The organism is Burkholderia ubonensis (assembly GCF_902833085.1).
GTDB lineage: Bacteria > Pseudomonadota > Gammaproteobacteria > Burkholderiales > Burkholderiaceae > Burkholderia > Burkholderia ubonensis.
Window position 1 is genome coordinate 289,413 of sequence record NZ_CADFEB010000001.1, and the last position, 230,686, is coordinate 520,098.

General features: G+C 67.5%; 179 protein-coding genes, 1 tRNA gene and 3 pseudogenes (1 of these 183 running past the window's edge). 73 read left to right on the top strand and 110 right to left on the bottom strand.

The genetic code is table 11. The features are described 5' to 3' along the window. Positions 1–47: 47 nt before the first annotated feature. From benA to HWX31_RS01315, 4 genes are read left to right on the top strand one after another with little or no spacing between them, the layout of a single operon-like run. Positions 48–1,415, top strand: a complete 1,368-nt coding sequence (gene benA / locus HWX31_RS01300; protein ID WP_174961234.1) for a benzoate 1,2-dioxygenase large subunit — start codon at positions 48–50, stop codon at positions 1,413–1,415. After that, positions 1,412–1,903 (top strand): benzoate 1,2-dioxygenase small subunit, encoded by a 492-nt coding sequence (gene benB, locus HWX31_RS01305; protein WP_076479742.1) that lies wholly within the window; start codon positions 1,412–1,414, stop codon positions 1,901–1,903. Before benA ends, benB begins: the two co-directional genes overlap by 4 nt. Positions 1,904–1,930: 27 nt before the next feature. Then, positions 1,931–2,950, top strand: coding sequence for a benzoate 1,2-dioxygenase electron transfer component BenC (gene benC / locus HWX31_RS01310; RefSeq protein ID WP_059618463.1), 1,020 nt, complete (start codon positions 1,931–1,933; stop codon positions 2,948–2,950). Further along, complete coding sequence (locus HWX31_RS01315; protein ID WP_174961236.1) at positions 2,947–3,738, top strand: 1,6-dihydroxycyclohexa-2,4-diene-1-carboxylate dehydrogenase; 792 nt, start codon at positions 2,947–2,949, stop codon at positions 3,736–3,738. Before benC ends, HWX31_RS01315 begins: the two co-directional genes overlap by 4 nt. Positions 3,739–3,780: 42 nt before the next feature. On the opposite strand, the gene HWX31_RS01320 is transcribed toward HWX31_RS01315, so the two are convergent. Next, a complete protein-coding gene (locus HWX31_RS01320) occupies positions 3,781–4,026 on the bottom strand; it encodes a DUF3717 domain-containing protein (RefSeq protein WP_059617934.1) in 246 nt (81 codons plus the stop codon). Positions 4,027–4,206: 180 nt separating this feature from the next. Continuing rightward, positions 4,207–5,748 (bottom strand): amino acid permease, encoded by a 1,542-nt coding sequence (locus HWX31_RS01325; RefSeq protein ID WP_059726280.1) that lies wholly within the window; start codon positions 5,746–5,748, stop codon positions 4,207–4,209. Positions 5,749–6,263: 515 nt separating this feature from the next. On the opposite strand from HWX31_RS01325, the gene HWX31_RS01330 reads away from it, so the two are divergent. After that, on the top strand, positions 6,264–7,799 hold the full coding sequence (locus HWX31_RS01330; protein WP_174961238.1) for a sensor domain-containing diguanylate cyclase: 1,536 nt from the start codon (positions 6,264–6,266) through the stop codon (positions 7,797–7,799). 428 nt (positions 7,800–8,227) lie between these two features. Continuing rightward, complete coding sequence (locus tag HWX31_RS01335; RefSeq protein ID WP_174961240.1) at positions 8,228–9,298, top strand: FUSC family protein; 1,071 nt, start codon at positions 8,228–8,230, stop codon at positions 9,296–9,298. A 43-nt stretch (positions 9,299–9,341) separates the two neighbouring features. Here HWX31_RS01335 and HWX31_RS01340 read toward each other — a convergent pair whose 3' ends face one another. Then, a complete protein-coding gene (locus HWX31_RS01340; protein WP_174961242.1) occupies positions 9,342–10,301 on the bottom strand; it encodes an alpha/beta hydrolase family protein in 960 nt (319 codons plus the stop codon). 298 nt (positions 10,302–10,599) lie between these two features. Between HWX31_RS01340 and argG the strand changes: the two genes are divergently transcribed. Then, a complete protein-coding gene (gene argG / locus HWX31_RS01345) occupies positions 10,600–11,934 on the top strand; it encodes an argininosuccinate synthase (RefSeq protein WP_059634104.1) in 1,335 nt (444 codons plus the stop codon). Positions 11,935–12,000: 66 nt separating this feature from the next. Here argG and HWX31_RS01350 read toward each other — a convergent pair whose 3' ends face one another. Further along, a complete protein-coding gene (locus tag HWX31_RS01350) occupies positions 12,001–12,678 on the bottom strand; it encodes an MOSC domain-containing protein (RefSeq protein ID WP_174961244.1) in 678 nt (225 codons plus the stop codon). 101 nt (positions 12,679–12,779) lie between these two features. On the opposite strand from HWX31_RS01350, the gene HWX31_RS01355 reads away from it, so the two are divergent. Continuing rightward, the gene (locus HWX31_RS01355; protein WP_174961246.1) at positions 12,780–13,166 is read left to right on the top strand and encodes an SH3 domain-containing protein; all 387 of its coding nucleotides are present in this window, start codon (positions 12,780–12,782) and stop codon (positions 13,164–13,166) included. Between the two features lie 1,071 nt (positions 13,167–14,237). Here HWX31_RS01355 and HWX31_RS01360 read toward each other — a convergent pair. The 5 genes from HWX31_RS01360 to HWX31_RS01380 form a co-directional block, all read right to left on the bottom strand. Then, entirely contained in the window at positions 14,238–14,546 is a 309-nt protein-coding gene (locus tag HWX31_RS01360) for a hypothetical protein (RefSeq protein ID WP_175933859.1), read from the bottom strand. A gap of 16 nt (positions 14,547–14,562) precedes the next feature. Continuing rightward, positions 14,563–26,616 carry a two-partner secretion domain-containing protein gene (locus HWX31_RS01365; protein ID WP_244143610.1) on the bottom strand — a complete coding sequence of 4,018 codons (12,054 nt, stop codon included), beginning with the start codon at positions 26,614–26,616 and terminating at the stop codon, positions 14,563–14,565. A gap of 137 nt (positions 26,617–26,753) precedes the next feature. Next, on the bottom strand, positions 26,754–27,686 hold the full coding sequence (locus HWX31_RS01370) for a peptidylprolyl isomerase (RefSeq protein WP_174961248.1): 933 nt from the start codon (positions 27,684–27,686) through the stop codon (positions 26,754–26,756). 10 nt (positions 27,687–27,696) lie between these two features. After that, positions 27,697–29,487 carry a ShlB/FhaC/HecB family hemolysin secretion/activation protein gene (locus HWX31_RS01375; protein WP_174961331.1) on the bottom strand — a complete coding sequence of 597 codons (1,791 nt, stop codon included), beginning with the start codon at positions 29,485–29,487 and terminating at the stop codon, positions 27,697–27,699. Positions 29,488–29,522: 35 nt separating this feature from the next. After that, on the bottom strand, positions 29,523–31,679 hold the full coding sequence (locus tag HWX31_RS01380) for a filamentous hemagglutinin N-terminal domain-containing protein (RefSeq protein ID WP_174961251.1): 2,157 nt from the start codon (positions 31,677–31,679) through the stop codon (positions 29,523–29,525). Positions 31,680–31,877: 198 nt separating this feature from the next. On the opposite strand from HWX31_RS01380, the gene HWX31_RS01385 reads away from it, so the two are divergent. The 5 genes from HWX31_RS01385 to rpsU all read left to right on the top strand — a co-directional run bounded on the left by HWX31_RS01385 (position 31,878) and on the right by rpsU (position 35,331). After that, complete coding sequence (locus HWX31_RS01385) at positions 31,878–32,411, top strand: shikimate kinase (protein WP_174961253.1); 534 nt, start codon at positions 31,878–31,880, stop codon at positions 32,409–32,411. Positions 32,412–32,479: 68 nt separating this feature from the next. Further along, a complete protein-coding gene (locus tag HWX31_RS01390; RefSeq protein WP_174961255.1) occupies positions 32,480–34,306 on the top strand; it encodes an alkaline phosphatase D family protein in 1,827 nt (608 codons plus the stop codon). Positions 34,307–34,560: 254 nt separating this feature from the next. Continuing rightward, entirely contained in the window at positions 34,561–34,836 is a 276-nt protein-coding gene (locus HWX31_RS01395) for a hypothetical protein (protein ID WP_174961256.1), read from the top strand. Positions 34,837–34,885: 49 nt separating this feature from the next. Further along, positions 34,886–35,122, top strand: coding sequence for a hypothetical protein (locus HWX31_RS01400; RefSeq protein WP_071751555.1), 237 nt, complete (start codon positions 34,886–34,888; stop codon positions 35,120–35,122). After that, complete coding sequence (gene rpsU, locus HWX31_RS01405) at positions 35,119–35,331, top strand: 30S ribosomal protein S21 (RefSeq protein WP_060068020.1); 213 nt, start codon at positions 35,119–35,121, stop codon at positions 35,329–35,331. Before HWX31_RS01400 ends, rpsU begins: the two co-directional genes overlap by 4 nt. 133 nt (positions 35,332–35,464) lie before the next feature. Here rpsU and HWX31_RS01410 read toward each other — a convergent pair whose 3' ends face one another. Both HWX31_RS01410 and HWX31_RS01415 read right to left on the bottom strand, forming a co-directional pair. Further along, positions 35,465–36,775, bottom strand: coding sequence for an MFS transporter (locus HWX31_RS01410; RefSeq protein ID WP_174961257.1), 1,311 nt, complete (start codon positions 36,773–36,775; stop codon positions 35,465–35,467). Positions 36,776–36,923: 148 nt separating this feature from the next. After that, the gene (locus HWX31_RS01415; RefSeq protein WP_059620125.1) at positions 36,924–38,006 is read right to left on the bottom strand and encodes a tartrate dehydrogenase; all 1,083 of its coding nucleotides are present in this window, start codon (positions 38,004–38,006) and stop codon (positions 36,924–36,926) included. Between the two features lie 108 nt (positions 38,007–38,114). Between HWX31_RS01415 and HWX31_RS01420 the strand changes: the two genes are divergently transcribed. Further along, the gene (locus tag HWX31_RS01420; RefSeq protein ID WP_059634091.1) at positions 38,115–39,035 is read left to right on the top strand and encodes a LysR substrate-binding domain-containing protein; all 921 of its coding nucleotides are present in this window, start codon (positions 38,115–38,117) and stop codon (positions 39,033–39,035) included. A gap of 119 nt (positions 39,036–39,154) precedes the next feature. Here HWX31_RS01420 and HWX31_RS01425 read toward each other — a convergent pair whose 3' ends face one another. The 3 genes from HWX31_RS01425 to HWX31_RS01435 all read right to left on the bottom strand — a co-directional run bounded on the left by HWX31_RS01425 (position 39,155) and on the right by HWX31_RS01435 (position 41,595). Further along, positions 39,155–40,156 (bottom strand): LysR family transcriptional regulator, encoded by a 1,002-nt coding sequence (locus HWX31_RS01425; protein ID WP_174961258.1) that lies wholly within the window; start codon positions 40,154–40,156, stop codon positions 39,155–39,157. Positions 40,157–40,251: 95 nt separating this feature from the next. Beyond that, a complete protein-coding gene (locus tag HWX31_RS01430) occupies positions 40,252–40,671 on the bottom strand; it encodes an ATP--cob(I)alamin adenosyltransferase (protein WP_174961259.1) in 420 nt (139 codons plus the stop codon). Between the two features lie 123 nt (positions 40,672–40,794). After that, on the bottom strand, positions 40,795–41,595 hold the full coding sequence (locus HWX31_RS01435) for an AraC family transcriptional regulator (RefSeq protein WP_174961260.1): 801 nt from the start codon (positions 41,593–41,595) through the stop codon (positions 40,795–40,797). A gap of 171 nt (positions 41,596–41,766) precedes the next feature. Here HWX31_RS01435 and HWX31_RS01440 point away from each other — a divergent pair, with 171 nt between their 5' ends. Then, a complete protein-coding gene (locus tag HWX31_RS01440) occupies positions 41,767–42,393 on the top strand; it encodes a LysE family translocator (RefSeq protein WP_174961261.1) in 627 nt (208 codons plus the stop codon). An 87-nt stretch (positions 42,394–42,480) separates the two neighbouring features. Next, positions 42,481–43,881 carry a hypothetical protein gene (locus HWX31_RS01445; protein WP_174961262.1) on the top strand — a complete coding sequence of 467 codons (1,401 nt, stop codon included), beginning with the start codon at positions 42,481–42,483 and terminating at the stop codon, positions 43,879–43,881. Here the strand turns inward: HWX31_RS01445 and HWX31_RS01450 are convergent. Further along, positions 43,842–44,501, bottom strand: coding sequence for a DJ-1/PfpI family protein (locus HWX31_RS01450; RefSeq protein WP_174961263.1), 660 nt, complete (start codon positions 44,499–44,501; stop codon positions 43,842–43,844). The two genes, HWX31_RS01445 and HWX31_RS01450, sit on opposite strands and share 40 nt — an antisense overlap. A 96-nt stretch (positions 44,502–44,597) precedes the next feature. On the opposite strand from HWX31_RS01450, the gene HWX31_RS01455 reads away from it, so the two are divergent. Continuing rightward, positions 44,598–45,125 carry a TetR/AcrR family transcriptional regulator gene (locus HWX31_RS01455; RefSeq protein WP_174961264.1) on the top strand — a complete coding sequence of 176 codons (528 nt, stop codon included), beginning with the start codon at positions 44,598–44,600 and terminating at the stop codon, positions 45,123–45,125. A gap of 3 nt (positions 45,126–45,128) precedes the next feature. Here HWX31_RS01455 and rtcR read toward each other — a convergent pair whose 3' ends face one another. Continuing rightward, entirely contained in the window at positions 45,129–46,751 is a 1,623-nt protein-coding gene (gene rtcR / locus HWX31_RS01460) for an RNA repair transcriptional activator RtcR (RefSeq protein WP_174961265.1), read from the bottom strand. Between the two features lie 336 nt (positions 46,752–47,087). Between rtcR and HWX31_RS01465 the strand changes: the two genes are divergently transcribed. The 3 genes from HWX31_RS01465 to HWX31_RS01475 all read left to right on the top strand — a co-directional run bounded on the left by HWX31_RS01465 (position 47,088) and on the right by HWX31_RS01475 (position 49,845). Further along, a tRNA-OTHER gene (locus tag HWX31_RS01465) sits at positions 47,088–47,160 on the top strand. Positions 47,161–47,423: 263 nt separating this feature from the next. Then, complete coding sequence (locus HWX31_RS01470; protein ID WP_059634201.1) at positions 47,424–48,566, top strand: slipin family protein; 1,143 nt, start codon at positions 47,424–47,426, stop codon at positions 48,564–48,566. A 55-nt stretch (positions 48,567–48,621) separates the two neighbouring features. Continuing rightward, positions 48,622–49,845 carry an RtcB family protein gene (locus HWX31_RS01475; RefSeq protein WP_279613138.1) on the top strand — a complete coding sequence of 408 codons (1,224 nt, stop codon included), beginning with the start codon at positions 48,622–48,624 and terminating at the stop codon, positions 49,843–49,845. A gap of 98 nt (positions 49,846–49,943) precedes the next feature. Here HWX31_RS01475 and HWX31_RS01480 read toward each other — a convergent pair whose 3' ends face one another. After that, complete coding sequence (locus HWX31_RS01480; protein WP_174961266.1) at positions 49,944–50,612, bottom strand: O-methyltransferase; 669 nt, start codon at positions 50,610–50,612, stop codon at positions 49,944–49,946. 133 nt (positions 50,613–50,745) lie between these two features. On the opposite strand from HWX31_RS01480, the gene HWX31_RS01485 reads away from it, so the two are divergent. After that, positions 50,746–52,041, top strand: a complete 1,296-nt coding sequence (locus HWX31_RS01485; protein ID WP_174961267.1) for an O-acetylhomoserine aminocarboxypropyltransferase/cysteine synthase family protein — start codon at positions 50,746–50,748, stop codon at positions 52,039–52,041. 25 nt (positions 52,042–52,066) lie between these two features. Here HWX31_RS01485 and HWX31_RS01490 read toward each other — a convergent pair whose 3' ends face one another. From HWX31_RS01490 to HWX31_RS01500, 3 genes are all read right to left on the bottom strand, one after another. Next, complete coding sequence (locus tag HWX31_RS01490; protein WP_174961268.1) at positions 52,067–52,333, bottom strand: hypothetical protein; 267 nt, start codon at positions 52,331–52,333, stop codon at positions 52,067–52,069. A gap of 14 nt (positions 52,334–52,347) precedes the next feature. Further along, positions 52,348–52,623 carry a DUF4148 domain-containing protein gene (locus HWX31_RS01495; RefSeq protein ID WP_174961269.1) on the bottom strand — a complete coding sequence of 92 codons (276 nt, stop codon included), beginning with the start codon at positions 52,621–52,623 and terminating at the stop codon, positions 52,348–52,350. A gap of 324 nt (positions 52,624–52,947) precedes the next feature. Continuing rightward, on the bottom strand, positions 52,948–53,274 hold the full coding sequence (locus HWX31_RS01500) for a hypothetical protein (RefSeq protein WP_244143611.1): 327 nt from the start codon (positions 53,272–53,274) through the stop codon (positions 52,948–52,950). 170 nt (positions 53,275–53,444) lie between these two features. Here HWX31_RS01500 and HWX31_RS01505 point away from each other — a divergent pair, with 170 nt between their 5' ends. Then, the gene (locus HWX31_RS01505; protein ID WP_174961271.1) at positions 53,445–53,717 is read left to right on the top strand and encodes a DUF4148 domain-containing protein; all 273 of its coding nucleotides are present in this window, start codon (positions 53,445–53,447) and stop codon (positions 53,715–53,717) included. A 75-nt stretch (positions 53,718–53,792) separates the two neighbouring features. Here the strand turns inward: HWX31_RS01505 and HWX31_RS01510 are convergent, their stop codons facing one another. The 11 genes and pseudogenes from HWX31_RS01510 to HWX31_RS01560 all read right to left on the bottom strand — a co-directional run bounded on the left by HWX31_RS01510 (position 53,793) and on the right by HWX31_RS01560 (position 68,570). Continuing rightward, the gene (locus tag HWX31_RS01510; protein ID WP_174961273.1) at positions 53,793–55,214 is read right to left on the bottom strand and encodes a heavy metal sensor histidine kinase; all 1,422 of its coding nucleotides are present in this window, start codon (positions 55,212–55,214) and stop codon (positions 53,793–53,795) included. Beyond that, positions 55,211–55,894 carry a heavy metal response regulator transcription factor IrlR gene (irlR, locus tag HWX31_RS01515; RefSeq protein WP_059617900.1) on the bottom strand — a complete coding sequence of 228 codons (684 nt, stop codon included), beginning with the start codon at positions 55,892–55,894 and terminating at the stop codon, positions 55,211–55,213. The genes HWX31_RS01510 and irlR overlap by 4 nt, the downstream gene beginning before the upstream one ends. Then, on the bottom strand, positions 55,894–59,121 hold the full coding sequence (locus HWX31_RS01520; protein WP_174961275.1) for an efflux RND transporter permease subunit: 3,228 nt from the start codon (positions 59,119–59,121) through the stop codon (positions 55,894–55,896). Before HWX31_RS01520 ends, irlR begins: the two co-directional genes overlap by 1 nt. Positions 59,122–59,153: 32 nt before the next feature. After that, positions 59,154–60,617: an efflux RND transporter periplasmic adaptor subunit gene (locus tag HWX31_RS01525; protein ID WP_174961277.1), complete on the bottom strand. Its 1,464-nt coding sequence runs from the start codon at positions 60,615–60,617 to the stop codon at positions 59,154–59,156. A gap of 9 nt (positions 60,618–60,626) precedes the next feature. Beyond that, positions 60,627–61,928 (bottom strand): TolC family protein, encoded by a 1,302-nt coding sequence (locus HWX31_RS01530; protein WP_174961279.1) that lies wholly within the window; start codon positions 61,926–61,928, stop codon positions 60,627–60,629. A 131-nt stretch (positions 61,929–62,059) separates the two neighbouring features. Next, a complete protein-coding gene (locus HWX31_RS01535) occupies positions 62,060–63,262 on the bottom strand; it encodes a phosphotransferase enzyme family protein (protein WP_174961281.1) in 1,203 nt (400 codons plus the stop codon). A 24-nt stretch (positions 63,263–63,286) separates the two neighbouring features. Then, positions 63,287–63,898, bottom strand: coding sequence for a nicotinamide riboside transporter PnuC (pnuC, locus tag HWX31_RS01540; RefSeq protein ID WP_174961283.1), 612 nt, complete (start codon positions 63,896–63,898; stop codon positions 63,287–63,289). Between the two features lie 33 nt (positions 63,899–63,931). Beyond that, positions 63,932–66,178 (bottom strand): TonB-dependent siderophore receptor, encoded by a 2,247-nt coding sequence (locus tag HWX31_RS01545; RefSeq protein WP_174961285.1) that lies wholly within the window; start codon positions 66,176–66,178, stop codon positions 63,932–63,934. Positions 66,179–66,587: 409 nt separating this feature from the next. Continuing rightward, positions 66,588–66,791: a DUF2970 domain-containing protein gene (locus tag HWX31_RS01550; protein WP_029226088.1), complete on the bottom strand. Its 204-nt coding sequence runs from the start codon at positions 66,789–66,791 to the stop codon at positions 66,588–66,590. A 135-nt stretch (positions 66,792–66,926) separates the two neighbouring features. Next, positions 66,927–67,892 (bottom strand): annotated as a pseudogene (locus HWX31_RS01555) (pyridoxamine 5'-phosphate oxidase family protein); the annotation flags it as partial. Between the two features lie 33 nt (positions 67,893–67,925). Then, the gene (locus HWX31_RS01560) at positions 67,926–68,570 is read right to left on the bottom strand and encodes a glutathione S-transferase family protein (protein WP_174961289.1); all 645 of its coding nucleotides are present in this window, start codon (positions 68,568–68,570) and stop codon (positions 67,926–67,928) included. Between the two features lie 126 nt (positions 68,571–68,696). Here HWX31_RS01560 and HWX31_RS01565 point away from each other — a divergent pair, with 126 nt between their 5' ends. After that, entirely contained in the window at positions 68,697–69,653 is a 957-nt protein-coding gene (locus tag HWX31_RS01565; RefSeq protein WP_174961291.1) for a LysR family transcriptional regulator, read from the top strand. A gap of 23 nt (positions 69,654–69,676) precedes the next feature. Here HWX31_RS01565 and HWX31_RS01570 read toward each other — a convergent pair whose 3' ends face one another. Next, positions 69,677–69,844 carry a hypothetical protein gene (locus tag HWX31_RS01570; protein WP_174961293.1) on the bottom strand — a complete coding sequence of 56 codons (168 nt, stop codon included), beginning with the start codon at positions 69,842–69,844 and terminating at the stop codon, positions 69,677–69,679. Continuing rightward, complete coding sequence (locus HWX31_RS01575; protein WP_059617920.1) at positions 69,841–70,113, bottom strand: type II toxin-antitoxin system Phd/YefM family antitoxin; 273 nt, start codon at positions 70,111–70,113, stop codon at positions 69,841–69,843. The genes HWX31_RS01570 and HWX31_RS01575 overlap by 4 nt, the downstream gene beginning before the upstream one ends. Before the next feature lie 460 nt (positions 70,114–70,573). On the opposite strand from HWX31_RS01575, the gene HWX31_RS01580 reads away from it, so the two are divergent. Then, complete coding sequence (locus tag HWX31_RS01580) at positions 70,574–72,580, top strand: ATP-binding protein (protein WP_174961295.1); 2,007 nt, start codon at positions 70,574–70,576, stop codon at positions 72,578–72,580. 12 nt (positions 72,581–72,592) lie between these two features. On the opposite strand, the gene HWX31_RS01585 is transcribed toward HWX31_RS01580, so the two are convergent. Next, the gene (locus HWX31_RS01585) at positions 72,593–73,240 is read right to left on the bottom strand and encodes a TetR/AcrR family transcriptional regulator (RefSeq protein ID WP_174961297.1); all 648 of its coding nucleotides are present in this window, start codon (positions 73,238–73,240) and stop codon (positions 72,593–72,595) included. A gap of 89 nt (positions 73,241–73,329) precedes the next feature. Between HWX31_RS01585 and HWX31_RS01590 the strand changes: the two genes are divergently transcribed. From HWX31_RS01590 to HWX31_RS01600, 3 genes are read left to right on the top strand one after another with little or no spacing between them, the layout of a single operon-like run. Continuing rightward, positions 73,330–74,232: an SDR family NAD(P)-dependent oxidoreductase gene (locus HWX31_RS01590; protein WP_174961299.1), complete on the top strand. Its 903-nt coding sequence runs from the start codon at positions 73,330–73,332 to the stop codon at positions 74,230–74,232. Then, on the top strand, positions 74,229–75,833 hold the full coding sequence (locus HWX31_RS01595; RefSeq protein WP_174961301.1) for a flavin-containing monooxygenase: 1,605 nt from the start codon (positions 74,229–74,231) through the stop codon (positions 75,831–75,833). The genes HWX31_RS01590 and HWX31_RS01595 overlap by 4 nt, the downstream gene beginning before the upstream one ends. Before the next feature lie 53 nt (positions 75,834–75,886). Beyond that, positions 75,887–76,873 (top strand): alpha/beta fold hydrolase, encoded by a 987-nt coding sequence (locus HWX31_RS01600; RefSeq protein WP_174961303.1) that lies wholly within the window; start codon positions 75,887–75,889, stop codon positions 76,871–76,873. Positions 76,874–76,924: 51 nt separating this feature from the next. On the opposite strand, the gene HWX31_RS01605 is transcribed toward HWX31_RS01600, so the two are convergent. Both HWX31_RS01605 and HWX31_RS34810 read right to left on the bottom strand, forming a co-directional pair. Further along, the gene (locus tag HWX31_RS01605; RefSeq protein WP_174961305.1) at positions 76,925–77,323 is read right to left on the bottom strand and encodes a carboxymuconolactone decarboxylase family protein; all 399 of its coding nucleotides are present in this window, start codon (positions 77,321–77,323) and stop codon (positions 76,925–76,927) included. 209 nt (positions 77,324–77,532) lie between these two features. After that, a complete protein-coding gene (locus HWX31_RS34810) occupies positions 77,533–78,444 on the bottom strand; it encodes a hypothetical protein (protein ID WP_425129501.1) in 912 nt (303 codons plus the stop codon). On the opposite strand from HWX31_RS34810, the gene HWX31_RS34815 reads away from it, so the two are divergent. From HWX31_RS34815 to HWX31_RS01620, 3 genes are all read left to right on the top strand, one after another. Further along, entirely contained in the window at positions 78,434–79,705 is a 1,272-nt protein-coding gene (locus tag HWX31_RS34815; protein ID WP_244143612.1) for a collagen-like triple helix repeat-containing protein, read from the top strand. The two genes, HWX31_RS34810 and HWX31_RS34815, sit on opposite strands and share 11 nt — an antisense overlap. Positions 79,706–79,808: 103 nt before the next feature. Next, a complete protein-coding gene (locus HWX31_RS01615; RefSeq protein WP_174961309.1) occupies positions 79,809–81,092 on the top strand; it encodes an isoprenylcysteine carboxylmethyltransferase family protein in 1,284 nt (427 codons plus the stop codon). 540 nt (positions 81,093–81,632) lie between these two features. Next, positions 81,633–82,430, top strand: coding sequence for a histone acetyltransferase (locus HWX31_RS01620; RefSeq protein WP_174961311.1), 798 nt, complete (start codon positions 81,633–81,635; stop codon positions 82,428–82,430). Between the two features lie 18 nt (positions 82,431–82,448). Here the strand turns inward: HWX31_RS01620 and HWX31_RS01625 are convergent, their stop codons facing one another. From HWX31_RS01625 to HWX31_RS01655, 8 genes and pseudogenes are all read right to left on the bottom strand, one after another. Then, complete coding sequence (locus HWX31_RS01625; protein ID WP_174961313.1) at positions 82,449–82,685, bottom strand: hypothetical protein; 237 nt, start codon at positions 82,683–82,685, stop codon at positions 82,449–82,451. A gap of 818 nt (positions 82,686–83,503) precedes the next feature. Continuing rightward, positions 83,504–83,887: a VOC family protein gene (locus HWX31_RS01630; protein WP_415493116.1), complete on the bottom strand. Its 384-nt coding sequence runs from the start codon at positions 83,885–83,887 to the stop codon at positions 83,504–83,506. Beyond that, positions 83,887–84,106 (bottom strand): annotated as a pseudogene (locus HWX31_RS35300) (hypothetical protein); the annotation flags it as partial. The gene HWX31_RS01630 and the pseudogene HWX31_RS35300, both read right to left, overlap by 1 nt. 49 nt (positions 84,107–84,155) lie before the next feature. Further along, positions 84,156–84,782 carry an Imm43 family immunity protein gene (locus HWX31_RS01635; RefSeq protein ID WP_174961318.1) on the bottom strand — a complete coding sequence of 209 codons (627 nt, stop codon included), beginning with the start codon at positions 84,780–84,782 and terminating at the stop codon, positions 84,156–84,158. After that, on the bottom strand, positions 84,782–89,050 hold the full coding sequence (locus HWX31_RS01640; RefSeq protein ID WP_174961320.1) for an RHS repeat-associated core domain-containing protein: 4,269 nt from the start codon (positions 89,048–89,050) through the stop codon (positions 84,782–84,784). The genes HWX31_RS01635 and HWX31_RS01640 overlap by 1 nt, the downstream gene beginning before the upstream one ends. A 15-nt stretch (positions 89,051–89,065) precedes the next feature. Then, positions 89,066–89,539 (bottom strand): DUF1795 domain-containing protein, encoded by a 474-nt coding sequence (locus HWX31_RS01645; protein ID WP_174961322.1) that lies wholly within the window; start codon positions 89,537–89,539, stop codon positions 89,066–89,068. A 152-nt stretch (positions 89,540–89,691) separates the two neighbouring features. Further along, positions 89,692–90,255, bottom strand: coding sequence for a hypothetical protein (locus HWX31_RS01650; RefSeq protein ID WP_244143613.1), 564 nt, complete (start codon positions 90,253–90,255; stop codon positions 89,692–89,694). After that, the gene (locus HWX31_RS01655; RefSeq protein WP_174961323.1) at positions 90,227–93,061 is read right to left on the bottom strand and encodes a type VI secretion system Vgr family protein; all 2,835 of its coding nucleotides are present in this window, start codon (positions 93,059–93,061) and stop codon (positions 90,227–90,229) included. The genes HWX31_RS01650 and HWX31_RS01655 overlap by 29 nt, the downstream gene beginning before the upstream one ends. A 456-nt stretch (positions 93,062–93,517) precedes the next feature. Here HWX31_RS01655 and HWX31_RS01660 point away from each other — a divergent pair, with 456 nt between their 5' ends. Beyond that, entirely contained in the window at positions 93,518–94,090 is a 573-nt protein-coding gene (locus HWX31_RS01660; RefSeq protein WP_174961324.1) for an NADPH-dependent FMN reductase, read from the top strand. Between the two features lie 23 nt (positions 94,091–94,113). Here the strand turns inward: HWX31_RS01660 and HWX31_RS01665 are convergent, their stop codons facing one another. From HWX31_RS01665 to HWX31_RS01680, 4 genes are read right to left on the bottom strand one after another with little or no spacing between them, the layout of a single operon-like run. After that, positions 94,114–94,734: a DUF2894 domain-containing protein gene (locus HWX31_RS01665; RefSeq protein ID WP_174961325.1), complete on the bottom strand. Its 621-nt coding sequence runs from the start codon at positions 94,732–94,734 to the stop codon at positions 94,114–94,116. Then, complete coding sequence (locus tag HWX31_RS01670) at positions 94,724–95,374, bottom strand: OmpA family protein (RefSeq protein WP_174961326.1); 651 nt, start codon at positions 95,372–95,374, stop codon at positions 94,724–94,726. The genes HWX31_RS01665 and HWX31_RS01670 overlap by 11 nt, the downstream gene beginning before the upstream one ends. A 3-nt stretch (positions 95,375–95,377) precedes the next feature. Then, a complete protein-coding gene (locus HWX31_RS01675; protein ID WP_175933861.1) occupies positions 95,378–98,185 on the bottom strand; it encodes a DUF802 domain-containing protein in 2,808 nt (935 codons plus the stop codon). Between the two features lie 9 nt (positions 98,186–98,194). Further along, on the bottom strand, positions 98,195–98,962 hold the full coding sequence (locus tag HWX31_RS01680) for a DUF3348 domain-containing protein (RefSeq protein ID WP_174965846.1): 768 nt from the start codon (positions 98,960–98,962) through the stop codon (positions 98,195–98,197). 254 nt (positions 98,963–99,216) lie between these two features. On the opposite strand from HWX31_RS01680, the gene HWX31_RS01685 reads away from it, so the two are divergent. The 3 genes from HWX31_RS01685 to HWX31_RS01695 all read left to right on the top strand — a co-directional run bounded on the left by HWX31_RS01685 (position 99,217) and on the right by HWX31_RS01695 (position 102,477). After that, on the top strand, positions 99,217–100,419 hold the full coding sequence (locus HWX31_RS01685; RefSeq protein WP_174965847.1) for a DUF1444 family protein: 1,203 nt from the start codon (positions 99,217–99,219) through the stop codon (positions 100,417–100,419). Between the two features lie 214 nt (positions 100,420–100,633). After that, a complete protein-coding gene (locus HWX31_RS01690) occupies positions 100,634–102,013 on the top strand; it encodes an FAD-containing oxidoreductase (protein WP_059651550.1) in 1,380 nt (459 codons plus the stop codon). A gap of 32 nt (positions 102,014–102,045) precedes the next feature. After that, the gene (locus tag HWX31_RS01695; RefSeq protein WP_174965848.1) at positions 102,046–102,477 is read left to right on the top strand and encodes an acetyltransferase; all 432 of its coding nucleotides are present in this window, start codon (positions 102,046–102,048) and stop codon (positions 102,475–102,477) included. Between the two features lie 39 nt (positions 102,478–102,516). Here HWX31_RS01695 and HWX31_RS01700 read toward each other — a convergent pair whose 3' ends face one another. Then, the gene (locus HWX31_RS01700) at positions 102,517–102,795 is read right to left on the bottom strand and encodes a hypothetical protein (protein WP_174965849.1); all 279 of its coding nucleotides are present in this window, start codon (positions 102,793–102,795) and stop codon (positions 102,517–102,519) included. Positions 102,796–102,848: 53 nt separating this feature from the next. Here HWX31_RS01700 and HWX31_RS35135 point away from each other — a divergent pair, with 53 nt between their 5' ends. Both HWX31_RS35135 and HWX31_RS01705 read left to right on the top strand, forming a co-directional pair. Further along, a complete protein-coding gene (locus HWX31_RS35135) occupies positions 102,849–102,971 on the top strand; it encodes a hypothetical protein (protein ID WP_059617038.1) in 123 nt (40 codons plus the stop codon). A gap of 58 nt (positions 102,972–103,029) precedes the next feature. Next, positions 103,030–103,983, top strand: a complete 954-nt coding sequence (locus HWX31_RS01705) for a CgnE/CgnB domain-containing protein (protein ID WP_174965850.1) — start codon at positions 103,030–103,032, stop codon at positions 103,981–103,983. Between the two features lie 18 nt (positions 103,984–104,001). Here HWX31_RS01705 and HWX31_RS01710 read toward each other — a convergent pair whose 3' ends face one another. From HWX31_RS01710 to HWX31_RS01745, 8 genes are all read right to left on the bottom strand, one after another. After that, positions 104,002–104,499, bottom strand: a complete 498-nt coding sequence (locus HWX31_RS01710; protein WP_059617034.1) for a GNAT family N-acetyltransferase — start codon at positions 104,497–104,499, stop codon at positions 104,002–104,004. 144 nt (positions 104,500–104,643) lie between these two features. Next, the gene (locus HWX31_RS01715) at positions 104,644–105,378 is read right to left on the bottom strand and encodes a hypothetical protein (RefSeq protein WP_155122478.1); all 735 of its coding nucleotides are present in this window, start codon (positions 105,376–105,378) and stop codon (positions 104,644–104,646) included. A 38-nt stretch (positions 105,379–105,416) separates the two neighbouring features. Continuing rightward, positions 105,417–106,529: an asparaginase domain-containing protein gene (locus HWX31_RS01720; protein WP_174965851.1), complete on the bottom strand. Its 1,113-nt coding sequence runs from the start codon at positions 106,527–106,529 to the stop codon at positions 105,417–105,419. 12 nt (positions 106,530–106,541) lie between these two features. Then, positions 106,542–107,393 carry a formyl transferase gene (locus HWX31_RS01725; RefSeq protein WP_174965852.1) on the bottom strand — a complete coding sequence of 284 codons (852 nt, stop codon included), beginning with the start codon at positions 107,391–107,393 and terminating at the stop codon, positions 106,542–106,544. A gap of 2 nt (positions 107,394–107,395) precedes the next feature. Continuing rightward, a complete protein-coding gene (locus tag HWX31_RS01730) occupies positions 107,396–107,608 on the bottom strand; it encodes an MbtH family protein (RefSeq protein ID WP_174965853.1) in 213 nt (70 codons plus the stop codon). Then, entirely contained in the window at positions 107,605–110,889 is a 3,285-nt protein-coding gene (locus HWX31_RS01735) for a non-ribosomal peptide synthetase (RefSeq protein WP_175933862.1), read from the bottom strand. Before HWX31_RS01735 ends, HWX31_RS01730 begins: the two co-directional genes overlap by 4 nt. After that, positions 110,886–117,623, bottom strand: a complete 6,738-nt coding sequence (locus HWX31_RS01740; protein WP_175933863.1) for a non-ribosomal peptide synthetase — start codon at positions 117,621–117,623, stop codon at positions 110,886–110,888. Before HWX31_RS01740 ends, HWX31_RS01735 begins: the two co-directional genes overlap by 4 nt. Before the next feature lie 42 nt (positions 117,624–117,665). Continuing rightward, a complete protein-coding gene (locus tag HWX31_RS01745) occupies positions 117,666–118,190 on the bottom strand; it encodes a hypothetical protein (RefSeq protein WP_174965738.1) in 525 nt (174 codons plus the stop codon). A 442-nt stretch (positions 118,191–118,632) separates the two neighbouring features. Between HWX31_RS01745 and sbnA the strand changes: the two genes are divergently transcribed. Beyond that, on the top strand, positions 118,633–119,634 hold the full coding sequence (gene sbnA / locus HWX31_RS01750) for a 2,3-diaminopropionate biosynthesis protein SbnA (RefSeq protein WP_174965737.1): 1,002 nt from the start codon (positions 118,633–118,635) through the stop codon (positions 119,632–119,634). Further along, on the top strand, positions 119,627–120,697 hold the full coding sequence (sbnB, locus tag HWX31_RS01755) for a 2,3-diaminopropionate biosynthesis protein SbnB (RefSeq protein ID WP_174965736.1): 1,071 nt from the start codon (positions 119,627–119,629) through the stop codon (positions 120,695–120,697). The genes sbnA and sbnB overlap by 8 nt, the downstream gene beginning before the upstream one ends. Before the next feature lie 15 nt (positions 120,698–120,712). Here sbnB and HWX31_RS01760 read toward each other — a convergent pair whose 3' ends face one another. The 7 genes from HWX31_RS01760 to HWX31_RS01790 form a co-directional block, all read right to left on the bottom strand. After that, positions 120,713–122,293, bottom strand: coding sequence for an aldehyde dehydrogenase (NADP(+)) (locus tag HWX31_RS01760; protein ID WP_174965741.1), 1,581 nt, complete (start codon positions 122,291–122,293; stop codon positions 120,713–120,715). Then, positions 122,293–123,285: an amidohydrolase family protein gene (locus HWX31_RS01765; protein ID WP_174965735.1), complete on the bottom strand. Its 993-nt coding sequence runs from the start codon at positions 123,283–123,285 to the stop codon at positions 122,293–122,295. Before HWX31_RS01765 ends, HWX31_RS01760 begins: the two co-directional genes overlap by 1 nt. Next, positions 123,263–124,210: a YncE family protein gene (locus HWX31_RS01770; protein ID WP_076479875.1), complete on the bottom strand. Its 948-nt coding sequence runs from the start codon at positions 124,208–124,210 to the stop codon at positions 123,263–123,265. Before HWX31_RS01770 ends, HWX31_RS01765 begins: the two co-directional genes overlap by 23 nt. 80 nt (positions 124,211–124,290) lie before the next feature. Next, a complete protein-coding gene (locus HWX31_RS01775; protein WP_174965734.1) occupies positions 124,291–125,589 on the bottom strand; it encodes an MFS transporter in 1,299 nt (432 codons plus the stop codon). Positions 125,590–125,667: 78 nt separating this feature from the next. Further along, complete coding sequence (locus HWX31_RS01780; protein ID WP_174965733.1) at positions 125,668–126,585, bottom strand: dihydrodipicolinate synthase family protein; 918 nt, start codon at positions 126,583–126,585, stop codon at positions 125,668–125,670. A 2-nt stretch (positions 126,586–126,587) separates the two neighbouring features. Beyond that, positions 126,588–127,760 (bottom strand): L-rhamnonate dehydratase, encoded by a 1,173-nt coding sequence (locus HWX31_RS01785; protein ID WP_174965732.1) that lies wholly within the window; start codon positions 127,758–127,760, stop codon positions 126,588–126,590. 56 nt (positions 127,761–127,816) lie between these two features. Then, complete coding sequence (locus HWX31_RS01790) at positions 127,817–128,902, bottom strand: 4-hydroxythreonine-4-phosphate dehydrogenase PdxA (protein WP_174965731.1); 1,086 nt, start codon at positions 128,900–128,902, stop codon at positions 127,817–127,819. A 125-nt stretch (positions 128,903–129,027) separates the two neighbouring features. On the opposite strand from HWX31_RS01790, the gene HWX31_RS01795 reads away from it, so the two are divergent. The 6 genes from HWX31_RS01795 to HWX31_RS01820 all read left to right on the top strand — a co-directional run bounded on the left by HWX31_RS01795 (position 129,028) and on the right by HWX31_RS01820 (position 136,383). Then, a complete protein-coding gene (locus tag HWX31_RS01795; RefSeq protein ID WP_174965730.1) occupies positions 129,028–129,960 on the top strand; it encodes a LysR family transcriptional regulator in 933 nt (310 codons plus the stop codon). 273 nt (positions 129,961–130,233) lie between these two features. Next, entirely contained in the window at positions 130,234–130,371 is a 138-nt protein-coding gene (locus HWX31_RS01800; protein ID WP_174965720.1) for a PAAR domain-containing protein, read from the top strand. 41 nt (positions 130,372–130,412) lie between these two features. Then, a complete protein-coding gene (locus HWX31_RS01805; protein ID WP_174965729.1) occupies positions 130,413–133,163 on the top strand; it encodes a type VI secretion system Vgr family protein in 2,751 nt (916 codons plus the stop codon). Then, positions 133,160–134,404 (top strand): hypothetical protein, encoded by a 1,245-nt coding sequence (locus tag HWX31_RS01810; protein WP_174965728.1) that lies wholly within the window; start codon positions 133,160–133,162, stop codon positions 134,402–134,404. Before HWX31_RS01805 ends, HWX31_RS01810 begins: the two co-directional genes overlap by 4 nt. Continuing rightward, positions 134,331–135,260, top strand: a complete 930-nt coding sequence (locus tag HWX31_RS01815) for a hypothetical protein (RefSeq protein ID WP_174965727.1) — start codon at positions 134,331–134,333, stop codon at positions 135,258–135,260. Before HWX31_RS01810 ends, HWX31_RS01815 begins: the two co-directional genes overlap by 74 nt. A 364-nt stretch (positions 135,261–135,624) precedes the next feature. Next, positions 135,625–136,383: a hypothetical protein gene (locus HWX31_RS01820; RefSeq protein ID WP_174965726.1), complete on the top strand. Its 759-nt coding sequence runs from the start codon at positions 135,625–135,627 to the stop codon at positions 136,381–136,383. Positions 136,384–136,484: 101 nt separating this feature from the next. Here the strand turns inward: HWX31_RS01820 and HWX31_RS01825 are convergent, their stop codons facing one another. Further along, positions 136,485–137,390 carry a hypothetical protein gene (locus tag HWX31_RS01825; RefSeq protein ID WP_174965725.1) on the bottom strand — a complete coding sequence of 302 codons (906 nt, stop codon included), beginning with the start codon at positions 137,388–137,390 and terminating at the stop codon, positions 136,485–136,487. 204 nt (positions 137,391–137,594) lie between these two features. Beyond that, the gene (locus tag HWX31_RS01830) at positions 137,595–138,638 is read right to left on the bottom strand and encodes an AraC family transcriptional regulator (protein WP_174965724.1); all 1,044 of its coding nucleotides are present in this window, start codon (positions 138,636–138,638) and stop codon (positions 137,595–137,597) included. 232 nt (positions 138,639–138,870) lie between these two features. Here HWX31_RS01830 and HWX31_RS01835 point away from each other — a divergent pair, with 232 nt between their 5' ends. From HWX31_RS01835 to HWX31_RS01850, 4 genes are all read left to right on the top strand, one after another. Beyond that, positions 138,871–140,583 carry a GMC family oxidoreductase gene (locus HWX31_RS01835; protein ID WP_174965723.1) on the top strand — a complete coding sequence of 571 codons (1,713 nt, stop codon included), beginning with the start codon at positions 138,871–138,873 and terminating at the stop codon, positions 140,581–140,583. Beyond that, positions 140,570–143,020, top strand: coding sequence for an alpha/beta hydrolase fold domain-containing protein (locus HWX31_RS01840; RefSeq protein WP_174965722.1), 2,451 nt, complete (start codon positions 140,570–140,572; stop codon positions 143,018–143,020). The genes HWX31_RS01835 and HWX31_RS01840 overlap by 14 nt, the downstream gene beginning before the upstream one ends. A gap of 249 nt (positions 143,021–143,269) precedes the next feature. Beyond that, a complete protein-coding gene (locus tag HWX31_RS01845) occupies positions 143,270–143,602 on the top strand; it encodes a type II toxin-antitoxin system RelE/ParE family toxin (protein WP_174965721.1) in 333 nt (110 codons plus the stop codon). Next, positions 143,599–143,928 (top strand): addiction module antidote protein, encoded by a 330-nt coding sequence (locus tag HWX31_RS01850; protein WP_010097403.1) that lies wholly within the window; start codon positions 143,599–143,601, stop codon positions 143,926–143,928. The genes HWX31_RS01845 and HWX31_RS01850 overlap by 4 nt, the downstream gene beginning before the upstream one ends. A gap of 15 nt (positions 143,929–143,943) precedes the next feature. Here the strand turns inward: HWX31_RS01850 and HWX31_RS01855 are convergent, their stop codons facing one another. Beyond that, a complete protein-coding gene (locus tag HWX31_RS01855; RefSeq protein ID WP_175933864.1) occupies positions 143,944–145,959 on the bottom strand; it encodes an LssY C-terminal domain-containing protein in 2,016 nt (671 codons plus the stop codon). Between the two features lie 111 nt (positions 145,960–146,070). Beyond that, positions 146,071–146,523 carry a hypothetical protein gene (locus tag HWX31_RS01860; protein WP_174963612.1) on the bottom strand — a complete coding sequence of 151 codons (453 nt, stop codon included), beginning with the start codon at positions 146,521–146,523 and terminating at the stop codon, positions 146,071–146,073. Between the two features lie 323 nt (positions 146,524–146,846). Here HWX31_RS01860 and HWX31_RS01865 point away from each other — a divergent pair, with 323 nt between their 5' ends. Together HWX31_RS01865 and HWX31_RS01870 are read left to right on the top strand one after the other, a co-directional pair. Next, entirely contained in the window at positions 146,847–147,494 is a 648-nt protein-coding gene (locus HWX31_RS01865; RefSeq protein WP_174963614.1) for a response regulator, read from the top strand. Between the two features lie 98 nt (positions 147,495–147,592). Further along, positions 147,593–149,314, top strand: coding sequence for a sensor histidine kinase (locus HWX31_RS01870; RefSeq protein WP_244143646.1), 1,722 nt, complete (start codon positions 147,593–147,595; stop codon positions 149,312–149,314). A gap of 92 nt (positions 149,315–149,406) precedes the next feature. On the opposite strand, the gene HWX31_RS01875 is transcribed toward HWX31_RS01870, so the two are convergent. Both HWX31_RS01875 and HWX31_RS01880 read right to left on the bottom strand, forming a co-directional pair. Next, positions 149,407–150,717, bottom strand: a complete 1,311-nt coding sequence (locus HWX31_RS01875; protein ID WP_174963616.1) for an MFS transporter — start codon at positions 150,715–150,717, stop codon at positions 149,407–149,409. 41 nt (positions 150,718–150,758) lie between these two features. Continuing rightward, positions 150,759–151,775, bottom strand: coding sequence for an ABC transporter substrate-binding protein (locus HWX31_RS01880; RefSeq protein WP_174963618.1), 1,017 nt, complete (start codon positions 151,773–151,775; stop codon positions 150,759–150,761). 173 nt (positions 151,776–151,948) lie between these two features. Here HWX31_RS01880 and HWX31_RS01885 point away from each other — a divergent pair, with 173 nt between their 5' ends. From HWX31_RS01885 to HWX31_RS01895, 3 genes are read left to right on the top strand one after another with little or no spacing between them, the layout of a single operon-like run. Then, complete coding sequence (locus tag HWX31_RS01885) at positions 151,949–152,614, top strand: response regulator transcription factor (protein WP_174963620.1); 666 nt, start codon at positions 151,949–151,951, stop codon at positions 152,612–152,614. Then, complete coding sequence (locus HWX31_RS01890; RefSeq protein ID WP_174963622.1) at positions 152,601–154,043, top strand: sensor histidine kinase; 1,443 nt, start codon at positions 152,601–152,603, stop codon at positions 154,041–154,043. Before HWX31_RS01885 ends, HWX31_RS01890 begins: the two co-directional genes overlap by 14 nt. Before the next feature lie 55 nt (positions 154,044–154,098). After that, positions 154,099–154,701 carry a GNAT family N-acetyltransferase gene (locus HWX31_RS01895; protein WP_244143614.1) on the top strand — a complete coding sequence of 201 codons (603 nt, stop codon included), beginning with the start codon at positions 154,099–154,101 and terminating at the stop codon, positions 154,699–154,701. A gap of 223 nt (positions 154,702–154,924) precedes the next feature. Here the strand turns inward: HWX31_RS01895 and HWX31_RS01900 are convergent, their stop codons facing one another. Continuing rightward, positions 154,925–155,776 carry an SDR family oxidoreductase gene (locus HWX31_RS01900; RefSeq protein WP_174963624.1) on the bottom strand — a complete coding sequence of 284 codons (852 nt, stop codon included), beginning with the start codon at positions 155,774–155,776 and terminating at the stop codon, positions 154,925–154,927. A gap of 139 nt (positions 155,777–155,915) precedes the next feature. Between HWX31_RS01900 and HWX31_RS01905 the strand changes: the two genes are divergently transcribed. After that, positions 155,916–156,839: a LysR family transcriptional regulator gene (locus HWX31_RS01905; RefSeq protein WP_174963626.1), complete on the top strand. Its 924-nt coding sequence runs from the start codon at positions 155,916–155,918 to the stop codon at positions 156,837–156,839. Between the two features lie 10 nt (positions 156,840–156,849). Here HWX31_RS01905 and HWX31_RS01910 read toward each other — a convergent pair whose 3' ends face one another. Continuing rightward, positions 156,850–157,281, bottom strand: a complete 432-nt coding sequence (locus tag HWX31_RS01910; RefSeq protein WP_174963629.1) for an Lrp/AsnC family transcriptional regulator — start codon at positions 157,279–157,281, stop codon at positions 156,850–156,852. Positions 157,282–157,506: 225 nt separating this feature from the next. Between HWX31_RS01910 and HWX31_RS01915 the strand changes: the two genes are divergently transcribed. Next, complete coding sequence (locus HWX31_RS01915) at positions 157,507–158,586, top strand: ornithine cyclodeaminase (RefSeq protein ID WP_174963631.1); 1,080 nt, start codon at positions 157,507–157,509, stop codon at positions 158,584–158,586. Between the two features lie 56 nt (positions 158,587–158,642). After that, on the top strand, positions 158,643–159,578 hold the full coding sequence (gene ctlX / locus HWX31_RS01920; RefSeq protein WP_174963633.1) for a citrulline utilization hydrolase CtlX: 936 nt from the start codon (positions 158,643–158,645) through the stop codon (positions 159,576–159,578). 96 nt (positions 159,579–159,674) lie between these two features. Here ctlX and HWX31_RS01925 read toward each other — a convergent pair whose 3' ends face one another. Genes HWX31_RS01925 through HWX31_RS01935 form a run of 3 tightly spaced genes read right to left on the bottom strand, consistent with a single transcriptional unit; the run spans position 159,675 to position 164,865 of the window. After that, positions 159,675–162,428, bottom strand: coding sequence for an Hsp70 family protein (locus HWX31_RS01925; protein WP_174963635.1), 2,754 nt, complete (start codon positions 162,426–162,428; stop codon positions 159,675–159,677). A gap of 5 nt (positions 162,429–162,433) precedes the next feature. Further along, the gene (locus HWX31_RS01930; protein ID WP_174963638.1) at positions 162,434–164,275 is read right to left on the bottom strand and encodes an Hsp70 family protein; all 1,842 of its coding nucleotides are present in this window, start codon (positions 164,273–164,275) and stop codon (positions 162,434–162,436) included. Beyond that, complete coding sequence (locus HWX31_RS01935; RefSeq protein WP_174963639.1) at positions 164,272–164,865, bottom strand: DUF2760 domain-containing protein; 594 nt, start codon at positions 164,863–164,865, stop codon at positions 164,272–164,274. The genes HWX31_RS01930 and HWX31_RS01935 overlap by 4 nt, the downstream gene beginning before the upstream one ends. A 343-nt stretch (positions 164,866–165,208) precedes the next feature. Here HWX31_RS01935 and HWX31_RS01940 point away from each other — a divergent pair, with 343 nt between their 5' ends. Beyond that, complete coding sequence (locus HWX31_RS01940) at positions 165,209–165,535, top strand: hypothetical protein (protein ID WP_244143615.1); 327 nt, start codon at positions 165,209–165,211, stop codon at positions 165,533–165,535. Further along, a complete protein-coding gene (locus HWX31_RS01945) occupies positions 165,532–165,906 on the top strand; it encodes a HepT-like ribonuclease domain-containing protein (protein ID WP_174963641.1) in 375 nt (124 codons plus the stop codon). Before HWX31_RS01940 ends, HWX31_RS01945 begins: the two co-directional genes overlap by 4 nt. A gap of 170 nt (positions 165,907–166,076) precedes the next feature. Here the strand turns inward: HWX31_RS01945 and HWX31_RS01950 are convergent, their stop codons facing one another. Then, positions 166,077–167,276: an MFS transporter gene (locus HWX31_RS01950; RefSeq protein WP_174963643.1), complete on the bottom strand. Its 1,200-nt coding sequence runs from the start codon at positions 167,274–167,276 to the stop codon at positions 166,077–166,079. Positions 167,277–167,343: 67 nt separating this feature from the next. On the opposite strand from HWX31_RS01950, the gene HWX31_RS01955 reads away from it, so the two are divergent. After that, positions 167,344–168,402 carry an AraC family transcriptional regulator gene (locus HWX31_RS01955; protein ID WP_174963645.1) on the top strand — a complete coding sequence of 353 codons (1,059 nt, stop codon included), beginning with the start codon at positions 167,344–167,346 and terminating at the stop codon, positions 168,400–168,402. A gap of 43 nt (positions 168,403–168,445) precedes the next feature. Here HWX31_RS01955 and HWX31_RS01960 read toward each other — a convergent pair whose 3' ends face one another. Continuing rightward, the gene (locus HWX31_RS01960) at positions 168,446–168,613 is read right to left on the bottom strand and encodes a hypothetical protein (RefSeq protein ID WP_174963647.1); all 168 of its coding nucleotides are present in this window, start codon (positions 168,611–168,613) and stop codon (positions 168,446–168,448) included. Between the two features lie 94 nt (positions 168,614–168,707). After that, complete coding sequence (locus HWX31_RS01965) at positions 168,708–170,621, bottom strand: transglutaminase family protein (RefSeq protein ID WP_174963649.1); 1,914 nt, start codon at positions 170,619–170,621, stop codon at positions 168,708–168,710. Positions 170,622–170,912: 291 nt separating this feature from the next. Here HWX31_RS01965 and HWX31_RS01970 point away from each other — a divergent pair, with 291 nt between their 5' ends. Both HWX31_RS01970 and HWX31_RS01975 read left to right on the top strand, forming a co-directional pair. Continuing rightward, a complete protein-coding gene (locus tag HWX31_RS01970) occupies positions 170,913–171,101 on the top strand; it encodes a hypothetical protein (protein ID WP_174963651.1) in 189 nt (62 codons plus the stop codon). 109 nt (positions 171,102–171,210) lie between these two features. Further along, positions 171,211–171,372 (top strand): hypothetical protein, encoded by a 162-nt coding sequence (locus tag HWX31_RS01975; RefSeq protein WP_174963653.1) that lies wholly within the window; start codon positions 171,211–171,213, stop codon positions 171,370–171,372. Between the two features lie 107 nt (positions 171,373–171,479). On the opposite strand, the gene HWX31_RS01980 is transcribed toward HWX31_RS01975, so the two are convergent. From HWX31_RS01980 to HWX31_RS02045, 14 genes and pseudogenes are all read right to left on the bottom strand, one after another. Next, positions 171,480–171,905 carry a DUF3617 domain-containing protein gene (locus HWX31_RS01980; protein ID WP_174963654.1) on the bottom strand — a complete coding sequence of 142 codons (426 nt, stop codon included), beginning with the start codon at positions 171,903–171,905 and terminating at the stop codon, positions 171,480–171,482. 65 nt (positions 171,906–171,970) lie between these two features. Beyond that, on the bottom strand, positions 171,971–172,972 hold the full coding sequence (locus tag HWX31_RS01985; RefSeq protein ID WP_174963655.1) for an OmpA family protein: 1,002 nt from the start codon (positions 172,970–172,972) through the stop codon (positions 171,971–171,973). A 168-nt stretch (positions 172,973–173,140) separates the two neighbouring features. Further along, positions 173,141–175,114 (bottom strand): APC family permease, encoded by a 1,974-nt coding sequence (locus tag HWX31_RS01990; RefSeq protein ID WP_174963656.1) that lies wholly within the window; start codon positions 175,112–175,114, stop codon positions 173,141–173,143. 241 nt (positions 175,115–175,355) lie between these two features. Further along, positions 175,356–176,360: pseudogene (locus HWX31_RS01995) on the bottom strand (glucokinase); the annotation flags it as partial. Positions 176,361–176,408: 48 nt separating this feature from the next. Then, on the bottom strand, positions 176,409–177,332 hold the full coding sequence (locus HWX31_RS02000) for an aldo/keto reductase (RefSeq protein WP_244143616.1): 924 nt from the start codon (positions 177,330–177,332) through the stop codon (positions 176,409–176,411). 5 nt (positions 177,333–177,337) lie between these two features. After that, on the bottom strand, positions 177,338–178,744 hold the full coding sequence (locus HWX31_RS02005; RefSeq protein ID WP_174963659.1) for a maltoporin: 1,407 nt from the start codon (positions 178,742–178,744) through the stop codon (positions 177,338–177,340). Between the two features lie 134 nt (positions 178,745–178,878). Further along, positions 178,879–180,027: a Gfo/Idh/MocA family protein gene (locus HWX31_RS02010; protein ID WP_174963660.1), complete on the bottom strand. Its 1,149-nt coding sequence runs from the start codon at positions 180,025–180,027 to the stop codon at positions 178,879–178,881. Next, positions 180,024–180,833 (bottom strand): ThuA domain-containing protein, encoded by an 810-nt coding sequence (locus HWX31_RS02015; RefSeq protein WP_059619941.1) that lies wholly within the window; start codon positions 180,831–180,833, stop codon positions 180,024–180,026. The genes HWX31_RS02010 and HWX31_RS02015 overlap by 4 nt, the downstream gene beginning before the upstream one ends. Positions 180,834–180,919: 86 nt before the next feature. Beyond that, positions 180,920–182,056 (bottom strand): ABC transporter ATP-binding protein, encoded by a 1,137-nt coding sequence (locus tag HWX31_RS02020; protein ID WP_174963661.1) that lies wholly within the window; start codon positions 182,054–182,056, stop codon positions 180,920–180,922. Between the two features lie 28 nt (positions 182,057–182,084). After that, positions 182,085–182,915 carry a carbohydrate ABC transporter permease gene (locus tag HWX31_RS02025; protein ID WP_174963662.1) on the bottom strand — a complete coding sequence of 277 codons (831 nt, stop codon included), beginning with the start codon at positions 182,913–182,915 and terminating at the stop codon, positions 182,085–182,087. A gap of 1 nt (position 182,916) precedes the next feature. Beyond that, positions 182,917–183,873 carry a carbohydrate ABC transporter permease gene (locus tag HWX31_RS02030; protein WP_174963663.1) on the bottom strand — a complete coding sequence of 319 codons (957 nt, stop codon included), beginning with the start codon at positions 183,871–183,873 and terminating at the stop codon, positions 182,917–182,919. A gap of 65 nt (positions 183,874–183,938) precedes the next feature. Beyond that, entirely contained in the window at positions 183,939–185,216 is a 1,278-nt protein-coding gene (locus tag HWX31_RS02035) for an ABC transporter substrate-binding protein (RefSeq protein ID WP_208456066.1), read from the bottom strand. A 156-nt stretch (positions 185,217–185,372) separates the two neighbouring features. Beyond that, entirely contained in the window at positions 185,373–187,979 is a 2,607-nt protein-coding gene (locus HWX31_RS02040) for an ATP-binding protein (protein WP_174963664.1), read from the bottom strand. A gap of 4 nt (positions 187,980–187,983) precedes the next feature. Further along, positions 187,984–188,706 (bottom strand): winged helix-turn-helix domain-containing protein, encoded by a 723-nt coding sequence (locus tag HWX31_RS02045; protein ID WP_059616927.1) that lies wholly within the window; start codon positions 188,704–188,706, stop codon positions 187,984–187,986. 901 nt (positions 188,707–189,607) lie between these two features. Here HWX31_RS02045 and HWX31_RS02050 point away from each other — a divergent pair. Then, positions 189,608–190,471 carry a crotonase/enoyl-CoA hydratase family protein gene (locus HWX31_RS02050; protein ID WP_174963665.1) on the top strand — a complete coding sequence of 288 codons (864 nt, stop codon included), beginning with the start codon at positions 189,608–189,610 and terminating at the stop codon, positions 190,469–190,471. A 39-nt stretch (positions 190,472–190,510) separates the two neighbouring features. Here the strand turns inward: HWX31_RS02050 and pdeR are convergent, their stop codons facing one another. The 4 genes from pdeR to HWX31_RS02070 form a co-directional block, all read right to left on the bottom strand. Further along, positions 190,511–192,514 carry a cyclic di-GMP phosphodiesterase gene (gene pdeR / locus HWX31_RS02055; protein WP_174963666.1) on the bottom strand — a complete coding sequence of 668 codons (2,004 nt, stop codon included), beginning with the start codon at positions 192,512–192,514 and terminating at the stop codon, positions 190,511–190,513. Between the two features lie 661 nt (positions 192,515–193,175). Further along, complete coding sequence (locus HWX31_RS02060) at positions 193,176–196,820, bottom strand: hydantoinase B/oxoprolinase family protein (protein WP_174963667.1); 3,645 nt, start codon at positions 196,818–196,820, stop codon at positions 193,176–193,178. A 149-nt stretch (positions 196,821–196,969) separates the two neighbouring features. Continuing rightward, a complete protein-coding gene (locus tag HWX31_RS02065; protein ID WP_174963668.1) occupies positions 196,970–198,271 on the bottom strand; it encodes an MFS transporter in 1,302 nt (433 codons plus the stop codon). A 229-nt stretch (positions 198,272–198,500) separates the two neighbouring features. Continuing rightward, entirely contained in the window at positions 198,501–199,274 is a 774-nt protein-coding gene (locus HWX31_RS02070; protein ID WP_174963669.1) for a putative hydro-lyase, read from the bottom strand. Between the two features lie 207 nt (positions 199,275–199,481). Between HWX31_RS02070 and HWX31_RS02075 the strand changes: the two genes are divergently transcribed. The 4 genes from HWX31_RS02075 (at position 199,482) to HWX31_RS02090 (ending at position 206,736) form a co-directional block, all read left to right on the top strand. Beyond that, positions 199,482–200,414: a LysR family transcriptional regulator gene (locus tag HWX31_RS02075; protein WP_174963670.1), complete on the top strand. Its 933-nt coding sequence runs from the start codon at positions 199,482–199,484 to the stop codon at positions 200,412–200,414. A 448-nt stretch (positions 200,415–200,862) separates the two neighbouring features. Further along, positions 200,863–204,717 (top strand): type VI secretion system Vgr family protein, encoded by a 3,855-nt coding sequence (locus HWX31_RS02080; RefSeq protein WP_174963671.1) that lies wholly within the window; start codon positions 200,863–200,865, stop codon positions 204,715–204,717. Between the two features lies 1 nt (position 204,718). Continuing rightward, the gene (locus tag HWX31_RS02085; RefSeq protein ID WP_174963672.1) at positions 204,719–205,549 is read left to right on the top strand and encodes a hypothetical protein; all 831 of its coding nucleotides are present in this window, start codon (positions 204,719–204,721) and stop codon (positions 205,547–205,549) included. Positions 205,550–205,752: 203 nt separating this feature from the next. Beyond that, positions 205,753–206,736, top strand: coding sequence for a hypothetical protein (locus tag HWX31_RS02090; protein WP_244143617.1), 984 nt, complete (start codon positions 205,753–205,755; stop codon positions 206,734–206,736). Here HWX31_RS02090 and HWX31_RS02095 read toward each other — a convergent pair. The 6 genes from HWX31_RS02095 to HWX31_RS02120 form a co-directional block, all read right to left on the bottom strand. Continuing rightward, on the bottom strand, positions 206,655–206,981 hold the full coding sequence (locus HWX31_RS02095; RefSeq protein ID WP_174963673.1) for an antibiotic biosynthesis monooxygenase family protein: 327 nt from the start codon (positions 206,979–206,981) through the stop codon (positions 206,655–206,657). The genes HWX31_RS02090 and HWX31_RS02095 overlap by 82 nt on opposite strands. Positions 206,982–207,045: 64 nt before the next feature. Next, positions 207,046–208,032: a YkgJ family cysteine cluster protein gene (locus HWX31_RS02100; protein WP_174963674.1), complete on the bottom strand. Its 987-nt coding sequence runs from the start codon at positions 208,030–208,032 to the stop codon at positions 207,046–207,048. After that, complete coding sequence (locus tag HWX31_RS02105; protein ID WP_088505948.1) at positions 208,026–208,832, bottom strand: MetQ/NlpA family lipoprotein; 807 nt, start codon at positions 208,830–208,832, stop codon at positions 208,026–208,028. Before HWX31_RS02105 ends, HWX31_RS02100 begins: the two co-directional genes overlap by 7 nt. Before the next feature lie 65 nt (positions 208,833–208,897). Continuing rightward, positions 208,898–209,941 carry a formylglycine-generating enzyme family protein gene (locus HWX31_RS02110; protein ID WP_174963675.1) on the bottom strand — a complete coding sequence of 348 codons (1,044 nt, stop codon included), beginning with the start codon at positions 209,939–209,941 and terminating at the stop codon, positions 208,898–208,900. A 10-nt stretch (positions 209,942–209,951) separates the two neighbouring features. Continuing rightward, on the bottom strand, positions 209,952–211,901 hold the full coding sequence (locus HWX31_RS02115) for an arylsulfatase (RefSeq protein WP_174963676.1): 1,950 nt from the start codon (positions 211,899–211,901) through the stop codon (positions 209,952–209,954). Between the two features lie 170 nt (positions 211,902–212,071). Beyond that, positions 212,072–213,013 carry a LysR family transcriptional regulator gene (locus HWX31_RS02120; protein WP_174963677.1) on the bottom strand — a complete coding sequence of 314 codons (942 nt, stop codon included), beginning with the start codon at positions 213,011–213,013 and terminating at the stop codon, positions 212,072–212,074. Between the two features lie 119 nt (positions 213,014–213,132). Here HWX31_RS02120 and HWX31_RS02125 point away from each other — a divergent pair, with 119 nt between their 5' ends. Continuing rightward, positions 213,133–214,152: a zinc-dependent alcohol dehydrogenase family protein gene (locus HWX31_RS02125; protein WP_174963678.1), complete on the top strand. Its 1,020-nt coding sequence runs from the start codon at positions 213,133–213,135 to the stop codon at positions 214,150–214,152. A 67-nt stretch (positions 214,153–214,219) separates the two neighbouring features. Here the strand turns inward: HWX31_RS02125 and HWX31_RS02130 are convergent, their stop codons facing one another. Both HWX31_RS02130 and HWX31_RS02135 read right to left on the bottom strand, forming a co-directional pair. After that, the gene (locus tag HWX31_RS02130; RefSeq protein WP_174963679.1) at positions 214,220–215,005 is read right to left on the bottom strand and encodes an ABC transporter substrate-binding protein; all 786 of its coding nucleotides are present in this window, start codon (positions 215,003–215,005) and stop codon (positions 214,220–214,222) included. Between the two features lie 56 nt (positions 215,006–215,061). Next, positions 215,062–216,231, bottom strand: coding sequence for a M20 aminoacylase family protein (locus HWX31_RS02135; RefSeq protein WP_174963680.1), 1,170 nt, complete (start codon positions 216,229–216,231; stop codon positions 215,062–215,064). Between the two features lie 136 nt (positions 216,232–216,367). Between HWX31_RS02135 and HWX31_RS02140 the strand changes: the two genes are divergently transcribed. The 6 genes from HWX31_RS02140 (at position 216,368) to HWX31_RS02165 (ending at position 221,686) form a co-directional block, all read left to right on the top strand. Further along, positions 216,368–217,321, top strand: a complete 954-nt coding sequence (locus HWX31_RS02140) for a LysR substrate-binding domain-containing protein (RefSeq protein ID WP_174963681.1) — start codon at positions 216,368–216,370, stop codon at positions 217,319–217,321. A gap of 186 nt (positions 217,322–217,507) precedes the next feature. Further along, entirely contained in the window at positions 217,508–217,798 is a 291-nt protein-coding gene (locus HWX31_RS02145; RefSeq protein WP_010098917.1) for a co-chaperone GroES, read from the top strand. Positions 217,799–217,810: 12 nt separating this feature from the next. Next, entirely contained in the window at positions 217,811–219,454 is a 1,644-nt protein-coding gene (gene groL, locus HWX31_RS02150; protein WP_060396306.1) for a chaperonin GroEL, read from the top strand. A gap of 409 nt (positions 219,455–219,863) precedes the next feature. Beyond that, a complete protein-coding gene (locus tag HWX31_RS02155; protein WP_174963682.1) occupies positions 219,864–220,160 on the top strand; it encodes a type II toxin-antitoxin system Phd/YefM family antitoxin in 297 nt (98 codons plus the stop codon). After that, positions 220,114–220,419, top strand: a complete 306-nt coding sequence (locus HWX31_RS02160) for a Txe/YoeB family addiction module toxin (protein ID WP_045564357.1) — start codon at positions 220,114–220,116, stop codon at positions 220,417–220,419. Before HWX31_RS02155 ends, HWX31_RS02160 begins: the two co-directional genes overlap by 47 nt. Positions 220,420–220,672: 253 nt before the next feature. Continuing rightward, positions 220,673–221,686: a glycosyl hydrolase family 18 protein gene (locus HWX31_RS02165; RefSeq protein WP_244143618.1), complete on the top strand. Its 1,014-nt coding sequence runs from the start codon at positions 220,673–220,675 to the stop codon at positions 221,684–221,686. A 177-nt stretch (positions 221,687–221,863) separates the two neighbouring features. Here the strand turns inward: HWX31_RS02165 and acnB are convergent, their stop codons facing one another. The 6 genes from acnB to HWX31_RS02195 all read right to left on the bottom strand — a co-directional run. Then, on the bottom strand, positions 221,864–224,449 hold the full coding sequence (acnB, locus tag HWX31_RS02170; RefSeq protein WP_174963683.1) for a bifunctional aconitate hydratase 2/2-methylisocitrate dehydratase: 2,586 nt from the start codon (positions 224,447–224,449) through the stop codon (positions 221,864–221,866). 481 nt (positions 224,450–224,930) lie between these two features. Continuing rightward, complete coding sequence (locus HWX31_RS02175) at positions 224,931–225,818, bottom strand: ABC transporter permease (RefSeq protein ID WP_174963684.1); 888 nt, start codon at positions 225,816–225,818, stop codon at positions 224,931–224,933. Beyond that, the gene (locus tag HWX31_RS02180) at positions 225,815–226,738 is read right to left on the bottom strand and encodes an ABC transporter ATP-binding protein (protein WP_174963685.1); all 924 of its coding nucleotides are present in this window, start codon (positions 226,736–226,738) and stop codon (positions 225,815–225,817) included. The genes HWX31_RS02175 and HWX31_RS02180 overlap by 4 nt, the downstream gene beginning before the upstream one ends. Before the next feature lie 125 nt (positions 226,739–226,863). Then, positions 226,864–227,919, bottom strand: a complete 1,056-nt coding sequence (locus HWX31_RS02185; protein WP_174963686.1) for an ABC transporter substrate-binding protein — start codon at positions 227,917–227,919, stop codon at positions 226,864–226,866. A gap of 44 nt (positions 227,920–227,963) precedes the next feature. Beyond that, entirely contained in the window at positions 227,964–228,866 is a 903-nt protein-coding gene (locus HWX31_RS02190) for a TauD/TfdA dioxygenase family protein (protein ID WP_174963687.1), read from the bottom strand. A 180-nt stretch (positions 228,867–229,046) separates the two neighbouring features. Continuing rightward, on the bottom strand, positions 229,047–230,686 hold the 3' portion of the coding sequence (locus tag HWX31_RS02195) for a family 2A encapsulin nanocompartment cargo protein cysteine desulfurase (RefSeq protein ID WP_175933865.1). Its footprint extends 373 nt past the window's final position; 1,640 of the gene's 2,013 nt are visible here — the last part of the coding sequence; its start codon lies off the right edge, out of view — the gene reads right to left on this strand; it ends in the stop codon at positions 229,047–229,049.

Sequence of the window (230,686 nt, forward strand, 5' to 3'; positions counted from 1 at the left end):
GGACCGGACCCGACACTCGCCCCGGCCGACGCAACTGGAGACACCCGATGATCCCGATCTACCCCGACCGCGCACCCGCCGTGCGCACGCTCGACGACTTCCTCATCGAGGACAAGGCGCGCGGCGACTATCGCCTGCATCGCAGCGCCTTCACCGACGAAGCGCTGTTCGAGCTGGAAATGAAGCACATCTTCGAAGGCAACTGGATCTACCTCGCGCACGAGAGCCAGATCCCGAACGTCAACGATTACTACACGACGCACATCGGCCGCCAGCCGATCTTCATCGCGCGCAACCGCCAGGGCGAGCTGAACGCGTTCGTCAACGCCTGCACGCACCGCGGCGCGATGCTGTGCCGCCACAAGCGCGGCAACAAGGCGACCTACACGTGCCCGTTCCACGGCTGGACCTTCAACAACAGCGGCAAGCTGCTGAAGGTGAAGGACCCGGAAGACGCCGGCTATCCGGAGTGCTTCAACAAGGAAGGCTCGCACGACCTGAAGAAGGTCGCGCGCTTCGAAAGCTATCGCGGCTTCCTGTTCGGCAGCCTGAACCCCGACGTGCCGCCGCTGCAGGACCACCTCGGCGAAGCGGCGCGGATCATCGACATGATCGTCGACCAGTCCGCCGACGGGCTAGAAGTGCTGCGCGGCGCGTCGACCTACACGTATGAAGGCAACTGGAAGCTGACCGCCGAGAACGGCGCGGACGGCTACCACGTGTCGGCCGTGCACTGGAACTACGCGGCGACGACGAACCATCGCAAGGAGCAGAACGCGCGCGAGGACAAGATCCGCGCGATGGATGCCGGCAGCTGGGGGCGTCAGGGCGGCGGCTTCTATGCGTTCGAACGCGGCCACATGCTGCTGTGGACGCGCTGGTCGAATCCGGAGGACCGCCCGAACTTCGACCGCCGCGACGAATTCGCCGCGCGCTGCGGCAGCGAGCGCGCCGACTGGATGATCCAGCACTCGCGGAACCTGTGCCTGTACCCGAACGTGTACCTGATGGACCAGTTCGGCTCGCAGATCCGCGTGCTGCGCCCGCTGTCGGTGAACCGCACCGAAGTGACGATCTACTGCATCGCGCCGAAGGGCGAGGACGCCGACGCGCGCGCGCGCCGCATCCGCCAGTACGAGGACTTCTTCAACGTCAGCGGCATGGCGACGCCCGACGATCTCGAGGAATTCCGCGCCTGCCAGCAAGGCTATGCGGGCATCGCGGTCGCGTGGAACGACATGTGCCGCGGCTCGACGCACTGGATCGACGGCCCGGACGACGCCGCGCGCAGGATCGGCCTGAACCCGGTGATGAGCGGCGTGAAGACGGAGGACGAAGGGCTCTATACGGTGCAGCACCGCTACTGGGCCGACACGATGAGGAAGGCTATCGAAACCGAAAGGAGCTGCGCATGAACCCGATTTCGATCGCCGACGTCCAGGCGTTCCTGTACCGCGAAAGCCGCCTGCTCGACGACGAGCAGTGGGACGACTGGCTTGCCTGCTACCACCCGGACGCGCAGTTCTGGATGCCGTCGTGGGACGACGACGATGCGCTCGTCACCGATCCGCAGCGCGAGATTTCGCTGATCTTCTACCCGAGCCGGCAAGGCCTCGAGGATCGCGTGTTCCGCATCAAGACCGAGCGCTCGAGCGCGACGATGCCCGACACGCGCACGAGCCACAACATCGCGAACGTCGAGCTGGAAAAGCACGAAGACGGCGTCTGCACGGTGCGCTTCAACTGGCACACGCTGAGCTTTCGCTACAAGACCGTGTCGACCTATTTCGGCATGTCGCGCTACGTGATCGATTTCAACGGCGATGCGCCGCGGATCCTGAACAAGTACGTCGTGCTGAAGAACGACTACATCAATCAGGTGATCGACGTCTATCACATCTAGTTCGATCCAGAGGTTCAGGAGACGATCATGGAACACACCATCGCACTGCAATTCGAAGACGGCGTGACCCGCTTCATCGCGTGCCGCGACGGCGAAAAGCTGTCCGACGCCGCGTACCGCCAGCAGATCAACATCCCGCTCGACTGCCGCGACGGCGCATGCGGCACCTGCCGCTGCCATTGCGAATCGGGCAACTACGAGCTGCCGGAATCGAGCTACATCGAAGACGCGCTGACCGCCGACGAAGCGTCGCAACGCTACGTGCTCGCGTGCCAGACGCGCCCGCGCGGCGACTGCGTGATTCGCGTGCCGGCGTCGTCGACCGCCTGCAAGACGGGCGCCGCGCGCCACGAAGGCACGCTCGCGGCCGTCGACCGGCTGTCGGACTCGACGATCCATTTCGCGATCGACCTCGACGCGCCCGACCAGCTCGGCTTCCTCGCCGGGCAATACGTGAACGTCGAGATTCCCGGCACCGCGTCGTCGCGCTCGTATTCGTTCAGCTCGCAGCCGGGCGCGTCGCGCGTGTCGTTCATCGTGCGCAACGTGCCGGGCGGCCGGATGAGCGGCTATCTCGCGCAGGACGCCGCGCCCGGCCAGCGGATCGCGTTCTCGGGCCCGCACGGCAGCTTCTACCTGCGCGACGCGGCGCGGCCCGCGCTGTTCCTCGCGGGCGGCACCGGCATCGCGCCGTTCCTGTCGATGCTCGACGTATGCGCGGCGCGCACGAACGCGCAGGCGGTGCGAATGGTGTACGGCGTGACGAACGACGCCGATCTCGTCGCGCTCGACCAGCTCGACGACGTCACGCGCCGCCTGCCCGGCTTCGAGTACCGCACCTGCGTCGCCGACGCCGGCAGCGCGCATCCGCGCAAGGGCTACGTGACCGCGCACGTCGATCCGGCATGGCTCAACGACGGCGACGTCGACATCTACCTGTGCGGCCCCGTGCCGATGGTCGACGCGGTGCAGGCGTGGCTGCGCGAATGCGGCGTGACGCCGGCCAACCTGTATTTCGAAAAATTCTCGTCGAGCAACGCCGCATGAACACGTCTCATCCGAACCGCTTCGCGGACAAGATCGTCGTCGTCACCGGCGCCGGCCAGGGAATCGGCCGCGGCGTCGCGCTGCGTGCCGCGCGGGAAGGCGCAACGCTCGTGCTCGTCGACCGCGCGCCGACCGTGCGCGACGTCGCCGCCGAAGTCGAGAACGAAGGCGGCCGCGCGATCGCCGTGCTCGCCGATCTGGAAACGGCCGAAGGCGCCGCGCAGATGACGCAGGCCGCGCTCGATGCGTTCGGCCGGATCGACGTGCTGGTCAACAACGTCGGCGGCACGATCTGGGCAAAGCCGTTCGACGCGTACGAGACGCGCCAGATCGAGGCCGAGATCCGCCGCTCGCTGTTCCCGACGCTATGGTGCTGCCACGCGGTGCTGCCGGGCATGATCGCGCGCAAGCGCGGCGCGATCGTCAACGTGTCGTCGATCGCGACGCGCAGCATCCACCGGATTCCGTACGCGGCCGCGAAAGGCGGCGTCAATGCGCTGACCGCGAGCCTCGCGTTCGAGCAGGCGCACCACGGCATCCGCGTGAACGCGGTCGCGACCGGCGGCACCGAAGCTCCGCCGCGCATCGTGCCGCGCAACACCGAGCCGCAGAGCGAACAGGAAACGCGCTGGTATCAGGCGATCGTCGATCAGACGGTCGCGTCGAGCCCGATGCATCGCTACGGCACGATCGACGAGCAGGTCGGCGCGATCCTGTTCCTCGCGTCGGACGAGGCGTCGTACATCACCGGGTCGGTGCTGCCGGTGGGGGGTGGGGATCAGGGGTGACGCCGGCCGGCGGCGCAGCCGGCATCGTTGGCAGGCTTGCGCCTAGACTTCCGTCGCAAACAGCGCGTCGCGCTGCTCCGCATTCAGCGCATCGAGCGGCACGCTCGTCTGCTGGTGGCAGATCATCGCGCCGTAGACTTCCGCGAGACAGTCGCTGCCGGCATCGAGCGCGTAGCCGTCCTCGCCGTCCGGGGCCGGCGGGTACACTTCTCGCCACGCATTGATCGCGGCTTCGATTCGCACGATGGACACGGCGTCGGCCGTCCGCCCGGCAGGTGATGCGCTCATGAATTCCTCTTGGTTGCGCGCCCCGCGCGCCGTGATGGGTCGGGAAATATAACCGGCTTTGACCCCGGACCGAAAGATACCCGCGAAAAAAAACGGGAAGCGCGAGGCTTCCCGTTTCCCGTTTCGTCGCGCGGTTGCGGCGCCATCGCGCCGCGCCGGTCATACGCCCGTCAGAATCCGTTACGCCGCCGTTTCCCGCGCCGGCACCGGCTGCATGCCCCGCTGCCCGTCCCGGTTCGCGTCCACCCACGGCGCGATCTCCATGTCCTCGTAGCGGACGAAGCGGCTCTTGTTGACGAGCCGGTAGCCGCCCCACACCGCGAGGAACAGCGGGATGCCGACGTAGGTCGCGACGACGCTCATCCAGTCGATCCGGTTCGCGAGGAACGCCTGGTAGTCCTGGCCGAGCGCGATCACGATGCACAGCGCGAACGCGAACAGCGGACCGAACGGGAACCACTTCGACTCGTACGGCATCTGGTCGAGCGAATAGCCCTGCACGACGTAGCCCTTGCGGAACCGGTAGTGGCTGACCGCGATGCCGAGCCACGCGATGAAGCCCGTCATCCCCGACGTGTTCAGCAGCCACATGTAGACGGTCTTGTCGCCGTACAGCGAGGTCAGGAAGCACAGCGCGCCGACCGCCGTCGTCGCATACAGCGCGTTGCGCGGCACGCCGCCCGGCGACAGCTTCGCGAACAGCTTCGGCGCGCGGCCTTCGGTCGCGAGGGTGTACAGCATCCGCGTCGACGCGTACATGCCCGAGTTGCCGGCCGACAGCACCGCGGTCAGGATCACCGCGTTCATCACGCCGGCCGCGAACGCGAGGCCCGCGTGGCGGAACACCAGCGTGAACGGGCTCACGCCGATGTCGGTCACGTCGCTTTTCAGCAGGTTCGGGTCGGTATAGGGAATCAGCACGCCGATCACGAAGATCGCCAGCACGTAGAACAGCAGGATCCGCCAGAACACCTGGCGCACCGCGCGCGGGATCGTCGTGCGCGGGTTCTCCGATTCGCCGGCCGCGACGCCGATCAGCTCGGTGCCCTGGAACGAGAAGCCCGCGATCATCGCGACGCCCATCATCGCCGGCAGGCCGCCCGCGAACGGCGCGTCGCCGATCGTCAGGTTGTTCCAGCCGTTGTGCGGTGCGCCCTTCAGAATCCCGAAGATCATCAGCAGGCCGACGCCGATGAACGCGAGCACGGTGACGACCTTGATCAGCGCGAACCAGTACTCGGCCTCGCCGAAGCCGCGCACGGTGAGCGCGTTGAGCAGGAACATCACGCCGAGGAACGCCGCGCTCCACCAGACGCCCGGCACATCCGGAAACCAGTAGTGCATCACGAGCTGCGCGGCCACCAGTTCGACCGCGATCGTCACCGCCCAGTTGTACCAGTAGTTCCAGCCGAGCGCGAAGCCGAAGCCTTCGTCGACGTACTTCGCGCCGTAGGTCGCGAACGAGCCCGACACCGGCATGAACGCCGCCATCTCGCCGAGGCTCGTCATCAGGAAATAGACCATCAGGCCGATCAGCATGTACGCGATCATCGCGCCGCCGGGGCCGGCCTGCGAGATCGACGCGCCGGACGCGACGAACAGGCCGGTGCCGATCGAGCCGCCGATCGCGATCATCGTCAGGTGGCGCGCCTTCAGCGCGCGGTGAAGCTTGGGTGGGTTCGCGGACGAACCGGATTGGTCGGGATTCGGAAGTGCGGACATAAAACGGACGAACGTTGAGCGGGCCGGCGGCATGCGTGGCCGGCGCCCGCGCGAAATCGAGGCGCGATGCGCCCCCTGGCCTGCATGCGATGCAGCCCCGGCGCGCGTCGCGCACCGGGCCGCCTGCGGCGAAGCGCGGATTCTACCTGATTCGTCAGCGGGGACAGCGCACGCGGCGAGCGATACGCGACGCATGGCGGGCCGGCCCCCCGCCTGCACGGCCGATTTCCTTCCGGTCGAAAACCGCCAGAACGCCGATTAATCAGGACATAATGCAAACAGGTTTCGAATAATCAGACAAAATGACGGCTTGCGAGAGGCAGATTCAAATCAGATTCCCACCGCGCGCCCCGGCAACGTCATGACAGGTAACCGGGTCGGATGTCATTTAAAGCATGAACGGTTTTGACGAGATGGCAAGATCGTCAAAATTCGCGAGATAATATGGATTATCTTGAAATAATCGTGCGGAATCATCGAAACCATGCATCTTCCGCCGCCTTACGCCCGCCAGGATGATGCAATTCCCGCTGCTGCCCGCGTTGCGCCGCCACATCTCGTCGACGGCCGCACGGATCTTGTCGCCCGCCGGCGTCATCGTCCTGGGCGTCGCCCTGCTGTTGTTCAGCTGGAGCTTGTGCGCGTCGTTCCTGATCGACACGCGCCGCGACGCCTACCACCATGCGATCGACAACGCCCGCAACCTGATGCTGCTCATCGAGCGCGACATCGCCCGGAACATCGAGCTGTATGACCTGTCGCTGCAGAACGTCGTCGACGGCATCGCCGATCCGGCCGTGATGGCGCTGCCGCCGTCCATGCGTAACCGGGTGCTGTTCGACCGCGCGGCGACGGGCAACTACCTCGGTTCGATTTTCGTGATGGACCCGCAGGGCAACATCGTGATCGACTCCCGCTCGGGGCCCGCGCGGCACGGCAACTTCGCCGACCGCGACTATTTCACCGCGCACCGCGACCGGCAGGCCCACGGCCTGTACATCAGCAAGCCTTACGCGTCCCGGCTGCGCAACGGCGCGCTGACGATCGCGCTCAGCCGCCGGATCGACCGCCCCGACGGCTCGTTCGGCGGCATCGTCGTCGGCACGCTGAGCATCGACTACTTCCGCGCGCTGCTCGACGGCCTCGCGGTCGGCAAGCGGGGCACCGCGGCGATCATCGAGGACAGCGGCGCGCTCGTGTGCCGCCTGCCGTACGACCCGGCCCTCGTCGGCCTCGACCTGCACAAAGGGCCGCTGTTCACCCAGGCGATCGCGCATCGCGAAGGTGTGCTGAACGGCAGGGCGGCCATCGACGGCGTGCGGCGCTACTTCGTCTACCGGCACCTGAGCGGCCTGCCGCTGATCGTCAACGTCGCGCCCGCCGAGGACGACATCTATGCGACATGGCGCGAGCGCGCGATCTGGATCGGGGTGCTGATGGCCGCCTTCACCGCGATCATCGCGGCGGGTTCCCTGCTGCTGTCGCGCGAGCTGAAGCGCCGGCAGGTCGCCGAATCGAAGCTTTACCGCCTCGCGCATACCGACGCGCTGACCGGTCTCGACAACCGCGGCCGGTTCGACGCCGTGCTCGCGCAGGAGGCGCAGCGCGCCACCCGCAGCAACCGGCCGCTGTCCGTGCTGTTCATCGACGTCGATCACTTCAAGTCGTTCAACGACTACTACGGCCACCAGGCGGGCGACAACGTGCTGCGCCAGGTCGCGCAGTGCGCGCTGCGCTGCCTGCGGCGCCCGAGCGATCACGTCGCGCGCTACGGCGGCGAGGAATTCGTGGTCACGCTGCCCGACACCGACGCGCGCGGCGCGGCGACCGTCGCAGAAGCGATCCGGCGCGCGATCGCCGGGCTCGACGTCGAGCACGTGATGAGCCCGTACGGGCTCGTGACCGTCAGCATCGGCACGGCGACCACCACGCGCGGCCGCTCGCTGAGCGCCGCGATGCTGCTGAAGCTTGCCGACGAAGCGCTGTACGAGGCGAAATCCAGCGGCCGCAACCGCGTGTGGGACACCGCGCGCAGCCGGACCGCGGCGTGACGGGCGGCCCGCCGCCCGCATCCCGCCGTGGACAGCCGGTGCGCGTTGGGCTAGGGTCTGTTTACATACGGAACGCACATGCGAATGCCCGAAATCGCCCGCAGGGCAAGGAGGAAGGAGCGCCGTTTGGCCGCGCCAAACAAGCGACGCGCGACGCCGCCATGCGGGCGATTTCGGGCATTCCCCTGGAATGAAATTTTTAACTTGGGGTTGCCACGAGAACGGCCGCTCGCCGCGTTGTGCTCCTTGCGAATACGTCCAGTATTCGCGGCGTCGCACGCCTCGCGAGCGGCCGTTCTCGTGGCAACGCATGTGCGTTCCGTATGTAAACAGACCCTAGCGTTACGTCTCCGGTCGCAGCCGCCACGGGACGCCGGATGCCGGCCGGGTTTGCGCCGGCGCGCCAGTTCGTCACCCCGCTTTCCGTCATGACCACCCTGCCCCACACCCGGCTGCCGCCCCTGATCCGTAACGCGCTGCGCCCGCTGCTGGACCCCTATCGCCGTTACCGGCATGCGAAGCTGATCCACGCCGCGCGCGTCGCGCTCGCGATCCTCGTGTCGATCGGCCTGTCGACCGGCCTGCGGATTCCGCACGGCGAATGGTCGACGATCACCGTGCTGATCGTCGTCGGCGGCCTCCAGCATCACGGCAACATCCGCAAGAAGGCCGCCGAGCGCGCGCTCGGCACGTCGATCGGCGCGCTCGCGGGGCTGCTGCTGATCCTGCTGCACTCGGCCGTCCACGCGCCGCTCGCGATCTACGCGGTGATGGCGATCGCCTGCGGCGTCTGCGCGTATCACGCGATCGGCAAGGCCGGCTATATCGCGCTGCTGTCGGCGATCACGATGGTGATCGTCGCCGGGCACGGCGACAACGAGATCGTCGACGGCCTGTGGCGCGCGGTGAACGTGCTGGTCGGCATCGCGATCGCGCTGTCGTTCTCGTTCGCGCTGCCGCTCTATGCAACCTACTCGTGGCGCTACAAGCTCGCCGACGCGCTGCGCGCGTGCGCCGCCGTGCACGCGCGGATCGCGGGCGGCAGGCAGGTCAGCGACGAAGCGCACCTGAAGGAGATGGCCGCGCTCGGCGCGCTGCTCGTGCAGCTGCGTTCGCTGATGCCGTCCGTGTCGAAGGAGTGCGGGATCTCGATGCAGCAGCTCGACGCAATCCAGCGCAACCTGCGGCTCTGCATCAGCTACCTCGAGATCCTCGCGAGCGTGCGGCCGGCCCGCGACGATACGGCCGCCCGCGACTACCTGCGCGTCGCGATGAAGGCGACCGACCTGAACATCCGCGACCGGCTGGTCGGCGCGAGCCGCGCGCTGAAGTTCGGCACGCCGAGCCGGCTCGGCGGCACGCGGCGGCGCCCGGATGTGCCGCACGACGCGCCGCCGCCGCAATTGTCCGGGTATGTGTCGATTTCGGCGAAGCTCGCCGGGGAAGTGGATCAGCTGAGGGAGCGGCTGCTGGATACCGCGCGGTCGTGGAATATCTGATCCGAGCGTCCTGGGGTGCGGCGAGCCGGCTCAAGCCGGGCGGTCAAGGGGCGGCAAGATTCTTGCGGAGGAACGCGAGCACGTCGGCATCGAGCTCCTTGTGAAAGGCCTCGCGGTCGAAACCCGGGGGATCAGTGCAGATCTCCGGCGCGCGCTTCGCCAGCTCGACGGGGCATGGCGGCAAAAAGCTGAAATGCTGCGAATTGGGCACCACGTGAAACTCGACGCTGGCAGGCAATGCGCGGGCGATGGCCGCGACGCTTTCCGGCGTCACGCCGTCGCCACCGTGCGCCGAACTCCATAGCTGTACCGGCACCGTTACATTCCTCATGCTTCCCGCGATGAAGAAGAGGCTGAGCGGATCGGCGATCACCGCCGCCTTGATGCGGGGATCGTGAGCAAGTGCCGGCAGCTCGCCTCGCCGGATTTGTTCGCAGATCAGGCTGTTCCTGCCCTCGCATGACTTCGGCGCCTTTCCGAAAACGGGGTCAGCACCGATCGCGACTAGCCCCGTATAGCCTCCCCGCGAAAAGCCGAAGAATCCGACACGCGCCGCATCGATCCGCGACGCGTCGGGCCATGGGCCGAGCATGAAGTCGATCACTCGTCTGACGTCGGTCGGCCGCTCGATCAGTACGGAGAAGTCGCCGTTACGCCGCTCGTTCGTCGCGCTGTCGCCATGATCGATGGCGGCGACGACGAAGCCGGCATCCGCCAGCGTTTCGGCGATGTCACGGTGGCCGACGAAACTGCCGCTCCAGCCATGCGAGATGACGACAAGCGGCAGGTTTTCGCCTGCGATCGGACAATCCTTTGCGACGGACATGACCACGAAACCCAGCTTCACGCTTCCCGGAGGCTGCGTGCACGGATACCAGACCGCGCCTGTCAGCGTCGGGCCATCGTGATCGGCCGGGATGTCTAGCAAGCGGAAACCTGCAGCCTGGGCCAACGTCGCCATGAGGCAGAAAGCGGCGGCGACAACGAATTTCAATGGACGCATTGATTGCTTCTCCGATCGGGAAAATAACCAGCATGGCGCCCAGCAGCCAAGGCGCGGAAGGTGGCCAGGGTGGCCGGGGCGTTGCGGGGGGCTAATCTTCGCTCGGGCCGCCGGCCGCCGATCCGTCCCTTGAAAGTCGGTGCCGATCGGCCGCGGTAATCGCCGCGCACACGTTCCGGACGCCCCGGCCGACGGCCGCGCGCCCGAAATCAACCCTTGCCCCAAGCTCCCGGACAGCCGATACTCGCATATTCCGCGAAATACAACCCCTCCCGGACTTCAATCCACGGTAATTCCTATGAGCACGATTCTCGAAAGCCTCCCGACCGGCCAGAAGGTTGGTATCGCCTTCTCCGGCGGCCTGGACACCAGCGCCGCGCTGCACTGGATGAAACTCAAGGGCGCCGTCCCGTACGCGTACACGGCGAACCTCGGCCAGCCCGACGAAGACGACTACGATTCGATCCCGAAGCGCGCGATCGAATACGGTGCGGCAGGCGCGCGACTGATCGACTGCCGGGCGCAGCTCGTGGCCGAGGGCATCGCGGCGCTGCAGAGCGGCGCGTTCCACATCACGACGGCCGGCGTCACGTACTTCAACACGACGCCGATCGGCCGCGCCGTGACGGGCACGATGCTGGTCGCCGCGATGAAGGAAGACGGCGTCAATATCTGGGGCGACGGCAGCACGTACAAGGGCAACGACATCGAGCGCTTCTACCGCTACGGCCTGCTCGTGAACCCGGACCTGAAGATCTACAAGCCGTGGCTCGACCAGACGTTCATCGACGAGCTCGGCGGCCGCTCGGAAATGTCCGAATTCATGAACCAGGCGGGCTTCGCGTACAAGATGTCGGCCGAGAAGGCGTATTCGACCGACTCGAACCTGCTCGGCGCGACGCACGAGGCGAAGGATCTTGAAAGCCTCGAAAGCGGCATCAAGATCGTGAACCCGATCATGGGTGTCGCGTTCTGGCGCGATGACGTGAAGATCGCCGCGGAAGAAGTGACGGTGCGGTTCGAGGCGGGCCAGCCGGTCGCGCTGAACGGCGTCGAGTTCAAGGATCAGGTCGAGCTGCTGCTCGAGGCGAACCGCATCGGCGGTCGCCATGGTCTCGGGATGAGCGACCAGATCGAGAACCGGATCATCGAGGCGAAGAGCCGCGGGATTTATGAGGCTCCGGGGCTGGCGCTGCTTTATATCGCTTACGAACGTCTGGTCACCGGCATCCACAACGAAGACACGATCGAGCAGTACCGCGAGAATGGTCGCCGTCTCGGCCGCCTGCTTTACCAAGGCCGCTGGTTCGATCCGCAGGCGATCATGCTGCGTGAAACGGCGCAGCGCTGGGTCGCGCGCGCAGTCACCGGCGAAGTGAAGATCGAGCTGCGTCGAGGCAACGATTATTCGATCCTCAGCACGAAGTCGCCGAACCTCACGTATCACCCGGAGCGTCTGTCGATGGAGAAGGTCGCGTCGACGTTCTCGCCGAAGGATCGGATCGGGCAGTTGACGATGCGGAACCTCGACATCACCGATACGCGCGACAAGCTGCGTGTTTATACGCAGGTCGGACTGCTGACGCCGGGTGAATCGTCGGCGCTGCCGCAGATCAAGAACGACGAGAAGTAAGTCGGTTCATTCGCTCGCGGGCCGTTTGTTTCTGAGGCGGCCGCGAGCGGATGCATTCATTACCGCTCAGGTGCCTTGTCCTGAGCGCGCCTGGGCCCATTTCACACGCTCGTTCAAACGCCGCTTCCAGTCTGGTGCGAGGCCAGGAACGACGCTCAGCGCGTCGAGATCGTCAACGCTGGGGCGATGTGTCAGTTGTACCTGCCAGAACTGGTCGATGGAAAAGCGATCCGTTTGTCGCTCCACCAGTGCGATCGCATCACCGGGATTAATCGTCCCTGGGTTAATCACACGGTAATACCAGCCGGTGATTCGGGTTTGCGCCACGAACATCGACATGCTGTCCACACCAAAGCGGTGATTGATTTTCCAGCAAGGACTGCGGGGCTGTGACACCTGCAGCAGAACCGTGCTGCCGATCTGGAAAATGTCGCCGATGTGCACGTTCTGTTCGCTTAGCAAGCGTGCCGAGATGTTTTCTCCCAAGCTGCCCGGAACCAGTTCAGACGCACTATCGGGAAATGCTTGCGCAAGCTGCTCGTAGTTTTCTGCCGCATAATGGTGAATCGCTTTCTCCGGTCCACCATGCACCCTCGCGTCCGCCTGCTCGTCACCTGACAGGCCGAAGGCTTCGACTCGAATGGAATCCGTGATGCGCTGCTTGAATATGCCGCTGCGCTGCCCTTCGGGTAGGTAACCCGTTCCGCCGGCAAACAGGGAGTCAATGGTTGAGATTGGCATCATGGTGTAATTCGCGGATTTTCCAGGAGAACGGCTAATGCTACTCGGTTCGGCGAATCGGGGCTCCGGTCAATCCCACTTACAGATGAATGCAAGAGATCACTATGAACTACGTCGTGACCAAGCCGCATCGAAGTGAGTATCCGAATCCCATCCGTCTCAACAAGGGCGATCCGTTCGTCATTGGCGAGAAGTATCAAGGCCCCGAGGGCTGGGATGACTGGTTTTTCTGCACCACGCCCGGTCAGGCGGGCGGCTGGGTTCCGCTGCAAGTCATCGAGCGGCTTGCCGATGGTACGGGCCGTGCGCTGGAAGACTATACGGCTCGGGAACTGGATGTGGATGCCGGCGAAATGCTGATCGGGTTCAGGATATTGAATGGATGGGTCTGGTGCGAACGCCTGTCTCGCGGCGACGCGGGATGGGTTCCGTTGCGAAATCTGGAGGTTGATGAGGAGCGAGAGGGGTCTAGGCGAAGCCCATCGAGTTGATTTTGTATCGACTCTGCATCAAGCACTTAGCCACCCCATCTCGATGAACCTATTAACCTCTGCAACAGCCCCCCCAAAGAGGACAAGACCGTCCTGGACCGGGTTCGCATCTCGGCCACTGTCCGTGACAGCATTGCGGTTGAGTATTACCACGAAAACATCCCTGTATGCGCTGAAATATCGTTCGTCGCGCAAGTTTCGACGCCCTATGGATTCATCAAGCCGTAGTGTGAAGTTTTGACCGGGAATACGGGGTCAACTCCACTAGTGCCGCATCACACGATTCGCTTGGCTCACGCCATTCGGACTCACAATCCTCACAGATAACGAAGAGAGCACGATCATCTTTCTCGGTGGCCACGAGAATCCTGCCCTGCCCACAGACCGGGCATGTTTCGTTGACAACAGCGTAATGCACATACGTCATGGTTTAGGTGCCTTCGGCAAGGGTGCGCCATTACCAGGGAATGCGGTAATGACTTGGTTCGTCCCATGCACTGTGATGATGGTCACAGAATTCAGGTTCTGTCGTTGTCCAGTGTAGCCACCGGCATATCCCGAGTTCGTAACTCCCCGCAACCCTAGATGTGGCGCGGCTTCGCCAGCAACCACCGCCTAGATGCAATCCTTCGATCCAGTTTTTCGCCCAAACGCGCTTTTCCAGCTCGGCGCACGGACTTCGTTAAAGAGCAAGGCGCAGCGGTTCACCGCTCAGGAATGTGGTGCGCCTCAAACCCGCATCACGCTTGGCTGAGCGACCGTTTCGCACGCGGTTTGGTACGTGCGTCATGTCTGTAGCCATTCAAGGGGACGTTTCAGAATGAAACACCACGGGCGATTACCCAATTCCACGCCCGCGCCGGCCGACCGCCGACACGATAAACATCGCGTAATCGCCGATGCCTGGCTGCGCAGCGCGATCGACGGAATCCGGCTAATGCGCCTCGACGAGGACGCGCGCCGCGAGGTGGCGAGAAGGATTTTCTAGTGGTCCGGCACCGGCGCGCGGACGACGACGAATCGCGCAAATCAGCAGCCGCGCTGTCACGCTCGCCGACACTCGACACACACCTATCCCGCCAAATAAGCTCTTGCGGGAATCGAAGATGCATCGCCAACGACAGAGATCTTTGCTGTCATGCCTGAATAAAGCAGGTCCCACTCTCTTCCATACGACTCGATTCGATCAATGACAAGATCGATGGCGAACGACACACCTTCAACCTGAGTACAAGAACTGCGATCCTCGCTAAACGTCACCGAATAAGGCGTGGCCATTGATAAGTGCCCGCCCTTCCGAATGTCAGTCACGCATCGAATCACAATTTCCCAACGCCCCTTTTCCTTCTCGATTGGCGCGTCCTCAGCGATCAATTTCATCATCTCTGCTTCCCGCTCATTTACCGCTCAGTTGCTTCGCCTGTTGGATAAACTGCTGAATCTGGGCCGCCGTGAGTCGAGGTGTCGTTTGCAACGTGGACGTGATGTCTCCAACCCCAATATTCGCGGGAACCGAGATTCCCATTTTAGACAAGATCGAGCGAGCTTGGGTTGACGTGATCGTTGTCGATGCCAAGTTCGTGAACTGAGAAGGAGCAACAGAAACAGCGAACTCACTCTCTAGTTGGGCAAGAGTTGAAGTGCTTGCATTTCCGAATGGCGAAACCTCGATCCCCGCTAAATCGGCAGGTAAAGCAACCTGTACAATGCCATTGCCATAAGACGTCCCGCTTCCAGTAGCAAAAACGGTCGCGATCGCCGGATCGTTTGTGGTTGGCGTAATGCCAATTTTTTGCAAACCGGGATTACCGGGATACCCTTCCGTCGTTCCTCTGAAGAGGGTAGTACCAGCGGCACCATTGTTTGAGGCGTTGGCATTGTTACTATTCGGTGACGCATCACCAAGCCGCGAAGCTTGGACATTAATCGCTCCACCGTCTGCAACATCCACAATGACTGGCTCCCTCGCAGCACGCGCCGCCGGCGAAGTAGGCACCTGAGACAGCCCCGGGCTTGTCGCGCCCATCGTCGCCATGCCCGTCACCGCATTGCCGTACTGCGCCGCGTAATACGCGTCCGTGGGCGAACCCGATGCAGACAGCCATCCGCCCAGCATGCCCGCCAGCGGGCTTTCCAACATGCTGACCAACGTCAGCGCACCCAGCGACGAACCCGATGGAGTCGGCACGAGCTGAGGCCCCGTCACGGCCGACGACGGGAAACTTTCCGGCCCGTTCATCGCTTGAAGCGGGTTCGCGTACGTGTAATACAACCCGTCGCCCAACCGCGTCTGATGCACCAGATTCCCGCCGGCCTGTGCCGCCGCCATCTGAGCCTGACACGCTGCACTACCCGTACCGCCCGCGCACGCCTGCGCCAGATTTTGATCGTTCTGCGCCGCCAGCGCCGCCAGTTGATCTTGCGTTTTCGTATCGCCCGATGCGACCGCCTGTTGGTACTGATCTGCCTGCGAGATCTGCCCCGGCTGTGCGGGAATGTGATTCAGCCAGTTATTCTGTGTCTCGTTCTGCGCCGCTGTCATCGCGCCCTGAACATTGAACCCGAGTGCACCCGCGACACTACCGCTTACCAGCGTTTCGATCGCCGTCAACGCGGCAGACGGGATATTCCCGTTCGCATCGATGATCGGATTCAACCCGGCTGAGACCGCTCCGCCAATCGCACCGCTGGCGCAGCCGGTACCTTCTGCAGCAGACGCCGCGCAGCCCAGCCCCGCATGCGCCAACGCGTATAACGGGCTGCTCGTGCTCATCCACCAAGATGGCGATTGCTGGTTGAATGCGTCGCCAATTACGTTCGCGCCAACAGCCGCTGCCTGCTGCACGGTGTTATGCAGCAGAGCGTTGCCAAAACTACCGTCTTGGAAAAGCGTCTGTACAGACGCACCGATCAGCGCCTGCCCGCCAATGTTCTGTGCGGTTGCCCCGATATTCGACAGCGTCGTGGCCGACGACGCCTGTGTCACGCCATTGCCCCAGCTCGTGATCCCGGTCGAGCCCAACAAACCCTGCGTCAGACCCGCAGTCAGGCCACTGATGGCCGCGCCTTCGAACGTCTGCTTCAGATCGAGACTACCGGTCGATATCACTTGCGACACCGCGCCCGCTGCCAATGCCGTCGTCGCTGCAGCCAAACCGGTCGCTGCGGCACTGCCAATCACCGCCAGCGTTGGACTGATCGCCGCCAATGCGATCGGGTCGATCAGGGTGTTAAATACCCCGAACATCGCGGGACCCATGTAGACCGACAGCGCGATCGCAGCCACCATGCCGATCAGCTGCACCATTCCAAAGCTGTCGCCCGCCTTGACGAAATCGCTATGGAGGTTGTCGCTAAGGGTGGTCTGCGTGAATCCAGAACCGAGCTTTGTGTGTATATCGGCAAGCAACGCCTGCGTGCGGTCTGTACTGACACTGCCGTCCGCACCGAGCAACTGCAACGCCCCGCCAATCTGGTTGAGCGTCTGCACGTTCAGGTCCATGTTCGCCGCGCTCATGAACCCACCCGGCTGCACAACCGTCCCGGTCGTCTTCAGGTAGCCGCCATCGACCTTCTGCCAGATCTCCCCGACATTGACCTGATTCGCCTGGTTCGTCAGCGTGTGCGTGTCGACGCTCAGCGTCCCTGACGCCGTGATACTCCCCGTATTGAGGATGCTGCCGTTACCGTCCTGATTGAACTTCAGCGTGACGTCATGACCGGAAATGTTCCCCCCGGCCGACATCGCCGTCGTGTCCTGCGGCAGATACACCTGCGGCATCAGCGCGGTGATCGTCGGGCACGTCACCGTCCCTGTCTCGTGACACGTCGGGTCCGGCACCGTCTGCTCGACGTACCACAGCATTGGCTTGTCGAGCGCGTTGATCTGCGTCTGCGTGAGGGCAACACCGAGTTGCAAACCATGCGTCTTCGAGTAATCGAGCGCGTTCTGGTACAGGTACCCCTTCTCCTGCTCCGTCACCGACACGTTGTTCTTGCTGTCATACGTCAGCCCGTCGACGAAGCTCGACTTGCCGGTTTGCTTCAACGCGGCTTGCTGCAACAGCAGGTTCTCTTCCTGCGGGTTGTAGTAGAACAACGTCGACGACGGCTGCAAGTCCTTCGGCAAGCTGTTCAGCAGATCCTGCGGCCCATACGAGCCGAGCGCGGATCCGCCCAGCGACACATCGACGTAAGACGCCTTGCCGGCCACCGGGGTCGGCAGCGCACCCGTGCCAACGGCGCGCGGAATCGACAGGTTCAGCCCCGGCAAATCAACCGGACTCAGCGAAATCACCTGAGACGGCGCGTTCACGCGCGGCGTATAGGTATTCGCCGTCGTGATGCCGTTGATCAGCTTCTGGCCGCTCAGCGACACCGACGTGCCGAGCACGTTGCCGACGTTCTGGATCTGGCCGTTCGACGAAATCGACAGGTTCGGCGCTTGGATCGTCGACGCGATGTTGCCGACAGGCGTCGGCGGGTCGATCACACCACCCGTGCTGGTATACGCACTGCCGTACAGCGCCTTGCACTGCTCCGGCGTGCCGCATGCCCAGATGTCGTGACGCTTGTCGCTGCTGAACATGCCCGTTTCCTGCACCCAATGCGAGTGCCAGTAGGCGTTCAGCACCTGCGCCTCGTTGACGACCGGGCCGGCGACGGCGATCGTCGCGTTGTTGCCCGCGGCAATCAGGCTGCCGATGTTGGTCAGGCTGCCCGCGTTGATCTGCAAGTTGTTGCCCGCGCTGATCACCGACGAACTACCCGACTGCTGGTCGACGTAGCCTTCGCAGTAGCTCTCCTTGTAGCCACCCGCGGTCATGCAGCCCGAGTACTGCTCCTTCTTGCCGTAGTTTTCATGTACGGGAACCGGCGGCGGCAGGTTGTTGGTGATCGCCCCCGATACGTTCAACGTGATGTTGTTGCCCGCGACGATGTTGCCCGACGTGTTGTTCAGACTCTGCGCAGGCTTGGTCGAGCTCGCGGTCGTGCCGACGCCGCCGATCACGATGTCGTGTCCCGCGAGCAGGTTGCCGTACGTGTTGTTGATCTGGCCGGCCGCGATGACGAGGTCATGGCCCGCATAGATCGTCGCATTGTTCTGCGAGTAGCTGAACGTCGTTGTGTTCGGGTTATTGCCGCGTGGTTGTACCCCGTTGTTACAAGACCAGAAGGATACGCCGGAAGCGCAGCCAACCTTCGACGAATAGCTCTGCTGGCTGCCGCCTTGGTTGGCCAGGCTGGCGGCGTTGACCTGAACGTTGTTGCCGGCGTATAGCATGCCGGCGTTGACGAGATTGCCACCGTTGACGGTTAGGTCCGTGCCAGCGGCGATTAGGCCGGTTGATGCAGAAATTGTTGTCGTGCCGGTTGATGTTGGAGCGGCGGAACCAATATTAACCGTGAACGTGTCCGGGGGTACACCCTGGGAGCAGTTAGCGCAGAACGGATCACCCGTTCCGTGGATTGCAATAATGCTATTTGGCGTGCTGAGTGCACTTACCTTAGATAAAAATGCAGAATACTCAGCTTGGTTGACAGATTCGGTAACGTACGATGGCAAAATCGAATTCAATGCACCGTTCGCCAGCGACTGTACGTTTAACGCAATATTTCCTTGCGCAGCAATCTTTCCTCCTTGATTCGACAGCGAATTGGCAGTCAGCGCAATTGAGCCCCCAGCCGAAAGTACTCCTGCCCTCCCCGATTGCGGAGCAACAGTTGTTGCCTGGATAGTCGGCAAGGCAATCGACACAGAGGTGGCGGCAACAGGATCGACGGAAGCCGACGGGGACCAGACATTGTGACCATACCCATCTGCATTCAGATATTCGTTGAATACGACCGTCCCCGACCCCATAAATGGCTGCCCCACCGGAGCCAAGTTCCCCCCAGTCCCTGATTGCACTGCCCAATCGCCTTTATAAAGCAGACCTCCAAGCGTTGCGGGAGCAGATTCCTTAACAACATAATCGTCAAGGGCCTTCGAGTGTCTTAAAAAATAAAAATCTATTGTTCCAAGCGGAGCAGACCACAAAAGTGCCGGATCAACAACCGTCGTTGTAGCAGTAGCCGAGCCACCACTCCCTGAGCTAGCCTGATCATTAATTACCGCCCAAGCATTAATATTCAGGTTATTCCCTGCAAACACCGACCCACCGACGTTATTCAGCACCCCGCCCAGATTGAAGGTTATATTCCCCTGCGATTGAGTCGTCGCCCCAGCATTGGTGTAATTGCTGGCATTCACATTGATCGCACTGACCGCCTCAACCGTGCCGGCATTGGCCACATCCCCATTCAACGTAAGCGTGCCGCCCGCATGCACAAGCTCACCCAGCGCATTGTTGAGCGTGCCGTTGACCGTCACGTCGTTGCCGAGCATTTGCCCGTTGTTCGTCACCGGTCCTTGGAGCGTGAGCGCCGCAGTGCCAGAGATCGTGCCGTTGTTTACGATCCCATTCAGGCCCGTGAGCGTGACGCCCGCGCCGCCGTAATTCCACGTTCCGCCGACATTAATCGACCTCGCCGTCAACGTAAGGAACCCACCTTGACTGATCGTCCCCTGCGACGGATCGAACGCGGTATTGACCGCGCTGACGCCCATGTTCCGTTGCGCGAGCAACTGCCCGCCCGCGTTATAGAACGCGCCGTTCCCGCCATTGATCGTCAGCGACACGTCCCCGGTCGCACCGGTCCCGACGCTCGGATTCCCGGCAAAGATGATCCCGTTCTGGTTGTTCAGCGAACCCGTATTGATGTTGAGCGCATTCACGCCCATCAGCGATCCGCCGACGTTCGTCAGCCCGCCCCCTACAGTGACGTTGGTCGTCGTCCCATTCACCAGCCCGGCGTTCGTGAAGTTCGACGCGTTGATCGTCGTCGCACCGATCGATGCAAGCGACGCCCCCGCCGCGTTCGTCAGATTCGGCGCCGACACATTGAGCGACCCGGCCAGCACATGGGCCGCGTTATACATCCCGTTCTGCGAAGTCAGCGTCGCATTGCCGACCACGTTCACCGCGCGCCCGGAGGCCAGCGTGAGCTGATTCGACGCCTGCGCGGTCAGCGATCCGCCCACCGTCGCATTGCCGAGCGTGACGTTCGCGCCGTTCACCTTCAGGTTCTGCGACGCAACCAGCGAAGCATTGCCCGCATCCACCGTCCCCTGCGCGGAAACGGTCACGTCCTTCGACCCGACCGCGGACCCGCTCAGCGTCACGTTCCCGCCCGACACGCCAAACTGCCCGGCCACCACGCTGTTGCCGCTCAGCGTGACGTTCTGTCCGCCATGCAGCGTCGCGTCGCCATTCGCCGACACGCCCGCGACCGTCACATTGCCGTGCGTCCCCTCGACGTTCACCGTCCCCATCGACGCGACGCCGCCCGTCAGCGCGGCATCATTCGCCGCCTGAACCCGGACATTCCCGCCCGACTGCAACAGCCCGCCGAACGTCACACTGCCCGCTTTCGACGTCGCCGACACCTCGCCGACCGCCGTCGCAGCGCCGAACGACATGTCGCCGCCGGATACCGCCGTGAACTTGCCTGCGCCCTGCACCGCACCAAGCGCGATGCCGCCGCCTGCATTGACGTCGATGTCCTTGGCGTAAGTCAGCGCACCGCCGCCGTCGATCGCGCCGCCCGCATGGATGCTCGCCAGCCCCAGACCGAACAATCCGCCGGCCAGCGTCATCGCGCCGCCGGACGTCAACGTCGTATCGCCGTTCACGAGACCGCCGCCGCGCAGCGCCAACGCGCCGCCGGCGTTCGCTCCCAAACTTCCGGCCGTCACCACCGCCCCGCCGACGCCGAGCTTACCGGTCGTCGCGGCCAGCGCGACGTCGGCGCTCGCTTCGATCGCACCCGCGACGTTCAGGTCGCGCCCCGCGGTCGCGTTCAGCTTGTCGCCGCTCGAGATCGCGCCGCCGACGCCCGCATCGCGCGCGGCCGTGATCGTCGTCGCCTTGCCCGACTTCACGTCACCCGTGACCGTCGCGTCGCCCGCGCCGTTGTGCCCTTGCGCTTCCAGCGCGATCGCGCCGCCCGCCTTGACCTCTCCGGCCGACAGATCGTTGCCGGCCGTCATCGCGAGATCGCCATTGGTCGCGACCTTGCCCTCAACCGCAATGCTGCCGCCCGCCTTGACCGTGGCCTGTTGCGCGAACTCGATCGAACCGGCCGTCACCGAGCCGCCCGCCGTCAGCGTGCCGCTTTGCTGCGCGCCGATGCCCCCTGCGAGCGTCATGTCGCCGCCCGCGTTCAGCGACGCATTGCCTCCCGCGACGGTCGGCCCCGTAAACGAAATCCCCTGCGCGGCGCTGACGTTCAGGTTGCCCTGCGTCGTCACGTCCTTCGCGCTCGCGCTGCCGCCCAACGCGGTCACGCCGAGATCGCCCGCCGAATTGACCGACGCAAGCGCCACGCTGCGCGCAGCGTTGATCGTCGTCGTGCCGCCGGTGTTGATCGCGCCCGCGACATTGGCGTCGCGCGCGGCTTGCAGCGCCATCGTGCCGAACGCCGTCGCCGCGCCGCCGAACGTCACGTCGCCGCCACCCGCACCACCCTTCGCGGTCACACCCAGATTGCCGCTGACGGCCTGCACCGTGCCGAGCCCCGCGTTGTTCCCGCCCGTCACGTTGACGCTCGCGCCTTGCAGCGAACCCGTCAGCGCGATGTCGCGCGTCGCATCGACCGTCGCCGCCTGCGCGAACGCCGCCGAACCCGCGCCATTGATGTCGCGCGCCGCGTTCAGCGCGCCGTTCATCTGGCCCGCGAGCGCGCCGGTCAACGCGATGTCGCGCCCGGCTTGCACGCTGACCTGCTTCGTCACCGAGATCTTGCCGCCCAGCTGCGTGTCGAGTCCGGACACGCTGTTGAACGCGCCCGCGGTCGTCGCCGCACCCGTCAATGCAACATTACCGTTCGTCGCGGTCGTCGTCAGGTCGCCCTTCGATTCCACGCCGCCGCTGACGGATACGTTGCGTTGACCGGTCAGCGTCAGCGCGTCGCCGCTGCCGAGCGTGCCGCTCACGGACACGTCGCGCGCGCCCGTGATGTTCACTGCGCCCGTCGCCGACGCCGTGCCGGTGATCCCTGCATCGCCCTCGCCGGCCTTGCCGTTCGCGGTCACGGTCAACGTCGTCGCGGACGTCGCATCGTGCAGCGACGCGTTGTTCCCGCCAACCACGGTCACCTTGTTCGCCTGCACGCTGCCCGTCAGCGCGACGTCACGCTGCGCGGTGTAGTTCGCGTTCGCGTCGAACGCCTGCTTGCCGCCGCCGTTGATGTCGCGCGCGGCCGTCACGTTGCCGTTCGCGTGCCCGACGAACATCCCGTTCAGCGTCGCGTCGCGGCCTGCCGCAAGCGTCGCGTCCCCGACTGCACTGGTGGCGGCGCCGAGCGACAGGTCGAGCCCGGTCGTGATGCCCAGCTTGCCGCCGCTGTTGATGCCGCCGGTCGCGTTCAGGCTGCCTTGCTGCGCGACGATCGTCGCATGGCCGACCGCCTCGATCGCGCCCGCCACGGTGACGTTGCGTTGCGCAGTCACACCGACCGTCGTGCCGCTGGCGATCTTGCCCGCGACCGACACATCGTTCTGCGCGACCGCCGTCACCGCGCCCGCCGCCGCGACCGCGCCGTCGATGCCCAGATCGCCGGCCCCCGTCGCGGTGTTCGTGCCGTTCGCGCGCAGCGCGATCGCGCCTGCCGACTCGACGTTGTGCACGCTGGCGTTCCCGGCTGCCGTCACGCTGACGGCTTGCCCCTGGATCAGTCCATGCTGCGCGATATCACGCCCGGCCGTGAGCGTCGCCTGTTGCGCGAACGTCAGCTTGCCCGTGCCGACGATGTCGCGCGTCGCATCGACGACGCCCTGCCCTTGCCCGGCCAGCGTGCCGCTCACATTGACGTCGCGTCCGGCCGACAGGTTCGTGTCACGCGCAACGGTCGTATTGCCGCCGAGCCGGACATCCGTGCCCGCCTTTGCACCAAACGCTCCGTTGCTCGCGATCGTGCCGGTCGCGCCGATGCTGCCGCCCGTCGCCAGCACCGACGTATTGCCGGCCGATTGCAGCGAGCCGCTGATGTCGACATTGCGTCCCGCGTTCAGCGTCACGTCCGCGCCGCCGTTCGCCGCGCCGGTCACGCTCAGGTCGCTCGACGCGCCGAGCGCGAGTGCGGACGCCGCCTGCACGTCATGCAGCGTCGCCGATCCGCCGGCCGTCGTCTGCACGTTGCCGCCACGCAGCGAACCGCTCAGGTTCGTGTCACCGCCGGACTTCACGTTCGCGGCGAGCCCGAACGCCACCGCGGCAGCGCCGCCGATCGTGCCGCCCGCGGTCAGCGTGCCGTTCCCCTGCGCGACGACGGAGCCGTTCATCGTCAGGTTCTGGCCGGCGTTGACCGCGAGATTGCCGAGCGACGACGTGGCGTGCGTACCAAGGTCGACCGACTGCGCGGCAGTCATCGACAGATCACCGCCCGACTGGATCGTGCCGGTGCTCGTCAACGCCCCGGCCGAGTTCGTCAGCGTGACGTCACCGTTCGACTGCACGGTTCCGCCGATGGACGTGTTGCGGCCGCCGTTGACGGCAAGCTTGCTCGCCGTGCGCAGCGTGCCGTTCACGACGACGTCGCGCGCGGCATTGATCGTGCCGCTCGCCAGCGAATTCACGTTGCCGCCTATCGTGACGTCGCCGCCATGGGTCGCGAGTTGCAGCGCGGCATTGGCCTGCACGTCATTCAGCGCGATCGAATCCGTCGCGGTCATCGACACCGCACGGCCCTGGAACGCGCCGGTCACGTTGATGTCGTGGCCCGCGTTCAGCGTCGCGTCGCGCACGAAGCCGCTCGTACCGCCGGTGACGATGTCGCGCCCGGCCGCGAGCGTCGCCGCGCCCTGTCCGGCGAACGCGCCGCCGATCGTCAGGTCGCGCCCCGCCGTTGCCGTGACGTCGCCGGTAACCGTCGTCGCGCCGGTCAGCGCGACGTCCTGCGCGCCCCGCGCCGTCAGCGCGCCCGCGCCGTTCAGCGTGCCGGCCGACGTGACGCTGCCGGTCGCGGCCGTCAGCGCGAGGTCGCCCACAGCCTGCACGGTCCCGCCGCCGTTCACCGTCACGTTGCGGGTAGCCGCGAGCGAGACTTGCGAACCGCCGGCCAGCGTGCCGTTCACAACGACGTCGCGCACCGCATGCACGTCGACCGCGCCGAGCATCGCCGTGTTCCCGTTGAACGTCAGGTCGCCGCCGCCGGCGAGGCCATTGGCCATCACCTTGAATGCGCCGCCCGCCTGGACCGCCGCGAGACTCGCGCTGTTGCCCGCGTCCACCTGCAGGTCATTGGCGAGCAGCTTGCCGGTCAGCGCGACGTCATGCGCGGCGCTCAGCGAGCCGCGCTGGCCGAACGCGATCGAGCCGCTGCCGGTAACGTCGTTCCCCGCGCTCAGTGTGCCGTTGTGCTGAACGATCGCGACGCCGGACACGTCGACGTTGCGGCCCGCATTGACCCGCGCATCGGTGCCGACCATCAGCGATCCGCTGACCGACGCATCGCGAGCAACATCGGCCGCCAGTGTCGTGCCGCTCGCGAGCGACCCGCTCACGCTCAGGTCGCGTCCGGTTCGCACGCTTGCCGCGTTCTGCGCGGTCGCTTGCGCCGCGATCGTCGTGTCCTGTCCGGATGCCAGCGTGAGGTTGCCGCCGCTCTTTACGTCGGCGTTCGTCACGACGTTGCCCTGCGTCGCAGTAAGCGCGAGATCGCCGGACGTCTGCAGCGCGGCGTTGACCGTCACGTTGCGCTGCGCACTCGCCTGCAGCGTGCCGCTGTTGGTCTGCCCGTTCACGTTGACGTCGCGCGCCGCCTGCAGGGTCGTCGCGCCGGTCACGACCGTCGTGCCGTTCAGGTTCACGTCGCCCGCGCCGTCCGCGCCGCGCGCCGTCAGCGACAGCGCGCCGCCGCCCTGCAGGTCGCCCAGCGTGACGTTTGCGCCGCCCGCGATCGCCACATCACTATTCGCCTGCGCGTTCGCGACGTTCACGTTCCCGCCCGCCGATACCGCCAGCTTGCCGCCCGACTGGATCGTGCCGGTCGACGTGACGTCGCCGTTCGCGTTGATCGTGTAGCCGCCTACGCCGATATGCGTGCCCGTCATCGACAGGTTGCCCGCGCTCTGCAACGTCGCCTGATGCCGCGCGGCCGAGCCCGCAATGGATACGTCGCCGTTCGCCGACAGCAGCAGGTCGCCCGCGTTCGCGGCCAGCTGCGCGTCGCTTCGCACGCCCATCCCCGCCGCCGTGCTGATCACCTGGATCTGGCCGGCTGTCATCGCGCCGAACGCGGTCGCGTCGATCGCGAGCGAACGATTCGCGCCGCCGTTCGCGGCATTGATCGCCGAGGCCGAATTGTTTGCGCCGTTCGACGTGGTGCCGTAGGTCGTGCCGGTCACGTCCGCCGCCGACGGCGTCACGAACTGCCGCCCGGCAATCGCGTTGACCCGCATCCCCGCGTACAGCGGCGCGTTGACCCCGATCGTCTCGCCGATCAGGTCGATCGTGCCGACCGTGCCTTCGATCCCCGCGCCGGGGCCGTTCACGCCCGCATTGCCTTCGATCTGCAGATGGCCGCCCGTCACGTTGTAGCCGATCGCCTTCGCGTTCGCGTAGTCGGTCGGTGCACCGCCAACACCGCTCAGGAACTGCGGCGCGCCCGTCGACAGCGTGACGCCGATCGTGTTCGTAAAGCCCGTGCCGCGCGTCGTGATGCCGTTCGGGTTCGCGATGATCACCGTCGCCGGCGCGCCGAACACTTCGAGCGGGCCGTTCAGCAAGCTCGCATACCCGCTGCCCGTCGATGTGACCTGGTTCACGATCACGCTCGCGGCCCGCCCGTTCAGGTTCGGGTTCGCCTGCACGTTCCCGCCCGTCAGCGACGTGCCCGACATCAGGCTGTTGTTCAGGATCAGGCCGACCGGGTCGATGTTGAAGCGCTGATACTGGTTCAGCGAAATCCCCGCCGCGTTCGGCGCGGTGATGTTGACCACCGGCACGCCGCCGCCGGCGCCGGTCGATTGCGTGATCGCGGGCTGGAAGGTGATGGGGGCCGTCGGGTCGGTAATCGGTGCGGCGGCGGCGAGCTGCATCGACAGGCGCACACGCACCGATGCCATGTCGATCAGTTGCTGCCATGTATCGTCGTCGAGGCGCCGGTTGCCTGCGCCAAGCACGCCGGCCGCGTCGCGGCTCTGCTCGACCGTCACGGTGATCGGGCCAATGAACATCGTCGTCGCAACGAGCGCGCACATCACGCGCTGCCACCAGCGGTACTCGCGCGGCACATGGGCGTGGGTACGGAAACGCGACATCGACGTTTCCGAACGCTCGCGCGCGCCGACACGCGCCGCTGCCGCGGCAGCCAGTTGCTGCAAGACCTTACGCTTGGACGTGTTCATTTCTTGTTCGATTCGTTTTTGGTACTTGTGCCGTGCGTTGCATGCCGACGGTCGGCCCGACCGTGGCGGGACGCGATGCCGGGTTTCCCCGCCCGGCATCGCGTCCGGATTGCCGGGCACATGCCCGGCGAAACCGCTTACTGCTGAATGCGCGCGTTGCGGATCAGATCCGCGACCACCTGCGCGGTCGCCTTCTCCATCGCGACCTGTTCGAGCTGCTGTCGCAGCGTGTCCTTCGCCTGGTCGAATGCCGGCACCTGCGTCGGCCGCTTGTCATCGACGCGCAGGATCCAGTACGCGTCGCCGACCTGCACCGGCTCGCGCGTCAGCCCGCCCTGCGGCAGCTTCACGAGTGCCTCGGCCAGCGGCTGCGGCCAGTTCTGCGTGTTGCCGGCCGTGATCGGCGTCTTGAACGAAATCCAGTTCAGCGCGCCGCCCTGCGCGGCAGCCGGCCCCTTGCTGTTGTCCTGCGCGAGCTTCGCGAAGTCCTCGCCCTTCCTGAGCCGCGCGATGAGCTGCTTCGCGGTGTCCGCGTCGTTCACCGCGATCACGCTCGGCTTGTATTCGTTCTCGCCGAGCGTCGCGACGATCGCGTCGTAGCGCGCCTTCACGTCCGCATCGGTCACGGGCGCAGGCTTGACCTGATCGCGCAGGTACGCCTGCATCATCGCGAGCGCCTTCGCCTGCTCGACCGCGGCGACGACCTGCGGCTTCGTGTCGTAGTGCTGCTTCTGCGCCGCCTGGCGGAACAGCTCGCGCGCGATCAGCTGGTTCTTCAGCGCCGCGCGCAGCGTGGGCGTGTCGGGCGCCTTCCCCGCGCGCACGGCCTCGTCGATTTGAGCCTGCATGATCGGCACGCCGTTCACGCTCGCGACGGCGCCGGCCGGCAACGCAGCGGAAGCGGCGAGCGGCGCGTCAGCGGGCTTCTTCGCGGAACGGGTGGCTGCCTGCGCATCCAGCGCCGTCACGCCGCACAGCGTCGCCGCGACGAGCCCCGCGCACAGGCGGCGCGCCAGCGCGGGCAGGCCCGATTTCATCGCGACGGCAGTTCCATTCGACATGCGCTTCATGAGTTCTCCTTCAATCTGACCAGTTAAGTGTTGCGAGCAGCACGGTGGCTTTCCTGCCGAGCGCGGCCGGTTGCGCAAGCGCCTGTCCGACCAGCACCTCGGCCGATACCGTGCCGCTCTTGCGGCGCCACTGCGCGCGCGCGCCGAAGCCCGCGCCGATGAGCGTCGGCCAGCCGCCCTGGGCATTCAGGTGCGCCTTGCCGCCGTCGAGAAACGCATACGGTTCGATGCGCGCGTCGCGCCATGCGGGCACGTTCTGCCACGCGGCCTCGTTGCGCGCGAACACGCCGCTGTCGCCGGCGATCCCGCCTTCGGTGAAGCCGCGCACCGAGCTCATCCCGCCGAGAAAGATCTGCTCGTTGCCGAACATCGCGACGCGGCTGTACTGGCCGCGCAACGTGCCGCGATAGGCCCATGCGGACCCCGCGAGCGTGCCGAGCGACATCTGCAGCGTCGCGGTCGCGTCGAGCTTCGTGAACTGACTGTGCGCGTCGTCGACGCCGATGTCGGACGCATCGTGATTCGCCGCGAGCCACGGCAGCCCCTGCGACACGCCGACGTCCCAGGTCGCTGCCGCACCCTGGCCGCGCGCGACGAACCGGGCCAGCCCGTTCAGCCCGACGCGCAGCACCGTGAGGTTCTGCGGCGACAGCGGAATGCCGTTCACGTCGCGTTCCGTGCGCAGCTTGTTGAGCGTCACGTCGACGCTCAGGCGCCCGCGCGGCGAGCGCACGAGCACGTCGTTCCAGCCGAGCATCTGGCTGAACGTGCGGCCCTGGAGCAGCGCGAGGTCGCCGATCGCCTGCTGATACTCCGACATCGACACCGTGTAGCTGAAAGTCTGGTACCCGTACGGCACCGCCGCCGAGAGCACGATCGCGTTCGTATCGGTCGTGCCGACGTAATTGAGCGACAGCGATTCCTGCAGGCCGATCACGTTGTCCGCTTCGACGCCGGCGCGGTAGCGCATCGTGCCCGTCTGCGAGCTGCCGTAGTTGTCGATGCCGAAGTCGTAGTGCAGACGATCGCCGCTGCGGTTCGAGATCGCGACGACCGAATCGCCCGGCGTCTCGCCCGGCAGGATCTGGATCTCGGCCTGGTTGCGGCGCAGCCGGTTGATCTGGTCGACGCCCTGCTCGAGATCTGGCAGGCGCAGCAGGTCGCCCGGACCGCTCGCGAACGCCCATGCGGTGCCGGCTTCGGTGACGAGGCCGCCGCCGCGCACCTGGTACCACTTCTCGTCCGGATCGCGCGGCCGCAGCGGCTTGCCGTTCAGCGTCAGCGCGGCCACGCGCCCGGAGACGACGTTGATCTTCAGCGTGCCGGACGCGAGGTTCTGCGGCCCGAGATATGCGCGCGTCGTGATGTAGCCGCGTGCGATGAAGGCTTCCGTCAGCCGGCGCAACAGCAGGTTGATCCGGTTGCGCCCGAGCTGCCTGCCGATGAACGGTGCGGCGATCCGGTCGAGTTCCCGCCGGCCGAGGATCGCGTCGCCGGTGAATTCGACATGATCGATCCGGAACGTCGGCGCGACGTCCGGCAGCGCCTCGATGTCGGCATCGGCCGGCAGGTTCGGCATCGCCGGCTGCTCCGGCAGCGCGATCTGCGCGGGCGGCTGCGCGATCTCGTCGCGGCGCTGGCGGTCGCGCTGCTCCTGAAGCAGCCGCTGCGCCGGGTCCTGCTCGACCCGCGGCGCGGCAAGGCCCGGCGGAAGGCCGCCGATCCCCGCCGCCGCGCCGGGCGGCAGCCCGCCCGCCAGCTGCGCATGCGCGTGCGGCGACACCGTGCCTGCCGCCAGCAGGAACGCCCCGGCGATCACGGCCGGCGCGCGAAGCGTCACAGACCGAACCACGACACGAGCCCCAGATGATTGCCGTTGCCGATCGTCAGCGGCTCGCGGCGCGGCGCACGAATCGTCACCACGCCGCCGGCCGCCGCGATGCCGCCGGGCGCGTTGAACGCGCCGCCTTCGATGTCGGCTTCGCCGGTCAGGCGCACCTTGCCGGAACCGCCGGTAAAGATGCCGCCGGTATCGGCCGCGTAGATCGCCGCCCAGCGATTGCCGAACCACGCCTTGAGGTCGTGGTCGCGGTTGATCGCGGTGTAGCCGGGCACGCCCTGCGCGAGCGTCTTCGGCGCATCGAGCGTCAAGTTGCCGAGCGCGAGCACCGTCCCGCCCGTGTTGGTGATCTGCTTGCCGGCCTTCAGCGTGATGTCGGTGTTGGCCTCGATGACGCCGCCGAACGCCTGCACGTTCGACGACGCGCTCGAGCTGCAGAACACGAAGCAGGAGCGGCGAAACGATGCCTGCCCGGTAAAGACGGCCTGCGTCAGCAGGTTGTCTCGCGCGGCAATGTCGATCGCGCCGCCGTTCGACAGGATCGAGCCGCCGATGTTGGTCACGTTCGCGGCGCGGACCATCACGTTGCCCGCGTCGGCCGTGATGTACGCGAGCTTCGACGCGTCGGCCAGCGAGCCGTAGTCGACGGTGAAGCCATCGCTGCGGTGGCGGAAGATCAGGAAGCGGCCGCCGCGCTCCGAAAAGCCGACCACCGCGCCGTTCTGCACGCCGGAGTCATGATCGACGACGTTGTTCAGGTCGCCGCCGGCGACGACGGAGACGTTGCGGTTCGACAGGATCCGCGCATTGCGGTTGACGACGTCACCGCCTGCCGTGAGCGACACGTCGCCCTGCACGCCGAACAGGATGCCGAGCCGCGATTGCGGCAGCGACTGGTTCAGGATGCGGCCGGCCGCGTTCAGCGTGACCGCGCCGGCGGAATCGGTGTCCGCGTCGATCGCGGCCTGCCCCTGCACGAGCGAGCCGACGTTCACGATGTCCGCGGTGCTCTTCAGCACCACGCCGCTTTGCGACGACGCGACGGTCGAGCCGGCCATCGCGCCGTCGGGGTTCAGCGCGATCCCCGCGCCGCTCAGCTTCACGCTGCCGGACGCGAGCAGGCTGCTGCCGGCGAACGTGAGCGCGCCGTCGGTCGCGAGGATCGCCTTGCCGGCGTTGACCTTGACCTGCGTGTCCGTCAGCGCGATGCCGCCCTGCGCGGTCATGCTGAAATCCTGCGCGACGTCGATCTTCGTGTTCGACAGTTCGACGTTGCCGTTCGACGTCAGCAGGAAATCGCCGAGCGACGCGTTCAGCGGGCCGGCGCTGCGCACGCCGGGGCCGCGGTCCGTCACGATCAGTTCCACGCGCCCGCTCGTCAGGCTGCCGGCGGCCGTAATGTCGATCGCATACGACGACGCCGTGTCGGGGTTCATCGTCGCGCTGCGCGTGAGCCACTCGTGCTTGTCGTCGGTCGGCGACAGCCCGGTGTCCAGCGTGACCTGGCTGGTGCCTGCCAGCAGCCGTACGCCGGCCGTCGGCGACGTGTAGGTGTTGTGCACGGGCCCGTCGATGCGGATGGTCTTTGCGATCAGGTCGAGGCCGATCAGCGCGCTCGCGAGGCCGCCGGGGCCGACGACGATCGTGCCCGTCGCCGTGTCGAGCACCACGTTGCGCTGGATCACGCCGGGCGCGATCTGCACGTCGTTGAAGCTCACGTTGCCGGTGGACAGCGCGACGTGCCCGGTGTTGACGAACGATCCGCCGTTGACGGTGATGCCGTTCGGGTTGGCCAGCACGACGTTCGCCCGCTGTCCGGCGACGTCGATCTGGCCTTGGATCAGGCTCGGGTTCGTGCTCGTCACCTGGTTGACGATCGTCCGCGCGTTGATGCCGGTGTTGTTCAGCGTCGCGCCGGCCGCGGTCACGTTGAACGACGAATAGGTGTTGCTCGACACGCCGGCGACGGCCGGCGCGAGATTGACGAGCTGCCGGCCATCCGGCGCAAGGGAAACGCTCGTCGCGGTGCCGCCGTCCGGCACGATGCCGGCGGCGAGCGCACAGCGCGGGAGCGCGCCGGCCGCGGCCAGGCAAAAGAACATCACGCGCAGGCCCCCGGCGCCTGCGCGCCGAATCGAGTTGCGGCGTGCCATTGTCTGGTCATGCGCGCGGCTGCGTTGGCCGCGCGCTCCTCGGTTGTTTGGTCGTGTGGTTTTTTGTTGCTTTGATACTTTTTAAACTTCTGCTGAACACTAACGGCGCCGCTCGATAATTCTTTAGGGATGTTTACCGATTATTTTTCTTACTAAATTCATACACTTATAATTACTTTTTTATTACACTCCGACGTCATGCCTCCCACGCCACCCCTGACCGTCATCCACCTGAACGGCCCGATCAACAGCGGCAAATCCACGATCGGCGTCGCACTCGCGCGCATGCTGCCCGACGCCCGCTTCATCGACGGCGACGACCACGATGCCCCCGACGACGCCCCATTCGACGTGCAATGGGCGATCGCGCTGGAGCGCATCGTTCGCAGCATCGCGGAAGAGCGCAAACGTTTTCTGGTCGTCGCGTATCCGATCGGCGACATGGAATTCGAGCGGCTGCGCGCCGCATGCGACGCACGCTCGGCGCGTCTGTTCGTCGCGACGCTGGCGCCGCCGGAAGCGGTCGCGCTGTCGGACCGCGGTGAGCGCGTGCTGACGGATTGGGAGCGGGAAAGAATCGCGGAGATGTATCGCGAGGGCTATGCGTCGCGGCCGTTCAGCGATTGTGTCGTCGATACGGCGCGGTTGTCGGCAGACGCGTGTGCGGCGGATATCGCGCACCGCATCGAAGCGGGGTTGTCACGACTTTTCAGGCTCGGGGCTTCGCAGTAGCCTCGTCTATCGACTGCTCCCTTACCTGTGTTCGGTGGCGGGAGCCAGGACTGCCGTGCGGAGGATCGATGGATCGTCGCCATTTCCTCGAGTCGTCGGTGTTTTTCACGGTTGCGGCCGCAGTCGGCGTGCTCGATGCGCCGCGTGCGGCCCCGTCTGCCGGCGCCGAACGCAAGGGCCGCTATCAGTTCCCGCAGGGCGTCGCCAGCGGCGATCCGCGCGATCGCTCCATCGTGTTCTGGACGCGGTGTGTATCGCTTCCGAGAGACGCACCGCGCCGCCGCACGAAAGGTGTTGCACGCGCGATACCGCTGCGGCTCGAAGTCTCGACGCAGCCGGATTTCTCCGTGCTCGTCGCCCGTGTACCACTAAGGGCGCTGGCCGCCTATGACTTCACCGTGCGCGCAAAGGTAACGGCACTCTCGCCGAAGACCACGTACCACTACCGGTTCGTCGCCGGCGACGACATGAGCGTGACGGGCGTCGCGCGCACGGCTCCGGATGCAAACGAGGCCAACGACCGGATTCGCTTCGCATGGCTCACCTGTCAGGACTGGAGCGTCAATCACTGGCAAGCGATGAGCCTGCTGGCCGCCGAAAGCGATCTCGATTTCGTCGTGCACGTGGGCGACTACATCTATGAAACGGTCGAGGCCGCGAAGCCGGGCGCTGTCGAGGCTGCACATCCTCCGCTGCGGCTGCGTGGCGGCAAGCTGCTCGCGGACGGCAGCGCATACGCCGATACGCTCGACGACTATCGGACGCTGTATCGCACCTATCGCACCGACCCGCGCCTGCAAACGCTGCACCAGCGCCTGCCGATGATCGCGATATGGGACGACCACGAATTCTCCGACGACTGCTGGCAGGATCATCAGGTCTACACCAACGAGGAACGGCAGGAAACGCAGCGCCGCCGCAGCGCCAGCCGCGCATGGGCGGAATACATGCCGGTCGACTGGAGCGACGTGCGTTTCGAGCCGGACAACCCGTCGTACACGAACATTCGCATCTACCGCGAATTTCGCTTCGGCATGCTGATGCATCTCGTGATGACGGACGAGCGGCTGTACCGCGACGACCATGTCGTCAGCGAGGCGGCCATCGCGCGTGCGCGCGGGCACGATCCGGTGCATGGCGACGACGCGGCCGGCTCGCGCTACTTCGTCAAGCAGGATGTGCTGCAGCGCTTCGAGGCGCGCGATACCGCGCAGCTTGGCCGCGCGCCGTCGATGCTCGGCCCGGTGCAGACGCAATGGTGGAAGGCCGCGATGAAGGGCTCCCCTGCGACCTGGAAGGTGTGGGGCAACGAAGTGATGCTGAACCGCCTGTGGGCCGTGATGCCGGGCGCGCCGAAGGATGCGGCAGCACGCCTCGTGATCGATTGCGATTCATGGGACGGCTATCCCGCGCACAAGCACGAACTGCTCTCGTACCTGAAGGAGCAGGGAATCCATAACGTCGTCGCGATCAGCGGAGACCTGCATGCGTTTCAGTGCGGCGTCGTGCGGGACGACCCGGATCCCGCCACGGGTACGCCCGTGATCGTCGATTTCGTGTGCGCCGGCATCAGCAGCACGTCCTTCTATTCCTATATCAAAGCCGCATGGCGCGGTACGCCGTTCGCGTTGCTGGCGGCCACTCCGGCCAAACTCGACGCCTTCCTGATGGCGAACAACCCCGACCTGCTTCACGCCGACCACGACGCGCAGGGCTACGCATCGGCCACCGTCACGCCTGAGCGCTTCTCCGTGGTGTTCAACAAGGTGCGGCCGCTGAACCCGGATGGCACCGCACCCGCGGATGCGTTGCTCGATCGCGTCAGGTTGACCGTGCCAAGGGACTCGGTCGAGGTACGCGTCGAGCATGTCCAGGGGCAACTTACATACCCTTGAACATGCAGTACGGCGGCCGCTCGAATGCTTGAAAATTAGCTGTGGACTTCCATCCGCATACGCGTATGATGGTTCGCATCAGTGTGGCTGCTTCCCTCCACCCACCACCTGACTGCTCGTCGCGTGGCACTCGCTAGCCACGCATAACGCCCTCCTACTCCTTCCCCCTCCAGCTTCTTGATCTGCCCCGCGCCTGGCGTGCGCCGGAAAGGTCGTTTTCGTCCGGCGATCTCGAGGATCGCGAGGAGTTCGTCATGAGCATGCACCTGTATCGCGGGTTCGAGATTTACCCGTTGATCTATCCCCATTCCCCGACTACCCTGCAAGCCGGACACGATTACGACGACGGCTTCGACGCCGCGGTGAAAATCTGCCTTCGAGGCACGGATTCCACGCTGACGCGCAGCATGACATTCAGAGTCGCAGGCGCCGCCCCGTTTTCCAGCTCGGGGGCAGCGCGCCGGGCATCGATTCGATATGCTGAAAATATGATCGACACGAACGATGGTGAACGGTGGACCCTTGGCTGACGCGTAGCGATCCCGGCTGCGCCGTGGCCATGAATGAGGTAACCAGGATATGACAGTCGACGAAATTCTTGCGTTGATCCAACGCCACGAAGTCAGGCATGTCGCCGCCTCCATCTCGCACACGATCACGCATCAACAACCTGAATTTCAGATCTTCTCTGCTGTACGAGCGTTGCTTCTCGATACAGGTTGCTCCGAGTTCGAAGCCAACGCCAGGGCCGAAGAGGTCATGGAGACGCTTCGTTACCCGTCCCATCTACCCAACTTTCAATCGAATCCCGCATGACAAGAATTCTGCCGAGGCTTAACGAGCCGCTCGAGGTCACGCTACGACGATTTCGCAGAGAAATCGAAAAAACCGGCCTGATCCGGGAGTTGCGCAGTCGCACCAGCTACGAAAAACCGACGACCGAGCGCAAAAGAAAGAAAGCCAGTGCCGTGGCCAGGCAACGCAAACTGACGAAGCGCATGCTGCCGCCGCGAAAATTGTATTAGGGGCAGCGATGGAAGATAGGCAAATTGCCGGGACCACGTTCCATCCGCTGGCGAAATGCGAGTTCGCTTTCGACGAGCGACAAGAGGTCGCCGCCCTTCTGCCGATCTTCCATGCAGGGTTACCGCACACCCTTCAATGATTGTGCCGCACCCCTGACACGACCTCCCGCTGCGCCCCCTTCCGGCTCAACAGCAGCGTGACGACCGCCGACACCGCGAGCGTCCCCGCGACCACGTACAACCCGGCCGCATACCCGCCCGTCACGTTCTTCAGCCAGCCGATCGCGAACGGCCCGACGAACCCGCCGAGGTTGCCGATCGAATTGATCATCGCGATCCCCGCGGCCGCGCCGGCGCCCGACAGGAACATGCTCGGCATCGCCCACAGCGGCGCCTTCGCGGCGCTGATGCCGACGTTGACGACGACGAGTGCGAGCACGGTCAGCAGCGCGGTGCCCGCCTGCCCCGCGAAGATGAAGCCGACGCACGCGAGCACGCACGGAATCACGACGTGCCAGGTGCGCTCCTCGGTGCGATCCGAATGACGCGCCCAGAGGATCATCGCGACGACCGCCGCGATGCTCGGAATGCCGGTGAGCAGGCCCGTCTGCAGCGCGCTGAAGCCGAACTGCCTGACCATCAGCGGCGCCCACAGCCCGAGCGTATACAACCCGGCCGACGTGCCGAAGTAGATCAGCGCGAGCGCCAGCACGCGCGGATCGCGCAGCGCCTGCCACGCGCCGGCCGTGTGGCCCGCATGCGTGTGACGCGCGTCCGCTTCCGACTTCAGCTTCGCGATCAGCCAGTCGCGCTCGTCGGGCTGCAGCCACGCGGCCTGTGACGGCGAATCGGTCAGGAAGGTCAGCACGACGAAACCGAGCAGCACGGCCGGCAACGCTTCGATCACGTACAGCAGTTGCCAGTCGGCAAGCCCGAACATCGGCGGCAATTGCATGATCGCGCCCGACAGCGGCGAGCCGATCGCCGTCGAGATCGGCGCGGCGGCCATGAACCACGCGGCGGCGGCCGCGCGCTGCTTCGCGGGAAACCACAGGCTCAGGTACAGGATGATGCCGGGAAAGAACCCCGCCTCGGCGACGCCGAGCAGGAAGCGCAGCACGTAGAAGCTGGCCGGGCCGGACGCGAACGCGGACACGGCCGACACGATGCCCCACGTGATCATCACGCGCGCGATCCAGATCCGCGCGCCGACGCGATGGAGAATCAGGTTGGACGGCACCTCGAACAGGAAGTAGCCGATGAAGAACAGTCCGCCGCCGAGCCCGAACGCGGTCGGCGACAGGCCGATCGCCTTGTTCATCGTCATCGCGGCGAAGCCGACGTTGACCCGGTCGAGGAAGCTGACGAAATACAGCAGCATCACGAACGGAATGATCCGCCACGTCAGTTTCCGCGCGACGCGGGATTCCAGGTTGGCTTGCATGTGTCTCCTCCTTCGAGGGTCGAGCCGTGCTCTATAGGGTGAAGCCATTCGACGCCCGCCGATGGTGCAGGCGCCGCTGCCCGGCTCGCGTCGCATGCGCGAGTCGCGGGCGGAAGGTTCATGCGCGGAGTGGGCGAAACGCCGCCGCTTACGCCGCGACCTCGACTTTCCCGACGCGCTCGCAGACCGCCGCAGTCACCTGCGCGGTGGTCGCGCTGCCGCCGAGATCGCGCGTGTGCAGCGACGGGTCCGCGGTCACGGCCTCGATCGCGTGCATCACGCGCGCGGCCGCGTCCGTTTCGCCGAGATGTTCGAGCAGCATCACGACCGACCAGAACGTGCCGATCGGATTCGCGAGGCCCTTGCCCATGATGTCGAACGCGGAGCCGTGGATCGGCTCGAACATCGACGGAAACCTGCGCTCCGGATCGATGTTGCCGGTCGGCGCGATGCCGAGGCTGCCGGCGAGCGCGGCGGCGAGATCGCTGAGGATGTCCGCGTGCAGGTTGGTCGCGACGATCGTGTCGAGCGTCGCCGGCCGGTTAACCATGCGCGCGGTAGCCGCGTCGACGAGCTCCTTGTCCCACGTCACGTCGGGGAATGACTGCGCAACCTGCTTCGCGATCTCGTCCCACATCACCATCGCGTGACGCTGCGCGTTGCTCTTCGTGATGACCGTCAGCCGCTTGCGCGGCCGCGACTGCGCGAGCCGGAACGCGAAGCGCATGATGCGCTCGACGCCCGCGCGCGTGAGGATCGACACGTCGGTCGCGGCCTCGAGCGGATGGCCCTGGTGCACGCGGCCGCCGATGCCCGAATACTCGCCTTCCGAGTTCTCGCGCACGATCACCCAGTTCAGGTCGTCGGGCCCGCAGCGCTTCAGCGGCGCGTCGATGCCCGGCAGGATGCGCGTCGGGCGCACGTTCGCGTACTGGTCGAAGCCCTGGCAGATCTTCAGGCGCAGGCCCCACAGCGTCACGTGGTCGGGCACGTCCGGGTCGCCGGCCGAGCCGAACAGGATCGCGTCCTTGCCGCGCAGCGCATTCAGCCCGTCGTCGGGCATCATCACGCCGTGCCGGCGGTAGTAGTCGGCGCCCCAGTCGAAGTTCTCGAACTCGAACGCAAAGCGCCGGCTGCTCCGCGCGAGCGCCTCCAGCACCTGCTTGCCGGCCGGCACCACCTCCTTGCCGATGCCGTCGCCGGGAATCGTCGCGATACGGTACGTCTTCATGTCTCCATCCTCGAATGATCGTGATCGTGAACGCACTGTACTCAACCTGAAGCGCGGTAACCGGTGCTAGACTCAAAGCATCTTTAACCTGAATTCACAAGTGAAGCGATGGCGGATGCGGTCCAGCCGGCCGATCTCGGCTTCTTTTCCACGCTTGCCGCGTCGGGCAGCCTGAGCGCCGCCGCGCGCGAGCTCGGCCTCACCGCGGCGGCGGTCAGCAAGCGGCTCACGCTGATGGAGCAGCGTGCGGGCGTGACGCTCGTGAACCGCACGACGCGGCGGATGATGCTGACGCCCGAGGGCGAGGTCTACCTGGAATACGCGCGCCGGATCCTCGACCAGATGGACGAGCTCGGCGAACTGCTCGGCAATGCGAAGAAGACGCCGAAGGGGCTGCTGCGCGTGAACGCGACGCTCGGCTTCGGGCGCAGCCACGTCGGGCCGGCGATCTCGCGCTTCGTCGCGCGCTACCCGGAAGTCGCGGTGCAGCTGCAGCTGTCGGTGATGCCGCCGCCGCTCACCGACGACGCGTTCGACGTCTGCATCCGCTTCGGCGAGCCGCCCGATACGCGGGTCGTCGCGCGGCGGCTCGCGCCGAACCGGCGGCTGCTGTGCGCGGCGCCCGCGTACCTCGCGAAGCACGGAACGCCGGCCACGCCGCACGACCTGACGCGACACAACTGCATCGGCATCCGGCAAGGCGACGAAAGCTACGGCGTGTGGCGGCTGACGAGCGGCCGGGGCGCCGCGCGCAAGACCGAAGCGGTGCGCATCAACGGCAACCTGACCACGAACGACGGGGAGATCGCCGTCAAATGGGCGCTCGACGGGCACGGGGTCCTGATGCGCGCGGAATGGGACATCAACGACTATCTCGCCGACGGCCGCCTCGTCGTCGTGCTGCCCGACTACGAGACGCCGGGCGCGGACATCTATGCGGTCTATGCGCAGCGCCATCAGATGTCCGCGCGGATTCGTGCGTTCGTCGATTTTCTGGCGGGGGAGTTGGGGCGGTTGAAGACGGTGTAGGGAAAACCGTACCAAACACGCGAGCCGCCGTCGCTACATGCGCCCGGTGCCGGCAACGCGGGTCGGTCGGGCACAACCCGCGAGCAATCGGTCGCCCGGCATTTCGCTCGCCGGCCCGATCAGGCCACCGCCGCCTGACAGGCCTCCCGATCGTTCGCCTCGACGACCGCAGGCATCACCCGCCGCACCCCGCCCCCCACGACGACCAGCCCCTCCCGGTCCCGCGCCGCGTCCGAAAACCGCTCCGCCACCCAGTCGACGAAAGCGCGCACGCCGGGCGACACGTGCGGGCGCTTCACATAGACGGCCGACACGGCGACCGCATCGGGCCGCCAGCGCGGCAGCACTTCCCGCAACCGTCCCGCGTCGATCAGCGGCTGCACGGCGACGCGCGGCGGCTGGATCAGCCCGAGGCCGTGCAAGCCGCACGCGACGTAAGCCTGCTCGTCGTCCACGCTGACGCTCTCTTCGAGCCGCACCTTGCGCACCGCGCCGTCGGCCACGAAATCGAGCTCGGCCGTGCGCTGACCGGGAACGGACCACCCGCCTACTACGCGATGCGCGGCGAGATCGTCGAGCGTGCGCGGCATCCCGTGACGCGCGAGATACGCGGGGCTCGCGCACGTCACGCGTTCGAGCGTGCCGAGCCGGCGCGCAACGCGCGACGAATCGGGCAGCTCGCCGAGCCGGATGCCGCAGTCGATCGCGTCGTCCGCGCGGTCGGCCGCGCGCCCGGACACGCCGAGCATCAGCACGAGATCCGGATGACGCGCATGAAATTCGCCGAGCGCGGGCAACACGATCGCGCCCGCGACCGATCCCGGCAACTCGACGCGCAGCGGCCCGCTCGGATGCAGCGCGGCGCCGCGAATGCTGGATTCGAGCTCGTCGACTTCCGCCGTGATGCGCAGGCAGCGCCGGTAATACGCGTCGCCTTCGGCGGTCGGGCGCAGCGCGCGCGTCGTGCGCACCAGCAGCGGCATGCCGAGCGCCGCTTCGAGCACCTGCACGGTCCGCGTCGCGGTCGCGCGCGAAATGCCGAGGGCCTCCGCCGCGCGCGTAAAGCTGTTCATTTCGACGATGCGCGTGAAGATGCGCATCGCACGGATCGGATTGTCCATCGGACACCCCTGCGAAATTGCCGCATGCCGCGGCGCGCGTTCGCGCACCGTGCAAGCGTGTCGATGAAAGCCGCGCCGCCGGCGCGGCAGCCGGTTCAGCCGTGCGCGATCACGACGCCGCGCGCCGGTGCGTCGAGCAGCCGCCGTGCGAGCGCAAGCGCCTCGTCGCGGCTCGCCGCCGCGTTCAGCGGATAACCCCAGACCTTCTCGAACGTGCCCGAGAATGCGTCGAGCGCCACACGCCGCGGCGCGTCGGGCTCGATCGCGATCATCGCGGGAATCCATTCGCGCGACTGCGCGCGGTTGGCCTTGCTCCACTTCGCGAGTTGCTTGCGCAGTTCATGATCGCCGGCACCGCGATCGTCGCCGGACGGCGCGTCGTCGGTCAGCAGAACGAAGCGTTCGCGACGCGCGAGCAACGCGTCGAGTTCGGCAAGCAGGCGGGCGGGATCGGTGTGCGTCGAACCGCTGTAACGCAACCAGACAAACGGGAATTCGGTCGTGACGATCTGCATGTCGGCCTCCAGATGAGAACGATTCTCATTTTATGGATCGAGGCCCGCTGCGTCATTTCTCGTCCCGGCCAACCGCTTTTTCATTCCGGCCAAACGTGCGTACGCCGGCACGCCCCGTGCCGTTCAGCGTTGCCGGTCGGTCAGGAATTGCGTCGGCGACTTGCCGGTCGCCTTGCGGAACATCGTCACGAAGCTGCTCGCGCTTTCGTAGCCGAGATCGATCGCGATCTGGTGCACGCGGCGGCCGGTCGTCAGCATCCGCAGCGACAGCGCGACGTGCAGCCGCCGGCGCCAGTCGCCGAGGCTCATCCCGAGCTCCTTCGTCGCGAGCCGCGTCAGGCTGCGCTCGCTGACGCCCGCGCGCCGCGCGAGTTCGGGCAACGGCGACTTGTCGGCCGGATCGTCGAGCAGATGGTCGATCAGCTTGCGCAGCCGGCGGTCGGCCGGCATCGGCAGGTACAGGTCCTCGACCGGCGCCGCGACGAGTTCGTCGAGCAGCGTCGCCATCAGCCGCCCCTGCGGGCCGTCGACGTCGTACAGGTTCGGGAAGCTCGCCGCCTTCAGCAGCAGCTCGCGCAGCAGCGGCGACACGCCGAGCGTGCAGCAGTGCGCCGGCAGATCGAGCGCGGCATCGGGTTCGACCAGCACCGCGTAGAACGTCGCGCCGGCCGAGCCGCGCGCCGCATGCGCGACCTCGCTCGGAATCCACACCGTGCATTGCGGCGGCGCACTCCATACGCCGCCGTCGATCTCGCAGTAGATCACGCCGCTCAGCGTGTAGAGCAATTGCGCATGGCGATGGCTGTGCCGCTCCAGCCGCCACTCGGGCTCGACGACCGCCCCGCCGAATACGACGAGCGGACGCGGCACCTGATAGACGTCGGCGTCCGCTGCGGGATCGGTGGCTGGTGGAAGTTCGCGCATGAAACGGTAGGCGTGGAAAGAAGGCCGGACGCCGTGCCCGCACGTCCCTTCGTGCTTATACCAGAAAGGCGCCCGCGCAGCGGGGCGGCTCACGAGCGCGTCAGCACCCGCGCGCCGAACCGAATACAATGCACCGATCCCCCGCCGCTGCGCCATTCTGCCGGAGCCCCCATGTTCGACCTGACCACGCTGACCACCTTCATCGCCGTCGTGCTGGGCCTGTTCCTGATCCCCGGCCCCGCCGTGCTGCTCGTGCTGAGCCGCACCGCGCAGGGCGGCCGCAAGACCGGCATCCTGACCGGCCTCGGCGTCGCGAGCGGCGATTTCGTCCACACGCTGTTCGCGGCCGTCGGGCTGTCCGCGCTGCTGATGACGTCGGCGCTCGCGTTCAACGTCGTCAAGCTGGTCGGCGCGGCCTACCTGATCTACCTCGGCGTGCGCGCGTTGCTCGAGAAGCCATCCGATCCGTCGCTGCCGAAAATGCCCGCCGTCACGCCGCTCAACGCGTATCTGCAGGCGATCCCGGCCGAAGTGCTGAACCCGAAGACCGCGCTGTTCTTCCTCGCATTCATGCCGCAATTCGTGCATCCGGAGCGCGGCTCGACGTTCGTGCAGTTCGCGGTGCTCGGGCTGATCTTCGTCGCGCTCAGTTCGCTCTATACGACGCTGATCGCGCTGTCGGTCCGCCCGCTCGGCCGTCTCGTGAAGCGGCTGTCGTGGCTCACGCGCCGGCAGGGCAAGATCGTCGGCGTGATCTTCATTTCGCTCGGGCTGAAGGTCGCCGCGCAGCAGCGGTGACGGCGGACGCGGCGGACGATTCGGCCGCCGCCGAATTCAAATGATCCCGCGTACGAAGCGGGACGCACGACAACAACAATCGACGACATGTCCTCATCCCCCGATGCGCGCCGCGAACGGCTCTCCCGCCGCCTCGTCGTGACGATCGCCGTCGTGGCCGCGCTGGCGCTCCTCCTGTGGCGCGTGCTGTCGCCCCGCGACCCGAAGCCGCGCGACGTGCAGGCGCCGCCCGGCACTTCGCACATCACGATCGCGCTCACCGATCTGTACATGCCGTTCCTCACGCCGGCAGAAAATGCCGACCTGCGCAACCGGCTGCCGGACCATGTCGAAATCGTCGCGCATTACGTGCGCACCACCACCCGATACAGCCTGTTCTCATGCAGCCCCGGCCTCGGCTGCCTGCCGGAGCCGCAGTGGAACCAGCACGTCGATGACGAGATCCTGCGCCTTCCCGCGAAAGTCACGCCACGCGCCGGGGACGCGGCACGCACCATCAGCTTCGACTTGCCGCACCGGCTCGACGGCGGCTATTCGATCGCGTGGTTCCTGGTCGACCTGTCGCTCGACGCGCTGACGCGCCAGCCCGGCTACCGCGCGCTCGTCACGAAGACCGACACGCCCGACTACAAGCCGCTCGATCCGATCGCGCCCAGCCTCGAATACGGCGTCGGCTTCGAGGACCATGATCTCGGCGTGGCGCCGCGCTACGCGCAGGACTGCCTCGACGCGCTGCTGCCGGTCAACGTGCCCGAGATCGCCATCCCGATCGCGACGGCGCTCACGACCAGCTCGCCGCGCATGTCGCTGTCCGTCAGGAACGTGCGCTGCCCGCTGTCCGATATCGGCAGCGACTTCCACACGACGGCCGGCGTCAGGATCGGCGCCGCGCCCGGCCGGCTGCCGCCGGGCCGGATCGCCGCCGCGCAGGTCAAGCTGGATCTGGACGGCACGCACGGCGTCACGCGCCTGTACGGCTCGATCCGGCCGACGCCGGCCATGGCGCGCTGGTATCGGCGCAACGAGGCCGGCATCGACGCGTCCCTGATCGAATTCGGCCCGTACCGGCGACTCGAACTGCGCACGCGCTTCGACAATGCATATCCGGTGAAGCAGACGCTGCCGATCCGGACCGAGACGTGGACCTTCTTCGACGATGCGCTCGTCGGCTACGGTGCCGACATCGATTACTACATCGACACGGCAGACCGCTCGGTCCTGTTCCGCATGCAGTGGGAGCAATACTTCCGCGACGGCCGGACCGTGTGGACGCAGACGACGACCCGGCCCTGCGACGACGTGCTCTGCGACACCGAAGTGACGGGCAACCCGGAAGCGGAGGCGATCAGTCATGACGTGCTGGCCGCCAGCCGCAAAGCGCTCGGCGAGTTGCAGGGTGCGATGGCGAAGCCGTACGATGCGCTGCAGGCGGACGCGCGCGCGTATCTTCAACTGCGCGGCGCATTGAAGCCGGATGATGCGCATTGACGCGCACCGGCCGCACCTCGATCGATCCCTTGCCTCAGGCTCGATTCGATCAACCGTTCGTAGACATCCTGCTGCCCGGCCGGCAACACCGGCCACAGCGTTTCCCGGCGCTTGTCCGCGCCGAACAGGCGCTCCACCGCCCATCCCACCAGATACAGCGCGGCCAGACAGCCGCCCGCCGTCGCGACATTGCCAGTGCTCATGAACGGCCGTTCGTCCGGCTCCACTCCGCTCGCGCGCAACGCCGCGCTTGCGTCGGGGTGCGTCGACGCGCGCCGTTCCGGCAGGAGTCCCAACTTTGCGAGGATGAAGGCGCCCGCACAGATCGAACCGATCAGTTGACGATCCGGGTCGAGCCGGAATGCGCCGATGAACGCGCTGTCCGCGATCGCTGCCGGCACGCCCTCCCTGCCGCTTGCGAACAGCACGACATCGGCATCGTTCGCGTCGGCCAGCGTGCCGTGCGGGTTGACCGGCAGGCCGTGCGCCGAGCGAAGCACGTCATGGTTACTGACGATCCGCACCTGCCAATCGTCGCGATTGCGGCCGAGGATGTCCCACATCAGGAACAGGTCGATGTCGGTGAATTGGTCGAATGCGACCAGCGCGATGTGCTTCATGGGCGGCTCCAGGGATAACGGGAAACATCAAGGAAGCCGCACTTTATCGAGACAGGCGCTACCATACACAGCCTGTACGTTTTCGAGGCAAAGCACATGCTGACGCGTGACCACTGGATTGCCGCCGGGTTCGACGCGCTCGACCGCGACGGACATGCGGGCGTTTCCGCCGAACGGCTGGCGCGGCGCCTGAACGTCACGCGCGGGTCGTTCTACCACCACTTCCGCAATCGCGAAGCGTTCGTGCGCGCACTGCTCGACGAATGGGAAGCGGACTGCACCGGCCGCAGGCTCGCGTATGCGGCCGAGGGCCGCAGCCTGGAAGACGTGCTCGGACGTTACCTGACGATCGCCGGGGAACGGCGGCCCGAACGCGACATCGCGATTCGCGCGTGGGCGCGCCGCGATCCGCTCGTGGCCGCATACCAGGCCCGGGTCGACAGCACGCGGCTGTCGTTCGCCATCTCGGTGTGCCGCACGCGGATCGACGGCCCGGCCGATGCGGACCTCGTCGGCCGCGTCGCGCACCTGTGCCTGATCGGCGGCCAGCATGCCGGTGCGCGCAACCAGGCGGCAGACTTCGCCCGGCTCGCGCAACAGGCGCTTGCGATGTTGCGTCGCTAACGTCTACCGGTCGACGGAACGCGTCCCGTCGAGCGAGCGCCGCACCCCATCCCAATCGAGCCCGAACCGCGCGAGATACTTGCGCAGCCGGTCCGCGTCATTCGGCTGCTTCTTGCTTTGCCGCGACACCGCGAACAGCGTGCGCCCCGCCTCCGACAAGCTCGCCGCGATACGACACACATCGAGCACCCGCTCGAGCTGCACGCGGTCGAACAGGTCGAGCTCCGCGGCGCGCTCGCCGAGCACCGTGCCGACGAGATCGCCTGCGTCATCCGCCGCCGACCACGTGCGCGCAAGCCGTTCGACCTCCTGCTCGGCGATCGTCTCGGTGATGCGCCCCGCATCCGCGAGCGTCGCCATCCGCGTGACCGACGCCGACAGCTCGCGGAAATTGCCCGCCCACGCGGCGCGCGGCGACGCGGCAAACGCGAGATAGCGCCGCTTCGCCTCGACGTTGAAGCGCACCTGCTCCCCCTGCTCGCGGCCGAAGCGGTCGAGCTCGAAATCGAGGTTCGGCTCGATGTCCTCGCGACGTTCGGCGAGACCGGGCAATTCGTAGGTCCACAGGTTGATCCGCGCGTACAGGTCCTCGCGGAACGTGCCCGCCGCCACCATCTGCCGCAGGTCGCGGTGCGTGCCCGCGATCAGCTCGAAATCGCTGGTCGCCTCGGTATCCGCGCCGACCGGCAGGAAGCGCTTCTCCTCGATCGCCTTCAGCAGCATCGCCTGCTCGTCGAGGCCGAGCTCGCCGATCTCGTCGAGGAACAGCAAGCCGCCGTCCGCCGCGCGCAACAGGCCCGCGCGCGCATTCTGCGCGCCGGTGAACGCACCCTTCACGTGCCCGAACAGCGTGGACATCGCGGCGTCGCCGCGCAGCGTCGCGCAGTTGATCTCGATGAACGGCCCCGCGAGCCGATGCCGGCCGCGCTTCAGTTCATACACACGCTTCGCGAGGAACGACTTGCCCGCGCCGGTCGGCCCGACGAGCAGCATCGGCGCGCGCGAGCGCACCGCGACGCGTTCGAGCTGCTCGATCAGCGCGTTGAAGCGCGCGTTGCGCGTCGCGATGCCCGCCTTCAGGAACGACACCGTCTCGTCACGCTCGCGCGTGAAGCGCTGCGCGATCCGGTTGTAGCGCGACAGGTCGAGATCGATCACCGACACCGTGCCGGGTCCGCTCGGCCCCTCGTCGGTCTGCTGCGGCGGCCCGGTCTGCACGAGGCGCGCGGGCAGGTAGCGCGCCTCCGCGAGCAGGAACCAGCAAATCTGCGCGACGTGCGTACCCGTCGTGATGTGGACCAGGTAATCCTCGCGGTCGAGATCGAACGGATACGCGCGCGCGAAGTCGTGCAGCGCCGCGTAGACCTCCTCGAAATCCCACGGATCGTGGATCGCCATCGGCGTGAGCCGCACGTCGGTGTGCGGCGACACCTGCGCGAGATCCTCCTGCACGCGCTTCGCGAGGCGCTCGTAGCTCGGCGGATGCAGCAGCTCGAGCCGGTCGATCGGCAGGTCCGGCTGCTCGCACAGCGAAACTGTCGGCCGCCACTTGCGCCAGCGGCGGTGCGCGCGGCCGCCCTGGTCGAGCACGATACCGAGAAAGCCGATCGCCACGGTCTTGCGCATGTTTATCCAAATTTATAAGACACGATCGGATCGTATCAGAATTTCTGGGTATCGCTGTCGACGGAGAACGCGGTCGCTTCCACGTCAAACAAAAATTTCCCCTTTCCATTCAACGTATTGCAAATTTTTTCGGCCGCTGGCGCGCGCGCTGGCACGCTCCTCGCTAAGTATTTCGGGCCGGATGTCCCGCTGGCCCGCGAGCCAGGGTTCACGAGCCCTGCTGGTGCGCCGCCGCCGAACCTCGTTCGTCGCGGCCGCGCATGCCGCCATGGACAGACGAAGGCAAATGGGCGCGCTGGATGCGTGAGCCCGGGTTCGATTCCCGGGGCGCCCACCTGTTCGGAAGCTCATTTGGTTAGAGCAATCGGTGAAAACCGATGTGTAGCGGGTTCGAATCCCGCTCGAACGCTGTCCGCGAGGACAGTCATCGTCAATGAAGCAGTACCCGCCGGCGCGGGCCGCAAGGCCCGCCGCGCGTCGGACCGGTCGCGGTACCACGCGAACGGCCGGGCGGCCCGACGGCCCGCGCAAACGCGCACGACGACGCCATGCAGCACGCGTCGCCGCGCGCGCCAGTGCGGCGCCTGAAGCCCGCCCGCCCGTTCGCGCCGCACCCCGATCCGTGCGATGCGCGTTTGCCGGCGGACCAAGAAGAAAAGGACAAGAATGAATATGTGGAAGCGTCATGTGGTGAAAAAGAACGAACGCGCGCTGCTGATGAGCGAGGGCGATTTCGTGAAGGTGCTCGAACCGGGCGTGTTCAAGGCCTTCGATCCGTTCAATCGTCTGACGGTGCAGACCGCGCGCCTCGACGCGCCGCTCGCGGACGAAGCGCTCGCCGATTACCTGCGCCACGACGCGCAGGACGTGCTGGCGCGCTACTTCGTCGCGATGGATCTCGCCGACGACGAGGCGGGCCTGCGCTACGAGAACGACGTGCTCGTCGAGATCGTGCCGCCGGGCACGCGCCGGCTGTACTGGCGCGGCCTGATCGAGCACCGCCTCGAGCGGGTCGATCTCGCGCAGGGCGGCACGCTGCCGGCCGGACTGGCGAAGCGCCTGACGCAGCCGGCGCTGCGTGCACGCGGCGTCGCGGGGCTCGCGGGCGTGCTGCTGGCGCAAGTGCCTGCCTACCATGTCGGCGTGCTGAAGATCGACGGCAAGATCGAGCGCTTGCTGGACGCCGGCCTGTCCGCGTTCTGGCGCTTCAATCGCGACGTGGCGGTCGAACTCGTCGACCTGCGGCTGCAGGCGCTGGAGGTCGGCGGGCAGGAAATCCTGACGCGCGACAAGGTCGCGCTGCGCTTGAACCTGTCGGCGACCTGGTGCTACGCGGATGTGCTGCGCGCTTATGGGCAGTTGCAGAAGCCGGTCGAGCACCTGTACCGCGAACTACAGTTCGCGCTGCGCGCCGCCGTCGGCACGCGCACGCTGGACGAACTGCTCGAGGACAAGCAGGCGATCGACGAGGTCGTGATCGCGCAGGTGCGCCCGCGGCTCGCCGATTCGGGGGTCGACGTGCGCAGCGTCGGCGTGAAGGATATCGTGCTGCCGGGCGACATGAAGACGATCCTCGCGCAGGTGGTCGAGGCCGAGAAGGCCGCGCAGGCGAACGTGATCCGCCGCCGCGAGGAAACCGCGGCGACCCGTTCGCTGCTGAACACCGCGAAGGTGATGGAAGAGAATCCGACCGCGCTGCGACTCAAGGAGCTGGAAACGCTCGAGCGGGTCGCGGAACGGATCGACCGCATCTCGGTGTTCGGCGGTCTCGACCAGGTGCTGAACGGACTCGTCAGCATCAAGGCCGCGCAATGAACGCGGCAGCGCGGCGCACGGGCGCCGCGCGATACATAACCGAGTAGGTGAAGCAATGAGTGAACTGGATTATCAAGTGATGGAACTGGCGCACGGCAAGCCGGTGAAGATGTGGACGACCGGCGTCGCCGTCGAGGACGACGCGCGCGAACAACTGCGCAATACCGCGCAGATGCCGTTCATCTTCAAGCACGTCGCAGTGATGCCGGACGTGCACCTCGGCAAGGGCTCGACGATCGGCAGCGTGATTCCGACCAAGGGCGCGATCATCCCGGCCGCGGTCGGCGTCGACATCGGCTGCGGGATGATGGCCGCGCGCACGACGCTGACCGCGGCGGACCTGCCGGACTCGCTCGCGGGCCTGCGCAGCGCGATCGAACGCGCAGTGCCGCACGGCCGCGCGCCGGGCCGGCGCGATCCGGGTGCGTGGGGCAATCGCGCGCCGCAACGAGTCGACGAGATGTGGAAGGAACTGCTGCCCGGGTTCCAGCGGATCGTCGACAAGTATCCGAAGCTGGAGAAGACCAACAACTACGTGCACCTCGGCACGCTCGGCACCGGCAATCACTTCATCGAGGTGTGCGTCGACGAGAACGACAGCGTGTGGTTCATGCTGCACAGCGGCTCGCGCGGCGTCGGCAACGCGATCGGCAGCCTGTTCATCGAGCTCGCGCAGGCCGACATGCGGCAGCACATCGCGAACCTGCCGGATCGCAACCTCGCGTACTTCAACGAGGGCAGCCGGCATTTCGACGACTACGTCGAGGCGGTCGGCTGGGCGCAGGACTACGCGCGGCACAACCGGCAGGCGATGATGGATGCGGTGATCGACGCGGCGCGCGGCGTGATCGGCAAGCCGTTCGGCGTCGACGAGCACGCGGTGAACTGCCACCACAACTACGTGCAGAAGGAACGCCACTTCGGCGAGGACGTGCTCGTGACCCGCAAGGGCGCGGTGTCCGCGCAGAAGGGGCAGCTCGGGATCATTCCGGGCTCGATGGGCGCGAAGAGCTTCATCGTGCGCGGGCTCGGCAATCCGGAGAGCTTCTGTTCGTGCAGCCACGGCGCGGGCCGCTCGATGAGCCGGACCGAGGCGAAGCGCCGCTTCACGGTCGAGGACCAGGTGAAGGCGACGCAAGGCGTCGAATGCCGGAAGGACGCGGGCGTCGTCGACGAGATCCCGATGGCCTACAAGGACATCGACGCGGTGATGGCCGCTCAGCGCAGCCTCGTCGAAGTGGTGCACACGCTGCGTCAGGTGGTGTGTGTGAAGGGGTAGTGCGATGTGATCGAACGCGGTTGACGGATGGACGGCGTGACGCGAACCGGCGTCGCGCCGTTTTTTCTGGCGGCGGCCGGCATCAGCGCCGCCCCGCCTCACTCCCCCACGATCGAAATCGCGAACCCGTCCCACCCCTTCAGCCCGACGGTCTGCACGGCCGTCGTCGTGACACGCGGTTCCGCGGCAATGAAGCGGAACCCGTCGCGCACGCCGACGACGTCCGGATCATGGTTATCCGGGTCCGCCACCCTGCCGCGCCGCACGACGTTGTCGACGACGATCACCGTGCCCGGCCGCGACAGCTTCAGCGCCGCGTCCAGATAGACCGCGTTGCTCTCCTTGTCCGCGTCGATGAAGATGAAGTCGAACGGCTCCGTGCCCGCATCGACGAGTTGCGCGAGGCTGTCCTTCGCGCTGCCGACGACGACCGACACGACGTCCGCGAACCCGGCGCGCGCGATGTTCCGCGTCGCGACCTTCGCATGCTCGGGATTCAGCTCGAGCGTCACGAGCCTGCCGCCCGGCGGCAACGCGCGCGCGAGCCAGATCGTGCTGTAGCCGCCGAGCGTGCCGACTTCGAGAATGCGCCGCGCGCCGCGGATCGTCGCGAGCAGCTGCAGCAGCTTGCCCTGGTTCGGCGCGACGTTGATCGCCGGCAACCCGGCCGCGTCGCTCGCCGCCAGCGCGGCATCGAGCGCATCGTCCGACGGCACGAGCGTCGCGGAGAAATACGCATCCACCTGCGTCCACTGATCCTGATCCATTGCGGCCCCTTCGTCACTGGAAAAAGGCATTCTATGCCGCACGCGTCAATAAGCAACGAACCAATCGTTCTAAACCTTGCAGACCGCCGCTTCTATAATCGCCGGACCATCACAACAACAGACGGAGCACACCATGACCGACAGGGCCTCTTCCAGCTGGCGTCTCGAAACCATCGCCGTCCACGGCGGCTATCGTCCGGACCCGACCACGCGTGCGGTCGCGGTGCCGATCTACCAGACCGTCGCGTACGCATTCGACGACACGCAGCACGGCGCGGACCTGTTCGACCTGAAGGTTCAGGGCAACATCTACACGCGGATCATGAACCCGACGACCGACGTGCTCGAGCAGCGCATCGCGGCGCTCGAGGGCGGCGTCGGCGCGCTGGCGCTCGCGTCGGGGCAAGCGGCCGTCACCTATTCGATCCAGACGATCGCCGAAGCCGGCGACAACATCGTGTCCGCCAGCACGCTGTACGGCGGCACCTACAACCTGTTCGCGCACACGCTGCCGCAATACGGCATCACCACGCGCTTCGCCGATCCGCGCGACCCCGCGTCGTTCGACGCGCTGATCGACGCACGCACGAAGGCGATCTTCGCGGAATCGGTCGGCAACCCGCTCGGCAACATCACCGACATCGCCGCGCTCGCGGAGATCGCGCACCGTCATGGAATCCCGCTGATCGTCGACAACACGGTGCCGTCGCCGTACCTGCTGCGGCCGTTCGAGCACGGCGCGGACATCGTCGTGCATTCGCTGACGAAGTACCTCGGCGGGCACGGCACGAGCCTCGGCGGCGCGATCGTCGATTCGGGCAAGTTCCCGTGGGCGGAGCATGCGGACCGCTTCAAGCGCCTGAACGAGCCCGACGTCAGCTATCACGGCGTCGTCTATACGGAAGCGTTCGGACAGGCCGCGTATATCGGCCGCGCACGCGTCGTGCCGCTGCGCAACATGGGTGCGGCGATCTCGCCGTTCAACGCGTTCCAGATCCTGCAGGGCATCGAGACGCTCGCGCTGCGCATCGAGCGCATCAGCGACAACACGCTGAAGATCGCGCAGCACCTCGCGCGCCACGAGAACGTCGAATGGGTGAGCTACGCGGGGCTGCCCGACCACCCCGACCATCCGCTCGTCGCGCGCTATCTGTCCGGGCGCGGGCCGGGGCTCCTGACGTTCGGCGTGAAAGGCGGCCGCGCGGGCGGCGCGAAGTTCCAGGACGCGCTGAAGCTGTTCACCCGGCTCGTCAACATCGGCGACTCGAAGTCGCTCGCGACGCATCCGGCCTCGACCACGCATCGGCAGCTCTCGCCGGCCGAACTCGCAAAGGCCGGCGTGAAGGAAGAAACGGTGCGGCTGTCGATCGGCATCGAGCACATCGACGACCTGATCGCCGATCTCGATCAGGCGCTCGCGCAGCTTTGACGGCATCGCGCATGCGAGCGGCGGGCTACCACGTCGTGGCGCCCGCCGGATACATGTCGACGATGCGAACGCCGTGGGCCTCTCTGCTCGGGGCCGACCGCAAATCGACCGGATGTTCGCGCGACTTGCAGCTGCCGTCATCGGTCAGGACGTTCATCGCGACGACCTCGTCACGCGCGGTCAACTGCAATCGCTTCTCGTGGGACAGCACACGTTCCGGCCAGCCGTCGGCCATCGCGGCAGATGACGACAGGCATGCTGCGACCACAATCCATCTTGCGAAACTGCGCATGGCGTTCTCCGAAATCAGCGAACCGCAAAGCGCTCGTCGTGCGCATCGAACATCGGCGCCTGTTCGCCGCCATGGACGGTCGCGCGGTGAATCTCCTTATTGCGCTCGATGAGCGCGGGACTCGGCGGGTAGTCTTGCTTCGTGCTCGGGATCACGCCTTCGTGCCGAGCCTGCAGGAGCTCCCGGAGGACCTCCTGCCGAGTCTTCGATTGCGCGGCCGCGCCTTCTGAAAATGCCGCGATCGAAAACGACGCGGCGGCAATGACGATCGAGAGTCGCAGGCGTTTCATGTTGTTCGCTCCTTGCAGGAAATCGACGAAAGGAGTTTTCACTATGATTCGCAAGCGGTGCGCACGCGTGATCGCCACATGACGTTTCCGTCACGCGACGCTCGCCCGATGCCGGCGAGCCGGTGAAGCCACGGTCACATGAAAAAAATGTCATCTCCGAATCAGGTTCGCGCAGCGTCCCGTGGTTAGGATCGGCAGTGGTGCGGGTGATCTCCGTCCCTGAACCACGCGACGCATGGCGCTGCCGCAAGGCATGGCCACGCATTCAGCCCGGACGCGCGACGTGTCCGGGCTTTTTTTCATGCATGGCCGCGACCGCGGCGATCATTGCGCCGCGCGGGGTTGCGGAAACACGCACGGATGCGTCTTGACGTGCAGATTGGGATTGCCGCAGCGGTGCCCCGCATAGTCGACCTGTTCGCCGGGCGCCGGATACCCGGCAACCGCCTTCCTTTCGCCGACACCCGAGGAAACGCATCCGGCGAGCAACGAAATGATCAGGACTGCGATGACGGAAAGACGACGATCGATGTGATTCACTTTGCGGGTCGGAATTGAAGTGGAAGCAGGACCGTCCGCTTTCCGGAGCGCAAGCGCGAACGGCATGGATGCCACGGCTACCGCCGGGCAGCGGTCCGTGGCCCACTTCATCTTCGTCCCGGCGCGCATCGCATCGATGACGCGGACATGACGATTGCGTCATGTCCGCAGCGCGCCCGAATCTGACGCATTTCTCATGTTCCGATCATGGTCGCGCACGGCCCGCTGCGCATACTGGCTGCACGGCTCGCCAACCGGCGGCCACGTTCAAGGAGAACGCAATGAAAGCAGCAAGGATGGCAGCAGTTTTCGTCGCAGCGACGCTGTCGCTCGGCATCGCGGCTCAGGCCGCCCATGCGCAGGGCAAGTCCCGCGCGCAAGTCGTCGACGAACTGAAGCAGGCGCAGCACGACGGCGTCGTGCCGGCGACCAAGACCCAGTATCCGCCGACCACCGACATCGTCACGCGCAACAAGGAACTGCACGGCATCTCGGTCCATGCGGGCGACGCGTCGCCGCAGGCCGACCGCCACGACAATCTCGCCGGGCGCTGACACCGCGCCCGCCCGATTGCGCATCGGGCGCCCGCGCCGCACCCGCACGGCGCGCGCGGGTGCGCGAGCGCGACGTCACACGCGAGGCAGCTTCGCCGCGACCGCCCGGTGCGGAAAGCGCAGCCAGAACGTCGTGCGTTTGCCGGGCTCGCTGTCGACGCCGCACTCGCCGCCGTGGTTGTCCATGATCGATCGGACGATGGCGAGGCCGAGCCCCGTCCCCGACGCGGAATTGTGCCGGGACGGATCGACACGATAGAAGCGCTCGAAAATGCGCGCGACGTGTTGCGCGTCGATGCCGGGCCCCGTGTCGGAGACGGCGATCGTCGTCGCGCCGTCCACTCCCATGCAGTCGATCGCGATCACGCTCCCGCGCGGCGCATAAGCCAGTGCGTTGGACAGCAGATTGCTCAACGCCCGCTGATACAGCGTCAGGTCCGCGTCCACCCATGCGTGCCCGTCGACCCTGACCGACACGCCGGCGTCCTCGGCGAGCGGTTCGTAATAGCCCGCGACGCGTTCCGCCTCCACGGCGGCGTCGAGGCGGCGCACGTCGATCGACGTGCCGGCCTGCTCCGAACGCGCGAGAAACAGCATGTCCTCGATCATTCTGGACAGCCGCTGATATTCGTCGATGCCGGATTCGATCACGCTGCGATACTCGTCGGCGCTGCGCGGCTGCGACAGCGCGACCTGCGCGGCCGCCTGCAGGTTGGTGAGCGGCGTGCGCATGTCGTGCGCGAGATTCGACGAGAACTGGCTCAGGCGCGTGAACGATTCGTTGAGCCGCGCCAGCATCCCGTTGAACGCGTGCTCCAGTTCCTTCAGCTCGCCGGCGGTGTCGAGTTCCGGCAGCGGATGGGCGAGCCGGCTGGTCGACATCTGTTCCGCGCGGGCCGCGAAGCGGCGCAGCGGGCTCAATCCCAGCGCCGCGATGCCGTACGCGATCACGGCAGCCAGCGCGACGCCGAATACCTCGATCACGATGATCGTGTACGCATGCGTGCGCAGCTGCTGGATGTCAGCGCGCCGATCGTACTGAACCACGACGCGCACGACGGGCGCGGGTGCGGCTGCGCCGGCAAGCGGCGCGGTCGCGACGAGATAGCTCAGGGTCGAGCGCGGCGCGGCGAAGGCAGCGGGCATGTTGCGCGCGTCCAGCGACAGCAGCGGCGCATAGGCGCTGAACCCGCCGGTGCCGACGAGGCGATTGCCGGCGGCGTCGTAGATGGCCAGCGCCATGTTCGGATGGCCGTGCAGCTGGTCGACCCACACGTCCGTGTTCCGCGCGACGTCGGCGGTCGTCCGCGCGTCGGCCAGATGCGTGCGCAATGCGGCGACGATCCCGCTCAACTGCTCCGCGGCCGACGTCTCGATGCGGTTGCGCTGCGCCTCGTAGAGCGCGACGCCGCTCGACGCGAGGATCACGGACGTCGACAGGATGATCAGCGCGGTCAGGCGCCCGCGCAGCGTGCGCGGCAGCAGGCGCCGGATCATCGGGTCGTGCCGTCGCGCGCTTCGAGCACGTAGCCCATGCCGCGCACCGTGTGGATCAGCTTGGGTTCGTAGGCGTCGTCGATCTTCGAGCGAAGCCGGCGGATCGCGGAATCCACGACGTTCGTATCGCTGTTGAAATTCATGTCCCACACCTGCGACGCGATCGTCGCGCGCGGCAGGATCTCGCCCTCCCGCCGCATCAGCAGCCACAGCAGCGCGAACTCCTTGGCGGTCAGCAGAATCGTGTCGCCCTGCCGGGTGGCCTTGCGGCGCGTCAGGTCGAGCTCGAGATCCGCTACGCGCAACGTGTTCGATTCGCGCGGCTGCCCGCGGCGCAGGATCGACTTGATGCGCGCGGTCAGCTCGACGAAATCGAACGGCTTCGCGAGATAGTCGTCCGCGCCGAGCTCGAGGCCCTTCACGCGGTCGCCGACGTCGTCCATCGCGGTGAGGAACAGCACCGGCGTCGACTTGCTGCGGCGCAGGTTCTGCAGCAGCGTCCAGCCGTCCTGGCCGGGCAGCATCACGTCGAGCACGAGCAGGTCGTAGTCTTCCGTTTCGGCCTGGTGCAGGCCGGTGATGCCGTCCTCCACCCAGTCGACGACATACCCGGCCTCGGTCAGCCCCTTGCGGAGATAGGCCCCCGTCTTCGGTTCGTCTTCGACAATCAAAATCCGCATTACACATTACCCTTGAAGAGACCCAGCCGTCTCAGCACCCGCATCGGCGCACCGGCGCCGAGCCCGGCCCTGAACGCCGTTCGCCACGATACCGCATGGCTGACGCGGTACAGCACCGGCAGCACCAGCAGCGTCAGCGCGGTCGACGACAGGATACCGCCGATCACGACGGTAGCCAGCGGCCGCTGCACCTCGGCGCCCGTACCGGTCGCGAACGCCATCGGCAGGAAGCCCAGCGACGCGACGAGCGCGGTCATCAGCACGGGCCGCAGCCGCGTCAGCGCGCCTTCCCGCACCGCGGCGTCGAGCGGCGCGCCTTCGTCGCGCAGGTTGCGGATGAACGAGATCATCACGAGGCCGTTCAGCACGGCCACGCCGGACAGCGCGATGAAGCCCACCGCCGCGGTGATGGACAGCGGAATGCCGCGCAGCCACAGCGAGACGACCCCGCCGCTCAGCGCGAACGGAATGCCGGTGAACACCAGCAAGCCGTCCTTCACATTATTGAACATCACGAACAGCAGGACGAACACCATGAACAGCGCGAGCGGCACGACGAGCTTCAGGCGCTCGCTCGCGCTCTGCAGCTGCTCGAACTGCCCGCCCCACGAAACCCAGTAGCCGGCGGGAATCCGCACGTCCTGCTGCAGCTGCTCGCGCGCGGCGGCGACGAACGAGCCGACGTCGCGGCCCCGGACGTTCGCGCTGACGACGACGCGCCGCTTGCCGTCCTCGCGGCTGATCTGGTTCGGCCCCGGCGCGACCTCGATCGTCGCCAGCTCCGCGAGCGGCACGTACGGCGCCTGCACCGCCGTGCCGCTCGCGCCGAGCGCCGCCGGCGCGGGCAGCGCGATCGGCAGCCGCTTGATCGCTTCGATGTCCGAACGCAATTCGTCCGGCAGGCGCACGACGATGTCGAAGCGCCGGTCGCCCTGGAACAGCGTGCCGGCCTTCTGTCCGCCGACCGCCGCGGCCACCGTATCCTGCAGGTCCGCGACCGTCACGCCGTAGCGCGCGAGCTTGTCCCGGTCGAGGTTGATCGTGAGCACCGGCAGGCCGGTCGTCTGCTCGACCTTCACTTCCGACGCGCCGGGCGCCTTCTGCAGCACGGCCGCGATCTGCTCGCCGGTCCGGTTGAGCACCGCCATGTCGTCGCCGAAGATCTTGACGGCGACGTCGCTGCGCACGCCGGAAATCAGCTCGTTGAAGCGCAGCTGGATCGGCTGCGAGAACTCGTACGCGTTGCCCGGCAGATCGGCGAGCGCCGCCTCGATTTCCGCGACGAGCCGCTCGCGCGGCTTCTTCGGGTCCGGCCACTGGTCCACGGGCCTGAGCATGATGTAGCCGTCCGACAGGTTCGGCGGCATCGGATCGGCGGCGATTTCCGCGGTGCCGGTCCGCGCGAACACGCGCTCGATCTCCGGGAAGCGTTGCTTGAGCGTCTTCTCGATCGACTTCTGCATGTCGACCGACTGCGACAGGCTCGTGCCGGGAATCCTCAGCGCGGCGACCGCGAGATCGCCCTCGTTCAGGCTCGGGATGAACTCGCTGCCCAGGCGCGTCGCGAGGCCGAGCGTGACCGCGACGATCGCCGCCGCGCCCAGCATGACCCGCGCCGGACGCACCATGAACGCGGCCAGCACCGGCTCGTAGGCGCGCCGCGCCCAGCCCATCAGGCGGTTCTCCTTCTCCTCGACGCGCTCGCCGATGAACAGCGCGACGGCCGCCGGAATGAACGTGACGGTGAGCGCCATCGCCGCCGCGAGCGCCATCACGACCGTGACCGCCATCGGGTGGAACATCTTGCCCTCGACGCCGGTCAGCGCCAGGATCGGCAGGTACACGACCATGATGATGAGCTGGCCGAACACCAGCGCGCGACGCGCTTCCTGCGACGCGCCGAACACTTGCGCGAACCGCTCGTCCCGCGTCAGCGGACGGCCCGCGGCCGCCTGCGCATGCGCGAGCCGCCGCACGCAGTTCTCGACGATCACCACCGCGCCGTCGACGATGATGCCGAAGTCGAGCGCGCCGAGGCTCATCAGGTTCGCGCTCACCTTCGCGTTGACCATCCCGGTGAAGGTCATCAGCATCGACAGCGGAATCACGAGCGCGGTGATCAGCGCCGCGCGCAGGTTGCCGAGGAACAGGAACAGCACGGCGATCACGAGGATCGCGCCTTCCAGCAGGTTCTTCTTCACCGTCGCGACGGCTTTTTCGACGAGCACGGTGCGGTCGTAGACCGGGATCGCCCTCACGCCCGCGGGCAGCGTCCGGTTCACGTCCGCCATCTTCGCCGCGACCGCCTTCGCGACCGACCGGCTGTTCTCGCCCATCAGCATGAACACCGTGCCGAGCACCACCTCCTCGCCGTTCGACGTCGCCGCGCCGGTGCGCAGCTCGCGGCCGATGTCGACCTGGCCGACGTCCTTCATCCTGACCGGCACGCCGCCGACGTTCGTCAGCACGACGTTCGCGATATCGTCGACCGAGCGCGCCTGGCCGGGCACGCGCACGAGGTACTGCTCGCCGCGCTTCTCGATGTAGCCGGCGCCGACGTTGTCGTTGTTGCGCTCGAGCGCGCGCACGACGTCCGCGAGCGTCAGCCCGTACGACATCAGCTTGGTCGGGTTCGGCGCGACGCGGAACTCCTTCACGTAGCCGCCGATCGAGTTGACTTCGGTCACGCCCGGCACGTTGCGCAGCTGCGGCTTGACGACCCAGTCCTGCAGTTCGCGCAGGTCCGCGGGCGTATACCTCGTGCCGTCGGGCTTGCGCGCGGCGGCGTCCGCCTCGACGGTCCACAGGTAGATTTCGCCGAGGCCGGTCGACGTCGGCCCCATCGTCGGCGTGACGCCGGGCGGCAGCTTGTCCTTCGCTTCCTGGATGCGCTCGTTGACGAGCTGCCGCGCGAAGTAGATGTCGGTGCCGTCCTTGAAGATGACGGTCACCTGCGACAGGCCATACCGCGAAATGGAGCGCGTCTGCTCGAGACCGGGAAGCCCCGCCATCGCGGTCTCGACCGCGTAGGTGATGCGCTGCTCCGCTTCCAGCGGCGAATAGCCGGGCGTCGGCGTGTTGATCTGGACCTGGACGTTCGTGATGTCCGGTACGGCGTCGATCGGCAGCTTCTGATAGCTGAAGATGCCCAGCGCCGCGACGGCGGCGATCGCCAGCATCACGAGCCAGCGGTGCGCAATCGCAAAACGAATCAGGCGTTCAAACATGGCAATGATCCTCTGAAACCGAAAACGCCTGCTTATTCATGTTCCGCGCTTCCCTTGCCGAGCTCCGCCTTCAGCACGAAACTGTTCGATGCCACGTACTCCTGACCGGGCTTGAGCCCCTTGAGCACTTCGGCGGACTGCTCGTCGCGGCGGCCGATCTCGACGGCCTGTGCGACGAAGCCTTTCGGCGAGCGCACGAACACGGCAGGCTCGCCGTCGATCTCCTGCAGCGCGTCGCCGGCGACGGCCAGCGGCACGCTTTGCCGGCCCGCGTCGACCGACACGTTGACGAACAGGCCGGGCCGCCATACGCCGTCGGGATTCGGCAGCACGACGCGCGCCGGCGCGGTGCGCGTCTGCTCGCCCAGCAGTGCGCCCACGTAGGCGATCGGGCCGCTCGAGCGCGACTCGAACGCGGCCGCGCTGACGGTCGCGTCGCGGCCGACCCGCACGTCGTTCAGCCGCTGCGCCGGCACGGCCATCTCGGCCCACACCGACGACAGGTCCGACACGACGAACATGCTCGCGTCCGCTGCGATCGCTTCGCCCGGCGTCGCATGCTTCTCGACCACGGTGCCGGCGAACGGCGCGCGCAGCTCGTAGCGGTTCAATGCCTTCGCGCCGGCCGGCGCGTTCAGCGCCGCCAGTTTCTGCCGGGCGTTCTGCGCCGCGATCTCGGCTTCGCGCAGTTGCACCTGCGCCTGCTGGTAATCCTGTTCCGCCGAGATGCGCTCCTGCCACAGCGTCTTTTCCCGTTCGTAAGTGATGCGGGCCGCGGACAGTCGGCGCTCGGCCGTCAGCAGCTCGCTGCGCCGGTCGGCGAGGTCCGTGCTCGCGATCACCGCCAGCACCTGCCCCTTCGCGACGTTCTGCCCGAGCGACACCGCGACCTGCTCGACGATCCCGGCCACGCGCGGCACGACATGCGCGGTGCGATCCTCGTTGAACTTGATCTCGCCCGGCAACTGGAACGGCGTGGCGATCTGCGCGGGCCCGGCCTTGGCGACACCGATCCGCGACGCCTCGATCTGCGCGCCGCTCAGCGCGAGCGCGCCGTCCGCCCGCGAGAACGGGAACGCGGCCGTGCCGCCGGGCCATTTCACGTCGATCGTCGCGTCGAACACGTGCGGCTTCCGGATCGGCTGCGCGGACGTGAATTTTTGGCCCGACGGGTCGAACCGCACGGCTTCGCGCGAACCGTCGTAGCGGACCAGCGCGCCGGATACGGACACGCCGTCGCCGGCCGGCTTGCCGTCGACGAACGGATAGACGACGAGGCGCGCATCGCCGGGCTTTTCCGTCATCACGATCTCGACGGAGAGCTTGCCGTTCTTCAGCACGACGCCGCCGTATCGACCGGCGGCTTCGGAGGCTGGCGCGACGCCGGCCGCGCCGCGCGCGGATGCCTGATCCGCGCCGCTGCGGGCGATGGCGACTGCTGCGACGATGACGCCGGCGACGGCCACCGTGATGACGAGGAGTTTGCTGCGCGACATGAGGGTCCTTCAGGGTGAGGTGGGCGGCGTTTGCGCGACGCTCGCCAGCGGCGTGCCGACGAGCCGGCCGATGTCGGCGCGGGCGGCATGCGCGTCGGCAAGCGCCCGCACGTACTGCGATTGCCCCTGGAACAGGGTCCGCTGCGCATCGAGCACGTCGAGGAAGCTGAACTTCCCGAGTTCGTAGCCGCGCGACATCGCGTCGAGCGCGACGCGCGCGGCGGGGAGGATGTCGGCTTTCAGGCGCTGCGCTTCCTGCGCGGCGGCTTCGTAGTTCGCATAGGCCTGCGTCAGTTCCAGCCGCAGGCGCGCGCGCGCGCGATCGAGATCGGCGTTAGCGCGTTCCGCCTTGTGCGTCGCTTCGAGCAGCGCGCCCTTGTTGGTGTCGAACAGTGGAATGGGAATGGCGATGCCGACGACGGCCTGGTTGTCGGGCACGCCTACCGTCACGACCCGCTTCATGCCCGCGCTGACGGTGACGTCCGGCATGCGCCTCGCGCGCTCCAGCGACACCGCCGCGTTCGAGCGCAGCATTTCCGCGCGGGCGACCCGGGCGAGCGGCGCGTCGGCGAGCTGCTCGGCGAGCGCGGCAAGCGGCGCCACGGCCGGCACGGCTTCGAGGTCGCCGACCGCGACGCGCGCTTCGGTGCGCACGCTGCCCGTCGCCGCATTCAGTTTTTCCCGCGCAATTTCCACGCGGCTTCGCGCGGTCGCGACGTCGATCTGCACGGCCGCCGCGGCGACCTGCGCCTTGGTCGCCTCGACCGGCGAGACCTTGCCCGCCCGTGCACGCCGGCCCGCGAGATCGGCCGAGCGTGCGGCGAGCGCGGCCGATTCTTCGGTTACCTGAAGTTGCCGCTGCGCGGCGAGCAGCCCGTAGAACGCGCTGGTCACGTCGGCCCGCACGGCGGCGCCCTGTTCGTCGAGCGACGCGACGGCGGCTTCGCGGCCGTAGGCGGCGACGTCGAGCCGCGCACGCCGCTTGCCGCCCAGCTCGATGGTCTGGTTGACCAGCGCGGTCGTGGTGCGCTCGGTGCCGCCGAAGCCTTCCTGCAGCAACGACAGTTCGGGATTGGGCCGCGCGCCGGCCTGCATCAGCGCGCCGACGGACGCGTTCGAATCGGCGAGCGCGCCGCGCAACGCGGGGTTGTTGCGGGCCGCGATGCCGAGCGCGTCGGCGAGCGTCAACGGTGGGGAAGAAGCGGCGGCGACGGTGACTTCGCCGGCCGACGATCGAATCAGGGAAGGCTGGGCATGAGCCGAAGCGGCCGCCGCAAGGACGGCGAGCGCAGCCAGGTTACGCATGAGCATGTTCGAGTCTGCATTGACAGTTTCGCGACCGATGCTACGGTCCTGCCGCTGTGCAAACATGATGCGAACATGATATTTCCGTCATTTTTGGCACGCGAAGTGCTGCGCGGCCGCCGCATGCGATGCGTCGTTCAGGCAATTCGCTTGCGTGTGCGCCTGCGGTGTTCGAGCCAATCGAGCAACTGCCTTCCATCGCGTTCGCCGAACCATCGCGCATGCCCGATCAGATAGCCGTCGTACGCGACGTCGACCGTCTCGGGCGAACCGACGATGCCGTCGAAGTACGCGACCTCGGACAGCGCGAACTCGGCATGTACGATCGGCAGCAGCGCCACCAGCGCCGCATATGCGTCGTCATCGAGCGGCGCGAGCGACTCGTACCCGTCGAGCAGCGCGGCGATCTGCGCGTATTCGACCTTGCGCGCGTCGGCCGGCGCCATCCAGTCGATCGCGTTGCGCTCGATCGCGAGCGCGACGTCATACACCGCGCAGGTGCGATCCGACAGCCCGAAATCGAGCACCGTGCACACCTGCGCGCCGGGCTCGCCGTCGCTCCACAGCAGGTTCGACGCATGCCAGTCGCCGTGGGTCCACAGCGGCTGCAATGCCGGCAGCAGCGGCGCAAAACGCGCGTGGTACGGGCCGATCGCATCCGCGATATCGTCGCGCCAGTTGCGCGCGGCCAGCGCACGCACGAGCAGCGGCTGCGCGGCGACCCAGCGCTCGAGCGCGCCGGGCAGATCGGCCGACGACAGCACCCTGAAGCTCGACAGCAGCAGCCGCACCGGCCGGGCCGGCGCATCGAAGCCGGCCGACGCATGATGCAGGCGCGCAAGCGCTTGCCCGGCCGCATAAGCGTGCGACGGATGCATGAACGGCTTCCACGACATCACGCCGCGATACGCATCGCATCCGGGCGCCACCGCGTGCACCTCGTAGGTCCAGTCGCCGAGCGTCACGGCGGTCGCGCCGTCGCGGTCCGCCAGGATGTCGGGGACCGGAATGCCGCGCTCGCGCAGATGCGCGATGAAACGATGCTCTTCCTCGAGCCCCGCGACGTCGCGGATGCTCACGTGATGACGCTTGACGAACAGCGCGCGGCCGCGTGCGGTATGGACCAGCACGGCCGCCGAGAACGGCCGCGGGCTGTGCCACGCGAGCTGCGCCGGCGGCCCCGCGTCGTCGATCCGCGCGAGGATCGCGGCCACCTCGTCGCGCGTGATCAGCGGCCAGTCGCGTTCGGCCTGCTCGCCGTCGACGCCGAACTGCGGCGGCGCGATCGCATCGGCGTCCGCGTGGGCCACGAGCGCGGTCGACTCGGTCGGATTGGACATCGGCGACAGGCCTCCGGAAATGAATCAGCTCGCTGCAGCGCGCATTGAAGCGGCCGTGTTGCGCCAGTCGCGCCAGCCGATCACCGCGAGCCCGATGAACAGCGCATAGAGCCCCGCAGTCAGGTACAGCTCCTTGACGACGAACATCCCGACATAGACCACGTTGACCACGATCCACAGGCCCCACGACGCAATGTAGCGTCGCGCGGTCCAGTATTGCGCGACGAGGCTGAACGCGGTCAGCGAAGCGTCGACGAACGGCAGCGCGGCATCGGTCCAGCGCGCCATGATCCCGCCGAGCAGCGCGCTGCCCACGACCGCGGCGATCAGGTCGGGCAGCACTTTCGCGGGCGTGACGCCGCTGACCGGCACGACGGCGCCGTGCGACGCAGCACCGCCGGCCATGCCGTCCGCCCGGTCCACGCGCTGCGCGAGCCAGCGCCGCCAGCCGTACACCTGCAGCACCGCGAACGCGCCCTGCAGCAGCATGTCCGAATAAAGCTTCGCGTCGAAGAAGATCCAGCCGTACAGCGCGACCGACGCGAGCCCGACGGGCCAGCACAGCATGCGCCGCTTCGCGGTCAGCCAGATCGCGAGCGCACTGACGATCACGCCGGCGATTTCAAGGGTGGACATCGTTCGTTCTCTCCAGTGTAGGTCGAACCGCGATCAGAAATCGTAAGTCAGCGACACGCGCGCGGTGCGCGGCGCGCCGGGGAACAGGTACGCGTCGCCCTGCTGCTCGCCCGCATCCCGCCAGTAGAACTTGTTGAACAGGTTGTCGACCGACACGCGCAGCACCGTGCGGTGTCCGCCGATCTTCGTCGCATAGCGCGCGCCGAGATTGAACACGAACCACGCCGGCACGCGCGCCGTGCCCTCCTCGTTCGCATTGCGGCTCGCGCTGTAATCGACGCCGCCGAGCAGCGCGAGGCCGGCGACACCGGGCACCGCATAATCCGCATACAGCGACGCACGCAGCGCCGGGACGTTGATGACCTGATGCCCTTCGTAGGCCGGCGACCCCGAATCGTAAGCGCGCGCGCGAATCGCCGCCACGGTCGCGGTCAGCGACAGCCGCTGCGTGACCTGCCCGGCCGCGCCGAGCTCGATCCCCTGGTGCCGCTGCGTGCCGCGCTGCACGAACGTGTAGCGGCTGTTCGACGCGTCGGGCTGCGCGAACTGGAACGGTTTGCTGATCGAGAATACCGCAGCCGTGAGGCTCAGGCGGTCGAGCCAGTCGTATTTCGCGCCGACCTCGATCTGGCGGGATTCGACGGGCGGCAGGAACGCATATGCGTTGGTCGCGCGCACCGGCGCCTGATCGCCGAGCGACAGCGCCTTGCTGTACGACGCGTAAAGCGACAGCGCGTTCACCGGCTTGTAGACCAGCGCGACCTGCGGCAGGAACACCGAGCGGTCGGTGCGGGTCTGCGGACCGTCGATGCTGCTCCAGCTCCGCTGTCGCAGCAGCACCTCCTTGCCGCCCGCGAGCACCTGCCAGTGGTCGCCGAAGCTGATCCGGTCCGCGCCGAACACCGCGTACTGCCACGCGTCGAGCCGCGGATACGACGGCCCGGGCACGTTCGGCGACGGCGCGAACGTGACGTCCGGGCCGTAAGCGTTCTCGCTGCCCACATAGTCGTAGACGGCGTCCGCCATGTGCACGACGCGCCGCTGCACGCTCGTTCCGACCGTCAGCTCGTGGCGCACCGGTCCGGTCGAGAACTTGCCCGTAGTCACCGCGCGCACGTCGTCGTTGCGTCGGTACTCGCCCGGGCTGCGGAAGTCGTACACGTCGAAATCCCCGTTCCGGCCGAAGAAGAACGGCGACGTCGCGCCGGCCGCGCAGCTCGCCGCATACGAGCAGCCATACGCGAACGCGCTGTTGTCGTCGATCATCGTGCGGCTGCGGCCCGCGGCGACGTACGCCTTCCAGTCGTCGTTGAACTGGTAGTCGAAGCGCGCGTTGAGGTTCAACGCGTCGGTCGTCACCGGTTTCGCCCACGGCTGCGTGCCGAGCGCCTTCGACGTCGACTTGACGGACGGCACCACCGTGCCGCCGAGCAGCTGATACCCCGGCGCGGAACGCTGGATCCACTGCTGGAATTCCGCATTGAGCTGCAGGCTTGCGCGCGGGCTGATGTCCCAGTCGGCGGCGATCGATCCGAACGTGCGGCGTCCGTTCGTGCCGTCGATGTACGAATGCATGTTCTCCTTCGCCGCATTGATCCGGATGCCGAACTGGTTGTCGGGGCCGAAGCGCCGGCCGAGATCCACGGCGGCCGACGTCGATCCCCGGCTGTCGACGCCCGTCGTCACGCTCGCGACGTTCGCGGACCGCTTGGTCACGAAGTTGATCACGCCGCCCGGCGCGACGACGCCACTGTCGATGCCCGCGAGCCCTTTCAGGATCTCGACGCGCTCCTTGTTCTCGAGCGGCACGTTCTGCTCGCCGGATACCGTCAGGCCGTCGATGCGGATCGCGCTCGCGAGATCGACCGGAAAGCCGCGAATCGAGAAGCCTTCGAAATAGCCGACCGGCGCGTAAGCGTTGCTGACCGACGCGTCGTTGCGGACGACGTCGCTCAATCGCTTCGCCTGCTGGTCGTCCAGCAGCGCGCGGGTGACGACGCTGACCGACGCGGGCGTATCGCGCAGCGGCGCGTCGTCGTACCCGGCGACCGACGCGGTGCGCGCGCGCAACGCATCGCCGCGCGCGCCGCTCACGCTGATGGCCGGCAGCGTGTCGCCGCCGGAGGCCGCATCGGCGTCCAAAGCGCTCGCCGATGCATCGGCGGAAGCCGCACCTGCCTGCGCGGCGAAAAGCGTGATGCCGAGACCGACGCCGATACCGACGCCGACACGCGCGCGCCGCCGCAGTGCCGGCGACGTTCTTCTTCTGTTCACAGTCATTTTTCTGGATTTGAAACTCGCCGCTCAACCTGTCGCACGCGCTCGATCATGCAAGACGGGCGCGGGCCCGTGCGGCTGCGTGCGATGGCCCTGGATGTCGTCGTCGACCGATGCGGCGCATCACGTATCGGAAGCCGGTCCGCGGTGGGCCCGGGCGTGACGCCCGGGCGCGCCACGCATTGCGGCGCGCATTTTACCCCGTGGCGGCGGACCGGCGGCGGAATCGGGCAGGAAGGGAGGAAAGCGGAACAGGAAGCGCCATCGCTCGATGGCGCGTCTCGCAACGACGGAATCGTCGATTGCAGGCGGGCGGGCAGCGGCCGTTCAGGCGATCACGACGGCGGCTCGTTCGGAGCGTCCGATGCCGGCGCATCGTCGCGCCGGCATCGGGTTGTCGAGGCAATCGTGCTCAGAAGCCCTGCATCGTCGACGTCGGATCGGCCACCAGGTGCACGACGCCGTAGATGACCGCCCCGACGAGCGCGGCGAGAATGATCGCCACGAACGGCAGCAGCGTGAAGTTGACGTTCTCGAGATCCGCGGCGTGCGCCTTGCTGTTGCGCACGCCGAAGAAGCTCCACAGGACCAGACGGATCATCCCGAGCAGTTTCATGGTCTTGCTCCTTTCACTTTCATCGTATCGGTTGCCGTTATGGTCGATCCGATCCGCCGACGAAAACAGAAGCAGTTGCGAACGCTTTTCGGGCAGCACATGGCGTGCAGCCCCAGTGGTCCGTCACGCGGGACGAGCCGCGAACTGCGGCGCCCATTCGACCGGCGACCAGCGGAACGGCATCACTGCGGCGCTGCGCCGCACCTCCTGCACGCGATACCGCACCACCCGCTGCGCGCCTTCGAACGACGCGACGAGCGGCCCGTCCCAGACGATCTCCGCGCGCGCGGCGACGTGCACCAGATCGCCGCGCTCGAAATCGACGAACAGCAAGCCCGCGCGCGGATCGAGCAGCAGGTTGCCGAGCGTGTTGAACAGCCGGTTGCCGCTGAAATCGGGCGTCGTCAGCGTGGCGTCGTCGTCGACGCGTACGAAGCCCGGCATCCCGCCCCGATGCGAGACGTCCACGCCGCGCGCCGCGCCCGCCTCCGCCGACAGGTTCGCGCTCGCAACGAAGAACGTATCCGCCTGCGCCAGCAGCACGCGATCGGCGTCGCTCAGCCGGGCCGAGCGTTCGAGCCGTGGCGGCGCCGCATCGCCGCGCGGGTCGAGCACCGGAGTACGGCTCTGGATGTATTTCGCGCAGTTGCCGAAGCTCTGCTCGACGGCGACCGTCAGCGCGTTGCTGCCGTCGACGGCCTGCACGACGCCGTTGACGCGATTGCGCCGCCGCGTGTCGAACTGGATGCCGAGCCCGCCGAGCGGCGCGCCCGGCCGCCACGCATCGGCCAGCGGATCGCCCGGCAATGCGTCGCCCGCGATCCGCAGCGTGTGCGCGTCGGGCGACGTCGCGAAGCCCGGCGCGCCGACACGCAGCGTCGCCCACGGCTGGCCCTCCGGGTCGACGCCGCCGAGCACGAAGAACGGCAATTGCGCGAAGAATGCCCGATGCTGATCGGGCATGAACCGCCGGATGCCGCGCAGCCCGACGGCGCTCGCGGCGTCGGCCACGCCCGCGCGCTGCTGCACGGCAAGTTCGCCCGCATGAAACGGCGACACATCCAGTTCCCAGCCCGGCAGGGCGACGGTCGGCGCAGTCATCGTTTGTCCTCCTGAAGGAAGCGGCCCGGCACGTTATGCCGCGAGGAGTCCCGCGCGGGTCGGCGGCATGCCGACGAACCCGGGCAACGCCTCGACGCGCGCGAGCCACGCGCGCACATGCGGATACGGATCGAGCGACACGCCGCCTTCCGGCGCGTGCGCGATGTACGTGTAGGCGGCGATGTCGGCGATGGTCGGCTGCGCGCCGGCCGCGAACGGCTGCTTCTCGAACTCCGCGTCGATCACGTCGAACAGCCGGACCGCGATGCGCTTCGCCTGCTCGTGATCGAGCGGCGCGCCGAACACGGTGACGAGCCGCGCCGCGGCCGGGCCTGCCGCGATCGGCCCCGCCGCGAGCGACAGCCAGCGCTGCACGCCCGCCGCGCCGGCCGGATCGTCGGGCAGCCAGTGCGCGTCGCCATAGCGCTTCGCGAGATAGACGAGGATCGCGTTCGAGTCGGACAGCACGACGCCGCCGTCGTCGATCACGGGCACCTGCCCGAACGGGTTCAGCGCGGCGAAGGCCGGCCGGCGCTGCTCGCCCGCGGCGAGATCCACGTCGACGACCTCGAACGGCACGCCGAGCAGCGACAGGAACAGGCGCACGCGGTGCGCGTGGCCGGACAGCGGAAACGAGTAGACACGGATCGGAACGGACGGCTTCTCGACAACGGGCATGGGAACACTCCGGCAAAGGGCGTCGCCGCGAACCGGCAACGAACGGCCCCAGCGTAGCGCGCGCCCTCTGTCTCCAGAAGAGGGATAATCGTGGAAACATCATCCTCTTTGACAGGACAATCGGCGATGGCGGATCTGCGCGACGTGAACCTGAACCGGCTCGCGGTTTTCGTGGCGGTGGTCGAAGCGGGCTCGCTGACGGCGGCGGCCGAGCGGCTCGGGCTCGCGAAGACGGTGGTCAGCACGCACATGCAGCGGCTCGAATCCGAAGTGGGCGCGAACCTGCTGGTGCGCACCACGCGGCGGCTCGCCGTGACCGACGCGGGGCGCGCGTTCTACGACGCGTGCCGCGACATCATGCGCGCGACCGAAAGCGCGCTCGACGCGGTGTCGTCGGAGACGGGGCCGCTGCGCGGCACACTGCGCGTGAGCGCGCCGATCGACTACGGCGCGCAGGTCGTCGCGCCCGCGATCGTCGCGCTGCGCGACGCGCATCCGGCGCTCGACGTCGAGCTGATCGCGAACGACCGCCTCGTCGACCTCGTCGCCGACAACATCGACGTCGCGATCCGCATCGGCCGTCTCACGGATTCGAACTATCGCGCGGTGCAGCTCGGCGAATACGAAAAGTGGCCGGTCGCGAGCCCGGCGTTCGTTGCGCGCCGGGGATTGCCGCGCGATCCGGCGGCGCTCGCGGCGCTGCCGTTCGTGATGCTGTCGACGCTGCCGCGCCCGCAGACATTCGAGCTCGAGAGCGCGCGCGGCGGCAAGGCGTCGGTGCGCTGCACCGCGCACGTCGTATCGAACACCGCGACCGCCTGCCGCGCGATCGCGCTCGCTGGCGGTGGTTTCGGGTTGCTGACCGATTTCTCGATCGCCGACGACGTCGCGGCGGGCCGGCTCGTGCGCCTGCTGCCCGGCTGGCGATCGCCGCCGGCCGGGATTCACGCGATCTTTCCGTCGACGCGGCTGCCGTCGCCGAAGGTGCGGGCGTTCATCGAGGCAATGCGGGAAAAAATTGGCGCGGCGCCGGTGCGGGCGACACGTGGGCGGGCGACGAAGTCGAAGCGTGCTTCCGGGTGAATCGTGCCGCGCGCGGGCGGCATTCAATCGCTACGCAGCAGCCTTCTCAAGAGAATGGACTTCAGATCCTTGCGGGTGTCGCACACGACATGGATATAAGCGATATCGCCGCGAACCTCGTAGACGATGCGGTTCATTCCGGCGATGAGAGTTGTTTCCGCAGAATGCAGAATCACGACACGAGGCGTCATCGCTCGCCATCGTCGTCGAGTTCCGTGAAGACGTCCTCGACAGCACGAGAGTGACCTTGCTCGATCTCGCGATTGCCGAGAGCGAGAAGCCTCAGGAGCGCCAGCGTTTCTTCACGTTCCTCATAGGACTTGACGTCCATGACGGCGAGTTTCTCGTCGCCGTTCTGGGTGATGAGCATCGGCTCCCGGCTTTCGGAAATCTCTTTGACGATCTCCGCGGCGTGGCTCTTCAGGTAGCTGATCGGCTTGACTCGGGTGGGAAATTTCATTGCGACACCTTGTCCTGTTTGGCGACAACCGGACCGACTATAGTTCGAATTTGGTCGCTACATACGACGACCGGCCCGAGGATTGACCGAATCTGCGTACATCAAGGCGGCCCACCACCGCGACCCCGCGCCCCAATGAAGTCATTCGAGCTTTGACGATTCGAAACAATGCGACTTTGGGCGTAATCCAGCGCCAAACTCGGAAAACCCACTGCGCCCTCCCAGCACCTCAACGACAAGATGCGTGACCAATTCGTCGACAGGCGGAGCGACGACGCTGGAGTAAGACTAGCGGTTCATAGAAGCGCTAAACAATGTATGCTTATACAGTACCTAACAACTGCGGACTAGCGCCGCTGACGCTCGTAAACGGCGAGGCCAGGGCGCGCACAGGCGTTAGATTTCGGCAGAACAGCATCAGGACGACAGTCAGAACGGACCACATTACGGGAGTAGACGCATGGCAACGGAAGAATATCCGGTCGAAGTCCAATCGGACTTCCTCGAAAAGATGACCCGTGCGAAGCCGATTTCAGCGCTGTCGGAACTCGTCTGGAACGCCTTCGACGCCGACGCGAAAAACGTTGATATCTCGTTCGAGTACAACGATCTGGATACGCTCGACACGATCATCGTCAAGGACGATGGTGAGGGTATCCCGCGCGCTGAGGCAGCCGGCTTCTTTCGTTCACTGGGCGGCTCATGGAAGAAGTCCAGAACACAGACCTCTGGTGGACGTTTCCTGCATGGGCAGGAGGGCCGTGGACGATTCAAGGCCTTCGCCCTCGGAAGCGACGCCGAATGGGCAGTCGTGTACAAGCGCGACGGCAAATTCTGGTCGTACACGATTCGCATGTCCGCCCTCGACATCCGGCACGTCCGAATCAGCGACGAGACCAGAGCGAAGGATGCGACGGATACGGGCGTGACGCTGACCATCCGCAACGCGCTGAAAGACTTCCGCACGTTCACAACCGAAGACGGTCGCGAGGAGTTGACCGAGGTCTTTGCGCTATACCTCGCCGACTACGAGGACACGAAGATCGTGCTCGATGGGAGCGCCATCGATCCGGGCTCAGCCATCACTGACAAAAAATCCTTTCCTCTGTCTGACATCGAGATCGACGGGAAAGCGTATTGGGCGCGACTACAGGTAGTCGAATGGAAATCGGCCGGAAATCGAGCCCTTTATCTGTGCAACCAGCAGCGTTTTCCTCTCGTGCAGGTGGATCGCCGCTTCCACATTGGTCAGTTCCAGTTCTCCGGCTACCTCCACTCGCCGTACTTCGATCAGGCGCAAATGGAAGGCACGGTCGATCTCGCCGAAATGCAGCCGGCCGTTCTGAGCACAATTGCGGAAGCGCAGCAGACGATCAAGGACCATTTTCGGTCACGGGCAGCAAAAGAAGCCCGCACGGTCGTGGAGGAATGGAAGGACGAGGAAGTCTACCCGTTCTCTGGCGACCCCGCGACGGCGGTCGAGAAGATCGAACGTCAAGTATTCGACATTGTGGCGGTGAACATCGCACGACATCTGCCGGACTTCCGCACAACCCAGAGCAAAACCAAGGCTTTCCAACTGCGGATGCTGCGGCAGGCGATCGAGCGCAGCCCCGAAGACTTGCAGGTCATCCTGGACGAGGTGCTACGACTGCCAAAGCGGCAGCAAGAGGAGCTAGCCCAACTGCTTCGCAATACCTCACTATCGTCGATCATCGGTGCGGCCAAGGTGGTGTCCGACCGGCTCAAGTTCCTGAGCGGCTTGGAGGCGGTACTGTTCGACCCCGAACCGAAGAAGCGATTGAAGGAGCGGACTCAGTTGCACCGGATCATTGCGGACAACTGCTGGCTCTTTGGAGAGGAGTTCGCCTTGTCAGTGGATGACCAATCGCTGACCACGGCTTTGGTGGAGCATAAAAAGTTGCTCGGCAGCGAAGTGGTGATCGACGAGCCTGTGAAGCACATCTCGCAAATGCGGGGAATCATCGACCTGATGCTGTCGAGAGCGACGAAGCAGCATCGCGCGAATCAATTGACGCATTTGGTCGTCGAATTGAAAGCACCGAAGGTCAAGATCGGTTCGGACGAGGTTACGCAGATACAGGGTTACGCGTTCTCGGTAATGAGCGATCCCCGCTTCGATAAGGTTGGGGTAACGTGGAACTTTTGGGTGATCAGCGACACGCTCGACCGCTACACCGAGCATCTAGTGCAGGATGAGACCGGCGTGATCCTATCCAAACCGAACGTCAACATCTACGCAAAGACGTGGGCGCAAGTCCTTGATGAGAATCGCGCGCGGTTGAAGTTCTTCCAGGATCACCTGAACGTACAGGTGGACCGGGAAGCCTCCCTACAATATTTGCAAGAACGGTACGCGGCGTACCTCGAAGGCGTGTTCGAGGAGAGCAACGACGATACCGCACTGGTCGCGGAGGAGGACACGGCTGGCACTACATCCGAATGAAGTAGGGCCGCCCTACCCCAACGTCCCAAGCAACACCTTCCTGCAGCTCGCGATCATCTGCGCTTCCGGATCGCGGTACTGGGTCAGCAGCCACGCCGTGCCGACGTTCGTCATCGCGCCGACCAGCGCGAGCCCGATCAGCCGCTGCTCGGTGCGCTCCGCCCCCGCAACCGCCTCGCCTCGCCCGCCGATCGCCATGATCAGCTTGCCGAACTCGACGAGCACGCGCTGATACGTCGCGTCGGTGTCCAGGCTCACGCCCATCACCTCGAGCAGCAGCACGCGCGCCGCGCACGGATCGCGCAGGAACCCGAAGAACGCCGCGAGCCCCGCGTCGACGCGTGCGTGCAGATCGCCGCCGCGCGCGGCGACCGCCTGCGCGACCGCGTCGCGCAACTGTTCCGCGTGATGCAGGTAGGTACAGCGCAGCAAATCCTCGGTGCTGTCGAACGCCGCATAGAAATAGCGGTCGTTCAGCTTCGCTTCCTGACAGATCGACCGCACGGTCGCCTTCCTGAAACCGACCGTGCCGAACACGCGCGTCGCCGCGCGGATCAATGCGTCGCGCCGCTCCGCCGCGCGCACCTCGGGCGCCACGCCGCCGTATGCGCGGCCCCGTTTCTGCGTTTTGAGTGCTTTCTCCATTCCGCTATTTGACATCACGACACCCGAAAACTAAAGTGGTGACACACAACACCACAATAAGAGCGCCGCCGGCACAGCGCAAGCGGACATGGGAGGAACGACGGATGAAGGGGTTTTCCGGGAAGGTTGCCGCGATCACCGGCGCCGGTTCGGGCATGGGCCGCAGTCTCGCGGTCGAGCTCGCGCGGCGCGGCTGCGAGGTCGCGCTCTCAGACGTCAACGACGTCGGGCTCGCGGGCACGGCGGCCGCCTGCTCGCAGCACGGCGTGCGCGTGACGACGCAGCGGCTCGACGTCGCCGACCGCGACGCGGTGTTTGCGTGGGCCGATTTCGTGCGCGAGTCGCACGGCAAGGCCAACCTGATCTTCAACAACGCAGGCGTGTCGCTCGCGGCCAGCGCCGAAACCGCGCGCTTCGACGATCTCGAATGGATCGTCGGGATCAACTTCTGGGGCGTCGTGCATGGCACGCAGGCGTTCCTGCCCCATCTGCGCGCGTCCGGCGACGGCCACGTCGTCAACACGTCGAGCCTGTTCGGGCTGGTCGCGATGCCGACCCAAAGCGCGTACAACGCGACCAAGTTCGCGGTGCGCGGCTTCACCGAGGCGCTGCGGATGGAGCTGGAGCTCGACGGCGCCCCCGTCAGTGCGACCTGCGTGCATCCGGGCGGCGTCGCAACGAACATCGTCGACGCGTCGCGCGTCGATGCCGGCATTCACGCGCTGACCGGTCAGGACGAGGCGACCCACCGCCGCCAGGCGAACCGCCTGATCAACGCGACGACGGCCGACGACGCCGCACGGCAGATCCTCGCCGGCGTCGAACGCAATGCGCGCCGCGTGCTCGTCGGCGCCGACGCGCGCCGCCTCGACCGGATCGCGCGCGTGCTGGGCGCCGCCTACCAGATGCTGATGATCCGCCACGTGCGCCGCGCCCGCGCACGCAATCTCCAGCGCGCGCATGCGCCCGGCGCGCTCCCGACCCCGCCGACCAAGGACCCCGCATGACTTCGACGACGACCGACCGGCGCGCCGCGCCGCCCGCCTTCGACCGCCACGCGAGCGCCGGCGGCATGCACCGCGACGGCGCCGACCTCGACGTGCTGATCGTCGGCGCCGGCCTGTCCGGCATCGGTGCGGCCTATCACCTGCAGCAGCGCTGCCCGTTCGCGCGCGTCGCGATCCTCGAGGCGCGCGACGCGATCGGCGGCACCTGGGACCTGTTCCGCTATCCGGGCGTCCGTTCGGATTCCGACATGTTTACGCTCGGCTACAGCTTCCGGCCGTGGCACGGCGACAAGGCGATCTCGGACGGCCAGACGATCCTCGACTACATCCGCGACACCGCGCGCACCTACGGGATCGACAAGACGATCCGCTACCGCCACAAGGTCGTCGGCGCGGACTGGGATTCGAACCGCGCGCGCTGGACGGTGCGCGTCGAACGCGGCGGCGGCGGCAGCGACGACCCGGCCGAGACGCTCGTGCTGACCTGCCGCTTCCTGTACATGTGCAGCGGCTATTACGACTACGACGCGGGCTACCTGCCCGACTGGCCCGGCAAGGACACGTTCGGCGGCGATCTCGTGCATCCGCAGCACTGGCCGAAGAACCTGTCGTACGCGGACCGCCGCGTGATCGTGATCGGCAGCGGCGCGACCGCGGTGACGCTCGTGCCGTCGATGGCAGCCAAGGCCCGGCACGTGACGATGCTGCAGCGCTCGCCGACCTACATCGTGTCGCTGCCCGCGCGCGACAGGATCGCCAACACGCTGCGCCGCGTGCTGCCGGCGCGGCTCGCGCACCGGCTCGTGCGCGTCAAGAACGTACTGCTGACGATGTATCTCTACAATCTCGCGCGCCGCAAGCCGGAGGCGACGAAGAAGTTCATCATCCGCGCGGCCGGCAAGCAGCTCGGCCCGGACTTCGACGTCGCGACGCACCTGACGCCGCGCTACGAGCCGTGGGACCAGCGCGTGTGCCTCGTGCCGAACGGCGACCTGTTCAAGGCGATCCGCGCGGGCCGAGCGTCGATCGTCACCGACGAGATCGAGCGCTTCACGCCGACCGGCCTCAGGCTGAAAAGCGGCCAGCGGCTCGACGCGGACGTGATCGTCACCGCCACCGGGCTGAAGGTGAAGATGCTCGGCGGCGCGCAGGTCACGGTCGACGGCCGCGCGGTTGACCTGTCGCAGACGGTGTCGTACAAGGGGATGATGTACAGCGACGTGCCGAACCTCGCGTCATCGTTCGGCTACACGAACGCGTCGTGGACGCTGAAGGCCGAACTGATCGCGCGCTACGTGTGCCGCCTGCTCAACCACATGCGCGCGCACGGCTACGACACCTGCGTGCCGCGCCTCGCGCCGGGCGATCTCGGCAACGTGCCGGCGGTGAACCTCAGCTCGGGCTACATCCAGCGCGCGGCCGGCATCCTGCCGAAACAGGGGGAGAAGAAGCCGTGGAAGTTCCACCAGAACTACGTGCTCGATCTCGCGTCGCTGAAGTTCAGCACGCTCGCCGATTCGGCGATGCGGTTCGAACGCCGCGCGAAGCCCGACGCGGCCGCCGCATCCGTCCCGCAACCCGCGCTTGACACCCGCGCTTGACACCCGCGCTTGAATCCGCGCTTGAACCCGCGGTCAAACCTGACGAGGCCGACATGAGCCATACGATCCATCTGATCCAGCAGGCGCTGATCGCCGTCGCTGCCGTGTGCGCGGCGCTCGCGGCGTTCACCTGGTATATCGCGCACCGCGTGACGCGCGCGTTCCGGCCCGAAGGCCGGTTCGTCGACATCGGCGGCGACCGCATCCATTACGTCGAGTACGGCAGCGGCCCGCCGATCGTGTTCGTCCACGGGCTTGCGGGGCAATTGCGCAATTTCGCGTACCTGCCGCTGCAACAGCTCGCGGAACGCCATCGCGTGATCCTGATCGACCGGCCGGGCGCCGGGCATTCGCTGCGCGGCGCGCGCTCGCAGGCGAACATCTTCGCGCAGGCGCGCACGGTCGCCGCGTTCATCGACGCGCTGCAGCTCGACAAGCCCGTGCTCGTCGGGCATTCGCTCGGCGGCGCGATTTCGCTCGCGGTCGGCCTCAACCACCCGGAGCACGTGAGCCGCCTCGCGCTGATCGCGCCGCTCTCGCATCCGGAAGCCGAGCCGCCGGGGCCGTTCCGCCCGCTGCTGATTCCGTCGACGCTCGTGCGTCGCTTCGTGTCGTGGACTTTCGCGATTCCGCTGACGATCCTGACCGGCCGCAAGGCGGTCCGTGCGGTGTTCGCGCCGGAAGCGGTGCCGAACGATTTCCCGGTCAAGGGCGGCGGGCTGCTCGGGCTGCGGCCGCGCAGTTTCTATGCGACGTCGTCGGACCTGATCGCGGTGCCCGGCGACCTGCCCGCGATGGAGCGCCGCTATGCGGAGCTCGCGCTGCCGGTCGACGTGCTGTACGGCCGCGACGACCGCATCCTGAACTGGCGCAGCCACGGCGAGGCCCTCGCGCAGAAGTCGCCGCGCGTGCGGCTGCGGGTGGTCGAGGGCGGCCACATGCTGCCCGTCACGATTCCGGGCGCGACGGCCGAGTGGCTGGCCGAAGTGGCCGCGGCGCCGCTCGAAGCGCACGCGCCGGTCGCGCAGGCCGGGCGCTGACGCACTGATGCCCTGACGCCCGAAGCCGCGCATCGGCGCGCGGCGACGCGTTCAGTCCTCGCTGTCGGGCAGCGTCAGGCCGAGTTCCGACATCACTTCGCGCGCGCTGCGGAATGCCTCGATCGCCGCCGGCGCGCCCGCGTACAGCGCGCTGTGCAGCAGCACCTCGCGAATCTCGACGAGGCTCGCGCCGTTGTTGAGCGCGCCGCGCAGGTGGCCCTTCAGCTCGGTGCTGCGGCCGAGCGCAGCCAGCATCGCGCACGTGCAGAGGCTGCGCGTCTTGAGATCGATGCCGCCGCGCTGCCACGTGCTGCCCCACGCGTGCTCGTTCAGCCAGTCCTGCAGCGGCCGCGAAAATCCGTCGAGATCGCGCATCGCCCGCTCGACGAATGCCTCGCCCATCACGTCGATGCGGCGCGCCTTGCCCTGCTCCTTGTCCTGTTCGCTCATCTCTCTGTCCTGTTCGTCCGGCTTCCGTTTCGGGAGTGCTTCGGTTGCGCCGTCGATTGCCGGTGTGTGCGGGTTGGCCCGCCGGGCGGCGCGATCCTGCTCTCATGTTCGCGAGGCGCGGGCATTTCGTCAAAGCCGCAGGCCTCGGTCGGGCAAACCGCCGTGCCGCAGTAAGTGTGCCAACGCGCGCGCGTCGCCGGACGCCGACGCTACGTAACGTTCCCAGGCGCGTTACGGCGCCTTGCGGGAACATCGCGCAGCCCATTGCGCCACCGCTCCGCGAAATCGCCATTACTCGGAACAAAAAGCCTCGAACGTCGGACATTCCACAAGAAAAATTCACCGTTCGGCGCGCATGCCACGATGGCGCGGAAATTGCAGTTCTGGTCGGGACAAACACCAATTGTTGAGGCCAACATGCAGAAATACTTCACAAGAACGACGCTCTCGCTCGCCATCTCGTCGCTGCTCGCGCTGTCTGGATGTGGATCGATCGACGGACCGACCACGCCTACCTCGCTGAAGCCGAGCACGTCGGGGACGTCGGGAACGTCAGGCACGTCAGGGGCGTCCGGAACGTCAGGCACGTCAGGGGCGTCCGGAACCTCCGGCAGTTCGGGAAGCTCAGGGACGTCGGGGGGGAGTTCAGGGTCTTCGGGTACGTCCTCAGGCACGTCTTCGGGAACGTCTTCGGGTACGTCTTCGGGTACGTCCTCGGGTACGTCCTCGGGTACGTCTTCGGGTACGTCTTCGGGTACGTCTTCGGGTACGTCCTCGGGTACGTCCTCGGGTACGTCCTCGGGTACGTCCTCGGGTACGTCCTCGGGTACGTCCTCGGGTACGTCCTCGGGTACGTCCTCGGGCACGTCTTCCGGTACATCCTCAGGCACGTCTTCCGGTACATCCTCAGGCACGTCCTCAGGTACGTCCTCAGGTACGTCCTCAGGTACGTCCTCAGGTACGTCCTCCGGCACATCTTCCGGCACGTCCTCCGGTACTTCTTCGGGCACCTCCGGCTCCACCCCGCTCGGCAGCCTCTTCCGGCAGACCGGCAACCTCGTCACATCGCTCGGCACGACCGTCGCGAACGGCGGTACCCAAGTGGGCAGCGTGTCGAACAACCCGGCTGCCGCCAGTGTCGGCAACGTGGTCACGAGCCTCGGCAACGGTGTCCAGTCGCTCGGCAACGGCGTCGCGGCCGGCCTCGGCTCGATCGGCGTGTCGCCGAATCCGCTCGGCCCGACGCTGACGTCGGCGACCGGCCTGCTGAGCGGCGCCAGCGCAGCCGTCAACAATGTCGGCAACGCGGTGACGAGCCTCGGCGCCGGTCCGCTGTCGCCGCTCGCACCGGTCACGACGACCGTCGGCGGCCTCGTCAACACGGTCGGCAGCGTCATCAGCACCGCCGCGTCCGGCCTCAACACCACGCTGAACACCACGCCGATCCAGCAGCTCGAGACGCAGGTCGGCAGCTTCATCAACCCGATCACGAACACGCTGACCGGCGGCGTCCAGACGCCCGGCACCACGCAGACCGTCGGCACCACGACCGGTCTCGGCACGCCGGTCGGCAACCTGCTGACCACGGTCGGCAATGGCCTCGGCACGGCCGGCACGCAGATCGGCGGCGCGACGACCAACCCGGCCGGCACCGATCTCGGCAACGTCGTGACGCAACTCGGCAATACGGTCACGAGCGTCGGCGGCCTGCTCGGCGGCAGTACGGGCAGCTCCAGCAGCGGTTCGGGCGGCACGAGCGGGACCAGCAGCGGCAGTCCCCTCGCGCCGATCACGGGCCTGCTCGGGTCGCTGGGCGGCGGCAGTGGTTCGAGCGGGACCGGCGGCAGCGGCCCGCTCGCCCCCGTCACGAACCTGCTCGGCTCGCTCGGCTCCATCGGCGGGACGAGCGGCACGAGCAGCGGCACGAGCGGAACAAGCGCAGGCGGCCCCCTCGCACCGGTGACCAACCTGCTCGGTTCGATCGGCAGCGCCGGCGGTACGAGCGGCACCGGCGCCGGCGGCCTGCTGGCGCCCGTCACGACCCTCGTCAATTCGCTGACGCCGCTCGGCGCGAGCCTCACCGGCACGGTCACCACGCCTGGCGGCGGGGTGACAGGCAACCTGACCGGCGCGCTGACGAACGGCCCGATCGGCACGCTCGCCGGTTCGCTGACGTCGCCGGCCGGCGCCACCGGCGCCGGCGTCGCGGCGAGTCCGGGCGGCGTGATCACGACGATGACGACCCCGGGCGGCAGCGGCACCAGCACCGCCGCGGGCGGCCTGAGCGGCGGTTCGAGCGGCGGCACGGCCGGTGCGACCAGCCTGCTCGCGCCGGTGACGAACCTGGTCGGCGGCCTGCTCGGCGGCGCCTTACCGAAGTAATCGACCCGCAGCGCCAGGCGGCCGGGCACACAACATTCCAAAGCCCGGCCGCCCGCCGGCGCCGCCCACGCTGCGGCGTCGGCCTCATCCATACGAGGATCACATGAACTCGACGCTCGAAGGCATCGCCGCCGTCCAAGACCGGCCGCCCCGCTCCGCCACTCCGTTACGCGCCGGCCTGCTCGGCATCACGGCCGGCCTCTTCGCGCTGTGGATCACGCGCGACCAGCCCGCCCTCGACGGCGCCACGCGCGCGGTCATCGCCAGTCTCGCGATCATCGGCACGATCGCGCTGCACGAACTCTTCATCTCGCGCGTCTACCTGCGGCCGAGCGCCGGCCTGTCGCGGCAGGCCGTGCGGCCGCTCGGCGTCGCCCGCGTCGCGGTGCGGCTCGGTGCGCTCGCGTCGGTCTACGCGGGCATCGGCATGCTGTACTGGCTGCTGCCCGAGTATCACGGCGCGTTCTACCTGCCGTTCTGGTCGCTGCTGCGGGCGCTCGCGCCGTACGTGATCGTCGCCGCGCCGATCTATTTCGCGTGGATGGACCGCCATCAGCGCGAGACCGACGACGCCTACCTGCTGTGGGGACGCTTCCTGTTTCGCGGCGAGCAGCCCGCAAGCTGGCGGCCGGTGCGCGAGATGCTCGCCGGGTGGATGGTCAAGGCGTTCTTCCTGCCGCTGATGACCGTCTACCTGTCGAAGGACGCCGACCACCTGAGCGCGTCGCTCGCGAACGCGATGCATGCGCCGATGTCGCTCGCACTGTTCGTGTTCATGTACGACCTGTCGTTCACGATGGACCTGATGTTCGGCACCGTCGGCTACCTGTGCACGTTCCGCGTCCTCGACAGCCACGTGCGCACCGTCGAGCCGACGACGCTCGGCTGGCTCGCCGCGCTGATCTGCTACCAGCCGTTCTGGTCGCTGATCTCAAACAATTACATCCGCTACGAAGGCTCGATGTTCTGGGACAACTGGCTGCTCTCCGCGCCGGCGATCCGCGTGGTCTGGGGCGCGACGATCATCGCGCTGCTGCTGTGCTACGCGCTGTCGACGATCTCGTTCGGCCTGCGCTTCTCGAACCTGACCAACCGCGGGATCATCACGTCCGGCCCGTACCGCTTCACGAAGCATCCGGCCTACATCACGAAGAACCTGTCGTACTGGATGATCTCGGTGCCGTTCGTCGAGCCGCTCGGCTGGCAGGTCGCGCTCGCGCATTGCGCGGCGCTCGTCGCGGTCAACCTGATCTACTTCCTGCGCGCGAAGACCGAGGAGCGTCACCTGATGCGCGATCCGGACTATCGCGCGTATGCGGCGTGGATCGCCGAGCATGGGCTGTTCGCGCGGATCCGGCGCGTATTCGTGCAGCAGCTGGCGGGTTGACGTGCCGCCGGCCCGGGCGGACCGCAGTCTCGCAAGGCGGTCGTCCGCCGGCCGCGATGCAGGCGCCTTCGCCTGCCAAAATCATCTCAAAAATAACCAACTTGCGGCCAATTGTCGCCAAACACGGTAAATCGACGCTTTTTCGGACTACGGGATTGCCGAATGCACGATGATCGCGTATGGTGCGTGCCGTCCGCGTGCGTGTCGGCTCGCCTGGCTGCTTGCTTGCGCCGCTTGCATCGTTCGGACATTCCGACCGTCGCCCTGCGCGACGGCCGCGCGGGTTCCGGCCCGCCGTTCACCGTCTCCGCGACGCCGCCCGCCGGCGCCGCGCATTCATGAGGAAAGAGGCGTGATACACAAAGTCCTGATCCTGATCGTTCTCTGCGTCGCGGGCCTCGCCGCGATCGCCGCCGGTTTCCAGCACATCCCCAGCTGATTGGCGGCCCCGGCTCGCTTGCCGAGCCGCGGGGCCGCTTCCTCCGTTTTCCATCGCCATGACCCATTCATTCGACACGCTCGACACGATCTCCCTTTGCCATGCGCATCGACGTACAGCATTGCCAGAACAGCATCGACGATGAGCTGGATACGCTCCACGCTCGTCTCCATCAACCGGGCCACCGCCTGCACGGCCTGCCGGCCGTCGCGCTCGGCGCGTCGGGCCTGATCGTCCGCCATCGTGAGGCGGACGGCGAATATTTTCTCTATGTCGAAGATCCGGTAACCCGGCAGCTCGCCGGGTATACGGTGTTCAATCGCTTGCCCGAAATTCCCCGTCGCGCGGATCGATATTTGCGGGCGCCGCATTCCAAATTTCGCGCTTCGTTCCAGCGCAAGGGGCTCGCGACCACGCTGTATCGGTGGGGGCTCGACGCCGGGCTGTGCCTGATCAGCGGCGCGCGGCAGTCGGTCGGAGCCGCGCGGCTGTGGACGATGCTCGCGCGGGAGTTTCAGCACGGGTTCGTCGATATCGAAGGACGGAAATTGCGTTATCTCGGGGAGTGCGTGCCGGATGACGTGCACGGTGCGTTGCATACGCGGCGGCTGTTGCTTGGGACGGGGTGGACGATGGGGGAATTTGCGGAGGTGGTCGGCATGACCGACGGGCCGGCGATTGCACACGATCGATCAGTTCGCACGTCGGCGCGCTGGCCGGAGTGGCCGGTTCGCGTGCCGCCGAACGGCGATGCGCCGGACGCTCATTCCATCTTGCCGGGAGCAAGCACGACCGTGGCCAAACAATCAGGGGCCGGTTGTCGCCGGCAAGCTGGACCGGGCCATGACTGTCGTGCATTCCAAACGGAATCGCCGATACGCTTGCGGAAAGACACCTGAAGCGCTATGTCCGGAACTTCACGCCGACAGCGTGTAAAACGAGACAAACCGGCCAAGTGCCCCACTCGACATTCCGTCGTGCAACCAAGCGAAGAAGTCGATCATGCATTCATCGTCGGACCAGTTGTCGACGGCGATGCCGGATGGTTGATATACGACATCCAGCACGCGCTCGCTCCGTATCGTCACCACGAATCGTTTCCGGCCGTCGGGCAACGACCTCATTTCCGTCAGCACCTGGTTTTCGCACAGCATCCATTGCTGTGCGTCGCGAAACGCCTACCGGTCCCGCATGGGTCGCAAAGACGCCGTAGTAGTGCCCGTCCACAACCGTGAAATAACCGCGATCCGGCTGGCGCGCCGGGTCGTGAGTGACCAAGGCCTTCGGACCGTGGTCTGTCGCGTACTGGAGCACTTCGCGCGCGCGATCGAAATTCCTCAAAAAGAGCAGAGGCATGCCACGTCCTGTTCAAATTTCAGGCTTCACCATTGCACAGCGGGCTGCAAAACGGATCTTCCACTACGACCGCTTCCTTCCACCTGATGTGTTACCTATGCTTTTCCGCCTACTTCCAATACATCGGCCCGCGAACCTCACAGCACGCTCGGATGCCATTCGGTAATCAGAAACAGATGCCGCTTGCGTCCCGTAACGAGGTGGTTTGACCGAGGGGATATTCACACGGCGGAGCAACTGTCCCTGCATCATGAACAAGCCCTCCCTTCTGGAAGGCTACCACCGAAAGGCGTGCGAATTCCGAGCGACAATCTTCCGTCGACATGCAAAAGATTGGCCAATCGCCAGACGGACTTCGGTTTGGTTGAAGTTGCAAACAAAACGATGGACAATCAATATGCCGAAGCAGAATTTCGCCCATACCGTAGTCTTGCGAAACGACGAAAAGGCACAATTCTTTCACATAGAATCCAACCTGCTCGTCCACGGAAACTGTTGGCACAAAGATATCTGCTCTCAGCATACTTTATCAATCACCGCCCACCGCCCACCACATCTCACGCCGAATATTGGTCACCTCACACAACCTCCCCATCTCGCCGACACGCCTATCACCCTATATATACCATTCACTCAAATCAAATACATTTCCAGCGGGATCCCTCATTTTCACAAATTTACCCAGCGGCCACTCCACAAATCCCGGATTCGAGAGGATTTCCGCTCCATTTTTGAAATTAACGCTCTTTAAACGATTATATTCACCCAAACAGTCACCAATCCCAACAGAGAATATCGGCGCATCGCCTTCTCGCACACTCAATTCCAGAGATAGCATCAAATAAAAATCCTCGCTTCGGGCATATCGAAGAAATACATTCCCTCGACCAAGATCCTCGCCAACCTCGAACAGCGCCAGCTCATTGACATAAAATTCCACCGACTCCTCGGTCGATTTCGATGGCACGAAAACGATATTTTTCAATTCAGCACCTGACATAGTTGGTGCACGTGCCCCGAGCCGTATCGCAGCGTCTGCAGTATCTGCTTGTGCGGCAATGACAGCGTCGGCGCGTTGTCCAACTCTCCAATACGTATCCAACCGTGCCGTTCACGCCATGCTCGACAATCAGCCGCCCTTGTCGTATTCGAACCTCATCGCATCCGGCTCGATACCGAGCGCAACACCTGCATCGGTCGACGTCCGCTCGACTGCAAGATCGATCTCGACAAAATGCATCGGGAGAACCGTGAACAACAACATAGTCCTATGAAGCCTCGCCCCACGGGTCATAAATATAGTTGCTATCGATTGGAATAAAATCGATACCCTTCAACGCCGCCCGCTCTGCCTCCTCCTTGAAATTCTCATTACAAACAAGCTCCATTATCTCGACACTCCGAAACAAGGTTGACGCACAATCATCACGGGGAACAAATCTCTTGATCCAGCTGTACATTGGAGCACCAGGAAAAAGATTGTTCTCGGCAATTTCCCCTGTTTCCATATCCCTATCTTCCGAAAATTCAGAACTACTTCGGTCAAGAAACTCAACGTGTTCCGCCGGAAGAAATATCGAATAGCGCTTATCTCCAACGTCTTTACCATCGTACGTAATCCGCAATGGGATTGCACGATAGCGAACCTTCATCGCGTCACACACTTGCAAAAACTTCTCTGAAACAAAATTCGTTTGACTTCCGTAAAAATCAAAATCAACCGAATCCTTAGAGTCCGAAAGCTGATATATGTAATCGTGCTCCACTGCTACGCTGAATGGATCGCCAACATACATTGGCCACTCCCACTCGTCGCGATTTACTGCTCCCGACAAGAAGTGCGGGCACCCAAACTCACCCGGACGATATTGAACGACATAAAATCGAGCATCCATCAAAGTAGCCTTCCAGTTATTACATCAATTACATACTTCCCCGTCTCAAGCCCCTCTCGCGCCATATTTTGGATGCGCCCGACACCGAGAGCGAGTTGCGTGTCACTGAGCCGTCCAGCGAGGAACTGCTGATTGAGCTTTTTCAGCTCGGCCTCGACAGCAGCAGTGTATTGACTGTGATTCGACCAGTGCCCAGGCAGCCCCATGTCCTTCGCGAGTCCGGAACTGCCCGGCAAGAACGTACCATTCGAAGCACCGTCGCCATCAAAGCCCATACTTCGGAGGCGCTTGAACATAGCCGCGAAATCGGGATGCTTCATCAACTCTTCGGGGATGAGATGATGGTTCGCCATGCCGTCGCCGGTGCGGGCTCCCATATTTTTGCCAAGAACTGTCGAGCACCAACCCAACGGATCGATCCATCCAGTCGCGTTTGGTGCAAAAGCATACAGATTCTCTCCACCCAGCACCCCAATCGGATCGTGATTAACGAACCTCCCCACATCCGGGTCATAAAACCGGAACGTGTTGTAATGCAGCCCGGTACTGTCATCAGCATACTGCCCCGCATACCGCAACGGCTGCTCTGTACGCGGCGCCGCCAGTTGCCGATCCCCGGCGTCAACCTTCCCCCACGCCGAATACCGCCCGGCCCACGCGACCTCTCCCGCCTCGTCCGTCACCTCCAGCGGCGCGCCGACCAGATCCGTATGAAAATGGTAGACCCGTGCCGCGTGTTTCGCCTTCTCGATCGCAACCGCGGCAACCGCATCCGCGATTACAGCGTCGACACGCGCTGCCGGCGCATACGGCGCGTCCGGGCTGTAGACATAGCTGCTGACGCCGGTTTCGCGAATCTCCTGCGCGAGCCTCAACCCTTCCCACACGAACCGCTTGCGCTCCGCGCGCAGCTCGACGCCACGATGATCGAAGTAAGTTTCGGTCTTCGCCGTGCGCCGGCCAAGCGGGTCGTATTCGAACCGCGCTTCGACCACCCCGCTCGCATCCTCCGTCCGCACGGCAATCAACCGATCCTGCCCATCGTAGCCAAACCGCTGCGTTCGATTCGGCCCCCGCTGTTTCGTCGCAAGATTTCCGAACGCGTCATACGCAAACCGCAAGTCCTGCCACATCCGCAGCCGGTTGCCTTCCACATATCCGCGGCTGCGACGCTGCCCGTCATCCAGCAAATTGCCGGCCGCATCCCACGCGAATTCCTCGAGATGCCGGTCCGCCATACGATACTGCCGCATCAACTGCCCCGCCGGGTCGTAGCTGTATTGCGTGCTGCCCCGCAGGCTGTCGCTCATCTCCGTCAGTTCGCCGGCCGCGTCGTAGCGGTAATTGCGCCACAACTGCCCACGCATCCGGGCGGTCGTCTCCGGCGACAACCCAGCCGCCTGCCACAACTTGCGTCCCAGCAAGTCATAACCCGATCGTTCTATCAAACGCCCTTGCGTCCGCAAGATCTCGCGATGCAGGTCGTCCCGTTCGAAATCGCTGACCACCTGGTCGCCGCAGCGAATCTGGTGCACGTGGCCCGAGCCGTACCGCAGCATCTGCAGCGTCTGCTCATGCGGCAACGACAGCGTCGACACGTTGTCCAGCTCGTCCAGCGCGTACCCGACCGTGCCGTTCACGCCATGCTCGGCAATCAGCCGCCCGCCCGCGTCGTATTCGAACCTGACCGCATCCGGCTCGATACCGAGCGCGACACCCGCATCGGTCGGCATCCGCTCGACTGCAAGCAGCCGGTCTCCCGCATCACGCTCGTAGCGGGTCACGTCGGTCGGCGTGTGCTGCGCCGTGAGATTCCCCATCAGGTCGCGCTCGAAGCGAAGCACCCGAACAGCCTCCGCATCACGACGCGCCGTCTCATCAGCCGCACCGACGATCGTCAGCTCCCGAAGCCCGCCGGCATCGTCATAGTCGAAGCGCCGCTTCACGCCATCCGGCCGCGTTTCGGACAGCAAACGCCCGCCCGCGTCATAGGCGAACGCATAGCGCGCATGATCGTTCAGCAGCTCGAACAGCCGCCCTTCGGCATCGTAGCGATACACGAGCCGGCGCCCCGCCGGATCGATCGCTTCGCGCAACTGGCCACGCGCATTGCGGATCGATTGCCGGATGCGTCCGCCCAATCCGACATGTCGCACGACTAGCCCAGCCGCATCGTATTCGAAGGACTCCTCGCTGCCGTCCGGATAGGCAATGCGCACCGGTTCGCCGGTCGGCCGCATCGCGTACGAGACGCGCTGCCCCAACGCGTTTTCCGTTGCAACCGGCAATCCGAACGCGTCGAACTCGCTGCGCGTGGTCTTCCCCGAGCAATCCGTGTACGCGACGAGCTGACCGAGCCGGTTCCACGCCAGCGCCTTGCGCCCGCCGCGCGCATCGACATGCGCGGCGGGTTGCGACGTCAGCCCGTCGGGATACTCGTACCGGTTGGTCCGGCCAAGCGGATCGCAGCTGAGCACCAAGCGCCCCTGACGATCGTATTCCGCCTGCCAGACGCCGCCGTCCGGTGCGGTGATTTCCACCGGACGCAGGCTGTTGCCGTCGTACCGTGTGCGCGTCGTGCGCCCGAGCGGATCGGTCTCGGCGACGATGCGCCCCGCATCGTCGTATTCCAGCGCGACCTTGCGCTCGCCAGGCAGCATGAACGCAATCGGCATGCCGGCATCGTTGTACTCGATCCGGTACTGCGCGCCGTCGAGATCCGTGCATTCGACGACCTGGAACTGCGCGTCGTAACGCCAGCGCGCCGAACGTCCGTCGAGATGGCGAACGCGGCTCTCCCGCGCGTCGAGGTCGTATTCGAACGTCCAGTGCTCGCCCTCGCTGGTCTGCGTCGCGACGACGCGCGGCTGCCCGCCGATCGCCGCCCACTTGTAGCTCGACACGAATCCCAGCGCGTTCGTGTGGCTCGTCATCAAGCCGTCGGCGTATGTAAAGCGGCGCACGACCGCGTTGTTCGCGTCCGTCACCGACGCCATCTGACCGTTGTCGTCGTATCCATAGGCGACGGCGAGACGGCGCTCGTCACCGTGGACAAGCGTGACCGTTGCGAGCCGGCCGTGGACCGCCTCGTAATCGAGCACCGCCTGCATGCCGCCGCAGGTGAGAATCTCGCGCACGCGCCCCTGACTGTCGCGCTCGAACTGCGTCCACTGCCCGGCCTGGTCCTCGATGCGGCGCACCCACGCGATCCGGTCCGTGTCGGGATCGAGCCGTCCGAAGTCGTAATACGTTTCGCCGACGTCGTGCAGCACGTAACGCCCGTCGGGCGTGCAGGTCAGATAGCGCTGCTCGCTCTCGCTGAACGACGACTGCCCCTTGCGAACCAGCGGAAACCCGCTTTCGCGCCCCTGCGCATCCGTGTACCAGAGCCGCCCGTCGCGCGCCTGCAGCCGCAGGTCCCACGGCAGCACCCAGCCGCGGCCGAGCGTGCCGACGTGGTCGAGGCCGCTCGAATAGAAGCGCTTGATCGCGACCGGCAGGGGAGCCGGAATGACGTAATCGGTTTCCGATTCGGCGAGCAGGATCTTGCGCCCGGTCGTGACGTCGACAGGATTGCCGAACATCCCGCCGATCGCGCGATTGATCGCGGGCCCAGCCACATAGCGCCCCACGGCCTCTCCGAGCACGAAGCCGCCGATGAACTTCGCCGCACACGGCAGGACCGCGCGCGACAGTCCGCCGGCAGCCTTCACGAGGCCGGCGAGCCCGCCGACCAGCCCGGCCAGCGCGAATGCCCAGTCGACCGTGGTACGGAGCCACGGCGGCACCTCGTCGTCCACCGGCAGGTAGGTTTCCGTGCCGCCGTGAATGAACGTATCGTGCGAGCCGTCGCCGATCGCCGCGCCGCACGTGATCTTGTCGTCCTTGCGCGCGGCGGGCCGCCCGTTGATGAAGACGTTGGTCGAACCCTGCGCGACGAGCGGCACCGGATTGTGCTTGTCGCAAGCCGTACCGCTCAGCGTGGCATACGCGGCGGGCTTGCCGTTGATGAAGACGTTGGCGGAGCCGGTGACGATCGCACCGGACGGAGAACTGAACATCTTCCCTATCGCCTCTCCTAGCGACAGGATCGCGCTGGCTCCGACGCCGGCAACCAGGCCCGCCAGCAACGCCACGCCGAAGCCGCACGTGAAGGTCGCGAACGCGACCGCGGCGATCAGCGCGACGCCGATGACGGCGCCGATCAGGAAACCCGCGAGCGCGCTGGTGTGCTCGATCGGATCGGTGACGCGTGCGGCCTCGAACATGGTGTGCGTTCCTCGTCAGGCCAGCCCGGCTTCGCCGGTTTCGTCCGCCGGCCGATAGCCGTCGAGCCATGCGCGCCACAATGCGTCCAGTTCGTCGTTGAAGGCCCTGGCGCTCGATGCGGTGAAGATCAGCACGCGCCCCGGCGCAACGATGAATGCCGCCTGCCGCTGGAACACGATGCGCGTGCCGTTGCGGTGGCTCGCGTCGATGCGCTCGCCGACGAGCGCCCGATGGTCATCCGGGCCGAGCCGTTCTGCTTGCCGCGCGATCAGCTTGTGCCCCTGCAGCCGCGACTTGAGCAGCGCGATCTGCCGGTCGACGTACGGCGCGAGCGTCTCGCCGTCCTTCAGCCAGTCGCGCGCGACGCTCAGGTTCGGCTGGTTCGCCGGATCGGCCGGCACGAACAGGTTGGTGGTGCGGTCCTCGAATCCGTCAGGCAGCGTGATGCTGCCTTCGTGAATACGGATGCGGTTGTCTGGATCGGTCATGCTGGTTATCCGATGAAGCGCGATGGATGAATCGGTCTTGAGGCCGGCTTGCCGGTCAGGAAAGGAGAGTGCCGGCGGCAGCGCGTCAATTTGCGAGCCGCCGTGGCATCTTCGGCCGTGCGATGGCACGGACACCGCAGGGAGCGCCGGACTCAGTCTTGCTTTTTGGGCTTGAACGAGACGGAAGCGAGACAGGCAGGATTGCGCTCCTCGAAGCTGAACGACAGTTGCCCCCAGGGCAACTGCGCCGAATGCGTCGTTGCCTCATCGAGCGACCGGCCCCGCGGCACGTCGGTGATTTCGAGGTGGCTGTAGCGTGCGCGCACCGCATCGAGTCCGACGCACGGCCCGCCCAGCTCCAGCACCATGAATCCCGGATGCGCGCCCTGCCGCTTGACGCGCAAGTCCACGTTCTTGATGACCACGCCGTCCGTCAGCGTGACAGGCGTGCTCTTGAAGAACTGGAACACGTCATTCCCCTCTTCGTCGGTCTCGGTCAACCGGGTCGACAGCGCATGTTCGACCTTGGCCTTCGAGAACGGTATCTGCTGCGCCAGCGCGTCGATCGCTTGCCACAGGGTCATCTTTGATTGCGTCATGTGTGAATCCTGTACGTTTTTTCCATCGGCCCGGCTGCATCCGGCAAGCCAGATCACCACGCCAAGCGTCATCAGAACCCGTCGCAAGTTATTTCTTGGGCGGGAAATTGTTGTCATACCAGCCTCCGTAATACTCTGCATAAGGTTGCTTCGTGTTCGACGTGATTTCGCCCCTGCCGAATTGCGCGCCGATCGCCTGCCGGGCGGCGTCGGCATTGCCATCCTTCAGGAACTGGTCGTATGCCTTGTTGTACGCCGCATGATTGGCGCTGTTGCCGGCAATGCCGATATCCGCGCCGCCGTTCGCGAGAATTTCGCGCCGGGCCTTGATGTTGTTCATCGTGGCTGCACCTTCGTCCGCCAGTGTGCCATTGACGTAGGCGGTTTTCGACGAATAGTCAGCCTGGAACCCGTAGGTCGCGTGCCCGACCTCATGCGCCAGGGTTTGCGTGGTTCCCGCCGTATTGCCCTTGAAGCTGCCGTCCAGCGTGATGGTCTGGTTCTCGCGCCTCGCAAACGAACCGCCTCCCGGCTCGCCGTACTTGATTTTCCAGCCGTCGTCCTTGAGCTTCTTCAGGTCGCCCTGCAGACCCGGTGATTTCGCGGCAAGCTGGTCGACGTCGTGACCGAGTCCCGTTTGCACCGGGGGCGCGGCCGATCCCGCAGCCGCGCCGACGCCGGCCGCACCTGCGCCGGCCGCTCCGCCTTCCGCCGCAGCAGGACCTGCGCCACCGGCCCCACTGGCTGCCGGCGCCGATGGCCCCGACGACGCGCCCTGGTTCAGGTGAATCACCGGACCGTCGATGTAGATGCCGCTCGCCTCGATGCGAATCGTGGACGCCCCGTGCGTCAGCGTGACGCCGCCCGGCGTCAGGATCACGACGCTGTCGCCGACGCGATGCTCGATGCCGTCGCTCGCCAGGTGGCTCTGCATGCCGGGGCCGGCTTTGCTCGCGACCGCGTTGGTGTTGATCACGTTGGCGGTCGACGATCGCGTGAGCGCGACCATCTCGGTCATGTTGCCCTGCGCCACATGCTTCGTCTCATCCCCCTTCAGCACCGACACCTTCCGCGCGCCGCCTTCGACCGTATGCGACTCGTTGTCCTTGACGACGGTGTTCATGTCCTTCTGCGCATGCATGAAGAACTCCTGCGAGCCGTCGACGTCGGAGAACCGCAGCTCGTTCGAGCCCTGCCCCTTGTGCGTCTGGCTCTTGAGCCCCATCGTCTGGCCGCCGGTGCCGTGATACGGGTTGCCCGATTCGCCGTTGAACACGCGGCCGACGACGACCGGGTTGTCCGGATCGCCCTCGTTGAACGCGACGATCACCTCCTGCCCGATGCGGGGAATCGCGGAGCCGCCCCAGCCCTTGCCGGCCCACGGCTGCGACACGCGCACCCACATCGAGTCGGAGCCGTCGCGCTTGCCGCGGCGATCCCACAGGAAATGCAGCTTCACGCGGCTGCCGTCGGTATGGATTTCCTCGCCCTTCGGCCCGACCACGATCGCCGACTGCGTGCCGTGCATGGACGGCTTGCGGGTGCGCCGTTCCGGCCGGAACGGAATGTCGAACGGCAAACACGTGAACGTGTTGTGATACGGCAGCTCGGCGCCCTGGCGCGTGTAGTCGTTGACCGCCTGATGGCGCACGCGCAGGATCACGAACTCCTTGCCGCTGTAGGAGGACGACGCGTGGTTGACGAGCGTGAAGCGGCCGTTCGTCGTCATCCCGCGCGCATAGCCGCCGCCGTTGAAACGCCGCGCCTGCGCCTCTTCGGCTTCCATCGCATAGCGCGCGTAGCGCTCGCCGTCCTCGCCGTGGTCGTACAGCGAGTGGAACTGATAACGTTCGGTCGCCTGAATGTTGTCGTGCTTGAGGTTGACGGTCGGCACCTCGACGTGCATCAGCGACGACGACGGCTGGTTGTAGTTGAAGTCGCGGAACGTGATCTTGCCGACCCGGAAGCTGAACGCCTCGTCCCAGCGATCGATGCCGTTCAGTTCGCTGGCCGCGCTGTCGGCGTAGTACGAGATCGTCTCGGCTTGCGGGATCGGACGGAACAGCGAATTGCTGTCGCCGATCACGAGGACATGCTTGTCCTTCTCGAAGCGGAACGTCCAGACGAGCCCTTCCTGCTCCATCAGCCGCGCACAGAAGTGGTAGTACGACTCGTCGTACATCACGATGTATTCGAGCGGCGACTGCTTGCCGCGGATGTCGAATTCGAAATCCGCGAAGCCCATTTCCTGGAAGATCCCGCGCAGGAGATCCTGCGGCGTCTGGTTCTGGAAGATCCGGCAGTCCGTCGAACGCGTGAGGAACCAGAGCCACGGCACGACCGACATCTCGTAGCGCGTGACCGTGCCGGAGTTGCCGACCTTGCCGAACGACGCAACATAGCCGTCGAAGTAGCGGCGCTCGTCGGTCTCGGTGGACGCGGCCACGACCTTCGTCAGGCTGAAATTCTTGCTCTGCGGATCCAGCACGACCTTTACGCGCTGGCCGACGATCTGCTCGGGCCCGATGTTGTTCCGGTGGGACAGCAGGTCGAGGTGGATCTCCGGCAGCTGGTTGACGTGCTCGTCGATCACGGCGGCGTTGACGAGCAGCACGTCGTCGCCCAGCGGCGTTTCGAGCGTGACGTAGCGGTTTTCCTGGGTCAGTTGCGGGCGCGCGCCCGCCAGGCCGTTGAGCGCGTCGGCGATCGATTCGGGGGTCTTGCCCAGCATCGCCATCCCGGTCTGCGCGAGCCGGACGGCGCTCGCCGCGCCGCCGAGCAATCCCGCGCCCGGCATGCCGGTCAGCGCGCCGAGCTGCCCCGCCATGCCGGCAATCGAACCCAGACTCGCCAGGCCACCCGCCGAGGCCGGGACGGCGCCGCCGGCAATCCCGCCCGCGCCCCTGTTTTCCGCGAAACTCATGATTAACCTCTTTGTTATCGGGCGGGGCGAATGCCTGACCCGCGATGCGCCCGTTTGTTACGGTCTCTCAGCCGCCGAACGCGCCGCAAATATAACAAATCGAAAGGAAATTCATAAGCATCCGCCGGCATTTGGCGTTCTTTTAAATCGTCACGGAGATTCGCAAGTCAATCGAACCCGGGTCAAGGAACCGGCTCCGGGATGCCGCCGGCATCATAGCCAAATCAATCGGTAAATAAATACCGATTGAAATCAAAACACCATCAGCATCAAAGTCATATTTACCGATTCATGACATCGCGCATTCAGAATTGATTAGATTCAATTCGACGACTAATGCGCGATTTATCGATAAATCGGAAATCATGATCCGCTGCTTGGGCAGTCATCCCGCCGCCCCGATGCGATAATCCGCCCGGTTCCCACCCAACGCAGCCGCCTTCCCGGCGCTCACCGATGCCGATCGAACCTCGCACCTCAACTTCCCCGCGCATGGAGATCGTCGCGTTGTGCGGCAGCCTCCGCGCGTGTTCCTGCAACGCGGCGCTGCTCGACGCCGCGGCCGCCGTTGCGCCGCCGGACATACATGTCGCCCGGTTCCTGCATCTCGGACAGTTCCCGCTCTTCAATCCCGACGTCGAGCACCCGACGCCCGAACCGGTGCGCAACTTCATCGACCGGTTGAACGCGGCCGACGGGGTGCTGATCGCAAGTCCGGAATACGCGCACGGCGTGACCGGCGTGATGAAGAACGCGCTGGACTGGGTGGTCGGGTGCGAAGCGTTCGTGCACAAGCCGGTGGCGGTGCTCAACGCGTCGCCGCGCGCGACGCACGCCGACGCGGCGCTGAAGGAAACGCTGTCGGTGATGTCCGCTCGCGTCGTGAACGAAGCCTCGATCGCGCTCCCGATCCTCGGCAGCCGTCTCGACGCGGCGGGCATCGCGGCGCACCCGCCGTTCGCCGACGCGCTGGCGCAAGCGTTGCACGCATTGCGCGCGGCGATCCTGCAGCCCGTCGCGCCGGGCTGAGCGCCCCGGCACGCCGCCGCGCGCTATCGCGCCTTGCTCCGCGCGCCCTTCTTCACGCCCTTCGCGCGCGGCGCTTCCTTCTCCGCCTGCGCGCCGCCGCCGGCGAGGTCTTCGAGCCACGCCAGCGCGTCCACATACGACAGGAATTGCTGCAGATACCCGGGCGACAGGTCGCGCATCAGCGACAGCGACCGGTGCACGAGGCTGCTCGAATTGAGCGGGCCGGCGTTGCGCGGCACCTGGTCGAGCGCCTGACGATACTGCTTCTCGGTGCGGACCTTCGACCAGGTCTCCCTGAAATAGTCGATCAGCGCCGGGTCGATCCCGGCCCGGTCCGCCTGTGCATCGCGCGCGATGTGCGTCACCAGCCCCGCGAGCGCGCTGCCCGCCGGCCTCGCCTGCGCGACGTCGTCCGGTTCGTTCGCGTCGTCCGCGTGCGCGCCGGCGCGCTCGACATCGCCTGCGTACCCGGCCAGCAGCGCGTCGAGCCGCGCGTCCAGCAAGCGTCGCGCATCACCGTCATGGCCGGCCGCGCGCCGCTCCAGCGCGTCGATCCGATGAAAGCGCACGGGGTCCAGCCGATCGGCGCCGGTTGCGCGCCACGCATCGAGCATCGCGCGGGCGCGCGTCGCGTCACGGTTCACGGCGGCCACCGTTCGACGCCGACTTGCGCGGCACCGGCGCGATCTCGACACGGCGATTCTTCGCGCGCCCGGCGTCGTCCGCGTTCGAGCTGACCGGCTGCTCGGAGCCGAACGCGGCCGCGAATACCGACGCTGCGGGCACGCCCGCGTCGATGAACGCGCGCGTCACGGTCAGCGCGCGCTTCGCCGACAGCTCCCAGTTGTCCGCGAACAGGCGGTTGCCGGCGTGCACCTGCTGATCGTCGGCGAAGCCGCTGACCATCAGGATCTCGTCGCGCGTCTTCAGATACGCGGACAGCGGACCGGCCAGCGTCTTCAGCAGGTCCTTCCCTTCAGGCTGCAACTGGTCGGAGTTCAGCGCGAACAGCACGTTGCCGGCAATGCCGATGCGTCCGTTCACGAGCGTCACGCGGCCGGCCGCGAGCGGCCCCGCGAGCGCCTGTTCGAGCGTCTTGCGCTGCTGCGCCTCCTGCTGGCGCTGCTTGATCGCCTCCTCGAGCTTCGAGGTGAGCTGCAGCTGCATGCCGATCACGCCGACGAGGATCAGCACGAACGCGCCGAGCAGCACCGACATCAGGTCGGCGAAGGCGGGCCAGACCGGCGCGGCCGATTCCGTGCCGCCGTCGATTTCGTCGTGCATGCGTTACGCTCCGACGGACGCGCGCCGGCCGGCGAGCTGCTGCAGATCTTCGACGATCTGCTTCTGCGACATCATGCTCAGGTCGATCACTTCCCGCGCCTGCGCGACGTAGTATTCGAGCTGCTCGTCGCTGCGCGCGAGCGATTTCTCCAGCGCGGCCTCGATGCGCTGCAGATGCGTCAGCAGCTTGTCGTTCGATTCGCCAAACACCTGCACGGCCATCCCGAACGCGTCGCCGAGGCTCGCGACCTCGACGGCGCCCGCGGTGACCTGCGCGGCCACCGCATCGAGCTTGCGGGTTTCTGCATCGACCGTATCGTTGAAACGCGCGCCGACGCGATCCAGCAGGTCGGCCGACGTGCGCACGAGCGCGTCGACCGCGCCGCGTTGTTCGGTCGACGCGTGATTGACCGCGTCGAGCAGCGTCTCGAGCGTGGCCAGCAGGCGGCTGCGCTCGTCGAGCATCGCGGTGTCGCGCACCATGCTGTCGGACAGGCGCTGGCGCAGCTCGGCGACGACCTCGGCCGCGGCCTTCGGCGCCTCCGACGCGGCCTGCACGAGCCGGGAGATTTCGGCGATCGTGTCGCTCGCGTGCGACTGCGCCTGCGCGGTGATGTCGTTCGCGGTGCGGGCGAGCGTGTCGCAGATGTCCTGCTGGCGGCTCGCGGCCTGTGCGCTCGTCTGCGCCCATTCGTCGCGCAGCTTCGCCGCCATCTCTGCAAGCGAAGCGCTCCATGCGGCGAGACGCTGTTCGTCGCGCGACGCCAGTTCCGTCTGCAGGTTCGCGTGCGAGTCGCGCATCGTGTTCAGCAGCGATGCCGAATGCTGTTCGAACGCCGTGGTCTGTGCGCCGATATCGGTTGCCGTTTGCGCGAGCGCGTCGCAGATCGCCTGCTGACGGCCCATGTGGTTCGCGCTCGTCTGCGCCCATTCGTCGCTCAGCTTCGCCGCCATCTCCGCAAGCGAAGCGCTCCATGCCGCGAGACGCTGTTCGTCGCGCGACGCCAGTTCAGTCTGCAGGTTTGCGTGCGACTCGCGCATCGTATTCAGCAGCGATGCCGAATGCTGTTCGAACGTCGACGTCTGCGCGCCGATATCGGTTGCCGTTTGCGCGAGCGCATCGCAGATCGCCTGTTGGCGGTTCGTGTGGTTCGCGCTCGTCTGCGCCCATTCGTCGCGCAGCTTCGCCGCCATCTCCGCAAGCGAAGCGCTCCATGCCGCGAGACGCTGTTCGTCGCGCGACGCCAGTTCAGTCTGCAGGTTTGCGTGCGACTCGCGCATCGTATGCAGCAGCGATGCCGAATGCTGTTCGAACGTCGACGTCTGCGCGCCGATATCGGTTGCCGTTTGCGCGAGCGCGTCGCAGATCGCCTGCTGACGGCTCGCATGATGTGCGCTCGTCTGCGCGAGGTCGTCGCGCATCGCGGCGGCCATCGCCGCGAGCGATTCGCGCCACGCGGCCAGCCGCTGTTCGTCGCGCGACGCGAGTTCGCCCTGCAGCCCCGTGTGCGACTCGCCGATCGTGCGCAGCAGCGACGCTGAATGCTGCTCGAACGTCGCGGCGGCAGCCTCCAGCGCGCGCGCGTTGTGGCCGGCCAGCGTTTCTCCGACCTGCTCCTGCCGCGCGAGCGCGTGCTGCCAGCCGTCGGCCATGCGCTGCTCGGTCGCTTCGAGGCGCGTCGCGACGCCGTCGAGCAGATCGGTCGAACGCTGCGCGAACGTGTCGGTGAACTGTCCGAGCGCGGCATGCAGATGGCCGGCCGCGGCCTCGCTCGAGCGCCGATGCTCGTCGAGCGCGCGGTTCCAGATGCCGGTCACGTTGGCGGTGGTTGCTTCGAAGCCGCTCGACAGGCCGTCCAGCTGCCGCTCGACCGCGTGCGTGACGGCGTCGCGCAGCACGGTCATTTCGCGTGCGAGCCCGGCCATCGTCGTTTCCATCACCGGCTGCAGCGCCGCGCCGGCCACGCGCGCGCTCTCGGCGGCGCTGTCCTGCAGCGACTGGCCGACCGACGACGCGAGCCGCGCATAAGCCTGCTCCGTCCGGTCGAAGAACGCCTGCTGGCTCGCGATCTGCTGTTCGTGCAGCGCCGCGCTGCGCGCGTCGATCGCGGTCATCATCGTCTGCAGCCGCTCGACCAGCACCGGCATCGCGTCGGCCTGCTTCTGCAGTAGCTGGAACGACGCCTCGCGCTGATGCGCGTGCGAATGGACCCGCAGCGTCGTCGCGACCTTCGCGTCGAGCTGCTGCGACGCATCGAGCCGATCGCGGCGCACCAGCGCGGACAGCAGCCCGAGCATCGCCGAGGTCGCCACGCCGGCGATCGACGTGCCGAACGCATACCCGAGGCCCTTGACCGGCGCGATCAGCGAAGCGCGGATCGCATCGAGATCGGTCGCGCTTTCCAGCGCGGCCCCGGTGCCCTTCAGCGTCACGACCATCCCGAGCAGCGTGCCGAGCATCCCCAGCAGCACGAGCAGGCCGACCAGGTACGGCGTCAGCGACGGCCCCGGCAGCGCCGCGCGGGCGCCCTCGATGCGCGCGCGCACCGCGCCGCGCAGGCTCGGGTGCAGCGTATCGAGCCACGCGTCGAGCGCCGGCGGCGGCCCGGACAGGCCGTTGACGGCGCCGGCGAGCGTCGCGGTCGCCTGGCGGTAGCGCAGCAGTTCGGCCGCGCCCGCGAGATAGCACGCGGCGATCAGCAGCGTGACGACCGCCGCCGGCGGATTCGATGCGACATAACCGGCGCCGATCCAGCACACGGCGACCAGGCCGGCCATAAATACAACGAGATCAATGCGAATTCTGGACATAACTTCTTCTTAGCTGGCGCGAAGGGCCGCGAGCAGCCCATCCACCGTTTGAAACCGGATTTCGAGTTCGGCGAGCAGCACGCTCTGCATGTCATTGCGGAACACGTCCAGCCACGCGCCGGGCGTGACGGCCGGATGCTCGGGGTCTTGCGGGTTTTCCCGATGTTCCGGGTCTTGCGCGTCGGCCAGCGCCTGCTGCTCCGCCGCGCGCAGCCGCTCGAAGTGCGTGCCGAGCAGCGCCGGCACGGTGGCCAGCAGGCTGCGTTCGCGTGCGCCGAGCACCCGCTCCATGATCGCGTCGAGCGTCGCGAGCCGCGCCATGCCGGGCGTGCTCGCCGCCAGCGCGACGCGCAGGCGGCCGCGAAGGTTGCCGATCGCCGTTTCCATCTCCTGCTGCAGGGTCAGATAGCGCTGCCGGAAATCCGCATAGTCCGCGTTATCGGCCATCCCGCCTGCCGGCGGCGCCTGCCGCGCGCCGTTGCGGCGGCTCGCGCCGGCCGGGCGGGCAACCATCATCGCCTGCGCCAGCGCGTGGCGCACGCGCGCGCACTCGCGCTCCGCGTCGCCGCCGGCCGGGCGCGCGCCGCCGGCCGCGACCGCGGGCGGACTGCCGTTCAGCGCCGAGGACAGCGAAATCGCGTCCGTCCAGCCGAGCCATTGGCTCAGCCGGTCCGCGAGCGTCTGCCGGGATTCGGGCACGTCGGCGTCCGCCAGCCGCGCGAGCAGGCGAACGAGCGTCGGGCCGCTCAATGCCGTGCGCTGGGGGGCTTGCACCATGCTGCTACCGTCAAAAAAGGCAGCAGTTTACACGTCGCGGGCCGGTCGGCCGCCGGATTGCGGTCGGCGAGCCGGCCGCCGGAGGGGGTGCGGCGGCGCGAACGCCCGCCGGACAAGGCCGGCAGCGCGATCGGCCACGCCCGGTCTTCAAGAAATTCGCGCGGCCGGCCGATATCACTGTGCAGCGAGCCCGCCCTGCGCCACTTCCTCGCCGGTGCGCGTCGACGGACGCGAACCCGACCCGCTCACACACGATGCTCACCGATTTCGTCACGCGCCTCCTCGACCGCTTCCGCAAGCCGCCCACCCAACAGATCTTCGCCGAACGGCTGATGGCCGCGCTGCGCGCGGCCGGCGACACGCGCGCGTGGATCTACGAAAGCGAGCGGGGCCGCCTCGTGCAGCCGGACGCCCCGTCGAACGTCGTCAACCTGCACAACCTGTTTCGGGAATACGCCGGCGCGAAGCCGGCCGATCGGCACGCGACGCTGAAGCACCAGGCGAGCGCCGTGGTCGGGCACGCCATTCCGGCGCGCCTGGCGGACGCGCAAGCGAAGCTGCGGCCGGTGATCCGGAGCGCGTCCGAGCGCGGCGAGATCCATCTGCAGATGGCAACCCGCCCGGAGCTCGCGTTCCGGCCGCTGTGCGAGAACCTCGAGATCGGCATCGCGTACGACAGCGAGTTCAGCGTGTCGCGGCTGACGGCGACCAAGCTGCAGGAATGGGGGATCACGTTCGACGAGGCCTACGACATCGCGATCGACAACCTGCGCGCCGAGTCGTCCCGCCCGTGGCTGGCGTTGCAGAACGGCGTGTTCCTGGCGCAGTTCGGCGACTACTACGACGCGGCGCGGCTGCTGCTGACCGACCTGCTGTACCGGCAGCCGATCGCCGGCGCGCCGGTCGTGATGGCGCCGAACCGGGCCGTGCTGCTGCTCACCGGCGATCGCAATCCGGCAGGGTTCGACACGATGCTGCAGGTGGCCGAGCGGGCGTTCGCGCAGCCGCGCCCGCTGCCGCCGCTGATGCTCCGCTGGGACGGCGCGGCCTGGCGGCGGTTCGTGCCGGAGGGGTTCGCATCGCGGCTGCAGCAATTGTGGGTCAGCGAGCTCGCCGGCGACTACCGCGACCAGCAGGCCCTGATGGACGAGGTCCACGCACGCGACGGGCTCGACGTGTTCGTCGCGCAGTACAGTGCATACCGGCGGCCGAGCGGCGAATTGTTCAGCATGAGCGTGTGGACCGAAGGCGTGCATTCGCTGCTGCCCGACACCGACAGCGTCATGCTGTTCCGGCCGCAAACGCAGCAGTCCGCCACCGTGCCGATGGCCGAGCTGCTGCGCCTGTGCGGCGACCTGATGACGGCCACCGCACATCGCCCGGTGCGCTACGAGGTGAAGGCCTTCCCGGACGAGGCGCGGTTCCTGGCGCTGATGGAGAAATACCCGAAGCCCTGAGCGCCGCCGGCGCATCAGAGCCCCGCCCGCCGGAGCCCGGCCGGCCCGCCATGAGCGGGCCGAACGGCGATTCTGGCACGCTTCCCGCTACGCTGATAGGGGCTCCCCGCGCGCCCGAACCGCTCGCGAGCCCCCGCCGGCAGGTCTACCATAGGCGGACGCGCGGGCCGTGCACGCGGCCCCGGCCCACCCCGCAGCAGCGAAGGAGAACGCCATGACCCAGCACTTCGACGCGATCATCATCGGCACCGGGCAGGCCGGCCCGCCGCTCGCCGCCCGGCTGTCCGGCGCGGGCATGAGCGTCGCCATCGTCGAGCGGGGCCGGTTCGGCGGCACCTGCGTGAACACCGGCTGCATCCCCACCAAGACGCTGATCGCGAGCGCGTATGCCGCGCATCTCGCGCGGCGGGCCGGCGAATACGGCGTGACGGTCGGCGGACCGGTCACGGTCGACATGCCGCGCGTGAAGGCGCGCAAGGACGAGATCTCCGCGCGCTCCAGCCACGGCGTCGAGCAGTGGGTGCGCGGGCTGGAACGCGCGACGGTGCTGCAGGGCCACGCGCGCTTCGAGAGCGCCCGCACGGTGCGCGTCGGCGACACGCTGCTGGAGGCGGAGCGGATCTTCGTCAACGTCGGCGGGCGCGCGCTGGTGCCGCCGATGCCCGGCCTCGACCAGGTGCCCTATCTCACCAACTCGACGATGATGGACGTCGATTTCCTGCCGGAGCACCTGATCGTCGTCGGCGGCAGCTACGTCGGGCTCGAATTCGGCCAGATGTACCGGCGCTTCGGCTCGCGCGTGACGATCGTCGAGAAAGGCCCGCGCCTGATCCGGCGCGAGGACGAGGACGTGTCGCACGCGGTGCGGGAGATCCTCGAAGCCGAAGGCATCGACGTGCAGCTCGACGCGAACTGCCTGAGCGCGCGGCGCGACGGGCACCGCGTCGTCGTCGGGCTCGATTGCGCGTCCGGCGCGCGCGAGGTCGCGGGCTCGCATCTGCTGCTCGCCGTCGGCCGCGTGCCGAACACCGACGATCTCGGGCTCGCGCACGCCGGCGTCGAGACCGACGCGCACGGCTACATCGAGGTCGACGAGCAGCTGCGCACGAACGTGCCCGGGATCTGGGCGATGGGCGACTGCAACGGGCGCGGTGCGTTCACGCATACGTCCTACAACGACTACGAGATCGTCGCGGCCAACCTGCTCGACAACGATCCGCGCAAGGTGTCGGACCGCATCCCCGCGTACGCGATGTTCATCGACCCGCCGCTCGGCCGCGTCGGGATGACGCAAGCCGACGCGATGCAGACGGGACGCCGGCTGCTGGTCGGCACGCGGCCGATGACGCGCGTCGGCCGCGCGGTCGAGAAAGGCGAGAGCCAGGGCTTCATGAAGGTGATCGTCGACGCGGACAGCCACGCGATCCTGGGCGCGTCGATTCTCGGCGTGACGGGCGACGAAGTCGTGCATGCGCTGCTCGACGTGATGGCCGCGAACGCGCCGTACACGACGATCAGCCGCGCGATGCACATTCATCCGACGGTGTCGGAGCTGGTGCCGACGTTGCTTCAGGATCTGCATCCGCCCGGTTAGAATTCGCGGCGCTCAACCTCACTACAACAACGATGACGATCCGAGAACGCACCCCCGAAGACAATCCCGCGCTGCTGGACATCTGGCACCGCGCCGTGCAGGCCACGCACGCTTTCCTCACCGAACAGGACATCGCCGAACTCTACCCGCAGGTTCGCGATCTCTACCTGCCGAGCGTCGCGGTATGGGTCGCCGAAGCCGACGACGGCCGCGTCGCCGGCTTCATCGGCGTGAACGACGCGCAGGTCGAAATGCTGTTCGTCGATCCCGAGCGGTTCGGCCAGCGCGTCGGCACGCGCCTGCTCGATCATGTCCGCGCGAAGCATGCGCGCCTGACCGTCGACGTCAACGAGCAGAACCCGGGCGCGCATGCGTTCTATCGCCGCTACGGCTTCCGGGACGTCGGACGCTCGGCGACGGATTCCGCCGGCAGGCCGTTTCCGCTGATTCACATGGCGTATTGATTCATCGGCAAGCGGGCGCCGCGGGATGGCTTGACGAATTCAATCATTCGAAACGATTTGTTCAATTGAAATCATGATCGGCAATTCCGATTGCCTATCCCGATTCCATTTCCATGAATTTATTAAAATCCCGCCCGGTTTTAACCATTCTTTCGCCCGCCCGCTCGCCACGCAGCCCGAAAACACGGCAAATTCCCCGTGTTTAGTGCATCCCAGGTAAAAACAATGCCCCCGATTGCATTCGCCAAAATCGTCAATTAATATCGAACCCGCTTGTAAGGCATCGACAATAAATGTCGCACAGGCAGTGGCGGCCAACCCGCCGTGTTTCCGTGTAGAAGGTCTCGTATACATCGAATAGGAGAACTGACATGCAGGAAAATCAGCAAATCGACTTGGTCGAGTGGATGCAGGAAGACACGCATCCGGAAGCCGTCGACATGATGGTCGCGGATGCCGTGGTGCCGTTCGGCACCGCGCTCTGGCCGCTGTAAGCGCGCCGTTCGACCAGGCGGAAGGGCGTCGTCCCTTCCGCCGCTTCCGGAGACACGCATGCTGAACCTGCACCGCGCGCTCGGCTTTCATCCCGCGCTGCGCGACAAGCTCGCGCGCGCAGACCAGGCCAAGCTGCTGATCGCCTACGACGCGCGCAATCGCGACATCGCGTTGCGCGCTTTTTCTACGCTGCCCGCGTCGCTCGACGCGACGACCCTCTGCCTCGAAACCACCGCGCCCGCCGAGATCGTCGCGGCAATCGGCCGCGCCGACCTGTTCGTGCTGCTGTACGACTCGTCCACGCTGCCGACGCCGTCGCCGAGCGGCCCGCCGTTCCTCGCGGCGATCCGGCCGGCGATCGTCGAGCACTGGAGCAAGTCGGTGCTGTTCAAGGACTACGGCCCGCATCTCGACGAAGCGTTCGCGGAATCGCTCGACGACATCGCGGCGCGCAACGCACGCCTGATCGACGCCGCCGCGCGCGCGTCGCAGATCCATTTCGTCGATGAGGCCGGCAACCGGCTGACGGGCTCGCTCGCGCCGGACCAGAAATGGACCAGCGTGGACGGGATGGGCAACCTCGACGTCGTGCCCGGCGAGATCGCGACGCACGTGACCGACCTGCGCGGCTCGATCGTGTTCAGCGGCACCTTCCTCGGCACCGTGCCGTTCGCGGTCAAGTACAAGGTCGCGGAGCGGCTCGCGACGCTGCATGTCGAGGACAGCACGATCGTCGATTTCGACAGCGAGCATCCGGACTTCCAGCGCGATTTCGCGTCCTACCTGGACCGCCACGAGAATCACCGCCGGGTCGAGGAATTCGGCATCGGCACGAATCTCGGCATCAAGGGCCTGTACGGCCGCAACGCCGGTTTCGAGGAGCGGCATCCGGGCCTGCATCTCGGCCTCGGCGGCGGCGCGCAAGGCAGCCACCATCTCGACCTGATCTTCGCGAACGGCACGCTGGCGTTCGACGACCGGATCGTGTTCGACGGCGCCTTCGCGGTGTGACGCCGGCGCGGCACGGGCTTACGCCCGTTCCCCCAGCCACTTGTACATCACGAGGCTGTCGACCAGCCCGAGCCGCGCGTGGCGATACGCGCGCGGCAGGCGGCCGACGATCTCGAACCCGAGCTTCTGCCACAGCGCGACCGCGGCTTCATTGGTCGACACCACCGAATTGAACTGCATCGCGAGAAAGCCGCGTTCGCGCGCGACCTCCTGCGAGTGCTCGCACATCCGGCGCGCGACGCCGCGGCCGCGCGCCGCTTCGCTCACCATGTAGCCGCAGTTGCAGACGTGGCTGCCCGGACCCGCCGCATTCGCCTTCAGGTAGTACGAGCCGAGCAGCACGCCGTCCTCTTCCGCGACCCAGGTGCACAGCGGCGCGTCGAGCCACACCGCGCGCGCGGCATCCTCGGTCGGCGCGGGGTCGAATGCGTAGGTTTCCTGCGCAGCGACCACTGCGCGGTAGGTCGGCCAGAAACGGGCGAAATCGTCGGCGGTCATCGGGCGAAGCGTGATCATGCGGGTCCTTGGGAATCGAAGGGTTGGCTGACGCAGCACCTGCGATTCTAGGCTCGATCGACGCCGTCCGCTGTCGACGCTTCGCCGTCGGCGGCAGGCGCCGCGCACCCGGCGGATGCGCGGCGCCCATGCGTGCGGGAGCGCTCAGATGATCGACACGCCGGTGGCCGGCACGTACATGAAGCAGTAGAACGTGTACGCGATGACGATGTCGTTCGGATTGCCCTGGATCAGCGGCCCCTGGTTCACCGTCCAGTCGGCGGTGGGCGGCCACGCGATCGGCTGGCCCGCGAAGTCGAAGTTCGTCACCTGGTCGCCGCCGTCCTTCTGCGACCACGAATCGAATTGCGACGTCGAGTCGCAGCGCACCCAGTGGTAGTCGCCCGGCCAGCCGACCGACGGATCGCCCGGCGAAATCAGCAGCGCGACATAGTGCCCGACGCCGCCCTGCGCGCGCACGTGCTGGACCAGGTCCGCCTGCGTCGACGAGCCCAGGTTGACGAGCCCGTCGAGCTGCGCGCCCTTGACCACGTCAGGCCCCGTCGGCGGCGACGTGAGGAAGTAGCCGTGCATCCGCCCCGGCTGCGCGAACGAGTTCGACGCGATGTTCGCCGAGTAGTTGTAGCAGTTGTTGTTCACCTGGAACTTGTAGGACATGAAGCATCCGTCGCAGTTGGCCGCCGGATCGTAGGCGATCGACGTGCCGACCACGGTGGGCGCGTATTGCGGCACCCGCCTGCCGCCCGGCACCGTCACGTAGTGCGGCGCGATCTGCTGGCCGGCGGCGGCTTCCATTCCCGGGGCGAGCACCGCGTAGCGCGGATCGTCCTCGTGAGTCATCCCGCTCAGCCGGTAGCGTGCATAAGGTTTCATCAACATCATCTGCCTCCTTGGGTTGAGTGAAGCGCCGCCCCGGCTCAGTGGACGGGCCGCGTTTTCACGGCCGCGGTCTCGGGCGGCGTGATTTCTCCCGCCAGGCTCTGCTGCATCGTCTTGCGGATGTCGGCGGGCGCCATGCCGGTGCTGATCAGACAGACGAGCTTGGCGAGGGATGCTTCGGGCACCATGTCGTACGCGCTGATCGCGCCGGCCTGCGCGAGCCCCGAGCCGGTCTCGTACGCGTCGATGTTGACCGAGCCGGCCAGCACCTGCGTGTTGTCCATCAGCTCGACGCCCGCCTCGGTCGCGTTCGACAGCACCTGCAGGAAATCGGCGGCCGACGGGCCGTTGCCCTCGCCGAACGCCTCGATCACGACGCCCTTCACCGCGGGCTCGCTGCGGTTGATCATCGCGTTCGCGACCGATGCGCCGATGCCCGGGTACAGCGTCATGATGATCGCCGCGAAGCCGTGCACCGCCTGCGCCTGGCTCGCCAGCCGCGCCTGCACGGCCGCGAGGTTCGCGGGATTGTCGAGCGACGTGCTCCAGTCCGGCGGCGGCAGCAGCAGCGCCGTATTGATCGAGATCTGCGCGGCCACGGTCGCCAGCGGCGGGAAATTCGGCGACGAGAACGCCGCGAACTGGTTCGCGTTGACCTTGACCGAGCGGTTGCCGCGCAGCAGCAGCGAATCGAAGTACAGCAGGCTCTCCGGAATGCGCGTCGTGCCGGCGAGCACGATCGCGCCGACCAGGTTGGTCAGCGCGTCGTTGAGGGTCATCGCGAGCGGCACCTGCGAGCCGGTGAACACGACGGGCTTCGAGAGGCCCGGCAGCAGGAACGACATCGCGGCCGCGGTGAACGCCATCGTGTCGGTACCGTGCAGCACGACGAAGCCGTCGTAGTCGTCGTACACCGCAACGAGCGATTGCGCGATCGTGATCCAGTCGGACGGCGTCATGTTCGAGCTGTCGAGCGGCGTGTCGAACCACGCCACCGTGTAGTCGAGCCCCGGATAGCCGGCCACCTGTCCGCCGGCGAGCCCCGGCATCGATTCGATCAGCGCCTGGAACTGCGGCCCCGGCATCGGCGCGAGCGGTGTACCGTCGCAGCCGATCGTGCCGCCCGTATAGAGAACATGGACTCGGCTCATCGTCGCTCTCCTTCAGGTCTGCGTAACATCTCCGGTCACGCGCCGCGCGTCGCCGGCCGCCACGCGAGCCGGCGTGCCGGCCGCCGGAATGCCGAGCCGCCCGCGCTTGCGCCGCAAGAACAGCCGCAGGTCGTGGAACAGGTTGCGGTCGCGGTTGCGGTACTGCCGCCCCACCGGCGGCTGCGGCGTGCGCGGCAGCGGCATGCCCGCGCGCAGCCCGTCGAGCAGCTCGACGAGCCGGTGGATGGCCGCCTTCTCCGCGCGGCAGTAGAGCTTTTCGGCGGTGTCGTCCGGATACAGCGGCGGCGTCACCTGCGCGATGATGTCGCCGGTATCGACCCCGCTGTCGACGAAGTGGATCGTCGAGCCGATCCGGTCGAACGCGCGGTCGTAGAGCGCGAAGAAGAAGCAGTGATTGCCGCGGTACCACGGCAGGAATCCGCCGTGGATGTTGACCGTCGTGCCCGCCGCCGCCAGCGTGCGGCGCGACAGGATGCTCGTGCAGATCACCACGGTCACGTCGGGCGCGGTCGCCTCGAGCAGCTCGACGACTTCGTCGCGGTTGATCCAGTCGACCGTCAGGCTCGGCGGCACCGGCCATTCGGGCGCGTCGGGATCGAGTGCGAAATACGCGCGGCGGTATGCGTCCAGCCCGACCAGCGTGCGGCGCCAGCGGTGATACGCGAGCGCCGCCCAGTCGATCCAGCGCTTGCGGCGCCACAGCCGCCGGTGCTGGCAGCGCGACGGCTCGACCACCAGCGCGGCAAGCCCGAAGCGGCGATGCAGCTCGGCGGCGAGATAGCGATGGTGCGCGTCGTCCGACGCGAGCAGCGCGATCCGCAACGGCGATGCAGGTTGGGCCATGATCAGTCTCCCCCCAACGCCCGGCGCAGCGACAGCGGCCGCATGTCGGTCCACGCCTCGCGGATGTGTGCGAGGCAGGCGGCCCGGTCGCCCTCGAAGCCGGTCCCGCTCCAGCCGGGCGGCAGCGCTGCGTGCGCCGGCCAGAGCGAATATTGCTGCTCGTCGTTGACCACGACCAGGTAGCGCGTCGGATCTTCGTCGTCGTCCTGTGTCATCTGCAGTCTCCTTGAGTGTCGGGCCCGGCCGTCTCGCCGAGCAGTGCCCCGAGTTCGGCGGGCGTCGCGCGCGCCAGCTCGGCATCGATGATCGCGACGGCCAGTTCGGCGACGGTCGGCGCCTCGAACAGCAGGCGCAACGGCAATTCGACGCCGAGCCGCGCGCGGATCCGGGCGGCGACCCGGGTCGCGAGCAGCGAATGGCCGCCCAGCTCGAAGAAGTTGTCGTGCAGGCCGATCCGCTCGACCTTGAGCACCTCGCTCCAGATCGCCGCCAGCGCGGCTTCGAGGGGCGTGCCCGGACGCGCGTCCGGCTGCGCCGCCCCCGTCGCGGGCTCGAGGGCCGGCAGCGCCGCGCGGTCGATCTTGCCGCTCGGCGTGAGCGGCATCGCGTCGACCGGCACGAACAGCGCCGGCACCATCGACTCGGGCAGCCGCGTGCGGCAATGACGCCGCAGCGCGCCGACGTCGAACGCGACGTCGTTGCCGCGCGCGGCGATCACGTACGCGATCAGCCGGCGGCCGCCCGCGGGGTCCGGCCCGTCGACCACCACCGCCTCGCGCAGGCCCGGCGCGTCGCGCAGCACGGCTTCCACTTCGCCCGGCTCGACCCGCACGCCCCGCACCTTGATCTGCCGGTCGCGCCGGCCGAGAAACTCGAGCGCGGCGTCGCCGCGCCGGCGCGCGAGGTCGCCGGTGCGGTACATCCGCGCGCCCGGCGACGGCGAGAACGGATCGGGCACGAAGCTCGCCGCGGTCTGGTCCGGCTGGCCCAGATAGCCGCGCGCGGGCAGGCAGCCGCCGATGTACAGCTCGCCGGGCAGCCCGTCGGGCACCGGCGCGCCGTGCCGGTCGAGCAGATAGAGCCGCGCGCCCGCGATCGCGCGGCCGATCGGCGGCAGCTCCGGCCACGCGTCCGGCGCGCCGTCGAGCGTCCACTCGGACGCGACGTGGGTTTCCGTCGGGCCGTACTGGTTGCGCAGCGTCGCGACGCGATGGCGGCGCACGAACGCCGCGAGCTGCGGCGACACCTGCAGCTGTTCCCCGGCGGTGACGATCTCGCGCAACGCGAGCACGCTTGCCTGCGGATCGTCGGCCGCCGTCGCGGCCAGCGCCTGGAGCGCCGCGGCCGGCGCGAAGATCCGCTCGATGCGGTCGGCCGCGAGGCGGCGCAGCAGCGCCGCCGGATCGCGCCGCTCCTCCTCGCTCGCGAGCACGAGCGTCGCGCCCGCGCAGAGCGTCGTGAAGATCTCCTGCGCCGATACGTCGAAGTTGAGCGACGTGAACTGCAGCACGCGCGCGGGCGCGGGCGCGGTGGCATGCTGCCACGCGATCAAATTCGCGAGCGGCCCGTGCGGCATCGCCACGCCCTTCGGGCGCCCGGTCGAGCCCGACGTATAGAGCAGGTACGCGAGCGCGTCGCGTTGCGCAGCGGCGAGCGCCGGGCGCGACGGCGGCGCGTCCGCATCGACCGGCACGAGCGCGGGCGCCGCGAACGGCGGCGTCGCGCCGGCCGTGATCACGGCCGCGAGCCGCGCATCCGCGCAGATCGCCGCGAGCCGCTGCTCCGGGTAGACGGGATCGAGCGGCACGTAGCAGGCGCCCGCCTTCAGCACCGCGAGCACCGCCACGAGCTGCTCGATCGAGCGGCCGATATAGATGCCGACCGGCACGTCCGGGCCCGCGCCGCGCGCCGCCAGCGCGTGCGCGAGGCGCGCGGCGCGGCTGTCCAGCTCGCCGTAGGTCAGCGTGCGTCCGCCCTGCCGCAGCGCGATCGCGTCGGGCGTGCGGGCGGCCTGCGCCTCGACGCGCCGATGCACGAGCGGCGGCGCCGCCTCGGCCGCCCACGGCGACGCGGCGGCGGCCAGCACCGCGTCGCGCTCGCGTTCGTCCATCAGCGGCAGGCTGCCGGCCGCCTGCTCCGGCGCCGCGAGCGCGGCGCCGAGCAGCGTCGTGAAGTGGCGTGCGAGCCGCTCGATCGTCGGCGCGTCGAACAGGTCGGTCGCGTATTCGACGATGCCGCGCAGCCGGCCGCCCACCTCGATCATCGACAGATGCAGGTCGAACTTGGCCGTGCCGATGCCGACCTCGCGATAGTCAGGGTTGCGCCCGTCGTCCGCCGCGTCCGCCGGCCGGCTGCCGGTGTCGTCGAACGCGTTCAGCACGAACATCACCTGGAACAGCGGGTTGTGGTTCAGCGCGCGCTGCGGCCGCACCGCCTCGACGAGCCGCTCGAACGGCAGGTCCTGATGCGCGTAGGCGGCGAGCGTCGTCTCGCGCACCGCCGCGAGCAGCTCGCGGAAGCCGCGCGCGTCGTCGACCCGGCTGCGCAGCACGAGCGTGTTGGCAAAGAAGCCGATCAGCCCTTCCAGCTCGACGCGGGTCCGGTTCGCGATCGGCGTGCCGACGACGACGTCGTGCTGCCCGCTATAGCGCGCGAGCAGCAGCTTGAACGCCGCCAGCAGCACCATGAACGGCGTCGCACCTTCGCGCTGCGCGAACGCGCGCACCGCGCGCGTCGTCGCCGCGTCGAGCGAGAAATTGTGCAGCGCGCCGCGATAGCTCGGCACCGCCGGGCGCGGCCGCGCGCACGGCAGGTCCAGCGGCGCCGACGGCGCGCCGTCGAGCTGCGTCCGCCAGAACGCGAGCTGCCGGTCGAGCACGTCGCCGGCGAGCCAGTCGCGCTGCCAGATCACGAAGTCCGCGTACTGGATCGGCAGCGGCGCGAGCGGCGCCTGCAGGCCCGCGGCGTAGGCCGCGTACAGCGTGCTGAACTCGCGGTGCAGCACGCGCATCGACCAGCCGTCGGAGATGATGTGATGGATCGTCAGCACGAGCAGGTGCTCGTCGGGCGCGAGCCGGATCACGCGCAGGCGCAGCAGCGGCGCCGCGCCGAGATCGAACGGGCGCGCCGCCTCGTCGATCGCGAGCCGCTGCGCGGCCGCCGCGCGCTCGCCCGCGGGCAACGCGGACAGGTCGGTCAGCGCGAGCGGCAGCGCGACGGCCGGCTCGACGATCTGCACCGGGTGGCCGTCCTCGACGTCGAAATGCGTGCGCAGCGTCTCGTGCCGCGCGAGCAGCGCCGCCAGCGCGCGCTCGAGCGCATCCTGGGCGAGCGCGCCGCGCCACGGCACGATGTCGTACATGTTGTAGATCGCCTGCCCCGGCTGCAATTGCTCGAGGAACCACAGCCGCTCCTGCGCGAACGACAGCGGAAAGACGAACACGTCCTGTTCGGCGACGTCGGGCTCCTGCTGCACGGCCGTGTCGAGCGGGTTCATTGCGCGTCACTCCGCGTCGCGGCGGCACGGCGCGCACGATAGATCGCGCGCGGCACGCTCACCAGCTCGGGGCCGGACGAAGGCGGCGCGCCGTTCGCACGGAGCTCGTCGACCGCGCGCGCCAGGTCGGCGAGCGTCGGCGTCTCGAAGATCGTCCGCAGCGGCATCTCCGCGCCCAGCTCGTCGCGCAGCCGCGAAATCACCTGCGTCGCCAGCAGCGAATGGCCGCCGATGTCGAAGAAGTGATCCGTGCGCGCAATCCGCTCGATGCCCAGGATCCTGCCCCAGATGGCCGCCACCGCGCGCTCCGTGTCGCCGCGCGGCGGCTCGCCCGCGTCGCCGGTCGCCCGCCCGCCGGGCACGGGGAGCGCCGCGCGATCGAGCTTGCCGTTCGCATTGACGGGAATCGCATCGATCGCGACGAAATGCGCGGGCACCATGTATTCCGGCAGCCGCTGCTTGCAATGGCGGCGCAGCGCGTCGTCGTCCGGCGGCGCGGCCGGATCGGCCGCGACCACGTAGGAGACCAGCTGGCGGTCGGCCGCATCGCCGCGGCAGACCGTCACCGTGGTCCGCACCGCCGGGTGCGCGCGCAGCGCCTCGTCCACCTCGCTCGGCTCGATCCGGTAGCCGCGGATTTTCACCTGCCCGTCGGCGCGGCCCAGGAATTCGAGCGTGCCGTCGGCGCGCAGCCGCGCGAGATCCCCGCTGCGATACAGCCGCGCGCCCGGCTCGCCGCCGAACGGATCGGGGATGAAGCGCTCGGCCGTCAGGTCCGGCCGCCCGACGTAGCCGCGCGCCACGCATGCGCCGCCGATCAGGACCTCGCCCACCGTGCCCGTCGGCGCGAGCCGGCCCGCATGATCGACGACGTACAGCGTCGCATGCGGCAGCGCGGGTGCGATCGACAACGGCTCGCCTTCGGCCGGCGGCGCGGCCAGCGTCTGGATCGAGCAGAACACCGTGGTCTCGGTCGGGCCGTAGGTGTGCATGAAGACCGGAACCTGCGACGCCTGCATCGCGGCGCGCACCTTGGCCGCGTCCACCCGGTCGCCGCCGACCAGCAGCAGCCGCGCGCCGAGATAGGCGTCGGGGCGATGCGCGACGGTCTGGCCGAACAGCGCCGCGGTCTGGTACAGCACGCTGATCCGCCGATCGGCGAGCGTCGCGGCGAACTGGTCCGGAATCAGCAGCTCATCGCGCCCGATGCCGACGAGGCACGCGCCCGCGGTCAGCGCGCCCCAGCATTCGAACGCCATCACGTCGAAGGCGGGACTGGAGCTTTGCGCGACGCGGTCGTCGGCCGCGATCCGCGCCGGCCGCATCGCGTCGAGCAGCCACAGCAGCTGGCGGTGCTCGATCATCACGCCCTTGGGCTTGCCGGTCGAGCCGGACGTGAAGATGATCTGCGCGAGCTGCCCGGGCGCGTTGCGCTGCTTCAGCGGCTGCGCCGAGCGCATCGCGATCGCGGCGGCCTCCGCGTCGAGATCGAGCAGCGTGACGCCCGGCATCGGCGGAATCTCGCGGCCGCCGGCCGCGATCACGAGCTCGACGTTCGCGTCGGCGAGCATCGACGCGAGCCGCTCGGGCGGGTTGCGCGTGTCGAGCGCGACGAACGCGCCGCCGGCCTTCCACACCGCGAGCATCGAGACGATCAGCGCGGCCGAGCGGTCGAGCCACAGCCCGACGCGCGTGTCGACCCCGACGCCGCGTGCGCGCAGCAGCCGGGCCAGCCGGTTCGCGCGCGTCTCGAGTTCGCCGTAGCCGAGCGTCGCGTCCGCGAATTCGAGGGCCGGCGCGTCGGGCGCGCCGGCGGCCCGGCGCGCGACGAGCGCATCGATGGTCGGGCCGGCCGCGAGCGGCGCGGCCGGCTCGGCGAGCCCCGTCAGCAACCGCGCACGCTCGTCCGCGCCGATCAGGTCGAGGCCGTCGACCGGCGCGTCCGGCGCGGCGGCGATCGCGCGGATCAGGTTCGCGAGGTGCGCGGCCATCGTCGCGACGGTCGCCGGGTCGAACAGATCGCTCGCGTATTCGATCACGCCGGACAGCGTATCGCCGGCTTCCGCGAGTGCGAAGGTGAGGTCGAACTTGGCCGTGCCGCCCGTCAGCACCTCGGGCGGCGCGGCGTCGGCCGCGCCGTTGGCCGCCGCCTGCCCCTTCGCGGCGCCGGTGGCCGCCTGGAACAGCAGCATCACCTGGAACAGCGGGTTGTGGCCGAGCGTGCGCTCGGGCTGCAGCTCCTCGACGAGGCGCTCGAACGGCAGGTCCTGGTGCGCATAGGCGGCCAGCGTCGTTTCCCGCACGCCGGCCAGCAGCGTGCGGAACGATGCGCGCGCATCGATCCGTGTGCGCAGCACCAGCGTATTCACGAAGAAGCCGATCAGGTCCTCGAACTCGGCGCGGGTGCGGTTCGCGATCGGCGTGCCGACCACGATGTCGTGCTGGCCGCTGTAGCGGCTGAGGAACAGCTTCAACGCCGCGGTGATCGCCATGAACAGCGTGCCGCCCTCGGCCTGCGCGAGCGCGCGCAGCGCCGACGTCGACGCCGCGTCGATCGTGAACGGCAGCAGCCCGCCTCGGTAGCTCTGCACCGCCGGCCGCGGGCGGTCCGACGGCAGCGTCAGCACCGCCGGCGCCCCGGCCAGTTGCTCGCGCCAGTAGCCGAGCTGCGACGCCAGCGTGTCACCCTGCAGCCACTCCCGCTGCCAGGCCGCGAAGTCCGCGTACTGGATCGCCAGCGGCCGCAGCGGCGACGCCCGGCCCTCGTCGAACGCCGCATACAGCGCCCCCAACTCGCGGTACAGCACCCGCATCGACCAGCCGTCCGACACGATGTGATGCAGCGTCAGCAAAATCACGTGATCCGCGTCGCCCAGCCGCACCAGCCGCGCGCGCAGCAGCGGCGCCGCGCCCAGGTCGAACGGCCGTGCCGCCTCTTCCGCCGCGATCGCCTGCGCCGCCGCCTCGCGCTCGCCCGCCGGCAGCCCCTGCAGATCGCTGATCACGAACGGCACCGTTGCTTCGCCCGCGATGCGCTGCACCGGCTTGCCGTCCTGCGCCTCGAAATGCGTGCGCAGCGTCTCGTGACGCCGCACGATCTCGTTCAGCGCACGCTCCAGCACCGGCGCGCGCAGCGGCGCACGCAGCCGCAGCACGAGCGGAACGTTGTACAGCGCGCCGTTCGGATGCAGCTGGTCGAAGAACCACAGCCGCTCCTGCGCGAACGACAGCGGCGCCGTGCGAACCTCGGCGGGCGCCGCCGCCGGCCCGGCCAGCAGGCGTGCGAGCAGCGCGCGCTTGTCCGCCGCCGTCATGCCGTCGAGCGTGGCGGCATCGACGGCGGCCGGCGCCGCACCACCGCCGGCCGGCTGCCGGCGCAGCGCCGCATCGATCGCGTCGTCCGCCGCGCGGGCGTCGCCGCTCGCCGCCAGCACGCGCAGCAGGTCGTCCAGTTCCGGCCCGCCCGCCGCGCCGCGCGGCGCGGCGGACTGCGCGCGGTCGACGATCGCCGCGAGGCCCGCGACGGTCGGCGTTTCGAAAACCGTGCGCAATGGCAGTTCGAGGCCGAAGCGGTCGCGCAGGCGCGACACGAGCTGGGTCGCCAGCAGCGAATGCCCGCCGACCTCGAAGAAGCTGCGCTGGATGTCGATGCGGGCGGTCTCCAGCAGTTCGGCCCAGATCGCCGCGACGGCCGCTTCGGTCGCGGTGCGCGGCAGCGCCTCGTCGGGGACGTCCGGGGCCGGTGCCGGCGCAGCCGCGAGCGCCGCGCGATCGATCTTGCCGTTCGGCGTGAGCGGCAGCGCGGCATGCACGTAGAACGCCGACGGCACCATGTAGCCGGGCAGGCGTTCGCGCAGGTAGTGCCGCACCGCTTCGACGTCGAGCGCCGGGTCGGCGGACGCCAGATGCGCGTCGAGCCGCCGCTGCGCGCCCTCGCCGTGCGCGACGACCGCCGCATCGCCGACGCCCGGCGCGGTGCTCAGCACGGCCTCGATTTCGCCGAGCTCGATGCGGAATCCGCGGATCTTGACCTGCTCGTCGGTGCGCCCGAGGAAATCGAGCGTGCCGTCCGCGCGCAGGCGCACGAGATCGCCGGACCGATAGAGCCGCGCGCCCGGCTCGCCTGAGAACGGATCGGGCACGAAACGCTCGGCGGTGAGGTCGGGACGGCCGAGATAGCCGCGCGCGAGCCCATCGCCGCCGATGGTCAGTTCACCGGCGACGCCCGGCGGCACCGGCTCGCCGTACGGATCGAGCACGTAGAGCCGCGTGTTGATGCACGGCCGCCCGATCGGCATGCGCCCGGTGGCCGGATCGTAGCCGCCCGTCGACACCCAGATCGCGGTCTCGCTGGGACCATAGCCGTTCAGAACGCGCCGCCCGGCGGCCCAGCGCGCGGCAACCGCGGGCTCGACCGTCTCGCCGGCCATCATCAGCAGTGCGAATTCCGGCAGGTTCGCGTCCGGCGTGATCGCGCACGCGGCGGGCGGCAGCACGGCCGCCGTGATGCGCCGCTCGCGCAGCAGCGCGGCGAGCGGCGCGCCGGGCGCGCGCGCATCGGCCGGCGCGACGTGCAGGCAGGCGCCGGCCGTCCATGCGAGCAGCATCTCGAAGATCGACGCGTCGAAGCCGACCGCGGCAAAGGACAGCACGCGATCGGCCGGCGTGAGCCTCAGCAGCGCGCGCTGGTTGAACACGACGCGCGCCAGCCCCTGGTGCGTGACGGCGACGCCCTTCGGCGTGCCGGTCGAGCCGGACGTGAAAATCACGTACGCGCACTGCGCGGGCAGCGGCTGCGGCCGGTACGCGAATGCGCCGGCGACGGCCGCCGTGTCCGCCGGGTCGACGAGCGCGATGCCCTCGGGAATCCAGTCATGCCCGTCGCGCGGATCGCCGAGCACGATCCGCAGCGACGCTTCGGTTGCGATGTGCGCGAGACGCCGGCACGGCAGCGCGGGGTCCAGCGGCACATACGCGGCGCCGGCCTGCAGCACGCCGAGGAACGCGACCGCGAACGCCGCGGACGGCCGCAGGCAGACGCCGACCCGGTCTTCCGCGCCGATGCCGCGCGCGGCGAGCGCGACGGCGACGCCTTGCGCGCGCCGCATCAGCTCCCGGTAGCTGAGCCGGCCGTCGGGCGCGTCGAGCGCGGGACGGTCGGGGAACGCCGCGGCGAGCTGCGCGATCAGTTCGGTCACCGGCAGATCGGGCACGTACGGATGGCGCGGGCCGTTCCAGTCGTGAAGCAGCGCATGCCGCTCGGCCGCGGACAGCAGCGGCAGCCGCCGGACCGGCAGGTCGGGCTGCCGGGCGATCGCGGCGAGCAGGGTCTGGAATTGCGCGGCCATGCGGCCGATGGTTGCGTCGTCGAACAGATCGCGGCTGAACTCGAACACCGCGCCGAGCCCCGCGCCGTCGTCCGAGATCGCGAGCGACAGATCGAAGCGCGCCATCCCGTTGCGCGGCGCCGCCGGATCGGCGGGCTGCGCCGTGCCGGCTCCGGCCCCGGCCCTCGATTCGCCGTCGGTCTGCAACGCGAACAGCACCTGGAACAGCGGGTTGTACGCGAGGCTGCGCTCCGGCTGCAGTTCCTCGACGAGGCGCTCGAACGGCAGGTCCTGGTGCGCATAGGCGGCCAGCGTCGTTTCCCGCACGCCCGCCAGCAGCGTGCGAAACGATGCACTCGCATCGATCCGCGTGCGCAGCACCAGCGTGTTCACGAAGAAGCCGATCAGGTCCTCCAGCTCTTCGCGGGTGCGGTTCGCGATCGGCGTGCCGACCACGACGTCGTGCTGGCCGCTGAGCCGCGCCAGCAGCACGGCAAAGGCGCCGAGCAGCACCATGAACAGCGTGCCGCCCTCGGCCTGCGCGAGCGCGCGCAGCGCCGACGTCGACGCCGCGTCGATCGTGAACGGCAGCAGCCCGCCTCGGTAGCTCTGCACCGCCGGCCGCGGGCGATCCGACGGCAGCGTCAGCACCGCCGGCGCACCGGCCAGCTGGTCGCGCCAGTAGCCGAGCTGCGACGCCAGCGTGTCGCCCTGCAGCCACTCCCGCTGCCACACCGCGAAGTCCGAGTACTGGATTGCCAGCGGCCGCAGCGGCGACGCCCGGCCCTCGTCGAACGCCGTGTACAGCGCCCCAAGCTCCCGGTACAGCACCTGCATCGACCACCCGTCCGACACGATGTGATGTAGCGTCAGCAAAATCACGTGATCCGCGTCGCCCAGCCGCACCAGCCGCGCGCGCAGCAGCGGCGCCGCGCCCAGATCGAACGGCCGCGCCGCCTCTTCCGCCGCGATCGCCTGCGCCGCCGCCTCGCGCTCGCCCGCCGGCAGCCCCTGCAGATCGCTGATCACGAACGGCACCGTGGCTTCGCCCGCGATGCGCTGCACCGGCTTGCCGTCCTGCGCCTCGAAATGCGTGCGCAGCGTCTCGTGACGCCGCACGATCTCGTTCAGCGCACGCTCCAGCACCGGCGCGCGCAGCGGCGCACGCAGCCGCAGCACGAGCGGAACGTTGTACAGCGCGCCGTTCGGATGCAACTGGTCGAAGAACCACAGCCGCTCCTGCGCGAACGACAGCGGCGCCGTGTCCGTCCCCTCCCGGCGAGGAATCGTCTCCCGTTCCGTGCCCTCCCTTCCGATCAACCGCTGTTCGAGCGCCTGACGCTGCGCGGTGGTGAGCGCGGCCAGCCGCACGCCGCCCTCCGAAGAGGAATCCTTATTGATTGTCATCGTTCAGTCACCGCTCCGGCGTAGCGGCCCCGGTCGAATGTCTCAGGGCCGCAGGCTTGCGAAATAACCCGCCCATGCAATGCTCTCGCCGAACGCGGAAAGCTCATGGGGCTCGATGCTGTGGATGTCGGGACGGGACCAGATGTCCCTCACTTCGTCGATGTAGCGCGAATAGGCAAACGCGATCTTCGCCATATGCCGCTCGGGCGCGCCGAGCTGGCGCACGGTTTGCAGGTACTGGACCATCACCTCGCAGCGCTCGAGCTCCTGGCCGGGCGAAGACAGCACCGCGAGCCGGCGTTGCAATTCATGGTCGGCTTCCGCGATCGCCTGGCGGATCTCGACCGCGTTCCACGCGGCGGCCAGCTTGTCGTACAGGTTGCGGTACGACGACGCGAACGCATCGTGGATCGACGCCGGCCCGCCGGGAAGCGCCCCGTGCGCGACCGACTCCGGCATTGCCTTGCCGTTGCCGTTGTACGGCCCGGGCACCGCGGCCTCCCCGTCCTGCGACGGACTACGATGGTTTCCGGTTTTATTGCCCATATCGCCTTCCCCATCGGACATGATTTCGCCTCCTTTGTCGGCGCGCGTAAATCGATGCTTATGTATAGTACGCCATTTATTTTATGCAACCATTTAACTTAAATATCCACCCACATAAAAACGCCACACACCGGCAATTAAAAAACCTCGACAAAGATCGTTGAAGGATTCGAAACGATGCCGCGGCTTGTGTGTGTTTTCCGCGCGGCGGATGCTGCATCGCAATACCGGCGGGGCTCCGACGGCGCGCATCGATTGCCTTGACTCTTTGCTTTCGTATAGTACTATTCGCGTCATTCGCGCATTCCGGATTAATTTTCTCCGAAAAGGCGCGATATTAATAATCGAATCGAATACAAACCAAAATTCGAAAACCACGAATACGGAGACCCGTCACCGGAAATTCACCGGAAAATTCACACCCGCACCCATCAAATCGATTCTCTTATTGGGGAGTTATCGAATGTACGCCGACAGGCCGAGCGAACTGATGGTCGGAGACGCGTTTATCCGTCTCCGCGGCATCGTCCCGGAAGGGGTGGTGCACTTGAAAATAGAAGGCTTCACTTCCGGGGGCTCGATCAAGTCCAAGACCGCGCGCCACATGCTCGACCAGTTCGAGGCGCGCGGCAATGCGCATCGCGGCCAGCGCTTCATCGAAAGCTCGTCGGGCAACCTCGGGCTCGCGCTCAGCATGATCGCCGCCGAACGCGGCTACCGGTTCACCTGCGTGTGCGACCCCAATCTTTCGCCGCAGACGCACAAGCTGATGCTGGCGTTCGGCGCGAAGGTCGTGGTCGTGACGGAGCGCGACCAGAACGGCGGCTTCCTCGGCACGCGCCTCGCGTATATCCGGCGGCAGCTCGAGGAAGACCCCGGCCTCGTCTGGCTCAACCAGTACACCAGCGCCGACAACGCGGGCGCGCACCTGCGCTTCACCGGCCCCGAGATCTTCTCGGCCTTTGCGCGCGTCGATTTCCTGTTCGTCGGCGCCGGCACGACCGGCACGCTCGGCGGCCTGTCGCGCTACGCGCGCCGGCATTCGCCGCACACCCGCATCATCGCGGTCGATTCGGTCGGCTCGGTGACCTTCGGCATGCCGTCGGGCAAGCGCTACATCTCGGGGCTCGGCACCAGCTGCCGGCCGCCGATCGCGGACCACTGCGAGATGGATGCGCTCGAGATGATCGAGGAAGCGGACACCATCGTGATGTGCCGCCGGCTCGCCGCGCAAGGGCTGCTCGTCGGCGGCTCGACCGGCACCGTGCTCAGCGCGGTCGCGCGCCGGGCGCAGAGCATGCCGCCCGACGCGGTGATCGTCGCGATCTCGCCCGATCTCGGCGACCGCTACGTCGACACGATCTACGACAACGGCTGGGTCGAGGCCCGCTTCGCCGGCCTGCTCGAACGCTGCCGCATGACGATCTCCGATGCCCCTCTGCTCTGGGAGCGCCACCATGGCTGACACCTACTCGCTCGATCGCGCGTCGACGCCGGCGGGCGACGCCGCCGGCACGGACCCGTTCGCGTTCTCGATCGTCGCGGGCGACACGGTGCGCGACCTCATCGCCGCGTCGTTTCCGGCGGTGGTGGACATCGTCCGCGACGCGTATCTCGCGCAGGCCGACGGCATCGCGCACAATCCGCCGAGCCATTTCCTGCGCTTCGCCGACCGTCCGCGCGACCGCATCATCGCGCTGCCCGCCGACCTCGGCGCCGAGGCCGGGCTCGCCGGAATCAAATGGATCGCGAGCTGGCCCGAGAACGTCGAGCGCGCGATCCCGCGCGCGTCGGCCCTGCTCGTGCTCAACCGGCGCGACACCGGCTATCCGCTCTGCGTGATGGAAGCGTCGATCATCAGCGCGGCGCGCACCGCGGCGTCGGCCGTGCTCGGCCTGCAACGGCTCGGCGCCGGACGGCTGCCGCCGCACCCGCGGATCGGCGTGGTCGGCTGCGGCGTCATCGCGCGAAACATCGTCGACATGATCCTCGCGCAAGGCATCACGCCGGCCAGCATCGCCGCGTACGACCTCAGCATCGACGACGCGCAGCGCCTGCTGGATCACGTCGGCCCGCACGCGGCGCCCGAGCCCGCGTCGTCCGTCGAAAGGCTGGTGCGCGGCAGCGACGTGGTCGTGTTCGCGACGACGGCGGCGCGCCCGCACGTGCTCGAACCCGGCTGGTTCGCGCATGCGCCGGTGGTGCTGAACATTTCGCTGCGCGATCTCGCGCCGGACGTCATCCTCGCGGCCGACAACGTGCTCGACGACATCGATCACTGCCTGCAGGCGGATACGTCGCCGCATCTCGCCGAACAGCAGGTCGGCCATCGCCGCTTCGTCACCGGGACGATCGCCGAAGCGATCCGGGGCACGCTGCGCTTCGATCCGGCGCGGCCGGTGATCTATTCGCCGTTCGGCATGGGCGTCCTCGACCTCGCGGTCGGACGCCATGTGTACGCGGCCGCGCGGCGCGCGGGACGGGTCGTCGACGTGCCGGGGTTCTTCGCGGAGCGGGTGCGCTGGTGAGGCGACGCGTGCCGCTCAATCCTTGCCGAGCTGCCCGTCGCGCAACCGCCAGACGCCGAGCGGATTGCCGTCCTGCAACGCCTCCGGCAGCAGCGCCGGCGGCAACGCCTGGTAGCACACCGGCCGCAGGAAGCGCTCGATCGCGAGCGTGCCGACCGACGTCGTGCGTGAATCCGACGTCGCCGGGAACGGCCCGCCGTGCACCATCGCATGCGCGACCTCGACGCCGGTCGGATAACCGTTCGCGAGTATCCGACCGGCCTTGCGCTCGAGCGTCGGCAGCAGGCGGCGCGCGAGCGCGTAGTCGTCCGGGTCGAGATGCAGCGTCGCGGTCAGTTGCCCTTCGACGTGCTCGGCGAGGTCGATCATCTCGTCGATGTCGCGGCACGTGACGATCAGCGACGTCGGCCCGAAGATTTCGTCCTCGAGCCGCGGGTTCGACACGAACGCGGGCTGCGTCGTCGCGAACAGCGCGGGCACCGCGGCCGCCTGTGCACCAGTCTGCGCGCCTTGCGCGACCGCGCTGACGCCGTCCGCCGCCGCGCGCTGCGCGACGCCGCGCGCGTAGGCTTGCGCGATCCCGGTCGTCAGCATCGTCTGCGCGCCCTTCCGGCCGAGCGCCTGCGCGGCCGCGTCGATGAACGCCGGCGTGTGCGGCCCGTCTAGCACGACCACGAGCCCCGGATTCGTGCAGAACTGGCCGACGCCGAGCGTCAGCGATTCGACGAAGCCGCGCGCGATCTCGCCGCCGCGCGCCGCGAGCGCGCCGGGCAGCACGAAGCCCGGATTGATGCTGCTCATTTCCGCGTAGACCGGAATCGGCTCGCGCCGCTGCGCGGCGACGTGCATCAGCGCGAGCCCACCGCCGCGCGAGCCGGTGAAGCCGACCGCCTTGATCGCCGGATGCGCGACGAGCGCCTCGCCGATCGCGTTGCCCGCGCCGATCACGAGCGAGAACACGCCTTCCGGCAAGCCGCACGCGGCGACCGCCTGCCGGATCGCGCGCCCGACGAGCTCCGACGTGCCGAGATGCGCGGGATGCGCCTTCACGACCACCGGGCAGCCGGCCGCGAACGCCGACGCCGTATCGCCGCCCGCCACCGAGAACGCGAGCGGGAAATTGCTCGCGCCGAACACCGCGACCGGGCCGACCGGAATCTTCTGCAGCCGCAGGTCGGGACGCGGCAGCGGCTGCCGGTCCGGCAGCGCGGCATCGAGCGTCGCGTCGAGCCAGCGGCCGTCGCGCACCAGCGCCGCGAACAGCCGGAGCTGGCCGACCGTGCGCGCGCGCTCGCCTTCGAGCCGTGCGACCGGCAGCGCCGATTCCTGATGCGCACGCGCGATCAGCGCGTCGCCGAGCGCGACGAGGTGGTCGGCGATCGTCTCCAGAAAGCGCGCGCGCACGTCGAGCGGCATCGCGCGAAACGGATCGAACGCGGCCGCCGCGAGCGTGCATGCCCGATCCACGTCCGCCGCGTCGCCCGCGCCGTACTCGGGTTCCAGTTCGACGCCGCGCGCCGGATCGAACGCGCGCAGCGTCCCTGCCGTGCCGCGCACCGACGCGGCGCCGATCAACATCTCTCCAGTGATCTGCATCATTCACCTGCCTGCTTTCGCTGTTCGTCCATGTCGTCCATGCCGATCCGGTAGATCCGGATCGCGTTGTCGTGCCAGATCGCGCGCCGCGCCGCGTCGTCGAGGTCCGTCAGCGCCGCGGCGAAGGTGCGCAGCAATGCGGAATACGTGACCCGCAGCCCCGCCACCGGGAAATTGCTCGCGAACATGCAGCGCTCCCAGCCGAAGATCGCGATCGCGTCGCGGATGATGCGCCGGTTCTCCACGTCGTTCCACGCGGCGTCGCGCAACCCGAATTCGGACAGCTTCACCGACACGCGCGGCAGCGCGGCCAGCGCTTCCATCCCGCGCCGCCAGCGCGCGAGCCCGGCGTCCGAGCGGTCCCACGGCAGCCCCGCATGTTCGAGCACCACGTCGACGCCCGGCGCATCCGCGAGCGTCGCGGCCGCTTCGCCGAGATGCCAGAACGGCACCCGCAGATCCCAGCATAGGCCGTGCGCGGCGAGCCGTTCAAGCGCGGCGGGCCAGCGCGGATCGCGCAACGAGCCGGGGCCGTCGGCCGTCGCATCCGGCGCCGGCGCGGTACGCGGCTTGAAGCGCACGCCGCGCACTCGCGGCCATGCGGCCTGCTCGGCGAGCCGTTGCGCCGCGTCGTCGGCGAGCAGGTCGACCCACGCGACGACCGCCGACGGCAGCCCGTGCGCGGCCGCGACGTCGTGCAGCCAGCGCGTCTCCGCCAGCGCCTCGTCGTGCGCTCGCTCGGCTTCCACATGCACGCTCGCGACGAGCGGCGCGCCTTGCGCTGCCCGCCGGTAGTCGTCCACGTCGAAATCCCGGCGCAACGCCGCGTAGTCGCCGAGGATGAAGCGCGACGGATCGTACCGATCCTGCAGCCACGGATAGTGCGCGCCCGCATCGAGCCGCCACAGGTGGTGATGCGCGTCGACGAGCGCCTCGGGCATGCCGTCCAGGATGCACTCCCCGCGCACGTCAGCGCGGGCCGGCGAGCACATACGACGCATCCGGTTCGCGCAGCGTCGGCATCGCGCCGACGAAGCGCCACGCGTCGAGATCGAGCTCGCGCACGTAGTCGTCCTGGAACGACACGTAGGCCGCGCGCCGCGACGGATGGAACGACAGCGCGGTCGGATTCGCGGGCAATGCCACGCGCTCGATCTCCTCGAGCTGCTGCGCATCGAACACCGAGATCGACTGCTCGCCCGAATTGGTCAGCAGCAGCAGGTCGCGGCCGTCCGGCGCGCTCGCGCGGTAGATGCGGTTCGGATCGCTGCGCGTCTTCACGCGGCGGCCGCAGGTCATCGTTTCGGTGTCGATCGCGACCAGCGTGTCGTCGCCGCGGTTCGCGACGTACAGCGTGCGCTCGTCGCTCGACAGCGCGTTGCCCTCCGGGCGCGGCCCCGGCATCACCGCGCGCGGCGCGACCGTCGCGTCGCGCGGATGGAACTGCGTGACCGTGTTCGACAGCAGGTGCACGCCGTATGCGCGGCTCGCGTCGCGCGTCAGCGTGACGAGATGGGTCTTCACGCCGCCGGACGGCACCGCCAGGTTCGGCACCGCCTGCTCGGCCGGACGGTCGAACACGAGCAGCATGTCGTGCGCCTCGCTCATCGCGTACAGGCGGCCTTCGCGGTCGCTCGCCATCCCGTGCGGCCGGTAGTACGGCCACAGGTCGAGCATGCGCGTATGCGTGCGTTCGACGAGGTCGATCTCGGCGATCCGGTGGTCGCCTTCGTGGCCGCGCGTCCACGCGGTCTCGATCCCGAAGATGCCGACGTACGCGTAGCGGTCGTTCACATCGACGGTGAACTCGTGCGGGAAGTTCGGCAGCACGATGTGCTTGAGCGCGGCTCGCGTTTCGAGGTCGTAGAAGCTGAAGGTGTGTGCGCACTTCTGGACCAGCAGCAGGATGTCGTTCATGGTGATTCTCCGTCATTCAATCTTGCCGCCGCGGCGCGTGAACGACGCCGCGACGAAGTCAAACTCATGTCGCACCGGGCTCACGCCTCGCAGCGTCTGGGCAGCGTGAACGTCAGCAGCCCGGCCACCGCGAGCGCGCCCGCGAGGCTGTACACGCCGGCGGCCGTGCTCACGTGCTGGGTCAGCACGCCGACCGCATACGGGCCGCAGAACCCGCCGAGATTGCCGAGCGCGTTGATCAGGCCGCGTGCGCTGCCGGCCGTCTCGACGCTGCACAGCTTCGGCGGAATCGCCCAGAACACGCCGGCCGCCGCCTGCAGGAAAAAGCCGCAGCCGATCAGGAATGCGTACGACACCGCCATCGTCGCCTGGAACCGCACCGACAGGAACAGGCATGCGGCGAAGCCGAGCAGCGGCAGCACGATGAACAGCCGCCGCCGGCCGGTCTTGTCCGACAAATACGACGTCGCGCTCATCCCGAGCATCGTGCCGACGTACGGCAGGATCGCCAGCATCCCGACCTGCGCCATCCCGCCGTGGGTGAGGTTTTTCAGGAGCGTGGGCAACCACAGCGTATAGCCGTAGATGCCGACCTGGTAGCAGAAGTTGATCAGCACGAGCCGCCAGATCGTCCCGTCGCGCAGCAGCGCGCCGAACGACGCCGCGGTCTTCTGCTCGCTCGCGCGCGCGGCTTCCCGCTCGGCGGCGAGCGCGTCGGCGATGTACGCCTTCTCGCGCGGCGAGATCCAGCGCGCGGTCTCGGGGCTGTCGTCCGCGAACGGCAGCCAGATCGCGAGGAACGCGAGCGACAGCAGCCCCGCGCCGTAGAACAGGTGGCGCCAGTCGTAGGTCGCGAGGATGTAGCCGGACAGCGGCGCGGTGATCATCCCGGCGAGCGGCACGAACATGATGACCATCGCGTTCGCGCGCCCGCGCTCGCGATCGGGAAACCAGTTGCTGACCATCGTCAGCACGACGGGCAGCATCCCGCCTTCGGCGACGCCGAGCAGGAAGCGCAGCGCCAGCAGTTGCCACGCTTCGGTGACGAGCCCCGTCAGCGCCGACAGCGCGGCCCAGCTCACGAGCGACCACGCGATGAACTTCTTGCCGCCGCCGAGCGCCGCGAGCCGGCCGCCCGGAATCTGCAGGAACAGGTAGCCGAAGAAGAAGATGCCGCCCGCGAGGCCGGCCATGCTCGCGCCGATGCCGAGGTCGGCGTTCATCCCGCCGGGCATCGCGAACGCGATGTTCACGCGGTCCATGTACGAGATGATGCACGCCATCAGGAGCGGCGGAATCACGCGCAGCCAGCGGCGGCGCGGAACGGGGGCGGCGACGTCGGCATCGTAGGCCGGGCTCGCCTGGTTCAGGGTGGTCATGGTGTCTCCAATATTTTTGGTGGGCCTGGACGCGGTCTTCTCGTGGACCTTGCGTCACCTTGCCGTTTCGCCGCGCGCCTATCGCCCCCAGCGCAGCACGAGCGGATCGAGCCGCCGCGCCGCGTCGAGCAGCCCCGCGCGCGTGTCCGGATGCAGGTCGGGCCACGGCGCGCGCGGCTTGTCGCACGCGATCACGCCGCCGGCCTTCATCAGCGCCTTCGCCGCGAGGAAGCCCGCCTGCCGGTTCTCGTAGTTGATCAGCGGCAGCCAGCGCGCGTACTGCTCGCACGCTTCGTCGCGGCGGCCGGCGAAATACGCGTCAGTGATCCGGCGAATCCCGTCCGGGTAGCCGCCGCCCGTCATCGCGCCCGTCGCGCCCGCATCGAGATCGGCCAGCAGCGTGATGCCCTCCTCGCCGTCCCACGGCCCTTCGATCGCGTCGCCGCCGATGCGGATCAGCTCGCGCAGCTTCGCCGCCGCGCCGGGCGTCTCGATCTTGAAGTACGACACCGCGTCGATCTCGCGCGCGAGCCTCGCGAGGCAGTCGACCGACAGCGTCACGCCGCTCGCCGGCGCGTCCTGAATCATCAGTGGAATGTCGAGCCCGTCGCTCGCTTCGCGGAAGAACGCATGGATCGACGCCTCCGGCACGCGGAACGTCGCGCCGTGATACGGCGGCATCACCATCACCATCGCGGCGCCCATGGCCTGCGCGCGCCGGTTGCGTTCCGCGCAGATCCGCGCACTGAAATGCGACGTCGTGACGATCATCGGCACACGGCCCGCGACGTGCTCCAGCACGGTGCGGGTCAGCAGGTCGCGTTCGTCGTCGCCGAGCGCGAACTGCTCCGAGTAGTTCGCGAGGATGCAGATGCCGTGCGAGCCCGCGTCGATCATGAAATCGATCGCGCGGCGCTGGCCGTCGAGGTCGAGCGCGCCGCCGTCGGTGAAGATCGTCGGCGCCACCGGAAAGACGCCCTGGTAACGTGCGCGCATGGTCACTCCACGATGTCGAACTGGTCGAGGAACTCGGTCTTCAGCGTGAGGCCGAGGCCGGGCACGTCGTCGCGCAGCTGCAGGAAGCCGTTCTCGGCCACCGGCTCGCCGTCGAAGATGTAATAGAACAGCTCGTTGCCGACCTCGACGTCGAACATCGGGAAGTACTCGCTCATCGGCGACGCGAGCGTGCTCATCGTCAGGTGGTAGTTGTGCATCTGCCCCGCGTGCGGGATCACCGGTACGCTGTACGCCTCGCACAGCGCGTTGATCTTGTGCGCCATCGTGATGCCGCCGACGCGGTTCGTGTCGTACTGGACCACCGACACCGCCTTGCGATCGAGCAGCTGCTTGAAGCCGTACAGCGAGAACTCGTGCTCGCCGCCCGAGATCGGAATGCTCGTCAGCCGGTTCAGCTCCGCGTAGCCGTCGATGTCGTCGGCGATCACCGGCTCTTCGAGCCAGCGCGGCTGGTACTTCTCGAGCTTCGGCAGGATGCGCTTCGCGTACTCGAGGTTCCAGCCCATGTAGCACTCGAGCATCAGGTCGTTGTCGTAGCCGATCACCTCGCGGATCGCCGCGACCGACTTCAGGTTCTCGACGACGCCCTGCTGCCCGTGCGCGGGCCCGTAGCCGAAGCGCATCTTGAACGCGCGGAAGCCTTCGTCGAGATAGCGCTGCGCTTCCGCCTGCATCTCGCTCAGGTCGGTGCGGTACAGCTTCGAGTAGTAGCAGGGAATCTTCTCCTTCGTGCGGCCGCCGAGCAGCTTGAACACCGGCTTGCCGACGCTCTTGCCGAGAATGTCCCAGATCGCGATGTCGACCGCCGAGATCGCCGCCATGCCGACGCCCTTGCGGCCCCACGCGTGGGTCGCCCGGTACATCCGCTGGTTCAGGTATTCGTAGTCCCAAGGGTCCTGGCCGATCACGAGCGGCGCGAGGTACTGGTCGACGATCGCCTTCGCGACGTGCGGCGCGAGCGCGACGTTGCCGAGGCCGACGATGCCGTCGTCGGTTTCGACCTCGACGACCGTCCATGCGTGGAAGCGGAACGTGCTCATCGTTTCCTGCGGCGCGTACAGCAGGTCCATCGCGTTCGAGCAGAAATTGCCCTGCGGCGGCACGGTCTTGCCTTTCCACTGGTACACGCGGGCGCGCACAGCCTTGATCTTCATTGTGTCGTCTCCTGATTTTCGGTTTCGGTTCGGGTGAGTCGAGCGGCGGGCGGCCGTCACGCGGAGGTGGTCTGCCGGCGATGCGCGGCGCCCATCCGGCACGCGATCTGCAGCGCCTGCCAGGTCGCGCCGACGTCGGCCGCGCCGCGTCCCGCGATGTCGTACGCGGTGCCGTGCGCGGGCGTCGTGATCGGCACCGGCAGCCCGCCCTGCACGGTCACGCCGCGCGAGAAGCCGAGCAGCTTGATCGCGATCTGCCCCTGGTCGTGGTACATCGTGACGATCGCCTGGTAGTCGCCGGCCTGCGCCTTCAGGAAGATCGTGTCGGCCGGGAACGGGCCGTGGAACGGCGCGTCGGTCGGCCAGTCGCGTGCCTGCAATGCGCGCACGGCCGGCGCGATCACGTCGATCTCCTCGCGGCCGCACATGCCGCCGTCGCCGCCGTGCGGGTTGAACGCCGCGATCGCGACCTTCGGCGCCGCGACGCCGTTCGCGAGCAGCGACTCGTAAATCAGTTCGGATGCCTGTTCGATCCGCTCGACGGACAGGTAGCGCGCGGCGTCCTTCAGCGGGATGTGCGACGAGATCCGCGCGGTCCACAGTTCGCCCAGCGTGTTGAATTCGCAGAAGTAGCCGGTCACGCCGAGGTAGTCCGCGAAGTGATGCAGCTCGTCGTCGTGCATGAGCCCGCCGAGCTTCATCGCGTGCTTGTTGAGCGGCGCGAAGCAGATCGCGTCGACGTCGCCGGCCAGCGCCGCGTCCATGCAGCGGTTCAGCACGTCGAGCACCGAGCGGCCGCCTGCCGGGCCGGCCTGAGCGAGCGTCACCTGGGCGGGATCGACGGTATCGATCGCGACGAACGCGGGCCGCGCGACGGACGGCCGGTCGCGCACGTCGGCGAGCGACGCGACCGGCTCGACGTCGACCTGCACGCCCGCGGTGCGCTGGCCGGCTTCCCACAGCCAGCGATCGCCGATCAGCACGAGATTGGCGTGCGTCACGGCATCGGGGCGCGCGAGCAGCTTCGCGATCAGCTCGGGGCCGATGCCGGCCGGGTCGCCCAGCGTCAGCGCGACGACCGGCAATGCCGGGTCTCCCGCGCGGGCCGGGCCGTGTGCCGGCATCGCCGAATTCGTCTGCATATTCGTCTCCTGTCTCTGCCTCTGGCCGGAAAGCGGCCGTTCGTCATGTGGGGTTCATGCTAGGTAGACGGAACACGCCGGTAAATTGAAAACTCTTGATGAATTGATAACCTGGGGTAATCGAATTGGGCTCGATCGACAGAAAGGATTCGACGCCGCAACTGCTGAACCGGCTGCGGATGCGCCAGGTCGCGCTGCTGCTGGCGGTCGAGGAGTGCTCGACGCTGCGCGCGGCGGCCGACCGGCTCGGCCTCACACAGCCGGCCGCGACCAAGATGCTGCGCGAGCTCGAGGATGCGCTCGGCCAGCCGCTGTTCGAGCGCGTCGGGCGCGGGCTCGTGCTGAATCCGGCCGGCGAGCGGGTGCTCGGCTACTTCCGCGGGATTCGCGGCAGCATGGAGGCGCTCAACCGCGAGCTGGCCGAACTGCAGCTCGGCAGCGCCGGGCGGCTCGCGATCGGCAGCATCATGGCCGCGACGCCCGGACGGCTCACCGAGGCGCTCGTGCAGCTGAAGTCACGCTATCCGCTGCTCGCGATCGACATCGCGGTCGACACCAGCGACAAGCTGATGCCGCAGCTTCAGGAAGGGGTGCTCGAAGTGGTGATCGGGCGCAACGTCGGCGCCGACTGCGAATTCCGCGCGGTCGATGACGAAGCGCTCGCGATCGTCGCCGGCCGCGACCATCCGCTCGTCGGCAGCGGGCCGGTCGAGTTCGCGGCGCTGCTCGACTATGCGTGGATCCTGCAGCCGGCCGGCAGCCCCGCGCGCGAAGTCGTCGAGCGCGAGTTCCGGATGCACCATCAGCCGATGCCGCGCGGGCTGGTCGAGACCGGCTCGATCCTGACGACGATGAGTCTCGTCGATCGCTCGCCGATGCTCGGCGTGATTCCACGCACGGTCGCCGAGCTAAATGCCGAGCACGGGATGGTTGCGATCGTCGACTACACGCTCGCGCAGAAGCTGCCGTCGTATGGGAGCCTCGTGCGGCGGGATCGGCCGCTTTCCGTTCCTGCGCAGCAGTTTTTGGCGTTGTTTCATCGGGAGGTGGGGGTGTAAATTGCGCTGGCGATACCGACGCAATGTCTTATTCGGCGCGGCGGCATTGTCCTTCCGCTGTTGCTCAGTACGGGATGCTTGCGACGCATCTTGGTTGAGGCATGCAAACCAATAGGAACAAACTCGATTCACATCGATGAATTAGGATAAGTCGCAATCCTAAATTGAAATACTTGATTTTGCTCGCCACCAATCGCCAATAATCATCTCAATAATTGCACATCATTTCCGGGCGAGGTAAAAGAACGACTTCCACCCTCGCACGAGTCGTTGATGAAAAACGAGCAAGGCCGCGCAATGGCCCGTTTGGACGACACCACCGATCACGGTGGCAACGTCATCGAAGCCGCTGACGATCTCAAGCATCACGGCATTGCATCGGCGATAAAACCGCTTGCGGCGCGACGCTGACGCGCGCCTGACGTCCGTTATTCCTTCGCCGGCAAATACCCATGTTCGAATCCATCCACAGCCGCACACTCGCCGTGTCGGGCTCCGCATTGCCGACGTGGGGCGGCCGGCCAGTGCTGTTCGCACGACGTGTATCCGGCACCGAGAAACTTGGCAAGCTGTATCGCTACACGCTGGAGTTGTCGACCGCCGACGATCGGACGTTACCGCCTTGGAAAGCGAAGCAACTCGTTTCGCCTCCGTCGCTGATCGGACAGGAAATCAGCATGACTGTCGAGTTCGACGGCCGGGGTGCGTTCATGCCGAGCATGCCCGGCGACAGCAGTCTGGGCAACCTGGGCGCAGGACGGCGCACGACTACCGGCCTCGTGACGGAAGTCGCCTGCACCGGCGAGGAGGGCCCGCGCGTGTTCTACCGTTTCACCGTGCGCCCTTGGCTGTGGCTGGCGACACGCAACCGGGAAAACCGGGTTTTCCAGAACATGAGCGTCGACCAGATTACCGATGCGGTGCTCAAGGATCGGCGTTATCGTGGCTTCCCTTTCGAGCTTCGGCTGGCGGCGGCCGGATTGAACGGGCGTTATCCGACACGCGACTACGTGCGGCAGATGTGGGAGTCCGACTATGCTTTTCTCACCCGGCTGTGGCGCGAGTGGGGACTGTACTTCTTCATGGATGGCTCCACGCTCGTGATTGCCGATTCGCCCGGCGCGCATCGCGCGCACGGCAACCTGTATGACGTGATCCGATACCACGCGCCCGACGGCGCACGCATCGACGAGGAGCACATTCATCGGCTCGACGTATCGCATGCGTTGACCGCCGGTTCCGTACACGTAACCGACTACGATTACACGAGGCCGCGCGCTCGTCTGGACGCCGATGTGAACCGCCCGAGCGATACGGCATTCGCCGACACCGAGCATTACGTGTTCGGCGACTATTCGCAGCCGCTCGCCGGCGTCACGGGGATGGCCGGCGAACCGAACGACCACGAACGGGAAGCGCGCCATCTGGCCGGTGTGCGCGTCGACGCGTTACGCGCCAAGGCTTTGCGAGTAACCGGCAAAGGCAATCTGCGTGGGCTGTCGGTCGGACACACGTTTCATCTGGTTGCGCATCCGGATGAGGCTGTCAACGTCGAATATCTGGTTGTGGCGACACGGTTCGATCTGCGCGACGTCGACGATACGACGCAGTCGACCGCGGAAGACGCCCACTACGCTTGCGTGACGAAGTTCGAGTTGCAACCCGCAAACGCGTTTTTCCGCAACGCGCCAAGAAAGAAGCCGACGTGCGGTGCGGAGACGGCCATTGTGGTCGGGCCTGAAGAACAGCCGATGTGGGTCGACGGCTACGCGCGAATCAAGGTCCGGTTCGTTTGGGATCGACGCAATGGGCCGGACGAGAATGCGAGCTGCTGGGTGCGCGTCGCGCAGCCGTGGCAGGGCAACGGCTTCGGATTCGTCGCGCTGCCGCGCGTCGGGCAGGAAGTGACCGTGCTGTATCACGAGAGTGATCCCGACAAGCCGTTCGTGATGGCGCGGCAAGTCAACGGCTTCAATCAACCTCCGTGGGAGCTGCCGAAGAACCAGGCGCTGACCGGCTGGCTCAGCCGCGCGCTGACGGGCAGCCAGTCGACGGCGGTCGTCTCCGACGACACGCCGGGAAAATTGCAGGTGCAGGTAGCGAGCGATCATGCGAAAACGCGCCTGGTGGTCGGCTACAACACGCGCATCGAAGCCGGTGCCGGGCGGATGGATGCGCGCGGCGAAGGCTGGGAACTGGCGACGCATGCTTGGGGCGTGGCGCGCGCCAATCGGGGGATGCTTCTCACCACCGAAACGCGCGAAGGCGCCGCGTCACCGGTCAAGGCCATGGGTGAAACGATCACGCGACTTACGCAGGCGCGTGACGTCCAGGAAAGTCTCACGGCGCTGGCTCAACGGCACGGCGCGCAGCAGCGACACGCAGACCAGAGCGAGGTCGCACGCGCGATCACGATTCAAAACGACGCCATTCGGGGCGTAACCGCGACACCCGATAAACCGTTTCCGGAATTCGCGCGCGCCGACATGGCGTTGTCGAGTGCCGAGGGCCTGGCTGTCACGGCCGCTCGCAGTGTGCATGTGGCGGCAGACGAGCATATTGCATTTACCAGTGTCGGGCATGTCGCGATTGCGACAGGCCGCTCCGTTTTTGCAAGCGTACGGGAGGTATTTTCGCTGTTCGTGCGGAAGGGTCTGAGGCTGATCGCGGGCACCGGCAAGATCGAGATCCAGGCGCAGCAAAACGACGTCGAGATCATCGCGAAGCAGGTTCTCGACCTGATCAGCGCCGCCGGCAGCATCCGGCTGACCGCTGCGAAGAGCATCGAACTCAAGGTCGACGGGACGGCCGTGCGGCTCGGCCCGGATGGCTTTCAGGTGCTCACGGGTGGCAAGTGCCATTGGTACGCGGGCGATCACCAGACGTTCGGGCCGCAGCCGATGCCGGTGAACGTGCCACTCACCGAAATCCAGGATGCGAAGGTTGCCGAGCATTTCGTGCTTCCGGACAACGGCTCCGGTATCGCCATGGCCCGGCAGCGCTATCGGATCACGCTGGACGACGGCCAGGTGATCGAAGGCACCAGCACCGAGCACGGTGAAACCTCACTCGTTGCGAGCAAGAGCATGCAGATTGCCAAGCTTGTCCTCCTGCGGGATGACGGCACGGCTTGCTCGATATTCCGCCCCGCGCTGACGAGGGACGCCCGTGCGGGGTTCGTGGATGGAGAAGATCAGGGATGAGCAAGACCGGAAAGCAACGCACCCACAAAGTGGGCACGCAGACACTGCGCGTCAATCGCGTACAGCCGACGACGCTCGGCAGGATGCCCCTCTATGCGATCTGTACGCCGGACCGGTGGGGGTTGCGATACTCGGACGAAGATCCCGATCGGCACGATCAGCTCATGTATCCGGTCGCAAGGGACTATGTGCGGGCGATCCAGAATGTGCTGGTGACGCAGGTGCAATGGGGTGACGCGTATTTCGGGCCTGCCGGCGCGACTCCGGTTCTGAAGCTTCACTGGCCTCTCGACGGGAAAGGTCAAACAGATAGGCTGGCCGACCTCGTCAGACCGATCATCACTGCCGCCCTGACGAGCCCTACGGCGGGTTTCGGCATTCCGGAACACGGCGTTCCTATCCAATTAGGTCTTTATGCCCCATCGCCAAACAACCCGCCTGGCGAACAAGGTGCATTCAGGCCGAACGACTGGAGTCTGCTGCTGAGCGTTTCCGAGCTTGCCCCGATGTTTCGTATCAGGAAGGCCGAGCCCCCATCAAACATGGCCGACCGCCGCCAGCAACTCGATCCGCTCAAGGTCTTTGCCGACACGCTGTATCACGAGGCGCGACATTGCCAGCAATGGTTCTGGATTTTCGCACTCGTGCAGCAGCATCCGGACAACTTCGAGACGATTCCGAATATCGCGAAATGGCCGTCCGTGCTATCAAATTCGTATTCGACTCACAATACGAGCGAAGGCAAATCTCAAGCGCAATCCATAGTCGAGCTGACGGCAAAGCATCGTATTCCGAACGACACGGCGACGTTGATCAGTCTCAAGCGCATGGCGATTGGTCAGTATGTTTATACATTGAATGTCTGGCGCCGGTTGAAGTATCGACCGCCGTATCTGGCCCATGCAACCGCCATGGAGAGCGAATATCAGCGCGCTCACGCGGCGGCCACCGATCTTCTACAACACGTAGGCATAGGAGGCACCCCGATTGACGTCGATGCGATGGTGGCTGAACCGAACACCTGCTACTGCGACTACACGGCCCGACCTTGGGAGAATGACGCATTCTTTTGCGGCGAGATGGCAACCGCCTACTGGGGCGCGGAACTGGGGCTGGCGCTCAAAACATATCAAGTGGATCAATGCAGCCGCGCATATGAGCTTGCCGATGCTCATCACAAGCTGGCTGTTCGCGTGGCCGGCGATCGCACAGGAGCCGAAGACGCCGATGGAGGCCACTGAGATGCGTAAAACGGCAACCGGCATGCAGATGACAGCCGAACAGCAAGCGACGCTAATGCGTTTTACCGAGATCGGGTTGCAATGGGTAGCAGGGAAGATGCGGTTCGATGAAGTCGTTCAAAGGCTAGGCAAGCCTGAATATCAATCGGAGCAGTTCGATATTGTCAAGTTTGCGTACTACCCAGGAGACGTGATGGCAATTTCTTTCACGTTCAACAAGCTGCATCCAGTAGAAGGAAAGCCCGGCATCGACACGTTCGGGATCAGAATCAAGGACGACGTGCACACGGATATTCCGTACGAACGCTTTGATCGACTCGGCTTGCACCGGATCGTGCGTGGCGAATCGATCGACGGGTTACGCACCGAGCCCGCCGATTTCTTCTCGCCCAGCGGCCGTGCGGACTTTACGCGCACCCTCCCCGAAAACTACGTCACGTTCAACTATCGCCTGTTGCTTCCGCCCGACTCGCTGTTCGACGTTTATATGGGAATAGACTACCTCGGTGAGTGGCGCAATCCGGACAGCGAGCCGACGTTCCACAACCTTCACAATGCAGTGGATCTGCGCGGCCTGAGCATCGGCCGTTATTACCTGCCCCCGGAACAGCTACAGCGACGTCAGCAGGCGAAGCGCCAAAAGTACGGTGAAATGAATCTCTGCACCGGGATGATCTGTCCGGAGACTGGCCTCTGGGAAGGCTGGTCGCAGAACGGGCCGACCGGCCAGTTTTATCTGGAGGCCGGCCGGAGATTTCCTGATGTGCGAACCATTCCCGCTCAAGTTCATTGGTATTGCGAACACGTTCCCGGCCGGTGGATGTGGTTGAAGGAGGATGATCGACACAAGAGCTAGGGCTGCGGAAAAATTCGGTGATGAGAAAAACGATCGTTCAGTATGTCTACGTGCTGAACGTCTGACGCAAGTACAACTACTTGCCGTCATGTGTGCAAAACCGGGCTTCACTGGAACGCGAGTTCCAGCGCGCGGGCGGGAGCCATTGATTTTTTACTACACGTAGCCATAGGAGGCACCCCGATTGATGTCGATGCGATGGTGGCTGAACCGAACACCTGCTACTGCGACTACACGGCCCGGCCGTGGGAGAACGATGCCTTTGTGTGTGGCGACATGGCTTTGGCCTACTGGAATGCCGAACTGGGGCTGGCGCCCAAGACATATCAAGTGGATCAGTGCAGCCGTGCATATGAGCTTGCCGATGCTCATCACAAGCTGGCTGCTCGCCTCGCCGGCGATCGCACAGGAGCCGAAGACGCCGATGGAGGTCACTGAGATGCGTGACACCGCAACCGGCATGCAGATGACAGCCGAACAGCAAGCAACGCTCATGCGCTTTACCGAGATCGGATTGCAATGGGTAGCGGGGAACATGCCGTTCGATGAAGTCGTTCAAAAGCTAGGCAAGCCCGAATATCAATCTGAGCAGCATGATCTTATTGAATTTGCCTACTTTCCCGACAAAGTGATGGCAATTTCTTTCACGTTCAACAAGCTGCATCCAGTAGAAGGAAAGCCCGGCATCGACACGTTCGGGATCAGAATCAAGGACGACGTGCACACGGAAATTCCGTACGAACGCTTTGATCGCCTCGGCTTGCACCGGATCGTGCGTGGCGAATCGATCGACGGGTTACGCACCGAGCCCGCCGATTTCTTCTCGCCCAGCGGCCGTGCGGACTTTACGCGCACCCTCCCCGAAAACTACGTCACGTTCAACTATCGCCTGTTGCTGCCGCCCGATTCGCTATTCGACGTTTATATGGGAATAGACTACCTCGGTGAGTGGCGCAATCCGGACATCGAACCGACGTTCCACAACCTTCACAATGCAGCGGATCTGCGCGGCCTGAGCATCGGCCGTTATTACCTGCCTCCGGAACAGCTGCAGCGACGTCAGCAGGCGAAGCGCCAAAAGTACGGCGAGATGAACCCGTGCACCGGTATGGTCTGCCCGTAAATGGCGATATGGCAAGCCTGGACATCCAACGGACCGACCGATGCACACGTCGTGCACAAAGGCCGGCCGTTTCCCGCAGCGCGTAACCTAACTTCGTGGCGTCACGTCATCGCTCGTCCGGCCGCTACGTCGACAGGCACTTCCCTGTCCAATGCCCTGGCGGCGAGCTCCCCGACCCAGTCTGCATCGGCGGGATCGACGACTCCATATTGGTCCGGCGGGAAAAAAACATAGTGGTGAGCCGCCGCAGCCAGACGCTCACATTCAGCGTGAGACAGCAGATAGGAAGTGACGGTCAACGGCACTGCCGGTCCACCAAATCTCAATCCGATACGGATATTGGTGCGTGGTGCAAATGCTATTGCCAATTCTCGCCCCGGGATCAACCGTTTCGTCTCCGAGGGAAACGTTGGCGGCCCGCACCAACTGTCTGCCGCAATTCGCTGATCCAGCACCAGCCAATGACCAACGGACGTTCGAGCCAGGACCCACTGCCTTACTCCGGCCCGGCTGGATTTGAGCTTGCCGTCGATCCATTCGTCAACGTAGAGGGGTTCTGCTGGATCGTAGTCGTCCGACCACACGATGATTGCCGAGCGTAACGTATGGCGCTCCAATTCGACATGCCCGTTGAACGGCATTTCGCGCCAGTACCGCTGTCGAGTACCGTACGTCGCGATGCACCAGTTCAGGCCGATCCAGGCCGCGATGAAGAGAGCCGTGACCCATATTACGGTTACGGCTGTTTCGACGACCGCACGATCGATATCAAAGGCCGGATCGACCATTCCGCGGTATGCAAGCATACCCAGCATATACGCGAACATCGGGACCAAAGGCCCGACTGCGACTGGCGCCAACAGAATGGCGAGCCAACTGCGGACATGCACTATCGCAGCCGACTTGGCGCGCGCGTGCTCCTCATCGCTCATCGCCGCGATTTCCCTCGCGGCAACTTCGTCGCTCGGGGTATGGAACCTCTCATAAATATTCTGGCGACTGGACATTCGCGGGAGTGTTTGGTGAAAGGGCGACAAATTAGGGGTTTCCTCACGGAGCTGATTCTTGCATACGTCAAGTCGCGGTGAACGACGTCAAGCATTCCGACGTGATCTTGACGATGACAGACAAGCACAAGGAGAAAGTGCTAGCGCTGTATCCTGCGGCGGCAGTAGCGCGCGGCACGGGCGGATCGCGTCCAGCCGTCACCGTTATTGCCGCACATCGCGCGACTTGCGAAACACCCCCGGCGCCACCCCATACCACCTCTTGAACGCCTGCGAAAAACTCGACAGGTCGCTGAACCCGAGCCGCTCCGCCACCTCGCTCAGCGTCAGCCGCTCGTCGCCGAGCAGCGTTTCGGCCATCGCTCCGCGCGACTCGGCCAGCAGCGCGCGGAACGTCGTGCCCTCGTCCTGCAGCCGCCGCTTCAGCGTGCGCGCGCTGGTGTTCATCAGCCGCGCCATGTCCTCGAGCGAAAACGGCGGCGTGCCCGGCGTCGAGCCCAGGTAATCGCGGATCATCGCCGCGGTGCCGACATGCGCGCGCCGCGCTTCCAGCAAGCGGGTGCACATCTGCTCGCACATCGACACCGTGATCGGGTTCGCCTGCGGCAGCGGCCGGTCGAGATACGTGCGGGCGAACGCAAGGCTGTTCGAACGCGCGCCGAACGTGGGCTCGACGCCGGCGATCCGCGGCACCGCAACGGCCGGCGCCGCGCCGCGCGCCGCCGCCGGACGCTCGGCCTGCAACGTAAAGCGCGACAACGTGAAATCCGCACCGCCCATTTCCTGCAGCAGCACGACCGCCGCGGTCATGTCGCGCTCCACGAGAAACCGGCTCAGCTCGCCGGCCAGCTCGGGCGCGCCGAAATTCAGCACGCAGCCGTCGTCGTCCTCGCGATACGTGATCACCGTGTACGCATAGGTGAGCGGCAGAAAGCGCATCGCGAGCTCGAGCGCGTCGCGCGCGGTGGCGCTCGCGATCAGCCCGTAGCCCCATACGCCGTAAGCCGAGAAGTGATAGCGCCGCCCGACCTCGAAGCCGAGGCCCGGCGGATGCCCGAGCAGCCGCAGCAGGTTGGCGGTCACCCGCAGCTCCTGGGCGGCCGTCACCTCCGCGTTCGGGTCGTCGAGCTGCGCAGCCGACAGCCCCGTGCCGGCCAGCAGCTTCGCGTTCGGCAGGCCGCGTTCGCCGCCGAAATCGACCAGCAGCCGCGCGCCGGCCGGACTCCGGGTGTAATCCTGGAAGCTCATGCGGAGAAACCCTCGAAGCGCCGATTTGGCCCAAATACTAAAACAATTGTCCCGTCGCAGCATTGGTGTTTTCCCACGCGGCACGCACCATCGGCGTCATCCAGTCGTCATCCGAACGACTTCATCGATAGCCAGGAGGAGACACCATGCACCCGATCCCGCCGACCGATTGCGCCGCATGCAGCGCGCCGGCGCACGCCGCCTGACCCGCCGATCTTCCGGAGACGAATTCATGACCCAGGTATTCGACTACATCGTCGTCGGCGGCGGTTCGGGCGGCTGCGTCGTCGCGGGGCGCCTGACCGAGAACCCGGACGTCACCGTCTGCGTGCTCGAGGCCGGCAACCGCGGCGACGGCACGCTCGTCAACGTGCCGACCGGCGCCGTCGCGATGATGCCGACCCGCATCAACAACTGGGCGTTCGAGACCGTGCCGCAGCCGGGGCTCGGCGGACGCCGCGGCTACCAGCCGCGCGGCAAGGCGCTCGGCGGCTCGTCCGCGATCAACGCGATGGTCTACATCCGCGGCCACCGCAGCGACTACGACCATTGGGCCGCGCTCGGCAACGCAGGCTGGAGCTACGACGACGTGCTGCCGTACTTTCGGCTCAGCGAGCACAACGAACGCTTCGACGATGCGTGGCACGGCCGCGACGGCCCGCTGTGGGTCAGCGACCTGCGCACCGGCAACCCGTTTCACGCGCGCTACCTGGAAGCGGCCCGCCAGGCCGGCCTGCCGCTGACCGACGATTTCAACGGCGCGCAGCAGGAAGGCATCGGCCTCTACCAGGTCACGCAGAAGCACGGCGAACGCTGGAGCGCGGCGCGCGCGTACCTGCTGCCGCACGTCGGCCGCCGCGACAACCTTGCGGTTCAGACGCACGCGCAGGTGCTGCGCATCCTGTTCGACGGCACGCGCGCGGTCGGCGTCGAAGTGCGGCAGCACGGCGCGGTCCGCACGCTGCGCGCGCGGCGCGAAGTCGTGCTGGCCGCGGGTGCGTTCCAGACACCGCAGCTGCTGATGCTGTCCGGCGTCGGCCCGACGGCTGAACTCGAACGTTTCGGCATCCGTACGCTCGTCGACTTGGCCGGCGTCGGCCGCAACCTGCAGGACCATCCCGATTTCATCTTCGGCTACCGCACGCGCAGCGTCGACACGTTGGGCGTGTCGGCGCGCGGCGGCCTGCGCATGCTGCGCGAGCTGCTGCGCTTCCGCCGCGAGCGGCGCGGGATGCTGACGTCGAATTTCGCGGAAGGCGGCGGCTTCCTGAAGACGCGCGCCGGGCTCGACGCGCCGGACATCCAGCTGCATTTCGTCGTCGCGCTGGTCGACGACCATGCGCGGCGCCTGCATGCCGGCCACGGGCTGTCGTGCCACGTGTGCCTGCTGCGGCCGCGCAGCCGCGGCTCGGTCACGCTGCAAAGCGCCGATCCGCTCGCCGCGCCGCGCATCGATCCGGCGTTCTTCGACGATCCGCGCGACCTCGACGACATGGTCGCGGGCTTCAAGCTGACGCGCCGGCTGATGCAGGCGCCCGCGCTCGCGGGCTGGATCACGCACGACATGTTCACCGCGAACGTGACGACCGACGACGCGATCCGCGACGTGCTGCGGCAGCGCACGGACACCGTGTACCACCCGGTCGGCACGTGCCGGATGGGGCGCGACGCGCTCGCGGTCGTCGATCCGCAGCTGCGCGTGCGCGGGCTGCAGGGCCTGCGGATCGTCGATGCGTCGGTGATGCCGACGCTGATCGGCGGCAACACCAACGCGCCGACGATCATGCTCGCCGAGAAGGCGGTCGACCTGATGCGCGGAGTCAGCCGCGTGCAGGGGCGGCCGCATGCCGACGCAGAGACCGTCGCCGAACCCGCCCCTCACCCCGGCGCGGTTCACGCGCCGCCCTCCGCCCAACCGAAGGAGACCCGCGATGCGATCGCCTGATTTCGCCGCCCTCGACGACACCGCCCCGCCGCTCGCCGCCATCGTCATCGGCGCGGGCTTCGCCGGCATCGGCATGGCGATCGCGCTGCAGCGCGCCGGCGTGCACGACTTCGTGATCCTCGAACGCGCACACGACGTCGGCGGCGTCTGGCGCGACAACAGTTATCCGGGCGCCGCGTGCGACGTGCCCTCGCATCTGTACTCGTTCTCGTTCGAGCCGAATCCCGGCTGGTCGCGCACGTTCGCCCGCCAACCGGAAATCCACGCGTACCTGCAGCACTGCGCACGCAAGTACGGCCTCGCGCGGCACCTGCGCTTCGGCGCGGAAGTCGCGCACGCACGCTACGACGAGCCGCACGCGCTGTGGCGCGTCACGCTGACGGACGGCACGACGCTGAGCGCCGCGCTGCTCGTCAGCGGCACCGGGCAGTTGAGCCGCCCGGCGCTGCCGAACCTGCCCGGCATGGAAACCTTCCGCGGCCGCGCGTTCCATTCCGCGCACTGGGACCACGGCTATCCGCTCGCCGGCAAGCGCGTCGCGGTGGTCGGCACGGGCGCGTCGGCGATCCAGTTCGTGCCGGCGATCGCCGATGCCGTGAAGACGCTGACGGTGTTCCAGCGCTCGCCCGCGTACCTGATCCCACGCCCGGATCGCGCCTACCGGCCGTGGGAGCAGGCGCTGTTCCGGCGGCTGCCGTGGGCGATGAAGCTGCATCGCGCGGCGATCTACGTCCGCTACGAATCGCGCGCGCTCGCGTTCACGCGCTTCAACGGGCTGATGAAGTTCGCGGTCGGCCGGCCGTTCCTCAAGATGCTTGCGCGGCAGGTGCCGGACGCGGCGCTGCGCGAGCAGCTCACGCCCGACTACCCGATCGGCTGCAAGCGGCTGCTGCTGTCGAACGACTATCTGGCCGCGATGAGCAGGCACAACGTCGAACTCGTCACGCAACGCATCCGCCGCGTGACCGCGCACGGCATCGAGACCGCCGACGGCACGCATCACCCGGTCGACGCGATCGTCTACGGCACCGGCTTCGCGGCGACCGAATTCCTGTCGCCGATGCGCATCACCGGCCGCGGCGGGCTCGACCTGAACGACGCGTGGCGGCACGGTGCGCAGGCGTATCTCGGGATGACCGTGCCGGGCTTTCCGAATTTCTTCATGCTGTACGGGCCGAATACCAATCTCGGCCACAACTCGATCGTCTACATGCTCGAGAGCCAGATCGCGCACGTGATGCGCTGCGTGCGCGCGATGCGGCGCGCGGGCGCGACCGCGATCGACGTCGACGCGCGCCGCTACCGGCGCTACAACGTGCACGTCCAGCAGCGCCTCGCGGGCTCGGTGTGGAGCGGCTGCAAGAGCTGGTATGTCGACGCGTCCGGCCACAACAGCACCAACTGGCCCGGCTTCACGCTGTCGTACCGCTGGCTCGCGCGCTACTCCGGGCTCGCCGCGTATCGCTTCTCGAGCGCGCTGCCCGGTGCGGCCGGACGCGCGGGCGGCATCGCCGTCGCCGCGCCGAACGGCGCGCTGGAGGCGCTGAATGCCGGCTTCCTGCGCGGCTTCCTGCGGGTCGCCTTCCGCTCGCTGATCGGGCCGCCGTTCGGCGTCGGCGTCCAGCGGCGCGTCGTCGGGCTGCTGTCGCCGCTGATGCCGGGAAGCGGCGGCGTGATCCGCTATCGCGCTTCGGCGGGCGGCGTGCCGGCCGAAGTGATCGCGCCGAAGCGCGGCGACGCCGGCGGCGCGATCCTGTATCTGCACGGCGGCGCCTTCTGCCTCGGCGGGCCCGGCACGCATCGCGGCGTGACGACGCGGCTCGCCGACGAAGCGGGGATGGCGGTATGGACGCCCGACTACCGGCTCGCGCCCGAGCACCCCAGCCCCGCCGCGCTCGACGATGCGCTGGCCGCGTATGCGGCGTTGCGCACGCAGGGCTACGCGCCGGCGCGCATCGTCGTCGCCGGCGATTCGGCGGGCGGCGCGCTCGCGCTGGCGCTCGCGATCGCGTTGCGCGACCGGGGCGAGCCCGCGCCGGCCGCGCTGCTGCTGATCTCGCCGGTCACCGACGCGTCGCTCGGCGGCGACACGCTGGCGACGCGGCGCGGCGACGATCCGATGATCCGGCGCGGCTGGCTCGAACAGGGGCTGCGCTGGTATCACGGCGCCGGCGCGGCCGCGACGCGCGGCCCGCTCGACGTCGACCTGCGCGGCCTGCCGCCGATGCTGATCCAGGCCGGCGACCAGGAAGTGCTGCTGTCCGATGCGCAGCGGCTCGCCGCGCATGCGCTCGCATGCGGCGTGCCGTGCCGTCTCGAAGTGCACGCGGCGCGCTGGCACGTGTTCCACCTGCAGTCGTTCTACCTGCGCTCGGCGCGCGATGCGCTGCGCACGCTCGCGGGATTCGCGCGGGAAAGGGTGATCGCGTTGCCGTGACGAAAACCTGGCCGCGTTGCCCGTTCGGCCAATAGCGGCCGTCCGTGCCGGATGAAAGAATCGATCTCGTCCGGGTAGCGGGTGTCATCGATTGGTTCATCGCTTGAGACGCCGAATGAAAGGCGCTGCATGCCCTCGGGCTGCAGCGCTTTTTTCGTTGCGGCTCGCGATGCGCCCTCCGCCATTCCGCCCGGCAAGCCGCGAAATCCGCTCCGCTTTCAATTTTCTTTTTGTAGTTTATAAGTTACAATGCCACCTGTCGTCGAACTCCTTCGCTATCGATGCGATGACGGCCACGAGCCGTTTACCGAATGGCTGCTTGCCGTGCGCGACATGGCCGCCCAGGCGCGGATTCGCGTTCGCCTGCGTCAGGTCCAGATGGGCAACTTCGGCGATTGCAGGCCGGTCGGCGAAGGCGTGATCGAACTGCGCGTCCATGTCGGCGCCGGATACCGCGTGTATTGCGGCCGGCACGGCGACACGCTGGTGCTGCTGCTGAGCGGCGGCGACAAGGACAGCCAGACTGCCGACATCCGCTACGCGAAGGCACTCTGGCAGGAATGGAAACGGAGGCAATCATGAGCAAACTCAAAGGCGCGGTGCCGCACCACGACGCGGAACTCGCCGAACTGCGCGCGGACCGCGAACTCGCCGTCGAATACCTGAAGGCGGCCATGGCATCGCTCGACGATCCCGACAACCGCGCAGGCGGCCTGCTCGCACTGCGCACCGTCGCCGAAGCCTATGGCGGCCTCGGCGCCGTCGCGGCGCAGGCCGGCATCAGCCGGGAAGCGCTCTATCGCGCGCTGTCGCCCAACGGCAACCCGACGCTGAAAACCCTGATCGCCGTGCTCAAGACGGTCGGCCTGCGCCTTTCCGTCGAACCGGAACAGCACGCGCGCACGTAAGCGACACGCACACGCTCACGGCATCACCATCCACACCAGCAGCACATCCGCGGGCGCCGAGCTTGCACCGGCCGGCGGATGCACGATCTTCGCGTCGACCGCGAGCGCCTGCGCGATGTCCGCGGCGCCGTTGATCGTCGCGCTGCTCACGATCGTCATCAGCCCGACCGGATGATGCAGCGTCTCGCGATACAGCGCGCCATACCACAGCGTCCGCGTGCCCTGCGCATCCTGCAGCACGTACGGATAGCGCCACAGCCGCAGCACGAGCCGGCGGTTCGGCTGTCCGGGCTCGACGCGCACGAACACCCGCCGCGTATCCACGCCCTGCGAATAGCGCGGCAGCACCGGCAGCCCGTCGGCCGGCGTCTGCGGCAGCAGCCAGCGCAGCGCGGTCTGCCCGGACCACGGCGTCGCGCGCTGCCAGCCGGCCTGCGCGAGATGCCGGTCGAGCGTGTCGGACGTCGCGCACCACTGCAGCGGCAAAAATTCCTCGCGATCGCCGCTGATTTCGGTGCGCCGCGCCGGCACGGACTGCCAGCCGCCGTCCATCCACTGGTCGACCGTCATCGCGACCACCCCGGCATGCACGCGCTGGTCCCGGTCGGCCCGCCACGCCGCCGGAACCGTCCACACGCCGGCCGTCGCGAGCACCACGACGACGGCGACGAGCGCCCCCTTCGGCTGGACCTCGTCGCGCACGTGCCCGAACGCATAAACGCCCGCGAGCAACGCGAACCACGCGAGCCCGAGGCTCCAGCCGCCGAGCAGCCCGGACAGCCACGCGTTGCCGAGATACAGCCGCGCGAAGCCGCCGAGCACGATCCACAGGATGATCGCCGTCGCAACGCCGTTGCGCCACAGCACCGCGCGCCCGCGCGTCAGCACCCAGCCCATGCAGCCGGTCGTGAGGATCGCGAACGCCGCGTCGGCGTCCGGCAGCGGCACGTGCGCGCCGCCGGGCGCGAAGGTCGCGGGCGTGCCGCCGTCCGGCGCGACGCCGAACGGCGGCACGAGCACGACCGCGACGCCGACCGCCGCGATCCACCACGCGGCCGTCAGCCAGCAGCGGTGGATCATCAGCCAGACCAGGAACGCCGCCGCGACGATCAGGCCGACGTCGCGGCCGTTCAGCACCGTGACCGCGCGCATCGCCGCGTCGACGGGCGGCGTGCGCAGGTTCTGCAGGAACGCGTACAGCGCGGTGTCGGCGCGCATCAGCGGATCGTTCGCGACGACGTCCTGCACGACGCCGGCGAACAGCCAGACGCTGCCGACGAACAGGAGCGCCAGCAGCGGGATCGCGCCCGGCAGCCGGCGCACGCGCGCGACCAGCCTGCTCAGCCGCACGGCGGCGCCCGGCCAGCGATGCGCGCACGCGTGCACCGCGGCGGCCGCCGCGCGGCGCAACAGCGGCACGCCGCGCCGCAGCGCGACCCGCACGCCGAACCACACGGCCGCGACCAGCGCGGCGACGACCAGCAGGATCGCGGCGACCCGCGCGCTGACCGCCTCGGCCAGCGCGGCCGACGCGCCGAACGCGATGCCCGGCGCGATATGCACCGGCGCCCATACGAGCGCCGACGCGACGTTCGTCGGATAGAACGACCGGCGCGGCAGGGACGCGCAGCCGACCACGACCGGCACGACCGCGCGCACCGGCGCGAGAAAGCGCGCGAGCGCGATGCTTTTCATGCCATGGCGCAGCACGAACTGCTCGCCGCGTTCGTATGACGCCGCGCGCCCGATGCGCGCCCACCAGTTCCGGACCTCGCTGCGGTAGCGCCGGCCGAGCTCGTAGCTGACCCCGTCGCCGACGACCGCGCCCACGACCGCGACGCCGATCGTGATCCAGCCGTCGAGCGCGCCCGCGCCGATCAGCGTGCCCGCCGCGAACATCACCGCGCCGGCCGGCACCACCGTGCCGATCAGCGCGATCGCTTCGGCGCACGCGGCCGCGAACACGATGACGAGCACGAGCGCCGGATGCGCGCCGACGGCGCCGAGCCATGCATGGATCGTTTCGCTCATCGCCTGTCCTGTCGGGGGGCGACCCCGCCGCGCACGCGCCGGCGACGCCGGGCGTCCGCCGCCGTCGCGGCTGTCATGAGGGTGTGCACGCCGTCGCGCCGTGCCCGTGCGTCAGCCGATCTCGTGCCGCCGCGCATCCGCCTCGAGCGGCGCGGCGTCGTAGCCGACCGTCGCGATCTCGCGCAGATAGCGCGCGAGAAACGCGCCGATCGACCCGGCGGCTTCGTACTGGTGCACATGGCGGAATTCATGGGTAAGGAGCCGGCGCGTGTCGTGCCCCTGCAGCACGAACACCGCGTGGCCGAGCGTCAGGCCGATCGTGCCCGGCGACAGCAGCCCGGCTTCACGTGCGAGCTCGGCGAGCGCCGGCTCGTCGGGAAACGGCAGCTGCGCGACGCTGACGACGCGAATCCGCTCCGGCTGCGCGACGCCGACCGAGCGCGCATCGGCGGCGAGCGCCGGCGTCAGCGGCTCGCCCTGCGCGAGCCCGCGGGCCGCCTGCGCTTCCGCCCACGCGACGGCGGCGGGCAGCGCGCCCGGCAGGATGGCGGCAAGATCGATCATCGACGACTCTCCTCGGAAGATGGGGGCGGCATCAGATTCAGTGTAGTCCCGAACCGATACGGGCCGTGCCGCCCGGTGCCGTCTCGGCATTTAATCAGATGAATAGGCCGCCGCCGCGCCGATTATTGAGTCCTGGTACCGATTCCGTCTGTTGCGTCGCAGAAAATGACTTCGACGTGTACCGTTTTCCGGTCAGGCGGAATATATTGATCAGAACAACGGCCGGTGCGCGGGCGTCGCGCGCCCCGGCCGTCACGCAATGCCGTCCGCACGACACCGCGCCCTCGCGCGCCGAAGCGTCATCCCGCCAAGAGGACCGCTCCATGATCAAGGTGATACTGGCCGACGACCACGCAGTCATGCGAGACGGGCTGCGTCACATACTCGAGACCGCCGGCGGTTTCGAAATCATCGGCGAAGCCTGCGACGGCTCGACCACGCTCGAGCTGGCCGAGCGCGGCGCGGCCGACGTGCTGCTGCTCGACCTGTCGATGCCCGCGCCGACCGGCATCGAGCTACTCAAGCTGATCAAGACCCACGCGCCGACGCTGCGCACGCTCGTACTCACGATGCACACGGAGGAGCAGTACGCGGCGCGCGCGTTCAAGGCCGGCGCGACCGGCTACCTGACGAAGGACAGCGCAACCGCCGAGCTGGTCGCGGCGGTCGGCAAGGTGGCGTCGGGCGGCGTCTACGTGAGCCGGTCGGCGGCGGAAAGTCTTGCCCGGACCCTGCACGCACCGGCCGAGACGCCGCCGCACGAACGGCTGTCGGCGCGCGAATTCGACGTGATGCGCCGCATCGTCGCCGGACAGACCGTCACGCAGATCGCGAGCGCGCTCGGCCTCAGCGCGAAGACGGTCAGCACTTACAAGATGCGCATTCTCGAGAAAATGGACCTGCCGCACGACGCGGCGCTGATCCGCTATGCGGTGCGCCACGGCCTCGGCATCGACCTGGACGACGCATGACGCACGCCGTGACGCCCAAGCCCGGCTCCCAGCGGCCGGACGCCTCCCCCGCCCCGACGGACGCCGCGACGCGCGACGCCGATACGGACACGTCGCACATGTTCATGTCGTCGCTGCGGCCGGAGCGGCGCGAGCGCCAGCTCGCGCTCGCGACCGTGATCGTATCGGCGGCGATCTTCGTCGCGCTGGCGCCGTTCGCGAAGATGCCGCTCGCGCAGGAGTGGGGCTTCATCCCCGTCTACCAGACGGCGATCCTCGTCAACGACATGGTGACGGCCGGCCTGCTGCTCGGCCAATACGCGATCCTGCGCGAGCGGGCGCTGCTGGCGCTCGCGGCCGGCTACCTGTTCACGGGCTTCATGGCCGGCGTGCACATGCTGACCTTCCCGGGCCTGTTCGCGCCGACCGGCCTGCTGCACGCGGGCGAACAGACGACCGCGTGGCTGTACATGTTCTGGCACGGCGGCTTCCCGCTCGTGGTCGCGTGCTACGCGCTGCTGCGCGACGCCCCGCGCACGCCGCCGAAGCCGCTCCGTCACGCGGCGATCCCGATCGCCGGCTGCATCGTCGCGACTGCGCTCGCGACCGGCGCGGTCGCGCTGTTCACGACCGCGGGGCACGACTACCTGCCGCGCGTCATGCGCGGCAACCGGATGATCGAGCCGCTGCTGAGCCCGGTCGTGGTCGTCTGGGCGCTGAACCTGATCGCGCTCGCGTTGATGTGGCGGCGCCGGCGCCGCCATTCGGTACTCGATCTGTGGGTGTTGATCGTCACGGTCGCGTGGCTGTTCGATATCGCCATGTCGGCCATGCTGAATCACGGGCGCTTCGATCTCGGCTTCTACGCGGGGCGCATATACGGGCTGGTCGCATCGAGCCTCGTGCTGTTCGCGCTGCTGTTCGAGAACGGCCGGCTGCATGCGCGCACGGCGCGCGCGCTCGCCGGCGAACGGTACGAGCATCAGCTCGTGCTGCAGAAGACCGCGGAGCTGAACGACGCGAACGAACGCCTCGAGCAGCGCGTCGCCGCGCGCACCGCGCAGCTGAGCGCGTCGAACCGCGACTTGCGGCGCGAGGTCGAGGAGCGCGTGCGCGCGGAGCGGGCCTTGCAGGCGTCGCGCGAGGAGCTGCGGGAAATCTCGGCGATCAGCGCGAGCGCGCGCGAAGCGGAGCAGCGCCGCATCGCGCGCGAGCTGCACGACGAACTCGCGCAGACGCTCGCGACGCTGAAGAACGACCTCGAATGGCTGATCGACCACGTGCCGCAGGACGACGCGCAGCTCGCGCGCAAGATCGCGGCGATGCACGGGCTCGCGCGCGGTGCGGTGGCCGCGACACGGCGCATCGCGTCGGATCTCCGGCCGCTGATGCTCGACGATCTCGGCTTCGCCGCGGCGATGCAATGGCTCGTGCAGAACTTCCGCCAGCGTCACGGCATCGGCTGCACGCTGTCCGTCGACCCGCCCGAGCAGAACCTCGCGGAACCGTATGCGACGGCCGTGTTCCGCATCGCGCAGGAAGCGCTGGCGAACGTCGCGCGCCATGCGGCCGCATCGCAGGTCGACGTGACGCTCGCGTGCGGCGACGACGGCATCGCGCTGACGATCCGCGACGACGGCGCCGGCTTCGATCCCGGCGATCCGCGCAAGCCTACTTCGTTCGGGCTCGTCGGGTTGCGCGAGCGCGCGTACCTGGTCGGCGGAACGCTGCGGATCGATACCGCGCGCGGCAAGGGCACGACCATCGACGTCCATATTCCGTTGCAGTCCGCGCACGCGATGTTCGTGGCCGGAGAACATCACACGGGGCACACGGATTAGCGGAAGCGGAGGGCCGTCGCGTGAGCGGGTCAGTGGTAGTCGTCTTCCCGTTGATGCCGGACCGCCAGACCCGACGCTCCACCGTCACACGCTCACGCCCGCGCCGCGACCATCCCCCGCTCCGAGCGCGTCCACGCGACGAGCGCGCCGGCGCCGAGCAACGCGAGACACACGATCGGCACGATCATCGGCCCGAACGCGGTGCCGGTGACCTTGCCGGCGAACGGCATCAGGTTCTGGCTGAAGAAGCCGCCGAGGTTGCCGATCGAATTGATCGCCGCGACGCTCGCCGCCGCGCGCGCGCCGGTGAAGTAGCGCGGCGGCATCGACCAGAAGCACGGATACAGCAGCGGGATGCACGCGCCGCCGAGCACGAGCGCGACGAAGCGCAGCGGCGTCGACGGCAGCACGAGGCTCAGCAGGAAGCCGAGCGCGCCGAGCGCCGCGACGATCGCGATCGTGCGCAGGATGCTCTTCGCGCGGCGCAGCTTCGCGGGCAGCCAGAGCAGCAGCAGCACCGCGAGCGCCCACGGCAGCATGCTCAGGAAACCGTTCATGCCGCTCGACACGCCGAACGACTTCACGAGCGTCGGCAGCCAGTACGTGACGCCGTACAGCGACGTCGACATCAGCATGTAGGTTGCCGCGAACAGCATCACGCGCGGATCGAGCAGCGCCTTCCACGGCTGCGCGTGCTCGGCCTGCGCGGGCTTCTCGCGTTCGAGCGCGGCGGCGACGACCTGCTTCTCGCGCTCGTCGAGGAAGCGCGCGTCGCGATACGACGCGGGCAGCACGCGGAACACGACGATCGCGACCGCCACCGCCGGGATGCCCGTCGCGACGAACACCCACTGCCAGCCCGCGAGCCCCCACACGCCGTTCAGGCTCAGCAGCCAGCCGCCGACCAGCGAGCCGAGCATGTTCGCGAGCGCGCTGCCGAGCGTGAAGATGCCGAGCACCTTCGCGCGATAGCTCTGCGGAAACCACAGCGTCAGGTAGTAGATGACGCCCGGATAGAAGCCCGCCTCGGCGATGCCGAGCGCGAAGCGCAGCCCGCAGAACACCGGCATCGACGTCGTGAAGCCCATCGCCACCGTGATCAGCCCCCACGTCAGCATGATGCGCGCGAGCCACACCCGCGCGCCGTAGCGATGCAGCGCGAGCGTGCTCGGCACCTCGAACAGCAGGTAGCCGATGAAGAACAGCGACGACGCGAGACCGAACGCGGCCTCCGTCATCCCGAGGCTGTGCACCATCTGCAGTTTCGCGAAGCCGACGTTCTGCCGGTCGATGAACGCGATCAGGAACATCACGACGAGGATGGGCAGCAGGCGCCGCGCCGTCTTCGACATGACGTGCCGTTCTTCGGCGGACGCGGGGTCCAGGGTTTCGGTGGCGTTCACTGCTTGCTCCTTCGTGGTGTCGGTTGTATGTGGGGTTGCGCCTACGACGGCCGGAAGCCGTCGAGCATCGGCACGAACATCTCCTGCCACGTGCGCGGCTTCGCCTTGATCGTGCCGGCCATGTAGAGAAAATCGACGTAGTCCATCAACTGGTTCGGCCGCACCGAGAAGCGCGTCTCGGGCGCGGCGAGCATCTGCATCACGTCGTCGTGCGACACGCCGACGCCCGACGCCGACGCGTAGATCGCCGCCGCCGCGCGCGGGTCCTGCGCGATCAGCCGGTTCGCGTCGTCGAGCGCGCCGAGGAACGCGGCGGCGAGCGCGGGCTCCGCGTCGACGAGCCGCTTCGGCGCGAACACGACGTCGAGCGTCAGCGGGCCGAGCACGTCGATCGAGCCGACGACGCGATGGATGCCCGGCTGCCGGAGTTCGAGCGTCGAGAACGGCGGCGACGTGAAGTGCGCGGTGACGCCGCTCTCGTGCCGGATCAGCGCCTGCATCGCCTGCGGATGCGGGAGATTCACGGTGATCGAATCGAGCTGCGCGAAATGCGTCCGGCCCAGCAGCTTGCCCGCCACCATCTGCAGCACGACCGCCGACAGCGACGTGCGGATGCCCGGCACCGCGATCCGGTCGGACGGCGTGAAGTCGCGCAGCGACGCGAGCCCGGGCCGGTTCACGTTCAGCGACAGCGACGTCGTCGACAGCCCGCTGATGCCGATCACCTCGACGTTCGGAATCCCGCGCGCCCGCGCCCACAGCTCGATGAAGCCCGGCGCGCCGGCGCCCGCGAAGTCGAGCGTGCCGGCCATCATCGCGTCGTTGACCGAGTTGCCGCCGTCGAGCAGCACCCAGTCGACGCCGACGTCGCGCACGCCGTGCTTCGCCGCATGCCGCTCGAACAGCCGCTGCCGCTCCATCACGAGCAGCGGCAGGTACAGCACGCCGTAGCCTTTCGAGATCCGTACCGTGCGCGGCTTCGGCAGCACGAGCGACGGCGCGAGCGCCGCGCCGAGCCCGGCGGCGACGATCGCGCGGCGGCGCGGCGACGGCGTCATGCGCGCGCTCCCGCTTCGCTGGTTGTCTGCTGCAATTTGCCGTCTCCTCTGGTATTAATGCCGTCTCTGCGATCCCCGGCTGCTGCACAGGTTATCGAGCGAGTCTGAGAAAATGCTGACATCCCGCCCCCGGGGAAACCCCTAACCCAACCGAATCGAAGCAGGACGGCAACATGCGCATTCTCGTCGCGGAAGACGACGCGGAAATCGGCGCGGCGATCCGCAGCCGCCTGACGCGGCTCGGCCACGCGGTGGACCTCGAAACCGACGGCGCGACGGCCAACAGCCTGCTGCGCGTCGAGCGTTTCGATCTCGTCGTGCTCGACGTGATGCTGCCCTCGATGGACGGCTTCGCGATCCTGCGCCACCTGCGCGCGTCGGGCAGCACGACGCCGGTGCTGCTCGTCACCGCGCGCTCCGCGATCGACGACCGCGTGAGCGGCCTCGGGCTCGGCGCGGACGACTACCTCGTGAAGCCGTTCGACTACCGCGAACTGGACGCGCGCGTGCAGGCGCTCCTGCGCCGCAACAGCGGCCACGCGAACGACGTGCTGACGCTCGGCGGCCTCACGATCGATCGCAGCAGCCGCCTCGCCGAACTCGACGGCCGGCCGCTGTCGCTGTCGCGCCAGGAGTTCGCGCTGCTCGAGATTCTCGCGAGCCGGCCGCAGCGAATCTTTTCGAAGGAAGAATTGCTGAACCAGCTGTTCAGCTTCGGCAACGAGCCGAGCGCGAACGCGGTCGAGCAATACGTGACGCGCGTGCGCCGGAAGCTGCAGGGCAGCTCGGTCGAGATCCGCACCGCGCGCGGGATGGGGTATCAGATTGCCGCGCATTGACTGGTTTCCGAAGACGCTGTTCGGGCGCACGCTGCTGTTCATCGCGCTCGTCGTCGCGTCGGGCGCGCTCGCGCTGGCCGCGATCGCGCGCTACTACGCGGGCGTCGCCGCCGAGCGCGCCTACGACCAGCTGCTCGCCGGCGCCGCGATCCAGGTCGCGGAGAACCTCTACGTGCAGGGCGGCGTGCTCGCGCTGAACCCGCCGGTCGCCGCGCTGTCGACGCTGTCGCGCTACGACCTCGTCTACTACAAGGTCGTCGATTCGCGCGGCGTCGTCGTGGCCGGCTACAACGATCTCGCGAGCCCCGCGACCCTCGCCGCCGCGCAGCAGGGCCCCGCGTTCGCGAACGGCGCCTACCAGCGCCAGCGCATCCGGATGGCGACCATCGCGCGCTACATGCCCGAGGAGCGCACGCCCGGCTGGGCGCTCGTCACCGTCGCGCAGACGACGAACGCGCGCCAGCAGCTGACGAACGACATGAGCTTCAAGGTGTGGACGCTGATCCTGCTGATGAGCGTGCTCGCGATCGGCGCGAGCGGCCTCGCGATCCGGCGCGGCCTGCGGCCGCTCGCGCAGATCGAGACGATCATCGCCGCGCGCGATCCCGCCGACCTGCGGCCGCTGGCCGTCGACACGCCGAGCGAGATCGACGCGATCATCGGCGCGATCAACGGGCTGATGCGCCGTCTCGCGGAGCGGATCGCGGCGATGCAGCGCTTCATCGCCGACGCCGCGCACCAGATGCGCACGCCGCTCGCGCGGCTCGACGCGCAGATCGAGCTGCTCGGCAGCGAAGCCGATCCGGCGCGCCACGCGGCGCGGCTCGACGCGCTGCGCGCGACCTGCGCGGACGTCGGCCGGCTCACCGGGCAACTGCTGAATCACGCGATGGTGATCCATCGCACCGAAGTCGTTCCGCTGCAACCAGTCGAACTGGTCGGGATTGCGAAGGAAGTGCTCGGGCGCACGATCCCGCTCGCCGACGCGCGCGACGTGGCGGTCGCATTCGACAGCGACGCGCCGCAGGCGTGGATCGACGGCGACGCGATCAGCCTGCAGGAGGCGCTGTCGAACGTGCTGCACAACGCGTTGCTGCATGGGCATGCGGACGACATCGCGGTGTCGGTCGCAATCGTCGGCGACGCAGTCACGCTGACCGTCACCGACAACGGCAACGGCATCCCGCGCGAACACTGGGACGCGGCATTGCAGCCGTTCGTGCGGATCGCGCCGGACGGCAGCGAACGGCGCACGGGTTCGGGGCTCGGTCTCGCGATCGTGCAGGAAGTGATGAAAGCGCATGGCGGCAGCGTCGGGTTCACTTTTCCGGATGCGGGCGGGTTCGCGGTGGTGCTGACGTTTCCGCGCACGCAACGTGTCGCGGGCCAACCCGATCCCGCCATGACGCGCGATCGCCCGACGGCCTGAGCGTGACCCTGCATTGCGATTCCACGGATGCAAAACAAACAGAAGGACGAGTGTGATGACGTTACCACCTTCACCAGAGCCCGATATGGTCGAGGCAATACGCTACGGATGGGCCTCTGACGCCTTGCGGCATGCCTTCGCCGAGCTGCAATGCCGCGTCTATCCGGAGCCCGAATCAAGCGGTGCGCCTGCGGATGTGCTGCTACACGATCCGTCGTTCGACTGCCTGTCGTTCTACATCCGCGTTGCTGACCGCGTCGTCAGCTATGCCGCAGCGGCGCGAAAGACGATCATGCACGCCGGCGCGACTTTCGAGATCGCTGGTTTGAGCTGCGTCATGACCGATCCGGTCTGGCAGGGCCGTGGCCTTGGACTGCGGACGGTTGCCGCCGCCACTCGCTGCATGGAGCGAAGCAATCTCGATATTGGCCTCTTCACCTGTGATCCGCACCTTGCGCACTTTTATGCCCGGGCCGGCAAATGGGAGGTCGCGCGCAACGTGGTCGTGATCGGCAGCCGCGACGAGGGGGCGTTGCGCAGCGACACCTTGGGCAAGGTCGTGCTGATGCGTCTATTCTCGGCAAGAGCCGCTGCAGCCGCGACGACGCTCGACCATGCCACCATCGACCTCGACCTGCCGGTCGGGCAGTTCCTGTGACGGCGGGCTTCGGCGACAAGGGGCACGGCCATCGCAAGATGCATTCGGTGCGATTGCACGTACTGCGCGGGGCCTTCCGGTCCGTCGGGCCGATGCGCGTCAGCGACCTTTACCGCAGCAGTTCCCGCCGCGAGTCGTGCATCACCAGCATGGACCTCGCTGTGCGTGCGTTTGGCCGCCATGACGGGACGCGCAAAGCCTGCCGTTCGACGTCAGCTTTCGCTCACCGCCAGTTCCCGACGTAATCCTCGACGAACCGCTCGAACGCAATCGGCGCCCGCCCGAGCAGCGTCCGCACGTCATGGCTGACGGCCGCCGCGTGACCCGCCGCGATCAGCCGGCTCAGGCTCATCAGCACGTCGATCGACCACGCGTCCACGCCCGCGTCGCGCATCGACGCGATCGCCGCATCATCCGACACCGGCACATAGTCGATCTTGCGCCCGAGCGCCGCGCCGATGCGCGCGGTCACGTCGGCATTCGACAGCGCTGCGCCGCCGGTCACGTCGTAAGTCCTGCCCGCATGTTGGTCCGGGCGCAGCAGGATCGCCGCGTTGACGGCGGCGATGTCGCGCACGTCGACGAACGACACCTTGCCGTCGCCCTGCGGCAGGTACAGTGCGCCCGCTCGGATCATGTCAGCGTAGAAGGTCACGAAATTCTGCATGAAGCAGTTCGGCCGGGTGATCGTGTATGCGACGCCCGATCCCGTCACGAGCCGGTCGATCTCGCCCTGCACGCGCCCGATCGCGAACGGCGCGTCCGGATCGGCGCCCGCGCCCGACGAGCGGACGATGTGCCGGACCCCGGCCGCCCTGGCCGCGGCGACCGCATTACCGGCGAGCGTCACCATGTCGGCCTGCAGCGGCAGCAGCAGGAACAGCGTGTCGACGCCGCGGAACGCGGTCGCCAGACTTGCCGGGTCGGCGAAATCGGCATGGCGGGTTTCGACGCCTTCGACCGCCTTGCCGCTCGCCGAACCGGCGATCACGTGCGCGCCGGCCGCCTTCAGTTGCGTGACGAGTTCGCGGCCGATCGTGCCGGTCGCGCCGGTCACGAGGATGGTGCTGGACATGATGTGTCTCCTGATAGCCAAAGAGGGGCGCGCCGGTCGGCCAGGACACGGAGCGATGAACCTCATCCTAGCCACCCCGATTCATGCCGAGTAGTCCATAATCCATCGAATCAATTTCAACGATCTGGATCGAATCGCCATGGACGACCTGCGCGCGCTCGAAAGCTTCCTGCGCACCGTCGAGGCCGGCAGCTTTTCCGCGGCGGCGGGCCGGTTGGGTGTGACGCCCGCGGCCGTCAGCAAGCACGTCGCGAAGCTGGAGCGCGATCTCGGCACGCGGCTGTTCCATCGTACGACGCGCAGCCTCGCGCTGACGGAAGCCGGCGAGCGCCTGTATGCGGAAACGTCGTCGGCCGCGCGCGCGCTGAGCCGGGCGATGGCAACGCTGACCGAGCGCGATGCGCATCCCGCGGGCACGCTGCGCGTGAGCGTCGCGCCGGGGTTCGGAAGGCAGTACGTGCTGCCGCTGATGCCGGCGTTTCTCGAACGCCATCCGGGCATCCGGCTCGACTGGAGCTTCGAGAACCGCCATGTGGATCTGGTCAAGGAAGGTTTCGACGCCGCGATCGGCTCCGGCGTCGAGGACGACGCGAACGTCGTCGCGCGCGAACTGGCGCCGATCCGGCCGCTGATCGTCGCGTCGCCCGCGTACCTGGCGAAGCACGGCGCGCCCGCCACGCTCGCGGAGCTGGCGCACCACGATTGCATCCGCCTGCGCTCCGCGACGACGGGCCGGATCCGCGAATGGGCGTTCACGGTGGACCACGAGACGGTGACGGCGCCGGTCGACGGGCGCGTCGTGCTGACCGACCTCGACGCGATCTGCGACGCCGCCGTGGCCGGCATGGGGCTCGCGCGGCTCGGCGCGCATCACGTGCTGCCGTATCTCGACGACGGCCGGCTCGTGCGGGTGCTCACGCAGTATCCGGCGATGGGCGGCACGATCCATGTGTACTACGCGCACGCTCGGCTCACGCCGCCGAAGGTGCGCGCGTTCATCGACTTCCTGACGGAATCGTTCGCGCAAAGCGCGTGGCGTGCGCGGGTCGACGAATTCGGTTGACGGGCGCGCGTCACGCCTTGTGCGTCGACAGCAGGATGCTCGTCTCCGAATTGGCGATCCCGTCGATCAGCCGGATCGCCCCGAGCACGCGATCGAAGTGCTCGAGCGAATCCGCGTGCAGCTCCGCGATCAGATCCCAGCGCCCATTGGTGCTATGAATCGTCGCGACGTTCGGATGCCCGCGCAGCACCTTGATCACTTCCGCCGCGCGGTTGCCCTGCACCGCGATCGACATCAGCGCGCGGATCCGGTGCCGTTCGGCGGCGGGCTTCAGCCGCACCGTGTAGCCGACGATCACGCCGTGCTTCTCCAGCCGCATCAGCCGGTTCTGCACGGTCGCGCGCGCGACGCGCAACTGCTTCGCGAGCGCGACCACGGACAGCCGCGCGTTGTCGCGCAAGAGCGCAATGAGCTGACGGTCGACGTCGTCCAGCGTAATCATCGGGTGTGCCTTTCGTTCCAGATGTGATCCAGCCGCAAGCCTGCCGCGCCGCGCCCCGCTTGACCAGCGGGAACCGGTCAGATTGCTTTATAAGGCTGGCATTTTGTCGAGTCTAACGGTGAATTTGCTACTTTTGCTGGCTTTTTGTTGGCTGGCCTCCCGGAAATAATGTCTTCATCGAGCGGCCCGCCGTGCCGCGTCCAGATCATTCAAGGAGACAGACCCATGACCCGCTTCCTCGACGTCCCCACCACCGCCCGGCTGATCGCCCGAACCGGCGTCACGCGCTTCCTCGGCGAACTCGTCGACACGCTGCACGCCGACTTCCTGCGCTGGGCCGACTTCGACAAGTCGCCGCGCGTCGCCTGCCATTCGCGCGACGGTGTGATCGAGCTGATGCCGGTCGCCAACGCGTCGCTGTTCGCGTTCAAGTACGTGAACGGCCATCCCGTCAACGCGGCGCGCGGGATGCACACGGTGATGGCGTTCGGCGCGCTCGCCGAGGTCGATACGGGCTACCCGCTGCTGCTTGCCGAGCTCACGCTGACGACCGCGCTGCGCACCGCCGCGACGTCGGTGCTGGCCGCGAAGGCGCTCGCGCGGCCGGACGCGCGCACGATGGCGCTGATCGGCAACGGCGCGCAGAGCGAGTTCCAGGCAATCGCGTTCCATACGCTGCTCGGCATCGACGAGATCCGTGTGTTCGACGTCGATCCGCACGCGACCGACAAGCTCGTGCAGAACCTCGCCGCGTATCCGGCGCTGCGCGTCGTGCGCGCCGCATCGACCGCCGACGCCGTGCGCGGCGCGGACATCGTGACGACCGTCACCGCCGACAAGGCATACGCGACGATCATCACCCCCGACATGATCGAAGCGGGCATGCACCTGAACGCGGTCGGCGGCGATTGCCCGGGCAAGACCGAGCTGCATGCGGACGTGCTGCGCGCGGGACGCGTGTTCGTCGAGTTCGAGCCGCAGTCGCGTATCGAGGGCGACATCCAGCAGCTGCCGGCGGATTTCCCGGTGACCGAGCTGTGGCGCGTGCTGCAAGGCGAGGCCGCTGGCCGCGACAGTGCCGATCGGATCACCGTGTTCGACTCGGTCGGCTTCGCGCTGGAGGACTATTCCGCGCTGCGCTACCTGCATTCGCTCGCGCAGCAGCACGACGCAGGCGTCGAGATCGCGCTGATCCCGCCGGCCGTCGATCCGAAGAACCTGTTCGCGCTGATCGACGAGCCGTCCGCGCTCGCGCAGCGCCACGCGGCCTTCGTCGCCGACGCCGTCGCCGCGTTCGCGCGCTGACCCGAGCCGGTGCGGCCCGCACGCCGCACCGCCCTTTGCCTCTCCCCCCGCTTGCGATGAAACTCGTATCGATTCAGGCGCCGGCCGCCGTCGTGATGATCCGGCCGCACCATTTCCAGCCGAACCCGCAAACCTCCGCCGACAACGCGTTCCAGCGCAGCGGCGGCGCAGGCGGCGAGCGCGCGGTGTCCGCCGCCGCGCGCGACGAAGTCAGCGCCGCCGCGCAGCGGCTCGCCGACGCCGGCGTGCGCGTGCACATGTTCGACGACCACGGCGAGCACGACACGCCGGATTCCGTGTTCCCGAACAACTGGTTCTCGACGCATCCGGGCGGCCACGTCGCGCTGTATCCGATGACGTGCCCGAACCGCCGCCGCGAGCGGCGCGCGGACGTGATCGAGATGCTGAAGACGGAATACCGCGTGCAGGACGTGATCGACTACTCGGGCCTCGAATACGACGACGTGTTCCTCGAAGGCACCGGCGCGATGGTGCTCGACCACGTCGCGCGCATCGCGTACACCGCGCGCTCGCGCCGCGCCGATCCGGTCGCGCTCGAACGCTTCTGCACGCACTTCAACTTCGAGCCGATCTGCTTCGACACGGCCGACGCGGATGGACGGCCGATCTATCACACGAACGTGATGATGAGCGTTGCAACCGAGTTCGCGCTGATCGGCCTCGATCTGATCAGCGATCCGAAACGACGCGACGAGATTCGGTGCCGGCTGGCCGAGACGGGCCGCACGGTGGTCGCGCTCGAACCGTCGCAGATCGCGAACTTCGCCGGCAATGCGCTCGAACTGTCCGGACGCGACGCTCGTGTGCTCGCGCTGTCGCGGCGCGCGTTCGATTGCCTGACGCCGCACCAGCGCCGGCTGATCGAACGCTCGGCGCAATTGCTGCCGCTCGACGTGCCGACGATCGAGCTGGCCGGCGGCTCGGTGCGCTGCATGCTGGCGGGGATTCATCTGGCGCGGCGGCAGGGGTGAAGCTTCGTTGAAGTCGAGGGTCGGCGTGCGCTGCCGACCGGCCGGCGATCGTGCGTTGTCGTGGCTTCAACGGATTCGCACGGCACCCTAGCCCCCTCACTCCCCGATCAACTTCAACCCCGCCGGCAACGACTCGCCGAACACGCGCACCGTATCGTCGACATCGAACGCGACCACCTCGCGCACCATGTCGACCCACTTCGCCGATGCGTTCGCCGCCGCGAGCCGCCGGATCACCGCGTCGCGCACGTCGGGCGGCAGGTCGCGCGAGCGGTCGCCCGTCATCCGCGCGATCTGCGCGGCCGCGAACGCGGCCGGCTCGACCTGCTTCCAGTCGAGCGCGAACAGCGCATCGAGCAGGCGGCCGGCAACGTCAGGCGGCACGACGCCATGCGCGCTGCCGTAGAACGGCTGGCGCGCGCCGACGCGGCCGAGCGCCCACGCGCCGAGCGCGCTGTCGGACGGCTTCCGCAGCAGCACGGTCAGCCGCTCGGCAAGCTCGATCTTGCGCTCGACCGGCAACCGCTCGAGCGACGCGGACAGGCGCGTCATGTCGGCCGGGCCGACCTTGGCCGGATCGAACGGCAGCTTGCGCCGTTTGCCGTCGGTCGGTTCGAGAAACGCAATCGCGTCGCGGATCTGCGTCTGCGCATCCTCGTCGAGCCCGCCCGCCGCGCGCCGCCACAGCGTCCACCATTCGGACCACACCTGCCCGTCGTTCACGTACTGGATGCCGTCGTCGAACAACGGCCACAGCTGCTCGATGCGCCACGCGTCGAGCGGATGGCCAAAGCCCGGGCGCACGCAATAGCCGGCGAGGTTCAGCCACGCGCGCTCATGATCGGCCGAACGCCGCCGACGGCGCGCCCGCGCGAGCAGCGCGTCGAACAGCTCGCGCGCGAGCGCGACGTCCCATTCGTCGCGCGGGCCGAGCAGCTGCTCGAGCTGCGCGCGCAGCCGGCGCGTGTCCTTCGGCGTGACGTCCGCCGAGCGGCCGCCGAACGAGCGGTCGATCAGTTCGATCGCCTGATCGAGTTGCGGATGCCGCAACGGCATGTCCACGTCGCCTTGCGTCGCCGCGTCGCCGCGCAACTGGAATTCGAGGCGCCAGCGCTGCGCCGCGTCATCCGTCGCGATGCAGTGCATTTCGAGCGTGCCGACTTCGGTCAGCGACGCCGTGAGCTTCACGGGCGTCTCGCGCGCGTCGCGCGCATCCTGCCGCCCGACGACCGTCGCGATCGGCGGCAGCCGGACGAAATCGCCGTCGCCGAGCGTCACCAGATCGCCGGGACGGTACGCCGTATCGGCAACCGTCGACACGAGGTGGAAACGCACCGGTGCCCCAAGCTGCAGCGCGAACGTGCGGTCTTCCAGACGGATCTCGTGGCCCTCTTCGGTGCCGCGCGGCAGCAGGCAGACGCCGCGCGCTTCGGCGCCGCCGTCGTCGAGCACGAGGAAGTAGCTGCGCGGCGAGCCGCCGCCGATGCGCGGCGCGTGCCCCGCGCGTGCGAGGCCGTATGCGACCGCGCCGCGCGCGACCGCGATGTCCGGCTGAGTGTTCTGCAATACGTTGAGCGGCTGGCCGCGCCACGCGCCGAGCGTCTGCGCGAGACGGCCGGCGAGCGCGCCCGCGCGGAACACGCCGCCGTTGAGCAGCAGCGTGTCGGGCAGCGGGCCTTCCGCGTGCCGCGCGAGAAACGCGGCGACGTGCCGCGTGACGGCCGCGTCGCTCGCGTACGGCAGCCCGAACTCGACGATCGCGCTGCGTGCGCGGCGCGGCAGCGCGTCGGCGGTCACCTGCGGGAAGAACCCGTCGACGACGATCTGCTCGACCTCCTGCCGCGTCAGCTCCGCCGAGCGCGCGCCTCCGATCAAGCGGCTGCCCGCGCCGAGCAGCGTGACCGTGACCGCGTCGGGCGCATCGTCGCCGAGCAGGCGTTCCTTGGCCGCGCGGCAGCGCTCGACGAGTTGCGACAGGCTCGCGGCCGACAGCCGCGCGCCGGGCTCGGTCAGGCGCGTCTCGACGAGCCGCGCGAGCGCGAGGTCCATGTTGTCGCCGCCGAGCATCAGGTGATTGCCGACGCCGATCCGCGTGAGCACGGGCTCGCCGTCGTCGCCGAGCGCGACGTCGACCAGCGTGAGGTCGGTCGTGCCGCCGCCGACGTCGCAGATCAACACGCGCCGGGCGCCGGCGAGCGTATCGCGCAGCGACGCGCGGTGGCGGTACAGCCAGTCGTAGAACGCGGCCTGCGGCTCTTCGAGCAGGCGCAGCGCGGGCAGCCCTGCGAGACGCGCGGCCTCGACCGTCAGCGCGCGCGCGCCGTCGTCGAACGACGCGGGCACCGTGAGGATCACGTCCTGCTCGTCAAGCGGCGCATCGGGGAAATGCGCGTCCCAAGCGTCGCGCACGTGCGCGAGATAGCTGGCGCTCGCGTCGACCGGCGATATCTTGTCGACGCCGTCGGCCGCGCCCCACGGCAGGATCGGCGCGAGCCGGTCGACCGACGCGTGCGACAGCCAGCTTTTCGCGCTGGCGACGAGCCGGCCCGGCACCTGCGCGCCGAGCGCACGCGCATAGCGGCCGATCACGGCCGGCGGCGCGCCGGCCGCATTGGTCGAATTGGTCGAATCGGCCGCCGCAGCCTGCCACGGCAGCCGCAGGCTATCCGGCGCGAGCTCGCCCGCCGCCGGGTGATAGCGCACCGACGGCAGCAACGGCTGCGCGCCGACCTCGCCGGGGCCGACGAGTTGCTCGACGTCGAACACGCGGATCGCATCCGATCCGTTCTCGACGTACGCGACGACAGTGTTGCTCGTGCCGAGGTCGATGCCGACCGTGTAACGCTTCATCGCGCTCAGGCGCCGCCGCGCACGTCGAACTCGACCTTCCAGCGCTCGTCGGTGCCGCTCGGGATCGCCTCGAGCTCGAGCGTGCCGGCCTCGGTCACGCGCGCGTGCAGCTTCACGGGCACGATCTCGCCGACCGTGCGGCCGTCGGCCGGCAGCGTCGCCTGGATCTCCTCGAGTTCCTGCAGCTCCTCCGCCGACCAGTAGTCGAGCAGCGTGCCGACCTGATCCTGGCGGCGCACCGACGACCCGAAGAAGCGGAAATGCACGGGCTCGCCGACGACGAGGCCGAACTCCTGCGGCGGCAGCGCCGCGTCGGTGCCCTCCTCCATGCCGAACGGCGCGACGCACAGCGCCTGCACCGGCGGCTCGAGCCCCGGCACCGCCGGCATCGCCGATTCGATCGCGACGTAATACGCACGCGCCGTGCCGCCGCGAATCCGCACGCCACGGCCGCGCTTCACGTAGCCGTAGTACGCGGCGCCGCGCGCGACCGCGAGGTCGAGGTCCGCGCCTTCGAGCAGGCGCGCCGGTGCCGCGCCTTCCGATCCGAGCCAGCTGTTGAGCGTATCGAGCACGCGCTGCGTCAGCAGCGTCGACTTGAACACGCCGCCGTTGAACAGCACCGCCGTCGGGTGCAGGAACGTCGCACCTGCCGGCAGTGCGCGCTCGACGCCTTCGAGCGTGTCGAGCGCCGCGACCTGACGGCCGAGAAACGCGGCGAGATGGCGCGTGATGCCCGCGTCCTGCGCATACGGCAGGCCGAGCTGCGTGAGGCCGACGCGCGCGCGGCTGATCGGGCGCGCGGCCGCGTCGACCTGCGGGAAGAAGCCTTCGAGGATCGTCTGCGTGAGTTCCGCGCGGGTCAGCTCGGTGCGGATCGAGCCGCCGATCAGCTTCGAGCCGCGGCTCGGCACCACGAGCGGCACGGCGTCGGTGGACGGGTCGGACAGCAGCGTCTCCTTCGCGGCGCGGCACGCATACGTGAGCGCGCGCAGTTGCCACGGATCGGCCTGCGTGCCCTGCGTCGCGAGCTTGCGCGCGACGACGTGCGCGAGCGCGAGGTCCATGTTGTCGCCGCCGAGCAGGATGTGCTCGCCGACCGCGACGCGATGCAGCTCGAGATTGCCGTCACGCTCGACGACCGCGATCAGCGACAGGTCGGTCGTGCCGCCGCCGACGTCGACGCACAGGATCAGGTCGCCGACCCGCACCTGCTTGCGCCAGCCGCCCGCGCTCTTCTGGATCCAGCTGTAGAGCGCCGCCTGCGGCTCCTCGAGCAGCGTCATCCGCGCGTAGCCTGCGGCCCGCGCGGCCTCGGCCGTCAGCTCGCGCGCGGCCGGGTCGAACGACGCGGGAATCGTGACCGTCACGTCCTGGTCCGCGAACGGCGCGTCCGGATGCGCGTGGTCCCACGCTTCGCGCAGGTGCGTCAGGTAGCGGGTCGAGCTTTCGAGCGGCGACACGCGCGCCACCTCGGGCGGCGCATCGCTCGGCAGGATCGCCGCGCGGCGGTCGACGCCCGGATGGCACAGCCAGCTCTTCGCGCTCGACACGAGGCGGATCGGCGTGCCGGCGCCGCGGCTGCGCGCCATCTCGCCGACCGCGAAGTTGCGCGACGTGGTCCACGGCAGCGTCAGGTCGCCCTGCGTCAGTTCGCTTTCATGCGGCAGGTAGAGGAACGACGGCAGCAGGTCGCGCGATTCGAGCGCGCCCGGCGCGGTCAGCTGCGCGATCGGCAGCACCTGCTGCGCGATCGTCTCGCCGTCGCTTGCCGCCGTGTCGACGTACGACAGCGCGCAGTGGGTCGTACCGAGGTCGATGCCGATCGAATAGCGGGAATCGCTCACAGTTCCACCTCCGCCGGGGCGATCACGGATGCGTCGTGGCTGCCGGTCAGCTTCGGCAGGCGCACGTCGGAAACGCGCCAGCCGCGATGGCTGACGGTGCCGCTGAACGGCGCCGCGCCGACGACGTTGCCGGTCAAGCGCACTGCGGTGGCGTCGAAGCCGGCCGGCAGCGTCACGCGGCTGCCTTCGGCCTCGTCGCGCACCGGCACGATCGTGAAGTGCTCGCGCAGCGCGGCGCGGCAGCCGTCGTGCACGAGGCGCGCGGCCGCGCCGATGTCGGCGTCCGCGTAGCCGGCGATGTCTTCCTCGACGAAGTCGATGAAGCGCGCGTCGCGCTGCAGCAGGCCGAGCAGTTGCAGCGCGGCCTGCGGGGTCGCTTCGCGCAGCTCGGGCGCGGGCGCCTTGACGGGCGCAGCAGCCGGCGCAGGCGTCGCAACGGGCGCGGCGGCCGGGGCCGGTTGCGCGGCGACGGGCGCGCCGTCGCGCACGCGCAGCACGCCGGCGGCGAACTCGCGGTTGCCGAGCACGGAGAAGAACGTGCCGACGGCTAGCGACAGCCGGCCGAAGAAGGACAGGTTGGATTCGGGCATGTGGCTTGGACTCCTGTGGGCTCGCGCGCGGCGAGCGATCTTGCCTGGGCGGCGGGCGCGGGGCGCGCGAAGGCGCGCGGCCGCCGCCCGGAGCGCGATTCTGGGCCCCCTCGCGGGGTGCGGAAAACCCGTATTTTGCCCTGTGGCGGGCGAATGGTGCGGAAGTTGGGGGGACAGAACGGTCTGACGCGGCGGGAAAACCACCTGTCCGGGCGCTGTGCGCATGAGCCGGGAAGGGCTCACGCGGACCGGGACGGCAATCCGGTCTGGCCGATCGGCGGACTGGTCGCTCCCGCCGAGCGCGTCCAGAATCGAATCGTCAGAACAAGCCCAAGGCTACATAATGTTCAATCGCGAAACACCGACGGGAGCGGTCATGCCCAATCCAGCCGCATCTTTGCGCCAGCATGCCGCCGCGATCCGCGCGATCGTGTCGGCGCACCATTTCACCAACCCACGCATCGTGGATTACGACGACCCGGACTACGACGTGACGCTCTTGCTCGAGCCGGTCGGAAACGTGTCGCTCTTCGACATAGGCCGCGTGATGGCTGACATCGAGAAGAAGCTCGCACTGAAGGCATTCGTAGTCACGGACAAAGATTACGATGCCACGGTGAAGCGTCGCAATTTCCGTCCGCCGACCCGTCCGCTGCCGGAGAGCGAATGAGGGCGGGCGTCGAGCTTTGCCATGACATCCTGTTCTCCGTCGAGTGCATCGCGCAGCACCTTGGGACGTTGGTGGTACGCGGGTTCGCCTGCCTCAGGCAGAAGGAGCAGGACGCCGCGTGCTACCGTCTGCTGATCATCGGCGAAGCCGCCAAGCGCCTGATCTCGCGTCACCCGGAAGGCATCGAGCACGTATCGACAGGAGAATACGATCTGCTCGCCAACCTGACGGGGGCCGCCAGGATGCGCGACAGGATGATTCATCGCTTCTGGGACACCGATCACGACAAGGTATTGGTGACAATCCGCGACGATTTGCCGAAGCTCAAGGACTTCATCCGTCGACTCGGCGCGACGCTGGCACGGCCCTGATCTCATGACAAGACCTTCGCCCAAGGCTGCGATACCGAATGCTTCCGCATCGTCGCGAGTACCGGGCCCGACGCCTTGCAGACCGAATCAGCGGCAGCCGTTCAACGCGTTTCCCGGACGGAGAACGCGCAGCCGCGGCTCGGTTTCCCCTCTGTCTGCCTCACCGCCCCCTACGCCCCCGCCCCCAACCGCTTCGGCACGCCCGTCACGATCGTCGCGACCGCGACGGCCAGCACGACCGCCGCGCCGACGAACACCCCCGCCGCGCCGTTCGCATCGAACACCACGCCGCCCGCCGCCGCACCGGTCGCGATCGCCAGCTGAACCGCCGCAACCATCAACCCGCCCGCGCTCTCCGCCTCATCCGGCACCGTGCGCGTGACCCACGTCGACCACGCAACCGGCACGCCGCCGAACGCCATCCCCCACAACGCGACCAGCACCGCATCGACGAGCGGCGCGCGGCCGAGCGCAACCAGCGCGACGCCGAGCACGACCATCAGCGCGGGCATCGCGACCAGCATCGGCCGCAACCGGTGCTCGAGCACGCGGCCGGCGAGCGACGTGCCGACGAAGTTCGCGACGCCGTAGCCGAGCAGGATCGCCGACAGCCCGTTCACGCCGACGCCCGCGACCTGTTCGAGAAACGGCCGCAGGTACGTGAAGAACGCGAAATGCCCGGTGAACACGAGCGTCGTCGCGAACATCCCGAGGCCGACCGTCGGCCGCCGCAGCACGTCGACCAGCGTGCGCAGCCGCGTCGTGCCGGACGGCGCCATGCCGGGCAGCGTCGCGACCTGCGCCGCGAGCGCGACGACGCCGAGCGCAGCCGCGATCAGGAACACGTTGCGCCAGCCGATCAGGTGACCGAAATAGCTGCCGAGCGGCGCGGCCGCGATCGTCGCGACCGCCACGCCGCTGAAGATGACCGACAGCGCGCGCGGCACCATCGCGGTCGGCACGAGCCGCATCGCGGTCGCGGTCGACATCGTCCAGAAGCCGCCGAGCGCGATGCCGAGCAGCACGCGGCCGATCAGGATCGTCGTCAGGTTGGTCGCGAACGCGACGGCGAGATTCGACACGATCAGCAGCGCCGAGAACGCGAGCAGCACGCGCCGCCGGTCGATGGTGCGGGTCGCGGCGGCGGTCAGCAGGCTCGTCACGAACGCGACCGTCGCGGTCGCCGTGACCGCCTGGCCGGCGACGCCTTCCGTCACGCCGAGGCTCTCCGCCATCGGCGTGAGCAGGCTCGCGGGCAGGAATTCCGCCGTGACGAGCCCGAACACGCCGAGCGTCATCGCGAAGACCGCGCCCCACGCGGGCTCACCGGGTGCCGCCGTCGCGCCGGCGGGCTGGTTGATCGGATTCATGCGTCGTTCCATTCCGTAAAAAGGTGCCAATGACCGCGTATCGTAAGGAACGACGGCTGGACGGTCTATGACATACAATCCGCGAATATTGATCGATCGTCCGAAACCGATGGCAGACCCGCACATCACCGCCCCGCCCGCCGCACCCGTGCCCGACGCGCACGACCTCGTCAGCGAACTGCTGCTCGGGATGCGCCTGAGCGGCGTCCAGTACCGCCGCATCCAGGTCGCGCGGCCGTTCGGCGTGCACTTCGACAACGCGCGCGGCCGTGCGCAATTCCACTTCGTCGGGCGCGGGCCGGTGCTGCTGCGTACGTCGGGCGGCGCAACCTACCGGCTCGAAGCCGGCGACGCGATCCTGCTGCCGCACGGCGGCGAGCATGCGCTGGTGTCGGAGCCGGGCGCGCCGTGCCGCGAAATCGACGGCTTCGAAACCGCGAAAATCTGCGACACGGTCGCGTCGGTCGACGCCGCAACGCACGCCGCCGCGGGCGCGGACGCCGGCGACGCGCTGATCTTCAGCGGCTGCATGGAGCTCGATCTCGGCGGCATGCAGCCGCTCGTCGCGACGATGCCCGAGGTGATGCTGGTCGGCACGCTGCTCGCCCGCTATCCGGAGCTCCGGACGATGCTCGACGCGATGGAGCGCGAGTCGTGCACCGAGCGCGCGGGCTTCGCGGGCATCCTCGCGCGGCTCGCGGACGTGGTGGCCGCGTTCATCGTGCGCGGCTGGGTCGAATGCGGCTGCGGCGCCGCGACCGGCTGGGTGCAGGCGCTGCGCGATCCGAAGCTCGGCCGCGCGATCGTCGCGCTGCATCGCGACCCGGGCCGCAACTGGAGCGTCGCCGAGCTCGCGGCCGAAGCCGGCGTGTCGCGCTCGGTGTTCGCCGAGCGGTTTCTCGCAGCGACCGGGATGACGCCCGTGCGCTACCTGACCGAGCTGCGGATGCGGCTCGCCGCGCAATGGATCGCGCGCGATCGCGAACCGATCGAGACGGTTGCGTATCGGCTCGGGTATGGGTCGCTCGCGGCGTTCAGCCGCGCGTTCAAGCGGGTGGTCGGAAAGCCGCCGGGCGCGGTGCGGGGAGATGGGGAGCCCGGCGTCAGCGCAAGCCAGGACAGCTAGCGCGACATCCATCGCCCGCCGCCGCGCGACGCGTTCCGCACGCTCAACCGGTCTGTTCGGCCAGCCTGTCGATCAACGCCGTCGCACACTGCACGGCCAGCTCCACGCTGCGCTGCGCATCGACCGTCGCGCCGGCCGCCAGCGTGCCCTGCACGATCCGGCCCAGCAGTTCCTTCGACAGGTCGGCAATCTCGTAGTCTCGTTCGGTCATGATTCGCCTCCGGCGCACCGCCCCTGCGGACGGCGCGCGTCCATGATGCCGGCGCGCGCTGAGCGTCTGCGCCGGCCCGTTGCGGCGCAGACGCTCAGCGCGCCTTCGCCCGCACGACGATCTGCGCCTGCGTGTCCCGCTCGATCCGTTCGAGCGACGCGCGCATCGCCGCGTAATCGTCCGGCGTGCACACCTGCCGGCCGAAATCCGCGCGCAGCCGCCGCGTGATCTGCACGACGCGCGCGTTGGCGTCGAACACGTAGTGCGACGCGAAATCGACGAAGCGATCCCGCACCATCGTGTCGGCCGGCACGTCGGTCACGGCGACGTTCGCCGGCAGCGCGATCTGCGCGGTCTCGTCGAACTCCCCGCCGATGCAGGTCCACGCCTGCGTGCGCACCGGCTCCGCGAGCCAGCTCTGCACCTGCGTCGCGATCCCGCCGGTCAGGCTCGACAGCGCCGGCACCGCGGTCGTGCCGTCCGGCCAGACGGCGTGGTCGAGCGTGCCCGTCATCGTCACGCCGAACGGCCCGGCGGTCGCCGCCAGGTCGGTCGTGACGAGGTCCGCCGTGCCGCGCAGCCCGCTTTGCCGCAGACGCTCGACGGCGAGCTGCCGCACGCGCTCGCGCGTCGCGCGGCGGAACACGTTGCGCTCGAGTTCGGCGGTCCAGCCGTCGTCCTCGATGTACGACTGGTAGCGCTGCGCGTCGAGCCGCGCGGCGTCGATCGCGAGGCGCGCGGTGCGCGTGCGCGGCTGCGTCGCGGGCGTGCGCGCCAGCACGCCGGTGTCGACGCGCAGCGCCGGCCGGTCCATCACGATCGGCGGCAGGTAGCCGAACGCGATGCCGCCGGTGGTCGTGTCGGCGTACAGCCCGAGATCGGGCAGCCACGTGATCGCGTGATTGACCGCGCCGCCGCCGTAGCCCGGCACCGACGGCAGCGTATAGACGGCCCCGAGGTTGAGCAGCACCGGCTCGCTGCGGATGCCGACCGCCGCGAGCAGCGCGCCGAACAGCGCGACGTGATCCTTGCAGTCGCCGTAGCGGTTGCGCAGGATGTCGATCACGCGGTGCGGCGCGGCGGCGGTCTCGCCGAGAAACAGCGCGACGTAGCGTACGTTCGCCCGCACCCAGTCGTACAGGATGCGCGCCTTGTCGTGAGGGTCGGACGCGTTCGCGGTGAGCGCGCGTGCAAGCTGCGCGACCGCGGGATCGTCGGCGCTCGGGTCCAGCGCCGCGTTGCGATAGCGCGCGGCGAACGCGGCATAGTCGGGCAGCGTCGACACCATCAGACGGTCGCCGTCGGTCGGATAGCCGACCGCGCCGAGCTCGATCCGGTCATACGGGCCGTGACGGTATTCGAACACGTAGCGCGTGCGGCCGTTCGCGGTCACCGGCGGCAACGCGACGTAGCCGCGCGCATCGGCATAAAGCGGCATGTCGGCCGGCACGTCGAAGACCAGCCGCTGGTAGTCGACCGGATCGCGCGACGGCTCGACGAAGTAACCGAAATAACCGGGATTGAGCGGCCTGGTCCGCACCTTGCGGAACGCGACGCGCGTGCGCGAACCGGCCTCGACGCCGGGGAACACGACCGTGCGCAGCACGCCGTCCTGGAACGTCGGCGCACCGGCGGAGCGCGGCTCCTGCACGTCGCGGATCGCGTCCGGGCCGACCGGATGCGCGACGCCGTCGCGATCGAGCGTCTGCGCCGCGAGCAGGTCGACCTTCTCGAGGTCCTTGTCGAACCACACGTAGCGCTGCGCGATCGCGTCGATGCCGTTCGCGTCGTTCGCGCGCAGCGTCGAATCGTCGTGCTCCTCGAGCGAGCCGTCGCGCTGGATCACGAATTCGTGGACGTCGCGCTCGAGCGTCGTCGGCGGCGTGTCGTCGATGCGGGCTGCCGGCGGCCGGGGCGCGGCCGCGTCGGGCGCGGACGGCGACGCATGCGCGCCGCACGTCGTCAGGCAGAAACAGGCAACGCCGAGCAGGCGGACCGGAATGCGCATCGGATCGAACCTCGCGGCACGGTGGCCGGTGAGACCGCGGCCGAACGGCCGCCTTCGCCGACAGACTACGCCAATCGGCCCGCCGCCGCAGCGATGCGGCAGCGGCCTGCCGCCGGCTTCGACGGCGGGTATCCGGGGGTCGAACCGGAATTCGCGCGGCGCCGCCTCAGCCGCTGTTCCCGGCGGTCATCTGCGTCATTTCGCGACATATACTGCAAACATGACCCGGTAAGCGCAAAGCGTGCCGCGATGCACCGAAAGCGACGGCGACGAGCGGGCGAGGAGGCGGTCATGGCGATCATCAACAGCGACTATGAAGTCGGCTTTCTTGTCGTCGCATTCACGTTGCTCGGCGTCGTCCTGATCGGCGCGCTGCTGATCAGGCTGCATCTGGGGCGCTGGCATCCGCGGCTGATCGGCGCCGCGATCGGCGCGCTGGTCGGCATTCTTCTGGTCGAAGCGGTGCCGATGCTGACGTGAGCGCAGGCGCGCGCGATGCACGGACGGGCATGACGATGCATCGATGCGGCGCGGCGATGCGCAATCGCGCGGCGCATGCGAATCGTCGATTCTTCCGGCGGGAGGCGGCATGGAACACAGCATCGTGCAAATCTTCGTGATTCTCGTGATCCTGGCGCTCGCGCTGCTGTTCGTCTTCCAGCGGCGCAGCCGCGACCGGATTCGCGAGCGGCTGCTGCACCGATCGTCACGGCGCTCGCATCGCTCGCATACGCACCATCATCACCCGTGATCGGGCACGCCGCCCGAGGGCCGGCTGCACGTCAGGACATACCGGAATCCTGAGCGATGCTTTCACTCGCGCGTCGGGCGTTCGCCCGGCAAGATGCGCGCGATACGCTATCGGCAGTCGCCGACGCGCTTGCCGCGCCAGCTCCACGCCATCGTGTACGGGCCGCCCTGCGCGGTCTGCCCGCTGCCTTGCCCCTTCAGGTCGTAGCTCGTCGGCGTGACCGTGCCGGTCACCTTCGCCGTGCCGCGGCCCTGCTCGTTCGCGCACGACAGCGTGACCTGCAGCGCCGAGCCCGCATAGTCCCAGTTCGTGATCGTGCAATGGATGTTGTCGCGCTTCATCCGGTATTCCATCGTCTTGCGGATGTTCTTCGCGTCGGCCTCCGCCAGGCACTGGTCGGGCGCCTGCGTGGTCGGCAGCGGCTTGCCGTTCAACGTATAGGCGGTTTCGTCGTGCCACATGCCGGGCGACACGGTCTGGGCGATGGACGACACGGCGAAGCCGGCGAGCGCGGCGGCGATCAGGAGTCTCATGGTTTCGAAGCGGCGAAAGGACACGCGGCGGCACATGCGGCCGCCGGTGCCCGGTTGAAGAACGGTTACTGCTGGACGAGCTCGACGCGGCGGTTCTGCGCGCGGCCGGCGTCGTCGCCGTTGGACGCGACCGGCGACAGCGACGCGACGCCCTTCGCGACGAGGCGCGCCGGCGCGATGCGATAGGTCGACGCCAGCGCCTGCGCGACCGCTTCGGCGCGCTTCTGCGACAGGTCGGCGTTGCGCGCGAACGCGCCTTGATTGTCGGTATGGCCGACGATGTACACCTTCAGCGCCGGATTGCCCGTCAGCAGCTTCGCCATCTCGTCGAGCTGCGGCTTCGATTCGGGCTTGACCTGCGCCTTGTCGGTATCGAAGTAGATGCCGTACAGCGCGACCTTGCCGGTCGCCGCGAGCCCTTTCTGCAGCGCGCTCGAATCCATCACCTTGACCTGCCCGGTCTGCATCGGCTTCACCTCGACGACTTCCTCGTAAACGAGCGTGCGCTTGTTCGATGCCGAATCGTCCATGATGTGCAGGAACACATACGCATCGCCGGACGGACGCGGCATTTTCGCGAGGATCGTGCGGTGCTTGCCGCCGAAGCTGGCACCGCCGCCGCCCGCCTGCCGCATGCGGCCCGAATTGATCACGATGCTCTGGAAATCGCTGCCGCCGCCCTTGCCGCATTGTTCCTGCGTGCAGCGGAACAGGATCTGGAAACCGCCCTTCTGCAGCGCGTCGAGATAGTTGCGCTCGACTTCCAGCGTCGACCTGTCGCTGCCGATCGAGTACGAGATCCGCGTGACCTTGCCTTCCAGATTCAGGCCCTTGGCGGTCTTCTCGTCGTCGATCGGCTGGTTCGGCAGGAACGCCTCGTCGAACTGCGTCTGCGAATAGGCACTGATGGTCGCCCCCGCAAAGCGCGTGAGGAGCGGATGGTCTTTCGAGCCCGGCTCATCGCCGGCGGCGCTCGCCAGCGACGAAAGCGACAGCAGCGCGGCGGCGAACAGCGCGTTGCGGCCACGGCGCGCGACATGGAATACGGACGATGCTGCGTTCTTCATTGAGCCCCTCGGAAAGGATTTGTCGTTCTGTTGATGGCGACGAAGCGCGCGCATCTTATCAAATCTTTCCGGGAAAACAGGCAATAGTTTTCGAATTTTGCAAGTTCTGACGTGCCACGTCATGTTGAATCGTTTTCAAGCGTGTGCGAGCGTCTTCCGTGCGCGTCGCTACCCGACGTTCATCGGCAGCAGCACCATCTGCTTGCCCTCGACGTGCAGCCGCGCCTGCAGCTCGACGGGCGTCTGGTTGTGCAGCCACGCGGTCAGGAAATTCACGCGCTTGAAGATCAGCTTGCTCGCGAAGCACACGCTGTTCGGAAACTCGTCGAGCGTGGCCGACGCGAGGTTCATGAATTCGAGCACCGGGTTCGTGCCGAAGCCGATCCGGTAGTCGGCCGCGATGCCGTTGCGCCTGCAGTGCGCGACGTAATAGTCGAGCGCCTCGGTGATCGTGTGCCGCAACCGTTCGAGATGCTCGTGCCCGTCGTACGCCTTCGCATCGACTTCGCCGACGGCGAGGAAGATCACGTTGCGGAAGTGCCCCGGGAACAGCCGGTTCACCCACAGCAGCGCATGCATGCTCGCGCCGCGATGCTTGCCGACCAGCAGCACCGCGGTCGGCTGCGATGGGTCGGGCTTGCCCGGCGCCGTCGCCTCGTCGACGGCGGGCGGCGCGCCGGAAAACAGCGCATCCTCCTTCGCGAGCTGCGCGCGCGTATCCGCATAGTGGCGATTGATCACGAAGCACAGCGCGATCACCGCGCTCGTCACGAGCACCGTCAGCCAGCCGCCGGCGGTGAACTTCTCGACCAGCGTGATCGCGAGCACCGTCGACGTGACGACCAGCCCGAGCGCGGTCAGCAGGAAATGCTTGTACCAGCCGCGGTCCGTGCGGCGCTGACGCCACCAGTAGGTGCTCATGCCGAGCAGCGACATGCTGAACGTCAGGAACACGTTGATGCTGTACAGCACGACGAGCACGTCGACGCTGCCGTGGGTCCACAGCAGGATCAGCAGGCTCGACACGCCGACGACGATGATCCCGTTCTGCCGCACGAGGCGCGTCGACAGGTCGCGGAAATGGCGCGGCACCCACGAGTCGGACGCCATGTTCGACAGCACCGCCGGGCCGTCGAGAAAGCCGGTCTGCGCGCCGACCAGCAGCAGCCCCGCCTCGAACGCGAGCACGGCCGCGAGCAGCGCGTGCCGCGCGAACGACGAGCCGAGGCCCAGGTTGTCGATCACGCTGCCGAACACGACCGCGTTGAGCGTCTGCCCTTCGACCGGCTTCGCGTGCCACAGCATGTACAGCAGGATGATCCCGCCCGCGGTAAACGCGAGCGACGTCGCCATGTACCACATCGTCGCCTTGCCGCTCGGCACGCGCGGCTCGGCCAGCATGTTCACGTTGTTCGACACCGCCTCGAGGCCCGTATACGTGCCGCCGCCGAGCGAGAACGCGCGCATCAGCAGCGCGAGCATCACGAACGTGCCGAGCGACTGCGACATCCCGTGCGCCTCGTGCACCGCGTCGGGAACGATCGACGCGAGATTCTCGCCGTGCACCGCGACGCCGTATACGATCAGCCCGAAGTGCAGCACGACGAAGCCGATGAAGATCGGCAGCAGCACGATGATCGATTCCCGCATGCCGCGGAAGTTGAGCCCCGTCATCAGCACGATGAGGACGATCTCGGTGGTGAGCTTGAACGCCTGCGCGCCGACCGGCAGCAGGCTGAAGAACGCGTCGACGCCGCTCGCGAGCGACGTCGCGACCGTCAGCACGTAGTCGACGAGCAGCGCCGCGCCGGACACGAGCCCGGGCTTCGGCCCGAGCAGCGCGGTCGAGACGCGGTAGCCGCCGCCGCCGGTCGGGAACAGCTCGATCACCTGGTTGTAGCCGAGCGCGATGATGAAGACCGTCGCGGCGGTCGCGAGCGCGAGGAACAGCGCGAGCGGGTGGTGCTGGCCGAGCGCGAGGAACGCCTCTTCCGGGCCGTAGCACGACGACGACAGGCCGTCGGCGCCGAGCCCGACCCAGGCAAGCAGCGGCGTCACCGCGATCGCATGGCGGGTGCGTGGATCGAGCGGATCGAGGGGCTTGCCGACGAGCGTCTGCCAGACCTTCTGGAGTGCGGCCATGATCCCTCCGGAACACGCGACGCGTCCGCGTCACTGCATTCAAAATTAAATGAGTTCACGGACGCCCGCCAGTCGGCGTATTCCATGACCCGTGCCGGAAATCGGCCGCTTTCTTTCAGGATGCCTACGGACGGCAGACGATGCGGCGACGTGTCGTTCGGGAATGACGGCAACCACTGTGCACTGCACGGCCGCGCCTATCTTCGGAACAATGCGCGGCGTCGCGTCAACCGGCCTCGCCCAGCGCGCGGGCGAGCAGTCGCGACACGCCCGTGAAGGCCGGATGCGGCGCGGTGATCACGAAGGTCGGAATCCTCGCGAGATAGCCGGCGAAGCGGCCCTTCGCCTCGAAGCGGGCGCGAAACGGCGACGCGTCGAACCGCGCGCCGAGGCGCGGCACGACGCCCCCGCCTATATAGATGCCGCCGGTCGCGCCGAGGGTCAGCGCCAGGTTGCCCGCGAACGTGCCGAGCATGCCGCAGAAGCAATCGAGCGTCGCGATGCAGCGCGCATCACCGGCGAGCGAGCGTTCGATGATCGCGGCGGTGTCGGTTTCGATCGTGCCGTCGGCATAGCCGTCGCGCGCGGCGAGCGCCGCATGAATCACGGCGATGCCGGGCCCCGCCGCGAGCCGTTCGAACGACACGTGCGGCCAGCGGGTGCGCGCGTAGCGCAGCACCGCATCCTCGCGTTCATCGGCCGGCGCGAACGATACGTGCCCGCCCTCCCCGGACAGCGGCGCCCACGCGTTGCCCGTGCGCACGAGCGCGGCAACGCCTAGCCCCGTTCCGGCGCCGAGCACGCCGATCGTGCCGCCGGGTCGCGCATCGCCGCCGCCGACCTGCCGTCGCTCTTTTTCGGGCAAATGCGGCACGGCCATCGCGAGCGCCGCGAAGTCGTTGACCACGTGCAGCGTGTCGAAGCCGAGCGCGCGGCGCGTCGCGTCGATCGAGAAGCGCCAGTCGTGATTCGTCATGCTGACCCGATCGCCGTCCACCGGATTGGCGATCGCGATCGCAGCATGCCGCACCCGCGCGCAACCGGCGTCGCGCAGGAACACACGCATTGCATCGGCCACGCCCGCATGGTCGCCGCAGCGGTAGACGCGCACGTTGCCGATCCCGTCGCGCGCGGTCTCCAGCGCGAAGCGCGCATGCGTGCCGCCGATGTCCGCCAGCAGGCGGGGTTCGGCGGCAGGCACGGCGCACCGCGCGACCGGATCGCCGTTGAGGGTCGCTTCGGTCATCGTTTCTCCCGGATCGTCATCGCCTGTCGGTCATATCTAGCGCGCCGGTCATGGCACCTCCGTGCCGCGCGCCGCGTGCAGCAGCTCGAACCAGTGCTCGCGCGCGAGCGGCAGCCGTGTGGCCGCGACCGCGTCGCGCAGCGCCGCGATCCGGCTCGACCCGACGATCGGCAGCGGCCGGCACGGCAGCGCGAGCAGCCATGCGAACAGCACCGTCGTCGCCGGCGCGCCGAGCGCGCCGCCGATCCGTTCGGCGCAGGCGCGCACCCGCGTCGCGGCCGGCGACGCGTCGGTCAGCAGCCGCCCGCCCGCGAGCGGCGACCACAGCATCGGCGGACGACGCCAGCGCTGCGCCTGGTCGAACGTGCCGTCGTCGAGCGGCGCGAGATGCAGCAGCGAGCATTCGACCTGGTTCGTCGCGAGCGACAGCCCGTGCCCGGCCATCCGCTCCTGCAGCAGCGCCGCCTGCGCGGGCGTAAAGTTCGAGATCCCGAATTCCCTCACCTTGCCGTCGCGCCGCAGCGCCGCGAACGTCGCGGCGACTTCGTCGGCATCCATCAGCGGATCGGGACGATGCAGCAGCAGCAGGTCGAGCCGGTCGGTGCGCAGCGCGCGCAGCGACTGCTCGACCGACGCGACGACGTGCGCGGCCCGCGTATCGTAATGCTTGATCCGGTGCGCGGGCCGCTGTGCGGACACGAGCCGGATTCCGCACTTCGTCACGATCTGCATCCGCTCGCGCAGTTGCGGCGCATCCGCGAGCACGTCGCCGAACAGGCCCTCGGCCGTGTAGTCGCCGTAGATGTCCGCATGGTCGAAGCTCGTCACGCCGAGTTCGAGCGCCGCCTCGATCAACGCGCGGCGCTCGCCGATCGACAGCCGCCAGTCGGCGATGCGCCACATCCCGAACACGATGCGCGAGAACGGCATCGCATCGGTGCCCATCGGGATCGTCGTGCAAGGTTCGTTCATCAGGCTCACCACCACCATTCGACTTGCGCGCCGACCGTCGAGCCGCTGCGCGACGTCCCGAACATGCCGGTCGTCGACAGCGGATCGCCGGGCGCCGCCGCATCCTGCGCCGCCTTGTTCCAGCGCGCATACGTGTAGAACACGCGGAATTCCGGCCGCGACCAGAACGAGCGGTCCATCGCGAGCGTCAGCGCGACGCTCGCCTTCAGCAGCGTGCGCGTCGGCCCGCCGGACGGCGTCACGCGGTCATGCCCGAGATCGCCCTGCAGCTTCACGTGCTGCGTGAACGCGTACACCGGCCGCACGCCCATCGACACCCAGGTCTGCGAGCCGCCCGACGGCGCGATGTCGCGCTGCCAGATGCCGACCACCTGACCGCCGAAGTCGCGCGTCGCCTGCCAGTCGAACGCGTCGAGCACGCGGATGCTCTTGTAGCGGTTGTCGTTCGTCAGCGTGCCCGTATAGCCGAGGCCGGTGCCCGGGCCGACGCCGTACTGGAACGCGAGCTTGTTCTTGCCGCCGAGCAGGTTGGTCTGCACGTGCTGAACCGTGACCGACCAGCCGCTGTGCGCATCCTGCATCACGCCGTTCGCGTTCAACACCGGCGCGCGCGCCGGAAGGTACGACAGCCCGAACTGCAGTTCGCCGCCCGGGTTCGGATGCACGCCGGACAACTGCAGGTCGTGGCGCGTCGCGTAATTGGGCTGGTCGATGTAGTCCTCGCGGAACAGCGCATAGCTGAGCTTCAGGCCGCCGCCGATCGGCACGTTCTCGATGCCCGCGCCAAGGCCGCTCGGGTTCCAGTAGTAGAAGTCGTTCATGTGGACGTCGTTGCGCCGGTAGTAGATGCGCCCGAACCAGATCCGCATGTCGTCGAGCCCCGGAAAGTGGGTGAGCTGCACGTATGACTGCGGCAGGCGCACGCGTCCATGATTGCCGTCGAAGGTCGGCATGCGGTCGAGATCGTTCACGAGGCTCGCCATCCCCACCGCCGACAGCTGCATGCCGTTCGCGAACTTGTAGAGCGTCTGGTCGATCTCCAGCTCGCTGTAGACCTGGCATTCGTTGCCGAGCCGGTACTTGCTCTGCGCGCCCGGCAACTGGAAGCAGGCTTGCGAATGGCCTTCGCTCGTGCCGATGCCGGCCCGCATATAACCGTGGAACTGCGTCCACGGCGTGAGCTGGTTCCAGGCCGACGACGGCGTCGGCGTCACCACGTTGGCGGAATTCGTGTCGGCCGGCACGACGCCGGTGGCCTGCGAGAGGCCGCCCGGCGCGCTGTCGGCGGCGATGGTCGTCGCGGGGTCGGGCGCCGCGTGCAGCGCGGCCGACGCGACGGCCAGCGAGAACGCGGCGGCGAGCCGCGTGAGCCTGAACGAACCGCGCGCGATGCGGCCTGCTTCGTCGATCATGAACGTGTCTCCAAACATGTTGTCGCGCCGCGTGCGATGCGCGGCGTCATCGAATAGGTATGGGTGCTGCGTCGTCCGTCATGCCGCCCGCGGGCCGGCGCGGTGGACGAGCCGCGCGCCGGCCCGGTGTTGCGTTACCCGGCGACGTCGAGATCGAGCACCGGCGGCGTGTCGGCGGCTGCGTTCCCCGGCGCGTGGATGCGGATCGGCTCGCCCGCGGCCGCGCTCGCATAGATCGCGTCGAGGATCTCCATCACGATCAGCCCCTCCTCGCCCGGCGCGGGATGCGGGACGTCGCACAGGATCGCTTCCGCGTAGTCGTACATCGCCGAATGCGCGCCGTCCGCGGGCGGGTTCAGGCGCATGTCGAACTGCGCGCCGTTCTGCTCGATGAAGATGTGCGCGTCGAACGTGTAGCCTTCGTTCAGGTTCTTCTGCAGCAGCCCCGCGCGCGTGCCGAGCAGGCGCGTCTCCATCAGCTCCGCCTCCTGGATGTTGGTCGCCCACGACGCCTCGAGCGCGAGCGTCGCGCCGTTGTCGAAGCGGATCAGCGCGGCCGCGAGATCCTCGACGTCGAAGGTCTTGCCCGCGCGCGTCGCGAGCTCGCGCGCGATCGGGTCGTAGGTGCTGCCCATCACCCACACCGGCTTCGGATAGCCCATCAGCCACAGCGCGAGATCGAGGCGGTGCACGCCGAGATCGATCAGCGGCCCGCCGCCCGCGAGCGCCTTCGTGCCGAACCAGCCGCCGAAGCCGGGCATCCCACGCCGGCGGTGCCAGACCGTGCGGCCGAAATAGAAATCGCCGAACACCCCGCCGTCGACCTGCGCCTTCAGCGCGCGCGACTGCGCGCTGAAGCGGTACGAGAAATTGATCATCAGCCGCTTGCCGGCGCGCTGCGCGGCGATCAGCATGTCGCGCCCCTCGTCCGCATTCAGCGCCATCGGTTTCTCGCACAGCACGTGCGCGCCGGCGTCGAACGCGGCGAGCGTCAGCTCGCGATGGAACTTGTTCGGCGTGCATACGCTGACGACGTCCAGCTTCTCGGCCGCGAACATCGCGTCCGCCGACGCATAGCGCGCGTCGATGCCGAACGCGTCGCCGACCTTCGCGAGCCGCTTCGCATCGGGGTCGGCGATTGCGACCACGTCGACGTCCGGATGCTCGCGCCACCCTTCGATATGCTTGCGGCCGATCCCGAGCCCGACCACGCCGACGCGCAGCCGCCGCCCGCGCGCAATCGCCGCCGCTTCCGGCAGCTCAACCTTGTAGTCGTCGTTCATGCGAGGTCTCCCGCGGTCTGCTGGATGCCGACGTGCGCGAACTGCACGCTTTTCTCGCTGAGCGTTTCGAGCGGCGGCGAGTTCGGGCAGCGATCGGCGAGATTCACGCGCGGCGCGGCCCACTGCACCGCGTTCGCGATCACGCGCTGCACGTTGCGGTCGTGATAGGTCGGATACGCTTCATGCCCGGGACGGAAATAGAAGATCCGGCCGTGGCCGCGCTCCCAGCAGCAGCCCGAGCGGAACACCTCGCCGCCCTCGAACCACGAGATGAACACGGTGCTGTCCGGCTGCGGGATGTCGAAGCGCTCGCCGTACATCTCCTCGTGCTGCAGCTCGAAGTACTCGCCGAGCCCGGCCGCGATCGGATGCGACGGCTCGACGACCCACAGCCGCTCCTTCTCGGCCGCCTCGCGCCACTTCAGCGAGCAGTTCGTGCCGAGCAGGCGGCGGAAGATCTTCGAGAAGTGCCCGGAATGCAGCACGATCAGGCCCATCCCTTCGAGCACGCGGCGCTGCACGCGCTCGACGATCTCGTCGGAGACTTTCGCGTGCGCCTTGTGCCCCCACCAGACCAGCACGTCGCACGCGGCGAGCCGCGCTTCGCTGAGGCCGTGCTCGGGCTGGTCGAGCGTCGCGGTGCCGATCTCGAGCGGCAGCGCGCCGTGGCCGAGCGCGGGCGTCTCGGCGAGCGCGCTCGCGATCACCTGGTGAATGCCGTCGGGGTAGATTGCGCGCACGCCCGCGTTTTCGCGTTCGTGCTCGAATTCGTTCCAGACGATCACTGAAAGCTTGTTGTTTTGCATGACTATCCTTTTTCGATGGAGTGGCGCCGATTCGACAGCGGCCGTGCGCCCCGGCCGCCTGAAAGCTGTAGGCCGGCCCGCCGCGCTCAGGCCGTGGCGAGCGCCGGCGTCGCGGCGTCGCGCAGCATCCGCGCGGCCGCCCGTCCGTCCGGGTGAAACAGATGCAGCGCGCCGGCCGGCAGCTCGACGCGCAGGCGATCGCCGATCCGCGCGTCGCCGGCGTCGGTCTTCGCGACGATCGGCTGCGTGCTGAGCGGCGTATCGAGGTACAGGTAGGTGTGCTCGCCCATCTGCTCGACGTGCGTGACTTCGCCCGTCACGCCGCCCGTGCCGACCCGCACGTGTTCGGGGCGGATGCCGAGCGTGACGCCGGCGCCCGCTTCGAGACCGTCGCCCGACACGTTCGCCGTCAACCCGTGCTCGCGGGCCAGCGCGCGAACCTCGCCCGCGCCGGCCGACGCGACGGCCGCCGGCAGGAAGTTCATCGCGGGCGACCCGATGAAGCCGGCGACGAACCGGCTCGCGGGGCGGTGATACAGGTCGAGCGGCGTGCCGACCTGCGCGATGCTGGCGACGCCGTGGCGGCCTTCGAGCGGCCGCAGCAGCACGATCTTGTCGGCGAGCGTCATCGCCTCGACCTGGTCGTGGGTCACGTAGATCATGCTGGTGCTGTCGAGGCTGCGGTGCAGCTTCGCGATCTCGACGCGGGTCTTCACGCGCAACGCGGCGTCGAGGTTCGACAGCGGCTCGTCGAACAGGAACACCTTCGGCTTGCGCACGATCGCGCGGCCGATCGCGACGCGCTGCCGCTGGCCGCCGGACAGCGCGCCGGGCTTGCGTTCGAGCAGCTCGGTCAGGCGCAGCGATTCCGATGCGAGCCGCACCCGCCGGTCGATCTCGTCCTTCGGCAAGCGCAGGTGGCGCAGGCCGAACGCCATGTTCTCGTACACCGACATGTGCGGATAGAGCGCGTAGCTCTGGAACACCATCGCGATGTCGCGTTTCGCGGGCGCGAGCGTGTTCACGCAGCGTCCGTCGATCCACACGTCACCCGCGCTCTGCTCGTCGAGGCCGGCCACGATCCGCAGCAACGTCGACTTGCCGCAGCCCGACGGGCCGATGAACACGCAGAACTCGCCGGGTTCGACGGTGAGATTCACGTCGCTGAGGATGGGGGTCGCGCCGAACTGCTTGTTGAGACCGCTCAACCTGATCTGACTCATGCTCTTTCTCCTGATCCCGCGAATTCGTTCAACCCTTGACTGCGCCGGCCGTGAGACCGGAGACGATTTGCCGCTGGCACACCATCACGAGCAGCACGAGCGGCACCGTGACGATCACCGACGCGGCCATGATGGTTCCCCACGGCAGCTCGTAGCTGCTCGCGCCCGAGATCATCGTGATCGCGACGGGCACCGTGCGCTCGCCCGACGAGATCGTGAAGGTGAGCGCGAACAGGAACTCGTTCCATGCCGACACGAACGCGAGCAGCGACGTCGCGGCAAGCGCCGGGCGCAGCAGCGGCAGGAAGATCCGGAAGATCAGCGTGAACACGCCGACGCCGTCGACGAGCGCCGCGTCCTCCAGCTCGCGCGGCAGCTCGCGCATGAACGTGACGAGGATCCAGATCGTGAACGGCAGCGTGAAGATCAGGTCCGACAGCACGAGCGCGCCGAGGCGGTCGTACAGGCCGAGCGCGCGGACCAGCTCGAACAGGCCGGACAGGATCGCGACCTGCGGAAACATCGACACGCTGAGGATGCACATCATCAGCACGCCGCGCCCGCGGAACGACACGCGGCCGAGCGCATACGCGGCGAGCACCGACACCGCGAGCGACAGCGCGACCGCACCGCCCGCGACGAGCGCCGAGTTCAGCAGGTACGCGCCGAACGGCTGGTCGTTGAACAGCTGGCGATAGTTGTCGAACGACGGGCTGGCCGGGAACAGCGACGTGTCGAACAGCGCGTCGCCATGCTTGACCGACGTGCCGATCATGTAGACGAACGGGAACAGCGCGATCACCAGCACGAGCGCCGACAACAGCGCGTGGATCGCGATCTCGAACGGATGCTTCTTCATGTCAGGCCTCCTGCATGCGGCGGCGGCTGACCGCCATGTAGCCGACGGTGAACAGCACGATCGTTGCGAACAGCAGCATCGCCGACGCCGACCCGAACCCGACCTGCTGGAAATCGATCAGCTGCTCGCGCACGTACACCGACATGCTCTTCGTGACCCGGCTGTTCGACGTCATCACGTAGATCAGGTCGAACACGCGCAGCGCATCGAGCGAGCGGAAGATCATCGCGACCAGCACGCCGGGCAGGATCAGCGGCAGCGTCACCGAGCGGAACACGCGCCAGCGCGGCACGCCGTCGACGCGCGCGGCTTCGTAGCAGTCGCGCGGCACGATCTGCAGCGCGGCGAGCATCAGGAGCGCCATGAACGGCGTCGTCTTCCACACGTCGACGAGCACGATGGTCGGGAACACGAGCTGCGCATCGGCGGTGAATGCGAGCGGCTCATGGATCGCGCCGATCGACATCAGCATCGCGTTGACGATGCCGAACTGGTCGTTGAGCATCCAGCTCCAGATCTTCGCCGACACGACGGTCGGGATCGCCCACGGCACCAGCACCGCCGCGCGCAGCAGCGTGCGCAGCCGCGACGGCACGTCGAGCAGCAGCGCGACGCCGAGGCCCGCGCCCGTCTCGAGCAGCACCGACACGACGGCGAACAGCACGGTATTGCCGACCGCCTGCCACCACGCCGGATCGCGCAGCACGCCCGCCGCGCCGAGATAGTTGTCGAGGCCGACGAAACGGCGCTGCGACAGGTCGGCGAGCTGCGCGTCGGTCAGGCTGAACCACGCGGTGCGCACGAGCGGCCAGCCGGCAATCGCCACCAGCGCCAGCATCGCGGGCGCGACCAGCAGCCATGCCTGGCGCCGACGGGCCTGCGCGAGCCCCGTGCCGGCTCGCGCGGTCGCCTGCTCAAATGGAGGAGTACTACTGATTTGGATGCTTCCGGTTCTCATGCGATGTCTCCTGCGAGGCCGGCGCCGTCAGGCGGCCGGCCGGATCGATCGAGTGCGGGCTGCGCTCAGCGCCAGTTTCCGCCGGGCGCGAGCCGGTTCAGCGACGCGGCGAGCCGCGCGAGCGCACCCGACGCGGTGTCGCTGCCGGCGAGCACGTCGTGCGCGGCATTCCAGAACTGGTTGCTGACCTGGTTGTACTTCGCGCCGGTGACCGTCGACGGGCGTGCAACCGCGCTGGTGAAGGTCGGCAGCAGATCAGCCATGAACGGGTTGGCCTGCAGGATGTCCTTGTCCCGGTAGAGCGCCGGCATCGTCGGGTTGTACGAGCCCTGCACCGCGCGCATCTTCTGCACCTCGGCGCTCGCGAGGTACATCACGAGATCGGCGGCCAGCTTCGGGTTCGGCGAGTAGCGCGACACGGCGAGCTGCCAGCCGCCGAGCGCGGCGGCGGGTCGCCCGTCGGCGCCGCCCTTCGGCAGCGGCGCGATGCCGACCTTGCCCTTGATCGGGCTGCCCGCGCGGTTTGCGATCGCCCACGCGTACGGCCAGTTGCGCATGAACACCGCGTTGCCGGCCTGGAACACGCCGCGCGCCTCCTCTTCGCCGTAGTTCAGCACCGCCTTCGGGCTGATCGTGCCGACCCATTTCGCCGACTGTTCGAGCGCCTTGATCGCGCCCGGGTTGTCGATCGTCACGCGGCCCTTGTCGTCGACCACCGTGCCGCCGTTGTAGCTGCTGACCCATTCGAGCGCGTCGCAGGTCAGCCCTTCGTACGCGCGCCCCTGCCACACGTAGCCCCAGACCTTCTCGCTGCCGGCGGCGCGCTCGCCCGCCTGGATCTTGCGCGCGGTCACATCGAGCTCGTCCCACGTCGCGGGCACCTTCATCCGGTACTTGTCGAGCAGGTCCTTGCGGTAGTACAGCAGCCCCGTGTCGATGAACCACGGCATCGCGACCAGCTTGCCGTTCACGGTGTCGTTCGCGACGATGCTCGGGAACGACTGGCTCTCCAGCCCCTTGCTGTACGGCTTCAGGTCGATCAAGTGGTTCGCAAGGATGCCCGGCCAGACCGTGTCGATCTGCATCACGTCGATCTTGTCCGAGCCGCTGCCGAGCAGCTGCTGGTACAGCGCGAGCGTCTCGCTCGAGTTGTTTGGCATGCTGATGAACTCGACCTCGTTGCCGGTCTTCTCGGCCCAGCGCTTCGCCGAGACCTGGCAGATGTCCTGGTCGACGCCGGCCGCGCCGCATGCAATCCGCAGCGTCGCCGCGCCGGCGGTGGCACACGTGGCGGCCATCGTTGCGAGCGCCATCGTCAGCAATCCAGCCTTGAGCTTCATCATCGGGTGTGTCTCCAGTATCGTTCGAATCGTGCGCCGCGGGCGTCGCGAGCGCGTCGCGTCGCCGGGTGCCGTGGGTGTATGAGACTCCAGTCCCGTTAATCGAAAATTTCGGAAATCCGACCCGCCATTAACAATCGAAACAATCGGCTCGGCGGATCAGGCGAGGAGCGCGGCGAGCGCCGCCAGATCGAACGGCTTCGGCACGAACGGCAGGTCCGCGCGCCAGTCCGGATGGGCCTGATGGATCTCGGGCGGCAGGCCCGACGTCAGCGCGACGCGCTGCGCCGGCCAGCGCTGCGCGAGCCGCGCGGCGAACGCGATGCCGCTGCCGCCCGCGCCGAGCGAGATGTCCGACAGCACGAGCGTGACCGGGCCGTGCTCGGCCAGCCAGCCGAGCGCCGCTTCGCCGGTCGCGACCGCGTCGGCCTGCGCGCCGAGCGCCGCGAACTGGCTGAGCGCCGTGTCGCGCACCTCGGGATCGTCGTCGACCACCAGCACACGCGTGCCGGCCCGCAACGCGGCGGGCAGCGCAGGTGCGACGGTCGCCGCACCGCGCCGCTCGGGCGCCGCGCCTTCCGGCAGCCACAGCTCGACGCGCGTGCCGCGGCCGACCTCGCTGTGGATCCGCAGGTCGCCGCCGCTCTGGCGCACGAAGCCGTACACGCTGCTGAGGCCGAGCCCGCTGCCCTCGCCGGCCGCCTTGGTCGTGAAGAACGGCTCGATCACCTTGTCGAGCAGCAGCGGTGCGATCCCGCAGCCGGTATCGGTCACGCTCAGCACGATCGCGCTCGCGGCGGCGGCGCCTTCGCCCGCCATCGGCTCGCGGCGAGCAGCCAGCGCGAGCGTGCCGCCGTCCGGCATCGCGGCGGCGCTGTTGAGCGTCAGGTTCAGCACCGCGTTCTCGAGCTGGCCGCGATCCACGTTCACCCACAGCGGCTCCGCGGCCGGCTCCAGCACGACCGTCACGCGCTGGCCCGCCGAATACTCGACGAGATCGAGCATCTCCGCGAGCATCGCCCGCACCGACACGCGCTCGGCCTGCAGCGGCTGGCGCCGCGCGAACGCGAGCAGCCGCCGCGTGAGGCGCGACGCGCGCTCGGCCGCGCGGCGCGCCCGCTCGGCCATCGTCTGCGCGTCGTGCTGCCCGTCGAGGCGCGGCAGCAGCAGCTCCAGGTTGCCGAGGATCGCGACCAGGAAGTTGTTGAAATCGTGCGCGACGCCGCCCGTGAGCTGCCCCAGCACGTCCATCTTCTGCGCCTGGCGCAGCTCCGCCTCGACCGCGCGCCGGCTCGTCAGGTCGCGGCACACCGCGACCCAGCCGCCGTCCGGCAGCGGCTGGCAGTGGAATTCGAGGATCCGCCGGTCGCGCAGGTGCAGTTCGGCCGACGCGGCGATGCGCGCGCCGTCCGACGTGCGGGTCGCGGTCTCGCGCGACACCTGGCGCCAGCGCGCGGGCGGGTCGACGGCGCGCCGCAGCGTCGCGAGCGTCAGTCCCGCATGCAGCGCGGCGGCGTCGATCCCGAGCAGCGTCGCGAAGGTCGGATTCCACGCGATCAGGCCGCCGTGCGCGTCGTGCACGGACACGCCGTCGTTCATCGAGTTGAGCACGGACTCCTGCAGGCGGCGCTGTGCCTCGAGCCCTTGCGTCAACTGCTCCTTCTCGATCAGGTTGGTGCGGAACACCTCGAACGCGCGTGCCAGCTCGCCGATTTCGTCCGGCCGGTGCGTTGACGGCATCCGGTCCGACGTCACCCCCTTCGCGAGGCGCGCCATCACGCGCGTCATCGCCTGCAGCTTGCGCAGGATGCGGCTCGCATACGCGACGCCGAGCAGCGCGACCGCGACGCCCGCCACCGCCAGCAGCAGCAGCCCCGACTGGCTCGACACCGCGACCTTGCGCACCTTGTCGCTGCGCTCGCTCGCGATCTGCCGCAGCCGCTCGACGTAGCGCGCGGACTTGCCGCTCAGGTGGTCCGCGTGGCCGCGCAGCAGCGTGACGAGGTAGCCCGTCTGCGTCTCGCTCGCGAGGAACTCGCGGCGCACCGCGAACACGCTGCGCGCGCCGCCGTCGAGCCGCTGCAGCGCGTCGGCGAGCGCGGGCTGGCGGCGGTCCTCGCCGCGCTCGCGCACGCGCAGCCACAGCGCCTCGTTGTCGCTTTCGGCGCTGCCGAGCTCCGCCGCGTTCGCCGCCTGCAGCGCACCGGCGGTGCGCGCCCAGATCTCGAGCAGCGTCGGCGCGCGCTGCGCGATCAGGCTCTTGTCGCGCGCGATGCTGTCGCCGATGCGGTCGTTCTCCACGCGCAGCTCGCCCAGCTCCTCCTTGAGCTGCCGCTGCCGGCCCGACACGACCAGCAGCCGTGCGAGATCCTGGTCGATCGCGTCGAGGTCGTCGGTCACCGCGAGCCGCTCGCCCGCCTTCGCGGCCGGGCCGGGCTGCATGCCGAAGCCCGGCGACAGGCGCCGGATGTCGCCGAGCAGGCCGCGCATCAGCTCGGTGTCGTTGTGCAGCAGATCCGGCGAATCGGTCAGCATCATGCTCGGCGCAACTGCCGCGAGCTGCGCGACCTTGTCCGACAGCTCGAGCGCGCGGGCGATCTCCGGCACCACGTTCGCCTCGTATTCGTCGAGCGCGTTCTGGTTCGCGCGCATGCCGAGCACGCCGACCACGACGACCGCGAGCGTGATGCCGAACAGCAGCAGGAACGTCGCGGTCAGCTTGGTCCGCACGCTCCAAGGCGGCAACGGGTTGAACGAGGTGCGCATCGCGTCACACGCGCACGACCGGCACCGCGAACACATAGCCGACGCCGCGCTGCGTGCGGATATAGGTCGGCTGCTCGGGGTTCGGCTCGATCTTGCGGCGCAGCCGCAGGATCAGCACGTCGATCGTGCGGTCGTAGACGTCGATGCCGAAGCCGCGCGTGTGCTCGAGCAGCTGGTCGCGCGACCACACGCGCGACGGCTGCTGCACCATCGCGGCGAGCAGTTCGAATTCGCCTTGCGTCAGCGCGCAGGCGCTGCCGTCGTGGATCAGCGTGCGCGCGGCAAGGTCCAGCGTCCAGCCGTCGAAGCAGAAACGCGGGCCGCCCCCGTTCGACGCGGGGCGCGGCATCGACAGCTCGGTCGTGCGCCGCAGCTGCGCGCGCACCCGCGCGAGCAGCTCGCGCCCCGAGAACGGCTTCGTGACGAAATCGTCGGCCGCGGTCTCGAGGCCGAGCACGCGGTCGGTTTCGTCGCCGAGGCCGCTGATCATGATGATCGACACGTCCGAGCGCCGCCGCAGCTCGCGCGCGACCGTCAGGCCGTCCTCGCCGCGCAGCTTCAGGTCGAGAATGACGAGCGCGTGCGGCGCGGCGGCCAGCCGCTGCTGCATGTGCGCGGCGCTGTCGACCGCCGATACCTCGAATCCCGCCTCTTCCAGCACGCCCGTCAGCCAGGCGCGCACTTCCGGATCGTCGTCCAGTACCAGGATCCGATGTTTTTCTGACATGCGTGTTCTCCTCCATGCCGGCCGCGCGCGCCGATACGCGCGGCGGCCGGTTGTCGACCGGCGCCATCCGCCGGGTTCGGGCCGGCCGCCGTCGAGTGCGCGGTCCGGCCGGAAGCGAATGTTGGCCGATACCGGGCGACCCTGGCAAGCTCCGGCAGCGGCGAAGGCCATGGCGGCGGCCGGAAAGCGCGGCGGCGGGCCCGTCGCGCCGATGCGCCGAAGCGCGGCGATCGGTGAATACCCTGCCCCGGCGCTCGACGTGCGGTTGCGCCGGCCTCGCGATCGAATCGGGCCGCGCGCATCGCGACATCCTGACAATCACGTTGCATCGACAAGCGAATCCCTCTGCATGACGAACGACACCGCCGTCGCATCGCGTCTTTCCGCTTGCGATTGCCGATACCGCAAGCAATATCGGAACGCCATTCTCACGCGCACTCGCGCGCGGCCGCGCGGAATTCGGTCGTAAAGACGTCCACACCGCGTCGCCGCGAGCGAAATATTCGAGAAACGCTTTCAAGCGAAATACCGGCGCTGCCGTCCGGCATGCCGCGCATCGCCCGCGTGCCGGCGCGCGCCCGCGCCGCATCAATCATTCAGCAGACGAAACGATTGCGCGCCGTCGGTTCGCGCGATCTCCACCGGAAATTCGTAAAAAATCGTGTGTCGCCCATGACGCCCCATTCGCGCATCCATTCGACCGCACCCACCCGAAATGCCATTTGCTTTCACCCTCGAAAAACACGCGTTTAAGCGGTACACCCGACGTATCCGGCGATTTCGCGCGCGCAACAATGACGATGCCGCGCGACCGTGTGCCATGCGGCCGTCTGCCATTCGCATGGATCGGTTACGCGGCGTTTGACCAACGCCAATCACTTAACTAATCGAGGACACATCCATGCAACTCCAATCACACCCCGCATGCCGGCCGTTCCACGAAGCCGGTGAATTGACGCAACTCGTGGCCTACTATGAAGAAGGCCGCAACGTCATGTGGATGATGCTTCGCTCCGAACCGCGGCCGTGCTTCAACCAGCAACTCGTGACCGACATCATCCATCTCGCGCGCGTCGCACGGGAGACCGGGCTGCCATTCGACTTCTGGGTGACGGGCTCGCTCGTCCCCGAGCTGTTCAACGTCGGAGGCGACCTGAGCTTCTTCGTCGACGCGATCCGCAGCGGCAGGCGCGACCAGCTGGTCGCGTATGCGCGCTCCTGCATCGACGGCGTCTACGAGATCTACACGGGCTTCGGCACCGGCGCGATCTCGATCGCGATGGTCGAGGGCAGCGCGCTCGGCGGCGGTTTCGAGGCCGTGCTCGCGCACCACTACGTGCTCGCGCAGAAGGGCGTGAAGCTCGGCTTCCCCGAGATCGCGTTCAACCTGTTCCCGGGGATGGGCGGCTACTCGCTCGTCGCGCGCAAGGCGCACCGGCGCCTCGCGGAGGAACTGATCGCGAACGGCGAGCCGCACGTCGCCGAGTGGTACGCGGATCACGGCCTCGTCGACCAGACGTTCGAGGCGGGCGACGCGTTTATCGCGACGCGCACCTTCATCGACGTGCTGCGGCCGAAGCTGAACGGCGTGCGCGCGATGCTGCGCGCGCGTCAGCGCGTGTTCCCGCTGTCGCGGTCCGAACTGATGGACGTCACGGAGGACTGGGTGCGGGCGGCGTTCACGATCGAGCCGAAGGATCTCGCGTACATGGAACGCCTCGTGATGCTGCAGAACCGGCGCGTGTCGAAGCTGCGCACGGTGTGATGCCGGCCGTCGCGTGACGGCACGGCATGACGGGAAAGTTCAGGCGATGAGCCTGAACTTTCTCTTTTCGGTGAGCCACTGCTCGAACGCCTGCGCGGCCATCGGCCGCGCGAAGTAGAAGCCCTGCGCCTGGTCGACGTCGATCTGCTTGAGAAAGTCCGCTTCGGCGCGCGTCTCGACGCCTTCGGCCACCACCGAGAAATTCAGCGCGCGAGCCAGCGCCACCACCGAGCGCACCAGCGCCTGCGAACGCGGATTGCGGTCGATGCCGGTGATGAAGCTGCGGTCGAGCTTGATCGTATCGAGCGGCAGGCGCGACAGCTGCGACAGCGACGAATAGCCGGTGCCGAAATCGTCGAGGTGGATCTCCGCGCCGAGCAGGCGGAACTGCTTCATCAACGCGAGCGCCGCGCCTTCGTCCTCGATGAAGCAGCTTTCGGTCAGCTCGATGTCGAGCAGGCCCGGCTTCAGGCTCGCGTCGTCGAGGATCGTTGCGAACTGGTGCACGATGTTCAGGTCCTGCAGCTGCCGCGCGGACACGTTGATCGCGATGCGCGTCTCGAGCCCCTTCGCCTTCCACGCGGCCGCCTGCTCCGCCGCGGTGCGCATCACCCAGCGCCCGAGCGGCGCGATCAGCCCGGATTCCTCCGCGAACTGGATGAACTCGATCGGCGAGACGAGCCCGCGTTCCGGCGACTGCCAGCGGATCAGCGCCTCGACGCCGTGCACGTCGCCCGTCGCGAGGTCGACGACCGGCTGGTAATGCAGCACGAACTGCTCCTCCTCGAGCGCCTTGCGCAGGTTCGTGTCGAGCCACATGTACTTCGCGACCTTCTGGTTCATCTCCACCGAGAACACGCGATACGTGTGCTTGCCGGCCTCCTTCGCGACGTACATCGCGGTGTCGGCGCTGCGGATCAGCGTTTCGAGCGTGTCGCCGTGCTGCGGATACATCGCGATGCCGATCGAGCAGCTCGTATACACCTCCATCAGCCCGAGATGGATCGGCGTGCGCAGCCGCTCGAGGATCACCTGCGCGGTCGCCTCCAGCAGCGGGCGCGTGCCGCGCGAGAACAGCACGAGGAATTCGTCGCCGCCGAGGCGCGCGAGCGTCGCGTTCTCCGGCAGGCAGCCGGCGATGATCGTCGACACGTCCTTCAGCATCCGGTCGCCGGTGATGTGCCCGTAGTGATCGTTGACGCGCTTGAAGTTGTCGAGATCGAGGAACAGGATGCCGACCTGCAGCAGGTTTTCGCCGGGGTCGCCGGCCAGCACGGCCTTGATCTGCTCGCTGATCGCATGGCGGTTCGGCAGGCCCGTGAGCATGTCGGTGTTCGCGAGCTCGATGAGCCGCTGCTGCGCCTTGCGCTCCTCGGTGATGTCGATGCCCGAGCAGATCAGGAACTGCTCGTCGACGCCGCTGCCGCTCTGCACGAACTTGTTGCGGAACTGGAACAGGCGCGGGCCGTTGATGGTGTTGATGTAGCGCTCGACCGAGAACGGCTTGTTGCTCGAGAAGAAGCCGTTGATGTTGGTGCGCGATTGCGCGCCCTGGTCCTCGCTCATGAACAGCTCGAACGCGCTGCGGCCGATCACGTCGACTTCGCGCCTGCCGGTCACTTCCTCGCACAGGCGGTTGAAGCGCTGCACGATGCCGTTGCGGTCGAGGATCACGACGAGCGAATTGACTTCGGAGACGACCTGCTCCGCGAACGCGAGGCCGTGCGCGAGATCGGCGGCGACCGACTCGGTGTCCGAATACGCGCACGCGGTGCCGGCCCAGTCGGTCGTGTTGAGCCGCCGGCCGACGAGGTGGAGGCTGACCGGGTCGCCGAACAGCGTGATGTCGAGCACGAGGTGGGAGGTTGCGCCGGTCAGGGCACGAATCCGCGCGGCCTGCCCGGCCGTCAGCGCCACGCTGATGTTGGTCAGGCCGCGGACGGCGGCCAGCTCGAGCGCATTGCTGTCGCTGCCCAGGCGCCAGCACGGGCTGCGCGTGCCGAAGTGCGCCTCGAGTACCGCGCTTTCGTTTTCGTCATCCATGGACGAGCCCCGACCAAAAAAACGCTCAGTTTAGACGAGGCCCCCCCATCCAATCGCGTGCGCGGACGCCCGCTACGGCGCCCGACGGTTCGACTGGGGTCGCGGCCCTCGCCCCGTTTTTTGCTCCAGACAATTCCGAACCCGCGTCCGCGCGTGTCGTGCGCGGGTTCTGCCAGACGAATGATGGGCTCATCTTATCAAATGAAGGACGGAATTTGCAGTCACACAATTCTCACAGAGTGTCAAGCAAGCGGCCGCCGTGTCGGCGTTGGCAACAGTTGCCTGTGTCGCGTCGGAAAACGGCATGACCGGGCTCGCGAGAGCGGGTTGCAACCGCGCGTCGAACGCAGGTTGCGACGCGCCCGGCGTGACTTCGCCGGCAATTCATCGTTGCTCGAACCGGTTCCGCGATGAATACGCGATCAGGGTCGGAACGTTACGGCGATGCGTTGCGCCGAACCGACATTCCGTCCCTGTCATCCGCGTTCGTCGAACTTGTTCAGGAATGTTTCGCAATGCTGGCGCCGGTCGTCGCACGCATTTCGTCACCGATGAACGCACTTGCGCCGCACCGCGAAACATTCCGGACTGCAGGGCATTTCCGCGCGCCGAATGAATGAACCGCTTGCTTCATTGCGCGCACGCCCGTCGAAACGCACGGTCATTCGGCATCCATCGCGCCGTACCCGCCGCCGCCCGGCGTCTCGACGACGAACACGTCGCCCGGCGCCATCTGCGCGCGGCCGATGTGGTCGAGCGTTACGACGGTGCCGTCCGCGCGCTCGATCGCATTGCGGCCGGGCGCGCCCGGCGCGCCGCCCGCCGCGCCGAACGGCGCGTGAATGCGGTTGTTCGACAGGATCGACGCGGTCATCGGCTCGAGGAAGCGAATCCGGCGGATCGCGCCGTTCCCGCCCGGCCAGCGTCCGCCGCCGCCCGATCCCGCGCGGATGCGGTGCGAATCGAGCCGCACCGGATAGCGCCATTCGAGCACCTCGGGATCGGTCAGCCGCGAATTCGTCATGTGCGTCTGCACCGCGTCGGCGCCCGCGAAACCGTTTCCGGCGCCGCTGCCGCCCGCGATCGTCTCGTAGTACTGGTATTGCGCGTTGCCGAACGCGAAGTTGTTCATCGTGCCCTGGCTCGACGCGACGCGGCCGAGCGCGCCGTACAGCGCGTTGGTGATCGCCGACGACGTCTCGACGTTGCCCGACACGACCGCCGCCGGATACTCGGGGTTCAGCATCGAGCGCGCCGGCACGATCACCGTCAGCGGCTTCAGGCAGCCCGCGTTCAGCGGGATGTCGTCGCCGACGAGCGTGCGGAACACGTACAGCACCGCCGCCATGCACACGGCCTTCGGCGCATTGAAGTTGTTGTCGAGCTGCGCGGACGTGCCGGTGAAGTCGATCTCGGCGCGGCGGGCGTCACGATCGACGCGGATCGCGACGCGAATCTCGGCGCCGTTGTCGAGCGCATAGCGGTAGCTGCCGTCCTGCAGCGCGCCGATCACGCGCCGCACCGCCTCTTCCGCGTTGTCCTGCACGTGCCGCATGAACGCGAGCACGACGTCCCGGCCGAACTGCGCGACCATCCGGCGCAGCTCGTCGACGCCCTTCCGGTTCGCGGCGACCTGCGCGCGCAGGTCGGCCATGTTCTGCTCGACGTTGCGCGCCGGGTAGCGGCCCGACGCGAGCAGCGCGCGCGTCTCGGCGTCGCGCAACACGCCTGCCGACACGAGCTGCCAGTTGTCGATCAGCACGCCCTCTTCGTCGATGTGGGTCGAATCGGGCGGCATCGAGCCCGGCGTCGTGCCGCCGATGTCCGCGTGATGGCCGCGCGAGCCGACGTAGAACAGCGGCTGGTCCGAACCGTCGGCGAACACCGGCGTGATCACCGTCACGTCCGGCAGGTGCGTGCCGCCGTGATACGGATCGTTGAGCATGTAGACGTCGCCGTCGCGCATGCGGCCGCGGTTGCGCTCGATCACCGTGCGAATGCTCTCGCCCATCGAGCCGAGATGCACGGGCATGTGCGGCGCGTTCGCGATCAGGTTGCCGTCGCCGTCGAAGATCGCGCACGAGAAGTCGAGCCGCTCCTTGATGTTCACCGAATACGCGGTGTTCTGCAGCCGCAGCCCCATCTGCTCGGCGATCGACATGAACAGGTTGTTGAAGATCTCGAGCCGCACCGGGTCCGCGTCGGTGCCGAGCGAGCGGCGCGTCGGCAGCGGCGTCGCGCGCGCCATCACGAGATTGCCCTGCGCGGTCATCCGCGCGCGCCAGCCCGGCTCGACGACGGTCGTGCCGTTCTTCTCCGCGACGATCGCCGGTCCGTCGATGACGTCCCCCGCCAGCAGCGCGTCGCGCACGTAGAGTGCCGCGTCATGCCACGCGCCGCCGGAGTAGAAGCGCACGGCCGCGTCGGCCCGCGGCGCGGCGCCGGCGTCGCGCGCCGCGAGCGGCGCGACCTCGACCGGCGCGTCGGAGCGGCCGATCGCCTCGACCGACGCCAGCTCCGCGACGAGCGGCGTGTCCGGCATCAGGAACGCGTAGCGCTGCCGGTAGGCGGCATCGAACGCCTGCCGCATCGCATCGACGCTGCCGGCCGGCACCGCGAGCGCCGAATCGGTGCCCTGGTAGCGCAGGTGCACGCGCCGCTCGGTCGCGATCCGCTCGGGCGGCACCCCCTGTTCGAGCAGCGCGCCGACCGCTTCGCCGCTCAGCTGGTCGAGCGTCGCGTTCAGCGTCGCGAGCGACGCGTCGGACAGCACCGCCTCGACCGCGCGCTCGCGCATCGCGGTTTGGTCGGCGAGCCCCATCCCGTAGGCGGACAACACGCCCGCGAGCGGATGCGCGAACACCTGCGTCATGCCGAGCGCATCGGCGACGCCGCACGCGTGCTGGCCGCCCGCGCCGCCGAACGTCGTCAGCACGTAGCGCGACACGTCGTGGCCGCGCTGCACGGAAATCTTCTTGATCGCGTTCGCCATGCTGCCGATCGCGATCTCGAGGAAGCCTTCGGCCAGCGCCTCGGGCGTCTCGCGCCGCCCGGTCGCGGCAAGGATCTCGTCGGCGAGCGCGTCGAACTTCGCGACGACGCCGTCGCGGTCGAGCGGCTCGTCCGCGTGCGGGCCGAACACGCGCGGGAAATAGCCGGGCTGGATCTTGCCGAGCATCACGTTGCAGTCGGTCACCGTCAGCGGCCCGCCGCGCCGGTACGCGGCCGGCCCCGGGTTCGCGCCCGCCGATTCGGGGCCGACGCGCAGCCGCGCGCCGTCGAAGCTCAGCACCGAGCCGCCGCCCGCCGCGACCGTGTGGATGCTCATCATCGGCGCGCGCATCCGCACGCCGGCCACTTGCGTCTCGAACACGCGCTCGAACTCGCCGTTGAAGTGCGATACGTCGGTCGACGTGCCGCCCATGTCGAAGCCGATCACGTGATCGAAGCCCGCGACGCGCGCGGCGCGCACCATCCCGACGATGCCGCCCGCGGGGCCGGACAGGATCGCGTCCTTGCCCTGGAACGCGTCGGCACGCGTGAGGCCGCCGCTGCTCTGCATGAACTGCAGGTTCACGCCCGGCATCTCGTGCGCGACCTGCTCGACGTAACGGCGCAGGATCGGCGACAGGTATGCGTCGACGACGGTCGTGTCGCCACGCGACACCATCTTCATCAGCGGCGACACCTCGTGCGACGCCGATACCTGCGTGAAGCCGATGCGGCGCGCGAGCTGCGCGAGCGCATGCTCGTGCGCGGTGTGCCGGTAGCCGTGGATCAGCACGATCGCGAGCGCGCGGATGCCCGCGTCGTACACCTGCCGCAGCGCCGTTTCCGCGGACGCGAGATCGAGCGGCTCGACCACGTCGCCGTGCGCGCCGACCCGCTCGTCGATCTCGACGACCGTCTCGTACAGCGCGTCGGGCAGCACGATGTCGAGGTCGAACAGGCGCGGCCGGTTCTGGTACGCGATGCGCAGCACGTCGCGCAGGCCGCGCGTGGTTGCGAGCGCGGTGCGCTCGCCCTTGCGCTCGAGCAGCGCGTTGGTCGCGACCGTCGTGCCCATCTTCACCATCCCGACGCGCTCGGGCGTGATCGGCTCGCCGGCCGCGAGGCCGAGCAGGTGGCGGATGCCGGCGACGGCCGCGTCGCGATACTGCTCGGGGTTCTCGGACAGCAGCTTGTGCGTGGTCAGCGAGCCGTCGGGCCGGCGCGCGACGATGTCGGTGAAGGTGCCGCCGCGGTCGATCCAGAATTGCCAGCGGCGCGCGTCGGAAGGAACGGAAGAACTGTGTCGGGTCGTCATGGCGATGGAATCACTGTGTCGTGGGTTCGTGAATCGGAGGACGAGCGCCGTCCGCGCGGCGCGCGCTCACGCGCGTCGCGGCAGGCATCGTCGGGAATGGAAAGCGAGGTGCGCTCGCGCGGCGCGCACGCCGCGCCGCAGCGCCGGCGTCAGGCTTGCTCGAGCTCGCGGCCGCGGGTCTCGGGCAGCGTCAGCGCCGCGACGATCATCACGCCGTAGGCGGCGACCGCGAAGATGCCGATGCTCGCGCCGAGGCCGTAGTGCTTCGACAGCGCGCCGATCAGGAACGGGAACAGCGCGCCGACCGCGCGGCCGACGTTGTAGCAGAAGCCTTGGCCCGAGCCGCGCACGCGGGTGGGAAACAGTTCGGTGAGGAACGCGCCCATCCCGGAGAAGATGCCCGATGCGAAGAAACCGAGCGGGAAGCCGAGCCACAGCATCGACGTGTTGGTCAGGTGCAGCGACGTATACGCGAACGCGATCGTCATCGAGCCGAGCGCGAACAGGATGAAGTTCGGCTTGCGGCCGAGGCGGTCGGTCAGGTAAGCGCTCGCCAGGTAGCCGACCCACGAGCCGACGATTATCGTCGCGAGGTAGCCGCCGGTGCCCATCACCGTCAGGTGGCGTTCGGTCTTCAGGAAGGTCGGCAGCCACGTCGTGATCGCGTAGTAGCCGCCCTGCGCGCCGGTCGTCAGCAGCGCCGCGCGCAGCGTCGTCGTCAGCAGCTTCGGCGCGAAGATTTCCGTGAGACGCGGCGCATCCGCGACGCTTGCCTGCGCGGCCTTCTCCTTCTCGTAGACGTCCGGCTCCTTCACGTAGCGGCGGATCACGACGACGAGCAGCGCGGGCAGCAGGCCGACGAGGAACAGCCCGCGCCACGCATATTCGGCGGACAGCGTCGAGAACAGCAGCGCATAGAGCAGCGCCGAGAGCCCCCAGCCGATCGCCCAGCCCGACTGCACGAGGCCGACCGCCTTGCCGCGATCGCGCGCGCGGATCACCTCGCCGATCAGCACCGCGCCCGCTGTCCATTCGCCGCCGAAGCCGAAGCCCATCAGCGCGCGCGCCGCGAGCAGCTGGTGATAGTTCTGCGCGAGCCCGCACAGCCCCGTGAACACCGCGAACCACAGCACCGTGAGCTGCAGCGTGCGCACGCGGCCGATCCGGTCCGACAGGATGCCCGCGATCCAGCCGCCGAGCGCGGATGCGAGCAGCGTCAGCGTGCCGATGAAGCCTGCGTCCGCGAGCGAGATGCCCCAGGTCGCGACCAGCGTCGGGATCACGAACGACAGCATCTGCGTGTCCATTCCGTCGAGCATGTAGCCGACCTTGCAGCTCCAGAACGCACGGCGTTCGCGCGGCCCGGCCTCCGCATACCACGAGAAGAGGCCGCTGCGCCCGGCGCTCGCGGGGTCGGCGGCGGGGGGTGCCGTCAGGGTCTTGCTGTCCATGGTGTCGCTCCAGTCGAAGTGCGCCGAATGACTCGTCGAGCCGTCGTCGAGTCGTTGTCGGGTTGTCGTCATCAGCCGCCGGCTGCCGGGACGCGGATGCGCGTCGCCCTCCGGCCGGACGGATCGGGTTCGGTCACGGCGCGCCGCCGCGACGGGTTCGGGCGGGACGGCAGGTTCGCCGCCCCGCTTGGCCGCCCGATGCAGCCGCACCATGCGGCCGCATCGGGTGTCAAAACACCGCGAGCGACGCGTTCGTGATGTCGGTCATCAGCATGTGGCCCGGCGTATGCGCGATCGCGAGCGGCAGCTTCGCGTCCATCAGCGCGGTTTGCGGCGTGACGCCGCACGCCCAGAACACCGGCAGCTCGCCGTCGCGGATCGTCACCGCGTCGCCGAAATCGGGCGCGCCGAGGTTCTCGATCCCCAGTTCCCGCGGATGGCCGATATGGATCGGCGCGCCGTGCACGCCCGGGAACCGGCTCGTGATCTGCACCGCGCGGATCGCGTCCGCGCCGCGCATCGGCCGCATCGACACGACGAGCTGGCCGCCGAAGATGCCGGCGCGGCGGTTCGCGATCGACGTGCGGTACATCGGCACGTTGCGGCCCTCCTCGACGTGGCGCAGCGCGATGCCCTCGCGCGCCAGCATGTCCTCGAACGAGAACGAGCAGCCGATCGCGAACACGACGAAATCGTCTTGCCACAGCGCGTCGAGCGCGTCGACGCGCTCGGCGAGCCGGCCGTCGCGGTAAACGTTGTAGCTCGGCACGTCGGTGCGGATGTCGACGTCGCGGCCGAGCGCGTCGAGCCGAAATTCGCCCGGCTCGCCGACGCCGAGCAGCGGACACGCCTTCGGATTCGCCTGACAAAAGCGCAGGAAGTCGTGCGCGTACGCGTCGGGCAGGATCGCGAGGTTCGCCTGCGCGAACGGCCCGCAATGGCCGGCGGTCGGGCCGCGAAACGCGCCGCGGCGCACGGATTGGCGAAATTCGAAAGGCGTCATGGCGATCGGTGGCGGGTCGGGTTGTCAGGAGGATGACGATGCCGTGTCATCGGATACGGCGAAGAATAGGAAAGAAAAAAATGCGACGCCAACGAGTTTTTTTGCGGCCCGTGTATAGAATTCCTTAACAAGGAGCCGGGTTTTCCCCAGTCCCGTTCAATTTTCGTGATGGGCAAGCTGGCACGCTTCGCCGCCTTCCGGATCGTCATGAACACGCGTTTTCTCGAGACCTTCGTCACGCTCGCCGAGCTGCGCAACTTTCGCACCACCGCCGCTGCGCTGCATGCGACGCCGGCCGCGATCTCGCAGCGCTTGAAGGCGCTGGAAGAGGAACTGAAGACCGTGCTCGTCGATCGCGACAACCGCGAATTCCGCCTGACGCCGCACGGCGAATACCTGCTCGGCTACGCGAAGGCCGTCGTCGAGGCGACGCAGCAGTTGCAGGCCGCCGCGTCCGGCGAAAGCGCGCTGCGCGGCAAGCTGCGGCTCGGCGTGATCGAGACCGTCGTGCACAGTTGGCTGCCGCACTACATGCGCCGGCTCGCGGCCGACTGTCCGCAGCTCGAGATCGACCTGACCGTCGACGTCAGCGTCGTGCTGCAGCGCCGCCTGATGGCGGGCGAGCTCGACCTGATCATCCGCGTCGAGGGCAGCGACGAGGCGTCGGTCGTCTGCGACGCGCTCGCGAACTATCCGGTGCGCTGGATCGCGCGCGCGGGGCTGCTGTCGGCCACGCGCACCGGGCTGGCGCGGCAGGTGCTGCGGCAGCCGATCCTGACGTACGGGCGCGGCACCGCGCCGCATCGCGCGCTGGAGGACATCGTCCGAACGCTCGCGCACGCGCACGGCGTGCCGCTGTCGGAGACGCGCATCACGGGGTCGCCGTCGATCTCGGTAATCGTGCAGCTCGTGCGCGACGGCTTCGGCGTGGCCGCGATTCCGCGGCTGTTCGTCGACGCGCTGATCGAAAGCGGCGAGCTCGTCGAGCTGCCGCTGCAGCCGTCGCCGCCGTCGATCGTCGTGTCGATGTCGCGGCGGGTCGATGCGCCGAGGTTCGTGCACGGCGCGTCGATCGCGGCGCGCGCCGCGTGCCACGAGTATTGCGCGAAGAGCAACCGGCGGCTGGTCGAGGCGCTGTGACGCGGCGATCGCACCGACCAGTGTGAACAAGCGGGGCAAAGTGCACGACGGGCCGTCGGCTGGCCCGCAAGCGACAGAAGGCAAAAACGAATCACGCGTAACGGATTCAAGCTGAAACCGAAGCGAAATCCGCAATCGATTCCGAATCGATAAGACTCAACAAACTTGACAGCCGAAATATTAGGTTTTTCCCGATTACAAGAACGGGGGAGAATGGAACAAACGACTTTTGTTTAACAAAAATCAAAATCAGAAAAATCGTATTCATCCTATAGGCGACGCTGCATTTCCACGTTATCAATCTCGGCATATGTGACATGCGAGATCGTAGATGAGGAATGCATACGGCCATGAAATGGTCCGCCCGCGCGACCGGGCCGACAGCTATTGCTGCGGCAAAAGCCGTTGCAACATCGCCGCCATCGGCAAGTGAGCGAAGAGGAAATCAATGAGGACTCTTGCTCAGGCACGCACGCTGTCCATCTCCGGCGCAGCCCTGCCGACCTACGGAACGGATGCGCTCCCGGTATTCGTTCCCGTGCGGCTGCAAGCCACCGAAACGATCGGCCGTATCGACGATTGCCGCTATCTCGTCACATTGCGCACCGACGACGCGTATGCGTTTTCGCCCAGCCTCGCGGCGAATCACGATCTGGATAAGGTGGTCGGAACTGAAGTGACGATTTCGATCCGGCTCGACGGCAACGTGCATTTCACGCCGGGATTGGCTGGCAATGCCGGCCTCGGCAACCTCGGCGCGGGCGTGCGCGAAATCACCGCGCTGGTCGAGGCCGCACGGCTGGCCGGACAGGATCACGATTCGATTCTGTACGAGCTGGAACTTCGCCCGTGGCTCTATCGGGCGACGCTCACGCAGGACTGCCGCATCTTCCAGGAAATGACCGTCGTCGAAATCACCGACGCCGTGCTGGCCAGGTATCCGTACAGAGTCGACAAGCGCCTGGCCGGCGCATTCCGCGGGGTCTATCCGAAGCGCGACCTGCAGCGGCAGGCGTCCGAATCGGACTGGGCGTTCCTGCAACGCCTGTGGGAGGAATGGGGCATCTGGTGGTGGTTCGAGCATGACGACGGCCATCATCGTCTGGTCTTGTGCGACACGATGGGCGGCCACCCACCGCACGGCGCGGCCTATGAGACGCTGCGCTACCTGCCGCCCGACGGCAAGCGCATCGACGAAGAGCACATTCATGCGCTATCGGTGACGAGCCGCCTCACCGTCGGCCGTGTGACCGTGACGGACTACGACTACACGCAACCGCGTGCGAAGCTGGCGGTCACCGAAGCCAATCCGCGCGAGACGGCGAACGCCGACGGCGAAATCTACGCGTGGAGCGACTATAGTCAGCCGCTGGCAGGCGCACACGGTCTCGAGGGCGAACCGAACGAGACGGAGCGCGAAGCGAGCCATCTGGCACGCGTGCAACTCGAGGCGCAGCGCTGTGCCGGGCTGCGCGCCCATGGCGCGGGCAAGCTGCGCGGATTGAGCGTGGGCCGCACGTTCAAGCTGACGGGCCATCCGCAGCAGGCCGCGAACCGCGAATACGTGGTGGTGTCGTGCACGCTCGACATCGAGGAAATCGGCGATCGTGCCGGCCGCGCACAAACCTGCCGCGTCGACACGCAGTTCGAACTGCTGCCGGCAAACGAGCCGTTCCGGCTCACGCGCAGCGTCGGCAAGCCCGTGTTGAGCGGCCCGGAAACAGCCGTCGTCGTGGGGCCGGCCGGACAGGAAGTCTGGACCGACCAATACGGCCGGGTGAAGGTGCAGTTCGAGTGGGACCGTCAGGGCCGGCACGACGAGCATTCGGGAATCTGGCTGCGCGTGTTGTCGCCGTGGCAAGGCGTCGACATGGGCGCGACCTTCATTCCGCGGATCGGCCATGAGGTCGCGGTGATGCACTATCACGGCGATCCGGATTTGCCGGTGATTGTCGGCAGTGCCGTGAACGCATTCAGTCAGCCTGCGCTGGACCTGACGCACAATCAGGCCGTGTCGGTGATACGAGGCCGCGAGTTCCATGGCACGGCGTCCGGCCACGTGGCCATCGACGATACGCACGGGCAGATCCAGACGCAGATCGCCAGCGACGCGGGCGCATCGCAGCTCAGTCTCGGCAACCTTCGGCGCATCGTTCGGAAGACGGGCCGCGCCAACGCGCGCGGCAAGGGTTTCGACCTGCGCACCGACGATTGGGGCGTCGTGCGAGCGTTGAAAGGGCTGTTCGTCACGACGGACGGTCGACCGGGCGGCGCGGGTCATGCGAAGGATGTTCGCGAGGCTGTCGGCAGGCTGACGCAGGCGCAAGAACTGCAGGCGAGTCTGTGCCGGCTGGCGCAACGGCATGACGCGCAACGATACGGCGCCGACCAGAGCGACGTGGCGAAGGCGATCGACGCGCGCAACGCTGCGATCCGGGGCATGCCGTCGGGCGGGCCGGACGACTTCCCGGAACTGACGGAATCCGACATGGTGCTTGCCGGACCGACGGGCATCAGTCTGGCCGCCGGGCGCAGCGCCCATCTCGCCGGTAACGAGGACGTCGCGGTGACGAGCGGCCGCCACCTTGGCCTGGCGGCCGGCCGCTCGCTGTTCGCGAGCATCTCGCACACCTTCTCGCTGTTCGTGCACAAGGCGGGCATGAAACTAATTGCCGCCGCCGGCAAGGTGCGCATCGAAGCACAGACCGACGGGATCGACGTGACGGCCAGGCAGGCGGTCCGGATCACGAGTACGGTGGACAGCGTTCATTTGCACGCGGCGAAGGAGATCGTGCTGCATGCCGGCACGACGGAGGTACGCATCAGCGAGCAGGGTTATGTCGTGCGCACGGCGGGCGAACATACGGTCTATGCGGGCAGTCACCAGACTGACGCCGCGCAGTCGCGACCGATGCGCTTCCCGGTCACGCCCGACGAGCCCGGGCAGTTTGCCGCGCAGTTTGTGCTGATGGAGCATGCGAGCGGCTTCGCGCTGCCGAATCAACCGTATCGGGTCACGCTGGACGACGGGCGCGTGATCGAGGGGGTGAGTAACGCGCGTGGCGAAACGGACGTGGTGACGGGCCATGAGGTGACGTTCGGCATGGTCGAAGTGCTGGCCGCGAGCGACCCGGACAAGGTGATTGCCGTCAATCGGGCGGCCATCGTGCGCGACAACTCGATGCCCTACACCGCCAAGGCGCCGAACGCCGACAAGCGGACTACGACGATCAGGGGCAAGACGGTGAGCGCGCCGGAACAGGGGGCTACGTCCGAGAATCAGCGGGCGAGTTTTGCGACCTGCGATCCGCTGAACTTCGGGTTGCGCTTTCATCATTTCATAAACGGGGCGAAACAGAGCGATGTGCCGGAAAATCGGTCGCGCAACGATGTCGTGTATCCGGTGACGAAAGCCTATACGGCAGCGATCAAGAACGCGCTCAACAGTATTCCATGGAGTCGATTCAGAATGGTAAGCGGTGGAATATCGAATGAATTGAAAGCTGCGCTTGGAGACGCTGTTGGAAATATATTAATAGGCGCTCTGGCTGCAGGGCCGTTTGGATTACCAGAAGGCAATGTTAACGATGCAACGCAGTCAAACGGAGCGATGCCAAACATTGACATTGTCAATGCGCAGCACGGGCAAGCCCGATACAACATGCGCACCGATGTCAGCGCATCATTCTCAACGAAATATTGGGTTATCGTCGTCGCTGAAGCGGAAATCAAAAAAATTGTCACCATATCAAATGATGCAAATACCCTAGACGGTCAACTGAAAGCATTAGCTGACACGCTTTATCACGAGGCACGGCATTGCCAGCAGATGTTTTGGATGGCCGCTCTACTTCAGCAGCACAAAAACGATTACGCAAAATTTTCCAAGATAATTAAAGTATACAAAGATAATTTGCCGGACGACATTTTTTCAACGATCGAAAAAATACAAATCCCTGATGACGAACGAGTTATCGTTGGGTTGCATCGAATGCTGGCATTTCACTACTACTGGATGATTTCTTATATCCAGAATCAAGTGGGTGGCGATTACGTCAAACCCGATGTGCCAATTGCACAGGCTGAAGTGTGCAAATTACTGAACGTGCCGCCTGAAACGGCGGCAAAGATGGCAAGTTTCGAGGAAGGTTACCGGAGCCACTTACATGAAGAAGATGCCTATGCGTGTGCAGGTGTGGTGCAAGATTATTGGAACCGTCCTGATCGCGCTTTCGTGTTCAATCCCGGCACTTGCACAGACAAGTATGTCGACGCCCTTAGAACCGTCGGCGCAAGGAGTTGACATGACGAGTCAAGCTGATGAACAACAGGCGATGGTGCACAGCATCCTGAGAACTGCTATGGCGATCCTGCGCGATGACAAGCCATTTAATCCAACGAGTATCGTATTCGGAAGAAACTTTGCGGCGAAGCCACACCCTCCCGCTGAAGGACGACTTTATCGCTACACTAATCCCGTCTTGCCATCAGCCACGATCGAGTTCTCTACCGGCGATGACCCGGAAGATTACAGTGTCGATCGTTCGCAGGTGAAGATCGTCCCAGCTGGAGTAAGAATTCTGCTTGACCCGATGATTGCCGATCTTCCGGATGCAGAAATCAAGCATCTTCTTCAACTTGAAGATTATTGGATAGACTATCAAGGCGAAAAAAATTATGGAAATGAAATAATGGGGCGCACGCCCGATGCCCCCAATTCCCAGACGTTTCGTTATCGAGCAAAAAATATCCCTGGCAGCAAATTTCCCGTCAACGTCGAACTATTTTATGCAAATCCGTTAGATGGGTCTTTTCCACAGATGCTAGGCGAAATCAGAATAAAACGCGACTACAAGTTTTTATCACCCGAGGAACGCGGACAACGCCGTCTCGAACAGCAGCTGGAAAAGCGGCAGAAGTATGGCGAAATGAATCTGCACACCGGAATGATTTGTCCAGAAACAGGTATTTGGGAAGGGTGGTCGGATACCGGGCCAACAGATCTGCTGCTTGTTCACGCTGGTAGAAAGTTTCCCGAGGTACGAATCGTCCATTTTCGCGAGCAATGGTATTCCCCTCGTGCTCCGGGGCGATGGATGTGGCTCAAGGACGATTCGGAGCGGGGACAAGGTTGACCGAAGGCACAACTGACACATTGGACGTCGAGACTTGGTGTTTGAAGGCTACCAGGGCCAGTTACATGAAGAGGATATTCACGAAATTACGTAAGTGGGGCATGTCAATAGGAGCAGCTTTGATCGCGCTCTCGTGCGCAGTCCCGACACTCGCACAGCAGACTACGCCTCTGCCCTTAGAGCCGCCAGCGCTAGGAGTTGACATGACGAATCATGCTGACGAGCAACGGGCGATGGTGCGCAGCATCCTGAAGGAGGCGATGGCGATCCTGCGCGATGACAAGCCATTTGATCCATCGCATATTTTCTTTGGCCGAATTATCGATGCTGATTCGCACCACCGATTGGAGGGGCGGCGTTATCTTTACGCCAGCCCGATATCACCCTCAACTAAGATTTCATTTTCGACATTCGACGATCCAGAAGATTACAGCGCTGATCGTTCCAAGGTGAAGATTGTCCCAGGGGCGGCGAGAATTTTTCTAGATCCAATGATCACCGACCTACCCGATACGGAAATCAAAGCCCTTCTTCAACTGGAGGACTTTTGGGTTGATTCAGACGGCAATCGTGAATACGGTAACGAGATGATGGGTCGCACCCCAGACGCGCCAAACTTACAAGCCTTCCGTTACAGATCAAAAGACATCCCAGGCAGTAAATTTCCGGTTGATGTTGAGCTCTTTTATGCGAACCCATTGGATGGGTCTTTTCCACAGAAGCTGGGCGAAATCAGAATAAGACGTGCCTACACGATTTTGACGCCCGAGGAACGCCGAGAACGTCGCCTTGAAGAGCGCCAGGCAAAGCGACAGAAGTACGGGGAGATGAACCTGCGCACCGGCATGCTGTGTCCCGAGACGGGCTTATGGCAAGGATACGTCCACGGCTCCAGCGCGTGCCAATTTGTGATCCGGAAAGGGCAAAGATTTCCCGTAGTCCGCACATTAACGCCTAGCGAGGAACTCGAACAGCGCCGACGCAGCGAGTTCCTCGCAGGCCAGTGGATGTGGGTACGGGGAGAATACGACGATCCAGCCTGGTCGATGAAGGATCCGGAGTTTGACGCATGGACCGCGTCAAGGAATGCAGTCGCCCCCTCCACTCACCCCGCCTGCCCCCCAAGCGGCGGCACAAGCCTGCCGTCCCCGTACTCCCGGATCACCTTCGAAATGACAACCCGATAGCCGTCCAGCCAGCGCGCCTGCTTCGCCTTCGCTTCGAGGTGTGCGGGATGCCGGATCAACTGCTGCAGCGCCTCTTCCGATTCCCAGTAATAGACGTTCTGGATCAGCCCGGTCTCGGCGTTCTCCCACGTCTCCTCACCGAGATAGCCGGGCGTCGCGCGCGCCATGTCGGCGATCTGCCGGTCGAGCCGGTGGAACTCGTCGTCGTATTGCCCGGCGCGGAAAATGAAGGTGGAAGCGTACATCGAAGCCCCTCGGTAGTTATTTTGAACAAGCTTCGAGTTTAAGGCACGACGACCTCGACGATCGTCAGGCCGCGTTCCGGTCGAAATCGGGTCGATCGGCGAGCCACGTCTCGATGCGCGATGCATCGGCGCGCGGCGCGGCATCGTGCGCCGGCATCGCGGCCAGCGCCTGCCGCGCGCGCTCGAAAGCCTGCGCGAAGCCGCGCAGCTCGCGCGTCGCGGGCCGGTCGTCGGGCCGCCGGCGCGCGAGCGCCGCCGCGACGCTCGCATCGATCAACGCAAGCTGCGCGTCGATGAAATCGATGCACAACGCGCGGCACGGCGCGGAGATCGATGCGACGGCCAGCAGCACGGGCACGATCGACATCGTCAGGTAGCCGCCCGGCGCGAGCCGGGACAATGCTTGCCGCACCTCCTGCCCGCCATCGATCAGCGACGCGAACACGGCATCGCGCCACACCGCGCGCTCGAATACAAGCGCGTCGCGACACGCATCGAGCGCCGCGCGGTCGGCCACGCGCTCCGCCGTCACCAGCGGAATCGGCGACGAAGGTCCGACGGTAGACGACGCATCTCGCCCTTCAAGAATGCAGTTCGCGCCGAGCCAGACCGTTTCTTCCCGCCGCCCGGCAAGCACACGGGACTGCAACCGGTCCGGCAGCAGCGGATCGAGCGGCACCGCGCCGCAGATCGACGGCTTGTCCGCGTGCACGCTGCAGCGTCCGTCATCGGCGAGCGCGGGGCAGCGGCCGAGCGACGGATAGTCGTAGCCTTGCAGCGTCAACGCAATCCATTCGTCCCCCGCGCCGCCGCTGCGATGGAACAACGTGCTTGCGAGCGCATCGGCGGCCGATACGTCGTCCGCATCGAGCACGTGCTCGCGTCCGCCCGCGCGCCAGCGCTCGCCGATTCGCCGTTTCGCGATGCGGCGGATCGTCAGCGCGCCGACGAAACGCCGCCGATGCCGGAACAACTCGCGCAACGACAGCGTCGGCGCGCTGTTGCAGCAGCGTCCGCATGCATTGCAGGCGAGCAGGTAGGCGTCTACCACGGCCGCCGCACCGAATCCTGGTAGCGCATGAGAATGAAGCGCGCGACATCGTCCGAGTGATACGCGGCGACGAGCTGCGCGACCCACGCCTTCGCACGATCGGCGTCGCGCACGGCCAGCACGTTCGCATACGGCGAGCGCGCATCCTCGATGCCGATGCTGTCGCGCGCAGGTTGCAGGCCCGCGCGGGCGGCATCGCCGCTGTCGAGCGCGACGAACGCGGCCGTGTCGAGCGCGGCGACGAGGCGCTCGCCGCGCAGCGCGACGATCTTCAGGCCGAGACGGTTGCCCGTCACGTCGCGCAGCGACGCATGCAGGCCCGCGCGGTCGCGGAACGTCAGCAGCGTGTCGTTCTGCAACAGCACGAGCGCGCGCGCCATGCCGCGCGGGTCCGCCGGAATCGCGATCGTCGCGCCGGGCCGCAGTTCATTCAGGCTCTTGAGCTTGCGCGAATAAAGCGCCATCGGCAGCGTCACCGTCGTCGCGACCGCCGTCAGCGCGTACCCCTTCGCGGCGCGCGTCGCCGCGAGGCGCTGCGCATCCTCGAAGCTCGCCGCGTCGATGCGGCCGTCGGCCAGCGCGCCGTCGATGCGCGTGGCGTCGTCGAACACGACGACGTCGACCGGCAGCCCGCGCGCGGCAGCGACGCGCTTCACTTCGTCCAGGATCTCCGCATGCACGCCGCGCGTGACGCCGACGCGCACGGGCGCGCCGGCCGGCTCGACCGCGGGCGCCGCATGCGTCGCGCCGCACGCCAGCCACATCAGCACGGCAATCGAACGGCGCACACGCTCGTTCATCACGCGTGCGTCACGCTCGGACGGAGCCGGCCGCCACGCGGCGACGCGCCGGAACAATGTCCGCGTCACGACGCGTCCCTCAGGACCGTGCGGAACCCGATGTGCGACGCGGCGAGATCCGCCTCCTGCTGCTCGCGCGACGACGCGCGATAGCGGACGCAGTAATCACGCGAACACAGGAACGAGCCGCCCTTGATCACCATCGGCGTGTCGTGCCGGCGCGTCGGCGGCGCCACCGCCGCGGTGTCGCCGTTCGTGTGCGATTGATGCGGACCCGTGTAGACGTCCTTCGTCCATTCCCACGCATTGCCGATCATGTCGTAGAGCCGGAAGCCGTTCGCCGCGTAGCAGCCGACGGGCGCGAGCCCCGTATGGCCGTCCTCCGCGGTGTCGAGCACCGGAAACACGCCCTGCCAGTAGTTCGCGGCGGGCTTGCCCTGCGCGTCGCGCGGCGCGGCGTCGAGCGACGCGTCATCGCGCCCCGCCTTGCCCGCGTATTCCCATTCGGCTTCGGTCGGCAGGTCGCGGCCGAGCCAGCGCGCATAAGCAAGCGCGTCGCGCTGCGTGACCAGCGTGACCGGCAGGTTGCCGCGCCCGTCGACGTTGCTGCCGGGCCCGGTCGGATGCCGCCACGACGCGCCCCGCACCCACGACCACCACGCGAGGTCGCGCGCGTTCATCTCGTCGCGCGTCGGCACGTGGAACACCGCCGCGCCGCCCTGCCGTTCCGCATCGGTCACGTAGCCGGTCGCCTGCACGAACGCGGCGAACTGCGCGATCGTCACGTCGGTCTGGTCGATCCAGAAGCCGCCGACGCGCGTGCGGCCGTCGCCCGCCGGACGTTCGTCCGGATAGCCGCGCGTGCTGCCGAACACGAACGCGCCGCCGCGCAGATGCACCATCCCCGCCTTCGGATCGTCGCGCCAGTTCGCGGGCAGGCCCGCATAGCGCTCGCACTGCCGCTCGCTGCCGAGCGGCGCAAGCGGACGGCCACGATTCGCGTCGTCGAACCCGGGCGGCGGCGAAGCCGCCGGACGCGCATAGCCGGCCGCGAACGCCGCAACGAACAACGTGGCGGCCACTGCCGCGCCGATGATCCGGAACCGCATCGCCGCTTCCTCAGTAATAGCCGCGCGGACGCAGCGGCTCGACGCCGCCGACGTTGCCCATGTAGGCCTTCCACTGCTCGACGAGGCTCTGGATCAGCGACGGGTTCTGCGCGGACACGTCGGTCGTCTCGCCGCGATCCGACGCGAGATCGAACAGCTGCCAGTGACCGTCGAGCGGGCCGACCGGCGGCTCCGTCCACAGCGCCTTCCAGCGGCCGTCGGCGCTGCGCAGATACGCGCGGCCGTACGCTTCGTCGCCGAACGGCGTCGTGTGCAGTTCGCCCGTGTTCGCGCCGCTCAGCACCGGCAGCAGCGACTTGCCCGTCACCGGATACACGTAGCGGTTGTTGTAGATCACCTTGCCCTTGTTCTGGTCGACGCCCGTCAGCGTGTTGACGAGCGGCGGCGCCGGCTGCGACGGCGGCGTGACGCCCGCGACGTCGAGAAACGTCGCCGTGTTGTCGGTCACGTGCGTGAAGATCCGCAGCGTCGGCAGCGCCTGCTTCTGGCCCGGCAGGCGGACGATCGTCGGCACCGACACGCCGCCTTCGGCCGAGTAGCCCTTCGTCAGCCGGAACGGCGCCGCGCTCACCTCGCCCCAGCGCAGCCCGTATTGGAGCCGCTGCGCGTTCTGCTTGCCGTTGTCGGTGCCGAGCGCAGAATATACGGGCTCCTGAGCGTTCGCGGTGTCGGTTGCCGTCGGGTCCGCGCCGGAATCGATCGGCCAGCCTTCCGCGCCGTTGTCCGACTGGAACATGATGAACGTGTTGTCGTATTCGCCGATGTCCTTCAGATGCTGGATCAGCAGGCCGATGTTGTAGTCGAGGTTCTCGACCATGCCCGCATAGATCTCCATGTAGCGCGCCTGCGCCTTGCGTTCGGCGGGCGACAGGCTCGACCATAGCTTGTCGACCTTGCCGGGGCCGTAATCGCCGTAGCCGTCCGCCGCCGCATGCACGGCGCTGAGGTATTTCGCGCTCGCTGCGCCGTTGTTCGGCGTGGCCGGCGACGCGGCCAGCGTCTCGGGCAGCCCGTCGAACGGCTTGAAGTCGGCCGGGATCAGCCCGAGCGCCTTCTGCCGCGCGATGCGCGCATTGCGGATCGCGGCGTAGCCCGCGTCATACACGCCCGCGTACTTGTGCAGCCACGGATCGGGCACCTGCAGCGGCCAGTGCGGCGACGTGTAGGCCGCGTACGCGAAGAACGGTTTGCCATCCTGACGGTTCGAATCGATGTACGCGATCAGCTTCTGCGTATAGAAGTCGGTCGAATAGAACACGGCCGGGCTGCCGCCCGCGCCGCCCGGCTGGCCCGGTTGCCCCGGCTGCACGTAGCGGCCGTCCTCGGTGTAGTTCTTCGAGCCGGCGGGCTCGTGCGCGAAGTGATTGGTCGCCGCGCCGCCGAGCAGCACGTAGCTGCGCTCGAAGCCCCACTGGTCCGGCGTCTGCCCGCCGCCCGTCGTGCTGCCGACGATCCCCGAGCCGATATGCCACTTGCCGGCCATGTACGTGTGATAGCCGGCGTCCTTCAGCAGTTGCGCGACCGACAGCGCGCGGTCGTTCAAGTAGCCCTCGTAGCCGGGCAGCCCGCGCCGCTCGTCGGTCGGCGTGCCCATCGTGCCTTCGCCGACGAGATGGTGATCGGTGCCGGAAATCAGCATCGCGCGCGTAATGGCGCACACGGTGCCCGCATGATGATTCGACAGGATGCGCCCCGACTGCACGAGCGCGTCGAGGTTCGGCGTGTCGATCTCGCCGCCGAATGCGTGGATGTCGGAATAGCCGAGATCGTCGGCCATGATGTACAGGATGTTCGGGCGCTTCGCCGACGCGCCCGCGTCGGCCTGCGGCTGCGTACCGTCGACGTCGCCGCCGCACGACGCGAGCGTCAGCGCGCCGGCGAGCGCGGCGCAGATCAGGCGGAAGCGGGAAGCAGGCTGGGGCGCGGCGGGCTGGATCATCGCGGTATCGCTCGTTCGTCGGGATCGGCGATCTTAGCGTTGCCGCAGCGGGGGCCAAAGTCGGATTCGTCACATGCTAGTGGAACGACGGAATATGACGCGCCTGCGCACGGAAGGCATCGGCGGTATTGCGGGAAGCGCGGGCGGATGACGATCTTGCGGCGGCCCGCTCACCCATGCGCTCCGTGCCCGCCGTCGACGGACGAACTCCGCGCGAGCACGCGCGGAATCTCGTCGACGAGCGCGTCGATCGCCGCCCGCACCTTCGACGGCACCTGCCGCGCATTCGGCCGCACCGCGAACACTTCCGCGCTCCCCACGCTGTCGCTGTCCATCACGAGCGCGAGGCGGCCGTCGCGCAGATACGGCGCCATCAGCCAGCACGGCAGCCACGCGAGCCCCGCGCCGGCTGCGGCGGCGTCCGCGATCGCCTGCAGGTCGTCGAAGCGCAGGCGGGCGCTCACGCGAATCTCGTGCGCGTCGCCATCCGCGCCGACGATCCGCCACGGCAAGGCCTGCCCGCCGCGCGCGTAACCGATGCCGACGTGCGACGCGAGATCCTCGAACCCGGTCGGCCGGCCGTGTTGCGCCAGATAGGCCGGCGACGCGCAGATGCCCATCTGCTGCATGCCGAGCGGGCGGCAGACGAGCGCGGTCGTGTCGACGAGCGGACCGACGCGCACCGCGACGTCGAAGCCGTCGTTGACGAGATCCGCGACGCGATCGCTGAACGACATCTCGACCTCGAGCCGTGGATGACGCTCGACCAGCCGCCGCATGACCGGCGCGACGCACTGCCGGCCGAACAGCACCGGCGCGCTGATGCGCAGCCTCCCGGACGGCTCGCGGCGGCCCGCGTCGAGCGCGGCCTCCGTCTCGCCGAGTTCGGCCAGCACGCGGCGGCATTGCTCGTAGTACACGAGCCCTTCGTCGGTCAGGCTCAGGCGGCGCGTCGTGCGCTGCAGCAGCCGCACGCCGAGACGCCGCTCGAGCCGCGCGACGATCTTCGCGACGGCCGAGCGCGTCACGCCGATCCGCAGCGCCGCCGCCGCGAAGCTGCCCGACTCCACGACCTCGACGAACTCGGCGATGCCGCCAAGGCGATCGTCCATGCGCTGTTTCTCCTTATCGATTCGTTTCCATATTGGCGACAGTCAGTGGCCAAACTCTCTCCAATGCATCCACGCCGGCAACATTATCATGAGCCCGTCAACCACGAACAGGAGTCGACATGCAGGCATGGCAACTGAAACCCGGCGCCGGCATCGCCGGATTGCAGCGCATCGACGCGCCGCGCCGTCCGGTGGGCCCGAATGACGTCGTCGTGAAGATCCATTCGGCGTCGCTGAACTTTCGCGACCTGATGTTCGCGCGCGGCGACTACCTCGGCATCGGCGACGCACCGCTGATCCCGGTCGGCGACGGCGCGGGCGAGGTCGTCGAGACCGGCCGCGACGTCACGCGCTTCAAGCCCGGCGATCGCGTGATCAACACCTACTTCCCGCAGTGGCTCGACGGCCCGCCCACGCCGTCGAAGGTCGCGGGCTCGCCCGGCGCGCAGTTCGACGGCGTGCTCGCCGAGTATTTCGTCTCGGACGAAAACGCGCTGGTCGCGATCCCCGCACATCTCGACTACGACGAAGCGTCGACGCTGTCGTGCGCGGGGATCACCGCATGGAACGCGCTGTTCGCCGACGGCGGCGCGGCGCCCGGCTCGACCGTCGTGCTGCTCGGCACGGGCGGCGTGTCGGTCATCGCGCTGCAGCTCGCGCATGCGGCGGGCCTGCGTACGATCATCACGTCGTCGAGCGATGCGAAGCTCGAACGCGCGCGCCAGCTCGGCGCCGATGCGACGATCAACTATCGCGCGACGCCCGAATGGCAGCACGAAGTGCTGCGGCTCACCGGCGGCGCGGGCGCGGACATCGTCGTCGAGGTCGGCGGGCGGGACACGCTGCCGCGCTCGGTCGCCGCGACCAAAATGGGCGGCGTCGTGTCGGTGATCGGCGGGCTCAGCAGCTTCGCGGGGCCCGAGCTCGGCCTGCTGTCGCTGATCGGCGGCATCCGGCGGCTGCAGGGCATCATGGTCGGCAGCCGCGCGATGCTCGATGCGGTGGCCGGGCTCGTCGACGCGCGCAAGATCAAGCCGGTCGTCGATCGCGTGTTCGGCTTCGACGAGACGCCGGACGCGTATGCGTACCTGCAGTCGGGGCAGCACTTCGGGAAGGTCGTGATCCGGGTCGCCCGGTAACGCGCACGGCCGGGGCCGCGTGGCGGCGCCGACGCTTCGGCGGCTCGGCGCCGCCGGAACGCGCGGCTTACTTCGCGCCGTAGATATCGAAGTCGAAATACTTCCGGTTGATGCGCGCGTACGTGCCGTTCGCGAGAATCGCCGCGAGCGCATGGTTGAACGCGTCGCGCAGCTCGGCATCCTGCTTGCGCAACCCGAGCCCGTCGCCCTGGCCGAAATACTTCGGGTCGTCGATCGGCGCGCCCGCGAACATGAAGTCCTTGCCTTGCGGCTTCTTCAGGAACCCGTCGCTCGCAGCGATCGACGCCTGGAACGCCGCGTCGAGCCGGCCCGTCACGAGATCGGCGTACACCTGGTCCTGGTTCGGGTACGACACGATCTGCACGCCGGCCGCCTGCCAGTTCGCGATCGCATAGTCGGCCTGGGCCGAGCCCTGCTCGACGCCGACGCGCTTGCCCTTCAGCGATTCGGCGCTCGGCAGCAGCGGCGAACCCTTGCGCACGACCAGACGCGCGGGCGCGTTCGAGATCCGGTTCGTGAACGCGATCTGCTGCATCCGCTTCGGCGTGATCGTCATCGACGACGCGATCACGTCGAACTTGCGCGCGAGCAGGCCGGGAATCATCCCGTCGAAGCTCGACTCCACCCACACGCAGCGGGCGCGCAACTCGGCGCACAGCGCGTTCGTGATGTCGATGCCGAAGCCCGCCAGCGTGCCGTCGGGCAGCTTGTATTCGAGCGGCGGGTAAGTCGGATCGACCGCGAGGCGAATCTCCCTGCCTGCCCAGTCGCCGCCCGCGTGCGCCGCTCCCGCCGCGAGCGTCATCGCGGCGGCCGCCATCCACTTCTTCATTGCCTGTCTCCTTGTGTGTACTCGATGAACGTATGAACCGGAATCGCCGTGCCGCGTCACCCGAGAAACCGCTCCGCGAGCGCAACCCAGTAGCTCGCGCCGGTCGCGAGAATCGCGTCGTTGAAGTCGTAGCCGGGGTTGTGGAGCGCGCATCCGGCGGCACCGTCGCCATTGCCGATCGACAGGTAGCTGCCCGGGCACGCATTCAGCATGAACGCAAAATCCTCGCTCGCGGCGATCGGCTGCAGTTGTTCGATCAGTGCGTCGTCGCCGCCCCAGTCGCGCGCGACCTGCCGCGCGAAGGCCGTTTCGTCCGCGTGATTGACGAGCACCGGGTAGCCGACGCGGTAGTCGATCTCCGCCATCGCGCCGTAGCTTGCCGCCTGGCCCGCGACCGTCTCACGGATGCGCCGTTCGAGCAGCGCGCGCACGTCGGGCGACAGTGCGCGCACGCTGAGTTCGAGATCCGCATGCGGCGGAATCACGTTCGACGCGGTGCCCGCATGGATCGACCCGGCCGTGATGATCGCGAGTGCCTGCGGGTTCACGTTGCGCGACACGATCGTCTGCAGCGCCATCACGATCGATGCGCAGACGACCACCGGGTCCACTGCGGCGTGCGGCGCCGCGCCGTGCCCGCCGCGCCCGGTCACGCGCACGCGCACCTCGTCGGCCGACGCCATGAACGGACCGTCGCAGAAGCCCAGCTTGCCCGCCGGCAGGCCCGGCACGTTGTGCATCGCGAACACCGCGTCGCACGGAAAGCGCGCGAACAGGCCGTCTTCGATCATCCGTTGCGCGCCGCCGAGCCCTTCCTCGGCCGGCTGGAAAATCAGGTTCAGCGTGCCGCTGAACCGTTCGCGTTCCGCAATGCAGCGCGCGGCCGCGAGCAGCATCGCCGTATGGCCGTCGTGGCCGCACGCATGCATCACGCCGTCGATCCGGCTCGCATGCGGCAGCCCGGTCGTCTCGCGGATCGGCAGCGCGTCCATGTCCGCGCGCAGGCCGAGCCGGCGGCCCGCGCCGCGCGTCAGCGTGCCGACCACGCCGGTGCCGCCGAGGCCGCGCGTCACCCGATAACCCCACGTTGTCAGGCAGTCGGCGACGAGCTCGCTCGTTGCGCGCTCCTCGAAGCCGAGCTCCGGATGCGCATGCAGCCGGCGCCGCAGCGCAATCATGTCCGCTTCGATTGCCGCCATGTCGGGCGGAATGCGTGTCGAATCCAATTTTCCTGCTCCCCGGTTCCGCCTCGCCACCGATCGCCGGATGGCCGATCGTTGGCTGGATCGTATGCAGCGAAAATGCCGGCGAACAGCCCCGGTTTCGTTATGATGACAACTCTCTGTTGTCGGGTGTCACATCATGAAGCTGCATCAGCTGCAGGCGCTCGTCGCGAGCGCGGAGGCCGGAAGCATTCGCGGCGCGGCGCGCGCGCTGGGCCTGTCGCAGGCCGCCGTCACACGGGCGCTGCGCGAACTGGAGGCGAGCGAACGCCTGCCGCTGCTCGTGCGCGCGCCGGAAGGGATCGGCTTCACCGAATACGGCAAGGCGCTGCTCACGCACGCGAAGCTCGTGCTCAAGCAGCTCGAACATGCGCAGAGCGAGCTCGCGCGGATGCGCGGCCGCGTCGAAGGCCGGTTGAGCGTCGGCGTCACGCCGTGGCTCACGCTGACGTTTCTCGCCGAGACGGTGCGGCTGTTTCGCGAGCGGATGCCGGACGTGCGCCTGGAGCTGTATGAAGGATTGATGGCCGTCGCGCAGCCGCTGCTGCGCGACGGCAGCATGGATTTCGCGCTCGGGCAGGTGCAGCCGGGCGTGGTCGCGCAGGAATTCGCGTGCGAGCCGGTGCTGACCTACGAGACCTCGGTGATGGTGCGCGCGGGCCACCCGTGCGAGCGCGTCCGCTCGATTCACGACCTGCTCGACCAGGACTGGGTGCTGAATTTCACGCCGGACGGCCAGGCCGCGCTCGTCGATTACCTGTTCACACGCCACGGCGCGCAGATCGACGAGCGGCGCATCGTCCGCGCGCAATCGGTCGCGATGCTGCAGACGATGCTCGAACAGGCGGACATGTGCACGTGGTGCCCGACGATCCTGAGCGTCGTGCCGCCGTTCGGCGAGCGGATGCGCGCGCTGTCGCTGAAGGAACGCTTCGAGCCGCGCGAGCTCGGCATCGTCACCCGCCGCAGCAGCACGCAGAGCGACGCCGCGCGCTGCTTCATCGACTGCCTGCTGCAGGTGATCCGGCGTCATGCGCGCTCCGCCCGCAAGGAAGACCTCGCGCTGTTCCGCACGCTGACGCTGCTGATCTGACGCGGCGCGCTTCTATCCGCGTTTCCATCCGCGCGTGTCGGCTCGCCGCCGCACGCCGCTCCCCCAATTCACGCCCGCGCAAATGCATTTCGCAATCCGTTATTGGATCGCGCCGGCGCGCATTTCTATACTCGTCAGCACTCTCCGATGCAGAGTGCCAACCACCCATTCCGACAGGACGAACCGATGAGCCTACGCCCCTTGCACGATCGAGTCATCGTGAAGCGACTCGACCAGGAAACCACCACCGCTTCCGGCATCGTGATTCCCGACAGCGCCGCGGAAAAGCCCGACCAGGGCGAAGTGATCGCGGTCGGCCCCGGCCGCCGGGACAACGACGGCCAGCGCATCGTGCCCGACCTGAAGGTCGGCGAGCGCGTGCTGTTCGGCAAGTACGCGGGCCAGACGGTCAAGGTGGACGGCAGCGAGCTCCTCGTGCTGCGCGAGGAAGACATCGTCGCCGTCGTCAATCAATAAAGGAGCGCAATCATGGCAGCGAAGGAAATCATCTTCAGCGACGTCGCACGCGCGAAGCTCACCGAAGGCGTCAACATTCTCGCGAACGCGGTGAAGGTCACGCTCGGGCCAAAAGGCCGCAACGTCGTGCTCGAGCGCAGCTTCGGCGCGCCGGTGGTCACGAAGGACGGCGTGTCGGTCGCGAAGGAAATCGAGCTCGCCGACAAGCTGCAGAACATCGGCGCGCAGCTCGTGAAGGAAGTCGCGTCGCGCACGAGCGACGCGGCCGGCGACGGCACGACCACCGCCACCGTGCTCGCGCAGGCGATCGTCCGCGAAGGCCAGAAGTACGTCGCGGCCGGGCTCAACCCGCTCGACCTGAAGCGCGGCATCGACAAAGCCGTCGCGGCCGCCGTCGACGAGCTGAAGAAGATCAGCAAGCCGACCACGACGAGCAAGGAAATCGCGCAGGTCGCGACGATCTCGGCGAACGGCGAGGAGTCGATCGGCCAGCGCATCGCCGAGGCGATCGACCGCGTCGGCAAGGAAGGCGTGATCACCGTCGAGGACGGCAAGTCGCTCGCCGACGAGCTCGACGTCGTCGAAGGGCTGCAGTTCGATCGCGGCTACCTGTCACCGTATTTCATCAACAACCCGGACAAGCAGATCGCCGAGATCGAGAATCCGTACATCCTGCTGCACGACAAGAAGATCTCGAACATCCGCGAGCTGCTGCCGGTGCTCGAACAGGTCGCGAAGTCCGGCCGGCCGCTGCTGATCATCGCCGAGGACGTCGAAGGCGAAGCACTCGCGACGCTGGTCGTGAACAACATTCGCGGCATCCTGAAGACCGTCGCGGTCAAGGCGCCGGGCTTCGGCGACCGCCGCAAGGCGCTGCTCGAGGACATCGCGATCCTGACCGGCGGCCAGGTGATCGCCGAGGAAACCGGCCTCACGCTCGAAAAGGCGACGCTCGCCGAACTCGGACAGGCGAAGCGCATCGAGGTCGGCAAGGAGAACACGACGGTGATCGACGGCGCGGGCGATGCGGCGAGCATCCAGGCGCGCGTGAAGCAGATCCGCGTGCAGATCGACGAGGCGACGTCGGACTACGACCGCGAGAAGCTGCAGGAGCGCGTGGCGAAGCTGGCCGGCGGTGTCGCGGTCATCAAGGTCGGCGGCGCGACCGAGATCGAGGTGAAGGAGAAGAAGGACCGCGTCGACGACGCGCTGCATGCGACGCGCGCGGCCGTCGAGGAAGGCATCGTCCCTGGCGGCGGCGTCGCGCTGATCCGCGTGAAGCAGGCGATCCGCGAGCTGACCGGCGCGAACGCCGACCAGCACGCCGGCATCAAGATCGTGCTGCGCGCGCTCGAGGAGCCGCTGCGCCAGATCGTTGCCAACGCGGGCGAGGAAGCCAGCGTCGTGGTCGCGAAGGTCGCGGAAGGGTCGGGCAACTTCGGCTACAACGCGCAGACGGGCGAGTACGGCGATCTCGTCGAATCGGGCGTGCTCGATCCGACCAAGGTCACGCGCACCGCACTGCAGAACGCGGCGTCGGTCGCGGGGCTGCTGCTGACGACGGATGCGACCGTGCATGAAGCGCCGAAGGAGGCGCCATCGGTGGGCGGCGCACCGGAAGCGGGGGCTGGCGGGCCGGGGTTCGGCGGGTTCTGATGGAAAGGCCGGTGCGTCCGTTCGCGGGGGTGCCGGTGTGAAACGCAAGGCGCGCGATACCTCGGGGTATCGCGCGCTTTTTATTGGTCCGTCGCGAAATAGCGTGAAGAACCAGATAAAAACTCGACTTGGATACGTCCAAGACCACGCGCATCCGTAGCAACAGACATGGATTGCAACATGGTACAGAACTACGTACAATACCAACTGCATTCGCCCACCCTTGTTAGGTTAGGGTCGCCCCTTGGGCAATAGGAATGCGTAAACGATAAGGCGCGTAACGTCTTCACCGGATGCCGTCCCCATCAAACTCGGGACGGCGAACACGCCGCTCTTGCCCTCTCGGGTGGGAGAGTGAACGTAGCGCTTGCGCCCGGAGCCGGGTAGCAGGCAAGTGAGAAAGCTCGATATGAACATCCTGACTTTTAGTGAGGCGCGAGCCGGCTTCAAGCAGGCTCTGGACGCGGTGTGCAAGGATCACGAACCGACGATAATCACCCGTCAGCGCGGGGAACATGTCGTCATGATTTCGCTGGAGGACTACAACAGCCTGCAGGAGACACTGCATCTGTTGGGCACCCCGACGAACGCTGACCGACTGCGCCAATCCATTGCTGAATTCAAGGCCGGCAAGACCTCTGTAAAGGAATTGCTGACACATGACACAGAAGAAGAAGGCAAAAAACAAGGCCGCAGCGGTAAGTAACTGCAAGGTTGCATGGTCGACGAACGCTTGGGACGATTACCTGTACTGGCAGGAAAAGAACCTCGCGATCGTCGCCGAGATCAACGGCCTGATTGAGGAGATCTCCCGAGATCCTTTCAAGGGCACTGGTAAGCCGGAGCCCTTGAAAGGCGACCTGACCGGTTTCTGGTCACGTCGCATCACGAAAGCTGATCGCCTCGTATACATCGTCCAGGACAGCATCATCTATGTGATGCAGTGTCGGTACCACTACGACTGATGTCATACCCGAAAAGCACCGGCGACGGTGCTTTTTTCGTTCTCAGTGGCTATGGTCAATGCCCACGGCATTCCACAGCGCATCTCCACGGACGATCGACAAAGGTCTTCCGTCAATTGATTTGAGTTTCAAGTCGCACTGCCGTTAACGCCTTGTAGCCGGCTTCCCTGCAGCGGTCGCGATGCCCAGGATCAACGTGACCCGGCATCTGAGGCAGCCGATTTCAACGGCAACAACGGTAGGAAAAACAACGATGAAACGCCTCGCCACCTGCATCGCGGGCCTTCTGTCCGCCGCGTCGATCAACGCATCGGCCGCGCCGATGGTGCTCGCCTATTATTCTGGCTACTCGCATAACTACGATTCGCTGACACGGTATTACGGCAATTTCAATGCCGTTTCGGTCGACTTCTACAACATCACGAAAGACGGAGCCGTCACGGGCAACGGCGATCCGGCGCCGACCAATGCCCTCGCCTTTCTGAAGTCCAAAGGCATTCCCGCGTACGGTTGCGTGTCGAACGTCGACGGCAACTGGAGCGCATCGCTCGCGCACGAGGTCACGTCCACGCATCTCGATACGGCCGTGCGCAATCTCGTCGCGTTCGCGCAGAAGAATCGGTTCGCGGGCATCAACATCGATTTCGAACAGATCGATCAAGGCGACCGCAACAATTTCAGCAACTTCGTGCAGGTACTGGGCCGGGCGCTGCATGCGCAAGGGCTCAAGCTCATCGTCAGCGTACCGTCGTTCTCGTCGGCCGACGAGACGCATCCGGCCAACTACGGCTACGACTTGCGCGCGCTCGGCGCCGGTGCGGATTACCTGCAGATCATGACCTACGACGAGACGATCCCGGCCTGGGACCCGGGCCCGGTCGCAGGCTCCGACTGGATTGAAAACAACCTCGACTACGCGGTCTCGCTGGTATCGGCGGACAAGATCCTGAACGGCCTGCCGTCGTACGGCTACGACTGGCGCGCCGACAATTCCGGCACGCAGTTGTTTTGGGCCGATACCGATGCGCTCGTCAAACAGTATGGCGTGACGCCACGCTATATCGGCTCGAACAACTCGGTGACGTTTCGCTATACGGCCAACGACGGCAGCGGCACGCACACGGTGTGGACCGAAAATGCACGCAGCGTTCAGTTGAAGGCGAGCCTCGTCAATGCATACGGCCTCGCCGGGACGTCGATGTATGCGCTCGGGATGGAGAATGCGCGCTTCTGGCAGGCATTGAAGGCGGGCCTTGCTCAGCAATAACGCTGCCCCGCTTGCCCGATTCGCGAACGCGGTCTGGCGATACGTTGGCACTCGCGCACGCTGAACTGCGCGAGGGCATGCCGGGCCGCACAAAAAAATGGCGCCGCAAGCATTGAGCCTGCGGCGCCATTGCGTGGTGCTACGACGCGAACCACACGCCGTAGCCCGACAGCACGCTTACATCTGCACGGTGTCGGCCACTTCCTTGAAGTCTTCGATCTGGTCGAAGTTCATGTACTTGTAGATCTTGTCGCCGTTGGCGCTGAGCACGCCCATGTCGGCCATGTACTCTTCCTTGGTCGGGATCTTGCCCAGACGCGAGCAGATCGCCGCCAGTTCCGCCGAGCCGAGGTACACGTTCGTGTTCTTGCCGAGGCGGTTCGGGAAGTTGCGGGTCGACGTCGACATGACCGTCGCGCCTTCGCGCACCTGTGCCTGGTTGCCCATGCACAGCGAGCAGCCCGGCATTTCGGTGCGCGCACCGGCCGTGCCGAACACGCCGTAGTGGCCTTCCTCGGTCAGCTGCTTCTGGTCCATCTTGGTCGGCGGCGCGACCCACAGCTTGACCGGGATGTCGCGCTTGCCTTCCAGCAGCTTCGACGCGGCACGGAAGTGGCCGATGTTGGTCATGCACGAACCGATGAACACTTCGTCGATCTTCGCGCCGGCGACGTCGGACAGCGTCTTCACGTCGTCCGGATCGTTCGGGCAGGCCACGATCGGCTCGTGGATGTCGGCGAGGTCGATCTCGATGACGGCCGCGTATTCCGCGTCGGCATCCGGCGACAGCAGTTGCGGGTCGGCCAGCCACTGCTCCATCGCCGTGATGCGGCGCTGCAGGCTGCGCGGGTCCTGGTAGCCCTGCGCGATCATCCACTTCAGCAGCGTGACGTTGCTGTTGAGGTATTCGATGATCGGTTCCTTGTTCAGGTGGACCGTGCAACCGGCGGCCGAGCGCTCGGCGGACGCATCCGACAGCTCGAACGCTTGCTCGACCTTCAGGTCCGGCAGGCCTTCGATTTCGAGAATGCGGCCCGAGAAGATGTTCTTCTTGCCTTGCTTCGCGACCGTCAGCATGCCTTGCTTGATCGCGTACAGCGGAATCGCGTTGACGAGGTCACGCAGGGTCACGCCCGGCTGCATCTTGCCCTTGAAGCGGACCAGCACCGATTCCGGCATGTCCAGCGGCATCGTGCCGGTGGCGGCCGCGAACGCGACCAGGCCCGAACCTGCCGGGAAGCTGATGCCGATCGGGAAGCGCGTGTGCGAGTCACCGCCGGTGCCGACGGTGTCGGGCAGCAGCATGCGGTTCAGCCACGAGTGGATCACACCGTCGCCCGGACGCAGCGCGATGCCGCCACGGGTGCTGATGAAGTTCGGCAGCGTCTGGTGCGTCTTCACGTCCACCGGCTTCGGATAAGCGGCGGTGTGGCAGAACGACTGCATCACGAGATCGGCCGAGAAGCCGAGGCACGCGAGGTCCTTCAGTTCGTCGCGGGTCATCGGGCCCGTGGTGTCCTGCGAGCCGACCGAGGTCATCTTCGGTTCGCAGTACGTGCCCGGGCGGATGCCCTGGCCTTCCGGCAAGCCGCACGCGCGGCCGACCATCTTCTGCGCCAGCGAGAAGCCCTTGCCGCTGTCGGCCGGCTGATGCGGCAGGCGGAACAGCGTCGACGGGGCCAGGCCCAGCGCTTCACGCGCCTTCGCGGTCAGACCGCGGCCGATGATCAGCGGAATGCGGCCGCCGGCGCGCACTTCGTCGAACAGCACGTCCGACTTGACCTGGAATTCGGCGATCACGGCGCCGTTCTTCAGCGCCTTGCCGTCGTACGGGCGCAGTTCGACCACGTCGCCCATTTCCATCTGCGACACGTCGAGCTCGATCGGCAGCGCGCCCGCGTCTTCCATCGTGTTGTAGAAGATCGGGGCGATCTTGCCGCCCAGGCACACGCCGCCGAAGCGCTTGTTCGGCACGAACGGGATGTCTTCACCGGTGAACCACAGCACCGAGTTAGTGGCCGACTTGCGCGAGGAGCCGGTGCCGACCACGTCGCCCACGTACGCGACCAGGTGACCCTTTTCCTTCAGCGACTCGATGAACTTGACCGGGCCGCGCTTGCCGTCCTCTTCCGGGGTGATGCCCGGGCGCGCGTTCTTCAGCATCGCCAGCGCGTGCATCGGGATGTCCGGGCGGGTGGTGGCGTCCGGCGCCGGCGACAGGTCGTCGGTGTTGGTTTCGCCCGTCACCTTGAAGACGGTGATGGTCAGGCTTTGCGGCACTTCCGGACGGCTCGTGAACCATTCGGCGTCGGCCCAGCTTTGCAGCACGGCCTTCGCGTGCGCGTTGCCCTTGTCGGCCAGTTCCTTGACGTCGTGGAACTGGTCGAACATCAGCAGGGTTTTCTTCAGCGCGTCGGCGGCCACCGCGGCCACTGCGTCGTCGGACAGCAGCTCGATCAGCGGCTGGATGTTGTAGCCGCCCAGCATCGTGCCGAGCAGTTCGGTGGCGCGCGCGCGCGAGATCAGCGGGCAGGCGGTCTCGCCCTTGGCCACGGCGGCCAGGAAGCCGGCCTTCACGCGGGCGGCTTCGTCGACGCCGGCCGGCACGCGGTGGGTAATCAGGTCGAGCAGGGTCTGCTCTTCGCCGGCGGGCGGATTCGCCAGCAGCTCCACCAGTTCGGCGGTCTGCTGAGCCGTCAGCGGCAGGGGAGGAATACCGAGCGCGGCGCGGGCGGCCACGTGAGCACGAAAGTTTTCAAGCATGGGGGACCTGCTGATGTTGAGTTTCAGGGGAAGGCCTTTCAGGCACGCCGAGGCTGTTCCGGGCACTGCTTTTACGATCGCGATTCTAATCGCAATATTTGGCAACGTCAAATGTCTTATGTCTTATATAAGAGTTGACGGAGAAGGGATCGGAAATCGTGGTTGCAAGAGGGAATCGACCGAATCGACCTTTTCGCGCGAAATCCGGCTGCTTGCATGAGAGCCTTGCCGCACAAGGCATTCCGGGCAATTCCGACTATCGTCGGCAGGAGCGGAGGCGATCTGCGGCAAGCTGCCCGGCCGCGATGTTCGATCGTTCTCTGACGTAAAGCAGCCCCTGTCGGGGCTGAATTTCGTTATGTGATATTGGGGCGCGAGCCGTTCGAGGCGGCCACGGTATGGATTTTTGCCGCGCTACACGGTCATCCGCGAACGCGACCTGACAATGCGTATGGGAGGCGCGACCCACCATGCCGCTGCCTCAGTGCTGAATCCCCCACCGCCGCACCGTCAGCCGCTCGAGCGTATCGAACACGAGATGCTCGACGAGCAACCCGATCACGATCACCGCCGCGAGCCCCGCGAACACGCGATCCGTGTACAGCTCGTTGCGATTCTGGAAGATGTACCAGCCGAGCCCGCCCTGCCCCGCGCTCGCGCCGAACACGAGTTCCGCGGCAATCAGCGTGCGCCACGCGAACGCCCAGCCGACGCGCAATCCCGCAAGAATCGACGGCAGCGCGGCCGGCACGAGGATCAGCGCGACCTGGCGCAGCCCCGTGAGCCCGTAGTTGCGGCCGGCCATCCGCAGCGTCGCGGGCACGCCGAGAAAGCCCGTGTACATGTTCAGCGCGAGCGGCCACAGCACCGCGTGCACGAGCACGAACAGCAGGCTGCCGGTGCCGAGGCCGAACCACAGCAATGCGATCGGCAGCAGCGCGATCGACGGCAGCGGGTTGAACATCGACGTCAGCATCGACAGCAGGTCGCGGCCGATGCGCGTCGACACGGCAACCGACGTCAGCGCGAACGCGAGCGCCACGCCGAGCGCATAGCCGCGCAACAGCACCGACAGCGAGATGCCGGTCTTCACGAGCAGCTCGCCCGACGCGATGCCCTGCACGAACGCGACGAACGTCGCGCCGAAGGTCGGCACGAGCAGGTCGTTGGCGACGAGCCGCGCGGTGAGTTCCCATCCGCCGATCAACACCAGCGCGATCAGCGCGCGGCGAAACCAGCCGGCATCCAGCACGCGCCGCGCGAGCGGCACGGGAACCGCGCGTTCGACGTCGAGCGGCGCCTGCAGCGGCAGTTCGTATTCCGCGCGCACCGGCGGCAGCGGCGGCAACGTCGGATGCGGCGTACTCATCGTTCGGTCTCCTGCGCGAATTCGTCGTCCGTCTCGAACAGCAGCCGATGAATGCGCGCGACGCTGTCGCGGAAGTCGGCGCGGCCGACGCTGTCCTGCGAATACGTGTGGCTGTTGAGTTCCGCGCGCACGCGGCCCGGGTGCGGCGACAGCAGCAGGATCCGGTTGCCGACGACGAGCGCCTCCTCGATCGAATGCGTGACGAACAGCAGCGTGAAGCGCACGTCGTCCCACAACCGCAGCAGCTCCTCCTGCATCTTGCGGCGGGTCAGCGCGTCGAGCGCGGCGAACGGCTCGTCCATCAGCAGCACGCGCGGCTGCATCGCGAGCGCGCGGGCGATCGCGACGCGCTGCTTCATGCCGCCGGACAGCGTGTGCGGATACGCGTCGGCGAACGCCGCAAGGCCGACCTTGTCGAGATAGTGCAACGCCCGCTCGCGCGCTTCGGCGCGCGGCAGCTTCTTCGCGACGCGCAACGGGAACGCGACGTTCTCGGCGACCGTCTTCCACGGCGGCAGCTGATCGAATTCCTGAAACACGACGACGCGATCGGCGCCGGGCCCGCGCACCGGCTCGCCGCCGAGCGCGATCGTGCCGGACACCGGCTCGATGAAACCCGCGATCGCCTTCAGCAGCGTCGACTTGCCGCAACCCGACGGCCCGAGCAGCACGAAGCGGTCGCCGCCGTACACGTCGAAGCTCACCTGATGCGTCGCGCGGACGATGCGCGCGTGGCTGCGGTATTCGAGACTCACGCGGTCGATCGCGAGCAGGCGCTCGCTGTGCGCGGATGGCGCGGCTTCATCCGGCACGGGCCGGACATCGGCGGCTGGCGCACCGCCCGCCTCCCAGGCGACGGGCGACGGCCCCGGACGCGCCGCTGCGGGCAGCGTCCAGCTTCTTGACGTGGTGACGTTCACGATAAGGATTCCTGCAAGCAAAACGTCACCATACGGTCGGCCGGTGCACACACCAACCAATCATTGCGCATATTCAAACCATCGCGGCGCATAAGCGTCGATTGCGCCGCTCAAACGGCCGCCGCTCAGCTCCCGCCGGCCGTCGCGGGATCGTCGAAGAAGTAGTCGCGCCACGATTTCGGCTCGTTGCGGATCGCACCGATCCGGTACATGAACTGCGCGAGCTTGAACGTGTTCTGCGGCGCGGTCTTGAACTGCACCTGCGGATTGCACACGATCTTCAGCAGCAATGCGCGGTCGATCTTCGAGCCGTTCGCGCGGATATAGGCGTCCGCCGCGCGCTCGGGGTCTGCCGCGATCACGCGCGCGGCTTCCGCAAGCGCTGCGACGAACGCGCGATAGGTCTTCGGGTTCTCGTTGCGGAATTTCTCGGTCGCGTAGAGCACGGTCGCCGAGCTCGGGCCGCCCAGCACGTCGTATGAATTCAGCACGATGTGCGCGTTCGGATTGCCCGCCAGCTCCTGCTCCTGGAACGGCGGATTGCCGAAGTGGGCGGTGATCACGCTGCCGTTCGCGAGAATCGCGGCCGTCGCATCGGGGTGCGGAATCGCCTGCGTGAACCCGTCGAGCTTCGCGTATTGCTTGTCGCCCCACTGCTTCGCAACCGCATACTGCAGCACGCGCGACTGCACGGATACGCCGACGGCCGGCACCGCGATGCGGTCCTTCGCGGTGAAGTCGGCGAGCGTCTTCACGTTCGGATTGTTGCTGACGAGGTAGTACGGCAGGTTGCCGAGCGACGCGACGCCCTTCACGTTCTGCCGGCCATGCGTGCGATCCCACACCGTCAGCAGCGGGCCGACGCCTGCGCCCGCGATGTCGACCGCGCCGGACAGCAGCGCATCGTTCACGGCCGCGCCGCCCGACAGGCGCACCCAGTCGACCTTGATGTCGAGGCCCGCTTTGCGGCCTTCCTTCTCGATCAGTTGCTGGTCGCGCGCGACGTTCAGCATCAGGTAGACGACGCCGAACTGCTCGGCGATGCGGATCTGCCCTTCGGCATGCGCGGGCCGCGCGGCCCCGAGGCCCGCGACGGCGAGCGCCGCGGCAAGCGTGATGACGGCCGCACGGCGTACGGACAGCGTCGTGCGGCCCAGCGCCGCGCGAATCGAATACAACATCGGAACTCCGGTCGGAAAAGTGAAGACAGGCAGCGGCGCGCCCGTCAGAGCGGCGCGTCGCCTTCGATCGTCGTGCGATACAGCTTGCGGCGCAGGTGGTCCGGCGTGCCGGCCGCGAGATGCATCAGCGAACGGTTGTCCCAGAACACGAGATCGTGGTCGCGCCACACGTGCCGGTACAGATGCTCGGCGCGCACGCTGTGCGCGAACAGCGCGTCGAGCAGCGCGCGGCTTTCGTCTTCGGGCAGGCCGACGATGCGCGTCGTGAAATGCTCGCTGACGAACAGCGCCTTGCGGCCCGTCTCCGGGTGCGTGCGCACGACCGGATGCACGACCGGCTTCACCTGCGCGATCTGCTCGGCAGACAGGTTCGGCCGCCACGGATTGCGCGCCTGCAGTTCCGCATAGCGCGCGAGATACGTGTGCTCCGCGCGCAGCCCTTCGGCCGCGCGGCGCAGGTGTGCGGGCAGCGTGTCCCACGCGAGATGCATGTTCGCGAACAGCGTGTCGCCGCCCTCGGACGGCAGCTCCTGTGCATGCAGCAGCGAGCCGAGGCTCGGCTTTTCCTTGTACGACAGGTCCGAGTGCCAGAATTGACCGGCATCGCCGAGACCGATCGGCCGGCCGTTCTCGATGACGTTCGACACGACCAGCACTTCCGGATGCCCGGCCAGCCCGAACTGGTGCAGCACGTGGATCTGCAGCGGGCCGAAGCGGCGGCTGAACGCGACGTGCTGTTCCGGCGTGATGCGCTGGTCGCGGAACACCAGCACGTGGTGGTCGAGATGCGCGCGATGGATGCGGGCGAAATCGGCGGCGTCGAGCGGCTTCGACAGGTCGAGGCCGACGACCTCGGCGCCCAGCGGCCCGTCGAACGCGCGAATCTCGAAGTGTTGCGCCGTCGCGCGCTGCGACGGCTCGGCGGTGTGGGTGGCGATGATGGTCACGAAGCAGGCCCCGTCGAATGCGATGAAAACGCGAATCTACGATCGCACGTCGCGGCCCGTCAACGAAGCATATTCGATACGTTTATCTGCTGAACCGATAAGGACGGCTGCTCGAGCATACGCGGTGAATGGAGATGGCAGCGGCCGCTCGACGCACGCGGCCGCTGCCGTCCCGCGGCGTCAACCGCGCCGGCGCGACGCCAGCCTCCTGACGACCGACACCAGCGCATCGACCTCATCGCACGTGTTGTAGAACGCGAGCGACGGCCGCACGGTCGCTTCGAGCCCGAAACGGCGCAGGATCGGTTGTGCGCAGTGATGCCCGGAGCGCACCGCGATCCCTTCCTCGTTGAGCGCCTGGCCGACTTCCTCGGTCTCGTAGCCCTTCAGCACGAACGACAGCACGCTCGCCTTGTCGCGCGCGGTGCCGACGAGCCTCACGCCCGGCACCGGCGCGAGCACGCTCGTCGCATACGCGAGCAGGTCGTGCTCGTAGCGCGCGATGTTCTCGATGCCGACGCGGCTCACGTAGTCGAGCGCAGCGCCGAGCCCCACCGCGTCCGCGATGTTGCCGGTGCCGGCCTCGAAGCGGTTCGGCGGCGGCTGGAACACGGTGCGCTCGAACGTGACGTCCGCGATCATGTTGCCGCCGCCTTGCCACGGCGGCATGTCGTCGAGGATCGCGCGCTTGCCGTACACGACGCCGATGCCCGTCGGGCCGTAGATCTTGTGGCCCGAGAACACGAAGAAGTCCGCGTCGAGCGCCTGCACGTCGACCCGCATGTGCGAGATCGACTGCGCGCCGTCGACGAGCGCCTTCGCGCCCGCGCAATGCGCGAGCTCGACGATCTCCTTCACCGGCACCACCGTGCCGAGCGCGTTCGACACCTGCGTGACGGACACGATCTTCGTGCGGTCGTTCAGCAGCTTGCGATACTCGTCGAGCAGCACCTGCCCCGAATCGTCGACCGGAATCACGCGCAGCTTCGCGCCCTTCTGCGCGGCGAGCTGCTGCCACGGCACGATGTTCGCGTGATGCTCGAGATGCGACACGACGATCTCGTCGCCCTCGCCGACGTTCTGCACGCCCCACGTCTTCGCAATCAGGTTGATCGCCTCGGTCGTGCCGCGCACGAACACGATCTCGTCCGGCGACGCCGCGCCGATGAAGCGCCGCACCGTGTCGCGCGCGTGCTCGTACGCGTCGGTCGCGCGGCCCGCGAGCGCGTGCGCCGCGCGGTGGATGTTCGAGTTCTCGTGCGCGTAGAAGTACGCGAGCCGGTCGATCACGGCCTGCGGCTTGTGCGTCGTCGCCGCATTGTCGAACCAGACGAGCTGCTTGCCGTTCACGCGCTCCTGCAGGATCGGGAAGTCGCGGCGGATCGCGTTCACGTCGAACGGCGGATGCGCGCCGCCCGCGAGCGCGTGCGGTTCGGCGGCCTGCGCGTCGTCGATGAAGTAGCGCGGAATCGCGCCCTGCGGCGCGGACGGCGCAGGCGCGTGACGGTTCGACGCGAGCAGTTCGCGCAACGCGTCGTCGCCGGGCAGCCCGAACGCCTCGGGCGAGGCGAGGCCATGCGACGGCACCACGATGTCCTGCGGCGTGGCCTGCCAGCCTTGCAGCGCGCCGTCGGTGAAGTAATACGGCGATGCGCCCGCGGCCGGCGCAGCCGTCGGCGCCGCATCGGCCGCGAGCGCGCTCGCCTGCGGCACGCCGAGCGCCGCGCCGCCGACGCGCGGTTCGAACGCGGGCGCGATCGACACGACGCTGTCGGGCAGTCCGTTCTGCGCGGCCGCATGCGGCGCGAGCGCCGGTGCGC

Excerpts from the sequence above, each read along its gene's own strand:
- HWX31_RS01740 (WP_175933863.1), bottom strand. The coding sequence starts at position 117,623 with ATGACAATCAATAAGGATTCCTCTTCGGAGGGCGGCGTGCGGCTGGCC.
- HWX31_RS01455 (WP_174961264.1), top strand. The coding sequence starts at position 44,598 with ATGCTGACGCGTGACCACTGGATTGCCGCCGGGTTCGACGCGCTCGAC.
- HWX31_RS01880 (WP_174963618.1), bottom strand. The coding sequence starts at position 151,775 with ATGACGCCGTCGCCGCGCCGCCGCGCGATCGTCGCCGCCGGGCTCGGC.
- HWX31_RS02105 (WP_088505948.1), bottom strand. The coding sequence starts at position 208,832 with ATGAACGAGCGTGTGCGCCGTTCGATTGCCGTGCTGATGTGGCTGGCG.
- groL (WP_060396306.1), top strand. The coding sequence starts at position 217,811 with ATGGCAGCGAAGGAAATCATCTTCAGCGACGTCGCACGCGCGAAGCTC.
- HWX31_RS02080 (WP_174963671.1), top strand. The coding sequence starts at position 200,863 with ATGAGGACTCTTGCTCAGGCACGCACGCTGTCCATCTCCGGCGCAGCC.
- pdeR (WP_174963666.1), bottom strand. The coding sequence starts at position 192,514 with ATGGATGACGAAAACGAAAGCGCGGTACTCGAGGCGCACTTCGGCACG.
- sbnB (WP_174965736.1), top strand. The coding sequence starts at position 119,627 with ATGGCTGACACCTACTCGCTCGATCGCGCGTCGACGCCGGCGGGCGAC.
- HWX31_RS01365 (WP_244143610.1), bottom strand. The coding sequence starts at position 26,616 with ATGAACACGTCCAAGCGTAAGGTCTTGCAGCAACTGGCTGCCGCGGCA.
- HWX31_RS01335 (WP_174961240.1), top strand. The coding sequence starts at position 8,228 with ATGACCACCCTGCCCCACACCCGGCTGCCGCCCCTGATCCGTAACGCG.
- HWX31_RS01575 (WP_059617920.1), bottom strand. The coding sequence starts at position 70,113 with ATGAAATTTCCCACCCGAGTCAAGCCGATCAGCTACCTGAAGAGCCAC.
- HWX31_RS02085 (WP_174963672.1), top strand. The coding sequence starts at position 204,719 with ATGACGAGTCAAGCTGATGAACAACAGGCGATGGTGCACAGCATCCTG.
- HWX31_RS01850 (WP_010097403.1), top strand. The coding sequence starts at position 143,599 with ATGAGCAAACTCAAAGGCGCGGTGCCGCACCACGACGCGGAACTCGCC.
- HWX31_RS01725 (WP_174965852.1), bottom strand. The coding sequence starts at position 107,393 with ATGGCCCAACCTGCATCGCCGTTGCGGATCGCGCTGCTCGCGTCGGAC.
- HWX31_RS02065 (WP_174963668.1), bottom strand. The coding sequence starts at position 198,271 with ATGGACAGCAAGACCCTGACGGCACCCCCCGCCGCCGACCCCGCGAGC.
- HWX31_RS01450 (WP_174961263.1), bottom strand. The coding sequence starts at position 44,501 with ATGAAGCACATCGCGCTGGTCGCATTCGACCAATTCACCGACATCGAC.
- HWX31_RS01720 (WP_174965851.1), bottom strand. The coding sequence starts at position 106,529 with ATGAGCCGAGTCCATGTTCTCTATACGGGCGGCACGATCGGCTGCGAC.
- HWX31_RS01900 (WP_174963624.1), bottom strand. The coding sequence starts at position 155,776 with ATGTCCAGCACCATCCTCGTGACCGGCGCGACCGGCACGATCGGCCGC.
- HWX31_RS01395 (WP_174961256.1), top strand. The coding sequence starts at position 34,561 with ATGAGCATGCACCTGTATCGCGGGTTCGAGATTTACCCGTTGATCTAT.
- HWX31_RS01670 (WP_174961326.1), bottom strand. The coding sequence starts at position 95,374 with ATGCACGACGAAATCGACGGCGGCACGGAATCGGCCGCGCCGGTCTGG.
- HWX31_RS01380 (WP_174961251.1), bottom strand. The coding sequence starts at position 31,679 with ATGGCACGCCGCAACTCGATTCGGCGCGCAGGCGCCGGGGGCCTGCGC.
- HWX31_RS01500 (WP_244143611.1), bottom strand. The coding sequence starts at position 53,274 with ATGAAGTGGGCCACGGACCGCTGCCCGGCGGTAGCCGTGGCATCCATG.
- HWX31_RS01925 (WP_174963635.1), bottom strand. The coding sequence starts at position 162,428 with ATGAAGCGTTACACGGTCGGCATCGACCTCGGCACGAGCAACACTGTC.
- HWX31_RS02060 (WP_174963667.1), bottom strand. The coding sequence starts at position 196,820 with ATGACGACCCGACACAGTTCTTCCGTTCCTTCCGACGCGCGCCGCTGG.
- HWX31_RS01770 (WP_076479875.1), bottom strand. The coding sequence starts at position 124,210 with ATGAACGACATCCTGCTGCTGGTCCAGAAGTGCGCACACACCTTCAGC.
- HWX31_RS01620 (WP_174961311.1), top strand. The coding sequence starts at position 81,633 with ATGCGCATCGACGTACAGCATTGCCAGAACAGCATCGACGATGAGCTG.
- HWX31_RS02000 (WP_244143616.1), bottom strand. The coding sequence starts at position 177,332 with ATGAACGAACCTTGCACGACGATCCCGATGGGCACCGATGCGATGCCG.
- rtcR (WP_174961265.1), bottom strand. The coding sequence starts at position 46,751 with ATGCGCAAGACCGTGGCGATCGGCTTTCTCGGTATCGTGCTCGACCAG.
- HWX31_RS01390 (WP_174961255.1), top strand. The coding sequence starts at position 32,480 with ATGGATCGTCGCCATTTCCTCGAGTCGTCGGTGTTTTTCACGGTTGCG.
- HWX31_RS01955 (WP_174963645.1), top strand. The coding sequence starts at position 167,344 with ATGACATACAATCCGCGAATATTGATCGATCGTCCGAAACCGATGGCA.
- HWX31_RS02070 (WP_174963669.1), bottom strand. The coding sequence starts at position 199,274 with ATGACGCCTTTCGAATTTCGCCAATCCGTGCGCCGCGGCGCGTTTCGC.
- HWX31_RS01735 (WP_175933862.1), bottom strand. The coding sequence starts at position 110,889 with ATGAACCCGCTCGACACGGCCGTGCAGCAGGAGCCCGACGTCGCCGAA.
- HWX31_RS01655 (WP_174961323.1), bottom strand. The coding sequence starts at position 93,061 with ATGAGTTTCGCGGAAAACAGGGGCGCGGGCGGGATTGCCGGCGGCGCC.
- HWX31_RS01615 (WP_174961309.1), top strand. The coding sequence starts at position 79,809 with ATGAACTCGACGCTCGAAGGCATCGCCGCCGTCCAAGACCGGCCGCCC.
- HWX31_RS01660 (WP_174961324.1), top strand. The coding sequence starts at position 93,518 with ATGCCGATCGAACCTCGCACCTCAACTTCCCCGCGCATGGAGATCGTC.
- HWX31_RS02110 (WP_174963675.1), bottom strand. The coding sequence starts at position 209,941 with ATGCGGTTCCGGATCATCGGCGCGGCAGTGGCCGCCACGTTGTTCGTT.
- HWX31_RS01895 (WP_244143614.1), top strand. The coding sequence starts at position 154,099 with ATGACGTTACCACCTTCACCAGAGCCCGATATGGTCGAGGCAATACGC.
- rpsU (WP_060068020.1), top strand. The coding sequence starts at position 35,119 with ATGACAAGAATTCTGCCGAGGCTTAACGAGCCGCTCGAGGTCACGCTA.
- HWX31_RS01705 (WP_174965850.1), top strand. The coding sequence starts at position 103,030 with ATGCTGAACCTGCACCGCGCGCTCGGCTTTCATCCCGCGCTGCGCGAC.
- HWX31_RS01905 (WP_174963626.1), top strand. The coding sequence starts at position 155,916 with ATGGACGACCTGCGCGCGCTCGAAAGCTTCCTGCGCACCGTCGAGGCC.
- HWX31_RS01870 (WP_244143646.1), top strand. The coding sequence starts at position 147,593 with ATGTTCATGTCGTCGCTGCGGCCGGAGCGGCGCGAGCGCCAGCTCGCG.
- HWX31_RS02160 (WP_045564357.1), top strand. The coding sequence starts at position 220,114 with ATGACACAGAAGAAGAAGGCAAAAAACAAGGCCGCAGCGGTAAGTAAC.
- benC (WP_059618463.1), top strand. The coding sequence starts at position 1,931 with ATGGAACACACCATCGCACTGCAATTCGAAGACGGCGTGACCCGCTTC.
- HWX31_RS01690 (WP_059651550.1), top strand. The coding sequence starts at position 100,634 with ATGACCCAGCACTTCGACGCGATCATCATCGGCACCGGGCAGGCCGGC.
- HWX31_RS02030 (WP_174963663.1), bottom strand. The coding sequence starts at position 183,873 with ATGAGAACCGGAAGCATCCAAATCAGTAGTACTCCTCCATTTGAGCAG.
- HWX31_RS01470 (WP_059634201.1), top strand. The coding sequence starts at position 47,424 with ATGTGGAAGCGTCATGTGGTGAAAAAGAACGAACGCGCGCTGCTGATG.
- HWX31_RS01325 (WP_059726280.1), bottom strand. The coding sequence starts at position 5,748 with ATGTCCGCACTTCCGAATCCCGACCAATCCGGTTCGTCCGCGAACCCA.
- HWX31_RS01550 (WP_029226088.1), bottom strand. The coding sequence starts at position 66,791 with ATGAAACTGCTCGGGATGATCCGTCTGGTCCTGTGGAGCTTCTTCGGC.
- sbnA (WP_174965737.1), top strand. The coding sequence starts at position 118,633 with ATGTACGCCGACAGGCCGAGCGAACTGATGGTCGGAGACGCGTTTATC.
- HWX31_RS01625 (WP_174961313.1), bottom strand. The coding sequence starts at position 82,685 with ATGCTGTGCGAAAACCAGGTGCTGACGGAAATGAGGTCGTTGCCCGAC.
- HWX31_RS01950 (WP_174963643.1), bottom strand. The coding sequence starts at position 167,276 with ATGAATCCGATCAACCAGCCCGCCGGCGCGACGGCGGCACCCGGTGAG.
- HWX31_RS01370 (WP_174961248.1), bottom strand. The coding sequence starts at position 27,686 with ATGAAGCGCATGTCGAATGGAACTGCCGTCGCGATGAAATCGGGCCTG.
- HWX31_RS02050 (WP_174963665.1), top strand. The coding sequence starts at position 189,608 with ATGCAACTCCAATCACACCCCGCATGCCGGCCGTTCCACGAAGCCGGT.
- HWX31_RS02040 (WP_174963664.1), bottom strand. The coding sequence starts at position 187,979 with ATGCGCACCTCGTTCAACCCGTTGCCGCCTTGGAGCGTGCGGACCAAG.
- HWX31_RS01650 (WP_244143613.1), bottom strand. The coding sequence starts at position 90,255 with ATGACAACAATTTCCCGCCCAAGAAATAACTTGCGACGGGTTCTGATG.
- HWX31_RS01635 (WP_174961318.1), bottom strand. The coding sequence starts at position 84,782 with ATGGATGCTCGATTTTATGTCGTTCAATATCGTCCGGGTGAGTTTGGG.
- HWX31_RS01855 (WP_175933864.1), bottom strand. The coding sequence starts at position 145,959 with ATGAGCGAAACGATCCATGCATGGCTCGGCGCCGTCGGCGCGCATCCG.
- HWX31_RS01350 (WP_174961244.1), bottom strand. The coding sequence starts at position 12,678 with ATGATGCCAATCTCAACCATTGACTCCCTGTTTGCCGGCGGAACGGGT.
- HWX31_RS01935 (WP_174963639.1), bottom strand. The coding sequence starts at position 164,865 with ATGCCCGAATCCAACCTGTCCTTCTTCGGCCGGCTGTCGCTAGCCGTC.
- HWX31_RS01825 (WP_174965725.1), bottom strand. The coding sequence starts at position 137,390 with ATGTCCAGTCGCCAGAATATTTATGAGAGGTTCCATACCCCGAGCGAC.
- benA (WP_174961234.1), top strand. The coding sequence starts at position 48 with ATGATCCCGATCTACCCCGACCGCGCACCCGCCGTGCGCACGCTCGAC.
- HWX31_RS01605 (WP_174961305.1), bottom strand. The coding sequence starts at position 77,323 with ATGAGCGAACAGGACAAGGAGCAGGGCAAGGCGCGCCGCATCGACGTG.
- HWX31_RS01640 (WP_174961320.1), bottom strand. The coding sequence starts at position 89,050 with ATGTTCGAGGCCGCACGCGTCACCGATCCGATCGAGCACACCAGCGCG.
- HWX31_RS01440 (WP_174961261.1), top strand. The coding sequence starts at position 41,767 with ATGTTCGACCTGACCACGCTGACCACCTTCATCGCCGTCGTGCTGGGC.
- HWX31_RS02025 (WP_174963662.1), bottom strand. The coding sequence starts at position 182,915 with ATGAAGAAGCATCCGTTCGAGATCGCGATCCACGCGCTGTTGTCGGCG.
- HWX31_RS01595 (WP_174961301.1), top strand. The coding sequence starts at position 74,229 with ATGACTTCGACGACGACCGACCGGCGCGCCGCGCCGCCCGCCTTCGAC.
- HWX31_RS01560 (WP_174961289.1), bottom strand. The coding sequence starts at position 68,570 with ATGCCCGTTGTCGAGAAGCCGTCCGTTCCGATCCGTGTCTACTCGTTT.
- HWX31_RS02125 (WP_174963678.1), top strand. The coding sequence starts at position 213,133 with ATGCAGGCATGGCAACTGAAACCCGGCGCCGGCATCGCCGGATTGCAG.
- HWX31_RS02005 (WP_174963659.1), bottom strand. The coding sequence starts at position 178,744 with ATGATCGACGAAGCAGGCCGCATCGCGCGCGGTTCGTTCAGGCTCACG.
- HWX31_RS01435 (WP_174961260.1), bottom strand. The coding sequence starts at position 41,595 with ATGCGCGAACTTCCACCAGCCACCGATCCCGCAGCGGACGCCGACGTC.
- HWX31_RS01600 (WP_174961303.1), top strand. The coding sequence starts at position 75,887 with ATGAGCCATACGATCCATCTGATCCAGCAGGCGCTGATCGCCGTCGCT.
- HWX31_RS01525 (WP_174961277.1), bottom strand. The coding sequence starts at position 60,617 with ATGTCGCGCAGCAAACTCCTCGTCATCACGGTGGCCGTCGCCGGCGTC.
- HWX31_RS02115 (WP_174963676.1), bottom strand. The coding sequence starts at position 211,901 with ATGATCCAGCCCGCCGCGCCCCAGCCTGCTTCCCGCTTCCGCCTGATC.
- HWX31_RS01790 (WP_174965731.1), bottom strand. The coding sequence starts at position 128,902 with ATGCAGACGAATTCGGCGATGCCGGCACACGGCCCGGCCCGCGCGGGA.
- HWX31_RS02130 (WP_174963679.1), bottom strand. The coding sequence starts at position 215,005 with ATGAAGAAGTGGATGGCGGCCGCCGCGATGACGCTCGCGGCGGGAGCG.
- HWX31_RS01990 (WP_174963656.1), bottom strand. The coding sequence starts at position 175,114 with ATGGCCGCACTCCAGAAGGTCTGGCAGACGCTCGTCGGCAAGCCCCTC.
- HWX31_RS01590 (WP_174961299.1), top strand. The coding sequence starts at position 73,330 with ATGAAGGGGTTTTCCGGGAAGGTTGCCGCGATCACCGGCGCCGGTTCG.
- HWX31_RS01415 (WP_059620125.1), bottom strand. The coding sequence starts at position 38,006 with ATGAAGACGTACCGTATCGCGACGATTCCCGGCGACGGCATCGGCAAG.
- HWX31_RS02145 (WP_010098917.1), top strand. The coding sequence starts at position 217,508 with ATGAGCCTACGCCCCTTGCACGATCGAGTCATCGTGAAGCGACTCGAC.
- HWX31_RS02075 (WP_174963670.1), top strand. The coding sequence starts at position 199,482 with ATGAACACGCGTTTTCTCGAGACCTTCGTCACGCTCGCCGAGCTGCGC.
- pnuC (WP_174961283.1), bottom strand. The coding sequence starts at position 63,898 with ATGTCCACCCTTGAAATCGCCGGCGTGATCGTCAGTGCGCTCGCGATC.
- HWX31_RS01420 (WP_059634091.1), top strand. The coding sequence starts at position 38,115 with ATGGCGGATGCGGTCCAGCCGGCCGATCTCGGCTTCTTTTCCACGCTT.
- HWX31_RS01960 (WP_174963647.1), bottom strand. The coding sequence starts at position 168,613 with ATGACCGAACGAGACTACGAGATTGCCGACCTGTCGAAGGAACTGCTG.
- HWX31_RS01760 (WP_174965741.1), bottom strand. The coding sequence starts at position 122,293 with ATGCAGATCACTGGAGAGATGTTGATCGGCGCCGCGTCGGTGCGCGGC.
- HWX31_RS02120 (WP_174963677.1), bottom strand. The coding sequence starts at position 213,013 with ATGGACGATCGCCTTGGCGGCATCGCCGAGTTCGTCGAGGTCGTGGAG.
- HWX31_RS01645 (WP_174961322.1), bottom strand. The coding sequence starts at position 89,539 with ATGACCGATCCAGACAACCGCATCCGTATTCACGAAGGCAGCATCACG.
- HWX31_RS01520 (WP_174961275.1), bottom strand. The coding sequence starts at position 59,121 with ATGTTTGAACGCCTGATTCGTTTTGCGATTGCGCACCGCTGGCTCGTG.
- HWX31_RS01765 (WP_174965735.1), bottom strand. The coding sequence starts at position 123,285 with ATGTGCTCGCCGGCCCGCGCTGACGTGCGCGGGGAGTGCATCCTGGAC.
- HWX31_RS01885 (WP_174963620.1), top strand. The coding sequence starts at position 151,949 with ATGCGCATTCTCGTCGCGGAAGACGACGCGGAAATCGGCGCGGCGATC.
- HWX31_RS01975 (WP_174963653.1), top strand. The coding sequence starts at position 171,211 with ATGGAACACAGCATCGTGCAAATCTTCGTGATTCTCGTGATCCTGGCG.
- HWX31_RS01485 (WP_174961267.1), top strand. The coding sequence starts at position 50,746 with ATGACCGACAGGGCCTCTTCCAGCTGGCGTCTCGAAACCATCGCCGTC.
- ctlX (WP_174963633.1), top strand. The coding sequence starts at position 158,643 with ATGAAACTCGTATCGATTCAGGCGCCGGCCGCCGTCGTGATGATCCGG.
- HWX31_RS01480 (WP_174961266.1), bottom strand. The coding sequence starts at position 50,612 with ATGGATCAGGATCAGTGGACGCAGGTGGATGCGTATTTCTCCGCGACG.
- HWX31_RS01680 (WP_174965846.1), bottom strand. The coding sequence starts at position 98,962 with ATGGTGCAAGCCCCCCAGCGCACGGCATTGAGCGGCCCGACGCTCGTT.
- HWX31_RS01845 (WP_174965721.1), top strand. The coding sequence starts at position 143,270 with ATGCCACCTGTCGTCGAACTCCTTCGCTATCGATGCGATGACGGCCAC.
- HWX31_RS02035 (WP_208456066.1), bottom strand. The coding sequence starts at position 185,216 with ATGATGAAGCTCAAGGCTGGATTGCTGACGATGGCGCTCGCAACGATG.
- HWX31_RS01675 (WP_175933861.1), bottom strand. The coding sequence starts at position 98,185 with ATGTCCAGAATTCGCATTGATCTCGTTGTATTTATGGCCGGCCTGGTC.
- acnB (WP_174963683.1), bottom strand. The coding sequence starts at position 224,449 with ATGCTTGAAAACTTTCGTGCTCACGTGGCCGCCCGCGCCGCGCTCGGT.
- HWX31_RS01835 (WP_174965723.1), top strand. The coding sequence starts at position 138,871 with ATGACCCAGGTATTCGACTACATCGTCGTCGGCGGCGGTTCGGGCGGC.
- HWX31_RS01580 (WP_174961295.1), top strand. The coding sequence starts at position 70,574 with ATGGCAACGGAAGAATATCCGGTCGAAGTCCAATCGGACTTCCTCGAA.
- HWX31_RS02090 (WP_244143617.1), top strand. The coding sequence starts at position 205,753 with ATGACGAATCATGCTGACGAGCAACGGGCGATGGTGCGCAGCATCCTG.
- HWX31_RS01535 (WP_174961281.1), bottom strand. The coding sequence starts at position 63,262 with ATGTCCAATCCGACCGAGTCGACCGCGCTCGTGGCCCACGCGGACGCC.
- HWX31_RS01490 (WP_174961268.1), bottom strand. The coding sequence starts at position 52,333 with ATGCGCAGTTTCGCAAGATGGATTGTGGTCGCAGCATGCCTGTCGTCA.
- HWX31_RS01315 (WP_174961236.1), top strand. The coding sequence starts at position 2,947 with ATGAACACGTCTCATCCGAACCGCTTCGCGGACAAGATCGTCGTCGTC.
- HWX31_RS01840 (WP_174965722.1), top strand. The coding sequence starts at position 140,570 with ATGCGATCGCCTGATTTCGCCGCCCTCGACGACACCGCCCCGCCGCTC.
- HWX31_RS01860 (WP_174963612.1), bottom strand. The coding sequence starts at position 146,523 with ATGATCGATCTTGCCGCCATCCTGCCGGGCGCGCTGCCCGCCGCCGTC.
- HWX31_RS35135 (WP_059617038.1), top strand. The coding sequence starts at position 102,849 with ATGCAGGAAAATCAGCAAATCGACTTGGTCGAGTGGATGCAGGAAGAC.
- HWX31_RS01940 (WP_244143615.1), top strand. The coding sequence starts at position 165,209 with ATGTTCAATCGCGAAACACCGACGGGAGCGGTCATGCCCAATCCAGCC.
- HWX31_RS01385 (WP_174961253.1), top strand. The coding sequence starts at position 31,878 with ATGCCTCCCACGCCACCCCTGACCGTCATCCACCTGAACGGCCCGATC.
- HWX31_RS01730 (WP_174965853.1), bottom strand. The coding sequence starts at position 107,608 with ATGACACAGGACGACGACGAAGATCCGACGCGCTACCTGGTCGTGGTC.
- HWX31_RS02015 (WP_059619941.1), bottom strand. The coding sequence starts at position 180,833 with ATGCAAAACAACAAGCTTTCAGTGATCGTCTGGAACGAATTCGAGCAC.
- HWX31_RS01865 (WP_174963614.1), top strand. The coding sequence starts at position 146,847 with ATGATCAAGGTGATACTGGCCGACGACCACGCAGTCATGCGAGACGGG.
- HWX31_RS01565 (WP_174961291.1), top strand. The coding sequence starts at position 68,697 with ATGGCGGATCTGCGCGACGTGAACCTGAACCGGCTCGCGGTTTTCGTG.
- HWX31_RS01910 (WP_174963629.1), bottom strand. The coding sequence starts at position 157,281 with ATGATTACGCTGGACGACGTCGACCGTCAGCTCATTGCGCTCTTGCGC.
- HWX31_RS01355 (WP_174961246.1), top strand. The coding sequence starts at position 12,780 with ATGAACTACGTCGTGACCAAGCCGCATCGAAGTGAGTATCCGAATCCC.
- HWX31_RS02095 (WP_174963673.1), bottom strand. The coding sequence starts at position 206,981 with ATGTACGCTTCCACCTTCATTTTCCGCGCCGGGCAATACGACGACGAG.
- HWX31_RS01330 (WP_174961238.1), top strand. The coding sequence starts at position 6,264 with ATGATGCAATTCCCGCTGCTGCCCGCGTTGCGCCGCCACATCTCGTCG.
- HWX31_RS01585 (WP_174961297.1), bottom strand. The coding sequence starts at position 73,240 with ATGTCAAATAGCGGAATGGAGAAAGCACTCAAAACGCAGAAACGGGGC.
- HWX31_RS02165 (WP_244143618.1), top strand. The coding sequence starts at position 220,673 with ATGAAACGCCTCGCCACCTGCATCGCGGGCCTTCTGTCCGCCGCGTCG.
- HWX31_RS02185 (WP_174963686.1), bottom strand. The coding sequence starts at position 227,919 with ATGTTGTATTCGATTCGCGCGGCGCTGGGCCGCACGACGCTGTCCGTA.
- HWX31_RS02140 (WP_174963681.1), top strand. The coding sequence starts at position 216,368 with ATGAAGCTGCATCAGCTGCAGGCGCTCGTCGCGAGCGCGGAGGCCGGA.
- HWX31_RS01810 (WP_174965728.1), top strand. The coding sequence starts at position 133,160 with ATGAGCAAGACCGGAAAGCAACGCACCCACAAAGTGGGCACGCAGACA.
- HWX31_RS02010 (WP_174963660.1), bottom strand. The coding sequence starts at position 180,027 with ATGAACGACGACTACAAGGTTGAGCTGCCGGAAGCGGCGGCGATTGCG.
- HWX31_RS01715 (WP_155122478.1), bottom strand. The coding sequence starts at position 105,378 with ATGTTGATGAAACCTTATGCACGCTACCGGCTGAGCGGGATGACTCAC.
- HWX31_RS01800 (WP_174965720.1), top strand. The coding sequence starts at position 130,234 with ATGAAAAACGAGCAAGGCCGCGCAATGGCCCGTTTGGACGACACCACC.
- HWX31_RS01820 (WP_174965726.1), top strand. The coding sequence starts at position 135,625 with ATGCTCATCACAAGCTGGCTGCTCGCCTCGCCGGCGATCGCACAGGAG.
- HWX31_RS01530 (WP_174961279.1), bottom strand. The coding sequence starts at position 61,928 with ATGCTCATGCGTAACCTGGCTGCGCTCGCCGTCCTTGCGGCGGCCGCT.
- HWX31_RS01815 (WP_174965727.1), top strand. The coding sequence starts at position 134,331 with ATGCTCATCACAAGCTGGCTGTTCGCGTGGCCGGCGATCGCACAGGAG.
- argG (WP_059634104.1), top strand. The coding sequence starts at position 10,600 with ATGAGCACGATTCTCGAAAGCCTCCCGACCGGCCAGAAGGTTGGTATC.
- HWX31_RS02045 (WP_059616927.1), bottom strand. The coding sequence starts at position 188,706 with ATGTCAGAAAAACATCGGATCCTGGTACTGGACGACGATCCGGAAGTG.
- HWX31_RS01915 (WP_174963631.1), top strand. The coding sequence starts at position 157,507 with ATGACCCGCTTCCTCGACGTCCCCACCACCGCCCGGCTGATCGCCCGA.
- HWX31_RS01505 (WP_174961271.1), top strand. The coding sequence starts at position 53,445 with ATGAAAGCAGCAAGGATGGCAGCAGTTTTCGTCGCAGCGACGCTGTCG.
- HWX31_RS01495 (WP_174961269.1), bottom strand. The coding sequence starts at position 52,623 with ATGAAACGCCTGCGACTCTCGATCGTCATTGCCGCCGCGTCGTTTTCG.
- HWX31_RS01785 (WP_174965732.1), bottom strand. The coding sequence starts at position 127,760 with ATGAAGATCAAGGCTGTGCGCGCCCGCGTGTACCAGTGGAAAGGCAAG.
- HWX31_RS01780 (WP_174965733.1), bottom strand. The coding sequence starts at position 126,585 with ATGCGCGCACGTTACCAGGGCGTCTTTCCGGTGGCGCCGACGATCTTC.
- HWX31_RS01710 (WP_059617034.1), bottom strand. The coding sequence starts at position 104,499 with ATGATCACGCTTCGCCCGATGACCGCCGACGATTTCGCCCGTTTCTGG.
- HWX31_RS01775 (WP_174965734.1), bottom strand. The coding sequence starts at position 125,589 with ATGACCACCCTGAACCAGGCGAGCCCGGCCTACGATGCCGACGTCGCC.
- HWX31_RS01970 (WP_174963651.1), top strand. The coding sequence starts at position 170,913 with ATGGCGATCATCAACAGCGACTATGAAGTCGGCTTTCTTGTCGTCGCA.
- HWX31_RS01965 (WP_174963649.1), bottom strand. The coding sequence starts at position 170,621 with ATGCGCATTCCGGTCCGCCTGCTCGGCGTTGCCTGTTTCTGCCTGACG.
- HWX31_RS01570 (WP_174961293.1), bottom strand. The coding sequence starts at position 69,844 with ATGACGCCTCGTGTCGTGATTCTGCATTCTGCGGAAACAACTCTCATC.
- HWX31_RS01945 (WP_174963641.1), top strand. The coding sequence starts at position 165,532 with ATGAGGGCGGGCGTCGAGCTTTGCCATGACATCCTGTTCTCCGTCGAG.
- benB (WP_076479742.1), top strand. The coding sequence starts at position 1,412 with ATGAACCCGATTTCGATCGCCGACGTCCAGGCGTTCCTGTACCGCGAA.
- HWX31_RS01985 (WP_174963655.1), bottom strand. The coding sequence starts at position 172,972 with ATGAAGAACGCAGCATCGTCCGTATTCCATGTCGCGCGCCGTGGCCGC.
- HWX31_RS01410 (WP_174961257.1), bottom strand. The coding sequence starts at position 36,775 with ATGCAAGCCAACCTGGAATCCCGCGTCGCGCGGAAACTGACGTGGCGG.
- HWX31_RS01400 (WP_071751555.1), top strand. The coding sequence starts at position 34,886 with ATGACAGTCGACGAAATTCTTGCGTTGATCCAACGCCACGAAGTCAGG.
- HWX31_RS01745 (WP_174965738.1), bottom strand. The coding sequence starts at position 118,190 with ATGTCCGATGGGGAAGGCGATATGGGCAATAAAACCGGAAACCATCGT.
- HWX31_RS01545 (WP_174961285.1), bottom strand. The coding sequence starts at position 66,178 with ATGACTGTGAACAGAAGAAGAACGTCGCCGGCACTGCGGCGGCGCGCG.
- HWX31_RS02020 (WP_174963661.1), bottom strand. The coding sequence starts at position 182,056 with ATGAGTCAGATCAGGTTGAGCGGTCTCAACAAGCAGTTCGGCGCGACC.
- HWX31_RS01830 (WP_174965724.1), bottom strand. The coding sequence starts at position 138,638 with ATGAGCTTCCAGGATTACACCCGGAGTCCGGCCGGCGCGCGGCTGCTG.
- HWX31_RS01980 (WP_174963654.1), bottom strand. The coding sequence starts at position 171,905 with ATGAGACTCCTGATCGCCGCCGCGCTCGCCGGCTTCGCCGTGTCGTCC.
- HWX31_RS02175 (WP_174963684.1), bottom strand. The coding sequence starts at position 225,818 with ATGAGTACGCCGCATCCGACGTTGCCGCCGCTGCCGCCGGTGCGCGCG.
- HWX31_RS01805 (WP_174965729.1), top strand. The coding sequence starts at position 130,413 with ATGTTCGAATCCATCCACAGCCGCACACTCGCCGTGTCGGGCTCCGCA.
- HWX31_RS01445 (WP_174961262.1), top strand. The coding sequence starts at position 42,481 with ATGTCCTCATCCCCCGATGCGCGCCGCGAACGGCTCTCCCGCCGCCTC.
- HWX31_RS01630 (WP_415493116.1), bottom strand. The coding sequence starts at position 83,887 with ATGTCAGGTGCTGAATTGAAAAATATCGTTTTCGTGCCATCGAAATCG.
- HWX31_RS01425 (WP_174961258.1), bottom strand. The coding sequence starts at position 40,156 with ATGGACAATCCGATCCGTGCGATGCGCATCTTCACGCGCATCGTCGAA.
- HWX31_RS01475 (WP_279613138.1), top strand. The coding sequence starts at position 48,622 with ATGAGTGAACTGGATTATCAAGTGATGGAACTGGCGCACGGCAAGCCG.
- HWX31_RS01510 (WP_174961273.1), bottom strand. The coding sequence starts at position 55,214 with ATGATCCGGCGCCTGCTGCCGCGCACGCTGCGCGGGCGCCTGACCGCG.
- HWX31_RS01430 (WP_174961259.1), bottom strand. The coding sequence starts at position 40,671 with ATGCAGATCGTCACGACCGAATTCCCGTTTGTCTGGTTGCGTTACAGC.
- irlR (WP_059617900.1), bottom strand. The coding sequence starts at position 55,894 with ATGCGGATTTTGATTGTCGAAGACGAACCGAAGACGGGGGCCTATCTC.
- HWX31_RS01695 (WP_174965848.1), top strand. The coding sequence starts at position 102,046 with ATGACGATCCGAGAACGCACCCCCGAAGACAATCCCGCGCTGCTGGAC.
- HWX31_RS02155 (WP_174963682.1), top strand. The coding sequence starts at position 219,864 with ATGAACATCCTGACTTTTAGTGAGGCGCGAGCCGGCTTCAAGCAGGCT.
- HWX31_RS01340 (WP_174961242.1), bottom strand. The coding sequence starts at position 10,301 with ATGCGTCCATTGAAATTCGTTGTCGCCGCCGCTTTCTGCCTCATGGCG.
- HWX31_RS01360 (WP_175933859.1), bottom strand. The coding sequence starts at position 14,546 with ATGAAATTGATCGCTGAGGACGCGCCAATCGAGAAGGAAAAGGGGCGT.
- HWX31_RS01685 (WP_174965847.1), top strand. The coding sequence starts at position 99,217 with ATGCTCACCGATTTCGTCACGCGCCTCCTCGACCGCTTCCGCAAGCCG.
- HWX31_RS01320 (WP_059617934.1), bottom strand. The coding sequence starts at position 4,026 with ATGAGCGCATCACCTGCCGGGCGGACGGCCGACGCCGTGTCCATCGTG.